The 216,685-nt window shown below is 37.1% G+C and carries 172 protein-coding genes and 4 tRNA genes; 115 read left to right on the top strand and 61 right to left on the bottom strand.

Features of this window, described 5'->3' with window-relative positions; all coding sequences use genetic code 11:
- A partial coding sequence (locus BLW28_RS01930) for a transposase (protein ID WP_143036824.1) occupies positions 1-324 on the top strand: 324 nt, incomplete at its 5' end.
- Between the two features lie 58 nt (positions 325-382).
- Here BLW28_RS01930 and BLW28_RS01925 read toward each other — a convergent pair.
- Complete coding sequence (locus BLW28_RS01925; protein ID WP_073214023.1) at positions 383-1,204, bottom strand: universal stress protein; 822 nt, start codon at positions 1,202-1,204, stop codon at positions 383-385.
- A 160-nt stretch (positions 1,205-1,364) separates the two neighbouring features.
- Here BLW28_RS01925 and rimP point away from each other — a divergent pair, with 160 nt between their 5' ends.
- The 3 genes from rimP to infB are packed head-to-tail and all read left to right on the top strand — an operon-like array spanning position 1,365 to position 5,969.
- On the top strand, positions 1,365-1,829 hold the full coding sequence (rimP, locus tag BLW28_RS01920; protein ID WP_073214020.1) for a ribosome assembly cofactor RimP: 465 nt from the start codon (positions 1,365-1,367) through the stop codon (positions 1,827-1,829).
- A gap of 9 nt (positions 1,830-1,838) precedes the next feature.
- Entirely contained in the window at positions 1,839-3,071 is a 1,233-nt protein-coding gene (gene nusA / locus BLW28_RS01915) for a transcription termination factor NusA (protein WP_073214017.1), read from the top strand.
- A gap of 60 nt (positions 3,072-3,131) precedes the next feature.
- A complete protein-coding gene (infB, locus tag BLW28_RS01910) occupies positions 3,132-5,969 on the top strand; it encodes a translation initiation factor IF-2 (RefSeq protein WP_073214014.1) in 2,838 nt (945 codons plus the stop codon).
- A 732-nt stretch (positions 5,970-6,701) separates the two neighbouring features.
- Here infB and BLW28_RS01905 read toward each other — a convergent pair.
- On the bottom strand, positions 6,702-7,097 hold the full coding sequence (locus tag BLW28_RS01905; protein ID WP_073214009.1) for an SPOR domain-containing protein: 396 nt from the start codon (positions 7,095-7,097) through the stop codon (positions 6,702-6,704).
- A gap of 227 nt (positions 7,098-7,324) precedes the next feature.
- Between BLW28_RS01905 and BLW28_RS01900 the strand changes: the two genes are divergently transcribed.
- From BLW28_RS01900 to queG, 10 genes are all read left to right on the top strand, one after another.
- Positions 7,325-8,620, top strand: coding sequence for a cytochrome c3 family protein (locus BLW28_RS01900; protein WP_073214005.1), 1,296 nt, complete (start codon positions 7,325-7,327; stop codon positions 8,618-8,620).
- A gap of 146 nt (positions 8,621-8,766) precedes the next feature.
- Positions 8,767-11,832 carry a TAT-variant-translocated molybdopterin oxidoreductase gene (locus tag BLW28_RS01895; protein WP_073214000.1) on the top strand — a complete coding sequence of 1,022 codons (3,066 nt, stop codon included), beginning with the start codon at positions 8,767-8,769 and terminating at the stop codon, positions 11,830-11,832.
- Between the two features lie 38 nt (positions 11,833-11,870).
- Positions 11,871-13,652 (top strand): NrfD/PsrC family molybdoenzyme membrane anchor subunit, encoded by a 1,782-nt coding sequence (gene nrfD / locus BLW28_RS01890; protein WP_073213997.1) that lies wholly within the window; start codon positions 11,871-11,873, stop codon positions 13,650-13,652.
- Positions 13,653-13,654: 2 nt separating this feature from the next.
- Complete coding sequence (locus tag BLW28_RS01885; protein WP_073213994.1) at positions 13,655-14,191, top strand: DUF3341 domain-containing protein; 537 nt, start codon at positions 13,655-13,657, stop codon at positions 14,189-14,191.
- Position 14,192: 1 nt separating this feature from the next.
- Positions 14,193-14,843, top strand: coding sequence for a c-type cytochrome (locus BLW28_RS01880; RefSeq protein ID WP_073213990.1), 651 nt, complete (start codon positions 14,193-14,195; stop codon positions 14,841-14,843).
- Positions 14,844-14,871: 28 nt separating this feature from the next.
- Positions 14,872-16,248: a quinol:cytochrome C oxidoreductase gene (locus BLW28_RS01875; protein WP_317042260.1), complete on the top strand. Its 1,377-nt coding sequence runs from the start codon at positions 14,872-14,874 to the stop codon at positions 16,246-16,248.
- A 27-nt stretch (positions 16,249-16,275) separates the two neighbouring features.
- Complete coding sequence (locus BLW28_RS01870) at positions 16,276-17,337, top strand: cytochrome c oxidase subunit II (RefSeq protein ID WP_073213986.1); 1,062 nt, start codon at positions 16,276-16,278, stop codon at positions 17,335-17,337.
- A 32-nt stretch (positions 17,338-17,369) separates the two neighbouring features.
- A complete protein-coding gene (locus tag BLW28_RS01865) occupies positions 17,370-19,199 on the top strand; it encodes a cytochrome c oxidase subunit I (protein WP_073213983.1) in 1,830 nt (609 codons plus the stop codon).
- A 117-nt stretch (positions 19,200-19,316) separates the two neighbouring features.
- Positions 19,317-20,339: a Holliday junction branch migration DNA helicase RuvB gene (gene ruvB, locus BLW28_RS01860; RefSeq protein ID WP_073213980.1), complete on the top strand. Its 1,023-nt coding sequence runs from the start codon at positions 19,317-19,319 to the stop codon at positions 20,337-20,339.
- A gap of 56 nt (positions 20,340-20,395) precedes the next feature.
- Entirely contained in the window at positions 20,396-21,319 is a 924-nt protein-coding gene (gene queG, locus BLW28_RS01855; RefSeq protein ID WP_073213978.1) for a tRNA epoxyqueuosine(34) reductase QueG, read from the top strand.
- Between the two features lie 39 nt (positions 21,320-21,358).
- Here the strand turns inward: queG and BLW28_RS01850 are convergent, their stop codons facing one another.
- On the bottom strand, positions 21,359-23,218 hold the full coding sequence (locus BLW28_RS01850) for a BamA/TamA family outer membrane protein (protein ID WP_073213976.1): 1,860 nt from the start codon (positions 23,216-23,218) through the stop codon (positions 21,359-21,361).
- 206 nt (positions 23,219-23,424) lie between these two features.
- Here BLW28_RS01850 and BLW28_RS01845 point away from each other — a divergent pair, with 206 nt between their 5' ends.
- From BLW28_RS01845 to tsaB, 23 genes are all read left to right on the top strand, one after another.
- Positions 23,425-25,707 carry an NADP-dependent malic enzyme gene (locus tag BLW28_RS01845; RefSeq protein WP_073213973.1) on the top strand — a complete coding sequence of 761 codons (2,283 nt, stop codon included), beginning with the start codon at positions 23,425-23,427 and terminating at the stop codon, positions 25,705-25,707.
- A gap of 380 nt (positions 25,708-26,087) precedes the next feature.
- Positions 26,088-26,669 carry a Holliday junction branch migration protein RuvA gene (ruvA, locus tag BLW28_RS01840; RefSeq protein WP_073213970.1) on the top strand — a complete coding sequence of 194 codons (582 nt, stop codon included), beginning with the start codon at positions 26,088-26,090 and terminating at the stop codon, positions 26,667-26,669.
- 3 nt (positions 26,670-26,672) lie between these two features.
- Positions 26,673-33,956, top strand: a complete 7,284-nt coding sequence (gene sov, locus BLW28_RS01835) for a T9SS outer membrane translocon Sov/SprA (protein ID WP_073213967.1) — start codon at positions 26,673-26,675, stop codon at positions 33,954-33,956.
- A 32-nt stretch (positions 33,957-33,988) separates the two neighbouring features.
- Positions 33,989-34,369: a glycine cleavage system protein GcvH gene (gcvH, locus tag BLW28_RS01830; protein ID WP_073213964.1), complete on the top strand. Its 381-nt coding sequence runs from the start codon at positions 33,989-33,991 to the stop codon at positions 34,367-34,369.
- On the top strand, positions 34,359-34,736 hold the full coding sequence (locus BLW28_RS01825; protein ID WP_073213961.1) for a VanZ family protein: 378 nt from the start codon (positions 34,359-34,361) through the stop codon (positions 34,734-34,736). Before gcvH ends, BLW28_RS01825 begins: the two co-directional genes overlap by 11 nt.
- Before the next feature lie 66 nt (positions 34,737-34,802).
- The gene (locus tag BLW28_RS01820) at positions 34,803-35,525 is read left to right on the top strand and encodes an energy transducer TonB (protein ID WP_073213957.1); all 723 of its coding nucleotides are present in this window, start codon (positions 34,803-34,805) and stop codon (positions 35,523-35,525) included.
- Positions 35,526-35,691: 166 nt separating this feature from the next.
- Entirely contained in the window at positions 35,692-36,471 is a 780-nt protein-coding gene (locus tag BLW28_RS01815) for an energy transducer TonB (protein WP_073213954.1), read from the top strand.
- A gap of 105 nt (positions 36,472-36,576) precedes the next feature.
- Positions 36,577-38,682: a gliding motility protein RemB gene (locus BLW28_RS01810; protein ID WP_073213951.1), complete on the top strand. Its 2,106-nt coding sequence runs from the start codon at positions 36,577-36,579 to the stop codon at positions 38,680-38,682.
- Positions 38,683-38,917: 235 nt separating this feature from the next.
- Entirely contained in the window at positions 38,918-39,817 is a 900-nt protein-coding gene (gene cyoE / locus BLW28_RS01805; protein ID WP_073213948.1) for a heme o synthase, read from the top strand.
- 34 nt (positions 39,818-39,851) lie between these two features.
- Entirely contained in the window at positions 39,852-40,442 is a 591-nt protein-coding gene (locus BLW28_RS01800) for a cytochrome c oxidase subunit 3 (protein ID WP_244885840.1), read from the top strand.
- A gap of 46 nt (positions 40,443-40,488) precedes the next feature.
- Entirely contained in the window at positions 40,489-41,472 is a 984-nt protein-coding gene (locus BLW28_RS01795; protein WP_073213944.1) for a cytochrome c oxidase subunit 3, read from the top strand.
- Between the two features lie 18 nt (positions 41,473-41,490).
- The gene (locus tag BLW28_RS01790) at positions 41,491-41,880 is read left to right on the top strand and encodes a cytochrome C oxidase subunit IV family protein (protein ID WP_073213942.1); all 390 of its coding nucleotides are present in this window, start codon (positions 41,491-41,493) and stop codon (positions 41,878-41,880) included.
- Positions 41,881-41,978: 98 nt separating this feature from the next.
- Complete coding sequence (locus tag BLW28_RS01785) at positions 41,979-42,650, top strand: hypothetical protein (RefSeq protein ID WP_234946424.1); 672 nt, start codon at positions 41,979-41,981, stop codon at positions 42,648-42,650.
- A 26-nt stretch (positions 42,651-42,676) separates the two neighbouring features.
- Positions 42,677-43,300 (top strand): SCO family protein, encoded by a 624-nt coding sequence (locus tag BLW28_RS01780; protein ID WP_073213935.1) that lies wholly within the window; start codon positions 42,677-42,679, stop codon positions 43,298-43,300.
- A gap of 4 nt (positions 43,301-43,304) precedes the next feature.
- Complete coding sequence (locus BLW28_RS01775; RefSeq protein WP_073213933.1) at positions 43,305-43,832, top strand: DUF420 domain-containing protein; 528 nt, start codon at positions 43,305-43,307, stop codon at positions 43,830-43,832.
- Between the two features lie 54 nt (positions 43,833-43,886).
- Entirely contained in the window at positions 43,887-44,120 is a 234-nt protein-coding gene (locus BLW28_RS01770; RefSeq protein ID WP_073213930.1) for a hypothetical protein, read from the top strand.
- A 148-nt stretch (positions 44,121-44,268) separates the two neighbouring features.
- The gene (locus BLW28_RS01765) at positions 44,269-44,976 is read left to right on the top strand and encodes an ABC transporter ATP-binding protein (protein WP_073213926.1); all 708 of its coding nucleotides are present in this window, start codon (positions 44,269-44,271) and stop codon (positions 44,974-44,976) included.
- Positions 44,969-46,213, top strand: coding sequence for an ABC transporter permease (locus BLW28_RS01760; protein WP_073213924.1), 1,245 nt, complete (start codon positions 44,969-44,971; stop codon positions 46,211-46,213). The genes BLW28_RS01765 and BLW28_RS01760 overlap by 8 nt, the downstream gene beginning before the upstream one ends.
- A 1-nt stretch (position 46,214) precedes the next feature.
- A complete protein-coding gene (locus tag BLW28_RS01755) occupies positions 46,215-47,477 on the top strand; it encodes an ABC transporter permease (protein WP_073214057.1) in 1,263 nt (420 codons plus the stop codon).
- 61 nt (positions 47,478-47,538) lie between these two features.
- Complete coding sequence (locus tag BLW28_RS01750; protein WP_073213920.1) at positions 47,539-48,693, top strand: efflux RND transporter periplasmic adaptor subunit; 1,155 nt, start codon at positions 47,539-47,541, stop codon at positions 48,691-48,693.
- A 162-nt stretch (positions 48,694-48,855) separates the two neighbouring features.
- Positions 48,856-50,187 carry a TolC family protein gene (locus tag BLW28_RS01745; protein ID WP_073213918.1) on the top strand — a complete coding sequence of 444 codons (1,332 nt, stop codon included), beginning with the start codon at positions 48,856-48,858 and terminating at the stop codon, positions 50,185-50,187.
- Between the two features lie 2 nt (positions 50,188-50,189).
- Positions 50,190-51,446 (top strand): efflux RND transporter periplasmic adaptor subunit, encoded by a 1,257-nt coding sequence (locus BLW28_RS01740; RefSeq protein WP_073213914.1) that lies wholly within the window; start codon positions 50,190-50,192, stop codon positions 51,444-51,446.
- A gap of 12 nt (positions 51,447-51,458) precedes the next feature.
- A complete protein-coding gene (tsaB, locus tag BLW28_RS01735; RefSeq protein ID WP_073213909.1) occupies positions 51,459-52,118 on the top strand; it encodes a tRNA (adenosine(37)-N6)-threonylcarbamoyltransferase complex dimerization subunit type 1 TsaB in 660 nt (219 codons plus the stop codon).
- Between the two features lie 4 nt (positions 52,119-52,122).
- On the opposite strand, the gene BLW28_RS01730 is transcribed toward tsaB, so the two are convergent.
- The 6 genes from BLW28_RS01730 to BLW28_RS01705 all read right to left on the bottom strand — a co-directional run bounded on the left by BLW28_RS01730 (position 52,123) and on the right by BLW28_RS01705 (position 58,112).
- Positions 52,123-52,863 (bottom strand): hypothetical protein, encoded by a 741-nt coding sequence (locus BLW28_RS01730; protein ID WP_073213906.1) that lies wholly within the window; start codon positions 52,861-52,863, stop codon positions 52,123-52,125.
- 225 nt (positions 52,864-53,088) lie between these two features.
- Positions 53,089-53,790 (bottom strand): hypothetical protein, encoded by a 702-nt coding sequence (locus BLW28_RS01725; protein ID WP_073213903.1) that lies wholly within the window; start codon positions 53,788-53,790, stop codon positions 53,089-53,091.
- Between the two features lie 56 nt (positions 53,791-53,846).
- Positions 53,847-54,701 carry a mechanosensitive ion channel family protein gene (locus tag BLW28_RS01720; RefSeq protein ID WP_073213901.1) on the bottom strand — a complete coding sequence of 285 codons (855 nt, stop codon included), beginning with the start codon at positions 54,699-54,701 and terminating at the stop codon, positions 53,847-53,849.
- 5 nt (positions 54,702-54,706) lie between these two features.
- Positions 54,707-56,824, bottom strand: coding sequence for a thioredoxin domain-containing protein (locus tag BLW28_RS01715; protein WP_073213898.1), 2,118 nt, complete (start codon positions 56,822-56,824; stop codon positions 54,707-54,709).
- A gap of 71 nt (positions 56,825-56,895) precedes the next feature.
- Positions 56,896-57,096, bottom strand: a complete 201-nt coding sequence (locus BLW28_RS01710; protein ID WP_073213894.1) for a dodecin family protein — start codon at positions 57,094-57,096, stop codon at positions 56,896-56,898.
- A gap of 110 nt (positions 57,097-57,206) precedes the next feature.
- On the bottom strand, positions 57,207-58,112 hold the full coding sequence (locus tag BLW28_RS01705) for a NifU family protein (protein WP_073213890.1): 906 nt from the start codon (positions 58,110-58,112) through the stop codon (positions 57,207-57,209).
- A gap of 365 nt (positions 58,113-58,477) precedes the next feature.
- Between BLW28_RS01705 and BLW28_RS01700 the strand changes: the two genes are divergently transcribed.
- Positions 58,478-59,482: a PorP/SprF family type IX secretion system membrane protein gene (locus BLW28_RS01700; RefSeq protein WP_073213887.1), complete on the top strand. Its 1,005-nt coding sequence runs from the start codon at positions 58,478-58,480 to the stop codon at positions 59,480-59,482.
- A 237-nt stretch (positions 59,483-59,719) separates the two neighbouring features.
- Positions 59,720-60,229: a gamma carbonic anhydrase family protein gene (locus BLW28_RS01695; RefSeq protein ID WP_073213884.1), complete on the top strand. Its 510-nt coding sequence runs from the start codon at positions 59,720-59,722 to the stop codon at positions 60,227-60,229.
- A gap of 51 nt (positions 60,230-60,280) precedes the next feature.
- On the opposite strand, the gene murI is transcribed toward BLW28_RS01695, so the two are convergent.
- The 8 genes from murI to BLW28_RS01655 all read right to left on the bottom strand — a co-directional run bounded on the left by murI (position 60,281) and on the right by BLW28_RS01655 (position 68,441).
- A complete protein-coding gene (murI, locus tag BLW28_RS01690) occupies positions 60,281-61,072 on the bottom strand; it encodes a glutamate racemase (RefSeq protein ID WP_073213880.1) in 792 nt (263 codons plus the stop codon).
- Between the two features lie 91 nt (positions 61,073-61,163).
- Positions 61,164-61,673 carry an OmpH/Skp family outer membrane protein gene (locus BLW28_RS01685; protein ID WP_073213877.1) on the bottom strand — a complete coding sequence of 170 codons (510 nt, stop codon included), beginning with the start codon at positions 61,671-61,673 and terminating at the stop codon, positions 61,164-61,166.
- Positions 61,674-61,733: 60 nt separating this feature from the next.
- Positions 61,734-62,564 (bottom strand): OmpH/Skp family outer membrane protein, encoded by an 831-nt coding sequence (locus tag BLW28_RS01680; RefSeq protein ID WP_073214053.1) that lies wholly within the window; start codon positions 62,562-62,564, stop codon positions 61,734-61,736.
- 38 nt (positions 62,565-62,602) lie between these two features.
- A complete protein-coding gene (gene bamA / locus BLW28_RS01675) occupies positions 62,603-65,146 on the bottom strand; it encodes an outer membrane protein assembly factor BamA (RefSeq protein WP_177165870.1) in 2,544 nt (847 codons plus the stop codon).
- Positions 65,147-65,195: 49 nt separating this feature from the next.
- Positions 65,196-65,939, bottom strand: a complete 744-nt coding sequence (locus BLW28_RS01670) for an isoprenyl transferase (RefSeq protein ID WP_073213872.1) — start codon at positions 65,937-65,939, stop codon at positions 65,196-65,198.
- A gap of 5 nt (positions 65,940-65,944) precedes the next feature.
- Entirely contained in the window at positions 65,945-66,637 is a 693-nt protein-coding gene (porG, locus tag BLW28_RS01665; protein WP_073213869.1) for a type IX secretion system protein PorG, read from the bottom strand.
- 145 nt (positions 66,638-66,782) lie between these two features.
- Positions 66,783-67,667 (bottom strand): NAD kinase, encoded by an 885-nt coding sequence (locus tag BLW28_RS01660; RefSeq protein ID WP_073213867.1) that lies wholly within the window; start codon positions 67,665-67,667, stop codon positions 66,783-66,785.
- Positions 67,668-67,784: 117 nt separating this feature from the next.
- Positions 67,785-68,441: a CBS domain-containing protein gene (locus BLW28_RS01655; RefSeq protein ID WP_073213863.1), complete on the bottom strand. Its 657-nt coding sequence runs from the start codon at positions 68,439-68,441 to the stop codon at positions 67,785-67,787.
- Between the two features lie 175 nt (positions 68,442-68,616).
- On the opposite strand from BLW28_RS01655, the gene BLW28_RS01650 reads away from it, so the two are divergent.
- The 16 genes from BLW28_RS01650 to BLW28_RS01575 all read left to right on the top strand — a co-directional run bounded on the left by BLW28_RS01650 (position 68,617) and on the right by BLW28_RS01575 (position 84,008).
- Entirely contained in the window at positions 68,617-69,330 is a 714-nt protein-coding gene (locus BLW28_RS01650; protein ID WP_073213860.1) for a pyridoxine 5'-phosphate synthase, read from the top strand.
- Between the two features lie 235 nt (positions 69,331-69,565).
- Positions 69,566-69,754, top strand: a complete 189-nt coding sequence (locus BLW28_RS15940; RefSeq protein ID WP_234946423.1) for a hypothetical protein — start codon at positions 69,566-69,568, stop codon at positions 69,752-69,754.
- A gap of 155 nt (positions 69,755-69,909) precedes the next feature.
- The gene (locus tag BLW28_RS01640) at positions 69,910-70,680 is read left to right on the top strand and encodes an alpha/beta fold hydrolase (protein WP_073213855.1); all 771 of its coding nucleotides are present in this window, start codon (positions 69,910-69,912) and stop codon (positions 70,678-70,680) included.
- Between the two features lie 182 nt (positions 70,681-70,862).
- Positions 70,863-72,113 (top strand): OmpP1/FadL family transporter, encoded by a 1,251-nt coding sequence (locus tag BLW28_RS01635; RefSeq protein WP_073213851.1) that lies wholly within the window; start codon positions 70,863-70,865, stop codon positions 72,111-72,113.
- Positions 72,114-72,133: 20 nt separating this feature from the next.
- On the top strand, positions 72,134-73,666 hold the full coding sequence (locus BLW28_RS01630; protein ID WP_073213847.1) for an SGNH/GDSL hydrolase family protein: 1,533 nt from the start codon (positions 72,134-72,136) through the stop codon (positions 73,664-73,666).
- 137 nt (positions 73,667-73,803) lie between these two features.
- Complete coding sequence (locus BLW28_RS01625) at positions 73,804-74,145, top strand: phage holin family protein (RefSeq protein ID WP_073213844.1); 342 nt, start codon at positions 73,804-73,806, stop codon at positions 74,143-74,145.
- A gap of 81 nt (positions 74,146-74,226) precedes the next feature.
- Positions 74,227-75,549, top strand: coding sequence for a trigger factor (gene tig, locus BLW28_RS01620; protein WP_073213841.1), 1,323 nt, complete (start codon positions 74,227-74,229; stop codon positions 75,547-75,549).
- 165 nt (positions 75,550-75,714) lie between these two features.
- On the top strand, positions 75,715-76,389 hold the full coding sequence (clpP, locus tag BLW28_RS01615) for an ATP-dependent Clp endopeptidase proteolytic subunit ClpP (RefSeq protein ID WP_073213838.1): 675 nt from the start codon (positions 75,715-75,717) through the stop codon (positions 76,387-76,389).
- A gap of 138 nt (positions 76,390-76,527) precedes the next feature.
- Positions 76,528-77,760, top strand: coding sequence for an ATP-dependent Clp protease ATP-binding subunit ClpX (clpX, locus tag BLW28_RS01610; protein WP_073213835.1), 1,233 nt, complete (start codon positions 76,528-76,530; stop codon positions 77,758-77,760).
- A gap of 333 nt (positions 77,761-78,093) precedes the next feature.
- Positions 78,094-78,507: a hypothetical protein gene (locus BLW28_RS01605; RefSeq protein WP_073213832.1), complete on the top strand. Its 414-nt coding sequence runs from the start codon at positions 78,094-78,096 to the stop codon at positions 78,505-78,507.
- Positions 78,508-78,579: 72 nt separating this feature from the next.
- The gene (locus BLW28_RS01600) at positions 78,580-79,092 is read left to right on the top strand and encodes a hypothetical protein (RefSeq protein WP_143036822.1); all 513 of its coding nucleotides are present in this window, start codon (positions 78,580-78,582) and stop codon (positions 79,090-79,092) included.
- Between the two features lie 151 nt (positions 79,093-79,243).
- On the top strand, positions 79,244-79,666 hold the full coding sequence (locus tag BLW28_RS01595) for a hypothetical protein (RefSeq protein ID WP_073213826.1): 423 nt from the start codon (positions 79,244-79,246) through the stop codon (positions 79,664-79,666).
- A gap of 136 nt (positions 79,667-79,802) precedes the next feature.
- Entirely contained in the window at positions 79,803-80,378 is a 576-nt protein-coding gene (locus BLW28_RS01590; protein ID WP_073213822.1) for a DUF7010 family protein, read from the top strand.
- Positions 80,379-80,502: 124 nt separating this feature from the next.
- Positions 80,503-81,249 (top strand): NYN domain-containing protein, encoded by a 747-nt coding sequence (locus BLW28_RS01585; protein WP_073213819.1) that lies wholly within the window; start codon positions 80,503-80,505, stop codon positions 81,247-81,249.
- Between the two features lie 161 nt (positions 81,250-81,410).
- Positions 81,411-81,965 (top strand): hypothetical protein, encoded by a 555-nt coding sequence (locus BLW28_RS01580; RefSeq protein WP_143036821.1) that lies wholly within the window; start codon positions 81,411-81,413, stop codon positions 81,963-81,965.
- Positions 81,966-82,013: 48 nt separating this feature from the next.
- Positions 82,014-84,008: a heavy metal translocating P-type ATPase gene (locus BLW28_RS01575; protein ID WP_083540638.1), complete on the top strand. Its 1,995-nt coding sequence runs from the start codon at positions 82,014-82,016 to the stop codon at positions 84,006-84,008.
- Between the two features lie 31 nt (positions 84,009-84,039).
- Here the strand turns inward: BLW28_RS01575 and BLW28_RS01570 are convergent, their stop codons facing one another.
- From BLW28_RS01570 to BLW28_RS01560, 3 genes are all read right to left on the bottom strand, one after another.
- Entirely contained in the window at positions 84,040-85,707 is a 1,668-nt protein-coding gene (locus BLW28_RS01570) for a formate--tetrahydrofolate ligase (RefSeq protein WP_073213814.1), read from the bottom strand.
- A 399-nt stretch (positions 85,708-86,106) separates the two neighbouring features.
- The gene (locus BLW28_RS01565; RefSeq protein WP_083540643.1) at positions 86,107-86,724 is read right to left on the bottom strand and encodes a class I SAM-dependent methyltransferase; all 618 of its coding nucleotides are present in this window, start codon (positions 86,722-86,724) and stop codon (positions 86,107-86,109) included.
- A 274-nt stretch (positions 86,725-86,998) separates the two neighbouring features.
- Complete coding sequence (locus tag BLW28_RS01560) at positions 86,999-88,516, bottom strand: GH3 auxin-responsive promoter family protein (RefSeq protein ID WP_073213808.1); 1,518 nt, start codon at positions 88,514-88,516, stop codon at positions 86,999-87,001.
- Positions 88,517-88,732: 216 nt separating this feature from the next.
- Between BLW28_RS01560 and BLW28_RS01555 the strand changes: the two genes are divergently transcribed.
- Positions 88,733-89,527, top strand: coding sequence for a DUF2797 domain-containing protein (locus BLW28_RS01555; RefSeq protein ID WP_073213805.1), 795 nt, complete (start codon positions 88,733-88,735; stop codon positions 89,525-89,527).
- 59 nt (positions 89,528-89,586) lie between these two features.
- On the opposite strand, the gene BLW28_RS01550 is transcribed toward BLW28_RS01555, so the two are convergent.
- Positions 89,587-92,241, bottom strand: coding sequence for an AsmA-like C-terminal region-containing protein (locus BLW28_RS01550; RefSeq protein WP_073213802.1), 2,655 nt, complete (start codon positions 92,239-92,241; stop codon positions 89,587-89,589).
- A gap of 139 nt (positions 92,242-92,380) precedes the next feature.
- On the opposite strand from BLW28_RS01550, the gene folK reads away from it, so the two are divergent.
- Positions 92,381-93,517, top strand: a complete 1,137-nt coding sequence (folK, locus tag BLW28_RS01545) for a 2-amino-4-hydroxy-6-hydroxymethyldihydropteridine diphosphokinase (RefSeq protein WP_262481091.1) — start codon at positions 92,381-92,383, stop codon at positions 93,515-93,517.
- A 260-nt stretch (positions 93,518-93,777) separates the two neighbouring features.
- Here folK and BLW28_RS01540 read toward each other — a convergent pair whose 3' ends face one another.
- Positions 93,778-94,314 carry a lipocalin-like domain-containing protein gene (locus tag BLW28_RS01540; RefSeq protein WP_073213795.1) on the bottom strand — a complete coding sequence of 179 codons (537 nt, stop codon included), beginning with the start codon at positions 94,312-94,314 and terminating at the stop codon, positions 93,778-93,780.
- 218 nt (positions 94,315-94,532) lie between these two features.
- Here BLW28_RS01540 and BLW28_RS01535 point away from each other — a divergent pair, with 218 nt between their 5' ends.
- From BLW28_RS01535 to BLW28_RS01505, 7 genes are all read left to right on the top strand, one after another.
- Positions 94,533-95,471, top strand: coding sequence for a pseudouridine synthase (locus BLW28_RS01535; RefSeq protein ID WP_073213792.1), 939 nt, complete (start codon positions 94,533-94,535; stop codon positions 95,469-95,471).
- Positions 95,472-95,779: 308 nt separating this feature from the next.
- Complete coding sequence (locus tag BLW28_RS01530) at positions 95,780-97,177, top strand: arginine decarboxylase (RefSeq protein ID WP_073213788.1); 1,398 nt, start codon at positions 95,780-95,782, stop codon at positions 97,175-97,177.
- A complete protein-coding gene (gene speB / locus BLW28_RS01525; protein ID WP_073213786.1) occupies positions 97,167-98,120 on the top strand; it encodes an agmatinase in 954 nt (317 codons plus the stop codon). Before BLW28_RS01530 ends, speB begins: the two co-directional genes overlap by 11 nt.
- Positions 98,110-99,087 carry a deoxyhypusine synthase family protein gene (locus tag BLW28_RS01520; protein WP_073213784.1) on the top strand — a complete coding sequence of 326 codons (978 nt, stop codon included), beginning with the start codon at positions 98,110-98,112 and terminating at the stop codon, positions 99,085-99,087. The genes speB and BLW28_RS01520 overlap by 11 nt, the downstream gene beginning before the upstream one ends.
- Before the next feature lie 67 nt (positions 99,088-99,154).
- On the top strand, positions 99,155-99,643 hold the full coding sequence (gene parS / locus BLW28_RS01515) for a type II RES/Xre toxin-antitoxin system antitoxin (protein WP_073213779.1): 489 nt from the start codon (positions 99,155-99,157) through the stop codon (positions 99,641-99,643).
- On the top strand, positions 99,643-100,101 hold the full coding sequence (locus BLW28_RS01510; protein WP_073213778.1) for an RES family NAD+ phosphorylase: 459 nt from the start codon (positions 99,643-99,645) through the stop codon (positions 100,099-100,101). Before parS ends, BLW28_RS01510 begins: the two co-directional genes overlap by 1 nt.
- Positions 100,102-100,115: 14 nt before the next feature.
- Positions 100,116-101,654, top strand: coding sequence for a carbon-nitrogen hydrolase family protein (locus BLW28_RS01505; protein WP_073213775.1), 1,539 nt, complete (start codon positions 100,116-100,118; stop codon positions 101,652-101,654).
- Between the two features lie 2 nt (positions 101,655-101,656).
- On the opposite strand, the gene BLW28_RS01500 is transcribed toward BLW28_RS01505, so the two are convergent.
- The 10 genes from BLW28_RS01500 to miaB form a co-directional block, all read right to left on the bottom strand.
- Positions 101,657-103,111, bottom strand: coding sequence for an MptA/MptB family glycosyltransferase (locus BLW28_RS01500; RefSeq protein WP_092842519.1), 1,455 nt, complete (start codon positions 103,109-103,111; stop codon positions 101,657-101,659).
- Between the two features lie 217 nt (positions 103,112-103,328).
- Positions 103,329-104,966 carry a chaperonin GroEL gene (groL, locus tag BLW28_RS01495; protein ID WP_073213773.1) on the bottom strand — a complete coding sequence of 546 codons (1,638 nt, stop codon included), beginning with the start codon at positions 104,964-104,966 and terminating at the stop codon, positions 103,329-103,331.
- A gap of 138 nt (positions 104,967-105,104) precedes the next feature.
- Positions 105,105-105,380 carry a co-chaperone GroES gene (locus tag BLW28_RS01490; RefSeq protein WP_073213770.1) on the bottom strand — a complete coding sequence of 92 codons (276 nt, stop codon included), beginning with the start codon at positions 105,378-105,380 and terminating at the stop codon, positions 105,105-105,107.
- Positions 105,381-105,533: 153 nt separating this feature from the next.
- A complete protein-coding gene (locus BLW28_RS01485) occupies positions 105,534-106,559 on the bottom strand; it encodes a hypothetical protein (RefSeq protein WP_073213767.1) in 1,026 nt (341 codons plus the stop codon).
- 95 nt (positions 106,560-106,654) lie between these two features.
- On the bottom strand, positions 106,655-106,978 hold the full coding sequence (gene secG, locus BLW28_RS01480) for a preprotein translocase subunit SecG (protein ID WP_073213764.1): 324 nt from the start codon (positions 106,976-106,978) through the stop codon (positions 106,655-106,657).
- Positions 106,975-107,955 (bottom strand): hypothetical protein, encoded by a 981-nt coding sequence (locus BLW28_RS01475; RefSeq protein ID WP_073213761.1) that lies wholly within the window; start codon positions 107,953-107,955, stop codon positions 106,975-106,977. The genes secG and BLW28_RS01475 overlap by 4 nt, the downstream gene beginning before the upstream one ends.
- 45 nt (positions 107,956-108,000) lie before the next feature.
- Positions 108,001-108,513 (bottom strand): LptE family protein, encoded by a 513-nt coding sequence (locus tag BLW28_RS01470; protein ID WP_073213758.1) that lies wholly within the window; start codon positions 108,511-108,513, stop codon positions 108,001-108,003.
- Between the two features lie 24 nt (positions 108,514-108,537).
- A complete protein-coding gene (locus tag BLW28_RS01465) occupies positions 108,538-109,815 on the bottom strand; it encodes a sigma-54 interaction domain-containing protein (RefSeq protein WP_073213754.1) in 1,278 nt (425 codons plus the stop codon).
- Between the two features lie 36 nt (positions 109,816-109,851).
- Complete coding sequence (locus BLW28_RS01460) at positions 109,852-110,721, bottom strand: hypothetical protein (protein ID WP_073213751.1); 870 nt, start codon at positions 110,719-110,721, stop codon at positions 109,852-109,854.
- Positions 110,722-110,732: 11 nt separating this feature from the next.
- The gene (miaB, locus tag BLW28_RS01455; protein ID WP_073213749.1) at positions 110,733-112,172 is read right to left on the bottom strand and encodes a tRNA (N6-isopentenyl adenosine(37)-C2)-methylthiotransferase MiaB; all 1,440 of its coding nucleotides are present in this window, start codon (positions 112,170-112,172) and stop codon (positions 110,733-110,735) included.
- 351 nt (positions 112,173-112,523) lie between these two features.
- Here miaB and dnaE point away from each other — a divergent pair, with 351 nt between their 5' ends.
- From dnaE to BLW28_RS01405, 9 genes are all read left to right on the top strand, one after another.
- Entirely contained in the window at positions 112,524-116,933 is a 4,410-nt protein-coding gene (gene dnaE, locus BLW28_RS01445) for a DNA polymerase III subunit alpha (RefSeq protein WP_073213744.1), read from the top strand.
- Positions 116,934-117,144: 211 nt separating this feature from the next.
- The gene (gene trxA / locus BLW28_RS01440) at positions 117,145-117,462 is read left to right on the top strand and encodes a thioredoxin (RefSeq protein WP_073213742.1); all 318 of its coding nucleotides are present in this window, start codon (positions 117,145-117,147) and stop codon (positions 117,460-117,462) included.
- Positions 117,463-117,595: 133 nt separating this feature from the next.
- Entirely contained in the window at positions 117,596-118,189 is a 594-nt protein-coding gene (locus tag BLW28_RS01435; RefSeq protein WP_073213739.1) for a ClpP family protease, read from the top strand.
- 56 nt (positions 118,190-118,245) lie between these two features.
- A complete protein-coding gene (locus BLW28_RS01430) occupies positions 118,246-118,704 on the top strand; it encodes a copper resistance protein NlpE (RefSeq protein WP_073213737.1) in 459 nt (152 codons plus the stop codon).
- Positions 118,705-118,771: 67 nt separating this feature from the next.
- Positions 118,772-119,701, top strand: coding sequence for a DUF58 domain-containing protein (locus BLW28_RS01425; protein WP_073213734.1), 930 nt, complete (start codon positions 118,772-118,774; stop codon positions 119,699-119,701).
- 237 nt (positions 119,702-119,938) lie between these two features.
- Positions 119,939-120,012 (top strand) — tRNA-Asp (locus tag BLW28_RS01420).
- 913 nt (positions 120,013-120,925) lie between these two features.
- Positions 120,926-121,234: a helix-turn-helix domain-containing protein gene (locus BLW28_RS01415; RefSeq protein ID WP_073213730.1), complete on the top strand. Its 309-nt coding sequence runs from the start codon at positions 120,926-120,928 to the stop codon at positions 121,232-121,234.
- A gap of 2 nt (positions 121,235-121,236) precedes the next feature.
- Positions 121,237-122,601 carry a DNA cytosine methyltransferase gene (locus BLW28_RS01410; protein ID WP_083540636.1) on the top strand — a complete coding sequence of 455 codons (1,365 nt, stop codon included), beginning with the start codon at positions 121,237-121,239 and terminating at the stop codon, positions 122,599-122,601.
- Positions 122,601-123,656: a hypothetical protein gene (locus BLW28_RS01405; RefSeq protein WP_073213727.1), complete on the top strand. Its 1,056-nt coding sequence runs from the start codon at positions 122,601-122,603 to the stop codon at positions 123,654-123,656. Before BLW28_RS01410 ends, BLW28_RS01405 begins: the two co-directional genes overlap by 1 nt.
- Positions 123,657-124,134: 478 nt before the next feature.
- Here the strand turns inward: BLW28_RS01405 and BLW28_RS01395 are convergent, their stop codons facing one another.
- A complete protein-coding gene (locus BLW28_RS01395; protein ID WP_143036820.1) occupies positions 124,135-124,785 on the bottom strand; it encodes a hypothetical protein in 651 nt (216 codons plus the stop codon).
- Between the two features lie 350 nt (positions 124,786-125,135).
- Here BLW28_RS01395 and BLW28_RS01390 point away from each other — a divergent pair, with 350 nt between their 5' ends.
- Complete coding sequence (locus BLW28_RS01390; protein ID WP_073213714.1) at positions 125,136-127,070, top strand: M1 family metallopeptidase; 1,935 nt, start codon at positions 125,136-125,138, stop codon at positions 127,068-127,070.
- A 280-nt stretch (positions 127,071-127,350) separates the two neighbouring features.
- On the opposite strand, the gene BLW28_RS01385 is transcribed toward BLW28_RS01390, so the two are convergent.
- The 3 genes from BLW28_RS01385 to BLW28_RS01375 form a co-directional block, all read right to left on the bottom strand.
- Positions 127,351-129,462: a M56 family metallopeptidase gene (locus BLW28_RS01385; protein WP_073213711.1), complete on the bottom strand. Its 2,112-nt coding sequence runs from the start codon at positions 129,460-129,462 to the stop codon at positions 127,351-127,353.
- 78 nt (positions 129,463-129,540) lie between these two features.
- Positions 129,541-129,918, bottom strand: a complete 378-nt coding sequence (locus BLW28_RS01380) for a BlaI/MecI/CopY family transcriptional regulator (RefSeq protein ID WP_073213707.1) — start codon at positions 129,916-129,918, stop codon at positions 129,541-129,543.
- Between the two features lie 171 nt (positions 129,919-130,089).
- Positions 130,090-132,354 (bottom strand): hypothetical protein, encoded by a 2,265-nt coding sequence (locus tag BLW28_RS01375; protein WP_143036819.1) that lies wholly within the window; start codon positions 132,352-132,354, stop codon positions 130,090-130,092.
- Between the two features lie 240 nt (positions 132,355-132,594).
- Between BLW28_RS01375 and BLW28_RS01370 the strand changes: the two genes are divergently transcribed.
- Positions 132,595-133,164 (top strand): PhnA domain-containing protein, encoded by a 570-nt coding sequence (locus BLW28_RS01370; protein WP_073213701.1) that lies wholly within the window; start codon positions 132,595-132,597, stop codon positions 133,162-133,164.
- 49 nt (positions 133,165-133,213) lie between these two features.
- Here the strand turns inward: BLW28_RS01370 and BLW28_RS01365 are convergent, their stop codons facing one another.
- Complete coding sequence (locus BLW28_RS01365; protein WP_073213698.1) at positions 133,214-134,602, bottom strand: dipeptidase; 1,389 nt, start codon at positions 134,600-134,602, stop codon at positions 133,214-133,216.
- A gap of 256 nt (positions 134,603-134,858) precedes the next feature.
- Between BLW28_RS01365 and BLW28_RS01360 the strand changes: the two genes are divergently transcribed.
- A tRNA-Leu gene (locus tag BLW28_RS01360) sits at positions 134,859-134,940 on the top strand.
- 383 nt (positions 134,941-135,323) lie between these two features.
- On the opposite strand, the gene BLW28_RS01355 is transcribed toward BLW28_RS01360, so the two are convergent.
- The gene (locus BLW28_RS01355; protein WP_073213695.1) at positions 135,324-137,597 is read right to left on the bottom strand and encodes a zinc-dependent metalloprotease; all 2,274 of its coding nucleotides are present in this window, start codon (positions 137,595-137,597) and stop codon (positions 135,324-135,326) included.
- A gap of 604 nt (positions 137,598-138,201) precedes the next feature.
- Here BLW28_RS01355 and BLW28_RS01350 point away from each other — a divergent pair.
- From BLW28_RS01350 to lipB, 4 genes are all read left to right on the top strand, one after another.
- Positions 138,202-138,936: a hypothetical protein gene (locus BLW28_RS01350; RefSeq protein WP_073213692.1), complete on the top strand. Its 735-nt coding sequence runs from the start codon at positions 138,202-138,204 to the stop codon at positions 138,934-138,936.
- A 116-nt stretch (positions 138,937-139,052) separates the two neighbouring features.
- The gene (locus BLW28_RS01345) at positions 139,053-139,835 is read left to right on the top strand and encodes a hypothetical protein (RefSeq protein ID WP_073213689.1); all 783 of its coding nucleotides are present in this window, start codon (positions 139,053-139,055) and stop codon (positions 139,833-139,835) included.
- Positions 139,836-139,867: 32 nt separating this feature from the next.
- Positions 139,868-140,485, top strand: a complete 618-nt coding sequence (locus tag BLW28_RS01340; RefSeq protein WP_083540635.1) for a hypothetical protein — start codon at positions 139,868-139,870, stop codon at positions 140,483-140,485.
- A 418-nt stretch (positions 140,486-140,903) separates the two neighbouring features.
- Positions 140,904-141,632: a lipoyl(octanoyl) transferase LipB gene (lipB, locus tag BLW28_RS01335; RefSeq protein WP_073213686.1), complete on the top strand. Its 729-nt coding sequence runs from the start codon at positions 140,904-140,906 to the stop codon at positions 141,630-141,632.
- Between the two features lie 107 nt (positions 141,633-141,739).
- Here the strand turns inward: lipB and BLW28_RS01330 are convergent, their stop codons facing one another.
- From BLW28_RS01330 to panC, 3 genes are read right to left on the bottom strand one after another with little or no spacing between them, the layout of a single operon-like run.
- Complete coding sequence (locus BLW28_RS01330) at positions 141,740-142,708, bottom strand: lysylphosphatidylglycerol synthase transmembrane domain-containing protein (protein ID WP_073213683.1); 969 nt, start codon at positions 142,706-142,708, stop codon at positions 141,740-141,742.
- A gap of 1 nt (position 142,709) precedes the next feature.
- Positions 142,710-143,060: an aspartate 1-decarboxylase gene (gene panD / locus BLW28_RS01325; RefSeq protein ID WP_073213680.1), complete on the bottom strand. Its 351-nt coding sequence runs from the start codon at positions 143,058-143,060 to the stop codon at positions 142,710-142,712.
- Between the two features lie 12 nt (positions 143,061-143,072).
- Complete coding sequence (gene panC, locus BLW28_RS01320) at positions 143,073-143,939, bottom strand: pantoate--beta-alanine ligase (protein WP_073213676.1); 867 nt, start codon at positions 143,937-143,939, stop codon at positions 143,073-143,075.
- A gap of 161 nt (positions 143,940-144,100) precedes the next feature.
- On the opposite strand from panC, the gene BLW28_RS01315 reads away from it, so the two are divergent.
- From BLW28_RS01315 to BLW28_RS01295, 5 genes are all read left to right on the top strand, one after another.
- The gene (locus tag BLW28_RS01315) at positions 144,101-144,910 is read left to right on the top strand and encodes a glycogen/starch synthase (protein ID WP_073213671.1); all 810 of its coding nucleotides are present in this window, start codon (positions 144,101-144,103) and stop codon (positions 144,908-144,910) included.
- Positions 144,911-144,930: 20 nt separating this feature from the next.
- The gene (locus BLW28_RS01310; RefSeq protein WP_073213668.1) at positions 144,931-146,475 is read left to right on the top strand and encodes a BamH family beta-barrel-assembly machinery protein; all 1,545 of its coding nucleotides are present in this window, start codon (positions 144,931-144,933) and stop codon (positions 146,473-146,475) included.
- A gap of 5 nt (positions 146,476-146,480) precedes the next feature.
- Entirely contained in the window at positions 146,481-148,328 is a 1,848-nt protein-coding gene (gene glmS / locus BLW28_RS01305; protein WP_073213665.1) for a glutamine--fructose-6-phosphate transaminase (isomerizing), read from the top strand.
- Between the two features lie 165 nt (positions 148,329-148,493).
- A complete protein-coding gene (locus BLW28_RS01300; protein WP_073213662.1) occupies positions 148,494-149,216 on the top strand; it encodes a sulfotransferase-like domain-containing protein in 723 nt (240 codons plus the stop codon).
- Between the two features lie 39 nt (positions 149,217-149,255).
- On the top strand, positions 149,256-150,149 hold the full coding sequence (locus BLW28_RS01295) for an aminotransferase class IV (protein WP_073213659.1): 894 nt from the start codon (positions 149,256-149,258) through the stop codon (positions 150,147-150,149).
- 31 nt (positions 150,150-150,180) lie between these two features.
- On the opposite strand, the gene BLW28_RS01290 is transcribed toward BLW28_RS01295, so the two are convergent.
- Both BLW28_RS01290 and ahcY read right to left on the bottom strand, forming a co-directional pair.
- Positions 150,181-151,332 carry a methionine aminotransferase gene (locus tag BLW28_RS01290; RefSeq protein WP_073213656.1) on the bottom strand — a complete coding sequence of 384 codons (1,152 nt, stop codon included), beginning with the start codon at positions 151,330-151,332 and terminating at the stop codon, positions 150,181-150,183.
- Positions 151,333-151,468: 136 nt separating this feature from the next.
- The gene (gene ahcY / locus BLW28_RS01285; protein ID WP_073213652.1) at positions 151,469-152,785 is read right to left on the bottom strand and encodes an adenosylhomocysteinase; all 1,317 of its coding nucleotides are present in this window, start codon (positions 152,783-152,785) and stop codon (positions 151,469-151,471) included.
- A gap of 106 nt (positions 152,786-152,891) precedes the next feature.
- Between ahcY and BLW28_RS01280 the strand changes: the two genes are divergently transcribed.
- The 11 genes from BLW28_RS01280 to BLW28_RS01230 all read left to right on the top strand — a co-directional run bounded on the left by BLW28_RS01280 (position 152,892) and on the right by BLW28_RS01230 (position 161,332).
- Positions 152,892-153,530, top strand: a complete 639-nt coding sequence (locus BLW28_RS01280; RefSeq protein WP_073213649.1) for a 4'-phosphopantetheinyl transferase family protein — start codon at positions 152,892-152,894, stop codon at positions 153,528-153,530.
- Positions 153,531-154,226 (top strand): phosphoglycerol geranylgeranyltransferase, encoded by a 696-nt coding sequence (locus BLW28_RS01275; RefSeq protein ID WP_073213644.1) that lies wholly within the window; start codon positions 153,531-153,533, stop codon positions 154,224-154,226.
- 166 nt (positions 154,227-154,392) lie between these two features.
- Positions 154,393-154,653 carry a thiamine-binding protein gene (locus BLW28_RS01270; protein ID WP_073214036.1) on the top strand — a complete coding sequence of 87 codons (261 nt, stop codon included), beginning with the start codon at positions 154,393-154,395 and terminating at the stop codon, positions 154,651-154,653.
- The gene (gene pnuC, locus BLW28_RS01265; protein ID WP_073213641.1) at positions 154,637-155,275 is read left to right on the top strand and encodes a nicotinamide riboside transporter PnuC; all 639 of its coding nucleotides are present in this window, start codon (positions 154,637-154,639) and stop codon (positions 155,273-155,275) included. Before BLW28_RS01270 ends, pnuC begins: the two co-directional genes overlap by 17 nt.
- Positions 155,272-155,793, top strand: coding sequence for an AAA family ATPase (locus BLW28_RS01260; RefSeq protein WP_073213638.1), 522 nt, complete (start codon positions 155,272-155,274; stop codon positions 155,791-155,793). Before pnuC ends, BLW28_RS01260 begins: the two co-directional genes overlap by 4 nt.
- Positions 155,794-155,966: 173 nt before the next feature.
- Positions 155,967-158,603, top strand: a complete 2,637-nt coding sequence (gene mutS / locus BLW28_RS01255; protein WP_073213635.1) for a DNA mismatch repair protein MutS — start codon at positions 155,967-155,969, stop codon at positions 158,601-158,603.
- 314 nt (positions 158,604-158,917) lie between these two features.
- Positions 158,918-158,990 (top strand) — tRNA-Gly (locus BLW28_RS01250).
- A 92-nt stretch (positions 158,991-159,082) separates the two neighbouring features.
- A tRNA-Leu gene (locus tag BLW28_RS01245) sits at positions 159,083-159,167 on the top strand.
- A gap of 425 nt (positions 159,168-159,592) precedes the next feature.
- A complete protein-coding gene (locus BLW28_RS01240; protein ID WP_073213632.1) occupies positions 159,593-159,997 on the top strand; it encodes a DUF6915 family protein in 405 nt (134 codons plus the stop codon).
- A complete protein-coding gene (locus tag BLW28_RS01235) occupies positions 159,990-160,652 on the top strand; it encodes a hypothetical protein (RefSeq protein ID WP_073213629.1) in 663 nt (220 codons plus the stop codon). Before BLW28_RS01240 ends, BLW28_RS01235 begins: the two co-directional genes overlap by 8 nt.
- Before the next feature lie 173 nt (positions 160,653-160,825).
- On the top strand, positions 160,826-161,332 hold the full coding sequence (locus BLW28_RS01230) for a hypothetical protein (RefSeq protein ID WP_073213626.1): 507 nt from the start codon (positions 160,826-160,828) through the stop codon (positions 161,330-161,332).
- Between the two features lie 135 nt (positions 161,333-161,467).
- On the opposite strand, the gene BLW28_RS01225 is transcribed toward BLW28_RS01230, so the two are convergent.
- The gene (locus BLW28_RS01225) at positions 161,468-161,728 is read right to left on the bottom strand and encodes a hypothetical protein (RefSeq protein WP_073213623.1); all 261 of its coding nucleotides are present in this window, start codon (positions 161,726-161,728) and stop codon (positions 161,468-161,470) included.
- Positions 161,729-161,885: 157 nt separating this feature from the next.
- Between BLW28_RS01225 and BLW28_RS01220 the strand changes: the two genes are divergently transcribed.
- A complete protein-coding gene (locus BLW28_RS01220; protein WP_073213620.1) occupies positions 161,886-162,653 on the top strand; it encodes a LexA family transcriptional regulator in 768 nt (255 codons plus the stop codon).
- Between the two features lie 65 nt (positions 162,654-162,718).
- Here BLW28_RS01220 and BLW28_RS01215 read toward each other — a convergent pair whose 3' ends face one another.
- The 3 genes from BLW28_RS01215 to BLW28_RS01205 all read right to left on the bottom strand — a co-directional run bounded on the left by BLW28_RS01215 (position 162,719) and on the right by BLW28_RS01205 (position 164,656).
- Positions 162,719-162,946 carry a hypothetical protein gene (locus BLW28_RS01215; RefSeq protein WP_073213618.1) on the bottom strand — a complete coding sequence of 76 codons (228 nt, stop codon included), beginning with the start codon at positions 162,944-162,946 and terminating at the stop codon, positions 162,719-162,721.
- A gap of 65 nt (positions 162,947-163,011) precedes the next feature.
- Positions 163,012-163,218 carry a hypothetical protein gene (locus BLW28_RS01210; RefSeq protein ID WP_073214033.1) on the bottom strand — a complete coding sequence of 69 codons (207 nt, stop codon included), beginning with the start codon at positions 163,216-163,218 and terminating at the stop codon, positions 163,012-163,014.
- Between the two features lie 277 nt (positions 163,219-163,495).
- Complete coding sequence (locus BLW28_RS01205) at positions 163,496-164,656, bottom strand: 3-deoxy-D-manno-octulosonic acid transferase (protein ID WP_317042258.1); 1,161 nt, start codon at positions 164,654-164,656, stop codon at positions 163,496-163,498.
- Between the two features lie 498 nt (positions 164,657-165,154).
- Here BLW28_RS01205 and BLW28_RS01200 point away from each other — a divergent pair, with 498 nt between their 5' ends.
- The 3 genes from BLW28_RS01200 (at position 165,155) to BLW28_RS15870 (ending at position 167,800) form a co-directional block, all read left to right on the top strand.
- Positions 165,155-166,312 carry a DegT/DnrJ/EryC1/StrS family aminotransferase gene (locus BLW28_RS01200; RefSeq protein ID WP_073213613.1) on the top strand — a complete coding sequence of 386 codons (1,158 nt, stop codon included), beginning with the start codon at positions 165,155-165,157 and terminating at the stop codon, positions 166,310-166,312.
- 39 nt (positions 166,313-166,351) lie between these two features.
- A complete protein-coding gene (galE, locus tag BLW28_RS01195; RefSeq protein WP_073213610.1) occupies positions 166,352-167,374 on the top strand; it encodes a UDP-glucose 4-epimerase GalE in 1,023 nt (340 codons plus the stop codon).
- A gap of 291 nt (positions 167,375-167,665) precedes the next feature.
- Positions 167,666-167,800, top strand: coding sequence for a hypothetical protein (locus BLW28_RS15870; protein WP_317042257.1), 135 nt, complete (start codon positions 167,666-167,668; stop codon positions 167,798-167,800).
- A 95-nt stretch (positions 167,801-167,895) separates the two neighbouring features.
- On the opposite strand, the gene BLW28_RS01185 is transcribed toward BLW28_RS15870, so the two are convergent.
- On the bottom strand, positions 167,896-168,360 hold the full coding sequence (locus tag BLW28_RS01185; RefSeq protein WP_073213607.1) for a hypothetical protein: 465 nt from the start codon (positions 168,358-168,360) through the stop codon (positions 167,896-167,898).
- Between the two features lie 216 nt (positions 168,361-168,576).
- On the opposite strand from BLW28_RS01185, the gene BLW28_RS01180 reads away from it, so the two are divergent.
- The gene (locus tag BLW28_RS01180) at positions 168,577-168,918 is read left to right on the top strand and encodes a cupin domain-containing protein (RefSeq protein ID WP_073213606.1); all 342 of its coding nucleotides are present in this window, start codon (positions 168,577-168,579) and stop codon (positions 168,916-168,918) included.
- Between the two features lie 167 nt (positions 168,919-169,085).
- Here BLW28_RS01180 and fabD read toward each other — a convergent pair whose 3' ends face one another.
- From fabD to BLW28_RS01160, 4 genes are all read right to left on the bottom strand, one after another.
- Positions 169,086-169,967, bottom strand: a complete 882-nt coding sequence (gene fabD, locus BLW28_RS01175; protein ID WP_073213603.1) for an ACP S-malonyltransferase — start codon at positions 169,965-169,967, stop codon at positions 169,086-169,088.
- Positions 169,968-170,151: 184 nt separating this feature from the next.
- Entirely contained in the window at positions 170,152-171,003 is an 852-nt protein-coding gene (locus BLW28_RS01170) for a fructosamine kinase family protein (RefSeq protein WP_073213600.1), read from the bottom strand.
- Between the two features lie 77 nt (positions 171,004-171,080).
- Positions 171,081-171,566, bottom strand: a complete 486-nt coding sequence (locus BLW28_RS01165) for a dihydrofolate reductase (protein ID WP_073213597.1) — start codon at positions 171,564-171,566, stop codon at positions 171,081-171,083.
- A complete protein-coding gene (locus BLW28_RS01160; RefSeq protein WP_073213595.1) occupies positions 171,563-171,997 on the bottom strand; it encodes a 2TM domain-containing protein in 435 nt (144 codons plus the stop codon). The genes BLW28_RS01165 and BLW28_RS01160 overlap by 4 nt, the downstream gene beginning before the upstream one ends.
- 95 nt (positions 171,998-172,092) lie before the next feature.
- On the opposite strand from BLW28_RS01160, the gene BLW28_RS01155 reads away from it, so the two are divergent.
- Positions 172,093-173,178 (top strand): aminotransferase class V-fold PLP-dependent enzyme, encoded by a 1,086-nt coding sequence (locus BLW28_RS01155; protein WP_073213594.1) that lies wholly within the window; start codon positions 172,093-172,095, stop codon positions 173,176-173,178.
- Positions 173,179-173,319: 141 nt separating this feature from the next.
- On the opposite strand, the gene BLW28_RS01150 is transcribed toward BLW28_RS01155, so the two are convergent.
- The 9 genes from BLW28_RS01150 to BLW28_RS01110 form a co-directional block, all read right to left on the bottom strand.
- Positions 173,320-173,601: a DUF427 domain-containing protein gene (locus BLW28_RS01150; RefSeq protein WP_073213593.1), complete on the bottom strand. Its 282-nt coding sequence runs from the start codon at positions 173,599-173,601 to the stop codon at positions 173,320-173,322.
- A gap of 62 nt (positions 173,602-173,663) precedes the next feature.
- A complete protein-coding gene (locus BLW28_RS01145; RefSeq protein ID WP_073213592.1) occupies positions 173,664-174,635 on the bottom strand; it encodes an L-histidine N(alpha)-methyltransferase in 972 nt (323 codons plus the stop codon).
- A 15-nt stretch (positions 174,636-174,650) separates the two neighbouring features.
- Positions 174,651-175,814, bottom strand: coding sequence for an ergothioneine biosynthesis protein EgtB (egtB, locus tag BLW28_RS01140; protein ID WP_073213591.1), 1,164 nt, complete (start codon positions 175,812-175,814; stop codon positions 174,651-174,653).
- Positions 175,815-176,210: 396 nt separating this feature from the next.
- Positions 176,211-176,642 (bottom strand): energy transducer TonB, encoded by a 432-nt coding sequence (locus BLW28_RS01135; RefSeq protein WP_073213590.1) that lies wholly within the window; start codon positions 176,640-176,642, stop codon positions 176,211-176,213.
- Positions 176,643-176,730: 88 nt separating this feature from the next.
- Complete coding sequence (locus BLW28_RS01130) at positions 176,731-177,555, bottom strand: thymidylate synthase (protein WP_073213589.1); 825 nt, start codon at positions 177,553-177,555, stop codon at positions 176,731-176,733.
- Positions 177,556-177,709: 154 nt separating this feature from the next.
- A complete protein-coding gene (locus BLW28_RS01125; RefSeq protein ID WP_073214025.1) occupies positions 177,710-179,422 on the bottom strand; it encodes a NupC/NupG family nucleoside CNT transporter in 1,713 nt (570 codons plus the stop codon).
- 72 nt (positions 179,423-179,494) lie between these two features.
- Positions 179,495-180,109, bottom strand: coding sequence for a bifunctional nuclease family protein (locus tag BLW28_RS01120; protein WP_073213587.1), 615 nt, complete (start codon positions 180,107-180,109; stop codon positions 179,495-179,497).
- 331 nt (positions 180,110-180,440) lie between these two features.
- Positions 180,441-181,409 carry an electron transfer flavoprotein subunit alpha/FixB family protein gene (locus BLW28_RS01115; RefSeq protein WP_073213585.1) on the bottom strand — a complete coding sequence of 323 codons (969 nt, stop codon included), beginning with the start codon at positions 181,407-181,409 and terminating at the stop codon, positions 180,441-180,443.
- Positions 181,410-181,467: 58 nt separating this feature from the next.
- Positions 181,468-182,208, bottom strand: a complete 741-nt coding sequence (locus BLW28_RS01110; protein ID WP_073213583.1) for an electron transfer flavoprotein subunit beta/FixA family protein — start codon at positions 182,206-182,208, stop codon at positions 181,468-181,470.
- Positions 182,209-182,931: 723 nt separating this feature from the next.
- Between BLW28_RS01110 and BLW28_RS01105 the strand changes: the two genes are divergently transcribed.
- The 13 genes from BLW28_RS01105 to BLW28_RS01050 form a co-directional block, all read left to right on the top strand.
- On the top strand, positions 182,932-184,956 hold the full coding sequence (locus tag BLW28_RS01105) for a histidine kinase (RefSeq protein WP_073213575.1): 2,025 nt from the start codon (positions 182,932-182,934) through the stop codon (positions 184,954-184,956).
- Positions 184,957-184,959: 3 nt separating this feature from the next.
- Positions 184,960-185,718: a LytR/AlgR family response regulator transcription factor gene (locus tag BLW28_RS01100; RefSeq protein WP_073213572.1), complete on the top strand. Its 759-nt coding sequence runs from the start codon at positions 184,960-184,962 to the stop codon at positions 185,716-185,718.
- A 236-nt stretch (positions 185,719-185,954) separates the two neighbouring features.
- Complete coding sequence (locus tag BLW28_RS01095; protein ID WP_073213569.1) at positions 185,955-186,818, top strand: DUF4412 domain-containing protein; 864 nt, start codon at positions 185,955-185,957, stop codon at positions 186,816-186,818.
- 219 nt (positions 186,819-187,037) lie between these two features.
- Entirely contained in the window at positions 187,038-188,261 is a 1,224-nt protein-coding gene (locus BLW28_RS01090; protein ID WP_073213568.1) for a tetratricopeptide repeat protein, read from the top strand.
- Complete coding sequence (locus BLW28_RS15935; RefSeq protein ID WP_083540641.1) at positions 188,258-188,551, top strand: response regulator transcription factor; 294 nt, start codon at positions 188,258-188,260, stop codon at positions 188,549-188,551. The genes BLW28_RS01090 and BLW28_RS15935 overlap by 4 nt, the downstream gene beginning before the upstream one ends.
- 635 nt (positions 188,552-189,186) lie before the next feature.
- The gene (locus BLW28_RS01080) at positions 189,187-194,754 is read left to right on the top strand and encodes a BspA family leucine-rich repeat surface protein (protein ID WP_092842518.1); all 5,568 of its coding nucleotides are present in this window, start codon (positions 189,187-189,189) and stop codon (positions 194,752-194,754) included.
- A gap of 489 nt (positions 194,755-195,243) precedes the next feature.
- Complete coding sequence (locus BLW28_RS01075; protein WP_073213565.1) at positions 195,244-195,888, top strand: DUF6266 family protein; 645 nt, start codon at positions 195,244-195,246, stop codon at positions 195,886-195,888.
- A 1,044-nt stretch (positions 195,889-196,932) separates the two neighbouring features.
- Entirely contained in the window at positions 196,933-201,450 is a 4,518-nt protein-coding gene (locus BLW28_RS01070; protein ID WP_073213563.1) for a BspA family leucine-rich repeat surface protein, read from the top strand.
- A gap of 427 nt (positions 201,451-201,877) precedes the next feature.
- A complete protein-coding gene (locus BLW28_RS15560; RefSeq protein WP_143036817.1) occupies positions 201,878-202,108 on the top strand; it encodes a hypothetical protein in 231 nt (76 codons plus the stop codon).
- Positions 202,109-202,165: 57 nt separating this feature from the next.
- On the top strand, positions 202,166-202,375 hold the full coding sequence (locus BLW28_RS15555; protein WP_143036816.1) for a hypothetical protein: 210 nt from the start codon (positions 202,166-202,168) through the stop codon (positions 202,373-202,375).
- Between the two features lie 180 nt (positions 202,376-202,555).
- Positions 202,556-202,831 carry a helix-turn-helix transcriptional regulator gene (locus BLW28_RS01060; protein WP_143036815.1) on the top strand — a complete coding sequence of 92 codons (276 nt, stop codon included), beginning with the start codon at positions 202,556-202,558 and terminating at the stop codon, positions 202,829-202,831.
- A 437-nt stretch (positions 202,832-203,268) separates the two neighbouring features.
- Complete coding sequence (locus BLW28_RS01055) at positions 203,269-211,920, top strand: T9SS type A sorting domain-containing protein (RefSeq protein ID WP_143036814.1); 8,652 nt, start codon at positions 203,269-203,271, stop codon at positions 211,918-211,920.
- Positions 211,921-212,585: 665 nt separating this feature from the next.
- Positions 212,586-216,685, top strand: a 4,100-nt coding sequence (locus BLW28_RS01050) for a fibronectin type III domain-containing protein (protein ID WP_177165868.1), incomplete at its 3' end; no start/stop codon positions are given.

Here is a 216,685-nt window from a genome sequence, read left to right as displayed (position 1 = left end):
TTGATTGGCGACAAGGGCTACCTATCGGCAGAAATACAGCTCAACCTTTTTGACAGCTATAACATAAAATTGAGCACGCCGATGAGGAGTAACCAAAAAGAATATAAAAAACAACCTTATGTCTTCAGGAAAAAAAGGAAAAGAATTGAAACCCTTTTCTCGCAACTATGTGACCAATTTATGATAAGACGTAATTACGCCAAAACCTTTAGAGGTTTTAAAACCAGAATAATATCCAAGATTGCTGCACTGACAACTGTTCAATATATCAATAAGTTCATCTTCGGGAGAAACATCAACAACATTAAAATCAGCATTATTTAAAATGCACAACGGGTGAGCTTTGTTTGTTTATACATGTTTCTGACCAGTTGTAAAACAACTAGATTTTAAAAGTAACTATGGGCATGTTGGCATGATTTACGATATCTTCACTAACACTCCCATTAAAAAAGTGCGATATACCTTTACGCCCGTGCGTTCCCATGCCTATTAATTGCGCATTTATGTGTTTTGCAAAGTTTAAGATGCCTTTTTCTACAGAAACATCATTGTAGATGTTAAGGGTATAGTTTTGCAAATTCATTCCTTTAACAAACTCTTCCATTTGGAGGTAACCTTCCGCCGATGTTTTAAAGTTTGCTGGAGTATTTACCATTAATAAATGGGCTTTAGCGTCTATTTTTTCGGCAAATTCTTGTGCTTTTTTAAGTGCTCCTTGTCCAGATAACGAAAAATCTGAAGCAAAAACAAAATCTTTTACCTCGAATATAGGATGATTATTCTTAATTACTAAAACAGGGGTTTTGGAAGTTCGAACAACTTTTTCGGTATTACTTCCTACAAACATCTCCTTAAATCCACTTGCGCCAGTAGAACCCATAACAATAAGGTCAATGTCGTTTTTTTCACAAGCCTCTTCAATATCTTCATAGATTTCGCCACGGCCAATAGCTTCGTTTATGACAATACCGTCTAAATAATCTTTTTCGCGGAGGTCGCTAAAATGCTTTTCAGCAAGTTTTATAAAAAAAAGCGATTCAGGAAGACTTCCTGAGTTGCCTGATGTAGCAAGGTGTAACGGCATTTCCATAGAATGAATAACGAATATCTCGCTATCAAACTTTTTAGCAATTTGTATTGCAACTTTTAAGGCGTTTTCTGCTTGTTCAGAAAAATCGGTTGGGACTAATAAGCGTTTCATAAAAGAGGTTTTAAGGTTGTTTTATTACGAGACTTCAAAATACAAAAATAAATCGTTCCTCATTGGTTTTTATAGTTTTAAAAAAATGTAGTATATTTGCAGCGAATTTGATACGAATACTATCTGAGGGGACTAAAGTCCCCTCTTTTTATAGAATGAATTGATGCGTGAAAAAGTAGAACAACTCCTGGAGAACGCACTGGAAAAAAACAAATCCCTGTTTTTGATTGATTTGGACATTTCAGCAGATAACCAAATACGTGTAACTCTAGATGGCGATAAAGGCGTCACTGTTGAGGACTGTATTGAGGTTAGTCGCGAAATAGAACATAATTTGGATAGAGAGGAATTTGATTTTTCCTTGGAAGTTATGTCGGCCGGCGTTTCTGAGCCGTTAACCTTTCCTAGACAGTACAAAAAGAATATTGGGAGAAACCTAAAAATTAAAACCACATCTGGCAAAACTATTGAAGGCGAATTAATTAGCGCTAACGATGAAAGCTGCACCTTAAAGTGGTCCGAACGGGAACCAAAACCCGTGGGCAAAGGGAAAGTTACTGTCAAAAAAGAGGCTCTCCTGCCTTACAATGAAATTATGGAAGCAAAAGTTATGATAAAATTTTAATGAATTGATATGGAAAACTTAGCACTAATCGATTCTTTTTCGGAATTTAAAGACGACAAACTTATAGATAGAGTAACGCTAATGGCAATACTCGAAGAGGTATTTCGAAATGCACTCAAGAAAAAATTTGGGAGCGACGATAACTTCGATATTATTATTAACCCGGATAAGGGCGATTTAGAAATTTGGAGAAACCGTGTTGTTGTTGCAGATGGAGAAGTAGAAGATCCTAATGAAGAAATCTCATTGTCGGCTGCTCAGAAAATTGAACCCGATTTTGAAATCGGAGAAGATGTTTCTGAAGAAGTAAAGTTGATCGATTTGGGTCGACGTTCTATTTTGGCATTACGTCAAAACCTGATTGCAAAAATTCACGAACACGATAACACAAATATCTATAAACACTTTAAAGATCTTGAAGGCGAAATTTATACTGCAGAAGTGCATCATATTCGTCATCGTGCTGTAATTTTGCTAGATGATGATGGAAATGAAATAATCCTTCCAAAGGAAAAACAAATTCCTTCAGATTTTTTTAGAAAAGGTGATAACGTCCGCGGAATTATCGAGAGTGTTGACTTAAAAGGAAATAAGCCAACAATAATAATGTCTCGTGCGAATCCGATTTTCCTTGAGAAATTGTTTGAACAAGAAATTCCAGAAGTTTTCGATGGCCTAATTACGGTTAAAAAAGTAGTTCGTATACCAGGAGAAAAAGCGAAAGTAGCTGTAGATTCATATGATGATCGTATAGACCCAGTAGGGGCTTGCGTTGGAATGAAAGGTTCGCGTATTCACGGTATTGTAAGGGAATTAGGTAATGAAAACATCGATGTTATAAATTATACCAGTAACCTTAATCTTTATATCTCTCGTGCCTTAAGCCCAGCAAAGGTTACGTCTATTAAGATAAATGAGGAAACAAAACGCGCTGAGGTTATTCTTCGTCCAGAAGAAGTAAGCAAAGCAATTGGCCGTGGTGGTCATAACATCCGATTGGCGGGTCAGTTAACTGGCTACGAGATAGATGTGCTTCGTGAAGGCGCTGAAGAAGATGTAGAATTAAGCGAATTCTCAGATGAAATAGAAGCTTGGGTTATTCAAGAATTTCATAAAATTGGCCTCGACACTGCAAAGAGCGTGTTGGAGCACGACATCAACGATTTGGTAAAACGAACCGATTTGGAAGAGGAAACCATCCGCGATGTAATTAATATATTAAAAGAAGAATTTGAAGAGTAGTTAAAACTTTGGTTACTTTTATACAAATTTTTTAAAAAGACAAAATAGGAAAAAGCATTTATGGCTGAAGTAAAAAAGAAAAGACTAAGTCAGGTATTACGTGAGTTCAATATCTCGTTGGATCGTGCCGTGGAATTTTTAGGTTCTAAAGGATTCGAGGTGGATGCAAGTCCAAATACTAAAATAACGGGAGAGGAATATGAAGTTCTTTTTGAAGAGTTTGAAACCGACAAGAGTAAGAAAATTGAATCCAAGGAAGTAGGAGAAGAAAAACGTAAAGAAAAAGAAGAACTTCGTCTTGAACGTGAGCGTGAGCTTGAAGAAAGACAAAAGAAGAAAGAAGCTTCTCGCGTTATTAGATCTGAAGTTAAACTTGAAGGTCCAAAACAAGTTGGAAAAATTGACTTAAGTGGTGGCTCCAAGGGTAAACCTGAAACTGCTGCTCCAGTTAAAGAGACCGAAAAGGTTGAAAAAACTGAAGAAAAACCTGTCGAAAACAAGGAAGAGGTGAAGGTTGAAAAGCCAGAGGTTAAGCCCGAAACTCCTAAAGTTGAAAAGACTGAGCCAAAACCAGAAAAGCCAAAAGAGGAGGAAAAGCCAGTTGAAAAAGCTGAAAAATCTGAAAAACCTAAGGTAGTTAAAGAAGCTGCCAAAGTTGAAAAGGTTGAGGAAACTAAGGTTCCTGAAACACCAAAAGAAGCTCCTGCTGCTGAGGTTGAAAAACCAAAGGAAACTATCGCAGATTCAGATACAGTAACTACACAATACAGAAAATTAGAAGGACCTAGTTTTACTGGCCAAAAAATCGATCTTACTCAGTTTAAAAAACCTGAGAAAAAGAAAGATGCTAAATCCGACGATAAAAAAGATAAAAGAGGCAAGCGTCGCCGTATAAGCAAAGAGTCTCCAAAACCAGGGTCAACTGGCGTAGGAAAATCACGCGACACACGTGGGCGTAAAAAAGCAACAAGCAGTGTTCCTAAAGAGGAGCCAAGCGAAGAAGAAGTACAAAGACAAGTGCGTGAAACCTTGGAGAAACTTCAAGGAAAGTCCTCAAAAGGGAAAGGCGCAAAATACAGAAGGGAAAAACGAGACTTCCACCGTCAAAAAACGGAGGACGATGCTGCGCAGCAAGAAGCAGACAGTAAACTGCTAAAGGTTACTGAGTTTGTTACCGCTAGCGAAATGGCTACGATGATGGATGTGCCAGTTACTAAAATTATCTCAGCTTGTATGTCATTAGGTATGATGGTGACAATGAATCAGCGTTTGGATGCTGAAACATTGAGTATCGTTGCTGATGAATTCGGTTATGAAGTTGAGTTTGTAACAGCAGATCTTGAAGAGTCTATTGAGCGTGAAGTTGATGCTCCCGAGGATCTTGTTTCAAGAGCTCCAATCGTTACCGTAATGGGTCACGTTGACCACGGTAAAACATCGCTTTTAGATTATATACGAAAAGAAAATGTGATTGCCGGAGAATCTGGAGGAATCACCCAACATATTGGTGCATATGGAGTAGAATTAGAAGGAGGTCAAAAAATGGCATTCCTTGATACTCCTGGTCACGAGGCGTTTACCGCGATGCGTGCCCGTGGTGCTCAGGTTACCGACCTTGCAATTATTGTAGTTGCAGCAGATGACGCTATTATGCCACAAACGAAAGAAGCAATAAGCCACGCACAAGCTGCGGGAGTGCCAATTGTTTTTGCGATTAACAAAATAGATAAGCCAACCGCTAACCCTGAAAAAATCAAGGAAGGTTTGGCTCAAATGAACCTTTTAGTAGAAGATTGGGGAGGTAAAATACAATCGCAAGATATCTCTGCGAAAACTGGTTTAGGTGTTAAAGAATTACTCGAAAAAGTACTGCTAGAAGCCGAGCTTTTAGAGCTTACCGCAAATCCAAATCGCCGTGCAAACGGAACCGTTGTAGAGGCATTCTTAGATAAAGGTCGTGGATATGTTTCAACCGTATTAGTGCAAGGTGGAACCCTTAAAGTAGGTGATTACGTTCTTGCCGGTCAGCACAGCGGAAAAGTAAGAGCTATGCAAGATGAACGTGGCAAAAATGTGAAAACAGCCGGCCCATCAACTCCAGTTTCTGTTTTAGGACTGGATGGCGCTCCACAAGCAGGTGATAAATTCAATGTATTTGACGACGAAAGAGAAGCGAAAACGATTGCAACCAAGCGTACACAGTTACAAAGAGAGCAGTCGGTTAGAACACAACGTCATATTACACTTGATGAAATAGGAAGACGTATCGCGCTAGGAGATTTCAAAGAGTTGAACATTATTCTTAAAGGTGATGTGGATGGTTCTGTAGAAGCGTTAATAGATTCGTTCCAAAAGCTATCTACTGAAGAAATTCAGGTGAACATTATACATAAGGCAGTTGGACCTATTACCGAGAGCGACGTGTTATTAGCTTCGGCTTCAGATGCTATTATTATTGGTTTCAACGTTCGTCCGATGGGTAACGCACGTCAAATCGCCGACAAGGAAGAAATTGATATCCGTACATACTCTATTATTTACGACGCTATCAACGACTTAAAAGACGCGATGGAAGGTATGCTTTCACCAGTAATGAAAGAAGAGATTACAGGAACTGCAGAAATTCGAGAAACTTTCAAAATCTCTAAAGTTGGAACTATTGCAGGTTGTATGGTGCTAACTGGGAAGATATTCAGAAATTCTGGTATCCGTCTAATACGAGAGGGAGTGGTGGTTTACACAGGTGAATTGGCCTCGTTAAAACGATTCAAAGATGATGTTAAAGAAGTATCTAAAGGATATGATTGTGGTATTCAAATTAAAAACTACAACGATATCTATGAGAATGATATAATTGAGGCTTTCCAAGAAGTGGCAGTTAAGAAAAAACTGAAATAAATCAACAGCTTACTAAATTTAAAAACGACTCGAGAAATATTTTTTTCGGGTCGTTTTTTTTAAAACTAAGCTTGCATTTCAGAGTATACTAGATTCTAGAATGGCTATTGCTTTTCTCAAAATATATTCTGTATTTGATTTATTTAGTGTTGTAGCGACGTGTTGTAGTTATTTAGTTGGAAGAACTTATATCCCAAAGCTTCGATTCTTTTAGGGGATTAATACGTTTGTATAGTTAATTAATTTGTGCTCATGCTGTTTGAAAGATGATTGTATTCGTGTTTTCATTTCGGTTGTAAAATGAAAATGTTGCAACTAAAACTATGATTACATGCCATTGGTTAAGTAATTATCGGAATAGTTTCCGTAGAATTTGCTTGTGGTTTAAGATGAAATAATGGGTTGATAATCAAAATGTTTCAGCCTTTTGATATACGTTAAGAATTGTGAATTTTGCCTTTATTCAGACATGTTTAAAGACTGAAAATCAATTCGATTTTTATGTTTTTGACTTTTAAAAAATTTGGAAAGCTTGTTTACAATTAATGCAGCTTATACAAGAAGTAAAATGTGGGCATTTTAACGATCGAAGACGTTTCAGAAGAGCAACGTTAAATTTTGTGTGGATAGCTTTTTAGCCTAAAAAACACCTTTTTATTTATAAAATCAGCTTAGTTTACAAAAATGAAAACCAAGCTGATTTTTGGTGTGTTTTAATAATTTGGGATTGGTTTATTTTCGTCGTTCAGGTTTTAAAATAAATGCAGACGAAAAGTTTTTATGGATTTCTAAAAGTGCTCTTTCAGCCTCAATTCGTGTAGAGAAATTTCCGGCCCATACTTTATAATTTGGGGTTTCATATTCAATTGAAGCTGGCCAGTCCGCATAACCTGATCTATATTTTAGCAAAATTTGACTCGCTTTGTCCAATTCTCCATAGTAAAGCTGAATCGTGTACCCGTCAAAAAGCTTATTTTCTTTTTCTAAATTCTTTTTTGTCTTTAATAATTCAGTGATTTTTGGGTCTTCATGAACAGTAAGCGTTGCGCTTTGAGCAAACCCCTTTCCGAAGGCAAAAATCAATAAAATACTGGCTATAAAAAGTTTGGGAGCATTTTGTGGTTTCATATAAACAATTCTTTTTGCAAATGTAAAACTTAATAACGTCGCGAAGCTTAAAATTGTTATTTAGAACAAGTATAAATTAATCGTTAACACTTTGTTTGCATTTTCAAAATCGACTTTATAATGTATTTTTGTCCCTCAAATTACGGTTCAAAATCTGGTTTAATCAAAGTTTTGTATGTTCGCAGATTCTGTACCTAAAATATCGACCATAATTTTTAACCCATAGTATGAAAAAGGTGAATTTTTTATATCTACGCTCACAATTATCATTTCTCCTGTTAGTGTTTCTACTAACTTTTTCAACTAATTTACACTCTCAGGAAGAATCTGCGGATTCTGTAGGTGATGTTGCAGCTGGAGAAGCCTTGTTTAAATCTAATTGTGCTGCTTGTCACAAAATGGATGCTAAAGCAGTTGGACCTGCTTTAAGAGGGGTTGCGGATAAATTTGAGAGAGAGTGGCTTTACGATTGGATACGCAATAGCCAAGCAATGGTTGCTGCTGGTGACCCTATCGCTGTAAAGCTGTTTGAAGAAAACAACAAAATGATCATGACTCCATTTCCGGCGCTATCTGATGCGGACATTGATAACATCCTAGCGTATACTAGTCAGCCTAAAGCGCAACCAGTGGCTAGTGCAGCTGGCGCAGAAGGTGTTGCTGCTAGTGGGGGCGGTGACTCAGTTTCTAACGATTTGGTTCTTGGTGCCTTGGCATTGATTTTCATTCTTTTGGTGATTATGCTCTTCCTTGTTTACGGAACGTTAAAAAGAATTGCCGCAGCAAATGGAGTTGATACGGTTACCGATCCTAACAAAGTTCCATTATGGAAAGCATTTGCGCAAAACCAGTTTTTGGTAATTGTAGTATCTGTGTTTTTCTTATTGGCTGGAAGTTACTTCGCTTTCGGCTACTTGATGCAGGTAGGTGTGGATCAAGGATACCAACCTGTGCAGCCTATACACTTCTCGCATAAAATTCACGCAGGAGATAATGGGGTAGACTGTAATTTCTGTCATAGCTCTGCTAGAAAGAGTAAAACTTCGGGGATTCCTTCTTTGAATGTATGTATGAGCTGTCATAAAAATATTTCGGAAGTGGCTGAAGAAACTGCGACTGATGAATATTCAAAAGAGTTTTACGATGGCGAAATAGCTAAATTATACCAAGCTGTTGGTTGGGATGTGGACGAGCAACAATATACAGGCGAAACCGAGCCGGTTAAGTGGGTTCGTATTCATAACCTTCCTGATTTTGCTTACTTTAATCACTCGCAACACGTTTCTGTTGCCGGAATTTCGTGTCAAACTTGTCACGGTGAAGTTCAGGAAATGGAAGTTGTTGAGCAGTTCTCTCCACTTACAATGGGCTGGTGTATCGACTGTCATAGAGAAACTAATGTGAATTTGGCCTCTAATGAATATTATGCAAAAATTCACGAAGAGCTCTCCAAAAAATATGGAGTGGAAAAATTAACCATCGCAGAAATGGGTGGGTTGGAATGTGGCAAATGCCATTATTAAAATTGAAATAGTCTTAGTTGTTTAAGGCTTAGTACAAAAGATTAATTATCCTAAAAAAGTAAATTTTAGAAGCACGGTTTTCGATGTACGATTGAATGCTTGTTTTGTAATCGTAAATCTAAAATCTAAAATCGCAAATAAGCAATATGGCATCAAACAAGAAATACTGGAAAAGTTTTGAAGAGCTTAACCCAGATAGCAAAATTGTTCAGGCGCTCGAGCAGAAGGAGTTTGTAACGGAAATCCCTACAGACGAATTTCTTGGTGATAAGAAGGCTTTGGAGTCTTCTTCAACCACTCGTCGCGATTTCTTAAAATACGTTGGCTTTTCAACTGCTGCTGCTACTTTGGTGGCTTGTGAAGGCCCTGTTATTAAGTCAATTCCTTATGTTAACCTTCCTGATGAAATAGTTCCTGGAGTTGCAAATTATTATGCGTCGACAATGGCCGATGGATTCGATTTTGCTAATGTTCTGGTGAAAACAAGAGAAGGTCGACCAATTAAAGTTCAACCTAACGACCTTGCTGAAAACGGTGGAAGTGTTAATGCTAGAGTACAAGCGTCGGTGCTTTCATTGTATGATAAAAATAGACTTGCAGGACCGCAGATAGGCGGCGCAGATGTTTCTTGGTCTGAGTTGGATGGAGCTGTTGCGCAAAAACTAGATGAAATGGCTGGGAAAGAAGTTGTTCTTCTTACCCGAACTTTCGCTAGTCCTTCTACTTCTAAATTAATTTCTGAATTTGTAACCAAGTATCCTAATGTACGCCATGTGGTGTACGATGCTGTTTCTAGTTCCGAAGCATTGGATGCTTTCCAAAATAAATACGGAACGCGTGCGCTTCCTGATTATGATTTTTCAAAAGCTGAAGTTATTGTTTCTGTTGGTGCCGATTTCTTAGGGGATTGGCAAGGTGGAGGATATGCTAAGGGTTATGCAAAAAGTCGTATTCCTAAGGAGGGTAAAATTTCGCGTCACATTCAGTTTGAGGCTAACCTTACACTAAGTGGTGCAAAAGCGGATAAAAGAATTCCAGCTACTCCATCGCAGCAAATGCATATTTTGAAAGCTTTGACTAGCGGAAGTACTTCTGGTCTTCCTGACAACATGGTTGATGCTGTAAATAAGGCTAAAGCGCAACTTCAAAAAGCTGGGAGTAAAGCTTTGTTGATTACTGATCTTCCAACTGTTGAAGCTCAGTCAATTGCTTTGAATTTCAATGCTAATAGTGAGGCTGCTGATGTTGCTAAACCACGACTCATTAGACAAGGAAGTAATTCTGAAGTAATGGCAGTGGTTAACGGTGTTATTTCAGGAAATGTTAAAGGGTTGATAACAGTTGATGTAGATCCTGTGTATTCATTGCCCAACAGTAATGAGTTTGCTGAAGCGTATCAAAACCTTGAATTTACGCTTGCTTTTGATATGAGAAAAGAGGCAACTGCTTCTTTGGCTAAAATGGTAGCCGCAACTCCTCATTATCTGGAATCCTGGAACGATATTGAGATGAAGAAAGGAAATTATAGTCTGATGCAGCCTACAATTCGTCCTTTATTCAATACACGACAATTTCAAGACTGTTTGTTAAAGTGGACTCGCTCGAACAAAAGTTATTACGATTATATTAAAGAAAATTGGTCTAGTACTATCTTAACTGGAAAGACTTGGAATCAAGCACTTCACGATGGTTGCATTGTTAGTGATTCAGAAGTTTGGTCAACAGGTGTTCCTGTCGTTGCAGCTGGTACAGGCGCAATGGAGAGTAGCTCTGCCGATGGAGCCTTGTTTAATTCCAATGAAGGTTCTGGATTAGAATTAACTTTATACACAAAAACAGGTATGGGTGATGGTCGTCAGGCTAATAACCCATGGCTGCAAGAATTTCCAGATCCTCTTACAAGGGCGTCTTGGGATAACTACATTACGGTTTCTGCTGTTGATGCTGAAGAATTAGGACTTGTTAACAAGCATGTTTCTAACGGAGCTTTAAATGGTAGTTACGTGAATGTGAAAATGGGTGATGTTGTCGTAGAAAACGTACCCGTAATTATTCAGCCAGGTCAAGCCAAAGGTTCAGTTGGTATGGCTGTTGGTTATGGCAAGACTGCTTCAATTCAGGCCGAAATGCAGACTGGTGTTAATGCATATCCGCTGTATCAGAACTTTTCTTCTGTTCAAAATGTTACGCTTGAGAAAGTAAGCGGAACGCATGAATTCGCGTGTGTGCAGCTTCAGAGCACTATGGCTGGTCGTAGCGAAGATATAATTAGGGAAACAACTATTGAAATTTTCAATACAAAGGACAAGAAGTTTTTCAATCCTGTTCCTGCTGTAGAATATGATCACCAATTTGTAGATGTTACAGATCCTAATGTGGATATCTGGAGTCCGTTTGATACTTCTATCGGGCATCATTTTAACCTATCTATAGATTTAAATGCTTGTACGGGTTGTGGTGCTTGTGTAATTGCTTGTCACGCTGAAAATAACGTGCCGGTTGTTGGTAAAGATGAAGTACGAAAATTCCGCGATATGCACTGGTTGCGTATTGATAGATACTACTCGGCAGGAGATTCGTTCAAAGAGGAAATCGAGATGTCTGATAACTTAGGCGCATTTGAAACTTATAAATCTATTGAGACGCCAAGTTACGAGAACCCACAGGTTGCTTTTCAACCTTTAATGTGTCAGCATTGTAATCACGCTCCTTGTGAAACCGTTTGTCCTGTGGCAGCTACTTCGCACGGACGTCAGGGTCAGAACCACATGGCTTATAACCGTTGTGTGGGTACAAGATATTGTGCAAACAACTGTCCGTATAAGGTGCGTCGCTTCAACTGGTTCTTATATAGCGAGAATGATGAATTCGACTATAATATGAACAATGATCTTGGGCGAATGGTAATCAATCCTGATGTAGTAGTACGTTCTAGAGGGGTCATGGAGAAATGTTCTATGTGTATTCAAATGACACAGAAAACAATCCTTGACGCCAAACGTGACGGACGGGCAATAAAAGATGGTGAATTCCAAACAGCTTGTTCTATTGCTTGTGATACTGGAGCGATCGCCTTTGGAGATGTCAATGATGAGGATTCTGAAATCCGTAAGTTGAAAGATGGAGATCGCATGTATCGTGTGCTAGAAAGCTTGGGTACAAGGCCGAACGTGATGTACCAAATGTTGGTTAGAAACACTTCGGAAGAATAATAAATATTAATCAAGAACCAATTATTTAAGAAATAAATATGTCGTCACACTACGAAGCACCTATTAGAGAGCCTTTGGTTCTGGGAGAAAAGTCCTATCATGACATTAGCATGGAAGTTGGGGCACCCGTTTTTGGGAAGGCCAATAAATCTTGGTGGATAAGTTTTACTATCGCCTTAGTTGCATTTTTATGGGGATTGGGATGTATAATCTATACAGTCTCTACAGGAATTGGAACTTGGGGATTAAATAAGACCATTGGATGGGCTTGGGATATTACTAACTTTGTTTGGTGGGTTGGTATTGGCCACGCTGGAACGCTAATTTCGGCTGTACTTTTACTTTTCCGCCAAAAATGGAGAATGGCAGTTAACCGATCGGCCGAGGCGATGACGATTTTTGCCGTGGTTCAAGCAGGTCTTTTTCCAATTATCCACATGGGGCGCCCTTGGTTGGCATACTGGGTATTACCACTTCCTAACCAATTTGGATCGTTATGGGTAAACTTTAACTCACCGTTACTTTGGGACGTATTCGCTATTTCTACCTATTTATCTATCTCACTTGTATTCTGGTGGACAGGGCTGTTGCCTGATTTCGCGATGATCCGTGATAGAACAGAAAAACCTTTCCAAAAGAAAATTTACGGAATTCTAAGTTTTGGATGGAGTGGCCGTGTAAAGGACTGGCAACGTTTTGAAGAAGTTTCTTTGGTTTTAGCTGGTTTAGCTACACCCCTTGTACTTTCTGTACACACCATTGTATCTTTTGACTTTGCTACTTCGGTAGTTCCTGGATGGCATAGTACAATCTATCCTCCTTATTTCGTAGCTGGTGCGATTTTCTCTGGATTTGCAATGGTTCAAACCTTGCTTATTATAATGAGAAAGGTTTTGCATCTAGAAGACTATATTACCGTGCTTCATATAGAATACATGAATAAAGTAATTCTATTAACTGGAGGTATTGTTGGGGTTGCTTATCTTATTGAGTTCTTTATTGGATGGTACTCTGGTGTTCCTTATGAAAACTATGTTTACTTGTCATTCGGTGCTGCTACAGGACCTTACTGGTGGGCATTCTGGGCGTTGATTATTTGTAATATGATTGTGCCGCTTAGTTTATGGGTTAAGAAATTGAGAAGAAGCATTCGATGGACATTCTTCGTAGCGCTAGTTATCAATATTGGAATGTGGTTTGAGCGATTTGATATTATCGTTATCGACCTTAGTAAAGACAGGCTTACATCTTCTTGGGCAATGTTCCAACCTACGTTTATAGACATTGGTACATTTATCGGAACAATTGGTTTCTTCTTTGTACTTTTCTTGTTGTATGCTCGTACCTTCCCTGTTATTGCACAAGCCGAGGTTAAAACAATTTTAAAAACATCTGGGGCGGGCTTTAAAAGACTTAGAGCCGAACACGGAGATCACGTAAGCCATGACATTATGCAGTTCGAAAAAGAGCCGGGTAGATCAGCTTTTGTTAATCCAAATGCAGTGCCTATTAGTGCAGCAAACGACGAGAAGGTTACCCGTGTTGATGTTAAAACACAGCAAGTAAAAATCAATAGTCTTTTAGCGGCAGTAGGTACTTTTAATCCTGATGTTCAAACTCAAGATAATCTTCAGCGCATTAACGGAATTGGTCCTGTGATGGAACAAAAACTTCACCAGATTGGAATATTTACTTTCGGTCAGGTAAGTAAAATGACAGAAAGAGAATATGAGCTATTGGATGAAATAATTAGTGAATTCCCTGGAAGAGCTCGTAGAGATGACTGGGCAGGACAGGCGCTAACGTTTATAAACGAATAATTATGGCAGCAAATACAATACACGCAATTTATACAGACGATGATGTGCTTATGAACGCGGTTAAACAAACTCGCGCTGAGAACTATCGTATTTCTGAGATATATACACCATTTCCTGTTCACGGCCTCGATGAAGCGGTTGGATTGGCTCCTACACGTCTTGCTATAACTGCCTTTTTATATGGGTTGGTAGGATTTACAGTTGCGGTTGCAATGATGAATTACATAATGATTCAAGATTGGCCGCAAAACATTGGGGGTAAGCCAAGTTTTACCTTTTACCAGAATATGCCTGCATTCATTCCTATTATGTTTGAATTAACAGTGTTTTTCGCAGGGCACCTTATGGTAATTACCTTTTATATGAGAAGTCGACTTTGGCCATTTAAAAAAGCCGAAAATCCTGATTTACGTACTACCGATGACCACTTTTTAATGGAAGTTGATGCCGAAAATCACGACGTTGAGAAGCTAACACAGTTTTTGTATAAAACAGGGGCTTCAGAGATTAATCTAATTCAAATCGAACAAGATCATTAATATGAAAAGCTTATTCAAAATAACTCTGGTTTTAGCCTCTTCGGCAGTTTTGGTTTCTTGCTTTGATAGCAGTAAGCCTAACTTCCAGTTTTTTCCAGATATGTACGAACCGGTAGGTTATGAAACCTACGGTGCTTATGAGATTTTTCCTAATGAGCAATCAGCAATGAAGCCTGCAGAGAATTCAGTTCCAAGAGGTTTTCAGCCGTATGATTACGAAGATAGTACCGAAGGTTTGTTAAAAGCTAAAGCTGAACTTAAAAACCCATTAGAGGTTAATGAGAAAAATTTAGCTGCTGGAAGTCAACTTTATACTTTTTACTGTGCTGTTTGTCATGGTGATAAAGGTGACGGGCAAGGAATATTGGTTAAACGTGAAAAGTTTTTAGGTATTCCTAGTTATGCCGATGCAGGTAGAAATATTGTACCTGGAGGAATTTACCACGTACAGTATTACGGTCTTAATGCGATGGGATCGTTTACATCTCAAACTACTGAAAAGGAACGTTGGCAAATCGCAATGCACGTTATGGATTTAAAAGCAGCTTTATTAGGTGAGCCTGGAATTTTGGAAACTACTGCTAAAGATTTGAGTGCTGAAACAGTTGAGGACACTAATGAAATTACAGATGCCAATACAGCTGGCCTCTAGTTGAACATAAATAAAGAAACAAAAAGTAATGGCTACTAACTATATGTATACGCTACCAAGTAAATTGAAATTGTTTTCCATAATTCTTGTGGTAGCTGGGCTAATTGGGATTGTCTATGGTTTTATGACAACTCCCAAAACCGTAGAGGATGTAAAACACATTTTGTCTGCGCAAGAAGACCATCATTCAGCCAATGGAGCGTCTGCTGAAGCAACTAACTTTGTTGATACGGCTAGAGGTGAAATTGGATATTCTGAGGCAGCCTTAAAACAATCTAAAGACCTTGGCGAAGATAGCCACGGATCTTCTTCTCACGAAGAACACGTTTTACACCAAATGCAAACTAGACCTTGGTCTGCAACATTTGTTTCTGCCTTCTTCTTTTTGATGATAGGACTTGGTATCCTTGTGTTTTATGCAATTCAGGTTGTGTCGCAAGCAGGTTGGTCACCAGTTTTGTATCGTATAATGCATGGTATGACTGCCTTTGTATTACCAGGTTCGATTATAGTATTTCTGTTAGTTGTATTTGCTGGAACGCATTTCTTCCCTTGGCAGAATGATGAACTAGTTGCAGGAGATAAAATTCTTCAAATTAAATCTGGATTCTTAAACTTTCCATTTTTTGTTATTAGAGCCTTCATATACATTTTAGGGTGGAACCTATATCGTCATTTCGCAAGAAAATATTCTCTTGAGCAAGAAACGGCAAGTGATTATACACCGTTCAGAAAGAGTTTTAAAATTTCAGTTTATTTCTTAGCATTCTTCTTTATTACGGAAGCTTTTATGGCGATCGATTGGTTTATGACTCTTACGCCACACTGGTATAGTACGCTATTCCCTTGGTATGTATTCTCAAGTATGTTCGTTAGCGCTATAACTGCATTAGCTTTAATTACAATATATTTACGTGGTAAAGGTTTGGTTTCATTTATTAGTGATAAACACTTACACGATTTAGCTAAGTATATTTTTGCTTTCAGTATTTTCTGGACTTACCTTTGGTTTAGCCAATTTATGCTAATTTGGTATGCCAATATCCCAGAAGAAGTTGCGTATTTCGTTATTAGGATTAAAGAATATAACTTACTATTCTTCGGAATGTTAATTCTGAACTTTGTATTCCCGTTCTTAATGTTGATGAATAGCGATTACAAAAAGGTGCCTTGGTTTATTGTAATGACTGGAATCGTTGTGTTAGTTGGGCACTTTATTGATATATTCTTATTAGTAATGCCATCAACAGTTGGACAGTACTGGCATTTTGGAATTCCTGAAATTGGAGCTCTGTGTTTCTTTTTAGGTTTGTTCATATTGTTTGTGGGCAATGGACTTTCAAAGGTTTCTTTGAGACCAAAGAATGATCCTTTTATCACGGAAAGTGAAAACTACCATTTTTAATCAATTAGTTAAAAGAAGATTTAAAAGATGACCGTATTTTTAGTTATACTCGTAATCCTACTTTTTGGAGTTGCTGTTTGGCAAATGAATCGAATATTCCAGCTGGCAAGAATAAAGTCTACAGGCTTTGAAGACATAGCCACTGCTAAGGACAATAATGAGCAAGGATATTTAATGATTGCATTCCTTATTTTCATATATGTTATTACCGGAGTCTCCTTTTATTTATGGAGTGGTACACTTTTACCAGAAGCTGCTTCAGAACACGGTGGAGAGATAGACAACCTGATGTTGATAACCATGATTTTGATCTTCGTGGTTGGAATTTTCACTCAGGCATTATTGCATTACTTCGCATTTGTTTATAGAGGTAATAAGCCTAGAAAAGCACTATTCTACGCAGATAACGATAAATTGGAATTTATTTGGACAATTATTCCTGTAATTACTTTGGCAGGTTTAATTATTTACGGTCTTTTTACTTGGACTGATATTATGAATGTTGATAGGGATGATGATCCATTAATTATTGAATTGTACGCTAAGCAATTTGCTTGGGATGCTCGTTATGGTGGAAATGATAACACCTTAGGTGAAGCCAATGTGCGTTTAATAGAAGGCATTAATATTCTAGGACTTGACCCTGCAGATCCTAACGCACAAGATGATAAAATTGTAAAAGAGCTTCATTTGCCTGTTGGAAGAAGAGTATTGTTTAAAATTCGCTCTCAGGATGTACTGCACTCGGTATATATGCCACATTTTAGAGCTCAGATGAACTCTGTTCCAGGAATGATTACTCAATTTGCATTCACTCCTACCATCACAACTGAAGAAATGAGACAAACTGATCATATTCAGAAGAAAGTGAAGAATATTAATGAAATTCGTGCCGAGAAAAGCAAAGAGTTAGCAGCTAAAGGAGAAGAGCCTTTAGATCCTTACGAATTTGATTACTTGCTTCTGTGTAATAAAATTTGCGGTGTTAGCCACTATAACATGCAGATGAAGATAATAGTTGAATCGGAAGAAGATTATAATGCTTGGTTGGCAGAGCAACCTACTTTCGCCGAACAACTGAAAAGATAATACAATACTATAACTTAGATTAAATAAAAGATATGTCAGCACTCGCACAGGTTTCCGATATGGAAGATCATCACGAAGATCACGGACATCACGTAAAGCAAACTTTTGTAACGAAGTATATTTTTAGTTATGATCATAAAATGATCTCTAAACAATATATGATTACGGGTATTGTGATGGGTGTCATTGGTATCCTAATGTCATTGTTATTTAGACTTCAACTAGCTTGGCCAGACCATAAGTTTACTATTTACGAAGTGTTTCTTGGTAAATGGGCAACGGACGGGGTTATGGATCCTAATATTTACCTAGCTTTAGTTACGATTCATGGTACCATCATGGTTTTCTTCGTACTTACCGCGGGCTTAAGTGGTACATTTAGTAACCTACTTATTCCATTACAAATTGGAGCTCGGGATATGGCCTCCGGTTTCTTAAATATGATGTCTTTTTGGTTGTTCTTTATTTCGGCAGCTATAATGACCATGTCGTTGTTTGTAGAAGCTGGTCCTGCATCTGCTGGTTGGACAATTTACCCGCCTCTTAGTGCTTTGCCTCAGGCCATTCCTGGTTCTGGAGCGGGTATGACACTTTGGTTAATATCACTTGCTATATTTATCGCTTCTTCGCTGTTGGGTTCTCTTAACTTTATTGTTACCATTTTGAACTTACGAACTAAAGGGATGTCTATGACGCGTATGCCTTTAACAGTATGGTCTTTCCTTGTAACAGCAATGGTTGGATTAGTTTCTTTTCCTGTACTTTTTTCTGCTGCATTAATGTTAATTATGGATAGAAGTTTCGGAACATCCTTCTTCTTGTCCGACATTTACATAGCTGGGGAAGTGCTTCATCATCAAGGAGGTTCTCCGGTTTTATTTGAGCACCTTTTCTGGTTCTTAGGGCACCCAGAGGTATACATTGTAATACTACCGGCAATGGGAATTGTTTCTGAGATTCTAGCAACAAACTCCAGAAAACCAATTTTCGGATATCGTGCAATGGTGGCTTCGCTGTTATCAATTGCCTTCCTTTCTACGATTGTATGGGGTCACCATATGTTTGTGTCAGGGATGAACCCATTCTTAGGTTCAGTATTTACATTTACAACGCTTCTAATTGCAATTCCATCTGCTGTAAAAGCATTTAACTGGATTACTACTATTTGGCGTGGTAATATTCAAATGAACGTTGCTATGTTATGGGCTATCGGATTTGTTTCTACATTCATTACTGGTGGTTTAACCGGTATTGTGGTAGGAGATAGTGCGCTAGATATTAATGTTCACGATACATACTTTGTAGTGGCTCACTTCCACTTAGTAATGGGTGTTTCTGCGGCTTACGGATTCTTAGCTGGAATCTATCATTGGTTCCCAAAGATGTTCGAAGGCAGACTTATGAACAAAAAACTTGGTTACATCCACTTCTGGATTACAGCAATTGGAGCTTATGGAATATTCTTCCCTATGCACTTCGTTGGACTAGCTGGACTGCCAAGACGTTATTATACAAATACTGAGTTCCCATATTTTGATGATTTAGCAGATATTAATGTTGTTATGACTGTTTTTGCAATTATTACAATTTCAGCACAATTTATCTTCTTATACAACTTTATCCATTCTATGTTTTTCGGAAAAATGGGGCCAAAAAATCCTTGGAACGCAACTACTTTGGAGTGGACAACAGAGCATAAGCATATTCACGGAAACTGGGCTGGAGCCATTCCTCATGTATATCGTTGGGCATACGACTACAGTAAGCTTAACAAAGATGAAACCGATTACGTTATCGCAGGACAAGATTTTATTCCTCAAAATGTCCCGTTAATGGATAACGAAGATGAAACTGAGCATTAATTATAAAACATAAATTATTATTTAGCTTGTAGCTTTATATAATATTTCTAGAGCCGTTCTTTTAAAGTGCGGCTCTCTTTTTTTAATGTAGTTCAAGATGATTGCTATCTTTGTATTATGAATGAACACCTCGATCCAACAGGAGAAGATCTTACGCCACAAGAACTCGATATTGAGAAAAAGCTCCGTCCTCTTAGCTTTGGTGATTTTGCAGGGCAAGAACAGGCTTTAGAGAATTTACAAATTTTTGTTCAAGCTGCGAACCTTAGGGGAGAAGCACTTGATCATACACTATTTCACGGACCTCCTGGATTGGGTAAAACCACCCTTGCTCACATTCTTGCAAATGAATTAAATGTGAATATTAGGGTTACCTCTGGTCCAGTCTTGGATAAACCAGGTGACCTAGCAGGATTATTGACTAATCTCGACGAGCGCGATGTACTTTTTATCGATGAAATACATCGGCTTAGCCCTATTGTTGAAGAATATCTTTATTCCGCAATGGAAGATTATAAAATAGACATCATGATTGAGTCTGGTCCCAATGCACGAACGGTTCAAATAAACCTCAATCCGTTTACGCTTATTGGAGCAACAACCCGTTCCGGGTTGCTCACTGCCCCTATGCGGGCACGTTTTGGAATTTCATCTAGATTGCAATATTATTCTACCGAACTACTAACTACAATCATTCAGCGAAGTGCAGGAATTTTAAACGTTCCTATTACTATGGAAGCCGCAATAGAAATAGCGGGCAGAAGTCGTGGAACTCCTCGTATTGCAAATGCACTATTGAGGCGAATTCGAGATTTTGCCCAAATAAAAGGAAATGGAAGTATCGATATTCAAATCGCAAAATTTGGATTGGAAGCCTTACACGTAGACGCCCACGGCTTGGATGAAATGGATAATAAAATTCTTTTAACTATAATCGAAAAGTTTAAAGGTGGCCCAGTAGGTATTACCACTATCGCTACGGCCGTTTCTGAAAGTCCTGAAACAATTGAAGAGGTCTACGAACCATTCCTTATTCAACAAGGCTTTATAATGCGAACCCCGCGCGGACGTGAAGTAACCGAAGCTGCATACAAACACTTGGGAAGACTAAAAGGCCCTACACAGGGAGGATTGTTTTAGCAATCCATGGCTTAAACAAATAACTCTTCTATTTTTCATTTTTATTCTAAATTCTTGTGAGTAGTAAGTCTGTATATTCAAACTTGATTAAAGCCGAAGCCAAACGTCTCGGATTTCTTTCTTGTGGAATTAGCAAGGCTGGTTTTTTAGAAGAAGAAGCACCTCGTTTAGAGCACTATCTTAAGAATAATATGAATGGCGAAATGGCATACATGGAAAATCATTTCGATAAACGTTTAGATCCAACAATTTTGGTTCCAGGTTCAAAAAGTGTAATTTCCTTACTACTAAATTATTTTCCATCCGAAACGCAAATTGATAACACGTATAAAGTTTCAAAATATGCATACGGGACCGATTATCATTTTGTAATTAAAGATAAACTCAAGCAGCTTATGTATTTTATTTCTGAAGAAATTGGAGATGTAAGTGGTCGCGCTTTTGTTGATTCAGCTCCCGTGCTTGATAAAGCTTGGGCAGCAAAGAGTGGTTTGGGATGGGTAGGAAAACACAGTCTTTTACTTACAAAGAACACAGGCTCTTTTTATTTTGTTGCTGAATTAATTCTTGATTTGGATTTGGATTATGACGCGCCCGTGACCGATCATTGTGGCACTTGTACTGCCTGCATAGATGCGTGCCCCACAGATGCTATTGTAGCAGACAGGGTTGTCGATGGTAGCAAATGTATTTCGTACTTCACTATCGAATTAAAAAATGAAATTCCAAATTCAGAAAAAGGAAAGTTCGAAGATTGGATGTTTGGTTGTGATATCTGTCAAGATGTTTGTCCGTGGAATCGATTTAGCAAGCCTCATAACGAACCTTTATTTAATCCACATCCCGAAATGCTCGACATGAATAAAAAGGACTGGGAGGAAATTACGGCAGAGGTTTTTCAGAAGATTTTTCAAAAAAGTGCAGTCAAAAGAACTAAGTTGTCTGGACTTGAGCGTAACATTCAATTTTTGAAAAAATAATTTTTTGACTTCAAAAATATAGAAATACAGAAGTTAGATTTATTTAAACAGCACAGGGCTAGGTTTACCTAATTCTAAGTCTTGAAAACCTATATCGTCATTTGTAAACGCATTGGTCTTAAAAATGTTATTCCCTTGCCCTGGCATGCTTGGAAAAAAAGTAAGCGAGAACTGAAATGAATCAAAAACCAAATAATCGTTTCTAACAATGCAACCTACACCTATCGAAGAGTATACTTTATCTGTTCCATAACTGCTTTCACCTCCAGTAAGCATCCCCATTGTAATATTTACAAAAGGATTCAATCGAAAACCCAACAATTCAATAGGTGAGTAAAATTGAGTTTGTAATGCGAGTACGAATTTTTTTGTGCCGAGCGCAGTGCTTTCAAAACCTTCAATACTACCGTTTTCCCCCATATGTGAACTGTCATAAACTCCAACAAAGCCTGGATCATCATTTAGAGTAAGTCGATCCCCTACCGAATTTTGTCTATTTACTCCTATAAGGACTTGTGGCTTTATGAATTGTCGCATTTTCCACTCCCCGTTAAGATGCAATAAATTCGAAAAATAGTTTATGTTAAAACTATAAGCTGTTTGTTCTGTTTTTCCCGCTTTAAAAAAACTACCCAGTTCAAAGTTGGTGCTTAAAAACCCCCATTTAAAATAACTGCCATAAAAAATTTGACCTCCAAGATACATTCGGTTTGCATCATTTTTTCGCTGCAATCCTCCTGTTACAGAATAAATAATTCCAATAGGCACATCTTCTGTAATACCATCTCTAAAAATAAAACTATCCTCGACAAACTTGCGTGTGGTAACGCCCATACTACCTAGGTAGAACTTCTCATCCGAGAAATAATTAATACTGTCGTATTGTATATTTGGGGTTTCATTATAATCTACAATTATAGCACGACCACTAGTAAATAGATTTGTAGTCCTTTCGTCTTCCGAATTACCTTTTGACAAATGAAAAGAATGTCCACCCCAATAGTCTTGAGTAAAGTATCTAAGATTTTGAGTTATCAAAACGAGCGTGTCATCGGGAAAATACCGTCCTAAAAATCGCTCTTCAAGAAATACACCTCCAGCCCAACGGGTTAATGGAGAGTAAAATTCGCGATCAACCGAAATCGATTTTTTGTAATAATCATCAAAGTCTGTTGAGTATTTAACCGATCCGCTAACAAAGGTGTTTTTGAAGTTCGGAACAGTATAACTTGCGTCAAATGCATTGTTACCATCATCACGGCGCTTCGAATACCTAAAGTTCATTTCGTGTCCAGTACCCAAAATATTCCTTTCCCTAAAACCCATAGAAATTTTCGATTTTGAATAAGATCCTTTAGGGATTAGGCTCCACGAATCTAAGGCAGTTACAATAATATCTATAGAATCCTTGGAGGTCGATACAAATTGAGGGGTAATGTTAACTTCACGTATATAGCTTTGCTGTCTTAAAAGTCGAGCCGATTCAGCAATTAAAAAGGTGTCAAGCGGCTTGTTTTCCTTTAACAAGAGAAAATTGTAAATCGCTAATCTTTTCGATTTTATATGAAAATGATTTCCAGTTCTTTCAGTCCATTTCGTGGGCGTCTTGGTGGTGTCGGTTACCGAATATCCAAAGGGGTCTTGAGTTTTTATAATAATCTTTCTAATTATTTTGCCTTCAAAACGTTCGTAACTCGGTTTTTCGTAAGTAACGTCTTTCTTTTGCTGGGTAGTAGGTCTAAAGAACCATTTGTGAAGAAGTTTCGTTACGTTACTAGTTTCAGAATAATTTTCAATTTTTTTATAAAACTGTGTGCTATCTTGGACGGGCTTTTTTTGCTGTCCATAGAGCTGGTTTCCAAAGTATAAAACCAATAAAAAAAGTAAAGTCTTTTTCAAATTCGATGTTTCAAATTTTGATACTGCAAGTAATCTTAAAATAACGGGATTTGCTTCATTTTATAAAGATAATATTTGAAAATTTATCCCAGCGCACTTCTTCGTAAATCAGCAGTTTTGTATTTCCCATCCTTTTAAAACCCGTATCTTTGACTTTCCAGTAGATTATAACGAATCTTAGGAATTTTCATTAAAAGTATAAAAACATGAGTAAACAAAGCAAACGTCGCGAGGCGCTGATATATCACGCTAAACCAAGGCCAGGAAAAATTCAGGTAGTCCCCACAAAAAAATATGCAACTCAACGAGACCTTGCGTTAGCGTATTCGCCAGGTGTTGCTGATCCTTGCTTGGAAATTGAAAAGGATGTGCGTAACGCATATAAATACACAAACAAAGGAAATCTAGTGGCAGTTATTTCAAACGGAACTGCTGTTTTGGGCTTAGGCGATATTGGCCCAGAAGCATCAAAACCAGTAATGGAAGGAAAAGCCTTGTTGTTTAAAATCTTTGCAGATATTGATGTTTTCGATATTGAAGTAGATACCAATAATATTGAAGAGTTTATAGCTACCGTAAAAAACATTGCACCTACTTTTGGAGGTATAAACCTTGAAGATATTAAAGCTCCCGAAGCTTTTGAAATTGAAAGAAGACTAAAGGAAGAACTTGACATTCCCGTAATGCACGACGATCAGCACGGAACAGCTATTATTTCGGCTGCCGCATTGCTTAATGCCCTGGAGCTTGCTGGAAAAAAAATTGAGGAAGTGTCTATAGTTATAAGTGGCGCAGGAGCTGCCGCCGTTTCTTGTACGCGACTTTACAAAGCCTTTGGTGCCAAGTCTGAAAATATTGTAATGTTAGACAGTAAAGGAGTTATTCGAGAAGACAGGGAAAACCTAACCGAAGAAAAAGCTGAATTTGCCTCAAGTAGAAAGATCGATACGTTAGAAGAAGCAGTTAAAGATGCAGATGTATTTATAGGTCTTTCTGTGAAGGATATCCTAAGTCCTACAATGCTAAACAGTATGGCGAATGATCCAATCGTTTTTGCTTTAGCTAATCCAGATCCAGAAATTGATTACAACCTAGCCATGGACACTCGAAAGGACATCATTATGGCGACCGGCCGTAGCGATCATCCTAACCAAGTAAACAATGTACTTGGGTTTCCGTATATTTTTAGAGGTGCACTAGATGTTCGTGCCACCAAAATTAACGAAGCTATGAAAATGGCTGCCGTTAAAGCACTAGCCGAACTTGCAAAAGAACACGTGCCAGAACAGGTTAACATTGCTTATGGTGAAACAAAACTTTCCTTTGGCAGGGATTACATAATCCCAAAACCTTTCGACCCACGATTAATTGCGGCTGTACCACCGGCTGTTGCGAAAGCAGCAATTGAAAGTGGCGCTGCAACAACAGCTATAACAAATTGGGAAGCTTACCAAGATGAACTCTATGAGCGCATGGGGAGTGATAATAAAATTATCCGACTGCTTCTAAATCGCGCAAGATTGAATCCTAAACGAATTGTTTTTGCTGAAGCAGACCATTTAGATGTACTAAAAGCTGCTCAGATTGTTTATGACGAAGGAATTGCCATTCCAGTTTTATTAGGGAAAAAAGATGTGATTTTAAGTTTCATGGAGCAACTGGAATTTGATGCCGATTTAGAAATAATTGATCCAAAAGAAGCCAAAGAATCTGATAAAATTAATCTTTATGCCGAAAAATTTTGGCAAAAAAGAAGACGAACCGGAATTACACTTTACGATGCTCAAAAATTAATGTTGGAGCGTAACTATTTCGCTTCTATGATGCTAAATGAAGGCGATGTAGACGGTATGATTTCAGGATATTCAAGATCGTATCCGTTGGTTATAAAACCTGTTTTTGAAACTATCGGTTTATTTGAAGGGGTAAGCAAAGCAGCAACTACAAATTTAATGCTCACTAAACGGGGTCCGCTTTTCTTTTCAGATACGGCTATAAACATTGATCCAACCGCCAGAGAACTTGCCAAAATTGCACAAATGACCAATTACACAATGAAAATGTTTGGCTTAGAACCTGCTATTGCAATGATTTCTTATGCCAACTTTGGTTCCTCTAAAGATCCGCACGCTTCAAAAGTTCGCGAAGCTGTAGATTTACTTCATAAAAGTAATCCAGATATGATTGTAGATGGTGAGTTACAAGCAGATTTCGCTTTAGGTCAAGAAATGCTTAAAAAGAAATTTCCATTCTCTAAATTAGCTGGAAAAAAAGTAAATGCTTTAATATTTCCAAATCTAGATTCGGCCAATAGTAATTACAAACTGTTGAAAGAACTTAACAATGTAGATTCTATTGGACCAATTTTACTTGGAATGAAAAAGCCCGTCCACATTGTTCAAATGGGAGCTAGTGTTGATGAAATGGTTAATATGACGGCTGTGACCGTTGTCGACGCCCAACGTAAAGAATTAAGAGAAAACGAGTAAAATGTAAAAACCTTATTTTGAATCTATAAATCCTGCGAAGTTTCAAATATTTCGCAGGATTTTTCATTTAAATTTGAACGGTTTTCAATAATAATTAATCAATTATATCGCAGTTGGTAGTGATATATTCTATTTCATTTTTCTAATGTAATACTATCGCTTAGGCGAAAACACTAAAAGCATCTTTAAGAGCTTAAAATCGTTCTCAATTTTCACTAAAACAGTTCTAATTTCGTAAAACAAGTTGTAGAATTATATAAAAACCAACTTCAATTTTTAAATGCTTTTTAGACTAATGGTTCGGCGTACATTTCAACAGAACCCCAATGGCAGTTGCAAATAATTATATTATATTTGACCTCTTAAATTTTCGTTAACAAATGATAAGCCATATACAGGGCAGGCTGGTTGAGAAAAATCCAACCGATGTAGTGATAGATTGTAACGGAGTTGGATATGTTATTAATATTTCCCTACATACATTTTCTGAACTTCCCACTAGTGAAAGTGTTAAGTTGTTCACACATTTAATAGTTCGAGAGGATGCACATATCCTTTACGGCTTTTCGGGTGTGGCCGAACGTGAAATATTTAGATTATTGATAAGTGTTTCGGGCGTTGGAGCGAGCACGGCGAGAACTATGCTTTCCTCTTTGAGCCCTTCACAAATAGTAGATGCAATTGCAACTAACGATTTAAAAACCATACAATCGGCAAAAGGAATTGGCGCTAAGACTGCCCAACGCTTGGTGTTGGACTTAAAAGATAAAATATTAAAAGTGTACGGCTTGTCATCAATTTCTGCCGAAACAAGCAATACTAGTAAAAATGAAGCGTTATCTGCTTTGGAAACCTTAGGCTTTGCTCGCAAACAAGCAGAAAAGGTATGTGATTCCATCGTGAAAGAAAACCCTCAGGCTTCGGTCGAAATGGTCATTAAACTAGCTTTAAAAAAATTGTAACAATTGAGCGCAAAAAACTACGTTTACAAAGGTGGCTTATTTAAGCTTTTGATATTAATATGCTTCGTATCTATCAGTGATGTTTCATTTGCTCAAGATACTACCGCTACAGGATCTTCAATGGGTACGATGGATTTGCCAAATCCTTCAAGTATAGAAAATTTATATACGTATGATCCTATAACCGACCGTTATATCTACACCCAAACTTTAGGCGATTTTAAAATCAACTATCCAATTATTCTTACTCGGGAAGAATATCAAAAATTAATTCAGGAAGAGCAAATAAAAAGCTATTTCAAAGAAAAAATAGACGCCGCTGATGGCCGTAAAAAAGGTTCGGAAGAACAACAAAAAAACCTGTTGCCAACTTTTTATGTAAATTCAAATTTCTTTGAAAGCGTTTTTGGTGGGAATACGATTGAAGTCCTTCCTCAAGGTTCTGTAGAAATGGATATTGGTATGTTGTATACCAAACAAGATAATCCACAGTTTTCTCCGCAAAATAGAAGCAGTTTTACCTTCGATTTCGATCAACGAATTAGCCTCAGCCTTTTGGCAAAAGTTGGAACTAGACTTCAGGTAACTGCAAATTATGATACGGAAAGCACCTTCGATTTCCAAAACCAAGTAAAACTTGAATACACTCCAACAGAGGATGATATTATTCAAAAAATTGAAGTTGGTAACGTAAGTATGCCGCTCAATAGTTCTTTAATACAAGGGGCTCAGAGTTTATTTGGTGTAAAAACGCAGTTACAATTTGGAAAAACTACCATAACAGGGGTTTTCTCTGAACAAAAATCTGAAACTAAAACCGTAATGGCCGAAGGGGGCGCTACCGTTACCGATTTTGAACTTTACGCATTAGACTATGATGAAAATCGTCACTTTTTCTTAGCGCATTACTTTAGAGATAATTACGATCGTGCCTTAAAACAATACCCTTTTATAAATAGTAATATTCAAGTTACTAGAATGGAAGTGTGGATTACAAACCGTTCTAGCCAGACCAATAACGTTAGAAATATTGTTGCACTGCAGGACATCGGGGAATCTGATCCAACTAATATAGGTTTGAACAATCCTCCAGGGGGCTTTATTAATGTTCCAACTAATGCTTATCCCGATAACGGAAATAACGACTTTAATCCGTTTGGTATTAACGGCGGAGCATCGTCATTACTCAATCCAGCAATTCGTGATATAGCAACTGTAGGACAGGGATTTACAGGTGTTACCGTGAAAGATGGAGTTGATTACGTTAGTTTAGAAAACGCTCGTAGATTAGATCAAGGCGAATATCAGCTAAATTCACAATTAGGATATATCTCCTTAAATCAAAGACTAAACAATGACGAAGTTTTAGGGGTTGCATTTCAATTTACTGCGAACGGAAAGGTATACCAAGTAGGTGAATTTTCGAACGATGGAGTAGAAGCAAACGGTGGTGGATTTGATCCTAGACAAGGCAACATTCCTCCTCCAGACCCAGAGAATCAAGTAAGCCCGGCTCAGAATCTTGTGGTTAAAATGCTGAAAAGCACGGTAACCAATGTAAAGGAGCCAGTTTGGGACTTGATGATGAAAAACGTGTACCCGATTGGAGCGTACCAACTTGAAAAAGAAGATTTTAAACTTAATATTGTATACACAGATCCATCTCCGCTTAATTATATTGAAGAAGCTAGAGGAACTCCGCAGCATCCTTATGCAGAACTACCAGAAGATGTTAAAGAGACGGTATTATTGAGCGTGTTCAATGTTGATAGATTGAACTTTAATGACGATCCGCAACAAGGTGGAGACGGATTCTTCGATTTTTATCCAGGAATTACTGTCGATCCTCAAAATGGAAGAATTATATTCACTACCGTCGAGCCTTTCGGAGAACACTTGTTTAAAAAATTAAATCAAACGCCTACTCCTGGTGTGCCTCCAGCAATTTACAATGTAAAGGAAACCTACAACGCCAATCAGGAAAAATACGTATTCGGAACGCTATATTCTTCTACTAAAACGCAAGCAGAACAACAAGAAAGCGAAAAGAACAAGTTTCAATTAAAAGGTAGCTACAAATCTACGGGAGCAGATGGAATTCCTATTGGAGCATTTAACATTCCTCAAGGATCGGTAACTGTTACTGCAGGTGGAAGAACCTTAGTTGAAGGGGTTGATTATACAGTTAACTATCAATTAGGAAGGGTTCAAATTCTAGATCCTTCACTTTTAAATAGTAATACTCCAATCTCTGTTAGCACCGAAAACAATTCGCTTTTCGGTCAACAAACCAAACGATTTACAGGGCTGAATGTAGAACATAAGTTTAGTGATAACTTTCTTGTTGGAGCTACATACTTAAACCTGAACGAACGGCCTATGACGCAGAAGTCGTCTTATGGTGTTGAGCCTATTAATAATACTATTTTTGGAGTTAACGCAAACTACTCTACCGAGGTGCCTTTCCTTACACGGTTGGTAAATAAACTTCCGAATATTGATACAGATGTTGAGTCTAACCTATCATTACGAGGAGAATTTGCGTACTTATTGCCGGGAGCACCAAAAGTTTCCGATTTTGGCGGAAAAACTACGGTTTATGTTGACGATTTCGAGTCTTCTCAAACAGCCAACGATATTAGCACGCCTCAAAGCTGGTTCTTGTCTAGTACTCCAGTCGAAGCAAATTTAGGAGGAGAAGAAGCAGGTCTAGCTTATAACTTCAAAAGAGCAAAATTAGCTTGGTACACTATCGACCCTGTTTTTTATAGCAGTCGAAGGCCAGATGGAATAAACGATCAAGACTTGTCTTCACCCTTTACACGACGTGTATTTAGAGACGAGATTTTCCCACAACAGGATATTGTACAAGGTCAAACCCAAGCCTTATTTACGTTAGATTTGGCGTACTATCCAAAACAACGTGGGCCTTATAACTTTAAGCCCGAAGCCGCTGTAGATGGCACGCTTTCAAATCCAGAAGGTAATTTCGGAGGAATTTCACGAGCAATTACGACTTCCGATTTCGAGAAATCGAACGTAGAGTATATCCAATTCTGGATAATGGACCCATTCATTTATGAAGAGAATGTGAATAACCCTGGTGGTGTTATTAATTTTAACTTAGGAAATATTTCTGAAGATATTCTTAAGGACGGGAAAAAGCAATATGAAAATGGATTGCCCGAAGATGCGAGCGACGCAAATACAAGCAGCTCTATTTGGGGAAAAGTTCCAACCAACCAATCTTTGGTATATACATTTAGTTCAGATGGAGAAGCACGTCGAAATCAGGATATCGGTTTAGACGGTATGAACAATGCTCAGGAAGCAGCGAAATTTCCTGATTTTGCAGGCTTTCCCGACCCTGCTAACGACGATTATGAGTATTTCTTACAGGCGCAAGGTAGTATATTGGATCGTTACCTAAGATATAATGGAACCGAGGGCAATTCGCCAGTAGAAGTAAGCGATACGAACCGTGGAAGTACTTCCCTGCCGGATGTAGAGGATATTAATCGGGACAATACAATGAATACTATAAATAGTTATTTTGAATATAGTATTCCGTTTAGACCATTAAATGGGCGATTAGATACCGAAGGAAATAGGTATGTAAGTGATGTTAAAGAAGTTCAAGTAACTACCCCAGATAATAATACCATTCCAGTAAGATGGGTTCAGTTTAAAGTGCCAATTAGCGATCCAACAAAAGCGGTAGGTGGAATTTCAGATTATCGATCAATTCGTTTTATGCGTATGTATCTTTCACAATTCCAGGAAAATACGGTAATGCGGTTTGGAACATTAGAATTGGTGCGAGGAGATTATCGCCGATTCGAAAAAACACTTAACGATGTAACTTTTGAAGACCCTAGTCAGAGTAATACAATTTTTGAGGTTGAAGCTGTAAGTATTGAAGAAAACGAAAATCGTCAACCCATTCCTTATAGATTACCTCCAGGATTAGAGCGCGAAGAATTAAATAATAACAACAATATAATTCGACAAAACGAACAGTCTCTTGCTTTACGTGTTTGTGAATTGAAGCCAAATGATGGGCGTGCCGTGTATAAGAACTTCAATGTTGATATGCGACAGTATAAAAACTTAGAAATGTTTGTTCACGCAGAATCATTAGAAAACCAAACAGCACTTAGAGATGGTGAATTGGTTGCCTTTATGCGAATGGGGAACGACTTAACAAATAACTATTACGAAGTTAGGATGCCTTTAAACCCTACTCGTTTTTATACTTCTAATCCTGAAGAAATTTGGCCAATAGCAAACAGGCTTAACCTCCCATTAGAGCAGTTGCAGGATGTTAAAACAAAAACAATGGCTTATTTTAGAGCCAACCCGAACGCAGATCCTACTGAAGTAATATTTTTTGATCAGGAAGAACTTGTTGGCGGGGTAAGCGGTGGAGGTAATCCGCTTCAAATTGGAATTAGAGGAAATCCAAGTTTCGGAAATGTTCGTACTATAATGTTAGGATTGAAAAACCCAACAACAAACGATCTTTGTGGTGAAGTTTGGTTTAACGAACTTCGTCTCTCTGAACTTGAGAATAAAGGTGGGTGGGCAGCTGTTATGAGCATGGATGCAAATATGGCCGACTTTGCAACAATAAGTGCAACTGGAAGTATGAGTACAGTTGGTTTCGGATCTATAGAGCAAGGGCCAAATCAGCGTAGTCTTGAAGATCAGCAACAATATGATGTTGTTACCAATTTAAATTTAGGGCAATTACTTCCAAAAAAATGGGGTGTTCAATTGCCGTTTAACTATGGTCGTTCAGAAGAACTAATTACTCCAAAGTACGACCCTCAATTTCAAGATATCGAATTGGATGCTAGATTAGACAATGCTGTAGATGATGCCGATAGAGACCGAATTAAGCAACAAGCTGTAGACTACACTAGAAGGCAAAGTGTTAATCTTATTGGAGTTAGAAAAGAACGAACTGGAGATGCAAAGCCTAGAATTTATGACATTGAAAACTTAACAGGGTCTTTCTCTTATAACCAAACAGATCATCACGATTTTGAGGTAGAAGATGCGCTTGAACAAACTGTGAGAGCTGGGGCTACGTATAATTATAGCTTTAATCCTGAACCAATAGAGCCGTTTAAAAATAACGATTCTATTTTCATGAATAAGTATTGGCAGTTTGCTAAAGACCTTAATTTTAACTATTTACCTACGAACTTTACTGTGAGTTCAAATATAGTTCGGCAGTACAATCAACAGAAATTTAGAGACATCGATCTTTTAGAAGGAAATATAGGCTTGCCAACGCTTTATCAACGAAACTTTTTATTTGATTGGCAGTATACTTTAAATTATAACTTGACAAAATCACTTCGTTTAAATTTCACATCAGCTAATAATCGAATTGTAAATAATTATCTAGACGACGAGGGTGTTGTGGATAACTCGGTTGGTGTATGGGATGGATTCTTTGATGTTGGATTACCTAATCAGCATACTCAATCTTTACAAATTAACTACGACCTTCCTTTCAGTAAGTTTCCTTTCCTAAAATTTATACGAGCAACATATTCATATACAGGAGACTACCAATGGCAGAAAAGTAGTAATCAGTTTAATGAACTTCCAATAGAGTTGAGTACCGGTGAGACTAAAACGTACAATCTCGGAAATTCTATTCAAAACGGAAGTACGCATAAAATAAACTCTAGTTTCGACTTTAATAGTTTTTATAGATATGTTGGTCTTACCAAAATAAAGAGAAGCAAGGCTCGAAAGTCAAGTCCAGGTGATGAAGAGGAAACAGGTAGAACAGATAATACGCGTTCAAAAAGTGATAGTAAAGGAAAGGTTGCCGAAAGCGAAACCCCTGGGCCTACGTTTGGAAGGCTTTCTGGTAGAAATGCGGGAGCTGGTGCAGCAGACAACACCTTAAATACAGGCGATAAAGCAGTCAATGTTTTAATAGGATTGGCTACTTCAATTAAAAGAGCGCAGTTTAACTATCAAGAAAATAACGGAATTTATCTACCTGGATATATACCTTCTACTGGTTTTATTGGAACTTTAAAGCCTACAACTGGATTTGTATTTGGAAGCCAATCCGAAATTAGGGATCTCGCTGCCAAAAAAGGTTGGTTGACGCTTTATCCAGAATTTAATGAACAATATACAGAGGTAGCAAACCGACAAATGGATATTCAGGTAAATCTAGAGCCAGTAAGAGATTTAACTATAGATGTAAGTGGAAGTAGAATTCAATCTGAAAACTATTCCGAAAACTTTATGGTTCACAACGACCAGTACCAATCATTAACGCCGAATACTTTTGGTAATTTTAATATCTCTACCCTTCTTATTAAAACCGCTTTTAGTAGCAGCGATGAAAAAAACTCTGCAGCTTTCCAGGATTTCAAGGATAACCGTTTGGTGGTAGCTAATAGGTTGGCAGAGCAATATTATCAAGGCGGACCTATTCCACGAACCGATGATGGTTTCCCGGTAGGCTTTGGAAGAAACAGTCAAGATGTGTTGTTGCCGTCGTTCCTATCTGCCTATAAAGGAAGCGATCCTTCAAAGGAAAAAACAGGAATTTTTAGAGATATTCCGCTTCCTAATTGGGACGTAAAATATACTGGATTAATGAAGCTGCCTTGGTTTAAGGAAAATTTCAGACGTTTTTCATTAACTCACGGATATCGCGCAAATTATACAGTTAACCAATTTCAATCTAACCTAGATTACGATCCAGATAACCCAGGAGCGGTAGATCAATCAGGTAATTTTAAAGCAAAAACGCTCTTGACTAACGTGAATCTTACAGAGCAATTCTCGCCATTGCTTCGTGTTGACTTTGAAATGAATAATTCTGTGAAAATTTTGGCAGAGATGCGAAAAGATAGAGCTTTGTCTTTAAGTCTTGCAAACAACTTGCTAACTGAAATCAGCGGAGTTGAATATATTGTTGGAATCGGGTATCGAATTAAAGATTTACGAATTGGCACTAACTTTGGCGGAACGAGGTCTGTTATGGTAAGCGATTTGAATTTTAAAATAGATCTTTCAAAACGAGATAATATTACCGTTATTCGCTATTTAGATATAGATAATAGTCAGACAACAGCAGGTCAAACTATTTATGGAGCACAGCTTTCAGTAGATTATGCGCTGTCTAAAAACCTGACTGCACTATTTTATTATGATCATACTTTTTCGGAATATGCTATTTCAACAGCATTCCCGCAAACGACCATAAGAAGTGGATTTACACTTCGATATAATTTTGGAAACTAAAAGAAAGGAATATTAACCTAAAAAATTAAATTATGAATATCCCAAGCGAATTAAAGTTTACAAAGGATCACGAATGGATCCGTATTGAAGGCGATATTGCAACTATCGGTATAACCGATTTCGCACAAAGCGAACTAGGCGATATTGTATATGTTGAGGTAGAAACCGTTGGCGACACAATGGATCGCGAGGAAGTTTTTGGAACGGTTGAAGCTGTTAAAACGGTGTCAGATTTGTTTTTACCACTTTCTGGAGAAATAGTTGAATTCAATGAAGAGCTTGAATCAGAACCAGAAAAGGTAAATACAGATCCTTATGGCGAAGGTTGGTTAATTAAGTTGAAAATTTCAGACACAGATGAGATAGCAGATCTATTGGACGATGCAGGGTATAAGGCGCTTATTGGGAAATAAAACCATTTTAGCCTTAGCTGTTGTCTACACTTGCGCGATAACAGTCCTGTTTTTGATGCCTCCGCCAGAATTACCGAAAGTAGATTTACCGGGAGGAACAGATAAAATTGTTCATCTGCTTATTCACTTTTTATTAGTTTTCTTTTGGCAATTATATTCATTTCGACAAAACAACTATCGTTTACAACGTAAACAAGTGGTGTTCATACTGGCTGGATCGCTTCTTTATGGCATAATAATTGAATTGTTACAAGGATATTTGACAGTCTCAAGAAGGCCTGATTTATTTGATGTTCTTGCGAATTTCGGTGGTGCCCTAACAGGTGTTTTTACTTTTCAAAAGATAAAACATTTATTTGCTCCTTAAAATTTTCATTTCTCTTTAGATTGAACGATAATTTATATATTTTAGCAACTAGTTAAACACAGTATTATGGAACCCAAAAAAAATCCCAAGGCTGACGTAGGTAGAAAAAGCATGCTTTTCTTCCAAATCGGTATGATTTTAATGCTTTTATTGGCTTGGCAGGCTATAGAATGGAAAACGTATGATAAATCTCTAAGCGACTTCGGTAAGTTAGACGTTGGAGATGAGTTGTTAGAAGAAATTCCAATTACGCAACCATTGGCGCCACCACCGCCACCACCGCCACCACCACCAGCTCCTGAAGTTATTGACGTAATTGAGGATGAGGAGGAAATTGAGGAAACAATTATTGAATCTACTGAGACTAATCAAGATGAAAAAATCGTTGAGATTAAAGAAATCGTAGAAGAAGTTGTAGAAGAAGAAATCGCTGACGTTCCTTTTGCTGTAATTGAAAATGTACCAGTTTATCCAGGTTGTGAGAATGAAAGAGGAAATGATGCTAAAAAGAGATGTATGTCTGAAAAAGTGTCTTCTTTTATTAACAAAAAATTCAATACAGATTTGGCAGGTGACCTTGGTCTTGATGGTCGTCAGAGAATATCTGTTCAATTTAAAATTGATAAAAGCGGTAGAGTAATCGACGTAAGAGCGCGTGCTCCGCATCCAAGGTTAGAAAAAGAAGCCGTTAGAGTTGTACAGTCATTACCTGATATGACTCCTGGAAAACAACGAGGCAAGCCAGTGGGAGTGCTTTATTCTTTACCAATCGTTTTCGATATTCAATAAAATATATTAATTTACATTATAAAGTCCCGTATAAGTACTACTTGTGCGGGATTTTTCGTTTTTTGGCATTAAAGTTGTATTTGCATTGATAAGATGATTAATATAGTATCAATCTTGTCGCTGCCGTGTGTGGTCCTATTCCTAAACTTCTAAAACCATATATCAGATGAAAACAGATGTCAAAAACCCGAGTAACAAAAGAGAAGAAAAGCAAAAAGTAAATATTTCGTGGAATTCTCGATTATTTTTTCAAATAGGAATTATTGTTAGCTGCTTACTTGTTCTAATTGTAATGCAGATGTCTTTTAAAATGGATATGCCTTCATATACGGACAATTACAAATATGAACTTGAAGAACAACATTTGGTAAACTATCAAATTGATGTGGACAAACCAAAACCTATTGCCGCCGTAAAAAAACCAAAAGTAAAAACAGCACCAATTCAAAAGCTTGTAACCGCGCTTACTAATCTCGAAAAGGATAATTCGAATGATAAACCAGAATCTTTAATTGCTTCGACTGATATTCTTATCGACGAACCTGTTGGCCAAGATAAATCGGCGCCTAAAGACCCAGCACCAACAGCTCCGTCGAATATTCTGAATGTAGAATTTGTCCCTGTTTACCCAGGATGTGAAAGCTTGAGTTCTAATGGCGCTAAAATTGATTGTCTTTCTGAAAAAATTAATCTTTTTATAAATAGAAATTTTAGAAAGAGTTACCTGGAAGAGTTAGAGAATGGTCAGGTCCAAAAAATATATGTGCAATTTAAAATCGATTCGCAGGGTTATGTTACCGATGTCCGTGCTAATTCCAGAAATGAGAAATTAAAAGTTGAAGCGCAGCGAGTTATTTCTAAGTTACCAAAAATGAAGCCTGGGCGACAGGGCGATAAGAATGTAGATGTGTTGTACACGATACCAATTATTTTTCAAATACACTAGTGGAATTCATTTTTAAGCTATAGCCTTCAACTAAAATTGGAGGCTTTTTTTGTTAATGTCTCTTTAAAAAAATCTGTATCTTTCGCCCCTTAATGCAATTGGTTTATGAAACAATTTTTATTGATTTGCTTTCTTTCGTTTACATTAAGTGTTTTTGCACAGACACCTACTACACAGTACGAAATATATCCTAAGTTTCCTGAATGTGAAGGAGTAGATATACAAGCTTCGGAACAGTGTTTTACGCAAACATTACAAAAGTTTTTACTTGATAATTTCGAAGTTCCTGAAACTGTTACCCAAAAAAATTATAAAGGAAATGTAAATGTGCTTTTTGAAGTTACAAAAGAAGGTGATTTTAAAGTACTATACGTAGATGGAATGTACGAGGAACTGAGTGCCGAGGCCCGTCGCGTTTTTGAAATGTTACCGAAAATAGAACCAGCAACTTATAATGGCGCACCAACCTATGTTCAGTTTACTGTGCCCATCGCCATACCGTTGAATAAGCCCGTTTATGATGAATTGGGTAATATTATTGAATCTAAAAAAGATTCAAACAAAAAAGATCTTCGCGAGGAATTGGTTAACGAGTACGACGACTTGGTGAACCTGCCATATCAAAATGAAGAGTATACCAGTAATATTAACATTCCGCTTTCACATCACAATTATAGTCTTTTCGATCCTGCCATGAATAGAGTAGGGCTTAATAGTCATACAGCACAAAAGCCATACATCTATAGTGAAGTAAATAAGTATTACGATTTTGCAGCTCAGAATGCTAGTATGTCTAAAACGCGAAATTCTTGGTTCGGACGTAAGCTCTTAAATGAGCACATGGTAACTATTAAGGGTAAAGATTATTGGATAACGCTTGATCCTGGTGTGGATTTACAAGTTGGAAAAGATTTTGGTGCCGACTTAAATACCTATAATAATACGCGTTTGGTGTATACTCAAGGTGGTATAGGAAGCAAAATAAGTTTTTTCGCTGTTGTGTATGAAAGCCAAGGACGTTTTGCCGATTATTTTAATCGTTATTCTGAGTCTATTCGGGCATACAGTTATCCAGCTATTATTCCAGGCAAAGGAATTGCAAAGGGTTTTAAATCAGACTCATACGATTATCCAGTAGCAACTGGGCATATTTCGTATACACCGTCTAAATATTTTAATGTTCAATTCGGACATGGAAAAACATTTTTAGGCGATGGATACAGGTCTTTACTCGTTAGTGATAATGCAAGTGCATATCCGTATTTTAAGTTAAATACAACCTTTTGGAAACTCAAGTATACAAACACTTGGATGTCTTTACGAGACGTTAGGGAAGATGTTACTGATATGGGGTCTTATAGGACAAAGTACATGGCAAACCACTACCTTAGCTATAACGTGACCAAACGACTTAATATTGGTCTTTTTGAGTCGGTTTTATGGGAAAATGATAATGATAGAGGTTTTGATCTTAATTACCTAAATCCAGTAATTTTTTATCGCGCCATAGAGTTTTCAACTGGAGCAAGAGGCGGAAATGCATTAATAGGACTAAGTGCAAAATACAAGGTTAATGACCGGGTTAATGTATACGGACAGTTTATTATTGATGAATTTTCTTCCCTAAATGTGTTTAGCGGAAATGGTAGTTTTGCAAACAAAACAGGTTATCAGGTAGGGTTAAAATATTATGATGCGTTTGGATTAAAAAATCTTCTGCTTCAAGGGGAATATAATAGGGTTAGACCATTTACATATTCACACAATACAGTTGTTTTAAATTATGGTCACAACAACCAGTCTATGGCTCATACGTATGGAGCTAATTTTTCTGAATTTATTGCAATAGCGCGTTACCAAAGAGGTAGACTTTATGGCGATGCCAAGGTGATTATTGCAAAACGCGGCTTTGAATTTAACACGCCAGAAGACTCTTTAAACTACGGAAGCAATATTTATCTTTCTGAAAATGATAATAGGGCATATGATTTAGGAAATGAAATAGGTCAAGGTAATACAACCGACTTTCTGCATACTGAACTTCAGTTAGGGTACTTGATAAATCCAGCTACTAATTTAAAAATATACGGAAGCGTTATATTTAGAGACTTTAACCCAAAAGTGAATACCGAAACTGTATTTAAAAATGAAACTACTTGGGTTAATTTTGGTATTCGAACCGACTTATTTAATTGGTATTACGATTTTTAATTAAGCTTAATCTTCTTGTAATTCTTTTGTGTTTTATTTTGAGTAAAGAAGTTTAAATGGCTCTTAGGAGTACCCCTTTTTTCAGATTTTAGTTAATTTCACAGAAACTACACTTGCTCGGAAAGCAAGTCACTTCGTCAAACGATTAAAATACAGGAAATAATCGGGTGAGATTACGTAGTTTCTATTATGAAAGCTTAATAGGAACTGCTATCTTTGCGCAGCCAAATAAAATATGAATTTGTCCGTCCCACATTCCTCATACAATGTACCATCCTCGCTTCGGAATTTCAAGGAAATTACAAAGTTCCGACTATCTATAAGCGTATTATTTTCCTCGGTTGCAGGTTATTTATTAGGTGCAGATAATATTGATTTTTTTGTTCTTTTTCTTCTATGCGTTGGCGGCTATGCAATGGTTGGAGCTTCTAATGTTTTTAATCAAATAGTTGAGCGCGATTTAGACGCCTTGATGGATAGAACTAAAAACAGGCCTTTACCTGCTGGCAGAATATGTGTTAGGTCTGCCTTTGTTTTGGGTGTTTTCTTAACAATAGTAGGAATTGGGGTGCTTTACGCAATTAATCCAATAACGGCCATGTTCGGTGCTATTTCAATCTTCATGTACGTTAGTTTGTATACACCTTTAAAAACTAAAACGCCTTTATCGGTTTTTGTAGGGGCTTTTCCAGGAGCTATTCCCTTTATGCTTGGATGGGTAGCAGCCACTGGTAGCTTTGGTATTGAGCCAGGAACTTTATTTATGATACAGTTCTTCTGGCAATTTCCACATTTTTGGGCTATTGGGTGGTTTCTTTTTGACGACTATAAAAAAGGTGGCTTTTTTATGCTTCCGAATGGTAAGCGAGATAAAGGAACGGCAATGCAAGTGTTTTTATACTGTATCTGGACTGTTTTAGTTTCCTTAATTCCTGTTTTGGGTATAACAGGTAAGTTATATTTAACGCCCTACTCTGGAGTCTTGGTAGGAATATTAGGTATTGGTCTTCTTTATTATGCCGGAAGATTATATCGAGAAAAGACTTCAAAAGCGGCTAAACAATTAATGCTTGCTAGTGTTAGTTATATTACCTTGCTGCAAATTATTTATGTGGTAGATAAATTTATAAGATAATAGGTTCAATACGAACAAAATACAAACTTTAAATATGATGGCAAAGAGCTTATTTAACGCGGCCGAAGAGGTCAAAGTAGGAAGAGCCAAGAAAAATCTTCTTTGGTTCGGAATAATTAGCCTTACAATGAGTTTTGCTGGGCTTACCAGTGCTTATGTAGTAAGTAAAGAACGACCAGATTGGATATCGAATTTTGAAATTCCACCAGCATTTTACGTAAGTCTCGTTTTAATACTCCTTAGTAGCCTAACAATACATTTGGGTAAAAAAGCAGTTCAAAAAGGAAGAGATTCTCAAGGAATGATATTATTTATTGCCACCTTTTTGTTAGGTGTAAGTTTCGTTGTGTTTCAATTTGTAGGCTTTTCAGAAATAATTGATAGTGGCTATTATTTTACCGGCCCTACAAGTAATATTACCACATCCTTTATTTATTTAGTCGTTTTATTACACGTAGCACACGTGTTTGGGGGGCTTATATCACTAGCTGTTGTAATTTATAATCATTATAAACAAAATTACCAAAACGGTAAAACCCTTGGAATTGAACTGGCTGCAACATTCTGGCATTTCATTGACGCTGTATGGATTTACCTCTTTATGTTTTTATATTTCGTTAAATAAAAATTAAACGTATTTTTGAACCTTATTTCTAAACCAAACTCTTTTTATGGAAGCAACTGTTGTTCAAACAGGTACTGAAGGAAAAACTTGGGGAGGCGGAGATTCGCCACTCAAAGCAAGCTATGGGAAATTGATGATGTGGTTTTTCATCGTTTCCGATTCCTTGACATTTTCTGGGTTTCTTGCCGCTTACGGCCTGTCTCGATTCAAATTCGCCGATATTTGGCCTATTCCTGATGAAGTTTTTACCCACTTTCCGTTCCTTCATGGGGTAGAAGCGCCAATGTATTATGTGGCGTTTATGACCTTTGTCTTAATTTTCTCATCTGTAACTATGGTGCTAGCAGTAGATGCCGGTAGCAAAATGCAGAAAGGGAAAGTTACCTTTTATTTATTTTTAACTATTATAGGTGGTTTCGTCTTTCTTAGCTCACAAGCTTGGGAATGGGCAACTTTTATCAAAGGAGATTATGGTGCTGTTGAAACTAAAGGTGGCGAAATTATTCAGTTTTTAGATAAAGATGGATCGCGTGTAGCGTTGGACGACTTTGCGGCCTTGGCAACTACACCTCGTACAGAACACACCAAAGAAAATGGAATTTGGTATAAAAAAGAAGCTGAATTTTATCCAGAAGTTTCGTTAGATCAAGTGAAAGCTGGGTTTTTAGCAAATGACAATTTGTTAATCAGAATTCAACAGAAGGACGAAAATGGAAATCACATAGTGCTTTCGCGAGCTGAATCTATAAGTAAATTAGAAAAAGACGGGCAATTAATTGTAAAAGGTGCAAACCTTCGTCACAACGAATATGGGCACCCATTGTTTGCAGACTTCTTTTTCTTTATTACCGGATTTCACGGATTTCACGTTTCCATTGGGGTCTTGCTTAACTGTATTATATTCTTCAATGTTTTAATAGGTACTTATGAGCGTAGAGGAAGCTACGAAATGGTAGAAAAAGTTGGACTTTATTGGCACTTTGTTGATTTAGTTTGGGTATTTGTATTCACATTCTTTTATCTTGTATAGATTTTCAATATTTAAAAAATGGCACACGAACACGAACATAAACTTGCAATCTTTAGAGGTACTCTAAAGTTTAAATCGAATATTCATAAAATATGGGGAGTCTTTGTTATTCTTTCCATAGTGACTATTATTGAAGTTGTTTTAGGAATTATTAGACCAGCCTTTTTGTTGGAAAATGACTTCCTGGCTTTAAAGCTATTAAATTGGATTTTTATCCTTTTAACAATCTTTAAAGCCTACTATATTACTTGGGATTTTATGCACATTCGAGACGAAGTAACTGCAATGCGAAGAGCAGTTGTTTGGACAGGGGTCTTCTTGATTGCCTATCTCGTAACACTTCTCTTAATCGAAGGGGACTATATATATGAAGTATTTAATAACGGATATATAAAATTCAATTTTTAATTGATATTTAAAAACCCTCTTTTTGAGGGTTTTTTTATAATACTATTTTTCACAATTAACTTTCTAAAGGTTGTTCTGGATTCCCAAACCCTTTACTTTTGCAAGAAAGAATTATGCAACAGAAGATGAAGAAGTATTTGGTGCTCAGCATCCTTTTTATTCTGCCTATTACGGCCTACATTTTCTTTTCCCTTAGTACAAATTACTTTAAGCCATTACCTGTTCTTACTAAAAACGTCGCAGAACTCGACGGATTTACTACATTAGATGGTAAACCAGTGCAGCTTGAAGATCATATTACAATTTTAGGATTTTTTGGTCGTGATTTGGAAGCACATCGTGCCTATGCATATAATCTTGCTCACAAAATTTATACTAAAAATCATAGTTTCCGAGAATTTCAATTTGTCATTCTTCTGCCTGAAGGTACTCAAAGCCAAGCCAGAAATGTGGAACAAAAGTTGGCCGAGATTGCCCCAACTGATTCTTGGTTATTTGCTTTTGGATCAGACGACAAAATCACAAGCGTTTTTCATTCGTTACAATCTAATATAACAATTGACTCAGGCTTTTCTACACCCTACGTTTTTATTATTGATAAGGAACGCAACTTGCGTGGTCGGGATGATGACAAAGATCACGGAATAATGTACGGATTCGACTCAAGTCAAATTGCAGAAATAAACAATAAAATGAGCGATGATGTAAAGGTGTTGTTGGCTGAATACCGTCGCGCGTTAAAAAAATACGGTTCAAGTAGAGAAATTTAAATACACTTAACAATCAATTTAAGGCTGTGAAAAAAAATTATTCATACATAGGTATTTCTTTTATCATTCTTATTTTCGGAATATGGGTAGTCCCAAAGGTTGTCGATAGACTCGCCAAACCTGAATTAGAAACAATCGGTCAAGTGCCCAATTTTAGCTTCACTGATCAGAATGGGAAAACTATAACAAACAAAGATTACGAAAACAAGGTTTATTTAGTAGAATTTTTCTTCACAACTTGCCCGGATATTTGTCCGATTATGAATGAAAATATGATCAAGATTCAAAATGAGTTTCTTGGTAACCCAAAAGTGGGTATTGCATCTATCACTATAGATCCTGCGCACGATACTCCAGAGGTTTTAAAAGAATATGCTAAACAAAAAGGTATAACCAAACCTCAATGGCATTTACTTACGGGCGAAAGGGATCAAATATTCAAATTAGCAAATGAAGGCTTCAACTTGTACGTTGGTGAAACACCAGATGTTGGTGCCGGATTCGAGCATTCGGGCTTTTTTGCCTTAATTGATCAACAAGGAAATATCCGCTCTCGAAAAGATGAGCACGGAAACCCGATGATATACTATGATGGATTGGATGATAAGAACATTCAAATGTTAAAAGAAGATATAAAAAATCTACTTTAAAGCTATGCAAAACGAAGCTCCTGATACTCGAAAGTATAATGTCTTAATTTGGATATTCTCAATTGCTATTCCTTTGGCTGTTGCAGCTTTATTTACTGTAAAAATTCCAGGAGTAGAACGTTTAGGATTTTTACCGCCTATCTATGCTTCAATAAATGCAACCACCGCCTTGTTGCTGGTAATTGCCGTATATCAAATAAGAAAAGGGAACACAAAATTGCACGAGCGGTTAATGAAAACTGCAATAGGTCTTTCCGTATTGTTTTTAGTGTTATATGTAATTTACCACATGACTTCAGATTCAACCTCGTATGGTGGTGAAGGCGTGTTAAAGTATATTTACTTTTTTATTTTAATAACGCATATTATTCTATCCATCGTCGTTATACCTTTTGTGCTAATAACCTTTGTTAGGGCAATTTCCGGACAGTTCTATAAACATAGAAAAATTGCACGCATAACCTATCCACTTTGGCTTTATGTAGCGGTGAGTGGTGTGATTGTTTATTTAATGATTTCGCCTTATTATTAAATAACCCATTTTGAAAATGATCAAGCGTTTGCTCTTTTTAAAAATTGAATTACAATGAAGACGAAAATATTTTTCATAGTGTTGCTACTCCTTTTTATAAGTCTTCCTGCCGAAGCACAGTGTTCTATGTGTCGTGCCGTACTCGAAAGTCAGGATGGAGGAAAGGCTGCAAAGGGAATTAACAATGGAATCGTGTACTTAATGGTGTTTCCATATTTATTAGTGGCTGGTGTAGGCTTTGCTGTATATCGTAGTCGTAAAAAGGCCAGACAGCGCGGCGAACTTTAATTTTCTTTCCTTTTTAAGGTCTACTGTAACATTTTCTATCATTTTTAGTCTTATAGAATAGATTGGGTTGAACCCCTTTCATTTCTTAACAAAAAATTCACAAATTGTCGGGGATTCTCCGTTTACTTTGTAAGCTAATAAATTAAGTATGATAGAAATAAAAGACCTTCATAAATCCTATCACATGGGTAAAAACTCGCTCCATGTTCTTAAAGGGATAAATTTTACAGTTTCCGAAGGTGAAATGGTTTCTATTATGGGTTCATCCGGCTCTGGAAAATCTACTCTTCTCAATATATTAGGGATTCTAGACGAAGCCGACGAAGGCACCTACAATCTGGACGGAACTCTGATTAAAAATTTGAATGAAAAAGTTGCTGCTCAATATAGAAACAGATTTCTCGGCTTTATTTTTCAATCCTTTAATTTAATTAATTATAAATCTGCTCTCGAAAATGTGGCCTTACCGCTATATTATCAAGGAGAAAAACGAAATATAAGAACCGAAAAAGCAATGCACTATCTCGAAAAAGTAGGGCTTGCACAATGGGCTACGCATCTTCCCAACGAGCTTTCAGGAGGTCAAAAACAAAGAGTCGCCATCGCTCGGGCTTTGGCAAGTGATCCTAAAGTACTATTAGCAGATGAACCTACAGGAGCACTGGATACCAAAACATCATACGAGGTTATGGAACTTATTCAAGGGATAAACGATGAAGGTAAAACAATCCTTATTGTTACACACGAAGAAGATATTGCCAATATGACGAAACGAATCGTAAACCTAAGAGATGGGCTAATTATCGACGATTCCAAAGTAGACCAAGTACGAGCTAAAATTGCAGCGAATGTTTAATCTAGAGCGTTGGCAAGAAATTTTTGACACTATTCGTAAAAACAAACTGCGAACGTTCCTCACTGGCCTCTCAGTAGCTTCAGGTATTTTTATCCTGGTTATTTTACTCGCCATGGGGCAAGGCATGCAAAACGGGGTTTCTAAAGAATTTGAAAACGACGCAGCTAATAGAATAAGCGTTTGGGCAGGTGTTACTTCAGTTGAATATAAAGGTCTAAATCCAGGCCGTAGAATTGAAATGGATAATCGCGATTATGAAATGGCGGTTAAGAAGAATGAAGATAAACTAGAATATAAATCTGGTGTTTACAGTATTTGGGGAGGTTTAACGACTTATAAAAATGAAAGTGGAAGTTACCGAATAGAAGGCGTTCGAAGTGATTACCAATTCTTGGAAAATGAAACCCTAGTAGCGGGTAGATACATTAATCAGGCCGATCTAGAAACTTTTGAAAAAGTTGCTGTGATTGGAAACCAAGTATATCTCGATCTTTTTAAAGGAAAAAATGCGCTAGGTGAGTATGTCGATATAACTGGGATAAAGTTTAAAGTAGTCGGAATTTATACCGACCCAGGAGGAGAGCGTGAAGAAACAAGAATTTTTATTCCCTTAACTACTTCGCAAAGAGTTTATAACGCAGGAGATAAACTGCGTTCTTTGGCTTTTACACTCAAGGATCATAAAACCTATAAGGAAGCCTTGGCCGCTTCGGAAGCTTTTTCAGCACAACTTGAAGCTGACCTTAAGACTGCACATTCCATCGCGCCTAACGATTTAAGGGCTATACACGTGAACAATTCTTTAGAAAACACCAAACGCTTTTACGACCTAAATAAAATGATCCGCTTGTTCTTTTGGGGAGTTGGTATTTGTACCATTATAGCTGGAATTGTTGGCGTAAGTAATATAATGCTCATTATAGTAAAGGAGCGAACTAAAGAAATTGGTATACGAAAAGCAATAGGCGCACAGCCGTGGTCTATAATCGGGATGATACTTCACGAATCAATATTTGTAACTACTATGGCTGGATTTATTGGGTTGCTTTTAAGTCTTTTTCTTATTCAATTTGCAGGTCCTTTAATCGAAACTAGCTTTATAAGTAATCCATCTGTCGATTTTTCCGTGGCAATTACAACCGTATTTATTTTGATAATTGCTGGAGCAGTCGCGGGCTTTTTTCCTGCATATAGAGCCGCTAATATTAAACCCATAGAAGCTTTACGTGATGAGTAAAATATTTAGCAGGGATAGTTGGGCAGAAATTATTGAAGCCTTAAGCAGCAATTGGTTTAGAACAATTCTTACCGCTTTTGGAGTTCTATGGGGTATTTTTATTCTTGTTATTTTACTCGCCGCAGGAAACGGACTTGAAAACGGAATAAAACAATCTTTTACAGGCATGGCTACTAACTCCATGTTTATGTGGGCGCAAAATGTATCACAACCGTATAAAGGTTTACCAAAAGGTAGACGATATAATTTTAAACTTGACGATGTTCAAGCAATAAAAGATCAGGTGCCAGGTCTCAGATTTGTTTCTCCTAGAAATCAGTTGGGCGGTTTTAGAGGAAGTAATAACGTAGTTAGAGGCTTGCAAACCGGCGCTTTTAATGTGTATGGCGATTATCCCGAAATTACACAGCAGCAACCAATGGACATCACTTCGGGCCGATTTATTAATTACTCCGATATTGAAGAAAAACGAAAAGTTGCAATTATAGGAAGTGGTGTTCAAACCGCATTGTATGATCCAGGTGAAGAAGTAATAGGTTCGTATATTAAAATCAATGGCGTCAATTTTATGGTTATAGGAACCTATAAAAAAAATGGTCAAAATGGCGATCCAGAAGAAAACCAAAAAGAAATTTATGTGCCTTTTACGTCCTTCTCCCAAGCCTTTAATATGGCAAATATCGTTGGTTGGATGGCAATTACCGCCGAAGACGGATCCTCTATCACCGAGTTAAAATCCCAGGTATTCGACGTTATTAAAGCCCGTCATTCCATTGCGCCTACCGATGATCGAGCCGTTGGTAATTTCGATTTATACGAACAGTACAATAAAATAAACGGTTTGTTTACAGCATTAAATTTCGTCGCATATTTCGTAGGGATATTAATATTGATTTCCGGAGTTATCGGAATTAGCAATATCATGCTCATCGTTGTAAAAGAACGAACCAAAGAAATCGGTGTGCGTCGTGCCTTAGGGGCGACACCCTGGAGCATTCGGTCTCAAATTTTACTGGAATCAAGCTTCCTTACCATTATTTCTGGGATGGTGGGAATTATTTTGGCAACTGGTGTTTTAATTTTAGTGAATAACGAAATGGACAAAATGGACACTTCCGAAATGATGTTCCTAAACCCATCAGTAGATATTGGAGTTGTTTTTACAGCCCTAATGATTTTAATAATATCAGGATTATTGGCGGGCCTTATCCCTGCTCAAAACGCAATAAAAATTAGACCAGTAGAAGCATTGCGAACAGATTAAAAAATTGTATCAAAAATCAAATTAAAAAGACTAGTGCCGTTAAATTATATATTTTAAACAAATGAAAAGAACAAAAACCATAATTATCCTCGTAACCATAGCTGTACTTTTTACAGTTTCGATGTATTGGCTGTATTCAAAAAATATAGAAAATCCTATTGTTTATACAACAGAGCAAGCTAGTGTAGGTACTATTGTTAAAAAAACGGTTGCTACAGGAAGTATTGTGCCAAAGGAAGAAGTGCTTATTAAACCTAATATTTCAGGAATCATTGATGAAATCTATGTAGAAGCTGGTGAGGTTATCAAGGCTGGCGAATTAATAGCTAAGGTAAAAGTTGTTCCTAATGTTTCGTCTCTAAATAGCGCTAAAAACAATATTAACAGCATTCGCACACAGGTGGAAACAGCTCGACTTGCTTTTGAAAATCAAAAAAGCATCTACAATCGACAAAAAGAATTGTTCGAAAAAGGGGTGATTTCGGCGAATGAATTTGACAACGCTCAATTGAGTTATGACCAATCTAAACAACGACTTAAACAAGAGGAGGTTTCGCTTATGTCTGCAAACCAAAATTACGACATCGTAAAAACGGGTACTACTAGTGGAATGGGAGCTTCTGCCAACACCGAAATTCGTGCAACAGTATCAGGTATGGTGCTCGATGTTCCTGTAAAAACCGGAAACCAAGTAATCGAGGCGAATAACTTTAACGACGGTACAACTATTGCCACAATTGCAGACGTGGATAAAATGATTTTTGAAGGAAAAGTGGACGAGAGTGAAGTGGGTAAAATAAAAGAAGGCTTACCACTCGAAATTACAGTAGGAGCGTTACCTGATAAAACTTTTCAAGCAGAATTAGATTATATCGCACCAAAAGGAATTAGTGAAAATAGCGCGATCCAGTTTGAAATAAAAGGTACAATGAAAAAAAATGACACAAGTCAAACCTTTATTAGAGCAGGGTTGAGTGCAAATGCTTCTATCATCTTGGCAAAGGCTGAAAACGTGCTAACAATAAAAGAAGCTTTGGTTCAATACGACCCAAAAACTCAAAAACCTTTTGTTGAAATCCAAATTGGAGATCAAAAATTTGAACGTCGTGAAGTAGAACTCGGAATTAGTGATGGGATAGATGTTGAAGTAAAAAGCGGCGTTTCAAAAGATGACAACATTAAAGTTTGGAATCAACTAAAACAACCTACAAATTAAACATTATAAAAGGCTAGCGTTTAGCTTAGATGTAATTTATTGCCTAACGAAAAGTCACGAGAACTATCAAATAAGGCAAGCTTTACATAATTCACTTTAATAACGCTACAATTTTTGTAACATAACCTTCTAGCAAAGGACATATTAAACAACCAAAAACTTATGAAAAAGTCAGTAATACTTTTCTTTTTATTAATAAGCGTCCAAACCTTCTACTCCCAAACGAAGGAATGGACTCTTGAACAGTGTGTCGCTCACGCCTTGGAAAACAACATTTCTATTAAACAAAGCGAATTAGAACTTGAGAGCACCGACATCGACAAATTGGTAGCTGTTGGTAATTTTTTACCAACGCTAAATGCAAATGCAAATGGTGCCAAAAACACTGGTTTGAGTTTAAACCCAACCAATAACCAATTGGAAAATATGACTTTTGGTACTGCGTCAGGTGCTATAAATGTTGGTTTAAACCTTTTTGATGGTCTTCGAAACGTTCGACAGCTACAACGTGCAAAACTATCCAAGCTTTCTGCTCAATATCGTTTAGATCAGATGAAAGATGATATTGCTCTAATGGTTGCTAATTCATATTTACAAGTGCTTCTTAATAAAGCAAATTTAGAAGTGGCGCGTTCACAGAATGAAGTAACTCAGGAACAATTTCAACGCACTAGCGATTTGGTTGAAGCTGGAGCTATTCCGCGTGGAGATTTACTAGAAATTCAAGCAACAGATGCCAGTGAAAAACAAAGAATTGCAGTTGCTGAAAACACTGTGAGAATTTCATTAATAAGCCTAGCACAGTTATTATTGATTAAAGATTATTCAAATTTTGATATTGCAGAAGAAGATTATGATATTGTTGAAGATGGCATTGCCGCTTTGGAAGTTGAAGAAATAATTGAAAATGCACAGGCAACTCGCTCCGAAGTTAAAATAGCAGAACAAAGTGTAAGTTTAGCTAAAAAAGATATTCAAATCGCTAAAGGAGCTTATTACCCTACTGTTTCTGCCTTTTTTGGATACAATACGCGATATGCAAACAACGATCCGCTCAATCATACTTTTATCGAGCAACTTTCATTAAACGACGGAATTGGGTACGGAGTGCAGTTAAATATTCCAGTGTTTAACGGCTTTACGGTTCGTGGTAATGTAAGGCGAAATGAAATCAACCTACGAAATTCTGAATATCTTTTAGAGCAAGCCAAACTCGATTTAGAATCAAATGTGTATCAAGCTTATGTCGATGCAAAAGGCTCACGAAAAGCCTATGATGCCGCTGTTGTTGCCTTAGAATCACAAGAATTGGCATACCAATACGCAAAAGATCGTTACGATGTAGGATTAACAAACGCATTCGATTTTAGTCAATCAAAATTGCGTTACGACAATTCTAAAATTGAAGTAAACCGAACTAAATTTGAGTATATTTTTAAATTGAAGGTTTTGGAGCTATATTTCGGTGTTCCTGCAAGCGAATTAAAGTTTTAATAATGAAGAAAAAAACACTTATTTGGATTTCTGTTGGTGTTGTCTTGCTCTTGGTTTTGCTAATTGGCGGAAAAAAGGCAGGATGGTATGGTAAATCTAGCAATTTTAAAGAAGTTGAAATAGCTAGAATAGAGCCAATAGATATTATCGAAACTGTGGCCGCTACTGGTAAAATTCAGCCTGAAACCGAGTTGGCACTTTCTTCCGAAGTTTCGGGAGAAATTATCGAGTTGCCATTACGCGAAGGTCAAGTGGTTGAAAAAGGAGACTTATTGGTGAAAATAAATCCAGACCTTATTCAAGCAGCAGTTAGCCAATCGCAAGCTGGACTTCAAAATGTTAGGGCACAATTGGCACAAGCCGAAGCGAGCGAAAATAATGCAAGACTCAACTTTGACCGAAATAAAATACTTTTTGAAAAAGGCGTGATATCCAAATCAGAATGGGACAAATCTGTCGCAGACTACGATATGGCAAAAGCCAATAAAAAAGCCGCTTATTACAGTGTGCAAAGCGCTGCGGCCAATGTAAAACAATCTGTAGATAACCTTTCTAGAACAACTATTTATTCCCCCATGAGCGGCACCATTTCAAAACTTTCTGTAGAATTAGGAGAACGTGTGGTTGGAACTGCTCAAATGGCTGGAACCGAAATTGTTCGCGTAGCCAATCTGCAAAACATGGAAGTGGTAGTAGACGTAAACGAAAACGACATCGTTAAAGTTGCCGTTGGCGATTCTACAAAAGTTGAAGTGGATGCTTACCTGAAAAGAGAATTCAAAGGGGTAGTTACCGAAATAGCGAACAGTGCAGAAAGTGCCCTGAGTGCAGATCAAGTAACAAACTTTAAAGTAAAGGTGCGAATACTTCCCGATTCTTATAAAGATCTTACCGAAGGGAAACCGGAAAGCTATTCACCCTTTAGGCCAGGAATGACTGCAACCGTCGATATTATTACAAATCGAAAGAAAAATATTATCGGGGTTCCAATCAGTTCAATTGTTATTAAAACAGATACAACAAGCTCGCGAGCTGCTAACAACACAGCAACTGCTGAAAAATTTGAAGCTGTATTTGTAAAGGAAGGCGATGAGGCAAAATTGAGAGTGGTAAAAACTGGAGTTCAAGACGATTCGAACATCGAGATAACTTCTGGCTTAAAAGAAGGCGAAACAGTTATTACTGGGCCTTATAACACGGTTACAAAGCTTTTGAAGCCTGGAGATAAGGTGAACGTAGCATCTCAAGAAAAAGAATAAATCTATACAACAATGGCTACAATATTATGTCTTGAAACGGCTACAACCAATTGTTCGGTTGCACTTTCAATTGATGGAAAAACTGTTGCTTTTCGGGAAGAAAATACTAATAAATATTCTCATTCTGAGAAACTACACGTTTTTATTGAAGAGGTTTTAAATGAAGCCAAACTCGATAAAAATAATTTAGGCGCAATTGCCATAAGTAAAGGCCCCGGGTCTTACACTGGCTTGCGGATTGGGGTTTCTGCGGCTAAAGGGCTTTGTTTTGCGCTAGGCGTGCCTTTGTTGTCTGTTCCAACTTTAGAATTATTGGCACAACAGGTTAAAATTGAAGATTGCTTCATTGTTCCGTTGCTCGATGCACGCCGAATGGAAGTATATTCCGCAGTATTTGATTCAGAAAAGAAAATTATTCGGGAAACAAAAGCTGAAATTATTAACGAAAATTCATTTTCAGATTATTTAGGACAAAAAACAACTGTTTTCTTGGGTGATGGAGCGGCTAAACTTCAAGCAATTTGTAAGAATTCAAATGCAATATTTTTAGAGGACAAATTTCCTTCGGCAAAAGATATGGTGAGTTTGGCTGAATCTAAATATAAAATAAGCGACCTTGAAAATGTCGCTTATTTTGAACCTTACTATTTAAAAGAATTTATGTTGGGTTGATGTACTATAAAAGTGAATCGTAATAAATAAATACTTTTATTAAATCAGCCTCTTTAAAAACATCTAAACTATTTTCTTTTACGTATTTTTTCACTTCGTTTTTCTTCAAGTCCATTGCTTTTAAAATACGAGATCGGCTTTTTGGTAGTTCAAAAAACACCCCGTTTTCAACTAAATAATATTTTGTTGTCTTCTCAAAAGACGGCGGAGTGTCGGAATCGTAAGACGATTTTGCTTTTCGTGGTTCTTTAAAAACTGAGGTTGTTTTCTTGTATAAATCATAATTCTTCCCATCTGCAATAATATTGAAATACCCTCCTTTTTCATTGGAATCGTTATAAGGAATAAAAACGAAAATATCGTTTGCAATTTTCACATAAATGCTAGGGTCTTTCATTAACGCGCCGTATTTCGATTTTTTCTGAACGTTTTCGGTTATTTCTATTTCATCAGCATAGGCGTTATAACGCATTAAAACGTTGCTTTTCAAAAGGTTTTCATCTTGGTAAATATTTCCAGGAATAAATTTGATGTTTAGATAGGCATCGTCCTTTATAGCATCAAATTCTGCTTTGGTTAGGCCAAAACTCATATCTTTTTGATTAATATCAATTGTCCTTGAAAAGAGGTCGTAATTACTATTTGCAGCACCTGAGGCTCCTCCATCTTTTCGTGCAAAATTTTTCTGTGAAAAACCTTGAATTGAAAAAAGCGCGCTTAAAACGAAAATTAATATATTTTTCATGTCGTTGATTTAAAAAATTATAAGCTAAATGTACTGTTTTACAATGTAATATACAACACTAATAAAAATTGTTTAAAAATAATGTACTCTAAAAAACTTACATCTTTGAATGTTGGAATAGCATTATAATTATCGTTGTTTATTGATGCTTCTAAAAAATCCGCACAAAAAAAGCGACCAGAGAGCGGTCGCTTGTATTTATAAGTTGAAATTTGTCCAATTTATTTAAATCAAAGAATCGAAATAGGCAACGAGTTTTACTAAATCAGCTTCCTTGTCAACATCAATTTTGTTTTCTTTCATAAACGATTTTACTTCATCTTTTTTCGATTTCATCATCTTCAGGATTTTCGATTTACCACTTGGCATTTCCAAAAATGTACCGTCTTGTACCAAATAGTATTTTACCGATTTTGAAAACGAAGGAGGGACGTCTCTTCCGTAAGTTGACGTTGCTTTTCGTGCATCTTTAAAGACAGATGTAGTTTTCTTGTATAGGTCATACGTTTTTCCATCGTTTAAAACGTTAAAATAACCTCCTTTTTCGTTACTCCCTTCAAAGGGAATAAACACATAAATATCTCTGCCAATTTTAACAAATATCTCTGGGTCTTTTACTAAAGCTCCATAGTTTGCTGCTGAGGGTGATTTTTTTATTTCAATTTCGTCAGCAAAGGCGTTGTAGCGCATTGGTACACCTGTCTTTGCTAATTCCTCTCCTTGAAAAATACTGCCTTCAAGAAAACTTGGGTTTGCGTAAGCTTCATCTTTAATGGACTCAAATTCTGCTTCAGTTAAACCGAAAGCCAACGATTTTTGGTTTAAGTCTATAGTTCGGGAATACACGTCGTATTCGCTATTGGCTGCCTGTGAAAAACCCGAAAGCGTTGCAGAAATTAACAGCCCTGTTAATAATATCTTTTTCATCGTGATAAATTTAATTGTTTGTTTACTAATATAAGTTGTTCAAAATTAAGCATAAACTATGCCTTTTCCCTCTTCAGGTCTTCTAAATTGAAGTGGTGAACGTCGCGCTGTGGATAGGGTATCGAAATTCCAGCACCTTCAAGTCTTGCTTTTCCTTCTTCTAAAATTAACCAACGCAAATTCCAGAAGTCGCCGTTTGTAGCCCAGTACCGCAAAGTTAAGTTTACAGAACTATCTCCTAATTCGGCAACGGCAACCATCGGCATTTTATCTTCGGTTTTAAATACTTGTTCTTGTTCCATAACCAATTCAATTAAAATGTCTTTGGCTTGTTTTATATCATCATCATAACCAATACCAAAAGTTAGATTTTCACGTCGTATTCCTTCCACAGAATAATTTATTATTTTATCGTTACTTAACTTTCCGTTGGGAATAACAGCAAGTTGATTTCCGAAGGTATTTAATTTTGTATTGAAAATTGAGATTTCTTTCACTGTTCCGTCTACACCTTGCCCGCTTATAAAATCGCCAACTTTAAAGGGTTTTAACAACAAAATTAATACGCCACCAGCGAAGTTTGCCAGGGAACCTTGTAATGCCAAACCAACAGCAATAGCTGAAGCTCCAAGCATAGCGACTAATGAAGCGGTTTCAACGCCTAATTGCGTAACCACCAAAATAAAAAGTAAGATTTTTAACCCCCAATTGAGTAAACTAGCAATAAAGTTTTCTAGGGTTACATCATAATCTTTTCTATCAAAAAACTTTTTAATAACGCTGTTAACCATTTTTATAATATAAATTCCAACCAGAAGCATGATGGCAGCTCCGATCACACTTGGAATAAAGTCGATTAATTTTTGTGCGTATTTTTCAATGTAAATGTCTAAGTCGTTAAATTTTTCCATAAAAACTATTCTTTTTTGTTTAAGGTTTTAATTACTGTTTCTGTGTTATTTATTGGTAGTTTGCATGCATTATTTACGCAAACATATATAAGTGTTTCCTCTGCTACGTATCTGTTTTTAAACAAGGGATTTTCGCTTTCTTGCTCGCTGCCTGCGATTATTATGTTAGGAAGGTAATTTTTATTTAGCTCTTTTACTTGCTTTTGAGCATCTTTGCCTACAACGACGACTTCATAAAAATCGCTTTGATAATTTGATAGCAGGCTTAGCCAGTTCGAAAATCCGCGTGGGTAATGGTCTATTTCGTCTAAAACGTTTTTTAACATTTGATGTGAAATTTCGCCAAAAAAATTGCTTTCTCCAAAATATTTTGAAAGCACGAAAAGATTCTTGGCCATTACAGAGTTTGAAGCAGGAATAACATTGTCTCGGTAATCAAAATTTCGAGTCACTATTGCTGGATCTGCTTTTGAAGTAAAATAAAACATTTGCTTTTCCTCATCGAAAAAGTTATTTAAAGCATAATCGGCAATGGTTTTTGAAAGCGTGAGCCATTTTTCGTCTAAAGTAACCTGATATAAATCTATAAATGCCTCTATAACGAATGCGTAGTCTTCCAAAAATCCGTTAATACTGCTTTTGCCATCTTTGTAGTTATGAAACAATTGTCCGTTGGTCTGTAATTGGTTCTCTGCGATAAACTGGGCGTTTTTTAAGGCGGTTTCAAGATATGCCTCTTCGCCGAAAACTCTGTAGGCATCTACATATCCTTTCAACATCATTCCATTCCAAGAAGTTAGTGTTTTGTCGTCCAATCTTGGTTTAGATCGTTTATTGCGATACGGAATTAGAATGTGTTTCCAATCTTCCTTCTTCTGCTGAAGTGCTTCGGAAGAAATACCAAATTCCTTTTCAATTTCTAAATCTGTTTTCTTCCGAATGAGTACATACTGATTGTTTTCCCACTTTCCGTAATTATTTATATTATAATACTCTTTAAAAATATCGAAATCATCTTTCAATAGCTTTTGTAGTTCTTCTTCAGTAAAAACATAGAAAGCGCCTTCCTCAAGTTTGCCGTTTTTGTCTTTACTGTCGGCATCAAGGGCCGAATAAAACCCACCTTCAGAATTAGTCAATTCTTGTTTTACAAATTCTAAGGTTTCCTTAACCACATCCTTATAGAGCGGATTTTTAGTAACAGAATAAGCATTACTATACAAACTTACTAATTGGGCATTGTCGTATAGCATTTTCTCGAAGTGAGGAACGTGCCATTTTTCGTCAACACTATATCGAGCAAAGCCACCGCCAAGTTGGTCATATAGACCACCGTAGGCCATTTTGTCTAGTGTAAGGGTTGTGAAATTTAAAAGGCTTTTATCATTATTGTCAACCGCTTGTCGTAATAAAAACTCGAGGTTGTTGGGCATCATAAATTTTGGCGCTCCTTTATTTCCGCCATATTCGTGGTCAAATGTTTGAGACATTTTTTGAATGATAACTTCAGTAGGATACTTTTTGAAATTTACATCTTCTGTATTCAATTGAACCAAGTCCATGCTTTTTAAACCCTCTTCTAGCCGATTGGCATAAGCGAGTAATTTTTCAGGTTCTTCTCGGTAAATTTCTTGAATTTGCTCTATGGCGTTTATCCAATCATTTTTTCGGAAGTAAGTGCCACCCCAAACTGGGCGGCCATCGGGTAGTGTAATAACATTTAGTGGCCAACCTGCGCTTCCTGTCATTAGTTGCACCGCATTTATATAGATTTGATCTACATCTGGACGTTCTTCCCGATCTACTTTTACCGAAATAAAATGTTTGTTCATTACCGCAGCTACCGTTGAGTCTTCAAAGCTCTCGTGCTCCATAACATGACACCAATGGCAGGCAGAGTAGCCCACGCTTATTATCATTAACTTTTTTTCCTGCTTTGCCTGTTTAAGAGTTGCTTCGTTATATGGTTTCCAATCTACAGGGTTATGGGCGTGTTGCAGCAGATAAGGGCTGGACTCGTGAATTAAATCGTTGGTGAAAGGGTGTGTTTCCAAGTTTTCGTTATTTGAAGAATTACAACCGAAAATTGATATTAATATTAAAGAGACTACTATTTGTCGCATTATCTAATTTGAAAATTAAAAATACGCTTTTGAAGACTCAAAAGCGTATTTATTAAAATTCGTTGTGGTATTTATTTTACTTCAAACGAAATTTTTACGTTTACTCTAAACTGAGTAATTTGGTCGTTGTCTACAACACAACTTTGTTCTTTAACATATACTGATCGAATGTTTTTCACAGTTTTTGAAGCTTCTTTTACTGCAAGTTTCGTTGCATCTTCCCAGCTTTCTTTAGAGCTTGCTAAAATTTCGATTACTTTAATTATTGCCATAATTTATTTGGTTTTTAAGGTTAAAACTCCAAAATACAATTATTAAAAGCTAATTTTCAGAAAATTAAGTTAAATCTAAGTTGGGCTAAACTTTACGCCAAAAGAGCATTTTATCCGTTAATGGCTTCAACACTTTCAATTTGTTCAGGAAGCATTTGTTTTAAAATTGTTTCTATTCCATTTTTAAGCGTAACGGTAGAAGAAGGGCATCCGCTACAAGCTCCTTTAAGCATAACTTTAACTGTTTTAGTTTCTTTGTTAAATGAGTCTAAAACAATTTGTCCGCCATCTTTTGCTACTGCGGGTTCAACGTATTCAACTAGAATATCGTTGATTTTATTTTCAATTTCCGAACGATTTTTTTTGGCGTTATTTACAGCCGAGAAGGAATCTCCAGAACCATTATTGTTGAGGTCTTCTTTATTGATTGTTTTGCCGTCTTCAAGGAACTTTCGAATAAACTCGCGTATTTCCATTGTTATTTCGGCCCAATCAACAACATCAAACTTCATTACCGAAACATGGTTGGTATTAAAAAAAACTTCTTTTACGAAAGGGAAGTTAAACAGCGCTGTGGCTAGGGGTGACTGCACTGCTTCATAACTATCTTTATACTCGTACGCTTTGCTGACTAATGTTTTATTAGCAACAAATTTCATTACCGACGGATTCGGCGTGCTCTCGGCATAGACCGTTGTTGGCGATTTTTTTGCAATGGGAGCTTCAACAACTGCTGGTTTGCCCGAATTAAGGTATTCTGAAATAGAATTTGCAACCTCCTCTTGTACATCTTCCCAAGCGACTATATCAAATTTTTCAATAGCGATGAAATTTTGTGAAATATAAACCGTTTTTACAAAAGGCAGGTAAAAAAGTTCTTGTGCTAATGGACTTGATTTCGCATCGTCAATATTTTTGAATTCGTGGCTAGATGACTGTGTTATGAAGGAGTCAGCGTTGAATTTAAGTATGTCGGGATTGGAAGTTCGGGAGATTTCTATGTTAAATTGAGACACGGGGCTATTTTTTTTACAAAAATATAAAAAGAAAAACAATGTATTCAATATATTTGGCACTGAAACAACCAATTTGACTAAATGCAATTTGTTGTTTTGTAATTTGTGCTTGAATTGTTTTTAGGTTTGATGCGACATTGTAATTTTATTGATGCTGTCATTAGCCAATCAACGGCAAAAATCTATATATTTGAGCACTTTTGGAATAATCAAGTTGTAATTTGATTCTCTTGGGAAGGAATAATGATTGGGTGTCGTTTGATGCCAGTAGGGGAAAGGGTTATAATTAACGCTATTTTAATTAATTACACTGTAAAGCGGCAAATTCCAAAAAGTATATTACTTTTAATTGATAAAGAGAAATTATGAGCATAAAACGATTTTCCCTAATTCTACTTTTTTTGTCTTCCCTTCAAGGGTTTTCTCAAGATGGAATTCCAGTATATACAGATTATTTTGCAGACAACTTGTACCTTTTACATCCCTCAATGGCTGGTGCAGCAAGTCATAATCAACTTAGGCTAACGGCTAGGCAGCAGTGGTTTGATCAAACAAATGCACCAAATTTATTTACAGGTAGTTTTAATGCGCGATTAGGAGCGCGTTCTGGAATGGGACTTATTATATTTAATGATAGAAACGGATTTCATTCTCAAACAGGAGGGTACGTTACCTATGCTCACCATATTAATTTGTCAACCCAAAGTGATGAACTTAACCAATTATCATTTGGTTTAAGTGTTGGTCTGGTTCAGTCTAAATTGGACGAAACGAATTTTGATTTATCAGATTACGATCCTGTTATTGCGGGAATTATGCAGAGTTCTACTTATTTTAATATCGATGCTGGAATGTCGTATAATTATTCCGATTTTTCTGCCCACTTAACCGTAAAGAATATAATATTTCAAAATAGATCCATCTACACAGAAGATTTTGAGCCAAATAATCAGCGTAGATATTTAATTTCTGGTGCGTATGCGCTAAGTAGTTATGGTTCCAACTGGAGTTTTGAGCCGTCTGTTCTTTTTCAGATGACTGAGCGTACTGGCGAAAAAGCGATAGATTTAAACGGAAAAATATATAGACACACGAATGCTGGAAAAGTTTGGGCTGGATTATCGTATAGAAGAAGCTTCGATGGAGCTGAATATTCTGAAGGAGAAGGTTCAAAAGTTCAAAAGCTTCAATATTTTTCTCCTGTAGTAGGTATTAATTACGCAAACTTCCTTTTTGCTTATACTTACTCGCATCAAACGGGAGATGTTACAATGGAAAGTGGAGGCTTTCATCAAATTACACTCGGTTTTGATTTCCCTGGAGGAGACAGAAAAGAGCCGTATGACTGTAAATGTCCTGCAGTTAATTAAATTAGGTTTTCTTATTTCTGAAATAACTTTTCGTAGCAGCGTTTCTTATAGTAACGACACCTTCTTTCTATTGAATACACTCTAATGCTGTGTTTTTGCTGCATAAAGGTAGCTGTGCTTATACTTTCAAATTTGTACTTAAGTTTAAAGTATATTGAAACGTGTAGTTATTCTGAATATGGAGGCCATCTTTTATATAATGACTTGTGCAAAATCAGTTGAAATTCTTTAATAAATATGATAATTAAACCCGTTAACGGAAAGCACCCGCAGATACCTGAAGATTGTTTTATAGCCGAAAACGCTACCATTGTTGGAGATGTTGAAATGGGAAGTGAATGCAGTGTTTGGTTTAATACTGTAATTCGTGGCGACGTTAATTTTATAAAAATGGGGAATCGGGTAAATGTTCAAGATGGAGCTGTAATTCACGCTACTTATAAAACTTCACCTACAACTATTGGGAATAATGTGTCTATTGGTCATAATGCTATCGTACACGGTTGTTCTATTCATGACAATGTCTTGATTGGTATGGGAAGTATCGTCATGGACGATTGCGTGGTAGAAAGCAATACAATAATCGCTGCTGGAGCTGTTGTCGCAAAGAATACTACGGTTGAAAGCGGCAGTATTTATGCAGGTATTCCCGCAAAAAAGATTAAAGACATTAGTCCCGAACTAACTAAGGGAGAAATTGAAAGAATTGCTAGTAATTATGTAATGTATTCTAGTTGGTTTAAATAATTTCCGTAGTAAAGTGTTACGCTGCTATTGCGAAACGTTTGCGGCCTTTGTTTAAAAATCCATTTTTTCTATGGATATTTTGTTCAAATAATCGTGTAACAAAAATTTTAAGGTGTTGGTTTCAGCATTGGTGAAAAATGCTAGCCTGGGCTTTGAGGTGTCTTCTCGAAGCTGGTTGAGGTTGTGGAGCACAGTTTTTGTTTGACGTGCCACAGCTTCACCCGAATCTATAATTTCAACGTGCTTAGGAAGTATTTTTTTTAATGTTGGAATAATATAGGGATAGTGACTACACCCAAGCACAACATAATCTACGTTGGCTTCAATCATTTTTTTTGTGTGTTTTTTAAGTAGTTCCACCATTTCTTGACCATCTAAGTTGCCTGCCTCTATAAGTGGCACGAGACCCTCTCCGATGACCTCTACGACGCTAATATCTTTAGTGAACTCTTTGTTTGTTTTACTAAAAAGTGCGCTGCTAAGCGTTCCTTTTGTGGCGAGAATTCCGATGCTTTTGGATTTGGTCTTTAAAGCTGCAGGCTTAATAGCTGGTTCAATACCAATGATGGGAAGTTTGTATTTTTTGCGAAGGGTGATAATAGCATTGGTGGTTGCGGTGTTGCAAGCCACTACAATTATTTTACAGTTGAGTTCTAAGAGCTTTTGAGTGTTTTTGATGCTAAGCGCAGTAATTTCCTCTGGGGATTTATTTCCGTATGGTGCGTTTTTGCTATCCGCTAAATAAATAATGTTTTCTAAAGGTAGTAGTCTATGGATTTCCTGCCATATTGAGGAGCCACCGACTCCTGAATCGAAAACTCCTATGGGATTGTTTTTATCCATTTTATAAATGTACCAAATAACTAGAAATTATCGCAAAAAAAAGATGCCCGTTTTTTAACGCGCATCTTTACTATTTTGAGAAAGGAAAGGGTTAAATTCCTAAGTCTTTCTTTACATCTGCCATAAGGTCTTTACCATCGGCAAGGATGATACCGCTACCCATTGTAGAGTCTAAAACATATTGGTAACCTTGTGCGCGACCAACTTTTTGGATTGTAGATTGCGCTTTTTCAAGAATAGGTTTAAAGATATCAGATCTTTTCTTGTCTAAATCCTGAAGTGCTTGTTGTCTGTAGGCTTGTACATTTTCTTGCATTCCTTGGATTTCCATTACTCTTTTTTGGTTCTCCTCGTCTGTTTTAGAAGCGGCTTCGCTGTCGTATTGCTTGGCTTTAGTATCAAGCTCTTTTAACATTGCCTTAATTTCTGTATCGTAAGTTTTTTGAACTTTTTCTAATGAGGTTTGTGCTGCTTTGTATTCTGGCATAGCTTCAATTAACTCTTGAGCGTTAATGTGTGCGACTTTAGATTGAGCGTTTACAAAACTTGTGGCTCCTGCAAAAATGGCCAGTGCAAGCAGTATAGTTTTCATTTTTTTCATTGTTTGCGTATTTAATTTAAGTGTTATTGGGTTAAAATTTAATTATCGATTATTGGGTAATTAGTCTCTGTTTTCTCGAACTTCTGCTATTGAATCTCTTCTTCTTTGTCGTTCTTCAAGTAAACGTTGTCTACGCTCTTCGTATTCTTGTTTTTTGGCAGCTCTAATAGAATCTCTTTCTCGTTGGCGTTGCGCCATCAATTCTTCACGTTCAGCTTTCTTGTCTTCCATTGCTTTTTCGCGCTCTTCTTTTTTCTTTTGAAGTTCTTTTTCGCGCTCAGACATCTCATCCTGCTTTTCGTCTAGTTTTTCTTGCTGTTCTATTTCGCGTTTTTCCTTTTTGTTTTCTGCTTGTACTCTTCGCCCAGCTCGTTCAATACTTCTGAGAACTTCATCGCTAATATCGTTTCTTTTGGCAGCAAATAGCATTACCACATCTGCAGATTTGTCGAAAATAAAATCGTATTTTTTACTTTCGGCTATTTCTTGAACGATGTTAAAAACTTGATCCTGAATTGGCTGTACCAATTGTCTTCTTTGAATCATTAAATCGCCATTTGGGCCAAAACGGTTTTGCTGATATTCTAATATTTCGTTTTCTTTAATCTTAATATCTTCCTCACGTTCTTCAATAAGTTCTGCTGTTAGTAATACTCTTTCGTTTGCTAAATTCAGCTTCATTTGATCTACTTCTCTTTGACTTTTTTCAAGGTCTTGTTTCCACCGCTGTACTTTTCCTTCTAATTGAATAGAAGCTTCACGGTATTCTGGCACACTTTCAAGAATATATTCCATGTCTATATATCCTATCCGCACACCTCGTTGGGCAGTAGCCATATAGCTGAAGGAGAAAATGGCGAGGGTAAGAAAGATTATTTTTTTCGTCTTCATATTAATTGGTTGTTGTATTAGAAAAAATCGTGCCAAGTTTAGAATTGTTGTCCAATTATAAAATGGGTTTGCCATCCATTTGGTTCGGTTTGCCCTAGCACAGGATCGAATCCATACCCGAAATCGATTCCTAAAAGGCCAAAAGCAGGCATGAATATTCTTAAGCCAAAACCTGCAGAACGACTAAGCTCAAAAGGATTGTATTCTCTGAAACCATCGTATGCAGCACCTCCTTCGGCAAAGCCAAGAACGTAAATAGACGCCATTTGGGCCAAAGTTACTGGATATCTTACTTCTAACGAAAATTTATTGTAAATCGTACTTCCGTCGTTAGTACTTAACGATTGGTTAGGGTAGCCTCTTAGCTGAATAACCTCTCGACCATCCAAACTGTATGCGCCTAGACCATCTCCACCTAAGAAAAATCTTTCGAATGGAGGAACGCCTCTATCATTGTTATACGATCCTAAAAATCCTAATTCGGTGTTGGTACGCAATACTAATTTCCCCATTATACGAGTGTACCAGGTTCCTTTGAACTTAATTTTATAATATTCTAACCATTTAAAACGCTCTTGATCAATTTCTGATCTGCGAAGTCGTGCATCTTCTACTTGGCTACTATTTGCATTTGGGTCGTTAAGTATTACTTCTTGGGCTGCACGCTCGTCGTTTAACGCTTTATAATCTATGCTGTTAAAGGCAGAGTATGGTGGGGTAAGCTTCGCTGTAATGCTAAAATCTGATCCAGCCATAGGATAAATAGGGTTTACAGTTGTGTTGTTTCTGCTTATACCTATTGTGTATGCCAAGTTATTTGAATATCCATCTCCGAATGTAAATAATCCAGTATTGTAATTATTTAAATTATAGTGTTGGAAACTAATAGCGTTAGACCAAACAAAATAATCATCAGGCCACTTTACTTTTTTAGCTAATCCTAAAGAACCACCCGTTATTGTAAAACTCTTACTTTTATCGGCTCTACGGCTGTTATAGTCATATAAATATTGAACCGTATGAGAGAATGAAGAAGAAAATTGAATTGGTTTTTTCCCTCCTAACCATGGTTCGGTTAATGATAAGCTATACGTTTGGTAATACGAACTAGCTTGCGCTCTTAGAGATAGTTTCTGACCGTCGCCCATTGGCAATGGTTTGTACGTGTCTAAGTTAAAGATGTTTCGAAGTGAAAAGTTATTGAATGAAAGCCCAAGGGTTCCAACAAATCCTCCACCACCGTAACCACCTTGGAGTTCAACTTGGCTAGATCCTTTTTCAACTACAGAGTATTCTAAATCGACTAAACCATTGTTTTCGTCAACCTTCACGAAATTAGGGCTTAGCTGTTCTGGGTCGAAAAATTGTAATTGACCTAACTCTCTAAGTGTTCTAATAACATCACGTTTACTGTACTTTTGTCCCGGGCGCGTTCTAAGTTCTCTGTAAATAACGTGGTCGTTTGTGCGGTCGTTTCCAACCACTGTAACGTGGTCAAAATAGAATAGATTACGCTCCATTATACGTATTTCAAAATCTATGGTGTCGTTACGCACTGCAACTTCTACAGGGTTAATACGAACTGCAAGATATCCGTTGTTTTGGTATAGGTTTGTAATATCGTCTGCATCAGGTTCAGATTCATCTTGAATTCGTTCTTGTAGCAGTACGCCGTTATAAACATCACCTTTTTTAATGCCTAGTAATTGTCGTAACTGGCTATCGGTAAACACACTATTTCCTATAAATCGGATGTCTCCAAAATAATATTTGTCGCCCTCTTCGATTTTTAATTTTAGAGCTACGTTCTTTTTGTCAACTTCGATAAGTGTATCTTCAGTTATTCGAGCATCACGAAAACCGCTAGCTTTATACTTTTTAATAATAGACTCCTTGTCTTCTTTGAATCCTGCTGCGGTGTATTTAGAACGTTTCCAGAAACGAATGAGGTTTTTTCGCTTTGTTTTTTTCATGGCACGACGCAATTTCCCGCTTTGAAATTGTTCGTTACCTTCAAATTCAATATCTTTTACTTTTACCCTTTTGCCTTTATCGACAATGATTTTCATGTCTTTAGAGGTCTCTACTCCACTTGAATCCTGTAAAGGGGTCGTCACGATTTTTACATCGGTATGTAAAAAACCATCTTTTTGATATTTTTTTGTAATGTAGTTTTTTGTAGTATTAAGGAGGTTGTTGGTTATTTTTACACCAGGCTTTAAGTCGTTATCCTTAATAATCTCCTTTCTTTTTCCTTTTCGAACGCCTTTTCCTTCAATAGTAACCTCGTGTAGTTTAGGAAGCTCTACAATATAGAGTTCTAAATCTACTTCTTCGTCGGTCATGTTGGTAACGTAGAATGCGATATCGCTAAACAGGTTTTGTTCCCAAAGTTTTTTGGTAACTTGACTCAGTTTTTCTCCTGGAATGTAAATTCTATCCCCTTTTTTAAGTCCCGTAAAGGCTATAACTGTTTGCTCATTGAAGCTTTGGGCTCCTGTTACGGTAATGGAGTTTATGGTGTATTTACGACCACTGTCCAATTCTTTTTGTTGCGCCTGAAGGGTGCAAACGGAAAGCATTGTAAATAAAAATATACAACAGGATTTTTTGAATGTGCTCAATAGGGAACTATTGGTTAAGTTGTTCACTGGTTTTTCCAAATCTTCTTTCTCTATTTTGATAATTTAATATGGCCGCAAAAAGATGTTCTTTCGTAAAATCCGGCCAAAGTGTTTCTGTAAAATACAGCTCGGCATACGCTATTTGCCATAAAAGGAAATTGCTGATACGTTGTTCGCCACTTGTGCGTATCAATAAATCCACGTCTGGTAAATTTTGCGTGTAAAGATGATTATTAATAACCGTTTCATCAATATCGTCGGGCGAAATTAGGTTATTTTTAACTTTAAGACTAATCTCTTTTATTGTTTTTGTAATTTCTTCCCGAGACCCGTAACTCAGTGCAAGTGTGAGGGTCATCCTTGTGTTATTCTTTGTTAACTCCATTACCTTGTACAGCTCTTTTCGTGCTTTTGAAGGTAATGCGTCTAAGTTTCCTATGGCATTTAGTTTAATACTATTGTCCTGAAGGGTTTTGATTTCTTTTTTAAGTGATGAAATTAAAAGTCGCATTAACAACTCAACTTCCATTTTTGGACGATTCCAATTTTCTGTTGAAAACGCGTATAGCGTAAGATTTGGAATTCCAATTTTGGCACTTCCTTCTACTATTTCACGTACAGCTTTACTGCCAGACTCATGACCTTTATACCGAAACATTCCCTTTTGTTTTGCCCATCTACCATTACCATCCATAATAATGGCGAGATGTTGAGGGAGTGCGTTTTTGTTAATTTGGTCTTCGGCGCTCATAGTGCTTAAAAATTACAGTAACAGGGTTTTCTTCCAAAGGCAAAGGTAACGGTTATGCCTGTAAACACATACCAATCATTGCTATTGACGTTTCCAAATTTTAAGCTTTCATCGTCGGCTTTGCCTTGTCCTGGATTGCTGCCATCTAAGTTATCTGTAAAAGTATAACGTGCTCCAACTTCAAAGCCAATCATTGCATTTCGACCCATATTTGCTTTATAACCTACAACCATTGGGATAGCAAAACTAATTGCATCGTCGTACTTTCTAATAATGTTGTCGTTGTCCTTATATAATGCAGAATAGCCAAAAGCCGTTAAACCAGTATATAAGTATGGTGTTGAAATAAATTCTTGACCGTGTACATTAAAATCCCAAAAGGTGTATTCTATTCCAAGAGAGAGTTCTTTTATTACATTTTGAAAAGTATATCCACGTTCCTCTCTGCGACTATTGTCGCTAGCAGCGTCATCGCCTTTTATTTTTGCGATTGTGGCAGATGCTCTAAAAGCGTGTCTATTACTACGATTCCATTTGATAACCCCACCAAGGGCTAAATTGCTCGGATTTATATAATCGGTTTTACCAATATCCCCGATATAGTTGGCGCCACCAGCCATTACTCCTATTTCGTAAGTTTGTGCGGTTGCCACAAATACCGTGGAGAGTACTATAAAAATGGTAACAAAATACTTCATATTCTTTAAAAGTTTGCAAATATAACAATAAACTTGGCTCGGCGATAAACCTGAACCGATTGTCTGTGTTGATTAACAAACTTTAGTAGATTTTATTGCTTTTTGAGCGGAAGTAAAGAAGATTTAATTGAAGCTTTTTTGAAATTTAATTACGCTTGTCTTCTCCCCACAACAGTTTTTTTCGAATTGTTTTAATAAAACTATCTTCGTTTAACTGGAGCAGTTTAATAGTAAACGGCGCTTTTCTTATTTTTATCCAAGTTTCATTCTCTAAAGTCGCAACTCGGGAATCCATAGAGAGCAAAAAAGTGTTTTCTCTACCTGAAACTTTTAGAGATATTACAGCAGAATCGGGCACAATAAGCGGGCGAGCATTTAAATTATGTGGTGCGATTGGGGTAAGCACAAAACTACTGGCACTTGGGTCGATTACAGGACCACCACAACTCAAAGAATATCCGGTAGATCCTGTGGGTGTGGCAACAATAAGTCCATCAGACCAATATGAGGTTAAATATTTATCATCAACTAAGGTTTCTACCTTAATCATGGATGTTGTGTTTTTTCTGTTTACCGCAACTTCATTCATTGCAAAATTTAGCGGTTGTACCTCATTATTCGCTGGAGTTGTTTCTACGGTGAGTAAAGTTCTTTCTGAAATAGTGTATTTGCCCTCCAGAATCTGAGTTAAACTCTTCGTTAATTCTTCTTTTTGAATGGTGGCCAGAAAACCAAGTCTTCCAGTATTTATGCCTACGATTGGAATTCCTGAATCGGCAACGAAAGTCACTGCTTTTAAAATTGTGCCATCGCCCCCAATGCTGAAAAATAAATCGAAGCTGCTGTCTAATTCAGAAAAAGTCGATAAACCAGAAAAGTTTTTAGTAATGTCTTGATTGTGGTTTATGATGTCCAGAAACTTTTTTTCAATAAATATTTCGATTCCTTTCTTTTGAAGAATGTCCAAAAGTTTTTGAATGTATATTTCAGAGTTTTCGTGATAAAATTGACCGTAAATTCCTACTTTCATGTGTTGGTGTAGTTTGCTTCTAATAAAGGCTATATACTCAAAATGCCTTGGCTTTGTTTAACCTAATGCATTCTGAATTGTTTGCGTACTATCAAAACTCAGAGATTATACTCTCTTTTATATGTTGAGATATTTATCTAGGTATTGCGAGCGTCCTTTTAAATCGTCTATAAACTTATCTTCCTCATGTTGGCTAACAACTACGTAGTTATATCTTCTAAACGTTTGCGCAATACTATTCATGCCACTTTGCCCTACTTTTAAGGTAATTTGAACGGTGTCTTCTTTTAACTCTGAAATAAAAATACCGTAAATTTTAATGCCGTTAGATTCCACAATTTGCGAAATCTCGCTAAAAGAGTAATCGTGAATTCCTTTCTCGACCACAATTATTCCTCCGTTTTCGTTTAAAAATGGCGTGTTGTTAAAGAGGCTCATAATATCGCCTAATTCGTAATATCCTAAATATTGATTGTCGTTCCCTAAAACGGGCATTATGTTGCTATTGTGCATAGCAAAAGCTTCGAGAACATCTAACCAATTGGTGTCTTTTAGCACGTGGAAAGGCTCTAAGGCGTATTGAAAATCGGAAAGTGTCTTGGTATTGTCAAAGCAATACGCATCATTTTCCGAAACGCATCCAAGATAAAGACCATCTTTCTCTACAGGAATATGTGTGTAGGTAAGTTGATTAAATACACTTTGAGTTTCCTTTATTTTTGAGGAGACATCAATAGGTTTCACATCATTTATAATGTAACTTTCAGTTTCCATTGTTGCAATTTTGATGCAAATTACTCAAAATAAAAACTTCTTAACCAATGTGAGGTTCGTATTTTTGTTACCATAGATTGCAAACGTGTAGAAATACAAGGAATATCGTTCTAGTTTACCGATTTTTGTATTTATTAAAATTGAGGAATAGTCCTGTAACTAAATAATTCTTGAAGTGACGAAATTAAGCGTAAATATCAATAAAATAGCCACCTTGCGAAATGCTAGAGGCGGAAATATGCCTAACCTATTAAAAGTAGCGAAGGATGTTCAAAAGTTTGGAGCACAAGGAATCACGATTCATCCACGACCCGATGAACGACATATTCGTTATCAAGATGCCTACGATTTAAAGCCGATTGTAAATGTGGAATACAATATGGAAGGCAACCCGATGGATAACTTCATGAAATTGGTTTTGGAGATTAAACCTACCCAAGTAACATTGGTTCCCGATGCGGTAGATGCAATTACCTCCAATGCCGGCTGGGATACCGTTAAGCATAAAGATTACTTAAAAGAGGTTATTGCCGAATTTAAACGGAATGGTATCCGGACTTCAATTTTTGTAGATCCAGAACTCAAAATGATTGAAGGGGCTGCAGAAACTGGCACTGATAGAATTGAGCTATACACAGAAGAATTTGCCGATCAATATTCTTTAGGAAATAAAAACGCTATTATACCTTATACTGAGAGTGCGGTACTCGCAAATAATTTAAATTTAGGGATTAACGCTGGGCACGACTTATCGTTAGAGAACATCAAATTTTTTAAAGAGAATGTTCCAAACCTACTAGAAGTTAGTATTGGCCACGCACTTATTTGCGAATCGCTTTATGGTGGTTTGGAAAAGGTGATAGGTGGTTACTTAAAAAGGCTTTCGTAAAAGTTGTTGGTAGTAAACAGTTGTATGGGAAATGTTGAGAATAGGGTATAGAAAAAAACATCTGAATATTAATTTAATCCTAGGGCTTTCGTTTATAACATTGGCTCTAATTCGTTTTTTGACGCAAGATACTTTTCGGTGGACAGGCTACGGTACTATCGTAATTTCAATTTTATATTTAGGTACATATGTTTACCAGAGAAAATATAAATATCTGTCGATTAACAACGGAATATTGAAAATAAATAGTCCTTTTGCAAAGGAGGTGAAACTAAGCGAGATTAACCAGATTAAAAAGTTCGCAGGAGATTACATAATAACTACGGATCAAAATAAAATGACTATCAATACCCAAATTATCGATCCCGACTCATTAATAGTGTTGAATAACGAATTGGAAAAACTAGATGTTGAATGGGTTTAACTGCGGTTTTAAAAATCGTGTAAATTCGTGTTATCAATAATTTTAAGTTTTATTCCTAATTTTTTATTTCAATTTGTGTCGAGATACTCGTGGCAATTATAATGTAGCTATACTGAATTGATAAACATCAAAAACTAAATTCAAATTTTTTTAAAATGATTCTACACTCCCAAATACTCGGAACAGGAAAACCTTTTGTAATTCTTCATGGATTTCTCGGAATGAGCGATAATTGGAAAACGCTAGGTATGCGCTGGTCTGAAGTTGGCTATGAGGTACACCTTCTGGATCAGCGCAATCACGGCAGGAGTTTTCATAGCGATGAGTTCTCTTACGATGTAATGGTTGAAGATTTAAAACGCTATTGTGAAGAGCATAATTTAGAAGAAATAATCTTGTTAGGTCATTCTATGGGCGGAAAAGTCGCGATGCAATTTGCTGTAACGTATCCTAATAAAGTTTCAAATTTAATTATTGCAGACATTAGCCCTAAGGCATATCCTTCGCATCATCAAGATATTTTAAAAGCACTGCATGCACTTGATTTCACGAAAATAAAATCTAGAGGTGAAGCAGACGATGCATTGTCTGAATATATAAGAGATCAAGGTACACGGCTGTTTCTTTTAAAGAACTTATATCGAAATTCAAACAAAGAATTTGCGCTTCGTATAAACCTACCTATTTTGTCAGAAAAAATTGAAGAAGTTGGAGTTGCACTTCCCAAAAATACTGTTTTTGAGGGGCATACGTTGTTTTTGGGGGGCGAAAAAAGTGGTTATATTGAAACAATGGATGAGCTTTTAATTAAAAAACATTTTCCAAATGCCGAAATTAAAATGATTTCAAATGCGGGACATTGGCTTCATGCAGAGAATCCAGATGATTTTTATGACGCTACTATGTCCTTTCTTCAAAATGGCTAACTTTTTTAAATTCCACCTATTTTTTTTTCGATAAAAAAATAAAATCGGATGAAATTGTGGTTAATATTTCATAATATTGTGATAGTATGTCTTATGCGTGCATAGCAAATTTTCAAAAAACATTACGCATTCATTATTTAATTCATTTAAATTAAAGAAATCTAAACCCTTAAAGTATCATTATGAAAAAACTTTTACTTTTCACCGCACTTGGATTATCAATGGCGGTAACCTATGCAGGCGGCTATCGTGTGAGTCTGCAAGGTCAGAAAGCCTTAGCAATGGGGCATACGGGAGTTGCTGTAATTAACAGTAGCGAAACCGTTTTCTTCAACCCTGCTTCCATGGTTTATCTTGATGATAAGCTAAATATCTCGGCTGGAGTTAGTGGAGTGTTCTCTAACATTGCTTATCAAGACACAGAAACTGGAGTGAGTGCACAATCGGATAATCCAATGGCTACTCCACTTTATCTTTATGCTTCCTATAAAGCCACAGACTGGTTATCGTTAGGTCTTGGGGTATATACTCCTTATGGAAGTGAGGTTAAATATGAAGACGACTGGGCTGGTTCGCATTTGGTAAACAATATTAAATTGCAAGCTATTTACATTCAACCTACCGTTTCTATAAAAATAAACGATATGTTTAGTGTTGGTGGTGGCCCTATCTATGCTACTGGTTCTGTAAACTTTAACAGAAACCTAAATCGTACAATAACAGATTTGGAAGGAAATCGCAGTAATGTAACTGTTGATGCTACTGGTATTTCGAGTTGGGGATGGGTAGCAAGTACCTTGTTTACACCTTATGAAGATCTTCATGTTGGGTTTACCTACCGTTCCAAAATAGATATGAATGCCGAGGGTGGTTCAGCAACATTCGAAAATGTGCCTAATTCGCCTTTAGCTCCTTTTAAAGATACCTCATTTGATGCTGGTTTACCTATGCCAGCAGAAATGACGCTAGGTGCATCTTACACATTCCAAGATAAATTAACAGTGGCATTTGATTTTAATCGTGCTTTCTGGAGTGCTTATGAGTCATTAGATATTGACTTTGAAGATCCAAATATTCCAGATTCTAAAAACGCGCGTAATTATAAAAACTCATCTTCTTACCGTTTTGGATTGCAGTATGACGCATCTAAAATGTTCACACTACGCGCAGGTTACTACTTTGATGGAACTCCGGTTCGTGAGGGGTACTTTGCACCAGAAACTCCGAGAAACGATAGTAATAACTTTACTGCAGGTTTAACCGTAAACGTGAGCAAAAGCTTGCAGATTGATGCTTCTTTCTTGTACTCACACTTTAAAGAAGTTGATGCTTCTTACGATTATTACTACGAAAATGGAATTGCTGTTCCTTTTGGAGGTACCTACAAAACCAATGCTTTTGTTCCTGGACTTGGGCTTACTTACAAACTATAACTAGAAAAACTCACATCACTATGAAAAATATATTAAAATATTCATTTGCGCTATTAGCCGTAGGCCTTGTTGGTTGCGAACCTGAGTTTGACAGCCCCGTTACAGACGAAGGCTTTTACAATAGCGGATCGGCAAACCTATCAAACTATGTTGCTGTTGGAAACTCGCTTACTGCTGGATATGAAAGTGGAGCACTGTATAGAACAGGACAAGAAAATAGCTATCCTAACATTATGGCGAAACAATTTGCGCACGCTGGAGGAGGTGAATTTACACAACCACTTATGAATGATAACCTTGGTGGACTTTTATTGAATGGTACGCCTATTGCGCCTAATCGTTTTGTATTGGCTGTAGATGCCAACGGAAATCCAGGGCCAGTTCGTTTAGAAGGAACGCCATCTACCGATATTGCAAACAAGTTAAGTGGTTCATTTAACAATATGGGAGTTCCAGGTGCAAAAAGTTATCATCTTGTAGCTCAAGGATACGGTAATGTTGCTGGAGTTCCAGTAGGAGCTGCAAACCCTTACTATGCTCGTTTCGCAAGCAGCGAAAGTGCTACAGTAATTGGTGATGCTGTAGGCCAAAACCCTACTTTCTTTAGCCTTTGGATTGGAAACAACGATATTTTGAGCTATGCTACCTCAGGAGGTTCAGGAGTAGATCAAACGGGAAATTTCGACCCAAGAACATATGGTCCTAACGATATTACAGATCCTAACGTTTTTGCTCAAGTGTATTCTGAGCAAGTAAATTTATTAGCCCGCGAAGGTGTGAAAGGTGTTTTGGCAAATATTCCAGAAATTACTTCTATTCCATATTTTACAACTGTTCCTACGCAAGCAATTCCGTTAGATGCTGCTACAGCGGCACAATTAAATGCACAATTTGCTTTGTATAACACGCAAGTTTTACCTGGATTGGCTGCGGCTTCTGTTATTTCTCAAGAAGAGGCTGCTATGAGAATGATTAACTTCTCTGCAGGTCAAAACTTTCCAATTATGACAGATGATGACTTGACTAACCTTACTCAAATCTTGATGGGACAACCATTTAACCTGCCTGCGCCAATTGCTGGTTTATTAGGACAATTGCGTCAAGTAAATGCAGACGATTTAATTGTTTTAACCGCTTCTTCAGTTTTAGGAACTACACCAGATCCAAGCAATCCTCAAGGAGTTATTGGAGTGTCTATTCCATTAAGCGATGAATTTGTATTGGCAGCTTCAGAGCAAGCGCGTATTAGTGCAGCTTCTACTGCTTATAATGCAACAATTAAAGCATTGGCAAATGCTAAAGGATTAGCTTTTGTAGACTCAAAGTCTGCTCTATCTAGATTAGCCAGTGGAGGTATAGCGTACGATGGTGGAGTATTAACTTCTCAGTTTGTAACTGGTGGAGGTTTTTCACTAGATGGTGTTCACCCATCGCCAAGAGGATATGCATACATTGCTAACTTAATGATTCAAGCTATTAATAGCACTTACAGCGCTACCATACCATCGGTACATATAGGTAACTATCCAACTATTACACTTACGAATAACTAGTCGGAATTAAATTTTATATGAATAGCCGTCCAACGATGTTGGGCGGTTTTTTTATCTTTATGGTTAGCAAATTAACTATCCCAATTTTAAAACAATGTTAATTTGAGTTCTAACAACCTTTAAAACTTGATGATATTATGAAACTTATTTTAAAATTCCTATTAACGGGATTAGCGGTCTTGTTTTTAGCCGAAATATTGCCAGGAGTACAAGTTGCTGGCTATGGTTCAGCAATCGTTGTGGCTATTGTTTTAGCCTTGTTGCGATTAATTGTAAAACCAGTTTTGATAGTACTAACACTTCCAATTACTATTATAACTTTTGGTATTTTTCTTCTTTTTATAAATGCAATTATCATTTTAATAGCATCATACTTGCTCGGTAGTTTCCACGTTTCTTCAATTTGGTGGGCACTTCTTTTTAGTTTGTTGCTTGCATTATTTCAAGCCATTCTGTTTTCATTGATAAGAGAAGACTGATATTGTGTAACATAAGAGTTTGTAAATGTTTGTTGTCCTGAACAAAAAACCGTACTTTTGCATCCCGAAATTCAGAAAAAAATGAACGTTACAAAGAAAGACATAGACAACTTGAATGCTGTATTAACAGTAGAAATAGCAAAAGACGATTATTCAGGTAAGGTTGATAAAGTCCTAAAAGACTACCGAAAAAATGCAAATATCCCAGGTTTCCGTAAAGGCCACGTTCCTATGGGAATGGTAAAAAAGCAATACGGAAAGGCTGTTTTGGTTGAAGAGGTAAACAAACTGCTTCAAGATGCACTTCAGAAATTTATAACAGAAGAAAAAATAGACATCCTTGGAAATCCGCTTCCTAAAAATGAAGCAGAGATAAACTGGGATGCCGATGATTATTCTTTCGAATTTGAATTAGGCCTTTCGCCACAATTTGAAATAGATTTAAAAGGAAAGGAAATCACACATTATAAAATTGTTGCAGACGAAGAAATGCTTAACAATCAGGTTAAGACTATTCGTAAGCAATATGGAAAATTGATTTCTAAAGATGAAGTAGAAAAAGGTGATGAAATTACTGGAACTTTTACTTCCGAAGAAAAAGGGATTGATAAAAAAGCAACGATTTCTACAGAAGAAATCGATGGCAAAGAGCAATTAAAAGCACTTTTAGGCGCAAAAGTTGGCGACACCGTTAGCCTGAAAACAAAAGGAATGTTTGCCGATGACCACGATAACCAAAAACATTTTGGAGTATCTCACGACGACGCTCATGGGTTAGATGTTGAGGTTTCTTTTAAAATTGAAGAAGTTAACACACGCGAAATGGCTGAGTTGAACCAAGAGTTGTTCGACAAGATATTTGGAAAAGAAGGTGTAGTTACTTCAGAAGAAGAACTAAAAGCTAAAATTAAAGAAGATGCTGAAGGGCAATTCGCACAACAAAGCGATCAGAAATTGCTTAATGATGTGGTTGAATCTTTAATAGAAAATACAAAATTTGATCTTCCAGAAGCGTTTTTACAACGTTGGATAGCAAATTCTGGAGAAGAAAAAATGACGGAAGAAGATGCTAAAGCTGAATTTGAACGAAGTGAAAAAGGATTGCGTTACCAATTAATCGAAGGGAAGCTACGCGCAGATCACAAACTTCACGTAACTTTTGACGAATTAAAAGACTATTCAAAAGGGATGATTAAAACTCAAATGGCTCAGTTTGGCCAGTTGGATCCTTCAGAAGAGGAATTAGATTCAATCGCTGCACGAATTCTTTCAAATAAAGAAGAAGTAGAGCGTCTTAGCGAGCAAATGAATACGGCTAAAATGCTGAACTTCTTTAAGGAAAACGCAAAATTAAAGACTAAGGAAATCACCTACGACAAATTCATTAAGGAAGCCTACGCGTAATTCAGCATAGAAATAGTTATCTTTAGGCGTTGAATTTATTTTTAAATTTAACGCCTTTCTAATTCCTAAAACTTCGTGTAATAAGAAAATCGTTGACGCAAGTCAGGAATCTCTTGAGGCTTTAAAAAATTAACTTCGTAACTCAAAAAAAACGAATACACATCTATGAACTACAGTAAAGAATTCAGAAATTTTGCTATAAAGGATCAGGGAATCAACAATATGTACTATGATAATATTATCAGCAGTATGTATCCTCAAAATTTAACCCCTAATATTATCGAGGAACGCCAAATGAACGCCGTTGCAATGGACGTTTTTTCTCGCTTGATGATGGATCGAATTATATTTTTAGGAACAGGAATTAACGACCAAGTAGCAAATATCGTGCAAGCACAGTTATTATTCTTGGCAAGTACCGATGCTTCTAGAGATATCCAAATCTACATTAATTCTCCAGGAGGAAGTGTGTATGCGGGCTTAGGTATTTATGATACTATGCAATTTATCAAACCAGACGTGGCTACAATTTGTACGGGAATGGCTGCTTCTATGGCAGCTGTACTTTTATGCGCAGGCGAAAAAGGAAAACGCAGTGGTTTAACCCATTCACGCGTTATGATTCACCAACCACTCGGGGGCGCACAGGGGCAAGCAAGCGATATTGAAATTACAGCACGCGAAATAGTGACCTTAAAAGAAGAATTGTACAAAATTATTGCAAATCATTCAGGACAAACCTACGAAAAGGTGTACGAAGATAGTGATCGAGATTACTGGATGAAAGCAGATAAAGCTGTGGAATACGGTATGATAGATGAAATATTAAAACGAAGCTAATACGCAACTCTAGTTATTAGTTTAAAAACAATTGTTCCACCAAGAACGATGCAATTGTAGTGTGTTTTTATAACATACTCCTCAGTACTGCATCATTTTTGTTGGGCGTTTAAAATAGATTTTTTGAAGAAAAAAAATATGTCGAAAGAAGACTTGGAATGTTCCTTTTGTGGTCGAAAAAAAGTGGATACTAGCCTGCTTATTGCTGGAATGGATGCCCATATTTGCGACCGTTGTATCGAACAAGCACACGGAATTGTAGTAGAAGAAGCTCAACATGCAGGAAATACCCAACTGTCTGCAGACCTAATGCTGAAAAAACCAAAAAACATAAAAGAATTTTTGGATGACTACGTAATTGGGCAAGAATTCACGAAAAAAGTGATGTCTGTTGCAGTATACAACCATTACAAAAGGTTATTGCAACCTAAAAGCGATGACGATATTGAAATCCAAAAAAGTAATATCATAATTGTCGGACAAACAGGAACTGGAAAAACATTGATAGCAAAAACAATTGCAAAAATGTTAAACGTTCCATTGGCTATTGTTGATGCTACCGTTTTAACTGAAGCAGGATATGTAGGAGAAGATGTTGAAAGTATATTAACAAGACTCTTACAAGCTGCCGACTACAATCTTGAAAAAGCCCAAAACGGAATTGTTTTTATAGACGAAATAGACAAAATAGCCCGTAAAAGCGATAACCCTTCCATTACGCGCGATGTGAGTGGCGAAGGCGTTCAGCAAGCGTTACTAAAGCTATTAGAAGGAACTACCGTAAATGTTCCGCCAAAAGGAGGGCGAAAGCATCCAGACCAGAAATTCATCGAGGTAAATACTGAAAACATTCTCTTTATTGCAGGTGGTGCTTTTGACGGAATAGAACGCCATATTTCCAAAAGACTCAATCTTCAAGCAGTGGGCTTTACAGCATCAATGAAAGAAAGTCAAGCCGAACGCGAAAACATGTTGCGTTATATTATCCCAAAGGATTTAAAAGACTTTGGTTTAATTCCAGAGATTATAGGTCGTCTTCCGGTGCTTACGTATATGAATCCGTTAGACAAAGAAACCTTACGAGCCATTCTTACAGAGCCTAAAAACGCCATTATTAAACAGTACAAAAAACTACTTGAAATGGATGACATCGCTTTTGAAATTACAGACGATGCCCTAGATTTTGTAGTAGAACAAGCTATTGAATACAAACTCGGAGCTCGAGGACTTCGCTCGTTATGTGAAGCTGTTCTTACCGATGCAATGTATGAATACCCTGGAACCGATATAAAATCGCTTACGGTTACTAAAGAATATGCTGAAGAAAAGTTGAACAAATCAACACTTAGTAAACTAAAGGCAGTTTCGTAAACCTACAAGAATCAAATCTATAGGCCGCATTAATTGTTATTGATGCGGCTTTTTTTATTCTTCAACTTTTTGAATTGTAGAGTGCGTTATTATGGTTTATAAACTAATTTTTTATTGTATATCGCATACGATGAAAAACAATCAGATCAACTCTAGTTAATGGGTAAGTGCTAATCCTCGTAATAAGAGTACAACGGAATTTGTTTATATTTGAAAGAAGATAATAAGCTGCGGAAGAATTAGGTTCTAAAAGTTGTAGACTTTGAGGAGTTGGTGATTAATATTATATTGGCAATTTTTATATACAAATAATTCAGATTGAAAAATTATGATATGATAATTTATTGTTTGATTTATCCAATTCTTACAGTGACTTTGTTTATGGTCTGGGTTTTTCAATCAACACTTCCTGGAGGAGACATAGGAATGGCTCCTTTTCTGGTCGGTCTTGTTTTATTAATTGTGTTTGGAGTTGAAATCATTCTTGTTCTAATTTTTAGAAAGCGGCTAAGCAGTATGAGTAGTAGAGTACTTTCTTTAGTTTTTGCGTTCCTACTTTATGAAAGCACAGTTTGGGTTTTGGGTGGAGAAATTGTAATTTTTAATACATTTAAAAAGCCATTTTTGGAGGACAGTAATATGGCTTTTTCGTTTTCATCAGTTTTTGCTCTTTTAATCATTTTCGTAGGTATATTTATTAATCATAAAATAAGTGGTAGCAAAGCGTTGAAAAACGAAAGGGTATAACAATTGGGCTTGTGCCAAATCCGAATACTATTGGATGTTTATAAAATGAGTGCCAGGCAAAAAATAAAAAATATGAAAAAAACGATTACACTTTTGATTTTTGTTCTTACAATTTCAATTAACTATTCCCAAGAATCTAAAACATCCGAAATTAACAAAGCCCAATTAATCGAATTCATTAAGGAATCTATCGTGGCTAATAAAGTTGCTAATAATCCACTCGTCGTTTTAGATGAACAAATTATATTGAACGTTGATGATTTAACTGATGATCAGAAATTTTTTGGACGGCTCAGTATTATTGAAAAAGGTAATAAGGAAATGACTGATATTTATGGTGAAAAGGCAATAAATGGAATAATTTTAATCGAATCATTGCCAGAATCACCTGACGGAAAGAACGTTGAAATTTCGAACGGCAAAGTATTGTTTTTTATTGGAAACAAAGAAATTCCTGAAACGGAATTGAACAAACTTGATCCAAATTCTATTCTGAATGTTCAAGTTATTAAAACGAAAGAAGAGGTTTTAAAGCACACGGATAAGAAATGTGACGGAATTGTTATCATTACCTTAAAATCGTAATTAGATAATTAGTCGTGAAACAACTTCGTGAAACTTCAATTTACTCGTGTTTCAATTCTATAACTTACGGTTATATCAAGCGTAACGTAAAAGCTTAATAACAGTTCTATTGGAAGGTAAACATAAATTCACTCAGCCAATTGTAAATTCAATGAAAACTCTTCACAAGGGAGAGATTTCATTTTCTGAAAATTATAAAAGTTGGTTGGTGAAAACTTACGTAAGTTGGAATAAAACATATATAAAAATTAGTCTAGATTCAAGAAAATTAGATTTAGAAACTGATTTTCCCAACTGCTCATTAACCAAAGGCAATTTTCTTACTTTTTTAAGTAGATCCAACACATATAGTTTTTCTGGGAACAAGAGCAAGTATTCAGAATTATTACTTGAAAGTATTGAAGTTCAGCATCTCATGCGCAGTGGGAATCCTGTAATTAAGTTAGAACATAAATCTATTATTTTTAAAGGCTTACTAAGGAAAAAGGATTTTTTAAGTTTATCTAATGTGTTCAAGTTATTCACAATGGTAATAGATAAAATAGAACGAGAGCAAAGAATAGGCGTTACATAACAACAGAAGCCTGTATTAACAATTTTCATTATTCAATTTACTTTACAGCTCATATATAAACTTTGACGTACATTTTAAAAATAATTTAAATCACAATTTTCAAAAAATAACAAGATAAACTAGACTGAATTTACCAATGAATAAAAGATTTCTCGACGCGCAACGAATTGAATTTTCGAATCAAAAATTTCTAGCAACTCCTTTATCTGGACTTGTAATTTGGACAATTATTGGCGTTGTGGGCTTGTTTTTCTCCGATTTTATAGCAGTTTGGTCTATTTTTATTGGAACAGGTAGTATTGTGTATTTAGCAATGTTCATTTCAAAATTTACAGGCGAGAATTTCCTTGACAAAACAAAACCCAAAAACGAATTTGATAAACTCTTCTTTTTTACCGTTGCACAAGCACTTTTGGTTTATGCTATTGCAATTCCTTTTTTTCTTGTAGACTATACTTCGTTGCCTATGAGCGTCGGAATTTTGACAGGCTTAATGTGGCTGCCATTTTCGTGGATTATCAATCATTGGGTCGGAATTTTCCACGCACTTTTTAGAACGGTACTAGTTCTCGTACTTTGGTATGTATTACCAGAACATAGATTTGTAGTTATACCCTTCGCAATCGCACTCATTTACATAATTACAATCGTAATTTTGAAAAATAGAATAACGAATGTTGAAAGCTTAAAAAAGAAACATCGGAAATCTTAAAAAACTGGTTGTAATCGTAAGTTCTCAGACAAAACCCATCAAACACACGCTATTCGGTTTGTATTCACTAAATTCGTTGTCTTAACAAGGTGTTTATTATTTTCAACCCTTAAAAGCTTCACCAATGAAAGACGAAAAACTGGCAGTACTCATCGATGCAGACAATGTTCCATATGCGTATGTTAAAGAAATGCTTGACGAAATTGCCAAATACGGCAATCCAACAATCAAACGTATTTATGCCGATTGGACGAAACCAACAGTTTCAGGATGGAAAAATATTCTCCTAGAAAACGCAATAACACCAATTCAGCAGTACAGCTATACAAGTGGAAAAAACTCGAGTGATAGCGCCCTAATAATAGACGCCATGGATTTACTTTACTCCGGTAAAGTTGACGGATTCTGTATCGTTTCAAGCGATAGCGATTTTACGCGACTAGCTACACGCCTGCGAGAAGCTTCAATGTTTGTAATTGGTATTGGTGAACGAAAAACGCCCCGTCCTTTTATAACAGCTTGCGATAAATTTATCTATATCGAAATTCTGAAAAAGGAAAAGGAAACAGATGCTTATGAAAAGCTGAGTTCGCAAAAGAAAACGAAGTCCAAAACTTCCTCAGACACTAAAATTGACAAGGAATTAATAAACCTGATAAAAGACAGTATTGAAGAAATTTCGGACGATAGCGGATGGGCGTTCCTTGGAACATTAGGAAGTTTTATAATAAAGAAACGAACAGATTTTGATCCTCGAAACTACGGTTTCCAAAAGTTATACCCGTTAATAAAAAGCATCAACAAGTTCGAGATTGAAGAGCGTGAAACTGGCAAAAACAACATTCGTCATATTTACATTAAGAACAAGTAGTTTTTGGCGTAAACTAAATGGATAATGACTTCACAAGCTAGAGAGTGAAATTCATTTTTCTGTGTTGCTTTATTGGCATTCATTCATTTTACATTGCTAAAGTAAAGGTCTATTTTGAAATCAACTTGTTATGTACATTATAACAACTAATAACCACTAAATTGAAAAAGTCACTCTTAATTGTATTGTCATTAGGCCTTTTTGCCTGTAACCAACATACAGACAACACGGAAATGTTGCTAGACCACATAGAAAACTTGGAAAGTAAACTAGAAGAAGCCTACAAGCCAGGTTTCGGAGATTTTATGGGGGTTATGCAAACACATCACGCAAAGTTGTGGTTTGCTGGGCAAAATCAAAACTGGGATCTCGCCGACTTTGAAATTCATGAACTGGAAGAAACCGTTGAAAACATTCAGAAGTATCAATCGCATAGACAGGAAAGTGAAATGATTGCAATGTTAAACGCTCCTTTAGATAACATAGACAACGCCATTGAAGAGAAAAACCACGAAGCGTTTAAAAAAAACTTCATCGAATTAACAAACACCTGCAATAAGTGTCATATAGCCGTAGGTTTTGAGTTTAATGTTGTGAAAATACCAGACACTTCACCTTTCAGTAATCAGGATTTTAGACCAATAAATTCTGATGACAATTTTTATCTAGAAAATCACAAGCATTTAAAATCTGAGGTAGGCGAAGAAGATAAATAAAGAAGGAAATCATTTGTACTGTTAAAAATCGGGGTAAATATCGATACTATGAATACTGAAAACACGGCCTTACACAAAGAAAATGGTGAACATAGTCACGCAACCCTCAATTTTTTAGGTGAAAACACCGAACTCTATTTCGCGATAATTAGTGGCATATTTTGGGTAACCGGAATTGTCCTCTCGTTTATCTCGAACGTTTCAGAGACGATAATTACGACCCTGTTTATTATCGGAGCTTTTTTTGGAGGAGTTTTTACCTTTTTTTCCGCTGGTAAAGGGCTATTAAGAGGAAAATTTGAAATTGATTTCTTAATGTTATTCGCAGCCATTGGAGCTGCTTTTTTGGGTAAGTGGGGCGAAAGTGCTTTGTTACTTTTCTTATTCAGCTTGGGGCACGCGTTAGAGCATTATGCCATGAAACGTGCGCGAAAATCAATTTCGGCACTTTCTGATCTAGCACCTCCAACTGCTTTGATTAAGCGCAACGGCGAATTAGCAGAAGTGCATATCAAAACACTTAAAGTGGGAGATATAATAGTTGTTAGACCAAATTCCACAATTGCTGCCGACGGGGTAGTGGCAAAAGGCTCAAGCGCTGTAGATCAAGCAGCGATAACAGGTGAGAGTATGCCAGTTTCAAAACATCCCGATTCCAATTGGCAAAAGGAAACAGATATAAAAAAACTTCTTCCAGAACACCGGGTTTTTGCTGGTACCATAAATGGAAGCGGTGCCCTAGAGATTAAAGTTTTAAAAGAAGCAAAAGACAGTACACTTTCACGATTAATCTATCTAGTAAACGAAGCCGAAACACAAAAATCGCCAACGCAACACCTCACAGACAACTTTGAAAAATACTATGTTCCTTCCGTTTTAATTTTAATTGGGATTCTATTATTCGCTTTCGTTGTAATAGACGAAACTTTTGAGCAGAGTTTTTACAGGGCGATGTCTGTACTAATTGCTGCTTCGCCATGTGCCTTGGCTATTTCAACCCCAAGTGCTGTATTGGCAGGAATCGCCCGAGCTGCCCGACAAGGAGTATTGATTAAAGGAGGCCGTCCGCTTGAAGATTTAGGTTCTATTCAAGCCATAGCATTCGACAAAACAGGCACTTTAACCGAAGGCCGGCCTAGATTAACGCACGCCATTCCGTTTGGCAAAATAACAAAAGCCCAGCTGTTAGAAGTTTCAGTTGCCGTAGAAGCATTGAGCGACCACCCATTGGCCGCCGCAATTGTGAATGGCGGAAGAAATGAACTGGGTGATATCGAAATTCCAAAAGCTGAAAACTTAAAAGCCTTAACTGCAAGGGGAATCCAAGCCTATTGGAATGGAAGTCTCGTACATATTGGCAATAGAAGGCTTTTTGAAGAATTAACAGGAGCGCCCGTACCTGAAGAAATAGACCAGAAAATGGCCAAACTCGAAGCAGATGGGCACACAGCGATGATCGTCCATCGCGCTACGGAATATTTAGGGATCATCTCGGCAATGGATGTCGCGCGTCCCGAAGCTATTTCAACCTTAGCAACATTGAAAAAAATAGGCATAAAGCGAATGGTGATGCTTACAGGCGATAATCAACTTGTAGCTAACGCCATTGCTAAGAATATTGGAATAACCGACCCTATGGGGAATTTACTTCCAGAAGATAAAGTAAAATCGATTGAGCAATTAATAGATCAAGAAGGCGGTGTAGCCATGGTTGGCGACGGCGTAAATGATGCCCCTGCAATGGCCAAAAGCACTGTGGGTATTGCAATGGGCGCGGCGGGTTCAGATGTGGCCCTAGAAACAGCCGATATTGCGTTAATGGCGGATAAATTAGATAATCTCCCCTTCGCCATTGGCCTAAGTAGAGAAGCGAAAAGAATTATTAAGCAAAACCTAATAATCAGTTTGGGGATGGTTGCCGTTTTGGTTCCCTTAACCCTAATGGGCACCATAGCCATTGGCCCAGCCGTAGTATTCCATGAAGGTTCTACTTTGGTTGTTGTACTGAATGCTTTAAGGTTGTTGAGGTATGAGCTTAAATAGGGTTACGCTTTCTAATCACAACCACTACAATTTAAAACAACCCTTCAATAACTCCATTCTTGTCAATTGTGATTCTTTCGGCAGCGGGTGTAGCGGGTAATCCTGGCATGCGTAACATAGCACCTGCAATGGGAATAATAAAACCTGCGCCAGTTGCAATTTCAAACTCCCTAATGGTAATTTCAAAGTTTTCTGGGCGTCCTAAGAGTTTTTGATCATCACTAAAGCTTTTCTCTGTTTTTGCCATACAGATTGGTAAGTTGCTATATCCCATCCCTTCAAATTTGCGCAATTGTGAGGCCGCTAGCTTGCTTAAAACCACTTTGTCAGCACCATAGATTGTTTTTCCAATTTTATTCATTTTCTCGTGGGCGCTATCTTCAAGGCTATAGGTAGGTTGATATTTGCTGGTACAGGATTCAGCAGCCTTTACAACTTCGGTAGCTAAATCTGTACATCCCTTTCCGCCTTTTTCCCAACCAAAACTCAAGGCGACAGGAATGTTTAATTTCTTACAGTGATTCTTAATAACATTAATTTCAGCTTCAGTATCAGAATTAAAAGCATTAATAGAAACAACAATAGGAATTCCAAAACTTTTTAGACTGGTAATATGTCTTTCCAAATTTGGAAGTCCTTTTTTAAGTGCTTCCACGTCTTCCTTCGTTATTTCTTTTAACGACTTTCCGCCGTGGTATTTTAACGCTCGTATAGTTGCCACTACAACAATCGTTTTAGGAGAAATACCAGCTGCGCGGCACTTAATGTTTAAAAACTTCTCCGCGCCCAAATCTGAACCGAAACCAGCTTCGGTAACGGTATAATCGCTTAAAGTCATCCCCATTTTTGTCGCTATTATAGAATTAGTCCCTTGCGCAATATTGGCAAAAGGCCCTCCGTGAATAATTGCAGGATTTGCTTCTAAAGTTTGAACTAAATTAGGTTTTATAGCGTCTTTTAAAAGCACCGCCATAGCACCTTCGGCATTTAGTTGTTTTGCGAAAACAGGTCTTCCTTCCCAAGTATCGCCCACATAGATATTCCCGCATCTTTCTTTTAGATCTTCTAAACCTGATGCCATACACAAAATCGCCATTATCTCGGAAGCTGCAGTAATATTAAAGCCCGTTTCGCGAGGAACGCCGCCGGCTTTTCCGCCAAGTGCAGATACAATATTTCGCAAGCCTCGGTCATTCATGTCCATACACCGTTTCCAAATTACAGTTCTCGGATCTATACCAAGGCTTCTTGTCTTACTTTGAATGTTGTTTTCAATGAGTGCTGCAAGGAGGTTATTGGCTTTTTCAATAGCGTGAAAATCTCCAGTAAAATGAAGGTTAATATCCTCCATCGGAATAACCTGACTCCAACCGCCACCAGCTGCGCCTCCTTTTATTCCAAAAACAGGGCCTAAACTTGGCTCTCGAATAACGACTACCGCTTTTTTGCCGATAATATTGAGTGCATCTACTAGTCCAATAGATGTGGTCGTTTTTCCTTCCCCTGGAGGAGTAGGGGTGATAGCGGTTACTAAAATAAGATTGTTATTGCTTACTTTTTCTTCATTTATAATATCTAACGGAAGTTTTGCTTTGTCGTTTCCGTAGTATTCCAGCTTGTCTTCTGGAATATTTAATTTTGCTGCTATTTCTTTAATATGCTTCGGAGTTACGCTTTGGGCAATTTGTATTTCTGTCATGAGATTAGTTTTTTTGGATGATATAAAACATGAGTTCTATTTCTGTAAAGCGAATTTTGAGGTTTAAAAAAGCCTTAAATCTATCGTGCGTATCACCAAAATCGAGGTGAAAAGTACGTTTCATTGCACTCACTTTTTGAACCGTAATTTTTTTAAAGCGTAAAGATAAAGTTTCAATACAGGAATTAATATGATAATTGTCAACAGGTTCTATGGCTGATAGGGTATTTGTAAGGATAAAAGGTTCAAAAAAATTCAGGCTTAATTAGCAGGCCTATTTTTTCGTTTTATCTGTAAAGGACATATATCATTTGAGAATAATGAAATGAGCTTCTACGGGAATTTAAAAAATAATTTGCCAATTCGGTAAAAGTGAAGATGTTTAGGTTTCCACTTTATTCAGCTGGTTACGAATAGCGTAGTTGTAATAATCCCTTTCTTATCTGGCAACACAACGACCGATATTTGTGCTTCTTCTTTTATCTGAAAATTAAAAGGAGGTGCTAACAAGTTTATACCGCTTTGCTTTTTTAACCTATTTCCCTGTCCCGAAATAATATCTTTATTGGGAATAAAGTCACCGTCGGGTATATGTTCAGTTAGAATAACATATTTAAAAGCAGCTAATTTATTTACGATTCGTTGTACTTCTTCATTTGATATATGTTGCAACACTTGTCTTACCAAAGCACAATCTCCAGTAGGTAAATTTGTTGTTGCGATGTTTAAACAGTGAAATTCTAGATTATCTGCTTTAAATTTTTCTTTATTGCGTGTTATAAGGCTCGGCACTATGTCTACGGCAATATATTTTTTGGTAAGAGGTACCAATTCTTTCCCTACATTAAAATCCCCGCACCCCAAATCACAAACCGTTAACGGATTTTTAAAAGAAGTTAAAAAAGCAGTTACCGCTTCAACATACGGATTTACAATTTCTGCTAGATGCGATCCCTCGCCTGAATAAAAATCAGTTTTGCCACCACCCCATAAATTCATTTCATACACTTGCTCCATAGCACGTTTTGTTGGCCACGGCTTTTTTACTTTTTTAGTATGGTTTTCTTCTTTCTCCACAAGCTACCTATTTTTCAATAAGATTGAATTAAACTGAGATTTTCAATTTTAAAAATATTGATAAGTGCCGGATTGCGTATTAAAACCTAGGTTCTGAAAGAGAATATAGTACACGGAAAAAATTTAGAAAGGAGTTTAAATACAATTTAAGTAAAAAACCTGCAACAGGGAAATGTAATAAATAGAATGCTGTTTAATCTATCCAGACTATTTCTTACCGTTTATTAAGCATCAGTAGTTCCTCCAAAAAACTTCGGCTATTAGATAATCGTGGAATTTTATGTTGTCCGCCGAGTTTGTTGTTTTCTTTTAACCAATCATAGAAAAGACGTTCGCGTGCCGGATGGATTTTCAAGATGTTTAAAGTTGTATTATTAAAACGTTTTGCTTCGTAATCACTATTCACTTCCTGCAAGGCAGAATCTAAAATCTGTGTAAAAGTGTGTAGATCCTTTGGTGGCGATTTAAATTCTATAATCCATTCGTGAGCTCCTTTTTCCTTGCCTTCCATAAATATTGGGGCTACGGTATAATCAACAATTTCAGAATTTGTAACTTGAGTCGTTTTTCGCAATGCTTCTTCGGCATTTTCAATTATTAATTCTTCGCCAAAAACGTTAATGTGATGCTTGGTTCTTCCCGTAACTTTAATACGATATGGATTGGTTGAAGTAAAGCGAATGGTATCTCCAATTTGATATCGCCATAGTCCAGCGTTGGTAGTAATAACCAAAGCATAGTTCTTTCCTTCTTCTACTTCGCTCAACGGAATTACTTTTTCATCAGGAGTGCCATAGGTGTCCATCGGAATGAATTCATAAAAAATACCGTAATCCAACATTAACAATAATTCCTTGTTTTCATTTCTGTCCTGAATGGCAAAAAATCCTTCGGAAGCATTGTAAATTTCATAATATCTAAAGTCGCTTCTAGGCAATAATTTATTGTATTGGTCAATATAAGGCTCAAAATTTACCCCACCGTGAAAATACACTTCCAGGTTGGGCCATACTTCAAACAGGTTCTTTTTTCCTGTTGCCTCCATTACGTGGTTCAACAACACGAGCATCCAAGAAGGTACACCGGCAAGACTTGTTACATTTTCTTTTATAGTTTCGTTTACAATGGCTTGCATCTTGGTTTCCCAATCGCCCATAAGTGAAATTTCATTGCTTGGCGTGCTGCTGTACTCGGCCCAAAACGGCATATTATCTATTAAAATAGCCGATAAGTCGCCAAAAACAGTTCCGTTTTCTTCATATAATTGTTTGCTTCCTCCAAGTCTTAAACTTTTCCCTAGAAATAATTGGGCATCTGGATTGTTGTTGAGGTACATACACAAAAGATCCTTGCTAGCTGCATAGTGGCAATCTTCTAACGAATCATTTGTAACAGGAATAAACTTGCTTTTTGAATTGGTTGTGCCGCTCGATTTTGCAAACCATTTAATAGGCGTAGGCCAAAAAATGTTTGTTTCTCCTTTTCGCGCTCTTTCAATCATTGCTTCGTTTTGTTCGTAGGTTGTAATTGGAATTCGGTCGGCAAATTCGCGATAGGTTTTAATGCTGCTAAACTCGTATTTATTTCCAATTTCGGTATATTTTGCTTTGTTTAATAAACCGAAAAGCAGTTCTTCTTGAACCTCAATGGGGTATTTTAGAAACAGGTCTATTTGGTGAAACCGTTTTTTTAAAAACCACGAAGCGATTGAGTTTACAATGGGGATTGGCATATTTTAAAGTATCTTTATGCTATAAAAGTAGCAAATTTCCACTTAGTAAGTTGTCGGTTTAATTACTTTTGAAACGATTGCTTGTAGGGCGTTTTAAAAACTCCCGCTTTTAAAAGTCAAACTCCCCTTAATGCATCATTTAAAAATGTAAAAAGTATTGGAGCGTAATGAGTTAAGAAGAATGCTAATGTTTAATTCTAGAATTTATTAAAAAATATGAAATATCAAGGTGTCCTCACAAAAATGCAGACTGAAAATGGTTCGCCCATTCAGTATTATCTCGTTTTTGAGAATGATTTTTTAAATATGAATCAATTATTAGATAAAAAAATTAGCATTCGCTTTTTAGGATATCAATGTTTGAATTGTGAACTTCAGAAAAAAATATATCGCCAAGGCTTTTGTTACGATTGTTTTTTTGAAGCTCCACAAGCCGCAGCGTGGATTATAAATCCTGAGTTAAGTCAGGCGCATTTGGGTATAGAAGACAGGGACCTTGACTATGAAAAAAGTGTACAACTGCGACCTCATGTGGTATATTTAGCAAATAGTAGTAGCGTAAAAGTGGGTGTTACCCGAAAAACGCAAGTTCCCACCCGATGGATAGACCAAGGGGCTCACGAAGCCATTGAAATTGTTGAAGTCCCAAACCGATATCTAGCTGGAATTACTGAAATTGCTTTAAAAGATTATGTGAGCGATAAAACCAATTGGCGCAATATGCTGAAAAACGACATAACCGATGAAGATTTGGTTGCTTGGCGTGAAAAGCTCAAAAAATACATTCCTGCTGAAGCTCTTGATTATTATTTAGAAAACAATTCAGAAACTAATCTGCTGTTTCCGGTACTGCGATATCCAGAAAAACCGAAGTCTTTAAATCTTGAAAAAACACCTTTGTATGAAGGGGTTTTAAAAGGAATAAAAGGGCAGTACCTTATTTTTGAAGACGATACAGTTTTTAATGTTCGGAGTAACGAAGGCTATATTGTATCTCTAGTTATTAACTAAGGGGCTTGTTGCATAAAATATGTGCTTAATTCCCTATAAAAAGTGAAACGGGAATGAGATTACGGAGTTTTCGTGGAATCTTTATTCTTTTTTCTTCCACCCATAATTCCTTCAAAGATATTTTTTATTTTATCTGTGGTTTGTTGCTGGGTGTTTTGTTGCTGGTTTGTATTACCGGAATTATTCCCAGTTGATGTTTTTGTGGTGTCCTTTTTAGTGTTTCCTTCTAAAAAATCTTCCAAAATACCTGCTCCTTTATCTATTAGTTTATCCTTTTGTTTGGCTATTAACTCTTGGGTTAATTTGTTTATTGCAGTTTCTGTGTTTAGCGAGACTTGAGGGCTTGTAAACGAACCTTTTAATCCTATTGGCAATGCAACCCGCATAGCCTCAGCTTCTTTTGGATCGAGCTTTTGAAGTAATTTAGTGATGTCGCTCCCCAAATATTTGGCAGGCACATCGAGCACCAAATTATAATCTATGGTTTTGTCTAAACCGTGTGTTCCAGAAACAGCAACATCGACACCTTTAACGTCAAAATGAAAAGGTTTAACTTCAATTCTACCGTTGTTGAAGGTTAGGTTGGTAGTTACGTTTTTTAAGCTAAGACGCTCTAGATTTAGAAATGAAACTTTATTTCCTAGAGCCGAAAGTAGCGGTGCATCCTTCGTATCAACTTCTGCTGTTAGTACTTGAGCCAAAGCTGTTCCGGCTAAGGTTGAAAGTTGCGGTGAAAGGTCGTTTGTCATATTTCCACTTAACTCAAATTTTGTATTTAGACTTCCGTGCAATGCTTTTGCAATGGGCACTAAGTACTGAAACATTTCAAGTTTTTCGAAAGATTGGGTAATGTCTATTTTACTTAAATCCAAATTCATTGCGAATGTTGGAACTTCATTTTTTGTAGACACATTTCCTGAAAGCGCGATATTACCTCCAAAAATATCTGAAGTAAAATTGCGGATCGAAATTGTTTCATTTTGAATAGTAGCAGTTCCTTTGGCATTTTTCAATTCCATATCGCCATAGATAACTGTATTGGCGTTGAAATCTAAAGTTGCATCTAAAAAATCCGGTATTTTAACCGCCTCTGGAGCTTGATTTTTTTGCTGTGTTCCTTTTAATTCAGAAGTTTTATTGCTTGGTGAATTATCTGTTGTTGCCATAAAATCATTCACATTAAAAGTGTTAGACTGAACAGCAAAGCGTCCTTTTAAATCTTGTTTACTCACCAAAAACGGAATCAAATTCTGAATATTTCCTGAGGCTTTTATATCGGTTTGGCCTGTTTTGGCATTTAATTCTTTTAGGGTAAATGCGCCCGGTTGAAGCGAAAGACTTGCGTTTGTAACTTTCAATTCGTTTTTAAATCCAGCGTCATATGTAAAGTTTGTTAGGCTCGCAGTTCCGCGAATATCCATTTTTTGATACTGTTCTTTTTCCACCGATTCCATATCAAAACGAGCAAAAATATCAGCTTTAAAAATTCCGCTGAGGTCTTGTTCCATTTCCATAGGAAGCACTTTTTTGATGTTAGCCAAGTTTAGCGTGCCTTGCATTTCAAGGTTTATCAACGGGTTTTCGGTCATGTTTTTAATATTCCCGTTCATTCTAAAAGGTTCGCCGTCTATTCTAAAAGTTAGTTTTGGAATGTTGAGGTAGGTGTCTTTCAATAAACCCGTTTCGTTCTTAAGCTGTGCGTCAATTGTAATGTTATCTACTGTTTTTGGTAAATCTGGATATTTAAAGGAGGCGTTGTCGCTAGTTACTTTAATGTCCATCGTAGGAATATAGGTTTCATCCACAATTCCTTTTAACATTCCTGTAACGATGAAGTTCCCTGTTGTTTTTACATCGCTTATTTGTTTCAAATAAGTCTCAGGAATCACCGCAAGAAAGTTTTTAAAATCTGACGAAGGTGTTTTAAACGTAATGTCCACTTCGTTATTGGTTTCATTTATTTTCACGAAACCATCAAAAGTCAAGGCTAAGTCGTTGATTTTTGCTTCGTTTTCCAAAAACGTGTATTGCTGGTTTTTTAAATCTAATTTAAAAACAGCATCAAGCGAAACTCGATTTTTTGTGAGGTATTCGGTCTCGTCAAATTTGAATGAAACAAAGGCTTGGGTTTTGGTGTCGAGGTTGCTTATTTCTTCAGATAAATCGCCACTTCCTGTATGCTGAACATCTGTAAGTGTTAGGTACGTTTTGTTTTGTTTATCTAGATAATTAATCCGTGAGTTTGTAATTTCATAATTCCGAAGGTCAAACGTAAACCCTTCTTCTGAGGTGTTTTCTGAAACAACGGCGTTTTCGTCCTTTATTGCAACGTCGTAATTGGCATTTCCGAGAGAGTCAATTTTAATGTTGATAAGGGCATTATCAAGTTTTACGGCATCGATTTTTAAATCTTTCGATTTGAACAGCTGCATAATGCCCATATCCAGTTTTAGGGTATTGCCACTTGCAAGTGTATCTCCTAAAAATGGAGCTTTATTTGTTACACTAAAATTGTTTAATTTAAGTGATGCATCTGGGAAACTGCTAAAAAGGCTCAGGTCTAGCTCTTGCCATTCAACCGTGGCATTAAGGTTTTCATTAATCGTGCGTTTAAGCATTTTCTCCAAACTTCCTTTAAAAAGAAAAGGGGCGGCAATTAATAATAGAACCAAAACACCTATAATGATTCCAAATATTTTAAACGCTTTTTTCATAATCTTTAGTAGTTATATTTTTTAAAAACTGTGTCGAAACCACTTCAAATAAAGCAGTTTTTGATATATTTTTACACCTTTACGCAAATGTAAGGTGAAGTCTATTTCTTTTCCTTAATTTCATCTTAAATGTTAAATCTTGAACAACGACCAATCCACTCATAATCTTTATCTCTCCCTCGGAAGTAATATGGGCGATCGCTTTACTAATCTACAAAATGCGGTAGATAGTCTTTTTAAAGATGTGGGAGCTATTTTTAAAATATCACCGGTTTATGAAACTCCAGCAATTGGATTTGATGGCGCTCCATTTTTAAACTGTGCTGTGTTGGTAAATACTGAGCTAAGTCCAACAAAAGCGTTAAAAGCCATTCTTCAAATTGAAAAAAAATTAGGTAGGGTCCGAAACCGTTCGGGAGAATATAATTCTAGACCCATTGATATCGACATCATTTTTATTGATGAAATGATTATTAATTCTGAAACACTAATCGTTCCTCATCCACGCATGGAGGATCGCAAATTTGTTTTGGAGCCATTAACTCATTTAGACCTTCAGTTTACACATCCCATTTCGCACAAGTCGATTGCTGCACTTTTGAAAGAAATTCGAGACGATAGTGAAATTGTAAAACAAGCGAAATGGCTGAACAATCCAATGCGGGATTATAATATTTCGCAATTCAATTATATGGCGATTGAAGGCAATATTGGCGCAGGAAAAACAAGTTTGGCTACAAAAATTGCACACGATTTTAATGCAAAATTAATTTTAGAGCGGTTTAAAGACAATCCGTTTTTACCCAAATTTTATGAAGATGCTGTGCGGTATGCTTTTCCACTAGAAATGTCGTTTTTGGCAGACCGTTATCAGCAATTGGTGGATGATATTACACAATTCGATTTGTTTAAAGAATCGGTCGTGTCGGATTATGACGTCAATAAATCGTTGATTTTTGCAAGTATTACCTTACCGGAAGAAGAATATGCGCTTTATAGAAAGCTATTTCAAGTGATGCATAAAGACTTGCCCAAGCCCGATATTTATGTTTATCTATACCAAAATACAGAGCGACTCTTGCAAAACATTAAAAAACGTGGGAGAAAATATGAAAAATCTATTGCGCCAGATTACCTTCAGAAATTAAATGCGGGATACCTTGAGTTTATCAAGTCGCAAGATTCAGGAAATATTAAAATTATAGATATTTCTGAAATGGATTTTGTAAAAAACAGAGCAGATTACTTGGAGATTCTGAAACGAATCGTGAATTAAAATCGTTTAACTTCTAGTTTTATTGCTTAAAATAGGCACAGCGTTGATAGCAACTGTGCCTAACTAATAAGTTATTTCATTATCCTAAATAACCCACTGTGTAATATGATTCTAAATGAGTTTGGAACGACAAAATCTTTATTTTTCCTAAATTTTAAAGGGTGAAATAAAGATTTTGATAATAACGCATTAACTTTATGTAGTATTGTTAAAGTCTGTTTATAATACACAATAGGGCTGACATAAAAATAACAAAGGAGTTATACCCTTCTAAGCTTCACTCTAACTATAACGTCAAATTGGTTTAGCATAGGGTCATTTCCGCCTTCCATTTCCATTTCGCTAATATTACTGCTCAATTCCAATTCTGTTTCCGTGATTTTATCAACTTGATAGGTAATTGTCGTGCCATTTTCGTTGTGAATCTTCAATTGGTTTCCATTTAACTCCCAAGTGCCTTGACCAAAAAGTTCATCTGCTTCAAATACTTCAGTTTGCGGAATTCCCAAGGCGGTAATATTCACTTCTACTGAAATGCTACCAGTAACAGAGGTAAATGATTTGTTTTCATTAAACGTAAGTCTGTTTTGTGGATCAATATCGACAAAGCTTCCAGAAATTTCAACAGGAATTGGCATTCCTCCCATATCTATGGTTATTGATGTTGGCTCTACTAAGCCTTCGGTTATCGTCCAGTCTCCAACAATACTAGCAGCGGGTTGACTGTCATCACTTTTAGAACAAGAAATCATGCTAATGATAAAAAAGCTTGCCAATAGTAATTTAATAGTTTTCATAATGTTTTAATTTTTAAAGGAATAGTTAGTGGCCAAAAGTATGAAAATTTATATGGAGGTCAATGATGAAAAGAAAAATATTGATGTTAATATGCGTCTAAAGCCATTTAAATACTGGTGTTTACAAATTATCATAAAGTATTCTTATGATTTTGATTTTCGGTAAATGCTATACGTTATACCTTGAGTACATTCATTATCTTTGCAAAAAATAAAAAATGAGCACACAAGACAATTACGATAGCGGAAGAGGTTCCAAAAAGCCAGGGAAGAATGCAAGAAAGAAAAGTATGGCTCGTGGCAATGCTCCTCTTAAAAATGAAGGCGCTCCAAGAAAAACTGGGCGTCAACAAGACCCAACAACAAGGTCAAAACCAAAATTGAAATTTGATAAAGATGGAAAAGAAATCGGTAGGCGACCAAAACCAGTTGTTCAAGTCAAAAAAAGTAATCCGGCAGATGGAATTCGATTAAATAAATACATCGCCAATAGTGGTGTTTGCTCTCGTCGTGAGGCAGATACTTTCATCGCTACAGGCTTGGTAACGGTAAATGGCGAAATTATTAACGAAATGGGCCATAAAGTTCAGCTGGGTGACGATGTTCGTTTTGACGGACGCCGTCTTAATCCAGAACCAAAAACCTATGTGCTTCTAAACAAGCCTAAAGGGTTTGCAACAACCGACAGTAATTCGAAAGGAATGACAGTAATGGATTTGGTTGCCAATGCAACAACGGCCAAGATTAAGCCTTTTGGACGTTTGGGAAGAAATGCAACGGGATTACTACTATTTACAAATGACGACGAATTTGTTCAGAAATTCATGAAAAAAGGTATAACACGACTTTTTCATGTTGAACTTGATAAAAACTTGAAGCAGGAGCATTTAAAAAAGATTCGCGAAGGTTTTAAAATAGAAGATAAAGAGATTCAGGTTGAAGATATTAGCTATGTGGACAAAGCGCCAAAAAGTGAAGTTGGTTTAAAGATGAAGCATACTGGAAATAGTGTTATCAGAATGATTTTTGAAAGCCTTGGGTATGATGTTGTACGTGTAGATTGCGTAACACTAGGGCCACTCACTAAAAAGGACCTTCCTCGAGGCCGTTATCGTCATCTTACCGAAAACGAGCTCAATTTATTTAGTATGGCTTAGTTTTAAGTGAAAAGTTTTGTAATAGTGATAATTATTAATTTTTTTTTATCACATTTGTATCTTAAATAATAAAGAATTAGTTATTATAAATGGTTGGTTTCTGATGTATTTCAGGAATAAAATTTTAAATGAACAACACATTTTTTCTTCTTCCAGCGTTAACGCTGCAGGTATCTGGTAAAAGTTTCATTCTTAATGCCTTGCCTATTCATATTTAATTTACAAGTTAATTTTTTGTTATACCTTCTCATTCTGGAAGGATTGTCAGAATAGATTTTTAATTTACACTTTTCACCGAAAACTATAGAATGAATACTAAATACATAGATTTAATAAACCAAACGTATTATTTTCCACAAGAAGAATTCCAGATTGGAGAAAATGGGCTTGAATTTCACGGAGTAGATACCATGAAACTTGTTGAAGAATATGGCGCTCCCTTAAAATTCACCTACCTCCCAAAGATTTCAGAAAATATAAACCTGGCGAAAAAATGGTTTAATTCTGCAATTGAAAAACATAACTACAAAGGTAATTATAACTATTGCTACTGTACTAAAAGCTCACACTTTAAGCACGTTTTAGACGAAGCATTAAAGAATGATATTCATATTGAAACGTCTTCCGCTTTCGATATTAATATTGTTGAAAGCCTTAAAAAAACAGGAAAGCTAACGGATAAAACTTTTGTTATTTGCAATGGTTTTAAACGTGAAAGATATATTGAAAATATTGCGCGCCTTATAAATGATGGTCACGAAAATTGTATTCCAATTATAGACAATTACGAAGAAATAGATTTGCTTTCAGATAGCATAAACGATCATTTTCAGGTTGGAATTCGAATAGCTTCAGAAGAAGAACCAAAATTCGAATTTTACACTTCCCGTTTAGGAATAGGATATAAAAACATTATTCCATTTTACGAAAACCAAATTAAAAACAATGATAAAGTGGATCTAAAAATGCTTCACTTCTTTATTAATACAGGTATTCGTGATACTGCCTACTACTGGAACGAGTTGGTAAAATGTTTAAAAGTGTATGTACGCCTTAAAAAAATGTGTCCGTCTTTAGATAGCTTGAATATTGGCGGCGGTTTCCCGATTAAAAATTCACTGCATTTTGAGTACGACTATCAATATATGGTTGATGAAATTATCAATCAAATAAGTATTACTTGTGCTGAAGCCGAGGTGCCAGTTCCAAATATTTTTACCGAATTTGGAAGCTTTACCGTGGGCGAAAGTGGAGGTGCTATTTATGAAATTCTGTACCAAAAGCAGCAAAACGATCGTGAGAAGTGGAATATGATAAACTCTTCGTTTATTACAACCTTGCCTGATACTTGGGCAATTAGTAAGAAGTTTATTATGCTACCTTTAAATCGTTGGAACGACGAATATGAGCGTGTGCTGCTAGGAGGGCTGACGTGCGATAGTGATGACTATTATAACAGTGAGCAGAATATGGCAGCTATTTATTTGCCAAAATTCAGAAAAGAAAAACCGCTCTATATCGGCTTCTTTAATACAGGTGCATATCAGGAAACTATCGGTGGTTTTGGTGGGCTTCAACACTGTTTGATTCCGCAACCAAAACACATTTTAATTGATAGAGACGAAAACAATAATATTACAACTAAACTTTTTTCAGAACAACAAACAAGCGAGCAATTGCTAAACATTTTAGGTTATGAGCACTAAAACGTACGCAGGTATCCCGCAACAGTATGCGGCACTTGAAACATCAAAAATTGTATTGATCCCAGTTCCTTATGACGGAACAAGCACTTGGCAAAAAGGTGCAGACAAAGGTCCCGAGGCCTTTTTGGATGCTTCAGAAAATATGGAGCTTTACGACATTGAAACCCAATCAGAGGTTTACAAACAGGGCGTTTATTTGGCCGATGCCATTACCGAAAATTCTTCGCCAGAAGCAATGGTAGACGCAGTGCACAAAACAACGAAGGACTATATTAAACGCAACAAATTTGTTACTTTATTTGGAGGCGAGCATAGTATATCTATTGGATCTATTCGAGCGTTTAATGAATGCTTCGACGATCTTACAGTGCTTCATATTGATGCGCACGCCGATTTACGTAAAGAATACGAAGGAACTAAATGCAATCACGCTTGTGCTGTGTACGAAGCGAGCCAGACTACAAACTTGATTCAAGTTGGTATTCGTAGTATGGATGTTGCTGAAACTAGAGTTATGGACGAGGAGAAAGTTTTTTTCGCTCATGATATGGTAAAAGATGAATATTGGATTGATAAAGTTATTGAAGCTTTAGGCGAAAATGTTTTTATCACCTTCGATCTTGACGCTTTTGACCCTTCAATTTTACCTTCTACTGGAACTCCTGAACCAGGTGGGTTATTTTGGTATGAAACACTAGATTTCTTAAAACAAGTTTTTGAAGAACGAAATGTTGTAGGGTTCGACATTGTAGAACTTTGTCCGAAAGAAGACGAGAAATCTTCAGACTTTGTAGCGGCTAAACTTTATTATAAGATGTTGTCGTATAAATTTGAAGGAGTAGAAGAGGGCGACGACTACGAAAACAATTATAATATCTCCATTCCGACAGAATCGGGTAAAAAAGGTAATTCTAAATTTAATACAGACGAAGATGAGTACTAACAAAGGGGCTATTTCCCAATTTATTGAAAAATATTATTTACACTTTAACGCTGCCGCTCTCGTGGATGCTGCAAAGGGCTATGAAGCACAACTTGCTAAGGGCTCAAAAATGCTAGTATCCCTTGGAGGCGCTATGAGTACTGCTGAATTAGGCAAAATTTTTGCTGAAATGATTCGCCAAGACAAAGTTCAAATAATATCTTGTACGGGAGCTAACCTTGAAGAAGACATTATGAATCTTGTGGCGCATAGCCATTATAAGCGCATTCCAAATTATCGCGATTTAACGCCGCAAGACGAATGGGATTTGCTTGAAAAAGGATTAAATCGAGTTACAGATACGTGTATTCCTGAGGAAGAAGCTTTCCGAAGAATTCAAAAGCACATTGTGAAAATCTGGAAAGATGCAGAAGCAGAAGGCAAGCGTTATCTGCCACACGAGTATATGTACAAATTACTTCTAAGTGGGGTAATGGAAGAGCATTACGAAATAGATTTAAAGGATTCCTGGATGTATGCTGCTGCCGAAAAAAACCTACCTATAATTTGCCCAGGTTGGGAAGATAGCACAATGGGAAACATCTTTGCTAGCTATGTTTTGAAGGGAGAGTTGAAAGCTTCTACAATGAAAAGTGGAATTGAATACATGACTTTCCTTGCAGATTGGTATACTGAAAACTCTAAAAACGGAATAGGATTTTTCCAAATTGGAGGTGGAATTTCTGGAGATTTTCCAATTTGTGTAGTGCCAATGCTTTATCAGGATATGGAGCGTCCAGAGACTCCTTTTTGGAGCTATTTCTGCCAAATCAGTGATTCAACCACCAGTTTTGGAAGTTATTCAGGAGCAGTTCCAAATGAAAAAATTACTTGGGGAAAATTGGATATAGACACTCCAAAATTTATAATTGAGAGTGATGCGACTATAGTAGCACCCTTAGTTTTTGCCTACGTGCTTGATATGTAGTAAATTGTGTTAAATTGTTTTGCTGCTCAAGACAAATGTCGTAAATTTGAAGACAAATATACTTGTTATGAGTTACGATGAACAAAATATCGCAATAAATGAAGTAAACGAACCTTTAAGCGTTTACGTAAAAAACATTGGCAACTTATCAAGAAACATTTCTTTTGCAGATTTTTTTCTTGATAAGATGCTCATTGTTCAAGCAATACGGCGAGGGCTTCCGTACAAAATCTTTAAACAAATAAAATCTTTCACACCATTTACCGATGCAGATTGGGCAGAATATTTAGATCTTTCTACTAAATCACTGCAACGATATCGAGACGACAAAAACTTTTCTTTTAAACCTATTCATACCGAAAAAATTTTTGAGCTTGCCGAGGTTACAACTTTTGGAATTGAAGTTTTTGGTTCTTCCGAAAAGTTTTACGATTGGTTAAATACTCCAACTTTTGCACTAAATGGTTATAAACCTGGCGAACTTCTTAAAGATTCGTATGGCAAAGAAATGGTTATGGCAGAGCTTAATAGAATTGAGCATGGAATATTTGCGTAATGAAGGTTTTCAGGCTATCGAGAAAAAAATATGCTGAAGACTTACGTGGGAAGGGAGCAGCTCTGTTTGGCAACCGTTGGAATTCCAAAGGTGTCGAAATGCTGTACACCGCTGAAAGTCGAGCGCTGGCAATGGCTGAAGTAGTGGTGCATTTAAGCTTAGCTTCATTGCCTGATGATTATATGATGATTGAAATTGAAGTTCCTGAGTCGATTAAAATAGAAGTGCTAAAACCAGGGAGCTTAAGTGCTAACTGGAATTCAAACCCACCAAGGTCCCATACCCAACTTCTAGGCGATAGATTTATTTATTCAAAACAACATTGCGTTCTTAAACTACCGTCTGCAGTGGTAAAAGGCGATTACAATTATTTGCTGAATCCAAACCACCCAGATTTTAAAAAAATTAAAATTATTGATGTTACCAACTTTCCTTTTGATGAAAGGATATTTAATTAGAACCCCCCAACTATATGGATCCAAAAAAGATTGAGAATATTGAGCTAAAGTTTTTAACTTTAAAAGATTATGAAGCTTTAAAAAAGGCGACTATTCAATCCTATGGTGGGATGCCAAATAGCTATTGGAAAATCAACGAAATAGGTAACCTTATCGACGTTTTTCCGGAAGGGCAGGTGTTAATTATGGCCGATGGTGAAATCGCTGGTTGTGCACTTTCAATTATCGTCGATTTTGACGAATTAGGCGAAAAGCATACATATAAAGATGTTACCGACGATCCGACGTTCGAAATTCACGATCCAGAAGGCGATGTGCTATACGGAATAGACGTTTTTATCCGTCCAGATTTTCGTGGTCTTCGTCTGGGAAGAAGGTTATATGATTACAGAAAAGAACTCTGTGAAAACTTAAATTTGAAAAGTATTGTTTTTGGTGGTAGAATGCCAAACTACCATTTATACGCCGATAAACTTTCTCCAAAACAATACATCGAAAAAGTTAAGCGGAAGCAAATTGACGACCCAGTCCTTAACTTTCAAGTATCAAACGATTTTCACCCAGTGCGGGTGTTAAAAGGGTATTTAGAAGGTGATAAAGCTTCGGGAGAGTTTGCCGTATTGATGGAGTGGGATAATATTTATTACTCCAAACCTGAAAAGAAACCGAAACCTACTGCTATAAAAAGTGTGGTTAGACTCGGATTAATTCAGTGGCAAATGCGAAGTTATTCTGGAATGGAAGAATTGATGCACCAGGCAGAATACTTTATAGATAGCGTTGCTGGTTATCGTTGTGATTTTGCAATGTTTCCTGAATTCTTTAATGCGCCTCTTATGGCTGAATATAACCATATGAGCGAACCGGATGCCATTCGAGAATTGGCACAGCACACCAAAGAAATTAAAGAGCGTATGTCTCAACTTTCCATTTCTTATAACATTAATATAATTACTGGAAGTATGCCCGAAATAGTCCGAGGGAAACTTTATAACGTTGGTTACTTATGCCGTCGTGATGGAAGTGTAGAACGCTTTGAAAAAATTCACGTTACCCCAGATGAGGAGCGCGTATGGGGAATGCAAACCGGTAGCGTGCTAAAAACCTTTAATACAGATTGTGGTAAAATTGGTGTATTAATCTGTTATGATGTTGAATTTCCAGAACTTTCCCGTTTACTTGCAGATGAAGGTATGGACATTCTTTTTGTCCCTTTCCTTACAGATACTCAGAACGGATATTCGCGAGTTCGTCTTTGTGCCCAGGCTAGAGCTGTTGAAAACGAATGTTATGTAGCGATTGCTGGAAGTGTAGGAAACCTTCCTAAAGTTCATAATATGGATATACAATACGCTCAATCGGCTGTATTTACGCCTTGTGATTTTTCTTTTCCAAGCAACGGAATTAAAGCCGAAGCTACTCCAAACACAGAAATGATTTTGGTGGCAGACGTAGATCTCGATTTACTTCGTGAATTGCACACTTTTGGGGCAGTTCATAATTTGAAAGACAGAAGAAAAGACTTTTATAGATTGGAACGCGTAAAAAAGTAAGTTCAAACCTGCAAGGTGTTCCCCGTTTTTTCTGTGGAGCTCCTTGTAGGTTTTAGTCTTGCGCGTAATACTTCCCATATTGCGACTATAATCACTATAATATATTCTAAAGCGACTAGCCATAGGTTTTCGTCAAAACCATTTTTACCATAAGCGGAATAACTTAATACTACCAGAAAACTCCATACAATCGGAAATTTATACTTCGTAAAAACCGAAAGGATAAGTGGCGTTGCAATGTACCACGGATGTACCGTTGTGGATAACAGGAAGTAGAAAGATACCGCAAATAGCATTGACGTAATTAACTGTTGAGGTGTACTATTCTTTTTAAGGAATGAAAGTCCTAGGATAAAAAGCACAACTATCATTGGCAGTATTTTTCCAACAGTTCCAATAATATTCCAACCTACAACTTGAAACCCAATCCATCGAATTATATAATAGATACTTGCATTAAATTCAAAGTTTTGAAACCAAAGTCCGATGGTAGCTGCGAAGTTTTGAATAAATTCAGAAGATAGAAAAGGCAGAAAAGTTATTAAAACCGTTACTCCGACTACTAAATATAATTTTAATAATATTTTCCAGCCACATCCTCCTAGATCAATCAAAACAGATTTCGTTGAGACCTCACAGGTTTTAAAAACCTGTGAGGTTTTGTTTGACTTTGTGAAATATTTCAAAAACAAAGGCAAAAATAATAACGGAAGCAATTTGACCGAAACTGAAATACCAATTAGAGCGGCTGCCCAAAACCATTTTCCGTTGAATAACAAATAAAGTGCCCAAACAAAAAAGAATAACATTATTCCTTCAAAATGTAGGTTTCCTGTAAGTTCAATGATTATAAAAGGATTTAGGAAATACCAGAAAATATTCTTCACAGGAAGGTTTAATTGCTCTAATACTTTTTTTCCGAAGTAGAGAATACCTACATCTGCCAAGATAATCGCCATTCGAAGCACAATAACCGACCCTAAAATACTCGTTCCAGCAAACAGCCCAGCAATTGCGAAGAACAACTGATTAACTGGAGGGTAATTACTGAAGTGACTTGCATTAAGCGCACCCATTCCTTCAATTAGCTCCTGGGATTGTGCTATTGTTACGTCAAACGCAGTTGATGTAGAGGGTGTAAATAAATACGGACTAAACCCTTGAATTAACAATCTGCCATCCCATAAAAAGCGATAAAAGTCTTGCGAAAGATTCGGAATTGAAACAACAAAAGCTAATCTAAAAATAATTCCAATACTCGCTAAAACCCAAAAACGCAATTGATGTCGTGAGAGATATTTTTCTATAAATAGATAAGAAGTGATAAATAACGCAGCATAAAGACATATGAGTTTTATGAACTCACTGCGCTCCAAATTATATGCAAAACCTAAGTAAAGTACAATCGATACTAAAGCGACGAGAACTGGGTTTTTATAAGTTTTAATAATATTCAAGTCGTTTGTAAATCGATTTATGGTTGTAACTAATTTTCATCTTTTAGATTTCCAAATGTAGCTATATGTTTAAAATTAAGATGATTTTAATTTTTTGGCCATATATGAGATTGCATTTTTCATTTTTAAAAATTCATAAGAATGAAGAAGCCTCACAGGTCTTTGATACCTGTGAGGCTTACTAATTTACTTTGTGCTGAATACTAGGCACTTATTTTTACATCATACCTGGCATTCCGCCGCCCATACCTCCTGGCATTCCGCCACCGGCATTTTCGTCTTTAATATCTACTAAAGCACATTCAGTAGTTAGGATCATTCCAGCAACAGAAGCAGCGTTTTCAAGTGCTACACGTGTTACTTTCTTAGGGTCGATAATTCCAGCTTTAATCATATCTACATAAGAATCGCTCTTAGCATCGTAACCGAAGTTTTTCTTGCCTTCTAATACTTTGTTGATTACAACTGAACCTTCACCACCTGCGTTTTCAACGATAGTACGTAAAGGAGCTTCGATAGCTCTAGCTACAATATTTACACCAGTTGTTTCGTCAAGTGAATCTGTAGTTATCTTTTTAAGAACTTCTATAGCTCTAACTAAAGCAACACCACCACCAGCAACGATACCTTCTTCTACAGCTGCACGGGTTGCGTGAAGTGCATCATCAACACGGTCTTTCTTCTCTTTCATTTCTACTTCAGAAGCGGCACCTACATAAAGAACAGCAACTCCACCAGCTAATTTAGCTAGACGCTCCTGTAATTTTTCTTTATCGTAGTCGCTAGTTGTAGATTCAATCTGTGCTTTAATTTGGTTTACTCGACCTTTAATGTTGTCGGTCTCACCTGCACCATTTACGATAGTTGTATTGTCTTTATCAATGGTTACATTTTCTGCAGAACCAAGCATATCGATAGTTGCATTTTCTAAAGTGAAACCGCGTTCTTCAGAAATTACTGTACCGCCTGTTAAGATTGCAATATCTTCAAGCATTGCTTTTCTTCTGTCACCAAAACCTGGTGCTTTAACAGCAGCGATTTTTAATGAACCACGAAGTTTATTTACTACCAAAGTAGCTAAAGCTTCTCCATCAACATCTTCAGCGATTATTAAAAGAGATTTTCCCTGTTGTGCCACTGGCTCAAGTACAGGAAGTAAATCCTTCATTGAAGAAATTTTCTTATCGTAAAGCAAAATCATTGGATTCTCCAATTCTGTTTGCATTTTTTCAGTATCTGTAACGAAGTATGGAGAAAGATATCCACGGTCAAACTGCATTCCTTCAACTACATCAACATAAGTTTCAGTACCTTTTGCTTCTTCTACAGTGATAACACCTTCTTTCCCAACTTTTCCGAATGCCTTAGCAATTAAATCGCCAATAACATCGTCGTTGTTTGCTGAAATAGAAGCTACTTGCTTTATCATTTCAGATGAATTACCAACTTTAGTGGTTTGCTTTTCAAGGTTTGCAACAATAGCTTCAACAGCTTTATCAATTCCGCGCTTTAAATCCATTGGATTAGCACCAGCAGCTACGTTTTTAAGCCCTTCCTTCACAATTGCTTGCGCAAGAACAGTAGCAGTAGTTGTACCGTCACCCGCAAGATCGTTGGTTTTAGAAGCAACTTCTTTTACCATTTGCGCGCCCATATTTTCAAGAGCGTCTTCTAATTCTACTTCTTTTGCAACAGTAACACCATCTTTAGTTACTTGTGGAGCACCAAAGGATTTGCTAATAATTACATTACGACCTTTTGGTCCTAATGTTACTTTTACTGCGTTTGCCAATGCATCAACTCCGCGTTTAATAGCGTCGCGCGCTTCAATATCAAATTTTATATCTTTTGCCATAAATTTTTTATTTTGTGATTCCCTTAAAATCAGGAATCGTCAGGTTAATTTTTTTAAATTCTAAATTTCAAGCTCCAAATTCAAAATAGATACATTGGAACTTGGGATTTTTTTATTGGAATTTGCGAGATATTCTCGTTAGATAATAGCGAGTATATCGTCCTCGCGCATAATCATATAATCTTTGCCATCAAATTTTAATTCACTTCCGGCGTATTTTCCGTAAAGAACAGAATCACCAACTTTAACTGTCATTTTGTGGTCTTCTTTTCCTTTACCAACAGCTACTACTTTTCCTTGTTGCGGTTTTTCTTTTGCAGAGTCTGGAATATAAAGTCCAGATGCGGTTTTTGTTTCTGCTTCTTCTGGCTGAACCAATACACGGTCTGCAAGCGGTTGAATTTTTAATGCCATTTTTTTTATTTTTTATAGTTGTTAAACTTAAGTTTAAATGTTCTGGTGATTAATTGGCAGAAACTGTGCCAGTGGGTAAAACTGACACCTTATGGAATGAAAAATGCCAGCTTGTCAGAGGCTGGCATTTTTGGTGTTTTAAATACGTGTTTTTTATTCAGAACAATACCCATCCTGCAAATCTTGTCGTGATGGATTGTATAAGTTATTTTTAATTACGAAATACGGAACATTATAGGGTGAACCAGTATCCCCTTCTTGAAGTCCTCCTTCTGTTTGTAATAATTGCGTAAGGCCACAATAATCTGACAGCTTTGGGTTTTCTGCAATGTATAGTTGATTTCCAATTAAAGTTAAATTGGTTAAACCATTAATAGATTGTAACGCTTTGTGGTTTTCAATTATTAAACGTCCTTGAATCGTTTCTAGATTTGGAAAAATATCAAACCTTTCTAAGCCCCAATTGTATCGAAAATCTAAGTCCTCTCCGATCGTTTTAAGGTTGTTGAATGCTTCTATCTTTTTTATGAGAATGTTGCTTCCGAACAATAGATTCTTCCCTACATGGGTTAATGAATCAAAGCCATTAACCATTACAAGTTTGTTACTCGACATAATCGATAAATCTTCGCCTATATAAGTTAGGTTATTAAAACCTTCAATTGTTTCTAAGTTGGCATTTACATTTATCGTGAGGGTTGTATTGCAATTCGTTAGGTTATTAAAACCATTAATGTGTAATAGTTTATCATTTCCGAAAACATTCAATTCATTGACGGTTTTAAGGGCATTTAAGTTTTTTATTTCCTTTAAAGAAGAATTCATATAAATACTTAAAACACCTCCAATTTCTTGAAGGTTATCTAATCCATCTAGTACCGAAATATCTGTTTCAAAAATTAATAAGCTGCCATCAATTTTTGTCAAATTTCGTAATCCGTTAAGATTTGTAATTCTCGAAGAATTTTTGTCCGGACAATGGCCAATATATACGTTTCCTGATACGTGAGTTTGAGTGAAAACTTGATCTACGTGATCTTGAGTGGTAAGTATCAAGTCTTTTTTTGGGTCTAAACCATATAAATTTTCGCACGTTCTTTTTAAACCTGTTCCGTCTCCGTAACAGGAAAGGAGTAAGAAGCTAGATATTACGAGTAGAATGATGTTTCTAGCTTTCATTGTTGTTTTCTTTACATATAAAGATACGACAATTTTAATAAAAAAAATGCCACCTCTTTACGAGATGGCATTTTACGTTATATATTTAACAAAAATTATTCTGTAGTTGTTGGTGCTGGTGCTTCGGTAGTTGGAACTGCTGGAATTGCGTTTTGGTCAAAAGTTTTAGATTCTAGGCTTTTTCCTCCCATAATAAAAATGTTGGAAAATAAAATCAACGCTAACATAATGGTTGCAAGGGTCCAAGTACTCTTGTCTAAAAAGTCGCTCGTTTTCTGCACACCGCCAATTTGAGCGCCACCGCCACCTCCAAACGAAGATGAAAGTCCACCACCTTTTGGATTTTGTACCATTATAACTACGACCAATAAAAAGGCCACTATCATTATTAAAACTAAAAATATTGTAAACGTACTCATTGTGCTTCTGGATTAATCGATTTTTCTATTGCCCGAATTTGGTCTGCAAAGAAACCACTTTTTTCGGGATTTTTCAAAATTAATATTTTATATGCTTGTATTGCCTTTTTATAGTTCTTTTGTTGCAAATAAACTCGCGCCAATGTTTCGGTCATTAGTGAATCAGTGGGTCGTGGGTATGGGGCTTCTAAGTCTTTTAAACTGTCTTTAACTGTTTGTTTTTGAGAAGGTTCAGGTGTGTTTCCTGGCGCCGGAATAGGCGTTATTTTTGGGCGTTCTTGAATAAATTTATCAATCAATTCAAATTTTCTTTCTTTTTCCTCTTCAGCTAAAACAGCTTCTTTATTACTATTTGTAGATGATTCATTTTCTGCATCTTGCTGTTTAGGAGCTTCAACTGATCGTTCAATTGGTTTGGCTTTGGTCAGCTTTAACCATTCTGAAAAAGAATGTGTGTCTTTTTTTGTGAACTCTAACGGTTTATCAATTTCTAAAGGCTTCTCAGATAATTCGTTGCTTTTCTTTGAAGCGCTATCATCGTTTGCACCAAAATTGACTAAAGACTCAATTTTTCTTTGGAATAAATTGGGATTTAAAATAGCATCGGCCTTTTCTCTTTCTACTTGCCATTCTTTATTTTGTTCAACGCGAATTTCTTCTGATACATCTTCTGAGACTACATCTATTTCCATAACGGAAGTATCGTGCTGCAAGATTGTTTGCGAAATTTCATTTTGAATAAATTTTTCAGAAGTAATATATTCAAACAGGATGTCGCGGTCGGTAGTGTGAGCTGCAGCGAGTTTCAACGCCTCGTTATATCGATAGCTATCTTGGTTTTTTAGGCCTTTTAGTTGAATAGCACGCGCACTTTGAAAATAAGGATATTTCTGAACGAGGATATCCAATTCAGTTAAATCCTCAGGGGTTATTTTCTGTGGATTGGCGAGGAGATATGTATAGGTTGAAATATTCAAAATTTAAATTCAAGTTTTACGCTGCTACTTTGCTTTGAGTGATATTTACCAATTAGCTAACGATTTATTAAAAATATCTTGGGTCAATCGTTCAAAAATAGTTTCTATTGCTGTAGTTAATTGAGCACCCGTTAACTGTGTTTGCCCAGGATAATCATAATAGAAACTGAATGCTTGTTCAAAATCTTTTAAAGGTTCTTTAGTGTTGTAAAATCTCACATTAACGGTAACTGTGAGTCTGTTTTGCGCAGCTCTACTATCTGATGTTGCTGTAATTGGAGCGATATAATATTGTGTGATTTCGCCTTCATAAACTAAGTCGCCATTTGAGTTTACCAGATCCAAACTGGTTTGATTTAACAATAAGTCTTGCAGCTTTTGAGTGAAATCCCTAGCTATTCCCGGCTCTACGATGGGAGCGATATTCTGAAAATAATTTACCTGAACCGTCTTTGTCGTGTTGTAATTAATGTCTGCTCCAGTAAATGAATACGATCCACAACCTTGAAAGCAAAAGGCGATACCTATTAACAGGAAAATTGAAACTATTTTTGACATTTAAAAGGTGTGAATTATTGTAAATTACAAATTGTATTGTTTGATTTTTCGGTATAACGTCCTTTCCGAAATACCCAATTCGTCAGCGGCGTCTTTTCGTTTGCCTTTATATTTTTCTAAAGATTTTTTAATGAGCTCCAATTCCTTTTGTTGAAGTGAAAGATTTTCTTCTTCTTCAACTTCTTCGGCGTACTCATATTTGTCCTTACGGGCTTCTGAGGCATGTTCTGGAATGCTAAAAACCTCGACATCCGAAATATTGCTGTTGTTCTCTTCCTCAATAATAGCAGCTAATTCTTCTTCGGCATTGCTTTCTTCAGAATAAATTTTATTGATGAGTGTTGATTGTTCCTCTTTTACCTTTGCCGCGCTTCCGGTTTTCATCAATTCTAATGTAAGCTTTTTTAGGTCGTTTACATCGCGCTTCATATCGAATAATACTTTGTAGAGTATTTCCCGTTCACTGCTAAAATCGCTTTCGGTTTTCTTTTCGTTAACCACGGCAGGAAGATTGCTGCCCATATCTGGAAGATAATGCTTTAAGGTTGCGTATGTAATTTCTCTATTTTGTTCTAAAACTGAAATTTGCTCGGCTACATTTCGAAGTTGGCGTATGTTCCCGGACCAGCGATACTGTAGCAACAATTCAATTGCGCGTTCGTCCAAGCGAATGGTCGGCATTTTATATTTCTGGGCAAAGTCTGCTGCAAATTTTCTAAAAAGTAGGTGAATGTCCTCACGTCTTTCTCGAAGGGGAGGAAGGTTTATTTCTACCGTGCTTAACCTGTAATAAAGATCTTCACGGAACCTACCTTTTTCAATGGCTTCAATCATTCTCACATTTGTTGCTGCTACAATGCGTACATCGGTTTTTTGGGTAGCAGAAGAACCTACTTTTAGGAACTCCCCATTTTCCAAAACCCTTAAAAGTCGAACTTGGGTTGGTAATGGTAATTCGCCTACTTCGTCTAAAAATATGGTGCCTCCATCGGCAACTTCAAAATAACCACTTCTTGTTGTCGTAGCACCTGTAAAAGAACCTTTTTCGTGTCCAAAGAGCTCACTGTCTATGGTTCCTTCAGGAATTGCACCACAGTTAACGGCAATATATTTTCCGTGTTTTCTATGTGAAAGTGAGTGAATTATCTTTGGAATACTTTCCTTTCCCACTCCACTTTCACCAGTAACCAATACTGAAATGTCTGTTGGAGCCACTTGAATTGCTTTTTCCACAGCGCGGTTCAATTTTGGGTCGTTTCCTATTATTCCGAATCGTTGTTTTGTTGCTTGTATGCTTTCCATATTTTATCCCAGCAAAGTGCGGGAACTAAATTTTAATTAATAATATTCGTAGGTTGCTCTCGAAAATAAAACACCATCCTTTTTTGTTTCGGAGCTTATGGGATAATCGGAATCGTTATACTGAAATGTAATTTCCAAAACATAATTTTCCGAAGTATCAGTCCCTGTTCGGGTTATTTTCGTGGCATTGCTTGGCGATATAAATAATGAATGGTCGAAAAGATACCCATAATAATAAGTGTTGAAGGGGTAGTTATGAAACTCTTCGTAGAATGGATTTATTTTTACGTCATATTCATACGTATGGTTTATTTCCAAATTAAAATAATCTGTGGTAAGGTTAAGGTTGGTGATGTTCAGAGTACTATCATAAGTGATGATTTCATCGCTAACGATTCCCAGGTCACCTATATGTTTTACTGCGGTTAGTACATCTGTAGTATTATAATAAAATTCTGTTCGTTCTTGTGTCGGGGTAAACCATTGCACGTTGATCTGTTGCGGTTGATAGCTAAAGCTTATGGAATCCATATCAATTCCATCTGCGTCCCAATCCCTAAAAACTACCCAGGGCCTGCTGTTTTGGTCATAATAGTAGTTTTCAACAAAATCAACAGGGTAATTCAAGTGATTGTGGGCTTTTCTTGTAATTTGCCCAAAATCGTTGTAGGCATACTCCCAGAAATAGTCGTAAAAAGCGTCAATAATATGGTCTTTTGTTTTTTTGCCGTTTTCATCAAAAAAATACTCAACCATTTCTCCATTTGGAGTTCCGTTAGCATCAAAAGAGATGCTTGTATATTTTTTGATTTTCAGTTCTTGTGGGTTTTCTGAACCGTTATTATCGTCATTAGAACACGCCAAAAACAATAGACTTGCTGTAAAAAGAAATAGAATACGTTTCATAATTTATTGGTTCATGAATGCTCCACTACTTCGCCAATGAGCGTTGCAGTGGTACAATCGGTTACTTTTACTTTTACAAAATCGCCAGGTTTATAAGTTGACTTCGGAAATACCGCAACATTATTGTGTTCCGTTCTTCCGCTCCATTCGTCTTTGTTTTTCTTCGACTCTTTTTCAATTAAAACAGTCACCGTTTTTCCTAAAAATTCCGCGGTGCGAATGGCGCTGTGTTTTTGCTGGAGGTCCACAATTTCGGTCAATCGGCGGCTTTTTGTTTCTTCGGGCACGTCGTCTTCCAGCTTCCGGGCGGCCATGGTGCCGGGCCTTTCGGAATATTTGTACATATAGCCAAAATCATATTTCACATATTCCATCAAGCTCAAGGTTTCTTTGTGGTCTTCCTCGGTTTCCGTTGGGAAACCCACAATCATATCCTGTGAAATGGCGCAATCGGGAATAATTTCACGCACCTTATCGATTAGCGCAATATATTCTTCACGGGTGTGTTGCCTGTTCATTTCTTTCAAAATACGAGTGCTTCCACTTTGAACTGGTAGGTGAACGTGATTGCAAATATTGTCGTATTTGGCCATGACGTGAAGCACGTCCTCTGTCATGTCCTGAGGGTTGCTGGTAGAAAAGCGAATTCGCATTTTAGGTTGTGCTTTTGTAACCATTTCGAGAAGCTGCGCAAAATTGGTTGCGGTAGCTTGTTGCATTGGTGAGGCGTTTTTAAAATCTTTTTTTAGCCCTCCACCATACCAAAGGTAGCTATCTACATTTTGGCCGAGTAGCGTAATTTCTTTGTAACCTTTTTCGGCTAAATCATTAACTTCTGCTATAATACTATGTGGATCGCGGCTACGTTCGCGACCGCGAGTAAATGGAACCACACAAAAGGTACACATATTGTCGCAACCTCTGGTAATGCTTACATAGGCTGTTATTCCATTACCGCCTAAACGAACAGGTGAAATGTCGCCATAAGTTTCTTCTTTTGATAGAATTACATTTACGGCGTCGCGACCTTCTTCAACTTCTTTTAATAAGTTTGGAATGTCTTTATAAGCATCTGGCCCAACCACCAAGTCGACGATTTTTTCCTCCTCAAGAAATTTTTCTTTAAGGCGTTCAGCCATACAGCCCAAAACCCCAACCTTCATTTTCGGATTACCACTGCGCTTTACCGCATTGTATTTCTCCAAACGCTTTCGGATTGTTTGCTCAGCTTTATCACGGATAGAGCACGTGTTTACTAAAACCAAATCTGCATCTTCCAAAGAGTTTGTAGTGTTGTACCCTTGTTCCGTCAATATAGAAGCAACAATTTCACTGTCGCTAAAATTCATGGCGCAACCATAGCTTTCTAAATATAATTTCTTAGAATTCGATTCTTTAGCGTCAAGCGTTAAAGTGTCTCCTTGTTTTGCTTCGTCAATAACTTTTTCCATAATCTAATAAAATTCAAACCGAGTCAAATACCTTTTCGGTTCGGATTGCAAAGATACAGCTTTAAGAAATGGTGACAAAGTGTCATATTGGGTTTTGTGGAAAAAATATTGAGTAATGTGCTTTCAAGAAACTATAAGTTTTGAAATAATAATTTGAACTTTGAGGAGCCAATTGAAGAGGTAATTTTTGGATATAACAGAATTGATTTTTGTGAACAACTCCTTTCCTTTTTCCTTCCCCAAAATGGTCGATTTTTCTATTTTTACTTTTTAAGAAAATGCGAATTTCCAGAACTTCAGAATTTACTGCCAAAACGCAAAATTCATAACTCATAACTCATAATTCAAAAAATGTATTTAATCTTCGACACAGAAACTACTGGTCTTCCAAAGCGTTTTAATGCGCCCATAAGCGACACCGATAACTGGCCGCGCTGTATTCAAATTGCTTGGCAGCTTCACGACGCAATGGGAAATGTGATTGAACACCAAGATTATTTGGTGAAACCCGAAGGTTTTAACATCCCTTTTGATGCCGAAAAAATTCACGGAATTTCTACAGAATTGGCAATGGCCAAAGGTGTTCCTTTGGAAGAAGTTATTGAGAAGTTCAACATCGCACTTTCTAAAACAAAATTTGTAGTAGGTCAAAATGTTGGGTTCGATGTAAATATTATGGGAGCGGAGTTTTACCGCTTGGGTATTGAGTCGCCATTAACAACACTTCCTGTTCTGGATACTTGTACTGAAACAACGGCGCAGCTTTGTCAAATTCCAGGAGGGCGTGGAGGTAAATTTAAACTTCCAACATTAACCGAATTACACGAATATCTATTCAACATTCCTTTTTCTGAAGCACACAACGCTACTGCCGACGTTGAGGCCACTACTCGCTGTTTTTTCGAGCTAATACGACGTGAGATTTTCACCAAAGAAGAACTTGATGTTCAGCCAGATTATTTCGAAAATTTTTCGGAAGCTAACCCAAAGACCATTCAGTTAATTGGGTTAAAGCACATCAATCTTAAAAAAGCCTCGAAAAAAATTAGGGAGCAAATTCAGGCTTCTTCTGAAACTGAGGAGATTTCTTCCGAAGAAATTAAAGAAAATATTGCCACTCTTGAAGATGCGCCTTTTGTTCACCTTCACAACCATTCGCAGTATTCAATATTACAATCTACTTCTAGCACAGCAGATTTAGTCAATGCTGCCGTTGCCAATAATATGCCCGCCGTTGCCCTGACCGATTCGGGAAATATGATGGGAGCGTTTCATTTTGTGCAAGCTGTAAATACCTATAACAAATCGCTTTCTGAAGAAGATTCGGCAAAAAAATTAAAGGGAATCGTGGGCTGCGAATTTTTCGTTTGTGAGGATCATCTCAACAAATCTCAAAAAGACAATGGGTATCAAGTTGTCCTACTTGCCAAGAATAAAAATGGGTATCACAACTTGGCAAAAATGGCGTCAATCGCTTATATCGATGGATTTTATTATGTGCCTCGAATTGATAGAAATATAATTGAAAAATATAAAGAAGACATAATAGTATTAACGGGTGGTATTTACGGAGAAGTGCCCGGAAAAATTTTGAACATAGGTGAAAGCCAAGCAGAAGAAGCTTTGCTTTGGTGGAAGGAAATGTTTGGCGACGACCTTTATGTCGAAATTATGCGACACGGTCAAGAAGACGAAAATCGCGTGAATGAAGTTTTGGTCGAAATGGCTAAGCGTAACAATGTAAAACTGGTGGCGTGTAATAACACCTACTACATAAATAAGGAAGACGCAAACGCTCACGATATTTTACTCTGTGTAAAGGATGGTGAAAAGCAAGCAACACCAATAGGCCGCGGCCGTGGCTATCGTTATGGATTGCCAAACCAAGAATATTATTTCAAGAGTCAGGACGAAATGAAGCTTCTGTTCAAAGATCTTCCTGAAGCCATTTTAAATATAGAAGAAGTTGTTTCTAAAATAGAACCTTTTGTATTGCATCGCGATGTATTGCTTCCCAATTTTACAATTCCAGAAGAGTTTTTAAGTCCAGAAGATGCAGATGGAGGCAAAAGAGGGGAAAATGCGTATTTACGCCATTTAACCTACAAAGGAGCAAAACGACGCTATCCCGAATTAATAGAAGTTTCATACGAAAGCTTAACGGGAGAAGAAATTCCTGAAGAAGCTTCCGATAGGATAAAAGAAATAAAACAACGTCTAGATTTTGAGTTAGAAGTAATTGCAAATACGGGATATCCAGGTTACTTCTTGATTGTTCAAGATTTTATTGCAGAAGCCCGAAGAATGGGGGTTTCTGTTGGTCCTGGGCGAGGTTCTGCCGCAGGAAGCGCAGTGGCCTATTGCTTGGGAATAACGAATATATGTCCTATTAAATACGACCTGCTTTTTGAGCGTTTCTTAAATCCAGATCGTGTAAGTATGCCCGATATTGATATTGACTTCGATGATGAAGGCCGAAGTAAGGTAATGGATTACGTAATCGAAAAGTACGGTAGCAACCAAGTAGCTCAGATTATAACGTATGGAACTATGGCGGCAAAATCCTCCATTCGCGATACTGCCCGGGTGCTAGATTTGCCTTTGAATGATGCCGATAGAATTTCAAAATTAATTCCTAATATGACCAAGCTGAACAAAATTTTCGGCTTGAGCGATGCAGAATTAAGAGGACGTTTCCGAAGTGACGAACTCCCCAAGGTTCAAGAACTTCTTAATCTTGCGGAAGGTTTCGACTTAGAGGCGCAAACCATTAACCAGGCAAAAATTCTAGAAGGCTCTGTTCGAAATACTGGGATTCATGCGTGTGGTGTAATTATTACCCCGAGTGATATTACAGATTTTGTACCTGTCTCCAAAGCAAAAGACTCAGAATTATATGTAACTCAGTTCGATAACTCAGTTGTTGAAAGTGCAGGACTACTAAAAATGGACTTCCTTGGTTTAAAGACGCTTACGTTAATAAAGGATACCGTAAAGTTAGTAAAGCACAAGCATAATATCGATTTAGACCCCGATTCCTTTCCGCTCGACGATGAAAAAACCTACGAACTTTTCCAACGAGGCGAAACTGTAGGAATTTTTCAATACGAATCTGCTGGTATGCAGAAGTATATGAAAGAATTAAAGCCAACGGTCTTTGCCGATTTAATAGCGATGAACGCATTATACCGTCCGGGGCCGATGGAATACATCCCTAGTTTCGTAAGAAGAAAGCACGGAGAAGAGGAAATTGAATACGATCTTCCAGCAATGGAAGAGTACCTAAAAGAAACCTACGGAATTACCGTATACCAAGAGCAGGTGATGTTGCTTTCCCAAAAGTTAGCTGGTTTTACAAAAGGTGAAGCCGACGTACTTCGAAAAGCAATGGGGAAAAAGCAAAAGGCGGTACTGGATAAAATGAAGCCGCAGTTTATTTCCCAAGCTTCTGAAAAAGGACACGACCCAGAGAAACTGGAGAAAATATGGAAAGATTGGGAAGCATTTGCAAGTTACGCGTTCAACAAATCACACTCTACGTGTTACGCTTGGATTGCATATCAAACAGCCTATTTAAAAGCGCATTACCCTGCAGAATATATGGCTGCGGTGCTAAGTAACAACATGAGTGATATTAAACAAGTCACCTTTTTTATGGACGAGTGTAAGCGCATGGGGCTAAAAGTTTTAGGTCCAGACGTAAACGAATCCTTTCATAAATTCACAGTAAACGACGAAGGAGCAGTGCGTTTTGGAATGGGTGCGGTAAAAGGAGTTGGCAGTAGCGCAGTTGCTACTATTGTTGAAAACAGGAAAGACGGAGAATACAAATCGATTTTTGATTTAGCCAAACGCATAGACCTTAGGGCGGCAAATAAAAAGGCGTTCGAAAACCTTGCCTTGGCTGGAGGGTTTGATAGTTTCAATACCCACCGAGCACAATACCTACACGACGATGGCGACGGCGTAATGTTTGTTGAAAAAGTGCTGCGTTACGCCGCCAGATATCAAGAAACCCAAAACTCAGCTCAGGTTAGTTTGTTTGGAGACGCAAGCGAAGTGCAGATTCCAGAGCCAGAGGTTCCACCTTGTGAGGAGTGGGGCACAATGAAAAAATTAAAACAAGAACGGGAAGTAGTTGGAGTTTATATTTCTGGACATCCCCTGGACGATTTTAAAATCGAAATGCGAAGTTTTACCAATTGTAAAGTTTCTGACTTTAACCGTTTAGAAGAATTTTTGAACAAGGAAATGAGTTTTGGCGGAGTGGTAAGCGATGTGCAACATCGAGAATCGAAAGCAGGAAAGGGTTGGGCGATTTTTACTGTGGAAGATTATGACGACAGTTTCGAATTTAAGATTTTTGGTGAAGATTATTTAAAATGGCGCCATTTCTTAGTTCCCAATTCCTTTATTTATGGAAAGATATTCGTAAAGGAAGGATGGATGAACAGGGATACAGGCAAAAAAGGTGAGCCTAGGTTGCAGTACAACAATTTTCAGTTGCTTCACGATGTAATGGAAAATCATTCAAAAAAACTGACGCTTCAAATGCCATTGAGCGATTTGGAAGATGGTAAAATTGAAAAACTAAAAGGACTAATAGAAACGCACAAAGGCGAAAAACAGCTGTATTTTGTGGTGTATGAAGTAGCCGAAAAAATAAAGTTAACCATGCCGAGTAGAAAGCACAAAATCAATATTTCTAAAGAATTTTTGGAAGAATTGCAAAAAGAACAAATAAAATATAAATTGAACTAATTTTAAGCTAATCGAAATATTTTTAAACATATACCCGCCCGAAATACCGAGGAAAATTAGCTCATTATTTTAGTGCTAAGGTGTTATTGATTTAATTTAAAACTTCAAAAGAATAGATAAAATCAATACAATCATTTCCTAAACGTATGTTAGGGCTGTAAGGTTTCGTATAAAAATTGACTACTTTTGTATATTAATTAAAAACAAGATTATGGCATTAGAAATAACAGACGCAACATTTGAAGAAGCGGTATTAAAAAGTGACAAGCCCGTGTTGGTTGATTTTTGGGCAGCATGGTGTGGGCCTTGCCGAATGGTAGGTCCTATTATGGAAGAACTCAGCAAAGAATATGATGGCAAAGCTGTTGTAGGAAAAGTTGATGTAGACGCAAATCAGGAATTTGCAGCCAAATACGGTGTGCGAAATATTCCTACAGTTTTGGTTTTCCAAAATGGTGAAGTTGTGGGCCGCCAAGTAGGTGTTGCTCCTAAAAATGTATACGCAGAAGCGATAGACTCGTTACTCTAATACGTTTTTAAAAAAAATAAAATAACGAAAGGCTTGGCGTATTGCTGAGCCTTTTTCTATATTAGTAAAATCTCTAAATGAGTTTACAACCCGTTTTCTAGTCTAAGCTCAGATAGGATTTCTAATAAATAAAATGATAAAACAACCTCGCAATTTACTTGTGAGGATAGACAAAAAAACTATGAGCAAAACAAATAAAGTGCAGGATAAAATAGATGGTAAATTACTTGAAGAACGAAAAGTGTTTCTTTGGGGAATGGTAGACGACAGAAGTGCGCGACATATCGTGGAGCGTTTAATGTATTTAGACGCCTTAAGCCATGACGAAATTAAGTTTTACATTAATAGTCCAGGTGGATATGTAACTTCTGGGTTTTCCATTTACGATACCATGCGCGCAATTAAAAGTCCAGTCACTACAATCTGTACTGGTTTGGCAGCTTCAATGGGAAGTATATTGCTCTCAGCAGGCGATAAAGGAAAAAGATTCATTCAGCCACACGCTCGTGTTATGATTCATCAACCAAGTGGTGGAGCGCGTGGTGTAGCTAGCGACATTGAAATTACGGCACAAGAAATTCTGAAAACCAAAGAAATAAGTGCGAGAATTCTTGCTGAAAACTGTGGACAAGATTTTGAAAAAGTGATGAAAGATTTCAATCGAGATCATTGGATGGACGCTTCAGAATCTGTAGCATACGGAATAGTTGATGGTGTAATGGAATAATATTTCGAATTTAGTAAACTTCGGAAGTATTCAAATTATAAAATAATCACAAAAACATGAAAAAATTAATTTTCGTTTTCGGAATAGCCCTTCTTACTTTGACTGGTTGTAAAAATCAAGAAAAGAAAGAAATGGTTGTCGAAGAAAATATGGATGTAATGGTGTCAGAGGTTGTTGATGATCACAATTCTCAAAATTCTTTAGATTGGGCTGGTGTTTATGAAGGTGTAACTCCTTGTGCAGATTGCGAAGGCATTAAAATAGTATTAGAACTTAATAACGATAATACATATTCACTTTCTATGACTTATTTAGGAAAACCACTGGTAGAGCCTCTTAAAGAACAAGGAGAGTTTACTTGGGATAAATCGGGTTCAAAAGTTTCTCTTAAAACTGAAGATCAGCCTATTTGGTTTAAAGTTGGAGAGAACCAGGTTTGGATGCTCGATGGCGATAAAAATATTATTAAAGGTGATTTTGAAAAACTCTTTATTCTTAAAAAATCGACTAACTAATTAAGGTATTTTTTTGCATTAATTTTATAAATTCTAAAAAATCTTCGAAAATGCTTCAAATTATTAAATGAATATAGAAAAGGAAATAAATGAAATTACAGGTTTTAAAAACCTCGAACTACTTGCAAAACAGGTGGTAGAAGGCTTTATTTCTGGATTACATAAAAGTCCGTTTCATGGTTTTTCTGCGGAATTTGCCGAACATAAAATTTATAACGCTGGCGAAAGCACAAAACACATAGATTGGAAGTTATTTGCAAAAACAGATAAACTTTATACAAAGCGTTACGAGGAGGAAACAAACTTGCGTTGTCATCTAATTGTGGATAATAGCAGTTCAATGCACTACCCAAAACTAAAACAGTTCAATATAAATTCCTTAAATAAAATTGGTTTTTCAGTTTTGGCGTCTGCAGCTATTATGAATTTGATGAAACGTCAACGCGATGCAGTGGGATTAAGTATCTATAGTGAAGAATACGAGTTTTATTCGTCTGAAAAAGGTAGTGAGCGACATCATCAAATGCTTCTTCAGAAATTACAAGAAGCGTTACGCTCTTTAAAAGAAAAATCAACTACTGAAACGTATCAGCACCTTCATTTAATTGCTGAAAAGTTGAAACGAAGGTCGTTAGTATTTCTTTTTACAGATATGTTACAAAGCGATGTAGAAGCAGAAAAGCTTTTTGAAGCGCTGCAGCATTTAAAATACAATAAGCACGAAGTAATCCTCTTTCATACGTTCGACAAAAAACACGAAGTTAACTTTGATTTTAACAATCGCCCAAAGCGTTTTGTGGATGTCGAAACTGGAGAACACATTAATTTGTATGCAGACAACATCAAACATCAGTATGAAGAAGCTATTCAAGACTATTTTCAAGAATTACAGTTGCGATGTGCACAATACAGAATTAAGTATGTAAGTACAAATATAAATGACAGTTTTAATAAAATATTGACTACTTATTTAGTAGAGCGTCAGAAGTTTGGCTAGTTTTAAGCATGCGCCATCAGATTGTTTGCATTTGATTTTTAAGAGTTGCATTAGGATGGGAAATGACGAATGAAAATAATTATTTCATTTTTTTTTAAAAATAGTTTGTAGGAATCAAATGGAGTGGTATATTTGCCACCGCTAAATACGGCAAGAGAGTAGTCTCAAAATGTATGGTAACAATTTTTCACTTTGCTCAACTGTTGTTGAGGTCCGCCGTGGCGGATTGAAAAACTTGGTCTGGTAGTTCAGTTGGTTAGAATACCTGCCTGTCACGCAGGGGGTCGCGAGTTCGAGTCTCGTCCAGACCGCATATTCCCTCGAAGGAGGGAATCTCTTTCACACGGAGAGAGCAATAATGTTGTGTTGAGTCACTTAAAGGTGGCTTGTGGTTTAGAAATAGACCGATGAGAAGCTTTTCCTAAAGCCCGCACTGAGCGGAGCCGAAGTGGAGAGGCTTTTTTTGTTTAATACCGGTTCTCCCCTTTGTTATAAACTTCCAAGGATCAAGGGATCAAGTCCAAAAGTTGTGGGATTTCAGGATTATGCAAAAATTGTTGTTAGTCTAAATAGGAAAAAACATACAATTTTGCCTCCCCTTTGTTATGGACTTCCAACTGTTACACTGAGCGCAGTCGAAGTGTTTTAGTCTACATTCCCCAAACTAAACGTGGAAAAAGAACGAGCCCACAATAACTAAACATTCGTGTGGTCGGCACTGCTTGTCCCGAGTTTTTCGGGAACCCAACATGAATGCAGTGTTGACTGAACCAGTGTATGTCGGTTTGCCCTGATTTGGGATCGTTGACCTCTTTTTTTGCTAAGGTTGAATGTCCTCCTTGGTGTTTACTATTTTGATGTGGTATTTATAATTTTTAGGTAAAATTGTTATTAAGTATTACTTGAATACGGTTTTCCGTAATAAATTCAATTATATTTTAATTAAGTTTGAATACCGATAGTATTATAATTTCTTTCTTGAGTTTCGTTTTTATGCGATATATACACCACGATTTGTTGTGATACTTCGGGTATATACATGTTTGGCAACATACAAAAAGCTCACCGCACAAATAGCACATTTGGTTTTTGCCAATGCTAAAACCCAACCCTGAAAAACCAAAAGAGCTGTTTTTTTCCAACGCTCGAAAAAATACAATCTGAATACTAGCCTTAAAAAATTTTATCTATATTTGACACTTACTGTCAAGTTATAAATTTCAAATGGAAACAATCGGACAAATATTAAGGAACAAAAGACAAGAGTTGGGACTGCTTTTAAGACAAGTTTCTGCTTATGTTGATATTGACCAAGCAATATTGAGTAAAATAGAAAGAAACGAGCGGAAACCAACGAAGGAAATGTTGGAACGACTTGCCGAAATCCTAAAACTCGATAAAGATGAATTAATGATTCAATTTATAAGTGACAAAATTGCTTATGAAATTGCAAACGAAGATTGTGCAAACAAAGCTTTAAAAGTGGCAGAAAGAAAAATAAAATATTTAAAATCTCATCCTGTAAAAAATTAACTATGCGAACATTGACAACTGATATTGAAAACACAAGCGTAGTTGAAGAACCACAATTGGCTGTAAAATTCAACGTAAAAACTGAATTGCAAAAAAAAGAGGTAAAAGGAAAATCAACTTTAAATATGCTTTCTCTATTTTCAGGATGTGGAGGTATGGATTTAGGGTTTGAAGGCGATTTTTCTGTTTTAAAATCTTCTGTAAATGAAATTTTAAACCCTGATTTTATAGAAAAGGAACTTGACAATAATTTTGTACAACTCAAAAAAACTCGTTTCAATACAGTTTTTGCAAACGACATTTTAAAAGATGCGAGAAATGCTTGGGTGCATTATTTTTCCAAAAGAGGACACGATATAGAAGACTATCAAACCGATAGTATCGTAGATTTAGTAAAACTACATCAAAGCGGAACTAAAATATTTCCTGAAAATATCGACATTGTTACAGGCGGTTTTCCTTGCCAAGATTTTAGTGTCGCAGGAAAAAGAAACGGTTTCAATTCCCATAAAAACCACAAAGGCGAACTAAACACTGAAACTTGTGCTACAGAAGAAACTCGCGGAAAGCTTTATATGTGGATGAAGCAAGTGATTGAAATTACTCAACCCAAAATTTTCATTGCAGAAAATGTAAAGGGTTTGGTAAACCTTTCAAACGTAAAAGACATTATTCAAAGTGATTTTTCATCTACAGGAGATAATGGATATTTAGTTTTAAAGCCAAGAGTTTTACACGCAGCTGATTATGGAGTTCCACAATCAAGAGAAAGAGTTTTCTTTATTGGAATCAAGAAATCTGCTTTAAAAAAATCCGCACTAGAAAAATTGGAAAAGGAAATTATATCAGAAAAATTTAATCCTTACCCAAAACCAACTCACGCTTATACTACGGACGGTGATAATTTAAAACGCCACGTAGATTTAAAAGAACTTTTTGCAAATTTAGAAGAGCCAGAAAAATCCAATGATTTATCCCAAAAATTTTACTCAAAAGCAAAGTTTATGGGTAAACATTGTCAAGGACAAATAGAAATTAAGCCTGATGGAATTAGTCCAACAATTCGAGCTGAACACCACGGAAATATAGAGTTCAGACGATTATCCAAAAAAAATGGAGGAATATTGACCGAAGAACTTTCAAAAGGACTAAAAGAAAGACGTTTAACACCAAGGGAATGTGCTTTAATCCAGACTTTTCCACCCGATTATGAATTTGTAATTGAGAATAAACAAGGTCGTAAAGGCTCATATTTGGTAAGTCCATCAAAAGCATATAAAATAATTGGGAATGCTGTTCCGCCTCTACTCGCTTACAATTTAGCAAAGAGAATAGAAGATGTTTGGGACTTATATTTTAAAAAATAATGGTAGTATCAGTAAATTCAGAACCGCATAAAAACGAGTTCAATGCTTTGCTTAATTCAACAATTATTGAGTTAAATGCACACGCCAAAAAATCACCAAAAAAGATAGAACAACTAAAAGGCAACAAACTTGAACCTTATGTTGGAGACGTAATGACTGAATTAGCAGTAGGAACTGCTTTTGAAAATTCTATTGAAGTTATTGGCGGGCAAAAATTCCCTGACATTATCGCAAATAAATTTTACGGAATAGAAGTAAAAACGACTACTCAAAATCATTGGAAAACAACAGGAAACAGCCTTTTGGAATCGACAAGAGTTGAAGATGTTGAGAGAATATTTATGTTATTTGGCAAACTCGGCAAACCGATTGAATTCAAATGTAGAGCATATGAAGAATGCTTGTCAGAAGTCGTTGTTACTCATTCGCCAAGATATTTAATAGATATGAACTTGGAGAAAGGCAAAACTATATTTGACAAAATCAAAACGCCTTACGACACTTTAAGACAAAAGAAAAACCCAATAAAACCAATTACAGACTACTATAAAAGTAAATTAAAACCCGGACAGGATTTATGGTGGATACAAGATACAGAACAAGCAAGTAACCTTGTCATAAATATTTGGAATAATCTAAACCAAAAAGAAAAGCAAGAAATAAAAAATAGAGCAATGGTTTACTTTCCAGAGGTTTTTAGTAATCGAGGAGACAAATTTGCTCGACTAGCTATTTGGTTAGTAACAAAGGAATCTGTTGTATGCCCAAATATTAGAGATTTATTTACAGCAGGCGGAAAAGACGATTATCTAATCAAGAATAAGACATACAAGAATATTCCTAGAATCTATATTAAGTTGTTTGAGAATATAGACTCGGTTTTAGAGGTTTTGATTAACACATCATCAATTGAGTTAACCGAATATTGGAACGAAAAAACGAGCGAAAAGAAAAAAATAATGGATTGGATTGAGTTGGTTTCAATGAATTCAAAAACTGTTAGTGGAGCAAAACATCTGAACCTAAAACAAATGCTGAACGAAATAATATTTTGATGGAAAAGCCAACGCTTAAAGCCATACACATTGGCAAGTCGCACCAGCCAACACACAAGCCAAAACTTGCCAAAGAGTATGTCTTTGCCAACGCTGACAGACGGACGAAAAAAAAGTACGATTGCCCAACAATGGCTATACGTAATTCGGGCGAAAGTACTGATATGAAAGTAATTACATTTAATAAACTAACAGCTAAACGGAAAGTGAAGTGCCTTGAAATCCCGCACTACGCATAGCCGAGACCGTCACTCAAAGGTTTTAATAAAACAATACAAACAAAATAGTACCCAAACTGCAAAAAGCCTTCAAAGTAGACGAAGCTGGATTTGCAGATATACTTAAGCAAGTCCGTCGCTTCAAATTTTAAAAACTACTTATAATTTTCGACGCTTAAAAGTCTTGGCCCTTGGTTCTAGTAGTGCCAGCGGTCTTGGTTCTTTTCTCAAACAACACTGTTCCCGAATCCCAATTCCCCTCAAACCACATCCAAAATCTCAATCCCCACCGCTTTCTGGCCCAACAACGGATATTCCTCCTCCCCGAGAATCTCCAAAAATCGTAACCCTATTGCCAAGAAATATTGAACACCTTTTTGCTTAACAATCGCTTTCTCCGTTCGCAACTCCAACTCTTCCGCCCCATCCTTCCGGGCCCTTCGCACCGGAGCGGCAGTGTAAGTCGTAAAAACAGTGCGTTCGCTGTCATAGGCAAGTACCAAATATTGAAGCTCAAAATGTGTTGCGCTATTGGGAAATCGGGTAGAGGAGGGGTCAAAATCCGACCATAACAATGAAAAATCCTCCTCGTTAAACTGTGGATTCCCTAACTGCTGCCGTATCCCCAATTTCGGATTAAAGACAAATTGCCGCAGTAGTAGCTGCCCTTTTAAGGTCCGTAAACCTTCTCCAACGTTTAATTTGCCAGGCGCAGACTTAGCATCTACTGCCTTTATCGCCATAAATAATTTCATTAGCCTCTTGTGCAGCGTCCCATCCCTATAATACTTCAAAATGGGATGCAGTCCAATCTTAAATTCCTTCACAAAAACACTGCATAATGTCATTTCGTCAGAGTTTTTGTAGATCCTCGGATTATTTTTATTATTTTCGTAGTTGAATCCTCTCATGGCATACAGTTTGTTGATCCTTAGGTAAATATAATACATTTCTTCCCAAAAAACAAATTTCAAAGCCGACTACAAGCCGACTGAAAGCCGACTGAAAGCCGACCGCATGCCGACTGCATGCCGACTCTAAGCCGACTAAACTCCTTAGATACTCCTATGTTAAGCTATAAAAGAAGCGTGAATATATGGGTACTTCTTGTTATTTGCACTATTCTAATTGTGCGTTGATATCTCTAATAGCGCAACCGAAGTATAAAGACTTTTTTGCTTTTAGGCTATAGCGAAACGTTTTAAGTATCAAGTCCAAATCACTATATTCGCATTCTCTTCTTATTAAAAACCCTTATACGATGAAATATTTTAAAAGCAGCCTTTTTCTTTCTCTGTTGATTTCTATTTTCTCTTTTTCAATCGTCGCACAAGAAGCCGATTATGGAAACCAGCATTTATTTGATGAATTTACGTATCGTCAAGGAAGTGTTTACAGAACAGCATCAGGAAAACCTGGTCCCGAATATTGGCAAAATAGCGCCGATTATTCTTTGGAGGCAACCTTGGATGATAAAAACCACACAATTAAAGGAAATGTAACTATTCAGTACACCAATAATAGCCCAGAAACGTTAGATTTTATCTGGCTTTTCTTAGAACAGAATCGTTTTACGGAAACATCTCGAGGTACGTTAACTACACCTGTAACTGGGAGTAGGTACAGCGGTGATATAGAAGGTGGGTTAGAACTGTCAAATGTCTTGGCAAAAACCAAAACGGGTTCTTCTTCCAAACACCTAATTTCAGATACGAGAATGCAGCTTTTTTTAGACAAACCTTTAGCAGCAAAAGGAGGGCAAGTTGAAATTAAAATGGATTTTAAATTTAAAATTCCAGTTGAAGGAATGGATCGTATGGGCAGGTTCGAAGCAAAAGACGGAACTGTTTATGCGCTTGCACAATGGTATCCACGCGTGGCAGTATTTGATGATGTTGTTGGATGGAATACAGATCCGTATCTAGGTGCTGGTGAGTTTTATTGCGAGTATGGCGATTTTGATGTAAAGATCACAGCTGCGGCAGATCAAACGGTAGTTTGCTCGGGTGTATTACAAAATCCGGAAGAGGTGCTTACACAAAAGCAACAGGAACGTATTGCAAAAGCAGAAAAAAGCGACGAAACTGTTTATATTATTAAACCAAACGAGGTGGCAAAGTCTGTGGCGCAAGCTAAAAAAGATGGAACCCTAACTTGGCATTTTAAAATGGAAAATACGCGTGATGTGGCGTGGGCATCATCACGTGCTTTCATTTGGGACGCCGCACGAATTAATCTTGGAAACGGAAAAACGGGCTTGGCGCAATCTGTGTACCCGAAAGAAAGTGATGGCAACCACGCCTGGGGACGTTCAACCGAATATACAAAAGCTTCTGTAGAATTTCATTCAAACACCTATTATCCCTATCCATATCACAATGCAATTAATGTTGCTACCAATGTAGGGGGTATGGAATATCCAGGCGTAAGTTTCTGCGGCTATCAAAGAGGAGGAGCAGCGCTTTGGAGTGTTACCGATCACGAATTTGGGCACAACTGGTTCCCGATGATTGTTGGTAGTAATGAGCGACGCTTCCCTTGGATGGATGAAGGATTAAATATTTTCATAAACCATTATAGTACCGAAGCATTTAATAATGGTGAATACCCAACCCGGTCTAGCAGTCCTAGAACTTTGATAGGATATTTAACCGCAGAAGGCAGGGAAGGAATAGACACCTATGCCGATATTGCAAACCCTCGAAACCTTGCATACACAGCTTATTATAAGCCAGCAGCTGGACTGTATTTACTTCGTGAATACATATTAGATCACGAGCGCTTTGACTATGCCTTTAAAAGTTATATAAAAACGTGGGCCTACAAACACCCGCAACCAAACGACTTTTTTAATCATATTGAAAATGTGGTGGGTGAAGACCTTTCTTGGTTCTGGAAGGGATGGTTTTTTGGAAACGGAAATATAGATTTAGGAATCCTTTCTGTTGAACCCTACAAAGGTGATTATTTAATTACAGTTGAAAACAACGGCGATTTCCCGATGCCTGTAGAATTGTTGGTTACATACACCGATGACTCTCAAGAAACAGTCAAGCTACCTGTAGAAATTTGGCATCGTGGCAATGTCTGGAGCCACTTACTTAGAACAGATAAGCAGGTTAAACGTGTTGTTCAAGATCCGAATAAATTGTTACCAGATATCAATATTTTGAACGATGCTTGGAATAAGTTATAAGAAAATCTAACTATAAAAAATGCTTCCAGATTTTAAATTTGGAAGCATTCTTTTTTGGAATAATATCATTAGTACCCGATTAAAATATTTCAAAATTCCGTTCAGCGAAACCTGACAGGCACTTAAGACATTTTTATTAGATTATAGCTTGCTATTAAATTCACCACCAAAATTTAACCTAATTATCAACTAATTAAGAAGCAAGTTTTACATCTTATGTCTTTAAGCGCAGCGGTCTTACGTCTTAGTCGGACACGACTAGAATAATATGTGAACTTAATTAACAACCTCCTAAATGTACGTCGGGATAATTGCTAGTATCTATTGTGACTTCATTTTCACTTTTCTCCACCATTTTTATAGCTTCTTCTAAGCTGTATTTATGAGGCCCAATGTAAAAAACGGCACCTCTTTTACCTAACTCTTTAATATACTTAACAGGGTCTGCGTTTGGAGCAGGTGGTGCTTCTGCTGCCATATATAAATTTTTGTTTTCTGCTGAAGGAGTTTTTAACGACTTATCGTTATTATTATAAATAGGCGTTTCAGATAAGGTTACGGTGCCGTTTCCATCTTCTGTTTTTGTTATGTACACCTTTAGTTTTTTGTTGTTATTAAGTAGCTCAGTTGCTCTTTGAGGCGTTATTACCATATCATTATAATAATAAATAGCCTTATCCATACTCTTGTTAGATTTCACTTTTTTATTATATGAAATCTTTGGAGTTGGCGGCGGTGGCGGAAGCGGCGGAACATTGTTATTATCACCACTTTTCACTTTTATAGGTTTAGGTGCTGGCGGTGAAGGTGGCGGAATATTCGGAAATGGTTCGGAGCTTCCTTTTTGTTCAATAGACATTTTGCCGTATAAAGAATGAAGTCTTTCTAAATCCTTCTTTTTAATAACTTGATTTTTATTATTGGCGGCATTATATGCCTTTGCCAGTTTGTTATATTCGGCAATTTCTGCTTTGTTGGCTTTATGCTGAATTAATCTATCATCAGATCTTTTGGAAATAGTGACCACTGGCGGTTTGGGGTCGTTTAGCGTTGTCTGAACTGCCAAGTTTTTATTGGTCTTTAGTAATTCGATAGCTTTTTCGGCAGTAATTGACTTATCGTTATATAGAAATATGGCATCCATTTTTTCCATAGCCTTTATATGCTCAACAGGCTGATTTGGGCCAGGAACATTATCATATATTGAAGGTGGCATAGGTGGTTGTGGTAATCCTCCAAAAGATCCTAAAATATAGATGTTCTCTCCTTCGGATTGCTTTGCCAAATTTGTTTTTCTAAATTCCGCATTGATACGATCGCGGTATGAATCTGAAACATTTTCTTCTTTTATATTCAATTCGTATAGCCTAAAATCTTTTTTACTCCAATCATTCGTAACTGCGTTAACAGCTGAAGCAAAATTGGAAATAGTTGTTTCTGCGTCATTCACAGTAATAGTTTTTCCAATCACGTGTACTTTGAGAAATGGCTTTCCTTCAAGAATTTGACTGGAATGCTTTATGTTTTCAACTTTCTTCGTGCTAAATCCATATATCAAAAGCGATAGCAATGGCAAAAGCAACAGACTTCTTAATAAAATTGTGCGACTTGAAGTTCGAGTTTTCATAGCTTTGAATCGTTTTTTAGTGGATGAATAATTAAGTGAATGTGCCAATGACGGCGACTCGGTTTCCTGATAGTTATTTGGAATTGAAAATGCCAATAATATTTTTTGATAGTGTGAAGTTTCTGAACCGGCATTCAAAACCGCACGATCTGCCAGAAATTCGTGATTTAATTTTACACTTCTTTTCAGGAAATAAAATATCGGGTTAAACCAAAATAGTATTTGAAAAACTTCGATTAAAACGATATCCAAACTGTGTTTTTGACGCGCGTGTGCTTCTTCGTGTAACATTACTTCTGAAGGAATTTCATCGTGCTCAAATTGCTCTTTATTCAAAAATATATAACTGAAAAATGTATGAGGAATTACCGTTTCAGTTAAGAGAATATTTATAAAACTGCGATTTCGAAACTTTGGATTCTTTTGTATTTTCTGAATTAACCCAAAAAGGTTTCTGAAGAATTTTACACTAAAAAATAGTACACCTAAACCGTAAATCGTCCATAAAATAGCTGGCCAATAATTAATAGATGCTGGGCCTTCGGATAAAATCTCTTGGGAATTCCCTTCATTCAATATTAAAGTAGAAGGTGATGTTTCTACATAAGTTGTAAAAGTGATTAACGGAATTAAAAATGAAGCAACTAAACCACCTAAGAGATAAAATCGCTTAAAATGGTGAAAGGAAGTGTTTTCTAAAACCAATTTATAAAAGGCGAAGAATACGGCAAGACAGGCGGCAGATTTTAATATATAATTTTCCATATCTAATTAATCAAGCGTTACTATTGTTTTTTATTGGATTGATTGAACATTCAATTGCATTTAGGTCGATATAACTTACTATTTTAAAGGATGTTTCTTTTTAATTTCAGAATCTATTAAAGCTTTCAATTCTTCCAGTTCCTTTTTGGAAAGGTTGGTTTCTTCAGTAAAAAATGAAGCAAATTGCGACGGACTATTATTAAAGAAATTCTTAATTAACCCATTTACGTGTTTCGAAAAATAGGCTTCCTTTTTCACCAATGGAAAGTACTCACGGGAACGTCCAATTTGTTCGTAATCGACAAATTTCTTGTCTTGCATTCTTTTTAAAAGCGTGGCAACTGTTGTGGTGGCGGGCTTTGGTTCTGGATATGCTTCCACTAAATCTTTCATGAAAGCGCGTTCCTTTTTCCAGAGGAGTTGCATTAATTGTTCTTCAGAATTTGATAAGGCCATATTCAAAATGTTTTATTGTTCTACAAACGTAGAGTAATTATTTTAATTCTACAAGTGTAGAATAGGTTATTTCTTCAAATTATGGTTGAATAGAAGATTTAAAATAGCTTTTTATGGATATTCAGTTTGCTATTAAATCTTTGTCAGAAGTAGATTCCAGCCGTTTCAAAGTTATTGGACAGAAATATTCTTTACTTCAAAAATAAAACTCCCATCATTTGCTGTACCTTCTATAAAAATGGAAATTGTCTCTACTTTAGGCATCGGAATTTTAAAAATTAGATTGCTATCTTCTTGAATCCTCAGTCTCGGAAACCATCCAATTACTCCATAATCCTGATAAAACTGACTTTGATAGGAAGTGTATTCTGGCACATAAAACTCTTTTGGACTACTGAAGGTTAACGGAACAGGTACTTCCTGAGTTACATTTCGTTTTAACTTGTTTTGGGAAATCGTAGGGTCTGTAAATATTTTTATTACTCCATTTGCCGCCTCCCCGCCTTCGCCACCTCCCAACTTGTTTATAGAAATGTAATCTACATTATCCATTGGAAATTTATACAAGGCGTCGGTATTATAAAGTCGTATATTATCCAGATAAACAATAGGCGATTTTCCTCTCGTATTTATAATCTGTAATTCTCCTATATACTCTGTAACTTTATACCCTTGGGTGCGGAGATAAGAAGCAAAATCAATTGACGTTGTACGCTTTAAATCGTCGAAAACATCAACTTTTCCGAAAGCAACACGCTTTAATCTATCGGTGCGTTCTGCTTCTTTATTTACGGTTAATGTTACTTCATCTAAGTCTTCAACCTTCTCCCAGCCCGGTCGGTACATTGGCGGTGTTTCATTATTTATAGTATTCAATTTTTCCTTTATCGGAGCGAAGTTTCCTTGGTAGCCTAAAGTTGGTGTTTGGAAAGGAGAGAACTGTACGTATAAATTTGGTTTTACAGTAGCATTATTGTTTTTAATTGCGCTAAATCGCAACTTTTCATTATCCATAGGTAAAAGACCTGTCGCTTGAAAGTCTTTCGTCTTTGGGTCTATTTCAAAAACTTGAAGATCATTGTTTCGGGTAGCATACATTATATATTTTGAAATATTCCTGTCGTTGGCGTTTGCTTTAAAACTGACACCATTTTCATATTCATAATTTGCTTTTGGTGGATTGTTGAAAATCGTGTTCCAATCATAACTACTCCATCCCTGCGTTAAAAGCACATTATCTAATTCAAATTTCTTTTTTCGGCTTATGTCAGTGAAATAATAAGCGGCATTTTCGATATAACTATTTATGTACGGTTGCAAATATATGCTGGAAATAATGTTATTGTTCGGATTGTAGGATTTTGTATTTCCAGGAAGTATGGATACACTAAAATTATTGATTAGCGTATCGTTAATGTTATTTAAAGGAATTTTTATCGTCAATGAATCTATTGAATTTTCAATTTGTGGTGGTTGTGCGTTTAGCAGCCTAATTCCTTCATATTTAAAAAACAGCCGCTCGAGAATTGGTTTATTCTGCTCATCAAACAGCGTAAAAATATTAATACCAGTACTCAAATCTTCAAAATTGATGGTTTTCATCACTTCCAAAGATTTTTTAAAGTTGATATTTATGGTTTTTAAAACCTTTCCGTTGTGAATCGCCAAGGTGTAATTTTGTTTTCCTATCTGCTTACTGGTGTTTTCATTGGTTCGCAAAGAAATAGCCACTCTATTCTCCAGACCATTAATCGTTAAAGCAATGCCACGATCTGCTGCTTTTTTGAGATTAAAAATATGCTCTGTATTATTAAAATTTAAAATCACTTTATACAGTTCTGTTGAATTGGGTTTAAAAGTGAATTTCCCAATACCTAGACTATTCGTTGTAAAATTGTTGAGTATATTGTTTTCTGAATCCACTACATGTCCCGTTAGATTCGGAACCCCAAAACCAAAACTATCCTTCACAATTACTCCAACAGAGTTTTTTACATCGGCAACAAAATGGCCTCCTTCGGGAAGAAATTGCGCATCCAGTTTTGAAGTAGAATCGATAGATTTTTGTGTGTCTTTCGCTTCAGAATCTAATATGTTTAAAATCTGCCCATAGAAATTTGGCTCCTCAAAATTGCGCATCCAATTGGTATAGGCTCTAAATGTGTATTTTCCAGAAGTAAACAGACTGTCAATTTGAAACGACCCGTTGGCAACACTATTGTTGGCCAAAATCATTTCACTTTTTATAGTCGTATTGTTTTCGTCTGAAATTGTACAGTATACATTTGTGGCAGTACTTGAAAGTTTGTGGCTGGCTTTATCGAAAATATAGGCCGTATATCCAATAATCTCTCCCTTTAGATATGTGGTTTTGTTTAAGTGTGCATATCCTATTTCACGTGGTAATTCCGTATATGCTTTATAGGATGAAACCAAATCCGGTTGTTTGATTTGACCGAAACCCGAAAAACCCGAAATTAAAACTAAGATAAGACTTAATGGGAAGGACGAGGGTAATATTGGTTTACAATACATGATTTTTGAGTTATTGGTTTAACTGGAACTTTTATAAAAATACGAAATTTAGGCATCAAGCTTTATTCCATAATCTTAAGGTTCGTTTTCGAGATAAATTTTAACCAAACGGCTATCTTTGTCGAAATACATTATAGCATTATGGAAAAAGAATTACAACAGCGAAGCGGCAACAAATGCGAACTCTGCGGAAATGAAGAAAATCTTTCTGTTTTTGAAGTGCCCAACTCACCAGGAAGCGGGGCGGATGCTTCGGTTTTAACTTGCAACACTTGCAAAGAGCAAATTGAAGATCCAGAAAAAGTTGATTCAAATCATTGGCGTTGCTTGAATGACAGTATGTGGAGCACAGTTCCTGCTGTGCAAGTTACAGCCTGGAGAATGCTTACCAGATTAAAAGCTGAAGGTTGGCCACAAGATTTACTGGATATGATGTATATGGAAGATGATGTAAAAGAATGGGCTAAAGCTGGTGTAGCCGAAGAAAAAGGCGATGCTGTAATTCACCGCGACAGCAATGGGGTTATCTTAGAAGCAGGAGATTCAGTAGTGCTTATAAAAGATTTAAAAGTGAAAGGAAGCAGTATGATTGCCAAACAAGGAACTGCTGTTCGTAGAATTTCACTAGATCGTGAAAACGAAAAATATATTGAAGGTAGAGTTGACGGTCAGCAAATTGTTATTATCACTGACTACGTGAAGAAAGTGTAATTAATATAAAGACCTGTCAGGTTTTTAAAACCTGACAGGTCTTTATGTTTTACTTAGACATCTCCGTAAAGAAGTGATAGAACTGCGGAATGGTTTCAATTCCTTTTAAGTAGTTCCAAATTCCAAAATGCTCGTTGGGGGAGTGGATGGCATCACTGTCAAGTCCAAAGCCCATCAAGATAGTTTTACTTTTCAATTCTTTTTCAAACAAGGCTACAATCGGAATACTTCCCCCGCTTCGTTGTGGAATTGGTGTTTTTCCAAAAGTTTCTTCGTACGCTTTTTCAGCTGCTTTATAGCCTAAACTATCAATTGGCGTAACATAAGCTGTACCACCGTGATGTGGTTTTACCTTTACCCGAACTCCTTTTGGAGCAATGCTTTCAAAGTGATTTTTAAATAATTCAGTTATCTTTTCCCAGTTTTGATCAGGTACTAAGCGCATACTAATTTTTGCAAAAGCCTTACTCGCAATTACGGTTTTAGCACCTTCGCCAATGTATCCACCCCAAATTCCATTCACGTCTAAAGTTGGACGAATCGAGTTTCTTTCGTTTGTAGAATATCCCTTTTCACCGTACACGTCATCTATGTCCAAAGCGGCTTTGTAATCCTCTAAACTAAAGGGAGCTTCCGCCATTTTTTCACGTTCTTCCTTTGAAAGTTCCTCTACATCATCATAAAACCCAGGAATGGTAATGTGATTGTTTTCATCGTGAAGGGAAGCAATCATCTTTGTCAATACATTGATTGGGTTTGCCACAGCTCCTCCATATAGACCGCTATGCAAATCACGATTTGGCCCAGTTACTTCTACTTCTACATAACTCAAGCCGCGCAGACCGGTTGTTATAGACGGAGTTTCTTTTGAAATCATTCCAGTGTCACTAATCAAAATAACGTCGTTAGCAAGTTTCTCTCGATTTCGTTCAATAAACCACCCTAAACTAACGCTTCCTACTTCTTCTTCGCCTTCAATCATAAATTTCACGTTACAAGGTAGTTGGTCGGTTTTGGTCATATATTCCAATGCCTTTACGTGCATATACATCTGACCTTTATCATCGCAACTACCACGTGCGAAGATGGCGCCTTCGGGGTGAAGTTCAGTTTCTTTTACAACTGGCTCAAACGGTGGACTAGTCCATAACTCCAACGGATCTGGCGGTTGTACGTCGTAATGGCCATAAACCAAAACGGTGGGCAGGTTTTTGTCGATGATTTTTTCGCCATAAACAATAGGATAACCAGGTGTTTCGCAGATTTCGACCGTATCACATCCCGCTTTTTCCAATTGTTCCTTAACAGCTTCCGCAGTCAAAATAACGTCTTTTTTATAAGCAGAATCTGCACTAATTGATGGAATTTTCAGTAATTCAATGAGCTCGTCTATAAAACGTTGTTTGTTTTCTTCAATATAAGGTTTTGCGCTTTTCATAGTCATTCCCCGCGAAGAACGGGATTCTCTTTTTTAGGTTAATTTTTAGCTTCGTGCTAAGATACAAAATAGTGGCTGAAACGCGTGAAGATATGGCAAGAGCTTGATGGCTTACATCTTTTTTCAAAAGAAATTTAATATTTCTGAAAACTTTTTGCTTGTAGATAAAATTTCTTGTTTATATTTGCACCCGCTAACTACGAAAGTGAAAGGCGAACAAGCTCCTAATTTTTTTAGGATTTCTTGTAAAAATAATGCGGGCGTGGTGGAATTGGTAGACACGCTAGACTTAGGATCTAGTGCCGCGAGGTGTGAGAGTTCGAGTCTCTCCGCCCGCACAAACGAAAAGCTTCTCTTAATCGAGGAGCTTTTTTTGATTTAAGAAAAATAGTATTTGGAAGAATAGAGGCGGGTCCCCGTTTCTCCTGGACCTGAAAATAGTTGATTCCTCAACAATAGCAATCTTTAGCGATATCTTGAGAGAAGTGTTGGCCTTTAAATTTTTATCTGAGTAAAAATAATTAAAAACTGCTTTTATCTGCTTGCTGTTTCATCGTTCCTATAATTTTAACTTAAATAAGTATCGTTGCTAGCGCAATAAAAACATTCCGGTATTTTCATTTCTTTAGGGCTAATTGAGTTAGACCTTAGCATTTTACACAAAAAAAAACGGCATCCAGAATTTTGGATACCGCTTTTAAAACATTTTTATTTGTGGTGCTTATTTCTTAACCAGTTTTTTAGTTACTGATTTGTCGCCATTTTTAACAACTAAGAAATACATTCCAGAATCAATATAATTATAATCTAACTGCTTGTTGAAAAGTCCAGTAGAAGCATCACTGTATACTACTTGATTGACCATTCTACCTCTCAAATCGAACAAAGAAACTTCGATGTCATCGGCAGAAGCAGGAGTAAACCTTAGGTTAAAAGTACCATTTGATGGGTTCGGGTATACAGAGAAATCTTCGAATGAGAAATCTGAAACACCAACAATTCCTTGTACAGAAATCACAGCTTGGTTTACATTAAAGAAAATGTTGTCAGATCCTTTTACCATAAGCCTACCGGTTGTAGTGTTTAGGTTTGGAACATTTACAACAGCACTTCCCGTATTTGGAACGTTTAATGCAAGCGTAACAGGGTAATTGTATCCAGAATCTGTAGAGAACAAAATATCTACAGTAGCACAGCTAACAGGAGCTGCATCAGTACCAGCTACATCCCAGGTAATTGTTTCAGTAGTAGTAGTCTGCCACGTAGTTGCAGAAGCTTGCGAAGTTACTTTGAAAGGTCCTGAAGTACCATCTACTGTTACTTTCATGTTAGAACTGTTAGTAGATCCTCCACCTGCGTGGTTATCTCTTACGGTATATTTAAAGTTTAATGCTCTTCCAACAGAAGGAACTACTTCCCACTTATTTGAAGTACCAGGGCCTCCTAGGTTACCAGCAAGTACATAGCTCATTTTTGGGAAATAACGCTCTGGTGTAGATTCTGGCATGTTTGTACGGAATGTTGGTCCTCCTGTCGATGTAGGTACCGGTGGTTGTGTAGAACTTTGTGAGTTCATTTGCTCCCAGCAGTGTGAAAGTGTATCACCGTCTGCATCTGTTCCTACACCTGTTAAAACAAACGGAGTAGATTTTGGAATTGTGTAATTGCTCCCCGCATCTGCAGTAGGTTGCGTGTTTCCTGTATCAGTTAAAACAGCACAAGAGCTACTGTTTCCGTACTTGATATTACTCCAAATTTCTTGAATGCTAATAGCGTGAAAATAAGCATCACTGTTATACTGAACATTTTGTGCGCCACATAGTCCTGCATACGCCATTATTGTTGAACCACTTCCCGGCTCCATTGCTGTAGAAAGGTTTCTGTTCCCTCCGCCGCAACCTCCAACGGTTCCGTTGAATGTGTGGTTTGCTCCAAATTGGTGCCCCATTTCGTGAGCCACAAAGTCAATATTAAATTTATCGCCAATTGGAGAGCCTAATCCTGTTACGCCACGTGCTTTTTGTCCAGTAACACAAGGTACGCGTAAACCAGCGATTCCACCACCACCAGTACTAAATACGTGACCTATATCGTAGTTGGCATTGCCAATTTTTTGATCACATTGTGTTTGGTTTTGTCCCAACATTGTAAAGCCATTGTTGTTTGTATATGGGTCTGTAGCAGCGGTTAAGAAAATTAATTCATCTGAGTTAGGTACAATAACCATTGTTACAGCAACGTCTCTTTCATAAATACCGTTTACTCTTGTCATTGTAACGTTCATTGCTGAAAGGACTGCTGCTTTTTTAACTGCGTCAGTCGCATTATTATCTACACCTTGGCGGGTAAGGTGAAAACTCGCGTATTGACGAGTACACGCTAAAGCCAATCTGTAAGTACGAAGCTTGCCATCATTGGCATTTCTGTTCACATCTACAGGAATTTCTGCTGCAATAGATTCTTCAACTAAACATTCAAAATTGTTAGAAGTTGGAAGATCACTTAGGTTATAAGCGATATAAAAGTTTTTATCTTGTGTATAAGGGTCAATATATAAGGTAGAGTAATGAGCCGAAGTAATAGCTACGTTTACGCCAATATCTGAAACACTAAATCGTGCTATAGCAGTAGCATCGTCAATTCCTTGTGCAGCATAAGAACGGATACTAGGGTATTTTGTTTGAAGCTCAGGGGCTAATGTAGGAGCTTCGTAAACACGAAAGCTTTGAAGCTCTCCATTGTTCGTCGGTAAATCGATTACAATGTTAGATGTTGTTGTAAATCTTTCTGGAGCTTGTGCCAAAAGATTTTTTAGAGCTGTAGTGTTAAGTTTAAATAAGTCAAACTTTTCAGGTGTGCTGTTTCTAAGTTCGGTCGATCGATTTTGGGTTTCAGAAGGAGAAACCTTCTCCCACAGCGTAGACTGTGCGTTCATCCCTAAACCAACGATCATTAAGGCGAGAAATAGAAGCGATTTTAAATTGCTTGTTTTCATTTTTTAGGTATAATTATGTGAATGTTTAAGGCGTAAAGATAACATCCTTTATGCAATTTAAGGAATTTTTAAGACACTAACTTTCTGGTTTTTGTGAAAAAAGACAAAAAAATGGAATGATTTTAATTGTGAAGACAACATTTTTATGGTTTTTAGGCGCAGTTTGGTGCGTTTTAATTCTAGTGCTTCGACCTTAAATTAATCTCTATTGTTAAAGGTAGTCTTTGAGTCTAAATCATTCTCTTACTCCAGAAAACGCTCTCTAATTTGAAGGCTCAGGAAAATGCTTGATCATTCGCAATCCCTTAGAAATAATTTGAATTATAATCAAGCTGATGGTTCGTGTGATGATTTATATGTCTTTTCAACAATGGAACAGACGATTTTAATCGCTTTAAATTAGTTGCAAAAAATACCAGTTTCAAGAAATTTGGATGTATTTATCTTTCATCTTAATCTAATGAATTGGGTGTTTTTATTAGATTTTCTTAAAAAATTACAAAAAAATTTGATAAAAAAAATAATTTTATCTGTTTTTACGTTTTTATGATTCTTTTTTAAAATTTTATTGATTTATTAAAAGTCCAATTAATTACAGACCAAAATGAAGCATTTTTTTATACTTTCACTTTTATTAGTCTTTGCGCTATCAAATGCTCAAGTTGGAGTAAATACGACCAACCCGCAGGCAGCTTTAGATATTACATCGACAAATGCAGGGCTTTTAATACCTCGGGTTTCATTGGCGAGCACAGCTGATGTTGTAACGGTTACTACTCCCGATGGACTTCAAGTTGAAGAGGGAACGTTGGTTTTTAATGATGGTAATGGAGTGCTGCAGCCAGCTGGCTTTTACTATTGGAATGGTGTCGAATGGTTGCAGTTTCAAAAAACTGAAGTGCAGGTGCATACTGGGAAATTTCGTATTACAGGTTCAGGTAGCTTGTCTATTTCTGGGCTTCCTTTCCAGCCAGAAACCATACGTTTTGAAACGTATGCAAATATTGAAGACTATACTTTAAATAGTGACAATGGTGTTGGAAATGGTGTTAGGACGTATCAAAACTATTTTGGATACTCGTATGGGTACGCAAAAAATGAAGGCGGGTCTATTTTACAACAAGTGGTTCATGGTGGTGCAAGTGCTGCTTCTCTAAATAATCATTCGCGTTATGCGTCTAGTACTAGGTGTATTGGTATGCGTTATGCAGATCAGGATGGTGTTTCATTAGGGTTAACTACAGCATCCTTAACCTCTTTTAATGCGGATGGTTTTACGTTAAACGTCGATAATTTTACAGATGGGCTTGGTGTAATATACACTGCTTATAAACCATAAAATAAGCGATCCGATTGAAGTGCATAATCACTTTAGGGTTTTCGATTTCATTGTTGTCAATTAAAAATGCGACTTAGGACGAACTTCAAGAATAACAATATCAAAATTATTTTTTAATGAAACTATATTATACCTTATTAAGCTTATTAATTGGAGTCGTTCTTAATTCCAATGCTCAAGTAGGCGTCGGAACAGCTACCCCCGAAGCAGAATTGGATATTCAATCTGCCAATACTGGCCTATTGATTCCCAGAGTAACGCTAACTGGCGAAACGGATAATACAACCGTTACTATACCTGGCAGTACTGGGGTAGCGGAGAGTACCATGGTTTATAACACAGGGGATGGTGGGTTAAAACCTGCAGGTTTCTATTATTGGGAAGGAGCTAAATGGACTCAATTAGTTTCGGATGAAAAACAAGTGTATACTGGACATTTTACTTTAAACAGCACTGGAAGTATATCTATTTCATTTTTGCCGTTTAAACCAAAAAAAGTAGTTTTTAAAGCTTTTGCGAATATATTTTCTGTCAATGTTGATGCAAAAAACGGAGAAGGTAAGAATCACACTGGCGCAAGAAACAACTTTGGGTATATAGTAGGCTTTGCTAAAGATGTTGGCGGAAGTATTGAGCAGCAGTTGATTTCTAATTTGGGAAGCGGAAATTCTATTAATGATTTTTCTAGGTATGCCAATCCAAACCAATGCATAGGGATGCGTTATGCAGGCAATAACGGAGATGACCTTGGAGTAACATCTGGTGCGGTTACATCGTTTAATACTAACGGTTTTACTCTTAGTGTTACAGATGCTCAAGTAGGCAATCTTGTTGGAAATTTACTTGTTTTTTATACAGCTTATAAATATTACTACCGAAATCCCTTAAGATTATTTTAGCTAGGTAATCAACTCAATTTAAAACATTAAAAATGAAGAAAGTATTATATTTAAGTTTAATAGGAAGGTTATTATCCTTTACTGTAAAGGCTCAAGTTGGGATTGGGACAGCTAGTCCAGAAGCTGCTCTAGATGTAGTTTCTTCAAACTCAGGGGTGTTAATTCCAAGGGTTACACTTAGTAGTAAGACTGATAACACAACTGTCTCAATACCAGGAGGGGCAGGAATAGTTGTCAGCACTATGGTTTATAACGACGGTGTTGGTGGTTTAAAACCAGCTGGGTTTTATTACTGGAGCGGTACAAATTGGTTACAATTAATCAAACCTGAAAAACAGGTGTATATGGGGAAGTTTATAATCAACACTTCGGGAAGTCAAAGAATTTCGGGACTACCTTTTAAACCTAAGCGCATAGAGTTTGTTGCTTATGCCAATGTGGATAGTTATAACCTAAATGCGGATAACGGATCTAGTAATAATGACAATACCAAGGAAGGTTACTTTGGTTTTATGGCGGGATATGCAGATCAATCGGGAGGGGCTGTTGTACAACAAATAATACAGGGAGGCGGTAGCTCAAACTCTATTAATGATGTTTCCCGCTATGCCTCAAACTCCCATTGTATTGGTATTCGTTACGCAAATTGAAATGGAGCTAACTTAGGCCTTACTACAGCTTCGTTAACTTCATTTAATTCGGATGGTTTTACTTTCAACGTAGATAATTATACCGATGCTATTGTAGTGCTGTATACCGCCTATCGATATTAAGTGTTATAATTCTAAAATCCCTAAATCTGCTTGTAATTTACAGGAAGATTTTTTTTCTTTTATTTCAAGTTTGTTAAACGGTTAGTAACTGTGCAGGTATATTATTTTGTTAAAAAATGAATCGCTAAGTCAAAAAATATCTTTGGTTGATAAATGTAATATTTAACACTTCTTAATTATCCTTGATATATATCTTTGTGCATCTCGTAATGGGATTAACAATCTTTCTGGGAAGCATTTTTATTGTGCATTTATACCTTTAATAAGATTATTCTAACATTCATTATCAGAAAAATTGAACGCAACCATACAATTCAAAGATTTAGGTTTAAAAGACTATAAGGAAACGTGGGACTATCAAGAAGTTCTTTTTAATCAAATTATTGCAATAAAGAGCCAAAACCGAAAGGAAGCTATCCAAAAGCCTACACCAAATTATTTTCTGTTTGTGGAGCATCCTCACGTGTATACCCTCGGAAAAAGTGGTCATATTGAAAACTTGCTTATTTCTGAAGAAAAACTCGAGGCAATAGGTGCAAAGTACTACAAAATAAATAGAGGAGGCGACATTACATACCACGGTCCAGGACAAATCGTTGGCTATCCCATTCTCGATCTGGAAAACTTCTTTACCGATATTCATAAATACCTCCGTTTACTTGAGGAAATGGTTATTCTTACCTTGGCAGAATACGGACTTAAAGCAGAACGCAGCAAGGGCGAAACTGGAGTTTGGCTAGATGTAGGAACACCATTTGTAAGAAAAATATGCGCGCTGGGCGTACGAGCGAGTAGGTGGGTAACCATGCACGGCTTCGCACTGAATGTAAATACTGATTTAGGTTATTTTGATAACATGATTCCATGCGGAATAAAAGGGAAGGCGGTCACTTCTTTAAACGTTGAATTGGGCGTTGCTCAGGTTTCTATGGAAGAGGTTAAGGGGAAATTGCTGAAGCATTTTGTAGCCCTCTTTAATGCTGAAATAAAAACCAAAATTGAAGAAACTACTTTGATTTTGTAGGTAGAAATAAAACGATTAAAAAACGAAAGTTTACGTTTAATGTTTTGATTATGTTTCGTTGTAATTTTATTTTTTTCAGAAGAGAGAAAGAAAAATAGAGAGCTTTATCATTCAATCCGATTTCTGTTATAAATGGGTAAAAGCAAAAGTGATAACACCCCTAAAGCTACAACCGAAACAATATTAGATATCCAAACAATCCAACCAAAGGCAACACCGGCAGTTTTAGCGATTCCAAAAATGGTTAATATTCCTGCAATGGCAGCTGGATAAGTTCCAAAACCACTGTTTGTAAAAGCGAACGTAAAGCTGCCCACAACAAAAGCGATAATAACGGTGCCAATAGGAATCACAGATGTTATAGGCAACGCTTGTAGTGCTGCGAAGAACGAGAGAATGTAGAGGATCCAGATTATAAACGTGTGAAAAATAAATGCGCCCTTTTTTTTCATTTTCAGAATACTGAAAACTCCTTCTTTTAATCCGATAACGAAACTCTTTAGTTTCTTGTTGATATTCGAATTTGAAAATTTTATATATAAAGGAATTGCAATTATAATTACAGAAATCCCTGCGATAATAAGGTAAAGTGTAGATTCAGGGATACTGTCGACCACAAAATCATACAGCGCATCAAACTTTATAGTGATGGCAATAATAGTATAAATTAGTAAAAAAAGAAGGTCAACGACTCTTTCCGAAATAATAGTTCCGAAGCCTTTTTGAAATGGCACATTTTCGTATTTATCGAGAATTATTGCTCTAGAAACTTCTCCGCTTTTTGGAATGAAGATATTCATTAAATACGCAACTGAAATCGCCATGAAATTATTTGCCATTTTTGTTTTATATCCCAATGGTTCCAACATAAAACTCCAACGGTAAGCGCGCGATATATGGCTAAGTATGCTTAAAGCAACAGAAAGGGCAACAAAGCCATAATTAGCATCAGAAAAATACTTCTTGGTTTCAGCAAGTTGGCTCGGGGTGAATGATTGATAGATGTACCAAATCAAGAAAACTCCCAGCCCTAAAGGGATAGTTATTTGTAAGAATCTAGAGAGATTTCGGCTCAATTTAGCGGAGTAAATTGGTGTCTTCGTCTGGAAAAACCAATGCTGGTTTGAACGTTTTGGCTTCCTCTATATCCATTATCGCATAACAAATTAGAATAAGCACATCTCCCGGAGAAACAAGTCTAGCAGCTGCACCGTTCAAAGTTATTTCGCCACTATTTCTTGGGCCAGGAATGGCATAAGTTTCCAAACGAGCCCCGTTGTTATTATTAACTATTTGAACTTTTTCGCCTTCAATAATGTTGGCGGCGTCCATTAAATCTTGATCAATAGTAATGCTTCCTATATAATTTAGGTCGGCACCGGTAACTTTTACCCTATGGATTTTAGATTTTACTACGTGTATTTGCATGGCGCAAAGGTATTAATTTAGAGGCATATTATCGATTAATCTAACCTCACCTAAAAAAGCTGCTATAAAGGCCCTGTATTTAGTAGCGTTGGCTTTCTCAAGTGCCGTTTTTAGCGTGTCTTCGTTAGCGATTTCGAAATATTCCAGTTGTATATCTTCGTTTTGCAAAAACCGTTCCGCAACTATTTTATTCAAGTCGGCAATAGAGTGAGAATCAAATTTTTCTCGGACTTCCGTCAAGCTTTTGTAAATGAGGGAGGCTTCTTCAAATTGTTGCTTAGTTAACCTCGCATTTCGCGAACTCATAGCTAAGCCATTTTCTTCTCTTAAAATAGGGCAGCCCACTATTTCAACTGGTATTTTATTAACTGCAACTAGTTTTTTTACAATTTGTAATTGCTGAAAATCTTTTTCGCCAAAATATGCCTTTGTGGGTTCAACTATCTGAAAGAATTTAGTCAATACAGTTCCTACTCCGTCAAAATGTCCTTTTCGATGTTTTCCCTCCATCTCGAATTCTAAACCTTCAAAATCATATTGCTTTGAAGCTACATCATCCCCATAAATATCGAAAACCTGTGGAAGATATATAATTAAATCTTTTGTAATACCTTCGAGTAGCGAGAGGTCTTTTTCTGGGGTTCGTGGATATTTTTCAAGATCATTGGAGTTGTTAAATTGTGTTGGGTTTACAAAAATGCTAACTACAACAACATCATTTTCTTCCAATGCCTTAAGCACCAATGATAGGTGTCCTTCGTGTAATGCACCCATAGTTGGTACAAAACCGATTTTATAATTTTTTCCCGCCTTACGGGCGTTATTTCTTTTAAGAGATAAAGCCTGTGTCAAGGTTTCCTTCGTGGTATGTATCACCATAAAAACGGTTTAAGAGCGGGCAAATTTAATATATTCAATGCAATCTACATAAATTTTCGTAATTTTGCGTGTTTTTAAAGCGCCATAGACTTAGGTTATTGCGGTTTAGCGCCTATTAAATGGGCATTTTTCTAATAAAATCAATTGTAAAAAATATATAGATGAAAGATAAGAGAGTCTTATATGTGTCTTCAGAGGTAATTCCTTATCTACCTGAGACCGAGATTTCTTCAATGTCGTTTGAAGCGCCTAGAATGATAAACAGCTCGGGTGGACAAATTCGCATTTTTATGCCTCGATATGGAAATATCAATGAAAGAAGGCATCAATTACACGAAGTAATCCGACTATCGGGAATGAATCTGGTAATTAATGATATGGATATGCCACTAATCATTAAAGTAGCGTCAATTCCGAAAGAAAGAATTCAAGTTTATTTTATAGACAATGACGATTACTTTAAACGAAAAGCAACCTACGCCGATGAAGAAGGAAATCTTTATAAAGACAATGATGAACGCGCAATATTTTTTGCTAAAGGAGTAATTGAAACTGTTAAAAAACTAAATTGGGCGCCAGACATTATACACGTTCATGGATGGTTAGCATCTTTTTTGCCGCTATACCTTCGCAATTATTACGGAAGCGAACCTTTGTTTGAAAACAGTAAAATCGTAACCTCAGTTTACGGACAAGGTTTTGACGGAGCTTTAGGTACAAATACTATTGATAAAATTCGTTTTGACGCTATTGATGAAGAAGCATTAGCAGATCTGGAAGAACCGAATTACCTTAATTTAATGAAGGTTGCAATTCAAAATTCGGATGCGGTAATTATTGGTTCTCAAGATGTGCCAGAAGATCTTCAAGGCTATATCGACTCCTTGTCAAAGCCTGTGTTAAAATATCATAAAGTAGAAGATTTTTCCCAAGCTTATCAAGACTTTTACTGCAACGATGTTTTAAAATAAATTCACCCTTATTGTTAAGTATGACCCATACAAAATTGTTGCCGAGAGTTGGCGTTATTCTTGTTTTAATTATAGCCTTCGCTTCCTGTCAAGAAGATATTAGTACAATTGGATCTGAAATTTTAGGATCCGAGCCTCCTAGTGGAGTATTGGACGAATCTCAAAAAATTATTGCATATAGTAAAAAGTTGAGTCCAGTTCAAAGCAATAGGCTGCCTGCTTACCAGTTGGGAGTCTATGCCGATCCTGTTTATGGCAAAACAAGCGTAAGTTTATTAACACAGCTAAAAATGCCTAAGAATAATCCCGAATTTGGTGAGAATGCAACGGCAGATAGCGTTTTTGTTTACATACCTTATTATAGTAAAAGTACAACGGTAGATAGTACTACAACTTATACCACAGATTCAATTTACGGTGGTTCGCCCATAAACATTACTATATCAGAATCCAATTATTTTTTAAGAGACTTAGATCCTGAAGGCGACTTCCAGGATCCTCAGCCTTATTACAGCAATCAAGGACCTCTTTTTAGAAGTAATTTAGGCTCTCAACTCGTTGTTGCTGAAAATTTTATTCCTACTAGCAACGGATTTGTTTTTAACAAAGGAGAAGATAATGAAGAAAAATTAGGGCCAGGACTTCGTGTTGCTTTACCTAACACATTTTTTCAGGAAAAAATAATAGATAAAGAAGGCTCGCAAGAACTTCGAAATAATAATAATTTTAAAAATTATTTGCGCGGCCTACATTTTCAAGTAGCAGATATTAACAACAACGGAAACCTATTTGTTTTTGATGCTACCAAAGCTTATGTTATTATTTATTATAGTCATGACGATGAAGATGAGCCAGAAGAGCGAGTTAACAAAACCTTCAAATTAAATTTTGGAGATGTAACTGTAAATACCTTTGAAAATGATCCGCTGCCGCAGTTTATTCAGTCTGATCTGGACAATCCGAATATTGTAACGGGCAATGATAATCTATATCTGCGTGGTGGAGATGGTATTATTTCTGTTGTTGAATTATTTGGAAATGACAGCGATGATAACGGGGTGCCAGATGATTTAGAATTGCTTAGAGCTAAAAAATGGCTGGTGAATGAAGCCAATTTAATTTTCTACGTAAACCAAGATTTAATGACGGGAGGTAATAACGAACCCGAACGTATAATGATTTACGATCTTAAAAACAGTAGTTTGCTAGCAGATTATTTCCTAGACCCAACAAGTGGTTTGCCGCCTGTAGAGGCTATGACAACACACTTTGGAAGACTTGAGAGAGGAAGTGATAATGCAGGTCAGTATTATAAGTTAAGAATAACAAACCATATAAGTAACCTTATAAATAAGGACAGTACTAACGTACCACTCGGAGTTGTGGTTACGCAAAACGTTTTAAATCGTACAAATCAAAAACTTCTGGAAACTACAGAGCCAAGTATTGAAAAAGTACCAACTGGGACTGTAATCTCCCACGAAGGAACTATTCTTCACGGAAACTCATCCCCGAACCCAGAAAAAAGATTAAAACTTCAAATTTATTATACAAAACAAGAATAATAACTATGTGTGGAATTGTTGGTTATATCGGAAAAAGGGATGCTTATCCCATTATACTTAAGGGGTTAAAAAGATTAGAATATCGCGGTTATGACAGTGCAGGGATTGCATTGTTTGACGGTAAGGATATTCAGCTTTGTAAAACAAAAGGCAAAGTAGCTACTCTTGAAGAAAAAGCTAAAAACGAAATGTCTTTAGTCGGAAACTTAGGTATTGGGCATACACGTTGGGCTACTCACGGGGTGCCTAACGACGTAAACAGCCATCCACATTATTCCAATAGCGGAGACTTAGTGATTATTCATAATGGAATTATAGAAAATTACGACACGCTTAAAAAGGAATTGATAAATAGAGGGTATACTTTTAAGTCTGATACCGATACAGAAGTGTTAGTAAACCTTATTGAAGATATACAAAAAAATCAAAAACTAAAGCTAGGGAAAGCTGTTCAAATTGCTTTAAACCAAGTGGTAGGAGCATATGCAATTGCACTTTTCGATAGAAAAAAGCCAGACGAAATTGTAGTTGCAAAGTTAGGAAGCCCATTAGCCATTGGTATTGGGGAAGATGAATTTTTTGTAGCTAGCGATGCTTCACCTTTTATTGAATTTACAAATAATGCTATTTATCTTGAAGATGAAGAAATGGCAATTATCCGTTTAGGACGAGATGTGAAAATTCGTAAAATTAAAGATGACAAAGTAGTGGCGCCTTATATTCAAGAGCTTCAAATGAATCTTGAGCAAATTGAAAAAGGAGGGTACGATCACTTTATGTTAAAGGAAATTTACGAGCAACCTTCAGTAATTAAAGATACCTATCGCGGACGATTACTTCCAGACGAAGGAATTGTACGACTTGGTGGTTTAGAAAATCACATTGAAAAATTTCTTAACGCAGAGCGCATCATCATTGTAGCATGTGGAACTTCTTGGCATGCAGGTCTAGTTGCAGAATACATTATCGAAGACTTTACGCGAATTCCTGTAGAAGTAGAATATGCTTCTGAATTCCGTTACAGAAACCCTATTATTTCGTCAAAAGATATAATAATTGCCATTTCACAAAGTGGCGAAACTGCCGATACGTTGGCGGCTATAAAACTAGCGAAACAGCATGGCGCTTTTGTTTATGGAATTTGTAACGTGGTAGGTTCCACAATTTCTCGCGAAACACACAGCGGAACGTATACGCATGCCGGTCCTGAAATTGGGGTTGCAAGTACCAAAGCGTTTACTACTCAAATTACAGTGCTTACTATGTTGGCCCTTAGGTTAGCAAAAGCCAAAGGAACAATAAGCCATAGCGATTTTGTGCGTTATTTACACGAATTGGCGCTTATTCCAACACACGTGGAAGAAGCGTTAAAAACCGAAAGTAAGATTAAAGAAATTGCCGCGGTTTTTAAAGATGCACGTAATTTCCTTTACTTAGGAAGAGGTTACAACTTCCCAGTTGCTTTAGAAGGGGCTTTAAAGCTTAAAGAAATCTCCTATATCCATGCAGAAGGGTATCCAGCTGCCGAAATGAAACACGGTCCTATTGCACTTATCGACGAGTCTATGCCTGTTGTAGTGGTTGCAATAAAAAGTGAGCATTACGAAAAGGTAGTGAGCAATATTCAAGAAATAAAAGCAAGAAAAGGTAAAATCATTGCAGTGGTTTCTGAAGGGGATAAAGTAGTAAGCGAAATGGCAGATTATGTAATGGAAGTGCCACATACTCCAGAGCCATTAACGCCTTTACTTACAACTATACCACTTCAACTATTGTCGTACCATATAGCAGTAATGCTTGGTCGCAATGTAGATCAGCCTCGAAATTTGGCAAAATCTGTTACAGTAGAATAGTATAGAAACGAACTAGATTTATTTCTAGATCACAAATTATATAGCGGCAATCATAAAGAATTCAATTTCTTGTGATTGCCGCTTTTCATTGGATTCTGTTTGTGGAAATTTCTAAAAGTCCTATTCGAAATGTTCTGTTTCCAAATAAATTAATACTTTTAGTAAATGAAGGTAATCAATCTCATTTCTGGCCCTCGTAACCTTTCAACTGCTCTGATGTATTCTTTTGCGCAACGCCAAGACACAGCAGTTTTGGATGAGCCTTTTTATGGATATTATCTAAACAATGCTTCAATTGAAAACCGCCACCCGTCGCAAGAAGAAATTTTACAATCCATGGAGTTAAACGCAGATGAGATTGTTCACGGTATAAATTCACTTGCTGAAACAACACAAGTTTTCGTTAAAGGAATGGCACATCATTACTTAGAGCAATCTCCATATTTCATATTAAATTGGAGTAATATTCTACTTATCCGACACCCAAAAAAGCTAATTGCTTCTTTCGCTAAAGTGATACATACGCCAACTTTAAACGATATCGGAATTAAAAAAGCTTCGGAATTGTTTTTATTTCTGAAGAAAAACGGTAAAACTCCATTAGTTATCGATAGTGATGAACTTTTAAAGAATCCGGAAACTTATTTAAGGAAGCTGTGCGCTTTGCTAAACATTCCCTTTTCTGAAAAAATGCTCCGCTGGAAGAAGGGCGGTATTCCCGAAGATGGAGTTTGGGCAAAACATTGGTATAACAACGTTCATAATTCTGATGGATTTGCTATTCAAAAAAGCAGTTCTCAGCCGTTACCAATTCATTTAAAACCTTTACTGAAAGAAGCTTTGCCTTATTACGAAACTTTAAAAAACAACATATTAATTAATGATTGAAGGTGCTACATTCCTCAATCTTAAATAAAAATAGAAACCATGCTTCAAAAATCAAATCCGCAGAACGACAACATTCAAGTGTTTATCAGGGACCGTTTATTCCCGCGAAGCGAAGCGAAAGTTTCAGTTTTCGATAGCTCAGTTCAAGGGGGCGATGCCGTTTGGGAAGGGCTGCGCGTATATCCTGAAGGCGTTGTTTGTCTTGACAAACATTTAACCCGTTTGCACGAATCGGCTAAAACGTTGGCTTTTGTCGATATTCCTTCTAAAGAGTTTATTAAAGATGCAATAAAGCAAACCCTCGATGCTAATGGAATGACCGATGATACACACATCCGCCTCACTTTAACACGTGGCGAAAAAATAACCAGTGGTATGGACCCACGGTTGAACCAGAACGGATCTTGCCTTATTGTTTTAGCCGAATGGAAAATACTAGTATACGATAACGATCACGGCATTAAAGTAATTAGTACAAGTCAACGTAGAAATTCTCCTCAGTTTTTAGACAGCAAAATTCATCATAATAACTTGCTCAATAATATCATCGCGAAAATTCAAGCCAATGTTGCTGGAAAAGATGCAGGGTTAATGTTAGACGATCGCGGTTTTGTAGCTGAGCTGAATGGCAGCAATGTTTTTATGGTAAAAGATGGAAAAGTTTATACGCCCTTTGCCCACGCTTGTCTTCCTGGAATTACAAGAAATTCAGTAATGGAAATGTGTAACAAGGAAGGAATCGCTCTTGTCGAGGCGGATATTTCGTTATCTCAGTTCTATAATGGCGATGGAGTTTTCGCTACAGGTACTATGGGTGAACTTACACCAATAGTTGAAATCGATGGACGAAGTATTCCAAAAAACAATACGCTTCAGCAAAGGATAATTAAACGCTATGAGAAAGAAGTAAGAATGCTTTGCGAAAAGCTGTAATTTGATTGTTATAGAAAATCTTTTATTTCAATTAAAGCTTAGAAAACTCTTTTAGAATTGTTGCTGCTTCCGCTAGCGTTTCTTCAGTTTTTGCAAAACAAACACGAATTTGTTTGTAGTCTGCTCCGTCTTTGTTAAAGACAGAAGTAGGTATTGTGGCTACCTTATATTCTTTTGTGAGCCTTTCTGCAAAAGCAATATCGTTTTCATTTGAAATATCAGAAAAGTCTAGCATTTGAAAATAAGTGCCTTTTGAAGGAACAATTTTGAATTTTGACCCTTCCATTACATTCAAAAAGAAATCTCGCTTTTGTTGATAGAAGTTTGAAAGGTTTAAATAGTGATTAGCGTTTTTTAAATACGTAGCAAAAGCCTTTTGAAAGGGATGGTTCACACAAAAAACATTGAATTGGTGAACTTTTTGAAACTCTTTCATTAAATATGCTGGAGCTGCACAGTAGCCCATTTTCCAACCAGTGTTGTGAAATGTCTTTCCAAAGGAAGCTGTAATAAAACTTCGATTTGCCAAGGTTTCATATTTAGATGCACTTTGGTGGATATTACCGTCAAAAATAATATGCTCGTACACTTCATCGCTTAAAACCAATAGGTCATGTATTTCCGCCAACTTTTGCAGCTCTAACATATCCTCTTCAGAAAAGAGCATCCCACTTGGATTATGCGGACTATTGATGATTATCATTTTCGTGTTTGAAGAAATTTTATCGGCAACTTCCGTCCAATCTACTGTGTAAAACGGAGGCTTCAGTTGAATGGGAACAATCTTTCCGCCAAATAATTCTACTGTAGGCGCATAACAATCATACGCCGGGGTGAAAACAATCACTTCGTCGTCTTTGGAAATGGTTGTAGCGATTATCGTGAAAATAGCTTGTGTAGCACCTGCAGTTATGGTTATTTCAGACTCTGGATTGTAAAAACGACTGTGAAGCTTTTCTATCTTTTTGGAAATTTCCATTCGAAGTTCAAAATCGCCTGCCATTGGTGCGTATTGATTAAACCCTTCACGCATCGCCTCACTTGCCAAATCATTCAGTTTTGAATCACTAGGGAAGTTCGGGAAACCTTGCGATAGATTAATAGCATTATGTTCTGCCGCCATTTTACTCATGATTGAGAAGATGGAATTTGGAATGTTTGGGAGTTTGGAGCTTTTAATCATTTTGATTGAAATTTTACATTCGAATGTATTTGTCGAAGTTACTATTTATTTCAGCCAATAAAAAAACCCTCACATTGCTGCAAGGGTTTCAATTTTGAATAGAATCGTAATTCTAAAGTCTACAATCGTAAATCAATTAGTATCTATAATACTCAGGCTTGTATGGGCCTTCAACAGTTACTCCAATGTATTCTGCTTGGTCCGGCTTAAGCTCAGTAAGTTCAACTCCAATTTTTTCAAGGTGAAGTTTTGCAACTTTTTCATCTAAATGCTTAGGAAGCATATATACTTTGTTTTCGTAGTTTTCACCATTTTTCCAAAGCTCAATTTGAGCAAGGGTTTGGTTGGTAAAACTATTGCTCATTACAAAACTTGGGTGACCTGTAGCGCAACCAAGATTCACCAATCGGCCTTCAGCTAAAAGGATGATGTCTTTTCCGTTAATAGTATATTTATCAACTTGTGGTTTTATTTCAACGTGTGTGCTTCCGTGGTTTTTCTTTAACCAAGCCACGTCAATTTCGTTGTCAAAGTGACCAATGTTACAAACAACTGTTTTGTCTTTCATTGCTTCAAAATGCTCTCCGCGAATAATATCTTTGTTTCCAGTTGTAGTAATCACGATGTCGGCATTTCCGATAACAGTTTCTAGTCTTTTAACTTCAAAACCGTCCATTGCAGCTTGTAGTGCACAAATTGGATCAATTTCGGTAACAGTTACAATACTTCCAGCTCCTTTAAACGAGGCTGCAGTTCCTTTACCAACATCACCATAACCACATACAACTACACGTTTTCCAGCAAGCATTAAATCTGTTGCGCGGCGAATAGCATCCACAGCACTTTCGCGACATCCGTATTTGTTGTCAAATTTACTTTTTGTAACGCTATCGTTAATGTTGATAGCAGGCATAGGCAGTGTTCCTTTTTTAACGCGTTCGTATAATCTGTGAACACCCGTTGTGGTTTCTTCAGAAATACCTTTTACTGCGCTAGCAAGCTCTGGATATTTGTCTAAAACCATATTGGTAAGGTCGCCGCCATCGTCAAGAATCATATTTAATGGCTTGCGTTCCTCACCGAAGAAAAGAGTTTGCTCAATACACCATTCAAATTCTTCTTCTGTCATTCCTTTCCAAGCATACACTGCAATTCCTGCAGCAGCCATAGCCGCAGCAGCGTGGTCTTGAGTTGAGAAAATATTACAAGAGCTCCAAGTAACTTCAGCACCTAAAGCAACAAGTGTTTCTATAAGTACTGCAGTTTGAATTGTCATGTGCAAACATCCTGCAATACGCGTTCCTTTTAAAGGCTGCTCTGCTCCATATTCTTCACGGAGACTCATAAGTCCTGGCATTTCTGCTTCCGCAAGTTCAATTTCTTTTCTTCCCCAATCTGCAAGAGAAATGTCTTTTACTTTGTACGCCGTGTAAGGCACTGTTTTCGTTGACATAAATTTTGATTTTTATCTCCCACAAAGGCGGGAAACTCATTGATATTAACTAATTTTGATTTTTCATTTAGGTCTGCAAAAGTACATAATATCTCTCTAATATTCTATGCCACTTTACAAAACTATAACAGTAAACCCCTCAACCAAAGTACTTATTTGGAAAATTGAAGAGTCTTTTGATGTCCTTTCAAAGCATATTCAACTCACTGAAAATTGTACAAATCGGGTGGTAAATATGAAAAGCGAAATTCACCGACGTGCATTTATGAGCATTCGTCAGTTATTAGCGATTGAGGGATATACAGATCACGATTTGTATTATGATGAAAATGGAAAACCACATTTAAATGATGATAAGTATATTTCTATCACGCATTCATTTAATTTTTCAGCAATTATAATTAGTGATATGGAAGTGGGGATTGATATTGAAAAACAACGACCTAAAATACTTCGGATTGCCCATAAATTTACACCTATTGAAGAATATCGCACTATCGCAAATGAAGATGCTTTAATGCGAAAGCTTACCATTGTTTGGTGTGCAAAAGAATCACTTTATAAAAGTTTTTCAGAAAAAAGCGTGAGTTTCCTTCAGCATATAGATGTTGATGAATTCGACTTAGATCACGACAGAACTACCGCCACTGTTACCTATGGCGCTAAAGAAGTGACTTATGACATAGATTTTCTAGAGTTTGAAGGATTTACCTGTGCCTATGCCCTTATTTCTAACCGAAATTAAATGGACAAACTTTTTTATAATGCTATTCTGAAATCGGTAAAAGCGAACGAAAAATTGCTCGCTATTCTTATAGATCCTGATAAATTTGACAATGTTGAGATTGATGCTTTTCTGAATAAAATTCCTAATAATACTACACATCTTTTTGTAGGAGGCAGCACTGTGGCCAACGGCGAAACCGAAGGTGTCGTGAAAGCATTAAAACAAAACACAAAGCTCCCAATTTTCCTTTTTCCTGGCGACTATTCGCATATTACTTCTTTGGCCGATGTGCTTTTGTTTTTAACCTTGCTTTCTGGCCGCAATGCCGAATATTTAGTGGGACAACAAGTAAAGTCTATTGCCAAGTTGAAAAATTCGCCATTAGAAATCATTCCAACGGGCTATTTATTGATCGACGGTGGAAATCATTCGTCTGTTTCAAAAGTGACTGCAACAGAGCCAATATCACAAGAAAATGCTGAAGATATTGTACACACGGCTTTGGCCGGGCAGTATATGGGCGCCAAACTTATTTATTTGGAAGCAGGAAGTGGTGCTAAATTTCCTGTGAAACCTGAAATAATAGCGAAAGTAAAAGAAGCCATAAAAATCCCGTTGATTGTGGGCGGTGGAATAAGATCTGAATCCCAAAAACAGGCCGCATATCTTGCGGGAGCAGATATGATTGTGATGGGAACAGCCTTTGAGGATTAAAGTGCCAAAAAATAAATTCCAAATTCCAAATTCCAAACAAATTTTAAAATTGTAAATTCCAAAAATTCAAAACCTCTGTGATCTCTGCGCCTCTGTGGTAAAAAAAACATACCGCTAAGCCCCAATGACCACAATGAAAACCTATAAATTTGAAAAAAAATCGAATATGAAAATTTCAGTAGAACTCACACTTTCGCCGTTGCAAGACGATTGGGAACCTGCGATAATAAACTTTATAACTAACCTGAGAAATTCTGGACTTACGGTTCTTGAAAATCCGCTGAGTACACAAGTTTATGGCGATTATGATGAGGTTATGAATATGCTTCAAAAAGAGATGAAGGTAGCCCTTGAAGCAGTAGAACGCGGTTTGCTTTACATAAAAATCGTAAAATCCGACAGAAGCAATTATGAGCCACATTTTTGATTGGTTTTTTGCTGAATACCAAAATGTCCCTCCATATCTTGTGGCGTTGGAAATTACTGCCGTTGTTTTCGGTCTATTGAGTGCGTGGTTTTCGAAACAAGACAACATTCTAATCTATCCAACTGGCATTTTAAGCACTGCTATTTTTGTGTATCTACTGGCAGTTTATGGACTTTTGGGCGATTTGGTTATAAACGCATACTACTTTTCAATGAGCATTTACGGATGGTATTTTTGGACCCGAAAAGTAGATTCCGAACACTATACGCCAATCACAAAAACCACTATAAAAGAAAAACAAATTAGCTTAGGAATATTTATCGGAACTCTTTTTTTTATTTTCATTATTTATAAAGTTTTCGATAAATGGAATAGTTGGACAGCGTATGTCGATACCTTGACCACAGCAATATTTTTTGTTGCAATGTGGTTATTGGCTCGCAAAAAAATTGAAAACTGGTTGTTTTTACTCGCAGGAAATATCATTTCATTTCCGTTATATTTTTATAAAGGACTTATGTTTACTTCATTTCAATTTCTATTGTTTATCGTCATTTCAATAGTTGGTTATAAGGCGTGGAAGAAAAACCTGAATAAACCCGAAACTAGCTTACTAAAGTGAAAAAGATTGTATTATACGGTCCAGAATCTACGGGAAAAACGACTTTGGCAAAGCAGTTGGCAGCGCATTACAATACGCTCTGGGTTCCCGAGTTTATGCGACACTATTTAGAAGAAAAATGGAAGACTAAAAAAGAAATGGTTTCAAAGAAAGATCTTGTTCCCATAGCCAAAGGGCAGCTAGAACTTGAAAAGGAATCTTTAAAAAAAGTTGAAAAACTGCTTATCTGTGATACAAATTTACTTGAATTGAAGGTGTATTCAGAATATTACTACAATGGGTTTTGTCCTGAATTTATTCAGAAAGAAGCATTAAAAAACAACACGGCTATGTACTTGTTAACGTATATAGACATTCCTTGGGAAGCCGATATATTGCGAGATCAACCTAACAATCGCGAAGAAATGTTCCATATTTTTGAAGCTGAATTGAAAAAAAACAGCTTCCCTTATCAAATTCTTGAAGGAAACAAAGAGGAAAGGTTGCAGAAAGCAATTGAAATAATTAATGGGTTGTAAACTAGCTTCTAATTTCCTTTAGGTGCTTTTTGAAGTCCGCATACCTAGAATAAGTTAATTGTTTATAAACCTCGACAATTCGATTGGACTTCATTTTTTAAAAAAGTGCATTTTCGTTACATTTATCGGTTAATTATTTAAATAAAAAGAAACCTGTTTACCCAGGCACAATTATGGCGAAAAAAGAAACCCCTTTAATGAAGCAATACAATACTATCAAGGCTAAATATCCTGATGCTTTGTTGCTGTTTCGTGTGGGCGATTTTTATGAAACTTTTGGAGAAGATGCCATTCGTGCAGCAGGAATATTAAATATTACCCTCACAGCTCGAAATAATGGTGGCGATAAAATGGAGTTGGCTGGTTTTCCGCATCATTCATTAAATACCTATTTGCCAAAACTGGTTATGGCTGGATGCCGCGTTGCTATTTGCGACCAATTGGAAGATCCAAAAATGACCAAGACTATTGTAAAACGAGGGGTTACAGAACTGGTAACACCTGGCGTTGCCTTTAATGACGACATCCTTACCTCTAAATCGAATAACTTTTTGGCTGCCGTTCACTTCGGAACTTCAAAACGCTCAGTAGCGGTAAACAATATTGGGGTTTCATTTCTAGATGTTTCAACAGGTGAGTTCTTGGTTTCGGAAGGTTCTGCAGAATACGTAGATAAATTACTTCAGAATTTCAGCCCTTCAGAAGTGCTTTTCTCAAAGCAAAAACGAAAGCTTTTCACCGAAACTTTTGGCAATGAATACCACGTGTTTCATCTAGAAGATTGGATCTTCCAAAGTGATTATTCTTTCGAAACGCTTACAAAACATTTCAATACAAAAAACCTAAAAGGTTTTGGGGTAGATCATTTGGAAGACGGTGTTATTGCTGCCGGTGCTGCGCTTCACTATTTAAGCGAAACACGACACACCAAACTGCAACACATTTCACGACTTTCTAGAATTGCTGAAGATCAATATGTGTGGATGGATCGGTTTACAATCAGGAATTTAGAATTGTATCATTCCAATCAGCAAAATGCGGTGACGCTTTTGGATGTTATAGACAAAACCATTTCGCCAATGGGTGGGAGATTGTTGAAACGCTGGATGGCACTGCCACTAAAAAATACTGAAAAGATTACACGCCGTCACGAAGTTGTCAGTTTTTTACTTGATAATCAGTCGGTTTTAGAGAAAATTCAACAATATACCAAACGCATTGGCGACTTGGAACGATTAATATCCAAAGTAGCAACAGGAAAAGTAAATCCGCGTGAAGTTATTCATCTTAAAAACTCATTAGAAGCCGTGGTGCCAATTAAAGCGCTGGCACTAAACTCTAAAAACGAATCGCTTAAAATAATTGGCGAGCAGTTACACGATTGTGAATTGCTTCGGAATAAAATAAAAGAAACGCTTTTTGAAGAAGCACCTGTAAATGTTCTTAAAGGAAACACCATAGCCGAAGGTTTTTCGGAACGATTGGATGAACTTCGAAATATTTCAGCAAATGGCAAGGAGTATTTAGATGAAATGCTAGAACGTGAAACCAATAACACAGGTATTTCTTCACTTAAAATCGCTTCAAACAATGTGTTTGGATATTATATCGAAGTCCGAAATACGCATAAAAACAAGGTTCCTGCCGAGTGGATTAGGAAGCAAACCCTTGTAAATGCAGAACGCTATATAACTGAAGAGCTCAAAGAATACGAAGCGAAAATACTGGGAGCAGAAGAAAAAATACTCGCATTAGAACAGGAGTTTTTTGCAAAATTAGTGGAGTGGATGCTTCAGTATATTGGCTCCGTTCAACAAAATGCAGCCTTGATTGCGCAATTAGACTGCCTATGTTCGTTCGCTACTCAAGCAAAAGAGGCACATTACACCCGCCCACTATTTGATGATTCTTTCGATTTGGAAATTAAAGAAGGTCGTCATCCTGTTATTGAAAAGCAATTGCCGCCCGATACACCCTACATAGCAAACGATGTTTTTCTCGATCGGGAAACGCAGCAAATTATTATGATCACTGGGCCGAATATGAGTGGTAAATCGGCTATTCTTCGGCAAACTGCGCTAATTGTTTTATTGGCACAAATGGGGAGCTTTGTTCCGGCTGCTGAAGTGCGAATGGGCTATGTTGATAAAATTTTTACGAGGGTAGGAGCGAGTGATAATATTTCAATGGGCGAATCTACCTTTATGGTCGAGATGAATGAAACTGCAAGTATTCTAAACAACCTTTCGGAACGCAGCTTGATTCTGTTAGATGAAATAGGTCGTGGGACTAGTACCTACGACGGAATTTCGATTGCATGGGCGATTAGTGAATATTTGCACGAACACCCAACACGCGGAAAAACGCTTTTTGCCACCCATTATCACGAGTTAAATGAAATGACCGAAACTTTCGCGCGAATCAAAAATTATAATGTTTCGGTGAAGGAATTAAAGGACAACGTACTTTTTCTTCGGAAATTGATTCCAGGAGGAAGTCAGCACAGTTTTGGAATTCACGTAGCAAAAATGGCGGGTATGCCACAAGCAGTGTTATTGCGCGCAAACAAAATCCTGAAAAGACTTGAAAAAAGTCACGCTTCAGAAGAATTAACCGAAGAAATGAAGGCTGTATCGAAAGATGAAATGCAATTGAGTTTCTTTAAGCTGGACGATCCTTTGCTGGAAGAACTTAGAGAGGAAATTCTCGACATAGACATTGATACCTTAACCCCAGTAGAAGCATTGATGAAACTAAATGAAATTAAGCGTATGTTACAACGAAACGCTTCTGTTAAACTGAAGAAATAAGTTTTTTATTGTTGAAGAAAACAGACTAATGGAGGTTGTTTATTTCTTTTTATAATAATTTGAAATATAAATGAAATTTTCCATTCAATATTCTTTGCCATTCAAGTAAAAGTTTTAAATTTGCACCCGCTTGGTTATTCAAGTGACGATCTTGGTTATTATTAGCGAAAATTGCTCAGTTGGTAGAGCGCCATCCGCCACGGCGGATAGGAGTTCGTTCTAGTTCTTTTAAATATAATGCGAAAATTGCTCAGTTGTTAGAGCGCCATCCGCCGCGGCGGATAGGAGTTCGTTCTAGTTCTTTTAAATATAATGCGAAAATAGCTCAGTTGGTAGAGCGCCACCTTGCCAAGGTGGAGGTCGCGGGTTCGAATCCCGTTTTTCGCTCTGCTTAAATTGCCGATAGCATCGGCATTTTTTGTTAAGTCCAAGGTTGTTTTAGACAACCCTCGTATTGCTTACAGTAAAGCAATCGAAACGCTGATGTGGTGGAATTGGTAGACACGCCGGACTTAAAATCCTGTGCCCATCTCGGGCGTGCGGGTTCAAGTCCCGCCATCAGTACTTTTAAAAACCTCAATCTTTTGTTTATCAAATGGTTGAGGTTTTTTATTTGTACCGTTTCTGTATGATTGAGCTTCGCTTTTAAATCAAAATTTCGCTTTTACGATTTTCACTAATAGTATCTCCTTCATTTTCCATTTTTATAGGAACTAAAACATCGAGTATTAACAATTTAAGGTATATCTTATGTGCCTTGAATTCTAGGAGTTTTTTATGTTTCAAAACTCAAAAATATAATTATGGCAATTTTTGAAACTGATAGATTGATGCAAAAGATTGACAAAATTGACATTAACTGAAAAACCTCCAGACCTCACAGGTTTTTGAAACCTGTGAGGTCTTACAAGTTCTATTTTGAGTAAAACAATAAAATTTTGAATACTTTATTAAGGTGAGGAACTTGGAAATTGTAAATAAAAGAAAAAATGGGAAAACCACATCAACACGCTGAAAGTAGCGCTAAAAAGTTCGGAGGTAAAATGGATGACTATTTAGAAGTTCATTTATTGCTAGATAGCAGCAAAATGGCGTTTGCTGATAATCGCCACCGCGCACTCACGCATAACAGTTGGTTTATCAATCATATTTTACCTAAAATTTTTGGCAACACCATAACAAATAGTGACAAAAAATCCATTTCGGTAATAGACATTGCCGAACAGCATATTTTGGAAGACTTTTCATATCATTTTATTCCTACAGCACAAGATTACCTTACACAGATGATGAAATCTTCGTGGATGCACGGCCAAGGTTTACCGCCTTCCGCTTTTACCAAAGAGGAGAAGCACAATTCAATAACCTATAAATTCAACCATAAAAATGTTTAATTACATAATTGATTTCTTAGATAAGCTAAATATCCCGCCTCACGATATAGCGCAGTTAATCAAGGATGAAAAATATTTGTATGCGTATAAAGGGTATGGCACACCCGAGTTAGAAATGAGATTTTTACACAGGATATTTCTTCATATTCAAGTTTCACACCCTGAGTTTAAAGTTTTTTCTTGGCAACAATACAATTCCTTCAACGATAATTATTATCACTTTGAACTCAGTATGTTTACAGTAAACCACAAACTCATCGTAGATAGCGACGTAGATTTTTTCTTTAGATATTCCGAGAAAGATAATCTACCATCCAATATTAATTTTAATGCTCTCGATTACCCGGATACAGAAGAAATTGAATTTGCACAAAATAATAATATGGAATTGGGGAAGTACGGTTTAGAGAACTCAAATTGGGAGGCTTATCAAGAATACAAAAAAAAGAAATACAAATATCTTGAAATTCCTTGTTTGAAATTTTTAGCCATTTTGAAATTGTTGGAAGCACACTACAGCATGTATTATTTTCTTTATACATTCGGGAATGGAGTTGCTGTGGAATTCGACAAAAAAGGAGTGACAGTATCAAAATTGGACGAAAACGAAATGGACGGCGTGCCATTACACACTGGAATGGAAGAGGATGATTAGTGACAACTTATATTTTCTGCTAACACAGTTACAATAGCATCAGTTCCAGAACATAACTGCCAAACACCTTTTAAGCATTATCAGCCTAAATAATACCGAGCATGATTTATCTTTAAACTTAACATTCTCCCACCGAATCCGTAAATTTGCCATTCATAATAACGCTAAATCTAATGGCCGATTTAATTTTAAATATCCTCTCACTCGGAATAAAGCCGCTTTATGAAAAACAGCGTAAGTTCCACGATTTAATAGTCGAATTTAGGGATAGATTTTCAAACCCAGGAAGAGCCAACAGGGTTCGAGCAGATATTGATGAGTTGTATGAAAGGTTAAATAACTTCGATTTTAAGTATGTATTGTTCGAAGATTATTATCGTAATCATATTGAAAATCTTAACCGATTAAGCCCAAATTTAGAAGGAAGTGAGCTGGATTTAAAGTTTATTCGAATTGCCCTCGAAGAAAATAAATGGAAGCCTACCAAACCTTTCCCGGTTTTACGACATCATTTGAAGTACAAATTTAAGCTTACTGCAACACCATTTACCTCCATTCAGAAAAAACAACATACAAAGAAATTAAATTCACCCGAAGCGATTTCAAAACTTAGAGCGAAGCCAAAATCATCTCAAAATTGGACACGAGTTCCTATAAGAAAAAATACGAATAAAACTTAAAACCTTTTACTTAGAAGATGGAGTATACAAGGAGGGTAAGCGGTGTTTTGTATTGAAGAGAGAAAAAAGTTCGGGTAATAAAAAAACCCTTTCAATAAAGAAAGGGCTTCGTTTTTATAGTAGATAAATAGTGGCTTATTGACCGTCAGTAGCGTCTTTTACAGCTTCTTTTGTGTCTTCAGCAGCTTGCTCAACAGCATCTCCAGCGTCTTCCATAGCCTCTTCAGTTGCATCAGCAGCGTTGTCGATTGCATCGCCAGCTTTGTCTAATGCGTTTTCAGTTTCAGCCTGAATAGATTCTGCAGTGTCCTCAGCGTTTTCTTTAGTAGTTTCTCTACAAGAGTAAACAGAAGCAACTAATGCAAGAGCAGCAAGTGATAAAAATACTTTTTTCATTTCGAAAATAGATTAGTGATTATTAGTGCGCAAAAGTAACTAAAAATTTGATTCGTTTATTTTTTTTATAAACTATTTTCTTGAAAAATCAAAAATATTTTTAGGAAATTATCCGCTTTAATTTTGGATATATTCCAAATATTCATATTTTTAGCCTATGGAAAAATCAATTACACTTGAAGCCAAGCGGTTCAAACAGTTACGTGAAGAACTTGGCTATACACAACAGGGGTTTGCAGAATTTTTAAACGCTGGATCTACTACTGCGGATATTGAGCGTGGAAAAACTAAAATTTCAGGAAAAATTGTAACGACTTTAATGAGCCAGTTTAATATTAACCCACTCTGGCTGTACGGTGAAAGCAATGACAAACATATTATTGCGCGTAGCGGTGATGTATCGCCAATGGTGGTAACGATAGATTCTAGTGGTAATGATAATATTGTGTTGGTAAGTCAGAAAGCGGCGGCAGGATATCCGCATAATATTCAAGATGTTGACTGGTATCAGAGTTTGCCCAGTTTTAATATTCCTTTGCCAGAATATAGAAATGCATCATACCGCGGATTTCAGGTGGAAGGGGATAGTATGATGCCTAATATTAGGCCTAAAGAATGGGTTTTGGGACGTGCTGTTTCAAGTATTACCGAAGCTTCAGATAACAAAATTTATATTATTGTTTTAAAAGATTCTGTATTGGTCAAGAAACTGCAGAGAATTCCAAATAACCCCAATCAAATCAGACTAATTTCTATTAACGAACATTACTTGCCAATTGATATAAAAGTAAGGGATATTCAAGAACTTTGGATGGTTAATAGCAAACTAAGTTTTGGGGTAGACGAACCTTCGGATAGTGTTCTGCTTAGGCAGTTGCAAGAATCTATGGAAGAATTAAAAGGGCAGATTAGAAGTTTAAAATAAAAAATGGATGCTCGTTTGAACATCCATTTTATTAATTCCTGAAATTAATAGGAGTTATCTTCAGACTAATCTTTGTCTTTTTGCTTGATTTTCACATCGCCGTCATCGTCGGTTTTTATTTTAACCTTTTCGTCTTCGGTCTCCATTTTAATCTTATCTTCTTTCACTTTAATTTCGGCACCTTTGTCTTCCATTTCTTCGACAAGTTCCTCAGTTTTTGATTGGTCTCTGCAAGAAGTAAGTGATACGGTCATAAAGCCTGCGAGCAAGGCAATCATTGTTAACTTTTTCATTTTGTTTGTTTTTAGTTGTTAGTGATTGATTGTAGTTTGTGTTGATTTATCGAAAAAAGCAATCTCTAGTCGATTTCGTCGATTGTTTCGTCAATTTTATCATTGACCTTTTCGTCAACTTTTTTAGCGGCACGCTCTAAAGCTCCTTCGCTCGGTGCTTCTGTTTTTTCAACGTGTACTTCGCGTATAACTTCTTTTGTTTCAGTTTTGTTCTCTCTACAAGAACCTAAGAACAATGCAGCTATCGATGCGAAAATTAATAACTTTTTCATTTCTGTGGTTTTATTGGTTTTAAGCAAATCTATATCTTTTTGAATAAGAAATTGGTAATTATTTCCTAAATTATTTACGGTATCGATTAATTTAAAAATAATTTAAGGGATTTTTAAAATGTATTAACAGTAGAAAGGTTTTGCAACGTTGTAAAATAACTTCGATACAGATGAACCTGATACTGCCTTGATTCACTGTTGTTTATGTTTTGGTTGTATAAACAATACGGGGGCTAATCGTAAGTGATTTAATGAACTAAAATGAACTTCTAGTAGACTAAAGCGAAGAAATATAGGCTAATACTGTTTGGGTAGCTCCTGTGTTGTTTTTTACAAAATTCGCTGAAATTTCTCCCGTTTTTAATCGAAAGCTTCTGTCTTCAACGAGTTTTATTAGAATTGCAGAAGCTTCTTCAGGATTGGATATGGCAAATAGTCCTCCACAATCTTGAAGTTGCCCAGCTTCAGGAAATTCTTTAAAATTCTTTCCAATAACGATTGGTATTCCAAAAGTTGCGGGTTCTAAAATGTTGTGAAGTCCGGTTGCGCCCATAGCACCGCCCACATAAGCGATGTCGGCATAATTATACAACTTGGTTAATAACCCAATACAATCAATAATAAGCACGTTGTAATCGGAAATATTCACGTTGTCTTTTTCTGAATGTAGAATCGTTTTCTTATTAATTTTTTGTCTTAACGCTTTAACTTTTTCAGCTTCAATTTTATGTGGCGCAATGATAAACTTCACGTCATTTGCCGAAGCATTCATGTAATCAATCAAAACAGATTCATCTTCTACCCAAGTGCTGCCGCAAACAATACAGACCGATTCTTCTTTAAATTCTTCTGCAAACTTCAAGGTGTTATTCATTTTTAACTGGTTTGAAACGCGATCAAATCGAGTGTCGCCACTTACGGTTGTGTTTGTAAAACCTATATTTTTTAGAAGTAATTCAGAATTATTTTCCTGTAAAAAAAAGTGTTCAAAAGCAGTAAGCGCTTTTCGCATAAATCGGCCATACGTCTTAAAAAACATCTGATCTTTTCTAAAAACACCCGAAACCAACAATGTTTGAATATTTCGTTTTTGAAGTCCGAATAGGTAATTAGGCCAGAATTCATATTTAACAAAAAAAACCAGGGAGGGATGTAGTGATTCAATAAACTTATTGGCATTTGATGGCGTATCCATTGGTAAATACACTACCACATCGGCTAACGGGGTGTTTTTCTTGTTTTCATAACCAGAAGGTGAAAAAAAACTGACTACTATTTTATGGTCTGGTTTTAATTTTCTTACGCCTTCCATAATAGGCACGCCTTGTTCAAATTCACCTAAAGAGGCGCAATGGAACCAAATAGTTTTGTCGGTTGCTGCAATTTTCTGCTCAATAGTTTCAATTACATCCTTTCTGCCATCAACAAAAAGTTTCATCCTTTTGCTGAACAGTGCTGCAATCCTCAAACCAAAGGACGCTAAATGAATTAATAAATTATAGATTGTGTGCATTGGGTGTAAAAGTACAAAATTCAGTGCTCGGGGCTTCGATACGTTTTGAAAGAAAATAGATGTGTTGGGTATTATTATGCTTCCTTTAGTGCCTTCAAAACACTCAAGCACCGCACGGATACTCTAACAGTCAGTTTTTAGTATGTGAGATTATAAAAGGTTGTTTTGAATTCTGTTAAAAAATGATGTTGCGTGTTTCGGTACTGAGAAAAAACCCTGCTTTATGAGAATTTGATCGTTTTACCGACTGTAAAAGGTGCTGTTTTTTACCAAGATTAAAGCTCTTCAGTAAAAATTGATTAAATGTTTCAGTTTCGCTCAATAACGTTGTTTTGAAGTAAAGGTAATTTGCGGTCAAAATGTATCGAAGCCCGAAATAACAAATTTCATTTTCGTAATTTTACACAATTATAAATTCTAAGAATGAGAAAAATACAAATGGTTGACCTTAAAGGTCAATACGAAAATATAAAGGAGCGCGTGGATAGCTCGATAATGAATGTTATAGAAACCACCGCTTTTATAAATGGTCCCGAAGTTCACGAATTTCAAAAAGAACTTGAAGATTATTTAGGAGTAAAACACGTTATTCCTAGTGCCAATGGAACCGACGCTCTGCAAATTGCAATGATGGGACTTGGTTTAAAACCTGGTGATGAAGTGATTACGGCCGATTTCACTTTTGCTGCGACGGTTGAGGTTATTGCACTTCTGCAATTAACTCCGGTTTTGGTAGATGTTGATCCTGTTACTTTCAACATTGATGTGGAGGCGATTAAAAAAGCAATTACTCCAAAAACAAAAGCAATTGTACCTGTTCATTTATTCGGACTGGCTGCTAATATGGACGAGATTATGGCAATTGCCGAAGAACACAATCTATACGTAATTGAAGATAATGCACAGGGAATCGGCGCCGACTATATTTCGAAAGACGGTTCTAAAAAGAAAACGGGAGCTATTGGCCATGTTGCTTCAACTTCATTTTTTCCATCAAAAAATTTAGGTTGTTATGGTGATGGTGGCGCCATTTTTACAAATGATGATGATCTGGCTCATAGTCTTAGAGGAATAGTAAACCACGGAATGTACGAGCGCTACCATCACGATGTGGTAGGTGTAAACAGTAGGTTAGACTCTATTCAGGCAGCTGTGCTACGTGCGAAATTGCCAAACTTAGACACGTACAATGCAACACGCCAAAAGTCGGCCCAGAAGTATACAGAAGCTTTTAAAGGAATAGATCAAATTATAACTCCAAGCCTTTGTGAAACTTGTGCATCGGAGCGTTATGATGACTGTAATTGTCATGTTTTTCATCAATACACCTTAAGAATAATTGGTGCAGATCGTGATGCTCTGGTAAAACATTTAAACGAAAATGATATTCCGTGTGGAGTTTATTACCCGATTCCACTGCATCTTCAAAAAGCGTACAAAGACGAACGCTATAATGAAGAAGATTTTACGGTTACTAATCAGTTAGTTAAGGAAGTAATATCTTTACCTATGCACACCGAATTGGATGACGAGCAAATAGCTTATATTACGAAAAAGGTGATAGATTTTGTAAACAAATAAAATTCACTAGAACGACTTTTGTCGTCATAACGAATAAATATGAAAAAAATATTAGTTACAGGTGGTTTGGGCTATATAGGCTCGCACACCGTAGTTGAACTCCAGAATTCTGGATATGAAGTAATTATTGTTGATAACCTATCAAATTCATCCATAGATGTTTTGGAAAGAATTACCAATATCACTAAAAACCCTCCAAAGTTTGAAAGACTGGATCTTCGTATAAAGTCGGATGTTTCTGAATTCTTTAAAAACAATAGCGATATTGATGGTATAATCCATTTTGCAGCTAGTAAGGCGGTGAGTGAAAGTGTAGAAAAGCCCCTTCTTTATTACGAAAACAATCTAAATACACTCATTTACTTACTTCAAGAGTGTGAAACAAATGGCATTGAAAATTTTATTTTTAGCTCCTCTTGTACCGTTTATGGCGAACCAGATTCTCTGCCAATTACTGAAGAAGCTCCTGTGAAAAAAGCTACTTCGCCTTATGGTAATACAAAACAAATAAGCGAGGAAATTCTGTTTGATACTTGTAGTGTTTCTAGTTTAAAAGCCATTGCGCTGCGCTACTTTAATCCAATTGGCGCGCATGAAACTTCTGAAATTGGCGAGTTACCAGCTGGAGTACCGCAAAATTTAGTACCCTTTATTACCCAAACTGCCGCAGGTGTTCGAAAACAATTATCTGTTTATGGAGATGATTACCCAACCGAAGATGGTAGTTGTATCCGCGATTATATTCATGTCGTAGATTTGGCGAAGGCACACGTAATTGCAATGGAGCGATTGCTATCTGGAAAAAATGAAACCAATTACGAGTTTTTTAACCTAGGCACGGGGAGAGGCAGTTCTGTATTGGAAGTAGTTAATTCTTTTCAACATACGACTGGTGAAAAACTTAACTATAAAGTTGTCGATCGTCGTCCAGGCGATGTGATTTCAGTTTATGCCGACACAAAAAAGGCAAATGAAGTTTTAGGATGGAAATCTGAAAAAACCATGGAGGAGGCTTTGGCTTCTGCATGGAAATGGGAGAAGAAAGTACGAGGGATTCAGTAAGCACTTATTGCTCGTTGGTGAGTAAATAATCACTATTTTCAACTTCAACTTCTTCTTTGTGTTCACGGTTACTAAGCACAGCCGGAGTATCGATTTACCACAGTTTAACCCAGTCTTAACGGTGGAAATTTGGAATTGGCAGTAAGGTTTCGTTTCTTTGCACTCTAACAGTACTCTGTACTTTAGCTTTGAATAACAATGTTATAGGGGTTAAATGGGGTCAAAAAAACAATGATGAATTTAGTTTCAGTGAAACGAAAAACAAGAATAGAGAAAAGATTTACACAAAAAATGGGCATGTTTACCGCAAATGTGGTGTACATACAAAAAACGTTTTTAAACGTTCCCTTTAAAACACTTCACAAATATCGAGAGACGTATTATGGCGAAGTAAAAGACTGCGAAGACTGCAGAATAAGTGCCTAATATAATTCTGAATTTAGAATTCAATATATAAAAACACCGAATGGACATTTTTCATTCGGTGTTTTAATTTTTTGGACTACGCTAATTAACTAGAATTAGGATACCCAAAACTTATCATTCCACGCATCTTCCGAAACACCAATGTCATCATGTAACTTTTCGAGCCTATTTAGCTCTTCGGCGCTCGCCACTTTTTCTATTTCATTGTAAAGAATGCGCTCTTCAAAACGGATATAACTACCTATTTCTTCTTCAATTTTGTTCAGGACTATATTCAAATTAGCCGTTTCATCAAATAATCGATTTAAGCGTCGGTGATTTGCCAAAGCTCTTTTTACACGAAAATTTTGATTCCCGAGTATCGGAAAAACGTACTTCCGTTCCATTTCAAAATGGGGATCCAAATAATCTTTTTTTAACCAATCTGCATAGTTTTTAATTCGGCTAGTAGAAACATTCATTTGTAAGCCTTTTCCTATTCGAAAACAACGAATTAAAACCTCGTTGTGTTCGTGACTAAGCGGTTTTAATACGCTTCTTCTGTTTTCAGCAAGTTTCATTACCTATTTGTTTAATTCAGTTAATCTATTTTGATAGTTACAAAGAAAGAAATCATTTTCAATTTTTCTTATGAGGCAAGTCATACTAATTCAATGTTTTGTCAATTCGTATTCAAACAATAGAAAACCAAAACTTAATTATTTGTGTGACAGGAAATGATTTTAATTTCGTAATTTTGAATCATTCTAAATAAGAAACCATAAATAGATAAAATTATGAAATTAGCATCACTTACAAATAACCTTGAATTAAACGAAACTCGTCCGGCAATTCAAGTGTTAATGGAAACGGAGGCAGGAAAGGAAATCAGAATTGCATTTAAGAAAGGTCAGGTAATGAAAGAGCATAAAACGCCTTTTCCAATTGTTGTTGAGATTTTTGAAGGTGCCATTGATTTTGGAGTAAACGGAGAGATCCACAATTTGAAAAAAGGGGATTTAATTAGTCTCGACGGCGGTGTTCCTCACGATTTAAAGGCTGTTGAAGCAAGCACTGTAAGATTGAGCCTAAACAAGGCAGACTCTACAAAACGGGTTGAAGGAGTGGTTAATCAATAATAATTAACCTTTCAAACCTCAATTAAAATACAGGTATTCAAGGATAGATTAGACTTTTAGGGAAAATTTTTGAAAAAAATAATGCGTGTATTCGCGGTGAACTTTGACCACGAACACACGAATTTATAGAATCATCAAACCTCACAATTATAATTGTTAATACGTAGCTAAATCTCCGCTTTCTCGGTTTCTGCGGACTTGTCTATTTTTTTCACTAAGCCTTGCAAAACATTTCCAGGTCCTACCTCGATAAATGTGGTAGCTCCATCTTTTATCATGTTTTGTATACTTTGGGTCCATCTTACAGGAGCGGTGAGCTGTGAAATCAAGTTCTTCTTTATTTCCGAAGGATCAGTCACTGCAACAGTTGAAACATTTTGATAGATAGGACAAGCAGGCTGTGAAAATCGCGTTGCTTCAATAGCTGCTGCCAATTCTTCGCGAGCAGGTTCCATCAACGGACTGTGGAAAGCGCCGCCAACAGGTAAGATAAGTGCTCTTCGTGCACCAGCTTCTTTTAAACTTTCACAGGCTTTTTCCACGGCGCTTACTTCTCCTGAAATAACAAGTTGACCGGGACAGTTATAGTTGGCCGCAACCACAATTCCTGGAGTGTTGGCACATATTTTTTCTACTAGTTCATCTTCTAAGCCTAAAACTGCAGCCATTGTTGAAGGCGTTACTTCGCAAGCACTTTGCATTGCTAAGGCGCGTTTGTAGACCAATTGTAGGCCATCGCTAAAAGCCAAGGTCTTATTCGCTACCAAAGCAGAGATTTCGCCTAAGGAGTGTCCAGCGACCATATCGGGTTGAAACGTATCGCCCATCACTTCGGCTAAAATAGTGGAGTGAAGAAAAATTGCAGGTTGGGTAACATTGGTTTGTTTAAGTTCATCTGCTGTGCCTTCAAACATGATTTTGGTAATGTCAAACCCCAAAATATCATTCGCTTGATGAAATAAATCTTTGGCTTTTTGTGATGTATCGTAAAGATCCTTTCCCATTCCGGAAAATTGTGCGCCCTGACCGGGAAATATATATGCTTTCATTTGTTTGCTCGTATTTAGATTGAATTGCAAAAATAAGATTAATTATTATTATAACTTTAGCGTACTCACAACCCTTATGTGTTTCTATGAAATAAGGTTAATTATAAAAACATTTTTATATGGAAAACACTGATTTCATCTTTTGAAAATAGACGTGAATCACTTGTTTATTAGCTGCTTGGGTTTAAGTGTGTTTTGATACTATTGACTGAACCTGTCCTAAATACCCTGATCCAAATAAATTTAAATGAACCAGTAGATAATAAAGCTGCCATAAATCGATTCGGTTTTTCCATCCAGATTTCAATGGAAAAAAGGAGTCGTAGATTTCAAATGTTGAAGAATTGAAGCCGCCAAAAAGTTTCATCATAGCCAAATCCATTTCTCTAGGAGCGAAAGCCACAGCAGGATCTATCAGCACAGGATTTCCATCTTCGGAAACCATAAAGTTTCCATTCCATAAATCTCCGTGAATCAACGCTGGAGGTTCATTGGGAATTTTTTCGGCAATGTTTTTATAGAATTTTTCCAAGTTTTTAAATTGAAATTCGTTATCCGAAGCCATTCTGAATTGTGGTTCCAGTCGTTCAGAAATGTAGAATTCCGAAGCCGTCTGGCAATATGTATTTTGCTGCGGAAGACTACCGATATAGTTGTCGTGATCCAATCCAAAGCTGTTTTGGGTGGTTTTGTGTAGTGTTACGAGGTTCTGTGCAAAGATTTCCCAAAAATCAGGTTTTGGGGAACCAGTTGGAATGTATTCCATCAATAGATACGAAGCTTCTTTAATAACACCCGTCGCGACAACTTTTGGGATTCTGAAGCTTTTCGAGTTATTCAGAAGGTCTAAACCTTTCGCTTCGGCAGTAAACATTCCTGGAAATTTGGAAGCGCTATTTAGTTTAACAACGAAGCTCCCTTTTACGCATTTTAAAAGTAAAACCTCATTTATATCACCACCAGATAAAGTCGTTGCTTCAATTAAATTGAGGGTGTTCTGGGAAGCTATATTTTGAAGTGTATTTTTTAAGCGCAACTCATTGTATAATTGGTTTCAAATTCAATCTTGAATTGTAATAAACATTCCGTTAGTGGTTAACCTCTAAAGCTTGTTTATTTTCTAACCCAAGTTTCATACGTAAAAGCATACTTATGTTTTTCGTCTTTCCCGTGCTTTTCTTCCGAAATAAGTTTCCATTCATCTTCGGAGAATTCAGGAAAAAAGGTGTCTGCGTCTTCAAAAGTACCGTGAACGCGAGTGAGTTCTATTTTATCGGCAACGTCCATCGCCAGTTTATAGATTTCTCCACCGCCAATAACGAAAATATCCTTTTTTGAAGTTGCTTTTTCAATGGCTTCCTCTAAGCTATGCACAACTTCGGCACCAACATTTCCATATTTTCTGTCACGGGTAATTACAATATGGACTCTATTTGGCAATGGGTTTGGGAAGGACTCAAAGGTTTTTCGTCCCATAATAATAAAATGGTGACTGGTAATTTTTTTAAAACGTTTAAAATCATCAGGTAAATGCCAAAGCAGATCATTGTCTTTGCCTAGCTCATTGTTTTCGCCAGCGGCCGCAATTAGTGTTATCATTCTACATCTGGAGGTAAAGGGTTATTCAATGTGTTTTTAGGAGTTTCGGGCGTAGGAATGTTTAACGGGTATTCGGCATCTACTTTCTTTTGAAGTTCAGCTATTTTTTCGGTCTGGCGCGCTTTTAATTTTTCAAGCTGGCGGTCCTCCCATTCTTTGCCCATAAACGAACTCATAACAAAAACGTTTAAGAGGTGGACTAAAAAAATGAAAGCCCAAATTAAAATTGCCCAAATAAACCAATCTTGAAATAAGGTTTCATTGCCATAGCCTAAAACTGGGTTTATAATAATTAGAAGAATGGAACCTACTAAAAATGCGATAAAATGGCGCATCAGATTTTTTTTCTGATTTATGCGTCTGCGTGCATATTCAAATTGTTCCCGTTGCTCGGCATCAATTCTTTCAGATTTTTTAGCTTTTGAAAACATAGTTACTTACATTTATTTTCTCGTATTTGAGCGTTAACGAATATTGTTCGTACTATGTAAAAATACCTAATTTTCGCCATTATGGCCTACTAACTATGGAAGAAATCCGAAAACACTTTCCTGCACTTTCTACTTGCACCTATTTAAACACAGCCTCCAATGGTTTAATACCGAAACCTGTGGTAGATTGGCGGCGGCAACACGATATGGATTTGATGAACCTTGCAAGTGTTTTTCGCGATCAGCACAGGTTACATGTCGAGCAAATACGAAAAACAGTAGCCGATTTTTTTGGAGCGTCTGTACTTGAAACAGCGCTGATCCCCAATTTTTCATTCGGAATAAATATGGTTCTCGACGGAATGCCCGAAGGACAAAAAGTATTGCTTTTAAAGAATGATTATCCCTCTGTAAATTGGCCTGTAGAAACTCGTGATTTCAACGTGTGTTATGCCGAGATTAATGAAAATTTAGAAAGGAATATTGAAGAAGCTGTTGTTAAACACCGCCCTGAAATTTTCTTTTTTAGTATAGTACAATGGTTAAACGGAATTAAAATTGATTTTGAATTTTTAAGAAAACTGAAAACAAATTATCCAAATTTGTTACTCATCGCCGACGGAACCCAATACTTAGGCACCGAACATTTCAACTTTGCCGAAAGCACTATTGATGTAGTGGGTGCGAGCACTTATAAATGGTTAACAGCTGGATATGGAAATGGGTTTTTAATGATTAAAGAATCAGCCCGAAATCGAATATTCCCAAAATCTATTGGCTTTAATTCCGCAGAACGATTTGAAAATGAAGCGACCGACACAGCTTATATGAAGCATTTTGAACCCGGTCATCAGGACACTCTAAATTATGGAAGTTTGGAGCAGTCAATTCTTTTTGCCAAGTCGCTCGGAAGTGAGAAGCTTTATCAACATATAACAGAACTTTCTACTAAAGCGAAATTCCGTTTTGCTGAAATGGGAGTGTTGAAAAATGAAGTCTTATTTCGTGAAAATCACTCTTCAATTTTCAATATAAAAGGAGATGAAAAACTGTTTCAAAAACTGAAAGCGAATAACATTATAGCTTCGTTGCGCGGTGATGGTATTCGAGTAGGGTTTCACTACTACAACAATGAATCGGATTTAGAAAAACTTCTTGAGGTTTTAAGTTTAAGAGTTTAGAAGTCATGATTTCCTGCAAGGTCTCAAAGACCTTGTAGGTGTTTCCACGATTTCCTGCAAGGCCTCAAAGACCTTGTAGGTGTTTCCGATCAGAGTGGATTATTAGGTAGTTGGCGGGTATGAAATTCTGTAAAAATCCATTTATTCTTCAATTTTCACACCTTTCCAAAACGCTACATAATTTTTGATAGCTTCAGCAGGCTTTTTAGGTTCGGGATAAAACCAAGCAGCATCTGGGTTTTGTTGACCATCAACTTCCAAAGTATAGTAGGAAGCATCGCCTTTCCAAGGGCAATGGGTGTGGGTATCGCTTTTCCTGAAAAATTCCATTTTTATGGATTCGGAAGGGAAATAATGGTTGTTTTCTATAACAATTGTTTTATCGCTTTCGGCAAGTATTTTGTCGTTCCAGAGTGCTTTCATTTTATAAGTTTAAGAGTTTAAATGTTTTTTCCTGAATGAGATTAGGACGTGTTTATAATCTTTTAAGCTCTTTTAAAAACATAATTTTTATAATATTCGTTTTGGTCAGTAAACGAGGTTACAATTTCGAGTCCTGATTCTTGTGCGAGCCAAGTCACTATTTTATCGTCATATTTTTGTGAAATCTCCACGTGAATACTCTCCCATTGGTCAAATTGTAATTTTAAATCAATTTGTTCAATTTCAACTTCCATAGCTTCAGTAGCAACTAAAAAGCTTTTAGCAGTACCGGTCTCGGGGTTGTAGCTTTCCCAGTGAATATATTTTTCTACATCAAAATTTCCGCCTAATTCCCGGTTTATCCGTGTTAGTATATTTTTGTTGAAGGCGGCGGTAATTCCTGCTTTATCGTTATAGGCATCTAGAATGGTTTGCGGGTTTTTCTTTTGGTCAAAACCCATAAAGAGTAAATCGTCTGTATGAAGTGAGTCTTTAAGTTTTGAAAGAAAATTAATAGCCTGTGGATGGCGCAAGTTTCCAATGTTACTTCCGAGTACCATTATCACCTTTTTACGTTTATCGAACTTTTTTAGGTTTTCTAATACCTCAAAATATTCTCCTACTTCCGCATCTACTTTTAATTTTGGCATTTCCTTCGCTAGATTTGAAGAGAGCATGTTCACAGCATTTTCGCTAATGTCTATCGGCTTATATATAAAGTTGAAATTATTTTCGTTCATATATTTTAAAAGCACCTTTGTCTTCTTCCCATCACCAGCTCCGAGTTCAATTAAGTCTAATCCGTTTTCTTTATCTCGAAATAATTCGCCAATAGTTTTGGTGTGATTTGATATTATTTCAAATTCACAGCCCGTAAGGTAGTACTCAGGCATTGCCATAATGTCTTGAAAAAGACTGTCTCCTTTTTTGTCGTAAATATATTTAGAGAAAAGAAATTTCGGAAAAGTGCTCAAGCCCTCGTGGACGTCTCTCTTAAATGCACTATCGAATTTTTGTTGTGAATTTGATTTCATAAAAGGTTTTTGTGGTTATTTAGCTAGTCTTAATCCTGTAAATTGCCAGCGTAAGTTGGTTTGAAAAAAATTGCGATATGTAGGGCGCGTATGCTTTTCTGAAGTTGCTACAGAACCACCGCGTAACACTTTTTGGTTCACCATAAACTTACCGTTGTATTCACCAATTGCCCCTGGAGCTTTTGCATAACCCGGATAGGGAAGATAGGCACTTTCAGTCCATTCCCAACGGGTGCCCCAATCAAATGTGTCTTGGGCACTTTCCCACTCAAATTCGGTGGGGAGACGGCATTTTTTCCATTGCGCATAGGCAAATGCTTCGTAATATGAAATATGAGCTAAGGGGGCTTCTAAATCTAATTCCCGAAGACCTTGTAAGGTGTATTGATGCCACTTCCCGTCTATAGTATGCCAATACATTGGTGATTTTATATTATTCGTTTTTACCCAATCTAATCCTTCTGCGTGCCATAGGTTAAAATCGGTATAACCACCGGCTTCAATAAATTCTAAATATTCAGAATTTGTCACCAGTTTATTCGAGATTTTATATTTCTGAAGATATACTTTATGACGATTCAATTCATTATCATAACAAAACTCCGCTGGTTTATTATGGCCAATTTCATAAATTCCTTCATCCATTTCAATCCATTCTTGTTCGAAATCTTGATTTGGATTTTCTAAAAATGAATCGTTGTATTTTGGTAACAAGGGGTTGTTTCCGAGAATGTATTTTATGTCGGTTATTAATAATTCTTGATGTTGTTTTTCGTGATGGATTCCAATTAATAAAATTTCTTCTATTTCTTGCGATACGCCCAATGCTAGAAACTCCTTCATTGCATTTGTAACGTGCTTGCGGTATTCGTAAACCTTTGCCACACTCGGGCGTGAAAGATTGCCGCGATCTGTACGAAGCACACGTTTACCCACGTTTTCGTAATAACTGTTAAACACAAATGCGAAATCATCATTAAAAATTTGATACTTCGGTTTGTGGGGTTTCAAGATGAATTCTTCAAAAAACCAAGAGGTGTGTCCTAAATGCCATTTTGGAGGTGAAACATCTACTATGGGTTGGACAACATAATCCTCTATTTCCAGTGGTTTGCAGAGGTTTTCTGTGTGTTCGCGCGTTTCGAGAAATAATTTAGAAAGTGTATGTATAGCAGGCATATTAAAATGTGTCGCAGTTTTTTTAACGACTTTTTAAAGATACCGATTCTATTATTCAATGATTTTTAAATTCATGTTAAACCACGGAAATATGACGTAACTAGCACGAAATAAAATAGCTTCACCAAAAAATATATGTTTCTGCTTAGGTACACTGAAGAGATACAATGCGCTGAAAGACAAGTGTTAAGTTTGGGGAAATAAATGAATTTATTTTTTCGATAACCGACTAACGGTATAAATAATCCAAAGTGCTATTCCCACGAAAAAAAGTGTGTATTCTTTTTGGTTTTCTTCGAAGCTCGGATTTTCAAAATTAAATCCAGTTATTGCGAAAACAACCGTCAATAAAATTACCAAACTTAAGTAGGTGGTTTTTCTCACGTTCGAGCAGGATTATTTTCCTGTTTTAAAGTTAAAAGGAACTGTAAAATGAATATCGCGTGGTTTTCCAGCCATCATTCCGGGTTTCGCCATTTTTGGAATTGCCATAATGTTTCGTTTGGCTTCTTCTTGAAGGGCTTTTGTGCCTCCTGATACTTTCTTTACTTCTACCAATCCTTTTTTGTTGATAACGAATTCAACTATAACCTTTCCTTCCTCATTTCGTTTATAAGCTTCGGGAGGATATTTAAAATTTTTCGAAATATGAGCCGTTAATTTTTGATTAAAGCAATTATCGCGCTTCGTGGCATTTCCACTTTCGCAACCTGGCCAAATTGGACCTATCTCTTTAACAGTAAGTTTGTTTTTGTCCACAGAACCCCATTCTTGGGTAAACCCAGTGATAGAGGCGAAAAGGAATAGAGCGAGGAGAATTTTTTTCATAGTTGTTTTCTTAATTCGTGAAGGTAGCTTACACTAAAACTCTTTATTCTCAAATAAATTGTACTATCAATTGGCTATGAATAGAAACCTAAATAGCTACGGCTCCTTTTATATGTGGATGCGGGTTATAATCTACCAGCGTAAAATCGTCAAATTTGAAACTAAAAATATCTTTCACTTCAGGATTGAGCAGCATTTTTGGCAATGCTCGTGGTTCTCGAGAGAGTTGAAGTTTTACTTGGTCGTAATGATTGCTATAAATATGAGCATCGCCGAAAGTGTGAACAAAATCTCCCGCTTCGTAGCCACATACCTGAGCCATCATCATTGTGAGTAGGGCATAGGAGGCAATATTAAAGGGAACGCCCAAGAAACTATCTGCGCTGCGTTGATAAAGCTGACAAGACAGTTTTCCGTCGGCAACATAAAATTGAAAGAAAGCGTGGCAAGGTGGAAGCGCTGCCTTTCCGTTGGCAACATTTTCGGAAAAAGGTTTTGAAGTATCGGGCATTACGCTCGGGTTCCACGCACTAACTAACATTCTGCGACTATCTGGATTTGTTTTTAGCGTTTGGATTATTTCAGAAATTTGATCTATTTCTTCACTGTTCCAATTGCGCCATTGATGTCCGTAAACTGGGCCAAGATCGCCATTTTCGTCAGCCCATTCATTCCATATACGCACTCCGTTTTCTTGAAGGTATTTAATGTTTGTATCACCATTTAAAAACCAGAGCAGTTCGTATATAATAGATTTTAGGTGTAGTTTTTTGGTGGTAACCATAGGAAACCCTTCGCTAAGATCAAAACGCATTTGATATCCAAAAACACTTTTGGTGCCAGTTCCAGTTCTGTCTTGCTTTTCGGTTCCGTTCTCGAGAACGTGTTTAAGTAAGTCGTGGTATTGCTTCATAATACATTCCTGCGAAGGCAGAAATCTCTTTTTGGTGGAACATTTCTTTAAAAATCGAAAATATGAAATAATGCGCTAATTTGTAATGGAAGCAATTAATGGATATTAAAAGTTACTAACAAACGCCATTTAAATTCCTGACTACACAGGGATATTACCCAATTATCATTCCCGCTATAGTCGCCGAAATAAGTGAGGCAATTGAACCACCTATCAACGCTTTCATTCCAAATTTTGAAAGGGTTTTACGCTGCCCTGGTGCCAAGGAGCCTATTCCGCCAATTTGTATTCCGATGGAGGCGAAATTGGCAAAACCGCAAAGCATATAGGTTGCCATAATGATACTCTTCTCGTAGTTGAGGTGAAGTTCATTGCTCACATTTTTTAAATCGGCTAGCTGTATGTATCCTACGAATTCACTTGCAACAAGTTTTATTCCTAAGAGCTGTCCCATCATCGATATATCTTCGCTTGCTACTCCAATTAGCCACATTAGCGGGGAAAAAATAGTTCCGAGAATAGACTCCATTGAAAGACTACTGTAAGCTGAATTTGCCGCTACCCAACCATTGATGGTTGTAACTTCGCCAATCCAACCTAGAATGCCATTAATCATTGCAATAAAAGCTACAAACACCAAAAGCATAGCCCCTACGTTTACGGCAAGTTTAAGACCTTCGGTAGTTCCGTTTGAGATGGCTTCCAGAAAGTTAGAGCCAATTTTTTCTGAAGAAACTTTTACGTCGGTATTAATAGGTTCGGTTTGAGGGTAAAGTATTTTAGAAATTACGATTGCTCCAGGTGCTGCCATTACCGAAGCTGCTAAAAGGTGTTTTGCAAATGTCAATCGAAGCACTGGATCGTCTCCACCGAGGAAACCGATATATGCTGCGAGTACCGCACCAGCTACTGTCGCCATCCCACCAATCATAACCAAGAGGATTTCGCTCTTGTTCATTTTTTCTAAGTATGCTTTAATTAGCAGCGGGGCTTCGGTTTGTCCTAAAAAAATGTTTCCAGCCACGCTTAAACTTTCAGCTCCCGAAATGTTTAAAAGCTTTGTAAGTAGCCATCCCATTCCTTTTACTAATATTTGAATAATTCCGAAGTAAAAAAGGACAGAGGTTAAAGCTGAAAAGAAAATAATAGTAGGTAACACTTGAAGCGCAAATATAAAACCATACGAATTTATGTCTAGCATTCCTCCAAAAAGGAACTCACTTCCCGCCTGGGTGTATTCTAGCACATTTACAAATAGCTGGCCAATGGTTTCGAACCCGCTTTTAATGAAATCAACTTTTAGTACGCCAATGGCAATTACCATTTGAAAAAACAAGCCAATGCCCACGGTTTTCCAATTGATTGCTTTTCGGTTTGCACTGAATAAGAAAGCAATGAATATAAGTGAAAACATTCCTAAAACTCCCCTCCATAGGCTCTGAAGTGAGAACCCTTGGCTCGGTACAATTTGCGACGAATCGCCTACGACCATTGGAATAGTTTCAACTTTGGCTTCCGGGGTTTTTAAAACATAATTGAGCGTACCTCCTGAGAGGGCCATGGTGCTGTCTGTTAGTTGAGAAACTCGAAAGCTTTTAGTGCCTTCTTTTGGTTGATTAAGGAATAAAACCAAAAGGTCGTCTTGATAAATATAGTCGCCAGTAGCTTTTAAGCTGTCTCTTGCAGATAATAAGAATTCGAATGTTCCGTCTTCGAGTTTAAAGTAATCTTCTGTTGGGTTAATTGTGAAGATGGGAAGGCCTCCTTTATCCTTTACTTCAGAAAATTCCCAGTTGTTCTCGATGCTTTGCCCAAAAACATTTCCGAAGATGAAAAACGTCAAGGTTACAAGTATAAGTTTCTGCATACACATTCCTATAAAATCCGAAATTTTAAAACTCATTTTAAACTATTTAACAGCTAACTATTTGAATTCGATTTATTGTCTTTTAGAAATTTCATCTCGCACTCTTGCTGCTAATTCGTAGTTTTCGTTTTTAACGGCTTCATCGAGCATTTTGTTGAGCTCTTTAACGCTTAATCTACTATAGTTTTCTTTGGATGAGGTTTCTGGTTCTCCCAAAATTAAATCTTCTAGTACCGATTCTTCTTGCTTAGAAACTGATTTTGGAGCAGGTGTGGTTTTTAAAAATATTCCCGCTTTGTCTAAAATGTTCTTATAGGTAAAAATAGGGGCGTTAAATCTAAGCGCTAAAGCAATGGCATCACTTGTACGCGCATCAATTATTTCTTCAATTTTATCCCTTTCACAAATAATACTCGAATAGAAAACGCCATCTACAAGTTTGTGAATGATTACTTGTTTTACCACAATATCAAATCGTTCTGCGAAATTTTTAAATAGATCGTGGGTTAATGGCCGAGGAGGGGTAATATCTTTTTCTAAAGCAATGGCAATAGATTGGGCTTCAAAAGCTCCGATTACAATGGGAAGCTTGCGTTCGCCGTCTACTTCATTTAGAATTAGTGCATATGCGCCGTTTTGTGTTTGGCTGTATGAAATTCCTTTTATGGTAAGCTTAACTAAACTCATTTTTTTTAGTAATTCGGTGTTCCGTGTCTGTAGTCAGTTTTCAATAATTGATGTGTTGCAAAATACTGAATTATAAAAGTAACGATTATAAAACAATAAGAAAAGGCTGTTTAAATTAGGGCGTTTCCTTGATTTAAACAGCCTTTTATTGAGGCACAAATTAATAAAATTATACGGGCTTCGGTACGATTTGTTTTATTTTTCAAAAAAAACAAACCAAGCTGCCGCCTTAGGCTTATTGTGGTTTGATTTGTCCAGAAATTAACCACTCAGCTATTTTAGCTTTTGGTTATTTATTGCCAATACAAATAAACAATTGCCAAGCAAAAGATTAGTTATTTTGTGCTTTAAATGCCTTTAGTTTCTCGTTTAATTGAGGGACAATTTCGAAAGCATCACCAACAATTCCATAATCTGCTGCTTTAAAGAACGGAGCTTCAGGGTCGTTGTTTATTACCACTTTTACTTTTGAGGAATTAATTCCAGCTAAATGCTGAATTGCCCCAGAAATACCAATTGCAATATAAAGATTGGAAGCTACTGGTTTTCCGGTTTGTCCTACGTGCTCACTATGTGGACGCCAACCCATATCACTTACTGGTTTTGAGCAAGCTGTTGCTGCACCTAAGGTGTTTGCAAGATCCTCAATCATTCCCCAGTTTTCCGGTCCTTTTAAACCACGCCCGGCTGAAACAACTATTTCGGCATCGGCAATAGTAACTTGGTCGGTCGCTTTATCTACAGAAACGATTTCCATATCAAAGTCGTGCGCATCCAAATTTGGTGAAAACGCTTCGTTCGACATTGAAGTTTCACTTTCTTTTAAACCAAAAGTGTTTTTTCCTAAACCTACTATTTTCACTTCGGTTTTAATTTCTGTATGAGCAAAGGCCTTGTTTGTAAATACGCTATGCTTCACTTTAAAAGGCGAAGTTCTTTCTGGAAGCGCTACAACGTTTGGTACAAATCCAGCATTCAAATCGACTGCTAAGGTTGGAGCTAGAAACTTACTGTTAGCACTAGAAGTTAATACTATTACCTTTGCATCTTCGTTTTTAGCAGCCTGTGCAATAGCATCTGCGTAAGCTTCGCCATTAAATTTGTTTAATTTATCATCGGAAACCTCCAATACTTTAGAGGCGCCATACTTGGCTAATTCGGAAGTGTTATTCGCGTTAATGCTAATCGCAGTGACCGAAGTCCCCATTTGATCGGCAATTCCTTTAGCGTACGATACTGCTTCTAAGGCAATCTTCTTTATTACTCCTTCTTCTGATTCGGTATATACTAAAACTGACATATTTTTTAGTTATGAGTTATGACTTATTGAGTTAAGAATTCTAAACTCTTTTTTTAAATTAAATAACTTTTGCTTCGTTATGCAGCAGGTCTATAAGTTGATCTACATTGTCAACTAATTTAACTTGACCTTTAGGCGCTGGTTTTTCAAAGCTAACTGTAGCGGTTTCGGCGCTAGCATCCACAGGTTCTTTTACTGTTAAGGGTTTTGTTCTAGCTTGCATAATTCCGCGCATGTTAGGAATGCGTAAATCGCTTTCTTCAACAATTCCTTTTTGTCCACCTACAACAAGCGGTAAAGAAGTTTTTAAAGTTTCTTTTCCACCGTCGATCTCGCGGATAACAGTTGCTTTGTCGCCGTCTACTTCAAGCCCAATGCAAGTGTTTACAAAGTTGCTTCCAGTTAGTTTTGCAAGTATTCCTGGCATCATTCCTCCGTTGTAATCAATAGATTCACGGCCAGCGATTACTAGATTATACCCGCCTTCTTTAACTACGTTGGCAAGTTGTTTGGCTACAGAAAAACCATCGGTGGCTGGTGTGTTAACTCGTATAGCTTCATCGGCACCAATTGCTAGTGCTTTTCTTAAAGTTGGTTCGGTTTCTGGCCCTCCAACATTTACAACGTGTACTACGGCACCTTGTTTTTCCTTGAACCACATGGCACGTGTTAAACCAAATTCGTCATTTGGGTTTATCACAAACTGAACACCGTTGGTGTCAAATTTTGTGTCGCCATCAGTAAAATTGATTTTTGACGTCGTGTCCGGTACGTGACTTATACAGACTAATATTTTCATTTTTAATATGATTTTGAAATATGAATATTCGACAATATATTGCCCATTAATGGGTTAAAACTTTTTGCATAATCATGATTTTTTGTTGTGGCAAAGATTATGCAGATGCGAAGTTAAGCATATTTTAGCTTTTATTTGCTATGCACGCATAACAAATTTAGGTTTTAATACAAAATTGTATGACTAAACTTTAAATTGACTTGATTGGATTTAGTTTTATGCGAAACACTGTTTTTTTTCCTGAGTCTATATTACTCCCGAAGCTGGAATGTTCTGGCTTTTTTAGATTCTAAAATAATTTTTTATAAAAAGTGTGGAGGGAGCTATTTTTTGAATCGCTGCTTGTTGTTTATAATAAAAAACCCCTCTGAAAATTAACTTCTCAGAAAGGAATTTCAGCATTTGGCTAATTATAGGAAGGATAGTAGCTCTTCCAAATATCTTAAATTAATAATTCATCCTGGATTGCAGGAGTTTCTATTTTAGAGATGAACAATACTGCAAATTTAATTATGGACTTTGCGCTATCGCTAACTCGAAGTTTAAGACAAACTTAAATTATAACTCAAGTGCTTTCAACCTAGAATTAGTATTTGGTGTATATAAATTAGTATTTGGTAAAAAATTAAAAAATATGTAATTGATAACCAAATACTAACTTAAAGCTACTGAATTCTAAAAATGTTCAAAATTTTATAATGAGAATGGTATTTTAGCTAATTGATGAAAGCCCTCTTTGTAATAGCGTTTTGTTTTTTAACTTATTTAACTCCGTTGAATGGGCAAATTATAGCCGATTCAATATCGGATATGGTTTCATTGCTTAATCATAAAGATGTTAAAGCACTTCGAACCAATTTGGAAACTACTTTTGAAGAGATTCAAAATGAGAGTGATTGGAGCGCTTATGACTCCACTTATACTACCACAACAGATTCTGCAGTTTGGTTAAAATTCCAAATTGAAAATCAATCCAAAGACACTATTCACAAATATCTTTACAGTATAGATCAGTATACTACTATTTTTCAGCAAATAGATGCGGGTTATAAAAAATTTAAAAACGGTGCCTACGTACCGTTATCGCAGCGTGCCAATAAATCTTTTGACCATTTTACAAAACTGAGTTATCCGCCTTTTACACAAACACAATTATACGTGCGGTTAAGTGCTTATAACATAAGGTTTGGTAGTATTATTCCTGCTATTTATGCAGAAAAAGCATTTTGGGAATACACTTGGAGTGACTATAACTATCAAAAAAACTCCATAGCTTTTATTTATTTATATCTCATTTCGCTTCTAACCATAATAGTTTTTACGCTTGTATTTTGGTATTGGCTTTATGAAAAACTGTACCTGTTTTACTTAGGTTATTTGTTTTTTCAATTAATCTATGGTTTTATAGTGCTAGGAAAAACGTTGGCGCCAGTAGGTAATTTCTTTCTTTATAATCCAAAGTTAGCGGCCAATTTATCCGAGCCCGTGCAGTTTGCCTTTATCGGGTTTTATATTTTTTTCATTTTACACCTGCTTACAGTAAAAAAATATGACAAACTATTAGCTAAGGTCCTAAAGTATTTAGGCTTAACCTGCTTTTTATACGCCATTCTTCGCTTTATTTTCAGTTACTATTTTTATAATCCAGAGTTAACGCTTGTTATTTTTAATGTTGTTCGGCTTATTATCCTGCCTATAAATTTCATTTTGATAATCTGGATATTAATTAAAGTTAGGCATCCATTATTAGTGTATTTCATAATAGGCCAATCCTTCTTTTTTGTAGGGGCATTACTCGCTTCCTACCTTGGTTCTTTTACTACAGAGTTTCCGATAGCAATGCTTGAGTTTTATCAGGCTCCTAATATTATTTTTCAGATAGGCTTGTTGGCAGAGGTTTATTGCTTTTCTATAGCTCTAGGACAAAATGTATATATACTTCAAAAAGAAAAAGAAAAAGCAAATAGAGAGCTTATTGGGCAATTGCAGGAAAACCAGCTTTTGCAAAAAACAATGAATCGAGAACTAGACGAAAAGGTGAGTAAAAAAACATCTGAACTCATTCAGCTGTATTCGCAACTTGAATTAGAAAAAGAAGAAAAAATTAAAAACGCCTTTTCTCAGAAATTGAAGGAAACAGAAATGATAGCCCTACGCTCTCAAATGAATCCTCACTTCATTTTTAATAGTCTTAGTGCGATAAAGCACTTAATAATGACGTCCAGCAACGATGCTGCCACCGAATATTTAGATGATTTTTCTACATTGCTTCGCGGGATATTACAAAATAGTAATAGACAAGAAATAACTGTAGAGGAGGAGCTGGAAATTTTGGAAGTGTATCTTTCTTTGGAACGAAATAGAATGGGGCCTGGTTTTATTTACACGATAAAAGTGACCTCTAGAGAAGCGCTTTCACAATTTAGTATTCCGCCTTTGCTATTACAACCTATAGTCGAAAACGCAATTTGGCACGGACTACAACCCAGTTTGAAAGCAAAAAAAGAACTAACGGTTACTTTTGATACTACTGATAATTTAAAAATTATTATTGAAGACAACGGTATTGGCCGAAAGGAAAGTGCAAAGAAGAAAAAGCTGCACCAGTCTATGGGAACAAGTATTGTTCAAGATAGAATTTCGTTGTTTAACCATTTAAACGACTACGGAATTCACTATAAAATTACCGATTTAGAAGAAAATGGAAATCCTATGGGAACAAGAATTACCCTAACCTATCAAAACTGAGTTATGATAAATATAATTATAATTGATGATGAAGCACACTGCATAAACGTGTTAGAAAATTTAATCGAAAAAGTGCATTCAGATTATAAAATATCGGGAGTTTTTACCAATCCATTAGTAGGGTTGGAGTTTATTAAAAACAATCCGCCAGACTTGCTTTTTTTAGACATAGAAATGCCAAACCTTAATGGGTTTGCACTATTAGACAATCTACTGCCAATAGATTTTGACGTTATATTTACCACTGCCTACCATCAATATGCAATTAAAGCATTTAGATATAGCGCAATCAATTATTTGTTGAAACCAATTACAGAAAAGAACATCGTAAAAGCGTTATCAGATTGGGAAAAACGAAGAAAAAAAACAAGTGCCGCGCAATGGAAATTACTTCAAGATCATTTAAAAGATGAACAGAAAAACTGTTCTCAAATTGCCCTGCCGACAGGTGTAGGCTATAAAATTGTAGAGATTCAAAATATTGTTCGATGTCAATCAGATAGTAACTATACCAATGTCTTTTGTCAAGATGGAAATAAGGTGTTAATAAGTAGAACTTTAAAAGAAATTGAAGAGCTTTTGTCGGAACACGGCTTTATTAGGGTACATCAATCTCATTTAATAAACCCCAAGTTTGTGCAAGGAATTTTAAGACAGGATGGCGGGAGCTTAATCATGCCGAATGAAGTCGAAGTCCCAGTTTCTAGACAGAAAACCAAGCAAATCAATGAAATTTTGGAAACCATGCTTCGGTTTAAGTAGCTAAATAGCGATTGTTACACACTTACAATTACTAATTATGAAGCTTTCAAAAACGTAATTCCACAACCGTAAACTAAAAACTTCACAATTAAATTTTTAAGTGCAATAGCAATTATAATCTTGTAGCGAGCAACCGAATTCTCATCCAAACCTACTATTTGCTAATTAGCATTTGAGGGCTATTTATATTTCGTATAAATTTGTATATTCATCTAAACTACTATAAATCAACAATTATGAAAAAAACATATATTATTTCCTTGACAACAATACTTCTTCTTTGTTTTGTTGCTCCTGTCCAAGCGCAGCGAGGCTTCATTAAGCGAAAAATACAAGAGAAAGTCGAAAAAGACATGAGGGAAAAACACGCAGAACCTCAAAAAGAGAAAGGGAAAAAAGCGTTAGAAGATATTACCTACGAAAATGACACTCGTTATCCCGTTCCAGAAAACCCAGTTCAAGCAACCCTTGTAATGCAAATGCAATCTTTTAAAAAGAATGGAAAGCTTGATGAAACCAACACAACCAAAATGGTTTTTGGTGATACCGGAGAATGCCTTATAATGAATGAAGGCGATAAAAATGAAAGTCGCATGTTATTCGATTATAAAGGTGCAGCCACATATATGATTAATGAAAAGGAAAAAACCGCCATGAAAATGCCGATGATCAACTTTCAGAAAATGGCTGAAGGAATGGCAAAAGGAATGGGCGATATAGATGAAGATGCAGGCCAATGGGAACGCACTAATGAAGAAAAACACATTAACGGCTATAATTGCCGTAAATATGTCTATACCAATCCAAAAGAAAAAACCAAAATGGATGCTTGGGTTACCGAAGAAATAAGTTTAGATCTAAGCGGAAATCACCTTTTTGGAGGCCAAATTCGAGATTTTTCGACAGATTCAAACGCTAACTCTGATGCTGAAGTAGATGAAAACTTCCCAAGAGGAATGATGATCCGAAGCGTTTTCTACGAAAAAAACAGAGATAAACCTAGTATGATTATGGACATTATAACGTTTGAAAAATCATTCGACTCTAAATATTTCAATCTTGAAGATTATGAAATAAATGATATTCTTAATAAGCTTTAAATCGTAAAATTTGAATAGCAAGTATTCGGAAAACAGTTTCAATAATTGGAGCTGTTTTCCGATTTTTTTTTAACTATTTTCTAATACTACTTCTCTTACATGCAAAATTGCGTTTATTATAAATGGCTATAAATATTAAATCGATTTCAAGATTACGACGTTCTTTGGAAGTGCCAAATAGTTTTAATTTACTTAATTTAGCATTCGAAAAACCGCTATATGAAGCTATTAACAACTGTTTTCTTTTGTTTCTTATTTATTATCGTTTCTGCGCAAAAAATAACGTTGCAAGAAGAAGTAGATAAATTAAAAGCACAAATAGAAGTAGAAGGAAATAATATTAAAAAGCTGCAGCTGCTCAATGAGTTAACCGGTGTTGTTCGGGATGAGAAAAGCTTCGGGTTCGATTCCATTGCCCGCATAACGATTGATTATGCTATAAAATTAGACTCGTTTAATATGGCGGCGCATCGTGCTTCACAGTTAATTTATTTTCACAATAATATTATAGGGCAACCCGAAGAAGGAATTGAAGTTTTCAACAAATACTTTAATACGCTAAAAGGCAAAATAACCAATAGACGACTAGCAAGCCTTTACATAGATTCTGGCGATAGCTTTACCTTTACCGGACAAATAGAAACAGCTTTAGCGCAATACGATAAAGCCTTGGAGTATGGGCAAAAAGCAGGGAACGAACTGGTTATGGCGTTTGCACATCTCTACAAAGGATACATTTATTCTGATGAGGGAGATTTTACCAAAGCTTCCCAATCATTTCAAGAAGCTTCAACAGTATTTAATAAAGCCAAAGACACTTTTAATATAATTGCTTCAAAAAATGCTTTGGCAATTTTGTACAGCGCAAATGGTTTTATTGATGAAGCACAGATAGAACGAAAAGAAGCTATCTCGCTGGCAGAAAGCATCAAAAGTTATGGACAGCTTACTTCGCTTTATGTAAATCAGGCATACGATAATAAAAAACAAGGTTTTGAAGAAAAACGAATTACTCATCTTTTAAAGGCTGAACAGGCAAACAAAAAATCGAAGTATTTTGATAATCTAAATCCTGTACTCCTTACTGAAATTATAAAAGCATACGCCGAGAATGATAGTCTCGAAAAGGCAAGAGTATACCTGCAAGAATTAGAAAAAAATCCAAAGGATACCGAAGGGGTTTTTGAGCCACATTATTACGGTGCGTTAAAAAAAATAGCCTACGCCGATCAAGACTACCTAAAAGCACTAAATCTAGGAACCAAGCACCTGGATATGCTAACAGAGTTAAATAAAGTTCTTGAAATTAATATAGCGCGGTTGTTTTTAGTAGAGGTCTACGATAAATTAAACCGGCCCGAAATGGCTTTTGAGCATTATAAGGTGTATAATAGAATAAAGGACTCTATTCAATCTGTTCAAAAAGCAAATAGCTTTGCATAAACTCATTATATAAGGGCGGTACTTATATAGGTGAAAATCTAAAAAACAAGCTTCAATATGAAGCAAGTCCAAACTCAAATATTGAAAAACTTTCAGCTACCGAATTAAAAATATTAAAAAACATAAGTAACAATCTCAACAGCAGTCAAATAGCAGAAACATTATTTATTTCGAAACGAACGGTTGAAAAACACCGAAGCAATATTATTAAAAAATTAGAAATAGATGCCACACAACAAAACGCACTATTTGTTTGGCTGCAACAGCATCCTAATATTTTCAATACGTAAGGGTACGTATTTTTTTCAAGTATAATATTTAATAATATTGGAGCCTTAAAATAAAGGCACACTATTATTACACAGGTAACATATTATCGGCCTATTAATTATTGGGTAACAAACGTGGTATTTCTGGCTTTACCAAAAGGTGAAAAATACACTTTAAAACCCGATGGATTTAGCTATATAGTTTATTCAGTTAATTCGTCTTGTGCTTTCTATTATAGGCCTTTTTTACATTAAATTACCCTAACTTCAGAGGTAGCTTCAAAATATTATATTTTCATTTGTCGTCCAACTTATGTAGGTAGACTCATAGAAAATAAACTTCTTACCTCGACAAAATATTCACTTCAGTTTTTTTTGAATCAATTAGAATCAGAAAAATTTAGAAATATTTATCCTTCGGTTATAGATAGTATTTTATGTCATCTACACTTTAATAATGGAGACGCATCTATCGACACTTTGAAAAAACGATATCATTGTACTAGTGCATATATTAACAACAGTTGTAAGTATTTTCTAGGACTCACCTTCACTCAATATCAAGGTATTCTATTAAGTAATACGTAGGTCTACGTATTGTGAGTTTTTGGCTATGGTTTTAATTTAGAGCCCTAAAACAACAAACATTCAGACTCGTGAAAAATTTACAATTTTTTCTATTAGGACTACTTATTACCACGTTTTCGTGGCAAGGAACAGCGCAGACCTATTGTACTTCGGAAGGTGCGGATAGGGAATATGAGTACATTACCAATGTTACTTATGCTGGAATAAACAATACCACTAATATACATTCAGGGTATAACGATTTTACCAGCCAAATAGCCACGGTAGAGACGGGTGGTGTAAATCAGATGTCAGTCAGTATTCAATCTGATTCGATGGACTATATTCATGCTTTTATAGACTGGAATCAAAATGGAACACTAGATGATGCCGGAGAAGTATATACTATTGCTTCTAACACATCTAGCGGTGGACCGCACACCATTTCAATTACTGTTCCTGAAAATGCAGCACTTGGCAACACGCGCCTACGTGTACTAGTAATTTGGGACAATGCTACCCCAAATCCGTGTGGAGTGTTTGATTACGGAGAAGTAGAGGATTATACAATAAATGTTTTATCCCCGAGCTGTCCAACACCTTCAAATATGTCGGCTTCAGCAATTACAACCAGTACAGCTGATTTAAATTGGACAGAAACCGGTACTGCTACTGAATGGGACGTTGTGTACGGTTTGGCAGGTTTTGACCCGCTTACCGAAGGCACGACCGTTACCGACAACGATGGTACTCCTGGAATCACAATTTCTGGGCTTACTTCGGGCAGTATCTATCAATTTTATGTAAAAGCTATTTGCGGTATTGGCGATGAAAGCTCCTTAGTCGGGCCTATTTCATTTTCTACACAATGTTCACCAGTATTAGCACCGTGGACTGAAAACTTTGAGGGTGGTAACGTTGGGAATGTTGTAACCAACGATTTTTTCTGTTGGAGTCAAGTGTATGAAACCACCCCCGCCTTAAATTGGTTATTGATTGGCTCTAACGACGATGGGGGTATAATGCCACATAGTGGGTCGTTAATGGCTAGCTTACGGAACCAAGACGTGGGTGAAAAAACAAAGCTGGTTACACCTGAATTAGATTTAACGGCTCTCAATACCCCACAACTCACCTTCTTCTTTGCCAATGTAGATTGGTCGCGTAATCAAGATGAATTAAGGGTGTATTACAAAAGAAGTGTTATGGATGTAGATTGGACACTTATTCCAGAAGCTGTATACACTACAGAACATGCTGTTTGGGAAGAAGTAAACTTAACACTTCCCAATGCTATCGGTGCTACAGATTATGTAATTGCATTTGAAGGCACTGCCAACTATGGTTATGGAGTAAATTTAGATGATATCTCTGTTGAAGAAGGTCCAACTTGTTTTAAACCTTCATCATTAAATGTTACAGAGATCACAGATGTTGCAGCAGACGTTTCATGGACTCCAGAAGGAGCGGGAAGCTCGTGGATTATTTCTTGGGGAAGCCCAGGGTATAATCCTGAAATGGGTAATATAGGCACAGCTACTTCTGCTGTTGCGTCTTACCAAATAACAGGATTAACTACTGCAACTAATTATGACGTATATGTCAAAACCAACTGTGGAGAAGGCGACCTTAGTAGGTGGGCTGGTCCTGTAAGTTTTAAAACAGCTTGTGGTACGTTAGATTATATGGATGAAAATTTTGATTCCTATGCAACTGGAGAAGTCGTTCCCGATTGTTGGGATAGAATGGTCCCAGATAACGCGGGGATTCAATTAATATTGGATTATGAACCAGCATCTACACCTAATCACATGCTACTAGTGACGGAATTTTCTAGAAATCCTATCATTGTAGTACTTCCTCAATTTAATAATATTGCTGATGGTACACACTGGTTACGATTTAACGCAAAACATATTATTGGCTCAAGCACACCGCCGGGCTTACTTAAAGTTGGTTATGTTACGGATATAGAGGATAACGCAAGTTTTGTTCTATTAGAAGATGTCATTATTACAAATGAAAATTATACACTTAACTCAGAACATTCAATAATCATTCCTAATACTGTTCCTGCTAACGCGCGATTAGCAATTACAACTAATAATGATAATATTACTTATTTTATCGATAACGTTTATTGGGAAACCATCCCTACTTGTTTTAAACCAAAAGATTTGTCTGTAACAGGAAAATCAGAAACAACTCTCGACATTGAATGGATTGAAGGTGCTTCGGAAACTGACTGGAATATTTCTTGGGGAACTCCTGGATATACACCAGGCGATGTAAATGAATTGGGTACAAGTACAGTAACCAATACATCGTTTCAAATTACTGGATTGAGTTCAAACACAAATTTTGATATTTATGTGAAATCTGTTTGTGGCATTGGCGACGAGAGTATTTGGTTGGGTCCTTTATCCGATAAAACGGAGTGTGGCGTGGCTACCATTCCTTTTTTAGAGAGCTTTGAAGATGGTTTTGAAAATCAAACTCCAATTGCAAATTGTTGGTTGCAAGAATCCATAGAAGGACCTGAATACTGGGAAGCCAATGTGTTAACAAGTTTTAACCGTACCCCTAGAACTGGAAGTTTTAATGCAACACTGTATTATACTAACACAGACTGGTTATTTTACCCGGTACAATTAGATGCGGGTATAACCTATAAGTTAAAATTCTTTGCGCGACAGGATGCAACATCACTCACAACCATTGAGGCAGCTTATGGAGTTGCACCTAACGAAGCAGCCATGATAAATCCTATCATTGCGCCTAGTAATGTTATAGATGGTGATTATCAAGAATTCTCTGGTACTTTTACTCCTAGTACAGCAGGCACTTATTATTTTGGAATAAAAGGGACTATTGGTGATTCTGTTATTTCATATCTTTCATTAGACGATATAAGTTTAAAAACATATCAACCAGAACTAGAATATTTTATTACAACTTGGACCACCACAACCCCAAACGAATCTATTATCATTCCTACCAATTCGTCTTCAACATATTTATACGATGTAGACTGGGAGTATAACGGAAATTGGGAAACAGGGTTTACAGGCGATGCTTACCATACCTACGCTGAGCCAGGCACTTATACTGTTGCAATACGAGGTCAATTCCCTAGAATATTTTTTAATAATTCTAGCAATAAAGACAAAATACAATCTATTGAACAATGGGGAGATATTGCTTGGGAATCAATGCAAAACGCCTTTACAGGATGTTCTAATGTAGTCTATAATGCTACAGATGCCCCCGACCTTTCTTCGGTGATATCAATGTACGCTATGTTTGATAATGCATCATCTTTTAATGGAGACTTAAGCACTTGGGATGTAAGTAATGTGCTAAATATGGAGTTTTTGTTTTATGAAGCGTCATCTTTTAATGGAGACATTAGTACTTGGGATGTTAGCAATGTTACAGGAACGTCTCAAATGTTTATGTATGCCAGTTCATTTAACGGAGATTTAAGTGGCTGGGATGTCAGCAGCGTTACCGAAATGGGTTCTATGTTCCATTCCGCTTCTTCTTTTAACCAAGACCTTAGTAATTGGGATCTGAGCAATGTTACCAAAACGTCTTATATGTTCAATGGAGCTTCAAGCTTTAACCAAGATATTAGTGCTTGGAATGTTAGTAACGTAATTAATATGGCTTATATGTTTAATGGGGCTTCAAGTTTTAATCAAGACCTTGGTACTTGGGATGTTAGTAATGTTTTTGTTATGAACAATATGTTCGCTAATTCCGCCCTATCCACTGAAAATTACGATTCATTGCTGCAAGGGTGGAGCAATCTAAACTTGCAAGACGGAGTGGAATTTAGTGTAGGCAGTACACAATATTGCTATGGCCAAGCGGCACGCGCCTCCATAATAAGTAATTATGGATGGAATATTACCGATGGCGGGCAAAACTGTGGTGCATGTTCGAGCATTACCGAATATTCTGCTGCTGGCTGGAATAACGGAATGCCCGATAACACGATGATTGCTGTTTTCCACGATGATTACAACACCACCTTAGGAAGTCTAGATGCGTGTAGCATTCAAATAAAGCCAGGTGTAACTGTAACAGTTTCTGAAGGAACCACCATTAAAGCCGCACATGAAATACATATTGAAGGAGACCTTGTTTTCCTGAGCAGTGCCGCGGGTAATGGAGAATTGGCAGCAATGGAAGCCACCTCAACCATTATAGGCGAAGCCACCGTGCAGCGCTATATGAAGAACAAACGCTCCTACCGAATGGTAAGCAGTTCGGTTACTACTTCAACTTCCATCCACGAGAACTGGCAAGAAGGAGCTACTAGCAATACTGACAATCCAAACCCAGGCTTTGGAACACACATAACAGGAAGCACCACAGACCAAATGAACGGTTTTGACGGCACTATCACAGGAAATCCTTCTATGTTTAGTGTAAATGTTGCTACCCAAATGTTTGAGGCAATTGCAAACACCGATGTAAATACCTTGACCGCTGGTGATGCATATCTGTTGTTTGTACGCGGCGACAGAAGTATTGATTTAGGAAATGATTTTGCCGCTGGCCAAACCGTGCTTCGTGCAACGGGTTCGTTAGTTACTGGCACTCAAACTCAAAACTATGCAACTTCCAGTGCAGGGGATTTTGTGATGTTTGGTAACCCTTACCAAAGTGCGGTAAATTTAAATAGCGTGTTCGCTGCTTCAACCAATCTGAATACGGGGCACTATTATGTTTACGATCCAACCCTTGGCGACCACGGAGCCTATGTTACGGTAAACCTTCCCGCTGGGACGAACACTTCAGGTTCAGGAGCCAATCAATATTTACAGCCAGGGCAAGGAGCACAAATTCCGGTTTTAGCAGCAGGAGCAGCTTCAGTAGTGTTTAATGAAAGCGATAAAACCCCAGGGCAGTTTACTTCAACCAACCGTCCCGTGATGGCAAACGATATGTTGACCGTGCAACTGTTCACTACCGAAAACTTCAACAGCGGAGGCCCAGTACACGATAGCTTCGGAATTGTATTTGCTGAAGGAAACGAAAACGGGATAACACCAGCAGATGCCATAAAACCAATGAACTTCTATGAAAACATAGGTGTAAACAACAACGGAACCTACTTAAGCATCGAACAAAGAGCGTTGCCACAAGCTGCTGAAGTGTATCCAATGTACACAACAGGTTATACAAAATCTGATTACACTTTAAAGGTGGTAGTAGACGGTCTGGAAGCTAGCTTTTTATACCTAGATGATCATTTCACTGGCACAAGTACCTTACTGGAAACTGGAGAAAATTCTTACAGCTATACAGTTGACGCTAACGATGCGTTGAGCATTGCAACCGACCGTTTCTCAATTAGAACAGCGCAGCGTTTAGGGGTTGACGACAATAGTTTATTGACTGGTATTAGATTGTTCCCTAACCCGTTGAATGGAGATACCTTCTACATCCATGCACCAAAACTAAGCGGGGAGCAAGTAACAGTTAGCGTTAGCGACCTTGCAGGAAGAACAATTTCCGAGCATAGCTTACACTGTCAAGCAAACACGGTTACAGTGCCAATGGCTGAAAACATTGCCTCTGGGGTGTATCTGGTAACGTTAAAACACGGAGAAGCGTCGAATACGTTTAGGTTACTAAAAGAATAAAAGCCGAAGCCTAAAAATGCTTCAAAGAACGGAAACATTAGTTTAGGTTAATGTTAGTTAGTCAGTTAGTTAAGATGAAAAAAGAGCCTGTAATGGGTTCTTTTTTTGTTTTATTCGAATTAAGTTTTAGAGGGAGTGGTTTCGGAACAATTTAGTCTAGCACTCTCAAAATCGTTTTGTTTTCGCCAAGATAGAGGGTTAGTATTCACAAAAATCCACCACCATTCTCCCACATACCCCTCTCCATTCCCTCATCTTTTGCACGTTTTTCCCTCTAACTTTGTTCGAGATAGGTTCGAGATTCCTTCGAGAAACCTTCGAAAAATCCGCGTTTTTACGAATATTTCTCGAACAATCCTCGAAGAACCCTCGAACAAATAAAGAGCAAGCATAGAGTAATCTCCGCAATAAAAGCGGTGAGTCCTTGTTTTTGAGAGGGTTACTTGTTAAATTGCATAATCCAATATAACTTCTAAAGCTTAGAGTGTTATGGCAATACAGGCAGACAACATCTTTGGTACATTTTCGGGCCGAGTGGGGCGGGTTGTGGGTGTTACTTGGCGTGGAATGGCAGTGTTGCGGATGGCACCAGAAAAATCAAGTAAAAAGCCGTCGCCAGCCCAAGTGCTGCAACGTGCTAAGTTTAGTGCGGCTATGGGGTTTCTCAATCCCATTAAACCATTTCTTGCCAAACGTTTTGGGAAAATGGAAGGTGCCAAAGCTCCGTTCGACCTAGCGCTTTCCTATCATTTACGGGAAGCAATTCGAGTAGAAGGTAACAACTTGCAGATAATCTATCCCAAGGTGTGCATCAGTAAAGGGCATCTAAGAGGGGTTGAAGGTGCATCGGCAGTTGTGGAACCCAATAACGAGCTTACGGTGGAATGGACTGATAATTGTGCGCAAAGTTTTGCCAATCCAGACGATTTGCTCACGATTGTGCTCTATGCGCCAAGCAGTAGTGAGTTTTACTTCTTTGAGAATATCGCCCAGCGCCAAGACACAAGCGTACAACTCCCCCTCCCCGATAAAGCGGTGGGCGTAACAGTTTATTGTTGGGCTACCTTTATAACGTTTACGGGGGAATTCGCGGCGACAAGTTGCTATATTCCAGTGGAGAACCCACACCTATAAAATGATATAAAATCATTGCAAGCGTCAAACTTTTTCAGATTTGTTAAAAGTAAGGATTTGAAAAGTACTTACAAATGTGGTGGCGAGCGCAGTCGAGATCTAATGGTAGGTTTAAAAATTAATATCACTGACTTCCCTCAGCCTAACAGAGCTATGAATATTATTACTTTTAATAAGCCTGTATTTTTTGATGTAGGTATATCTGTCTGCGATTGATTCTTTAGGCAAGAATGGAGCTACAATTGCAATTGAAATCTTCCTTTGGGCACTTTAAAAAAGGACAATCGGCATCTTAGGCACATTGTTTTACTCACAATAACAGTATTTACTCTTCGTATTACATAAAAATACAGTCCTAAAAATGGCTTATAAACCCCTGTTAATTCTGCAAAAATTAAGTTGTAACGCTTTTGTAACGCTGTTTTTTTATATACAGCCCATAATTATTCCAATTTTACTTTGTAAAGAACCCTAATACGATTTTTGGGCATGTACCTGATTTCAATAATGAGTTTGATTTGATACTCATGTGCTTTGGCAAAAGCAACAAGTCCAACTCAAAGAGATTGATAATGGAGGTTAGGCAATTAAGCAAAAACGAATGGATTTTAAAACTCAAGTAATATGAAAAAGCAACATGATCACAGCATCGGTTTATCTACTGCGACATATATGGTAGTAATAGCCAGTAAAAATGGGCAGGTGTTGCGATTAAAGGTTAAGGAGTAGAGATTAGTTATGAGTTCAGGGTTCAGAGTTTTGATGAGACAAGGGTTTAATGCCTGGAGAAAAGGAATGAGCACTAAGCCTTTTAACCTCAAATCAAATTAATATATAGATGTAATGTTTCGGTTTACAAATTTTAATATTCAATTTCCATTTAATGGGCATCCCTAAGTGTCCTATATGATCTTCTAGTTAAACACACTTTAATATGAAGAAAAGCTATCCTATAATTGTTTTTTAATTACTGAAACTTGTCTGTCGTCAGACAATATAATAGTAGCAACATTAATGCTGAATCAATAATAAAATTATAACGTTATGAATAAAATTATATTTCTATTAACACTATGTTTCGCTAGCATCCAAGGCAGCGCACAAGAAGAAGATTATTTCATTACCACTTGGAAAACCGATAATGTTTCCGCTGGATCCTCAAACGCAACCTCTATCACCATCCCGATTGGGGGATCAGGCACCTATAGCTATGAGGTGTCCTGGAAGAACGATGGAAACTGGGTATTTGTTTCGGCGCCAAACATCACCCATGATTACGGAATTGCTGGCACATACACTGTTGCCATAAGAGGCGTTTTTCCGCAAATAATTTTTGGCGGCGGTCAAGGAGATCACCAAAAAATATTGTCCATAGAGCAATGGGGCTCCAACCCTTGGAGCTCAATGAATGGCGCTTTTGCTGGCTGTATTAATCTAGTTAGCAATGCAACGGACAGTCCAGACCTTACAAACGTTACAGATATGTCCTATATGTTTTGGATGGCTAAGTTATTCGATCAGGACATTGGCAATTGGAACGTTAGTAGCGTGACCAATATGTCTTACATGTTATATAATGCTCAATCATTCAACCAAGATCTTGGAAGTTGGGACGTGAGCAACGTAACCGATCTGGAATATATGTTTATAAACACCCCGCTTTCAATCACTAATTACGATGCGCTACTAAATGGTTGGAGCAGCTTGACTTTACAAAACGGGGTAGTTTTTGATGCTATCGGACTCCATTATTGCAGAGGTGAGGCCGCAAGGACACATATAATAAACACCTTTGGGTGGACTATTGACGATTATGGACTGTCGTGCCCTAGCACAGAAAATTTTATCACCACTTGGAAAACCGACAATCCGGGAACCTCCAATACCACTTCTATCACTATACCCACCACAGGTACTGGATATAATTATGATGTGGACTGGAACAATGATGGTGTTTTTGATGATTTTGGGGTTACAGGAGACGCTACCCACGATTATGGAACAGCTGGCACCTATACCGTTGCCATAAGAGGTTATTTTCCTCGTATCTATTTTAACAATTCGGGGGACCGAGAAAAAATAATGTCCATAGAACAATGGGGACCCAACCCATGGAGCTCGATGGAGCGTGCTTTCTACGGCTGTAGCAATTTAGTTAACAATTCATGGGAATCCAATCCGAACTTCTCAAGGGTGTCTGATATGTCATATATGTTTGCAGACGCTACTTCATTAAACCAGCACACCTATTGGTGGAATGTGAGCAATGTGACCAATATGTCCAATATGTTTGCAGGTGCTACTGCATTTAACCTAAACATGAACAATTGGGATGTAAGCAATGTGACCAATATGTCCAATATGTTCGATTCTGCTACGGCATTCAACCAGAACCTTGGTAATTGGGACATTGGCAACGTGACCGATATGCAAGATATGTTTTTAGGAGCCACACTTTCAGGGTCCAATTACGACGCCACCTTAATAGGCTGGGCAACAGACAGCAGCGGAACAGCAGATGATGGTGTTGATGATATTCCAAGCAATATTACATTTAATGGAGGCTACAGTTCTTATTGTCTTGGTGAGGCAGCCAGAAATAATTTAACAAACGGCAATGGCTGGGAAATTTTAGACAATGGACAGGTTTGTCCGAGCAACTATTTTATAACTACCTGGAAAACAACTTCAAATGGCGAAAGTATTACTATCCCAACTTTTCCGGGAGAAACATACAATTATACCGTGGATTGGGGCGATACTAACAACACCGCGGGTCATACTGGTAATGCAACTCATAACTATGTAACGGCAGGAACTTATACCATTAAAATCTATGGGAATTTCCCCCGCATCTATTTTAATAATAACTATGCTAGTGACCATTTAAAAATACAGTCTATAGATCAATGGGGCACCAACACTTGGAGTTCTATGAACGGAGCTTTTTATGGTTGTGATAATCTAATTAGCAACGCAACAGACTTTCCAGACCTCTCTATGGTTACCAATACGGCCTATATGTTTTCTGGGGCATTGAAATTCAATGGAGATCTTAGCAATTGCGACGTTAGTAACGTGACCGATATGTCATTTATGTTTAATGATGCGAGACTGTTCAATCAAGATATTGGCAATTGGGATGTAAGCAATGTGACGAATATGTCAAACTTGCTTAGTTATGCTTATAATTTCTCTCAGGATCTTAGCTCCTGGGACGTAAGTAATGTAACCAATATGGCTCATTTGTTTGAGTATGTTTACCAATACAACCACGATCTTGCCGATTGGAACGTGGGCAACGTAACCAATATGAGCTCAATGTTCAGAGGTGCAGAAGCATTTAATCAAGACATTAGCAACTGGAACGTGAGCAACGTAACCGATATGTCTTATATGCTGCAAGGTGCAGGTTCATTTAACCAGGACATTGGTAATTGGGATGTGAGCAACGTAACCAATATGGCTGCTATGTTTACCAGTACCGGCGCATTTAACCAAGACATTAGCAATTGGGACGTAAGTAATGTGACCAATATGTCTTATATGTTCGCTTATAGGGGTATAATTGATCATGATTTTGGCAAGTGGGACGTGAGCAACGTGACTAATATGAATGCTATGTTTTTCTCTTTTGGATCTGGTGGCCTAACAACAGAAAGTTACGATTCACTATTAATTGGTTGGAGCAAATTAACCTTGCAGAGCGGGGTAAGCTTTGGTGGAGGTATCAGCACCTACTGTGCGGGCGAGACCGCAAGAGCTACTATTATTAACAACTTTGGTTGGACCATTACCGATAACGGGAAAAACTGTCTTAATCTTTGCGGAAGCCTGACCGAATATACCATAGCCGGAGGCTGGAATAATGGCTTCCCAGATACTAGCAAAATGGCTGTCTTTATAGATGATTACAATACCAATCTTGGTAGCATAGATGCCTGTATCATACAAATTAACCACGGTGCTACTTTAACAGTATCAGAGGGAACTACAATTAGAGCTGATAAAAACATAATTATAAATGGCAATCTTGTTTTTCTTAGTAGCAATACTGGAAATGGAGAACTTGCATCCATGAGCGCAGACGCCATTGTTGTTGGTGATGCTACAGTACAGCGCTATCTGAGTTCGAGACGCTCCTACAGAGTAGTTAGTTCTGCTGTAACAACCACCACCAGTATCAACGCAAACTGGCAAGAAGGAGCAAATAATACAAGCACAGACTATGGAAGTAACCAAGACCCTAACCCGGGCTATGGAACACACATTACAGGTAGCACTATTGGGGAAAACGGTTTTGATGCATCCATTGCCGGGATTTCATCTATGTATACGGTTGATGTTGCCAACCAAGAGTTTCAACCAGTTGCCAACACTAATGTGGGCACGCTTAGCGCAGGTCAAGGGTATTTATTGTTTATCCGAGGAGATCGTAGTATTGATATGGCCAACAGTATGGCTCCACCCACCGAAACAGTGCTTCGAGCTACAGGTCAGTTGATGGTGGGCGACCAAAGCCAAAACTTTACATCTCCATCAGACGGAGCAATTGTTCAGTTAGGCAACCCCTACCAAAGTGCGGTAAATATGAATGCGGTACTAGGAGCTTCAACCAATGTGAACCTCAACCAATATTATGTATATGACCCGGCCCTTGCCGACTATGGTGCTTATGTAACATTGACACTACCTGGCGGTACAAATACCTCCGGCTCGGCTACCAATCAGTTTTTACAGCCTGGACAAGGTGTGCAGGTAGCAAGCCTTACTTCTGGGCCAGTTTCTGTTGTTTTTCACGAGGCTGACAAAACCCCAGGAGAGTTTACAGCTACAAATGCAACCGGCAATACGATGGTTGCCGACGGAATGGTAATTGGTCAACTGTACACCTTAGAAAACTATAACAACGGTGAATCAGTACACGACAGTTTTGGAATCCTCTTTGCAGATGGAAATAGCAATGCCTTAACCCCAGAGGATGCTGTAAAACCAATGAACTTTGGAGAGAACCTCGGTATTGACCACAATGGGAAGTATCTGAGTTTAGAAAGAAGAGCGCTTCCAGAAGGCGGTGAAAACCTCCCATTGTTTATCAATGGCTACCAACATACCAATTATACTCTGAAGATGGAGCTAAACAACTTGGAAAATGTCGCTATCTATCTTGATGATTATTTCAATGGAACAAGCACTCTTTTAGAGCAAGGAATTGTTGCCTATTCATTCTCAATAGACCCTAGAAATCCTGAGAGCATAGCTTCCGATAGGTTCGCATTAAATGTGGGCGAAAGACTAAGCGTAGACGATAACGGTTTGCTATCTGGAATAACCCTATACCCTAACCCAATGGCAGACCAAGTAACTTTGGGTAATCCAAAAAACGTAACGCTTGAGAACGCTTCTATTTATGACATTACAGGAAGATTGATTAAAACAGTTGACCTTACAGGAGTAACTCCTAAAACAATAATCGATGTATCTACGCTATCTAGTGCTACTTATATAGTGGTAATTAACGGCAAAGATGGACAGGTGTCGCAATTGATGGTTAAAGAGTAGGAGACCTGAAAACTGGTGACCGAAGCCGGGCACCTTTACTGAAGATTGAAATTTAAAATCCGAAAACCCTTCTTTCACTTTGTGCTCGGAGGGTTCTTTTTGTTACGTGTACCTACCAGACCTTACCTCCAGCCCGCCTGCTTCGCAGCCATTTCTCCCTGAAAAAGTGAGAAAAACATGTTGTTAGCTCGATTTTGCTTTCTCATAAAGTTATTTATTCACACTAAATCTCTACGGGTGTTGCTCGGGTCTTCTCCATACTTTCTTCGGATAGGGATGCTTTTTTGAAAAAAAGAACAGGGTACATACCGCTCAACAGTAGAAGAAAACCGGAAGGAGACTGCTAGGAACACACGACATGCAGTCGGCATACGGATTTGAATAATGAGAGGGGTTTTTCGCCTTAAACCATTAAAACCAATTAGTTATGGCTTCTAAGAACAATTTTCCACCTATAATAGAAAAGTATAACGTAATTAACTACTACATTCAGGATGGCAAGCTGCGACAACGGAGAGCTGTGAGTGGATTTACTTTCGGCAGTATAAAAAACAATCCAAATATGACAGGAATTTGCAAGGTATCCAAGAGTACGCGCTTTACAGTAAGTTCAAAACGAATTTTAAAGAGGCACTATTTCCATTTCTTAGTGAGCTGAAGAATGGAACTTTGCTCCGGCGATTAATGAAACTTTTTATGGGCATTAAAACTTTGAATGAAGTTCCTGAGATACAGCGAACTGAGGGAAACGGACTGTGTTGTGATGCCACTGGAAAATGCTGAAGGAATCAAATTTACCACTGGCGCTTCCTCAGAGAATATCCTTGGATCATCTGTTATTCTAGATACGGAAACAGGAACATTAAAAGCCATCCCTTTTTGCTCCCAGACGAGTAAAATTTCCGAAAGGAAACACGCGCGCTAGCCCTGGAAGTCTCAGAAAAACCCAACAAAGGCCAACAGGTTGTTAGAGTAGTTAAAATACAGTTATTCCAAAAGACGAATAATCGCTTTGATATATTCATTGCCAAAAGGGCTTTAAGGATTGGGATTGTTTAAGTTTTGTGGTTTCAACTTGCTTTCCCAACTTAAATCCAAGAACATTTTGACCCAAACCGATTGGGTGGAATACCAAAATTTGTTTGAAGAGGTTTATCCGGATTTCTTCCCTTCCCTCCTCGCTTCTTATCCGGATTTGAGCCAAGCGGAAATACGCTATTTGTGTTTAGAAAAGCTACAATTAACAAACAACGAGATGGCTTTGGTATTAGGGGTTTCTGCAAATACGGTGCGCGTGACGAAGCACCGCATTCGAAAAAAACTCAATATAGAAAGTCAACAAGAAATGGAAAAACTCATTCAGTCTTTAGAAAAGAGTTAAGGTTTGGGATGATGTTCACGTCATGACCAATTTCCTATTGCCCACCAGCTTCGTCTATTGTTTTCCACATTCAAATTCTTGACTTTTATACGAGGTCAATCAGTATCTCCCTACCCGAAAAAAGCTAAAAACACTTTTCTACCTGAAAAAAACACTAATTCAGTGGCTCTCCAAAGCATTGTTATTACTGGCATATATAAATTGTAACGCTTTTGTAACGCTAATTATTGATTAAATAATATTCATTTTATCAATCTTTATTACGTGAATTACAAGAATAGAAAAACCACTCGGCTATTATTGATCTTATTGATTGGGGCGATCCTGGTTTTTTGTGTTTTGCATATTTACAAGCTTCAATTACTTGAAATAGATCATGCCATTGAACAATTGAATGAAAATTAAAAAAAGATAAAACCTGTTAAAACAATATAATAATGAAAAAATTTACTTTAGTACTCGTAATGTTGCTAAGTGCTCTTTACGGCCATGCACAAATCGTGTTGCAACAAGATTTTGAGGGAGCAGGACCAGACATACCCACAAGCTGGTCAGAAACAGGGCTATCGACCGATGACTTTTGGTCTGTAGGAGACGCAGTTGCTGCCTCCTCCGATAATTTAAACATACCAACACATACCAACTTTGCCTATACAAATGATGATCGCTGTAATTGTGACAAGTCTGCTGACCGGCTCATTACCCCCTCTATGGATGTATCCGGATATAATTCTTTAGAAATGAACTTTGATTACTATTTTCGTGATGGTATGAATCCCTCATTCACCATTGAAGCTTCCACCGATGGGGGCGCCACTTGGACAGAGTTGACCTCTCTCAACAGAGATCAAACTTGGCACGATAATCAAAGCATAGATCTATCGGCCTATGCAGGCGAAAGTGACCTAAAAATATCTTTTCTGTTCAATGACGGAGGAATTTGGGCATATGCTGCTGGTATAGATAACATAGTAATTCAAGGAGTTGGTGCAATAACCCCAGATGCAAATAACATACTATACGTTAACAAAGCCGCTACTGGTAATGGCAGTGGAGATTCTTGGGCAAACGCCTTAACTGATGTTCAAGCTGCTATAGATGCAGCCACTGCAGGCGATAAAATATTTGTAAAAAAAGGGGAATACACTCTTACGGCTTCCATTTTTATGAAAGAAGGCGTAAAGATGTACGGTAGCTTTGCCGGTACCGAAACTTCTTTGGCAGCCCGTGATTTAAGTGGCTTCTCGAACAATGCCGCCAATGCCACCATCTTAAAAAGTAACGGAGGCCAACGGGTAATTTCCAATGTTTTTACTAGTGGAAGCCTAATGACTTCTGCTAGCGTACTCGATGGCTTTGTGCTTACAGAAGGATACGATCCATTTGATGGTGGCGGGATATATAACAGCCACGCCTCCCCAACCTTATCCCATCTAATTATTAGTGGAAATGAGGCTGGTCAAGATGGCGGTGGGATCTATAACACTAATTCTTCTTCCCCAGCTTTAACCAACTTGACCATACTCGGTAATACCGCAAGTAGAGATGGCGGCGGTATGGCTAATAATAATTCTTCGCCAGTATTAACCAACGTGACCATACACGGAAATTCAGTTCCAGTCTTCGGCGGCGGCGGTATGTATAATGCTAACTCTTCTTCCCCAACCTTGACCAACACCCTTTTACTGGGGAATACGGGGGGAATACAAGGTATTTATAATAATTCTAGTAGTACAACCATAACCTACAGCCTGGTGCAAGGTGTACCAGCAGATGCTACCAACCAAAACTTAGACGGCACCACCATCACCACTGCAGACGTATTTACAGATGTTGCCAACGGGGATTACACCCTAAACGATGGGGCCGTAGTTATTAACGCAGGAGACAATACTTCATACACCAACGCAGGCGGAGACCTTACAAACGACACCGATTTAGCGGGCAACCTAAGAGTATTCCAAAACACGATAGATATTGGGGCTTATGAGTATCAAACCTTAATAATAACCCCAGACGCCAACAATATTCTGTATGTCGATAAAAGTGTAAGCGGTAGCAATGGAAATGGTAACTCTTGGGCAAACGCGCTTCCAGAACTCGCCGATGCATTAGTTTGGGCAAAAGAGAATGAAACGGCATGGTCTGCTAGCATAGATTCTTTACAAATTTATGTAGCTGGGGGCACTTACAAACCATTGTACAGTCCAGCAGATAATAACTTCGGAAATGATGCAGGTCGTGACAATAGCTTTCTAATGGTAAACAACGTACAATTGTATGGTGGTTTTGCAGGAACAGAAAGTGCTTTGTCTGAAAGAGATTTAAGCCTAACCGCCAACAAAACCATTTTAAGTGGTGATGTCAATGACGATGATGTGGTAAGTGGTAGTGGTTCAACGCTCTCCATTACCAATAATACCGAAAACAACTACCACGTAGTTGTAAGTGCTGGCCCTGTTAGCGCTGCTAGCTTAAACGGGCTTACCATTACAGGAGGTAACGCTGATGATTTTGATATCCTAACTGTAAATACCATAACGATTGTTCATTCCCATGGAGGCGGGATGTATAATTATAATTCTAATCCAACTTTGACCAATGTGACCATCAGCGGGAATAACGCTGAAGATAATGGCGGTGGGATCCATAATCGTAACTCTTCTCCAAACATTACTAACAGTATATTTAGAGAGAATGTTTCAGGATCATTTGGTGCAGGGATGGGTAATGATGAATCTTCTCCAAACATTACAAACACTTCCATTATTGGGAATAAAGCTGGTCCTTACGCTGGTGGTATTTATAATATCTCCTCATCTCCAGTATTGATTAATACGACTGTTAGTGGAAATTATGCATTTGCTCGTGATGGGATTTTTAACACTAATTTAAGTCCAATCGGTTCTAACCCAAAAATATACAACAGTATTGTTTGGGGGAGTATCTATAATGCTGGTAGTTCTACAACAGAAATTAAAAACAGTATTATAAAAGGCAGTAGTGATGTTACAAATGGCAATATAAATGCCACCAATTTAACAGACACAGCCATTTTTAATGACCCGCCAAATGCCGATTATAGTTTAAACGCTTTTGGGCCAGCATTAAATGCAGGAGACAATACTTTGTATATAGATGCTGGAGGTAATTTATCCACAGACAAAGATTTGGCGGGCAATGCACGTTTATTTGCAGGTATTCCGAATCCAGATGTCATCGATTTAGGTGCTTATGAATACCAAGGCGAGCCTCTAACTATCACTCCTACTGCAGGTATTTTGTATGTAAATAAAACCGCAACAGGTAACGGTAGCGGAAATTCTTGGGAAAACGCCATCCCAGAGTTGGCCGATGCTTTGGTATGGGCAAAAGAGAATGAAACGGAATGGTCTGCTAGCATAGATTCTTTACAAATTTATGTAGCTGGGGGCACTTACAAACCATTATATAGCCCGGCAGATAATAACTTCGGAAACGATGCAGGCCGAGATAACACCTTTTTAATGGTAAACAACGTACAATTGTATGGTAGTTTTGCAGGAACAGAAATTGATTTGTCTGAAAGAGATTTAAGCTTAACCGCTAATGAAACTACCTTAAGTGGCGATTTTGATGAAGATGATGTTATTTCCGGTAGTGGTGAAACCTTGAGTATTACTAATATTTCAGAAAATGCTTATCACGTAGTGGTAAGCTCTGGGGAGGTTAGTACCGCTCGTTTAGACGGTTTTATAATTTCTGGAGGTAATGCCAATTCTTCTATAGATATGATCATAAATACTAATTCTTTAAGTAGGAAGTATGGTGGTGGTATGAGCAACAGGTCTTCTTCCCCAAGTGTGAACAATGTGAGTATGAGCGGAAATACAGCAACTTATGGTGGTGGGGTGTCTAATTATAATTCTAACTCAACCTATACCAACGTGATCCTTAGTGGGAATTTTGGAAATAGTGACGCGGACAGCAGCGGTGGCGGAATGTTCAATACTATTTCCTCTCCAAGTTTAGATAGCGTGACCTTTAACGGGAATATCTCAAATTATGGCGGAGGAATGTTTAATAGTGGTTCTTTCCCAAACCTAACAAACGTGACCTTAAGCGATAATTTTGCAGATAACAATGGCGGTGGCATATCTAATAGTTATTCTTCCCCAATCTTGAGCAACGTGACGCTAAGTGGAAATTCGGCAGCTAATGGCGGCGGAATGTATAATATTTCTTCTTCCCCGACTATGACCAACGTGACCTTGAGCGATAATTTGTCAAGTGCCGATGGTGGCGGGATATACAATTATAGTTCTTCCCCAATCTTGAGTAACGTTACCATAAGCGGCAATTCTGCAGATAGTAATGGCGGCGGCATGTATAACGATGGTACTTCCTCCCCAAATATGACCAACGTGACCTTGAGCGGGAATTCGGCCAACACTGATGGTGGCGGGATTTATAATGAATATAATTCTTCCCCCAGCTTAACCAATACCATTTTATGGGGCAACACGGCTGATAATTCTGGGAACGGAATTGTCAATGGTTATCAAAGCACTCCAACCATTACTTACAGCTTGATACAAGGTATAGACAATACCTCTAATAACGGCTTAGACGGTACAGACAACAGCAATGCTCCAAGATTTGTAGATGCGGATAATAGTGATTATACCTTACAAATCACAAGTCCAGCCATAAACGCAGGGAGCAACACCGCTTATACCGATACTGGTGGAGATTTGGATAGCGATGTAGATGTAGCTGGTAATACGCGTCTTTACGATGGTACACCTGCTACCGATATTATTGATATGGGTGCTTATGAATTTCAGGGTGATCCTATTACACCAGACGCAAATAACATTCTCTATGTAAATAAAACCGCTACTGGTAATAGCAGTGGAGATTCTTGGACTAATGCCATCCCAGAACTTGCCGATGCTTTATTTTGGGCAAATAATAACAAAGCAGAATTTGAAACCACACCATTACAAATTTGGGTAGCAGGCGGTACCTATAAACCAATGTACAGTCCAGAAGATGGTAACTTCGGAAATGATGCAGATCGTGACAATAGCTTTTTAATGGTAAACAACGTACAATTGTATGGCGGTTTTGCTGGCACAGAAACTGCTTTGTCTGATAGAGATTTAAGCTTAACCGCTAATGAAACCATTTTAAGTGGTGATGTTAATGGCGATGATATCTTAATTAGCAACAGTTCAACATTCTACATTACAAATAATACTGAAAACAACTTCCACGTAGTAATGACTGTCAACTCGGTAGATTCTGTTAGCTTGAACGGTTTTACCATTACCGGAGGAAATGCGGATGGAACCAGTACCATTACCGTAAATAATTATGGCTTATATAATAATACAGGGGGAGGGATTTTTAATCACAATGCTACTCCATTATTAATAAATTCAGTAGTCACAGGAAACACAGCTGATGGTGGTGGAGGTATATATAATGCTAATGCTAACACCATATTAACAAATGTAAGTTTTAGTAAAAACATCGCTAATTTTGGTGGTGGAATGTTTAATAATAATTCTAATACAGCTTTAACCAATGTGATTTTTGATGAAAACAAAGCAATAAATGAAAATTCTTGCGCAGATTATAATAGTGAATATTCTTGTAACAACTATGGTAATAATTGTGTATGGAACTTTATTACAGATATTTGTGAAAGAGAAGAAGAGATTGGTGGTAAAGGAGGTGGTTTATACAATACAGATTCTTCGCCTGTATTAACCAATGTAACTTTCAGTATAAATCAGGCAGATGTCAGTGGTGGTGGAGTTTATAGTGAAAACTCTTCTCCCGGATTTTACAATAATCTTATTTTAGGAAATATTGCAGATACAAGCGGTTCAGGTATATATAATGAAAATTCTACTCCTGTAATAGAGTACAGTTTAATTCAAAATTTAACCGATACCTCTGATGGCAATATCGATGCCACGGGTATATTAGCTACAGATGTTTTTACAGATACTGCCAATAATGACTTCACATTAAAAACAGGAAGTATAGTGGTAAATGCAGGAAACAATACAGCTTACACCAACGCTGATGGCGATTTGAGCAACGATATAGATTTGGCAGGCAACCCAAGAGTATTTCAAAACACCATTGATTTAGGAGCTTACGAATCTCAAGTAGTTACGATCACTCCCGATGTAAACAACATTATTTATGTGGATAAAAGCAATACAGCTGGCGACGGAAGTGGTGCATCATGGGCTAGCGCGCTTCCAGAACTAGCTGATGCTTTAATATGGGCAAAAGAGAATGAAACCTCATGGTCTACCAGCATAGATTCTTTACAGATTTATGTGGCCAAAGGAACTTACAAACCTTTGTACAGTCCAGCGGATGACAACTTCGGAAATGATGCAGGCCGAAACAACAGCTTTTTAATGGTAAACAACGTTCAAATTTACGGTGGTTTTGATCCTGCAAATAATATAGTCGATTTATCTGATGCCCGAATTCTCCCAACTGAAGAGGGAATTGTGTCAGGCTCAATATTGAGTGGAGAAATTGGAACCCCGAACGACCTTACTGATAACACCTATCAAGTGTTTATAAGCAGTGGCTCCGTAGGCACAGCTATTCTAGACGGGTTTAGCATCACGAGAGGATATGCCAATGTTTATACCGATTTTTTAATAAATGGAAATCAGGTGTTTCAATGTTCTGGAGCTGGGGTTTACAACTCTGTTTCTTCACCCGAATATAAACATATACTCTTATTTGATAATACGTGTACTGAATCTGGTGGCGGAATGTTTAGCTATCAATCTTCGCCATCACTTCAACTGGTTAGTATTAAAAATAATCAGGCCAAAGACGGGGGCGGAATGGCAAATCAATTTAATTCCTTCCCTACTCTTTTAAATGTCTCTATCCAAAGTAATACGGCAAGTGAAAATGGTAGCGGAATGTATAATGTGGATCAATCATCTGCTACCCTTACCAATGTTTCTATTGTGGGTAATTCCGCTACCGTGAATAGTGAGGAAGTCTCGGGTTGTGTGTCTGATAATTCAGAAGTAATTCTAAATAACAGCATAATATGGGATGCTATTTCTGGAGACTATATCGCTCAAAATTCACTAATTAAAGACAGTAATGATACAAGTAATGGTAATTTGGATGCCACTGGTCTAGTAGACTCGGATGTTTTTACCGACCCTGATAATGGCGATTACAGTCTAAAATTTATTAGTCCAGCCGTTAATGTGGGAGACAATAGCCTTTATACTAGTGCCGATGGCGATTTAGTCAATGATTTAGATTTAGCAGGCAACCCACGTTTGTTTGGAACTACCATAGATATGGGAGCTTTCGAATTTCAGGGAGAATCAGGTTATATTTGGAACGACAATACATGGACTCCAGCCAATCCGCAAGGAAACGCCACTGCACAAGATGATATTTTTGTAATGAACGGAACTACCAACTTTACCCAAGCCTTGGAAGTAAACAGCATTACAGTGATGACTGGTGCTACTTTAAATGTGGAAGACGTATTGACAATACATGGTGATATTACCAACAACGGGAATTTAATATTTAAAAGTACTGCTACTAAAAACGGGGAGTTGGCACAAGTGTCAGCAACTTCAACCATTTCGGGAGTTATTACTGTGGAACGCTATATGAAAAACAAGCGTTCTTATAGAATGGTAAGCAGCGCAGTTACTACCACTTCTTCTATCCACGATAACTGGCAAGAAGGAGCTACAAGCAATACTGACAATCCAAATACTGGATTCGGAACACATATTACAGGAAGCACCACAGACCAAATGAACGGTTTTGATGGAACTATTACAGGAAACTCGTCTATGTTTACTGTAAATGTAGGAACACAACAGTTTGAAGCAATTGCAAACACCGATATGAATACGCTAACAGCTGGTAGCCCATACCTGCTTTTCGTTCGTGGGGATAGAGGTGTTGATCTGGGAGATAACCTAGCTTCTAGTGAAACTGTGCTCCGCGCTGCGGGTTCGCTAGTCACAGGAATCAACATTCAAAGCTTTGGCACTGTGATTCCTGGAGACTTTGCAATGTTCGGAAACCCTTACCAGAGCGCTGTAGATATAAACAGTGTATTCGCGAATGCTACGAACGTGAACCCTAATATGTTTTATGTATACGATCCAAGTCTTGGAGACCACGGGTCGTACGTAACGGTGAGCCTTCCCGCTGGAACTAACACAGCTAATTCTGATGTTAATCAATATTTGCAACCCGGACAGGGCGCACAGTTTGCTACTGTGGGTTATGGATGGTCTTCAGTTGAATTTAATGAGGCTGATAAAGTTCCAGGGAATTTCACAGCTACAAGCCGTCCAATGGCAGCTAACGATATGTTAACTGTACAGCTGTTCACTACTGAAAACTTCAACAACGGAGGCCCAGTCCACGATAGCTTCGGAATTGTATTTGCTGAAGAAAATGACAACGGGATAACACCAGCAGATGCCATAAAACCAATGAATTTCTACGAGAATTTAGGTGTAAACAACAACGGAACATACCTGAGCATCGAACAAAGAGCATTACCGCAAGCTGCTGAAGTGTATCCAATGTACACAACAGGTTATACGAAATCTGATTACACTTTAAAGGTGGTAGTAGACGGTTTGGAAGCTAATTCCCTATACTTAAATGATCATTTTACTGGCATAAGCATCTTATTGGAAGCTGGAGAGAATGCTTACAGCTTTAGGGTTGACGCTAACGATGCATTGAGCATTGCAACCGACCGTTTCTCAATTAGAACAGAACAACGTTTAGGAGTTGACGACAATAGTTTATTGACTGGTATCAGATTGTTCCCTAACCCGTTGAATGGAGATACCTTCTACATCCATGCACCAAAACTAAGCGGGGAGCAAGCAACAGTTAGCGTTAGCGACCTTGCAGGAAGAACAATTTCCGAGCATAGTTTAAACTGTCAAGCAAACACAGTTACAGTACCAATGGCTGAAAACATTGCTTCTGGGGTGTATCTGGTAACGTTAAAACACGGAGGAGTGTCCAGTACGTTTAGATTATTAAAAGAATAAAACCGAAGCCTAAAAATGCTTCAAAAAACGAAAACATTAGTTTAGGTTAATGTTAGTTAGTCAGTTAGTTAAGATGAAAAAGAACCTGTAATGGGTTCTTTTCTAATTTAATAAGAATTGAAATTAGATGTATTGAATACTGAATATTTGTCTATTAGTTCTATCTGTATATAAATCAGACTGGTAAAGTAGGTACGTTCTAAAAACAGACTTTTTATTTACTCTTAATGCTTCGATAAACTAGTTTTATTTTCAAAGCACCTCACTACTATTAAGCATTAGTTCTAGACGGGATTAGGTATGTCACTTTTAATGTGTTAAATGATTCATTAATCGCTAAAGAGTTATAGTGCGCTACTTATTTTAAGTTAATTGTGATAATTACTCGTTCAAAAGCACCCTTTTATAACTTATGTTTCCTATAGATTAAAATTCATTTAAATTAATTTTTAAGGCAAAACATTGCGATTTTTATGATTTTTATAAAAAAAATTTGATTAAAAAGAAACTACAAGTTATTTTTGTGAAGTCTTTAAGATAGTTTTATAGTGATATCCGATATGCTAAATGTTATAAAAATGTCTGTAAGGTGCTCTTGGATTTTTAAAAGTTTTAAAATCCCGATAGCGATAAAAAATAATTGTATTAACCAAAATGAAAGGATTATGAGAAAAACTTTATTTTTAATGCTGTTTACAGCAACCATAGGCTGGCAGGCGACAGCCCAATGTAATTATTCGATCAAGCTGATAGACTCTTGGGGTGACGGCTGGAATGGCAATACGCTTGATGTTCTTGTAAATGGAGTAGTGGTGCTTGACAATATTACTTTATATGATCCTCCTGGGGATGAAGTATCATTTTCTTTGGCAGTAAATGATGGCGACGAGATTACAGCTATTTACAATGAAACAGGATCTTACGCATATGAAAACTCCTTTGAGGTTTACGATGCAAATAACCTACTTGTTGGCAGTGGGGATGATTTAAATGATATAACTGTACCTATTGTTGTAACGTGCCCAACTTGTTTTGCTCCTTCCGGGCTTACGGTGGCTAGCTTATCGTCAACTACTGCAACTATTTCTTGGTCAACTGGTCCCTATCCTTCTTGGAATATCTCTTGGGGGCTCCCTGGGTATACACCAGGCGATGGTGATGTAGGTACCGGTACTTCTGCAACCACATCCTATCAAATTTTAGGATTAACAGAGGATTCAAATTATGACGTCTACGTACAAACAGATTGTAGTGATGAACAAAGTGCTTGGGCTGGGCCTTTAAATGTTTTTACAGGATATTGCACTTCTGTGCCTGATAGTAATGATCGAAATGGGATTACAAATGTGCAAGTGGGAAGCCTTAACTATACAGGGAGTGATGTTACTTATCTTGATTTTAGAAATGATGGAACTGCTGATTTAGCAGCAGGAACTTCAAGTAACCTTCAAGTTACTTTTGATACTGGTTATACGTACAACACCCATGTGTGGATAGATTTAAATAACAATTTGGTTTTTGAAGCATCTGAATTGGTCTTTTCTGGAGAGTCTACAGATGTAAGACCAACAACATTGAATGCTTCATTTACGATGCCAGCTGATGCGCCGCTAGGGGTACACCGAATGCGAATTGGAACGGCCGACATGGGTCAATCTACACCAAATCCTTGTTATAACGGAAGTTACGGGGTTACGGTAGATCTTAATATTAATGTAACGGCTGCACCTGCTTGCCTAGTACCAACAGCTTTAGCAGTGGCTAGCGTAACAGATAATGCTGCCGATGTTACTTGGACTGCAGGCGATTCAGAAACTGATTGGAATATTTCTTGGGGAGTTTTTGGGTACACACCAGGCACTAATGATCTTGGAACTGCAGTTGTTACTACAACTCCCGCATACCAAATCACTGGTTTGGATGACAATACACAGTATCAATTCTACGTACAAGCAGATTGCGGTGCTGAACAGAGTGATTGGGCTAGCCCCGTTAGTTTTACCACTGCGTGTACTCCTTTTGGCTCTTTTTCTGAGAATTTTGATACCACAAATGTAGATGAAGTACCTGCCTGCTGGAGTACGTTAAAAGAGAATTCAAACAATAGTTTTGCTAGTATAGCTGTTGATTTAAATCCAAATGCTATATCAAGCCCAAATGATTTTCAATTTTACAATTCAGGTGATGAAAATGCAGAATTTTATTTGGTTTCGCCCGAATTAACTAATTTATCAAATGCAGATCATCAATTACGGTTTTCGTATAAGGGTACTGGCGGAGTATCATTGATCATCGGTACTATGAGTGATCCTTCCAATGCTTTAACTTTTTCAGAAGTTCAAGCAGTAACTACAACAACAACATACGATGAGTACATTGTTTTGTTTGACCAAAGTTATACCGATCCTTACATTGTTTTTAAGGTTGTTTATTCTCAAATTTTTAAAACTGTAAATTTAGACGACGTAAGTTGGGAATTAATACCAAGTTGCCCAAAACCTACTTCTTTGACTGCGACAAGTATAACCACAACTACCGCTGATTTTTCCTGGACCACTGGGAGTTCAGAAACGGCTTGGAATATTTCTTGGGGAACACCAGGTTACTCGCCCAGTATTGATGATATTGGCACACATACAGCAACAACAACATCTTACCAAATTACGGGCTTAGATGCGAGTACTGAATATGAGTTTTACGTACAAGCAAGCTGTGATATTGCTGACGTGAGTGATTGGGTTGGCCCATTAGCCTTTACTACACAATCAGTAAATGATAACCTCTGTGACGCACTTCCTTTAACAATAGGAGCAACCTCTGCTGGAGATGCCTATACCAATGTTGGTGCAACTGTGCAACCCAATGAACCTAACGGAACGTGCTGGAGCGGTACAAGTAATCCACAAACAGTATGGTTCAGTTTTGTAGCCCCATCTAGTGGAAATGTAACCGCAACTACTGATATTGCAGGAGGCACACTTAACGATACACATATTGCTATTTACGAAGCCCCTGCTGATTGTGCCGACCTTTTAACTCTTGGAATGGAAGTAGGATGCGATGAAGATGGTGGAGAAATTGTGGGTAATGGTTGGACTTCTGTCGCTACAATGACCGGCTTAACCCCTGGCAACACCTACTATATCCAAGTTGATGGTTATGGTTCTAAATCAGGAACTTTTGGGCTTGAAGTCCACGATGATGGCTATGATGGCTTTGTATATGAAGCTGGTGTTTGGACTCCAAGCGACCCGAGTGTAGATGCAGGCCCAACAGATGATATTTTCGTTGTTGATGGTGTAACTAACTTTACTTCTGCTATGGAAGTAAATAACATTACTGTAATGAGCGGTGCAACCTTAAATGTCGAAGCCGTGTTAACAATTAATGGTGATATCACCAACGACGGTAATCTTGTATTTGTAAGTACAGCTACTGGAAACGGAGAACTTGCCGCAGTACCGGGAACCTCTTCTATTACAGGAAATGTTACAGTAGAACGTTATATGAAAGCAAAACGCTCCTACAGAATGGTGAGCAGTGCGGTTACTACTTCAACTTCTGTCCACGACAACTGGCAAGAAGGGGCTACGAGCAATACCAATAATCCTAATCCAGGTTTTGGTACGCACATTACAGGAAGTACTACAGACCAAATGAATGGTTTTGATGGTACTATTACCGGAAACCCTTCTATGTTTACTGTGAATGTGGGTACGCAAATGTTTGAAGCAGTTACCAATACCGATGTAAACACATTGACTGCTGGTGAACCGTACTTATTGTTTGTACGTGGCGATAGAAGTGTTGATTTAACCAACGACCTTGCCGCTGGTGAAACTGTGCTTCGTGCTACTGGTTCATTGGTTACAGGAACTCAAACTCAAAACTATGCCACTTCAAATGCAGGAGATGTTTTAATGTTCGGTAACCCTTACCAAAGTGCAGTAGATGTTAATGCAGTTTTCGCAGCTTCCACCAACCTGAATACTGGATATTATTATGTTTATGATTCAGAGCTTGGAGCCCACGGAGCCTATGTTACCGTAAACCTTCCTGGTGGATCCAACACTTCTGGGTCAGACGCAAATCAATTCCTGCAGCCCGGTCAGGGTGCACAAGCGGCTGCCTTAGCTGCGGGTGCAACTTCGGTTGTGTTTAATGAGGCTAGCAAGGCACCGGGCAATTTCACGCCAACAAACCGTCCAGTGTCAGCTAATGATATGTTGACAGTTCAGCTATTCACTACTGAAAACTTCAACAATGGAGGCCCCGTACACGATAGCTTCGGAATTATATTTGCTGAAGGAAATGACAACGGATTAACCCCTGCCGATGCAGTGAAGCCTATGAACTTCTACGAAAATCTAGGAAGGGACCTAAACGGAACCTACTTAAGCATCGAGCAAAGGGCGTTGCCACAAGCTGCTGAGGTGTACCCAATGTACTCAATAGGTTATACTAAATCTGATTACACTTTGAAGGTTATTGTTGAAGGTTTGGAAGCTAATTTCTTGTACTTAGATGATCACTTCACTGGTACAAGTATGTTGTTAGAAGCTGGAGAAAACTCGTACAGCTTTAGGGTTGACCCTAACGATGCGTTGAGCATTGCAACCGACCGTTTCTCAATTAGAACAGCGCAACGTTTAGGAGTTGATGACAACAGTTTATTGGTTGGCATCAGATTGTTCCCGAACCCATTGAATGGAGATACATTCTACATCAATGCACCAAAACTAAACGGGGAGCAATTATCTGTTAG

Source organism: Aequorivita viscosa (assembly GCF_900106795.1).
In the GTDB taxonomy this organism is placed as follows: domain Bacteria; phylum Bacteroidota; class Bacteroidia; order Flavobacteriales; family Flavobacteriaceae; genus Aequorivita; species Aequorivita viscosa.
Note: the sequence above shows the minus strand (reverse complement) of the source record. Positions and strands in the feature narration are given on the sequence as shown.

Bases quoted from the DNA above. Each gene is read 5' to 3' on its own strand.
- BLW28_RS01925 (WP_073214023.1), bottom strand. From the start codon at position 1,204: ATGAAACGCTTATTAGTCCCAACCGATTTTTCTGAACAAGCAGAAAAC.
- nusA (WP_073214017.1), top strand. From the start codon at position 1,839: ATGGAAAACTTAGCACTAATCGATTCTTTTTCGGAATTTAAAGACGAC.
- infB (WP_073214014.1), top strand. From the start codon at position 3,132: ATGGCTGAAGTAAAAAAGAAAAGACTAAGTCAGGTATTACGTGAGTTC.
- BLW28_RS01905 (WP_073214009.1), bottom strand. From the start codon at position 7,097: ATGAAACCACAAAATGCTCCCAAACTTTTTATAGCCAGTATTTTATTG.
- BLW28_RS01900 (WP_073214005.1), top strand. From the start codon at position 7,325: ATGAAAAAGGTGAATTTTTTATATCTACGCTCACAATTATCATTTCTC.
- BLW28_RS01895 (WP_073214000.1), top strand. From the start codon at position 8,767: ATGGCATCAAACAAGAAATACTGGAAAAGTTTTGAAGAGCTTAACCCA.
- nrfD (WP_073213997.1), top strand. From the start codon at position 11,871: ATGTCGTCACACTACGAAGCACCTATTAGAGAGCCTTTGGTTCTGGGA.
- BLW28_RS01885 (WP_073213994.1), top strand. From the start codon at position 13,655: ATGGCAGCAAATACAATACACGCAATTTATACAGACGATGATGTGCTT.
- BLW28_RS01880 (WP_073213990.1), top strand. From the start codon at position 14,193: ATGAAAAGCTTATTCAAAATAACTCTGGTTTTAGCCTCTTCGGCAGTT.
- BLW28_RS01875 (WP_317042260.1), top strand. From the start codon at position 14,872: ATGGCTACTAACTATATGTATACGCTACCAAGTAAATTGAAATTGTTT.
- BLW28_RS01870 (WP_073213986.1), top strand. From the start codon at position 16,276: ATGACCGTATTTTTAGTTATACTCGTAATCCTACTTTTTGGAGTTGCT.
- BLW28_RS01865 (WP_073213983.1), top strand. From the start codon at position 17,370: ATGTCAGCACTCGCACAGGTTTCCGATATGGAAGATCATCACGAAGAT.
- ruvB (WP_073213980.1), top strand. From the start codon at position 19,317: ATGAATGAACACCTCGATCCAACAGGAGAAGATCTTACGCCACAAGAA.
- BLW28_RS01845 (WP_073213973.1), top strand. From the start codon at position 23,425: ATGAGTAAACAAAGCAAACGTCGCGAGGCGCTGATATATCACGCTAAA.
- ruvA (WP_073213970.1), top strand. From the start codon at position 26,088: ATGATAAGCCATATACAGGGCAGGCTGGTTGAGAAAAATCCAACCGAT.
- gcvH (WP_073213964.1), top strand. From the start codon at position 33,989: ATGAATATCCCAAGCGAATTAAAGTTTACAAAGGATCACGAATGGATC.
- BLW28_RS01820 (WP_073213957.1), top strand. From the start codon at position 34,803: ATGGAACCCAAAAAAAATCCCAAGGCTGACGTAGGTAGAAAAAGCATG.
- BLW28_RS01815 (WP_073213954.1), top strand. From the start codon at position 35,692: ATGAAAACAGATGTCAAAAACCCGAGTAACAAAAGAGAAGAAAAGCAA.
- BLW28_RS01810 (WP_073213951.1), top strand. From the start codon at position 36,577: ATGAAACAATTTTTATTGATTTGCTTTCTTTCGTTTACATTAAGTGTT.
- cyoE (WP_073213948.1), top strand. From the start codon at position 38,918: ATGAATTTGTCCGTCCCACATTCCTCATACAATGTACCATCCTCGCTT.
- BLW28_RS01800 (WP_244885840.1), top strand. From the start codon at position 39,852: ATGATGGCAAAGAGCTTATTTAACGCGGCCGAAGAGGTCAAAGTAGGA.
- BLW28_RS01795 (WP_073213944.1), top strand. From the start codon at position 40,489: ATGGAAGCAACTGTTGTTCAAACAGGTACTGAAGGAAAAACTTGGGGA.
- BLW28_RS01790 (WP_073213942.1), top strand. From the start codon at position 41,491: ATGGCACACGAACACGAACATAAACTTGCAATCTTTAGAGGTACTCTA.
- BLW28_RS01775 (WP_073213933.1), top strand. From the start codon at position 43,305: ATGCAAAACGAAGCTCCTGATACTCGAAAGTATAATGTCTTAATTTGG.
- BLW28_RS01770 (WP_073213930.1), top strand. From the start codon at position 43,887: ATGAAGACGAAAATATTTTTCATAGTGTTGCTACTCCTTTTTATAAGT.
- BLW28_RS01765 (WP_073213926.1), top strand. From the start codon at position 44,269: ATGATAGAAATAAAAGACCTTCATAAATCCTATCACATGGGTAAAAAC.
- BLW28_RS01760 (WP_073213924.1), top strand. From the start codon at position 44,969: ATGTTTAATCTAGAGCGTTGGCAAGAAATTTTTGACACTATTCGTAAA.
- BLW28_RS01750 (WP_073213920.1), top strand. From the start codon at position 47,539: ATGAAAAGAACAAAAACCATAATTATCCTCGTAACCATAGCTGTACTT.
- BLW28_RS01745 (WP_073213918.1), top strand. From the start codon at position 48,856: ATGAAAAAGTCAGTAATACTTTTCTTTTTATTAATAAGCGTCCAAACC.
- BLW28_RS01740 (WP_073213914.1), top strand. From the start codon at position 50,190: ATGAAGAAAAAAACACTTATTTGGATTTCTGTTGGTGTTGTCTTGCTC.
- tsaB (WP_073213909.1), top strand. From the start codon at position 51,459: ATGGCTACAATATTATGTCTTGAAACGGCTACAACCAATTGTTCGGTT.
- BLW28_RS01730 (WP_073213906.1), bottom strand. From the start codon at position 52,863: ATGAAAAATATATTAATTTTCGTTTTAAGCGCGCTTTTTTCAATTCAA.
- BLW28_RS01725 (WP_073213903.1), bottom strand. From the start codon at position 53,790: ATGAAAAAGATATTATTAACAGGGCTGTTAATTTCTGCAACGCTTTCG.
- BLW28_RS01720 (WP_073213901.1), bottom strand. From the start codon at position 54,701: ATGGAAAAATTTAACGACTTAGACATTTACATTGAAAAATACGCACAA.
- BLW28_RS01715 (WP_073213898.1), bottom strand. From the start codon at position 56,824: ATGCGACAAATAGTAGTCTCTTTAATATTAATATCAATTTTCGGTTGT.
- BLW28_RS01710 (WP_073213894.1), bottom strand. From the start codon at position 57,096: ATGGCAATAATTAAAGTAATCGAAATTTTAGCAAGCTCTAAAGAAAGC.
- BLW28_RS01700 (WP_073213887.1), top strand. From the start codon at position 58,478: ATGAGCATAAAACGATTTTCCCTAATTCTACTTTTTTTGTCTTCCCTT.
- BLW28_RS01695 (WP_073213884.1), top strand. From the start codon at position 59,720: ATGATAATTAAACCCGTTAACGGAAAGCACCCGCAGATACCTGAAGAT.
- murI (WP_073213880.1), bottom strand. From the start codon at position 61,072: ATGGATAAAAACAATCCCATAGGAGTTTTCGATTCAGGAGTCGGTGGC.
- BLW28_RS01685 (WP_073213877.1), bottom strand. From the start codon at position 61,673: ATGAAAAAAATGAAAACTATACTGCTTGCACTGGCCATTTTTGCAGGA.
- BLW28_RS01680 (WP_073214053.1), bottom strand. From the start codon at position 62,564: ATGAAGACGAAAAAAATAATCTTTCTTACCCTCGCCATTTTCTCCTTC.
- bamA (WP_177165870.1), bottom strand. From the start codon at position 65,146: ATGCTTTCCGTTTGCACCCTTCAGGCGCAACAAAAAGAATTGGACAGT.
- BLW28_RS01670 (WP_073213872.1), bottom strand. From the start codon at position 65,939: ATGAGCGCCGAAGACCAAATTAACAAAAACGCACTCCCTCAACATCTC.
- porG (WP_073213869.1), bottom strand. From the start codon at position 66,637: ATGAAGTATTTTGTTACCATTTTTATAGTACTCTCCACGGTATTTGTG.
- BLW28_RS01660 (WP_073213867.1), bottom strand. From the start codon at position 67,667: ATGAAAGTAGGAATTTACGGTCAATTTTATCACGAAAACTCTGAAATA.
- BLW28_RS01655 (WP_073213863.1), bottom strand. From the start codon at position 68,441: ATGGAAACTGAAAGTTACATTATAAATGATGTGAAACCTATTGATGTC.
- BLW28_RS01640 (WP_073213855.1), top strand. From the start codon at position 69,910: ATGATTCTACACTCCCAAATACTCGGAACAGGAAAACCTTTTGTAATT.
- BLW28_RS01635 (WP_073213851.1), top strand. From the start codon at position 70,863: ATGAAAAAACTTTTACTTTTCACCGCACTTGGATTATCAATGGCGGTA.
- BLW28_RS01630 (WP_073213847.1), top strand. From the start codon at position 72,134: ATGAAAAATATATTAAAATATTCATTTGCGCTATTAGCCGTAGGCCTT.
- BLW28_RS01625 (WP_073213844.1), top strand. From the start codon at position 73,804: ATGAAACTTATTTTAAAATTCCTATTAACGGGATTAGCGGTCTTGTTT.
- tig (WP_073213841.1), top strand. From the start codon at position 74,227: ATGAACGTTACAAAGAAAGACATAGACAACTTGAATGCTGTATTAACA.
- clpP (WP_073213838.1), top strand. From the start codon at position 75,715: ATGAACTACAGTAAAGAATTCAGAAATTTTGCTATAAAGGATCAGGGA.
- clpX (WP_073213835.1), top strand. From the start codon at position 76,528: ATGTCGAAAGAAGACTTGGAATGTTCCTTTTGTGGTCGAAAAAAAGTG.
- BLW28_RS01605 (WP_073213832.1), top strand. From the start codon at position 78,094: ATGATAATTTATTGTTTGATTTATCCAATTCTTACAGTGACTTTGTTT.
- BLW28_RS01600 (WP_143036822.1), top strand. From the start codon at position 78,580: ATGAAAAAAACGATTACACTTTTGATTTTTGTTCTTACAATTTCAATT.
- BLW28_RS01595 (WP_073213826.1), top strand. From the start codon at position 79,244: ATGAAAACTCTTCACAAGGGAGAGATTTCATTTTCTGAAAATTATAAA.
- BLW28_RS01590 (WP_073213822.1), top strand. From the start codon at position 79,803: ATGAATAAAAGATTTCTCGACGCGCAACGAATTGAATTTTCGAATCAA.
- BLW28_RS01585 (WP_073213819.1), top strand. From the start codon at position 80,503: ATGAAAGACGAAAAACTGGCAGTACTCATCGATGCAGACAATGTTCCA.
- BLW28_RS01575 (WP_083540638.1), top strand. From the start codon at position 82,014: ATGAATACTGAAAACACGGCCTTACACAAAGAAAATGGTGAACATAGT.
- BLW28_RS01570 (WP_073213814.1), bottom strand. From the start codon at position 85,707: ATGACAGAAATACAAATTGCCCAAAGCGTAACTCCGAAGCATATTAAA.
- BLW28_RS01565 (WP_083540643.1), bottom strand. From the start codon at position 86,724: ATGGAGCAAGTGTATGAAATGAATTTATGGGGTGGTGGCAAAACTGAT.
- BLW28_RS01560 (WP_073213808.1), bottom strand. From the start codon at position 88,516: ATGCCAATCCCCATTGTAAACTCAATCGCTTCGTGGTTTTTAAAAAAA.
- BLW28_RS01555 (WP_073213805.1), top strand. From the start codon at position 88,733: ATGAAATATCAAGGTGTCCTCACAAAAATGCAGACTGAAAATGGTTCG.
- BLW28_RS01550 (WP_073213802.1), bottom strand. From the start codon at position 92,241: ATGAAAAAAGCGTTTAAAATATTTGGAATCATTATAGGTGTTTTGGTT.
- BLW28_RS01540 (WP_073213795.1), bottom strand. From the start codon at position 94,314: ATGAAAACTATTAAATTACTATTGGCAAGCTTTTTTATCATTAGCATG.
- BLW28_RS01535 (WP_073213792.1), top strand. From the start codon at position 94,533: ATGAGCACACAAGACAATTACGATAGCGGAAGAGGTTCCAAAAAGCCA.
- BLW28_RS01530 (WP_073213788.1), top strand. From the start codon at position 95,780: ATGAATACTAAATACATAGATTTAATAAACCAAACGTATTATTTTCCA.
- speB (WP_073213786.1), top strand. From the start codon at position 97,167: ATGAGCACTAAAACGTACGCAGGTATCCCGCAACAGTATGCGGCACTT.
- BLW28_RS01520 (WP_073213784.1), top strand. From the start codon at position 98,110: ATGAGTACTAACAAAGGGGCTATTTCCCAATTTATTGAAAAATATTAT.
- parS (WP_073213779.1), top strand. From the start codon at position 99,155: ATGAGTTACGATGAACAAAATATCGCAATAAATGAAGTAAACGAACCT.
- BLW28_RS01510 (WP_073213778.1), top strand. From the start codon at position 99,643: ATGAAGGTTTTCAGGCTATCGAGAAAAAAATATGCTGAAGACTTACGT.
- BLW28_RS01505 (WP_073213775.1), top strand. From the start codon at position 100,116: ATGGATCCAAAAAAGATTGAGAATATTGAGCTAAAGTTTTTAACTTTA.
- groL (WP_073213773.1), bottom strand. From the start codon at position 104,966: ATGGCAAAAGATATAAAATTTGATATTGAAGCGCGCGACGCTATTAAA.
- BLW28_RS01490 (WP_073213770.1), bottom strand. From the start codon at position 105,380: ATGGCATTAAAAATTCAACCGCTTGCAGACCGTGTATTGGTTCAGCCA.
- BLW28_RS01485 (WP_073213767.1), bottom strand. From the start codon at position 106,559: ATGAAAGCTAGAAACATCATTCTACTCGTAATATCTAGCTTCTTACTC.
- secG (WP_073213764.1), bottom strand. From the start codon at position 106,978: ATGAGTACGTTTACAATATTTTTAGTTTTAATAATGATAGTGGCCTTT.
- BLW28_RS01470 (WP_073213758.1), bottom strand. From the start codon at position 108,513: ATGTCAAAAATAGTTTCAATTTTCCTGTTAATAGGTATCGCCTTTTGC.
- BLW28_RS01465 (WP_073213754.1), bottom strand. From the start codon at position 109,815: ATGGAAAGCATACAAGCAACAAAACAACGATTCGGAATAATAGGAAAC.
- BLW28_RS01460 (WP_073213751.1), bottom strand. From the start codon at position 110,721: ATGAAACGTATTCTATTTCTTTTTACAGCAAGTCTATTGTTTTTGGCG.
- miaB (WP_073213749.1), bottom strand. From the start codon at position 112,172: ATGGAAAAAGTTATTGACGAAGCAAAACAAGGAGACACTTTAACGCTT.
- dnaE (WP_073213744.1), top strand. From the start codon at position 112,524: ATGTATTTAATCTTCGACACAGAAACTACTGGTCTTCCAAAGCGTTTT.
- trxA (WP_073213742.1), top strand. From the start codon at position 117,145: ATGGCATTAGAAATAACAGACGCAACATTTGAAGAAGCGGTATTAAAA.
- BLW28_RS01435 (WP_073213739.1), top strand. From the start codon at position 117,596: ATGATAAAACAACCTCGCAATTTACTTGTGAGGATAGACAAAAAAACT.
- BLW28_RS01430 (WP_073213737.1), top strand. From the start codon at position 118,246: ATGAAAAAATTAATTTTCGTTTTCGGAATAGCCCTTCTTACTTTGACT.
- BLW28_RS01425 (WP_073213734.1), top strand. From the start codon at position 118,772: ATGAATATAGAAAAGGAAATAAATGAAATTACAGGTTTTAAAAACCTC.
- BLW28_RS01415 (WP_073213730.1), top strand. From the start codon at position 120,926: ATGGAAACAATCGGACAAATATTAAGGAACAAAAGACAAGAGTTGGGA.
- BLW28_RS01410 (WP_083540636.1), top strand. From the start codon at position 121,237: ATGCGAACATTGACAACTGATATTGAAAACACAAGCGTAGTTGAAGAA.
- BLW28_RS01405 (WP_073213727.1), top strand. From the start codon at position 122,601: ATGGTAGTATCAGTAAATTCAGAACCGCATAAAAACGAGTTCAATGCT.
- BLW28_RS01395 (WP_143036820.1), bottom strand. From the start codon at position 124,785: ATGAGAGGATTCAACTACGAAAATAATAAAAATAATCCGAGGATCTAC.
- BLW28_RS01390 (WP_073213714.1), top strand. From the start codon at position 125,136: ATGAAATATTTTAAAAGCAGCCTTTTTCTTTCTCTGTTGATTTCTATT.
- BLW28_RS01385 (WP_073213711.1), bottom strand. From the start codon at position 129,462: ATGGAAAATTATATATTAAAATCTGCCGCCTGTCTTGCCGTATTCTTC.
- BLW28_RS01380 (WP_073213707.1), bottom strand. From the start codon at position 129,918: ATGGCCTTATCAAATTCTGAAGAACAATTAATGCAACTCCTCTGGAAA.
- BLW28_RS01370 (WP_073213701.1), top strand. From the start codon at position 132,595: ATGGAAAAAGAATTACAACAGCGAAGCGGCAACAAATGCGAACTCTGC.
- BLW28_RS01365 (WP_073213698.1), bottom strand. From the start codon at position 134,602: ATGAAAAGCGCAAAACCTTATATTGAAGAAAACAAACAACGTTTTATA.
- BLW28_RS01355 (WP_073213695.1), bottom strand. From the start codon at position 137,597: ATGAAAACAAGCAATTTAAAATCGCTTCTATTTCTCGCCTTAATGATC.
- BLW28_RS01350 (WP_073213692.1), top strand. From the start codon at position 138,202: ATGAAGCATTTTTTTATACTTTCACTTTTATTAGTCTTTGCGCTATCA.
- BLW28_RS01345 (WP_073213689.1), top strand. From the start codon at position 139,053: ATGAAACTATATTATACCTTATTAAGCTTATTAATTGGAGTCGTTCTT.
- BLW28_RS01340 (WP_083540635.1), top strand. From the start codon at position 139,868: ATGAAGAAAGTATTATATTTAAGTTTAATAGGAAGGTTATTATCCTTT.
- panD (WP_073213680.1), bottom strand. From the start codon at position 143,060: ATGCAAATACACGTAGTAAAATCTAAAATCCATAGGGTAAAAGTTACC.
- panC (WP_073213676.1), bottom strand. From the start codon at position 143,939: ATGGTGATACATACCACGAAGGAAACCTTGACACAGGCTTTATCTCTT.
- BLW28_RS01315 (WP_073213671.1), top strand. From the start codon at position 144,101: ATGAAAGATAAGAGAGTCTTATATGTGTCTTCAGAGGTAATTCCTTAT.
- BLW28_RS01310 (WP_073213668.1), top strand. From the start codon at position 144,931: ATGACCCATACAAAATTGTTGCCGAGAGTTGGCGTTATTCTTGTTTTA.
- glmS (WP_073213665.1), top strand. From the start codon at position 146,481: ATGTGTGGAATTGTTGGTTATATCGGAAAAAGGGATGCTTATCCCATT.
- BLW28_RS01300 (WP_073213662.1), top strand. From the start codon at position 148,494: ATGAAGGTAATCAATCTCATTTCTGGCCCTCGTAACCTTTCAACTGCT.
- BLW28_RS01295 (WP_073213659.1), top strand. From the start codon at position 149,256: ATGCTTCAAAAATCAAATCCGCAGAACGACAACATTCAAGTGTTTATC.
- BLW28_RS01290 (WP_073213656.1), bottom strand. From the start codon at position 151,332: ATGATTAAAAGCTCCAAACTCCCAAACATTCCAAATTCCATCTTCTCA.
- ahcY (WP_073213652.1), bottom strand. From the start codon at position 152,785: ATGTCAACGAAAACAGTGCCTTACACGGCGTACAAAGTAAAAGACATT.
- BLW28_RS01280 (WP_073213649.1), top strand. From the start codon at position 152,892: ATGCCACTTTACAAAACTATAACAGTAAACCCCTCAACCAAAGTACTT.
- BLW28_RS01275 (WP_073213644.1), top strand. From the start codon at position 153,531: ATGGACAAACTTTTTTATAATGCTATTCTGAAATCGGTAAAAGCGAAC.
- BLW28_RS01270 (WP_073214036.1), top strand. From the start codon at position 154,393: ATGAAAATTTCAGTAGAACTCACACTTTCGCCGTTGCAAGACGATTGG.
- pnuC (WP_073213641.1), top strand. From the start codon at position 154,637: ATGAGCCACATTTTTGATTGGTTTTTTGCTGAATACCAAAATGTCCCT.
- mutS (WP_073213635.1), top strand. From the start codon at position 155,967: ATGGCGAAAAAAGAAACCCCTTTAATGAAGCAATACAATACTATCAAG.
- BLW28_RS01240 (WP_073213632.1), top strand. From the start codon at position 159,593: ATGGGAAAACCACATCAACACGCTGAAAGTAGCGCTAAAAAGTTCGGA.
- BLW28_RS01235 (WP_073213629.1), top strand. From the start codon at position 159,990: ATGTTTAATTACATAATTGATTTCTTAGATAAGCTAAATATCCCGCCT.
- BLW28_RS01230 (WP_073213626.1), top strand. From the start codon at position 160,826: ATGGCCGATTTAATTTTAAATATCCTCTCACTCGGAATAAAGCCGCTT.
- BLW28_RS01225 (WP_073213623.1), bottom strand. From the start codon at position 161,728: ATGAAAAAAGTATTTTTATCACTTGCTGCTCTTGCATTAGTTGCTTCT.
- BLW28_RS01220 (WP_073213620.1), top strand. From the start codon at position 161,886: ATGGAAAAATCAATTACACTTGAAGCCAAGCGGTTCAAACAGTTACGT.
- BLW28_RS01215 (WP_073213618.1), bottom strand. From the start codon at position 162,946: ATGAAAAAGTTAACAATGATTGCCTTGCTCGCAGGCTTTATGACCGTA.
- BLW28_RS01210 (WP_073214033.1), bottom strand. From the start codon at position 163,218: ATGAAAAAGTTATTAATTTTCGCATCGATAGCTGCATTGTTCTTAGGT.
- BLW28_RS01205 (WP_317042258.1), bottom strand. From the start codon at position 164,656: ATGAAACTTTTTGTTGATGGCAGAAAGGATGTAATTGAAACTATTGAG.
- BLW28_RS01200 (WP_073213613.1), top strand. From the start codon at position 165,155: ATGAGAAAAATACAAATGGTTGACCTTAAAGGTCAATACGAAAATATA.
- galE (WP_073213610.1), top strand. From the start codon at position 166,352: ATGAAAAAAATATTAGTTACAGGTGGTTTGGGCTATATAGGCTCGCAC.
- BLW28_RS15870 (WP_317042257.1), top strand. From the start codon at position 167,666: ATGGGCATGTTTACCGCAAATGTGGTGTACATACAAAAAACGTTTTTA.
- BLW28_RS01185 (WP_073213607.1), bottom strand. From the start codon at position 168,360: ATGAAACTTGCTGAAAACAGAAGAAGCGTATTAAAACCGCTTAGTCAC.
- BLW28_RS01180 (WP_073213606.1), top strand. From the start codon at position 168,577: ATGAAATTAGCATCACTTACAAATAACCTTGAATTAAACGAAACTCGT.
- fabD (WP_073213603.1), bottom strand. From the start codon at position 169,967: ATGAAAGCATATATATTTCCCGGTCAGGGCGCACAATTTTCCGGAATG.
- BLW28_RS01165 (WP_073213597.1), bottom strand. From the start codon at position 171,566: ATGATAACACTAATTGCGGCCGCTGGCGAAAACAATGAGCTAGGCAAA.
- BLW28_RS01160 (WP_073213595.1), bottom strand. From the start codon at position 171,997: ATGTTTTCAAAAGCTAAAAAATCTGAAAGAATTGATGCCGAGCAACGG.
- BLW28_RS01155 (WP_073213594.1), top strand. From the start codon at position 172,093: ATGGAAGAAATCCGAAAACACTTTCCTGCACTTTCTACTTGCACCTAT.
- BLW28_RS01150 (WP_073213593.1), bottom strand. From the start codon at position 173,601: ATGAAAGCACTCTGGAACGACAAAATACTTGCCGAAAGCGATAAAACA.
- BLW28_RS01145 (WP_073213592.1), bottom strand. From the start codon at position 174,635: ATGAAATCAAATTCACAACAAAAATTCGATAGTGCATTTAAGAGAGAC.
- egtB (WP_073213591.1), bottom strand. From the start codon at position 175,814: ATGCCTGCTATACATACACTTTCTAAATTATTTCTCGAAACGCGCGAA.
- BLW28_RS01135 (WP_073213590.1), bottom strand. From the start codon at position 176,642: ATGAAAAAAATTCTCCTCGCTCTATTCCTTTTCGCCTCTATCACTGGG.
- BLW28_RS01130 (WP_073213589.1), bottom strand. From the start codon at position 177,555: ATGAAGCAATACCACGACTTACTTAAACACGTTCTCGAGAACGGAACC.
- BLW28_RS01125 (WP_073214025.1), bottom strand. From the start codon at position 179,422: ATGCAGAAACTTATACTTGTAACCTTGACGTTTTTCATCTTCGGAAAT.
- BLW28_RS01120 (WP_073213587.1), bottom strand. From the start codon at position 180,109: ATGAGTTTAGTTAAGCTTACCATAAAAGGAATTTCATACAGCCAAACA.
- BLW28_RS01115 (WP_073213585.1), bottom strand. From the start codon at position 181,409: ATGTCAGTTTTAGTATATACCGAATCAGAAGAAGGAGTAATAAAGAAG.
- BLW28_RS01110 (WP_073213583.1), bottom strand. From the start codon at position 182,208: ATGAAAATATTAGTCTGTATAAGTCACGTACCGGACACGACGTCAAAA.
- BLW28_RS01105 (WP_073213575.1), top strand. From the start codon at position 182,932: ATGAAAGCCCTCTTTGTAATAGCGTTTTGTTTTTTAACTTATTTAACT.
- BLW28_RS01100 (WP_073213572.1), top strand. From the start codon at position 184,960: ATGATAAATATAATTATAATTGATGATGAAGCACACTGCATAAACGTG.
- BLW28_RS01095 (WP_073213569.1), top strand. From the start codon at position 185,955: ATGAAAAAAACATATATTATTTCCTTGACAACAATACTTCTTCTTTGT.
- BLW28_RS01090 (WP_073213568.1), top strand. From the start codon at position 187,038: ATGAAGCTATTAACAACTGTTTTCTTTTGTTTCTTATTTATTATCGTT.
- BLW28_RS01075 (WP_073213565.1), top strand. From the start codon at position 195,244: ATGGCAATACAGGCAGACAACATCTTTGGTACATTTTCGGGCCGAGTG.
- BLW28_RS01070 (WP_073213563.1), top strand. From the start codon at position 196,933: ATGAATAAAATTATATTTCTATTAACACTATGTTTCGCTAGCATCCAA.
- BLW28_RS15560 (WP_143036817.1), top strand. From the start codon at position 201,878: ATGGCTTCTAAGAACAATTTTCCACCTATAATAGAAAAGTATAACGTA.
- BLW28_RS15555 (WP_143036816.1), top strand. From the start codon at position 202,166: ATGAAGTTCCTGAGATACAGCGAACTGAGGGAAACGGACTGTGTTGTG.
- BLW28_RS01055 (WP_143036814.1), top strand. From the start codon at position 203,269: ATGAAAAAATTTACTTTAGTACTCGTAATGTTGCTAAGTGCTCTTTAC.